The organism is Phycicoccus sp. M110.8 (genome assembly GCF_032464895.1).
Lineage (GTDB): Bacteria > Actinomycetota > Actinomycetes > Actinomycetales > Dermatophilaceae > Pedococcus.
Genome location: NZ_JAWDIC010000003.1, coordinates 171584 through 396188 on the forward strand (window position 1 = coordinate 171584; position 224605 = coordinate 396188).

Sequence of the window (224605 nt, forward strand, 5' to 3'; positions counted from 1 at the left end):
TGAGCGCCCGCCCGGGCCGCGGCGCACCCGGCATACCCGGTTGCACCGGCGTGGCACCATGGCCTCGTGACCGCCAGCGAAGAGCAGAAGAAGCCGGAGAACCGCGCCCGTCCCACGACCGACGAGCTGCGGGCGTTCATCGCCGAGGACTGGGCGCCGCGCGCGCCGGGTGCGACCGGGCTGACCGAGGCCGCGCGGTATGCCGCCGCGCGGCGCGACGCGGTGAGCGAGGCCTTCCCGGGCGACCGGTTGGTCATCCCGGCGGGTGGCCTGAAGGTGCGCAGCAACGACACCGACTACGTCTTCCGCCCGCACAGCGCGTTCGCCCACCTCACCGGGCTCGGCGGCGACCGCGAGCCCGACGCGGTGCTCGTGCTCGAGCCGCGCGACGACGGCACCCACGAGGCCGTCCTGTACTTCCGCCCGCTGGCCGGCCGCGACACCGACGAGTTCTTCGCGGACGCGCGCTACGGCGAGTTCTGGGTCGGCGCCCGCCCAACGATCGAGGACATCGAGCTCGAGCTCGGCGTCACCGGCCGGCACATCGACGAGTTCGCCGACGCCGCGGTCAAGGACGCCGGGGAGGTCACCGTCCGCCTCGTGCGCGACGCCGACCGCGACCTGACCCGCCAGCTCGACGAGGCGCGCACGTCCGAGGCGGTCGAGGCGCAGGACCTCACCGAGGCCGACGACGAGCTCGCCCACTTCCTGTCCACGCTGCGCCTGGTCAAGGACGAGTGGGAGCTCGAGGAGATGCGCAAGGCCGTCGCCGCCACCCGGCGCGGCTTCGAGGCCGTCATCGCCGACCTGCCGGAGGCCGTGGCGCGCGGCCGGGGCGAGCGCTGGGTCGAGGGCGTCTTCGGGCTCGTCGCCCGGCACGAGGGCAACGGCGTCGGGTACGACTCGATCGCGGCCGCCGGCGACCATGCGACCACCCTGCACTGGATCAAGAACACCGGCGAGCTGCGCGACGGCGACCTGCTGCTGCTCGACGCCGGCGTCGAGATGGACTCACTCTTCACCGCCGACGTGACCCGCACCCTCCCGGCGAACGGCACGTTCACCGACGCCCAGCGCGAGGTCTACGACGCCGTCTACGAGGCCCAGGAGGCCGGGCTCGCCGCGGTGAAGCCGGGCAACAGGTTCAGCGACATCCACGCCGCGGCCATCCGGGTCATCGCCGAGAAGCTGCACGGGTGGGGCCTGCTGCCCGACGGCGTCGACGTCGAGGCGACGCTCGACAAGGAGCACGGCCAGTACCACCGCCGCTGGATGGTGCACGGCACGAGCCACCACCTCGGCATCGACGTCCACGACTGCGCCCTCGCCACCCGCGAGGAGTACATGGACGCCGTCCTCGAGCCGGGCATGGTGCTGACGGTCGAGCCGGGCCTGTACTTCAAGGCCGACGACCTCAAGGCGCCCGAGCGGTTCCGCGGCATCGGCGTGCGCATCGAGGACGACGTCGTCGTGACGCAGGACGGCCACGAGAACCTCTCCGCCGCGATGCCCCGCACGTCCAGCGATGTCGAGGCGTGGATCCGCGAGGTCCAGTCCCGCTGACGCGCCGTGGTCGGCCGGCGCGGCTCAGCGCCGGTCGACCACGTCCAGCATGAGCGCCTTGTCGACGCCGGCGGCCTGGCCGCCCCAGCCCAGCACCATGCCGAGCAGCTCGGCCGGCTTCGGGAACTGCTCGGGCAGGGCTGCGTTGTAGGCCCGGTGCGCCTCCAGCGAGGCCACGGCCCGGTCGAACTGGCCCGCGACGTCGACGTAGTGCGTCGCCGACGGCGAGCCGCCGAAGCACAACCGCCCGACGTTCCACGGCTCGAGGCCCTCCTCCTCGATCAGCTCGGGGAAGATCCACCGGTTCCCGGCGTCGGCGACGGCGTCGACGCACGCGAGCCCGACCGCACGGTGGTCGGCCTGGTTGAGCCTGCCCTGCACGAACCGGTCGCCGTAGTGGCCGGTCACGACGACGTCCGGCCGGCGCCGGCGGATCTCCCGGGCGATGTCGCGCCGCAGGGCCAGGCCGTACTCGACCACGCCGTCGCGGTGGTTCCCGAAGTCGACCTCGGTCACCCCCACCACGGCGGCGCCGTCGCGCTCCTCCTGCTCGCGCACCCTCGCCGCCTCGTCGGGGTGCATCGTGTCGATCCCGGCCTCGCCGCGGGTGAGCAGGAAGTACGTGACGCGCTTGCCGGCGTCGGTCCACCTCGCGACGGCCGCCGCCGTGCCGTACTCGATGTCGTCCGGGTGCGCGACGACGCACAGCACCGACTCGAAGTCGTCGTCGAGCTCCTGCAGCGCAGGACGGTCCCCGGTCCCCGTGGGTTCGCTCATGGGCGGCAGCGTAGGGCGCGAGCGCGCCGACGGCCTCCCGCGTGTGGCGGAGAGGAGGTCACGCAGGCGCCGTCAGGCAGGCGCGGTCACGCGGGCACAGCCAAGCGGGCGGGTCAGGCGGGCGGGGCCGGCGGGACCGGGGGCTCGCCGGCGGCGCGGTGCTGCGCCGCCTCGCGCTCGGCCTCCCGCGCCGCGGCGACCTGGGCCTGCGCGGCGGCCATGGGGTCCATCTGCGTGAGCATCTCGCGGGCCTGCCCGGCGTACTTGTGCTCGACCAGGACCTCGTACTGCGTGGCCACGACCTGGGTCACCGAGGTGAAGTCGCGCGGGCCCCGCGTCAGCTGGTAGCCGATGAGGCTCCACACGAGCCCGAAGAGGGCGCCGAAGGCGATGGTGGCCAGGATGCTGGAGTAGCCGGCGCTGCTGGAGGTGTCGAGCAGCGCGAAGATCATCCCGACGAACAGGCCCAGCCACGCGCCCGAGACGAGGCCGCCGACCGCGGCCCGTCCGCGCGTCAGCCGTCCGGTGACCCGCTCGAGCTGCTTGAGGTCGGTGCCGACGATGAGGACGTTCTGCACCGGGAACTCGTGGTCGGAGAGGTAGTCGACCGCCTTCTGCGCCTCCTCGTACGTGCCGTAGCGCCCCAGTGACATGGGGTACTCCAGCGTCAGGACCGCCCGGGACCGCGACAGGGCGCTTGGCTGCGTGCTCATGCCCCCAGTGTGTCAAAACACGCTGGGGGTTGTCCCCGAGCTGGCCGGGAGACGGCTGACGGGGCCGGCGCCGAGAGGTACAACACTCCCATGGGACCGTCCACGGCCGCCCGGCCGGTGAGCTGAATGGGCTTCGGCCAGCTCGCGCTCATCTGTGCCGTGGCCCTGCTCGGGCCGCTGCTGTCGGTGCCCAGGGCACTTCGCCTGCCCGTGGTCGTCGGCGAGCTCGCGGTCGGTGTGGTCCTCGGCAGCACCGGGCTTCGCGTGCTGTCCGCCGCCGACCCCACCTTCGCGTTCCTTGCCGAGTGCGGCTTCGCCCTCGTCATGTTCGTCGCCGGGTCGCACGTGCCCGTGCGAGACCCGTTGCTGCTCAGGGGAATCCGCAAGGGCCTGGCCCGAGCGCTGCTCGTCGCACTGATCGCCCTGGCCGTGGGCACCCTGCTCGCCCACGTCTTCGACACCCCCCACTCGCTGCTGTATGCCGTGCTGCTCACCTCCTCGTCCGCGAGCGTCGTCATGCCCGTCCTCGGGCCGGGGCCGTTCACCCGGCGGTCGGTCGTCGAGGTGCTCCCGCAGGTCGCGGTGGCCGATGCCGCGTGCATCGTGCTGCTCCCCCTCGCGCTGGACCCGCGGCACGCGGCCCGTGCGGCTGTCGGCGCCGTCGTGGTCGGTGCGGCCGCGGCCGCCGCCTGGTGGCTGCTGCGGTGGGCGCACACGACGGGCCGGCAGCGCGCGGTCCACCGGCTCTCCGAGGAGCGCGAGCTGGCGATCGAGCTGCGGCTGCTGCTGGCCGTCCTGTTCGGCCTGGCCGGTCTCGCCGTGGCGCTGCACGTGTCGGTGCTGCTGGCCGGTTTTGGCCTCGGCCTCGCCGTGGCAGCCGTGGGAGAGCCGCGCCGCGTCGCCAAGCAGCTGTTCGCCGTCACGGAGGGCCTGTTCGCGCCGATCTTCTTCGTCTGGCTCGGCGCCTCGCTCGACCTGCGCGACCTGGCCCACCACCCCAGCGGCGTCGTGCTGGGGCTGGCGCTCGGGCTGGGCGCGGTGGTCGTCCACGGCGCGATGGTCCTCACCGGCCAGCCCTGGCCCCTGGCCGTGGCGACGTCGGCGCAGCTCGGCGTCCCGGTCGCCGCGGCGACGCTGGGCACGCCGCAGGGCCTGCTGCGTCCCGGCGAGGACGCCGCGATGCTCCTCGGGGCCCTGGTCACCATCGCGGCCACCGCGCTGGTCAGCACCCGGCTGGGCTCACCGGCACGGGACCGCCCGCCACGCTCGTGACCGCGCTGCTACTTCTTGACAGCGAAGTCCTCGAGCAGGCGGCGGCCGATGATCATCTTCTGGATCTCCGCGGTGCCCTCACCGATGAGCAGCATCGGCGCCTCGCGGTAGAGGCGCTCGATCTCGTACTCCTTGGAGTAGCCGTACCCGCCGTGGATGCGGAAGCTCTGCTCCACCACGTCGGCGCAGTTCTCGGCGGCGAGGTACTTGGCCATGCCGGCCTCGAGGTCGTTGCGCGCCCCGGCGTCCTTGAGCCGCGCCGCCTTCACCATCATCTGGTGGCTCGCCTCGACCTTGGTCGCCATGTCGGCGAGCCGGAACAGGATGCCCTGGTGCTCGGCGATCTTCTTGCCGAACGTCTCGCGCTGCTGCGCGTACGCGATCCCCAGCTCGAAGGCCCGCATCGACACCCCGCACGCCCGCGCCGCCACGTTGACGCGGCCCACCTCCACGCCGTCCATCATCTGGTAGAAGCCCTTGCCCGGCTCCCCGCCGAGGATCTGCGCGGACGTCGTGCGGTGGCCCTCGAGGACGAGCTCGGTCGTGTCGACGCCCTTGTAGCCCATCTTCTCGATCTTGCCCGGCACCGTGACGCCCTGGGCGGTCTCGCCGAAGCCGGGCTCCTTCTCGACCAGGAACGTCGTCATGTTCCGGTACACCGAGTCCGCGCCGAGGTCCGTCTTCACCAGCACCGCGACCAGGTTCGAGGACCCGCCGTTGGTGAGCCACATCTTCTGCCCGGTGAGGGTCCACTCGGTGTCGGCACCCTCGCCGGCGCCCTTGACCGCCTTGGACCGGATCGCCGAGACGTCCGACCCGAGGCCGGGCTCGCTCATCGAGAACGCGCCGCGCACCTCACCGGTCGCCATCCGCGGCAGGTACCGCTGCTTCTGCTCCTCGGTACCGTGCTGCAGCAACATGTACGCCACGATGAAGTGGGTGTTGATGATGCCGCTCACCGACATCCAGCCGCGCGCGATCTCCTCGACCACCAGCGCGTAGGTGAGCAGCGACTCCCCCAGCCCGCCGTACTCCTCGGGGATCATCAAGCCGAAGATCCCCATCTCCTTCATGCCCTCGACGATCTCGGTGGGGTACTCGTCGGCGTGCTCGAGCTGCTGCGCCACCGGGATGATCTGCTCGTCGACGAACTCCCGGACCAGCTTCACCAGCTCGGTCTGCTCCTCGGTGAGGCCATCGGTCGTCTGAAGTCGGGACATGCTGGCGAGTATGCCGAGTGCCTCCCGCAGGGGGTACCGGGCGGCCGTGTGAGCCTGCCCACCGTCACGCCGCCCGGGGGCCCTCACCCGCTGCACGACGAAATTCGGTGGCGGACGTCACGTCGCCGCTGCCACCATGGCCGGGCACGCCGACGGCACCGGCCGCGGCACGACTCCCGCTCGACGGGACCACGTCGACCAGAAGGAGGGGTGACATGTCCATGACTGTCCTGGGCTGCCCTCGCGCCCACACCCCTTCTTCGATGGAGTCTTCCGTTGCACGCTTTTCAGGAGAACCCGCAGTTCTCGTTCGACAGCCTTCCTGACGCGCCGCCCGAGGGCGAGCGCTGGTCGAGCTGGGACGGTGCCACGCACGGTCCGAAACCCCGACCCGACTGGGTCATCACCGCCCTGGCGGCCGTCGACGCCGACCTCGGCATCCTCAAGACGGGCAAGGAGGCCGACGTCCACGTCGTCCGCCGCTGGGTGCCCGACGGCACGGACCAGCCCGCGCTCGACACGTGGATGGCCGCCAAGCGGTACCGCACCAGCGAGCACCGCATGTTCCACCGCGATGCCGGCTACCAGGAGGGCCGCCGGGTCCGCCGCAGCCGGGAGATGCGGGCCATGGCCCGGCGCACCGAGTTCGGGCGCGAGCTGCTGTCCGGCCAGTGGGCCTCGGCGGAGTTCGAGGCCCTCGGCCGGCTCTGGGAGCTCGGTCTGTCCGTCCCCTACCCGGTGCAGCTCAGCGACCGCGAGATGCTCATGGAGTTCATCGGCTCCGACGGCGAGGCGGCACCGCGCCTGGCACAGACGCGGCCGGACCCCGACCTGCTCGCCGACCTCTTCGAGCAGCTCCGGCGGACCATGACGGTGCTCGCCGAGCACGGCTGGGCGCACGGCGACCTGTCGCCGTACAACGTCCTGCTCCACGGCGAGCGGCTCGTGGTCATCGACTGGCCGCAGGTCGTCGACATCATCGGCAACCCCCGTGGTTTCGAGTTCCTCGAGCGGGACGTCGCGAACATGTGCCGCTGGTTCGCGGCGCGTGGGCTCGACGTCGACGAGTCCGAGCTGATGGGTGACCTCGTCGCCGCGGCGACGTCACGCTGGTAGCCGGGCACCCGGCATACCTAGGGTGTCGCCATGTCAACGATCCCCCGGCGCGCGCTGCTCGGCGGCGCCGCCGGGGCGGTCACCCTCGGCCTCGCCGGGTGCGGTGCGGGCCGCCGCGCCGACGTGCTGGCGAGCGCGGGGACCCTGACCTCCCGGCACTGCCCGGGCCGCACGGTGCACTGGCAGCTCGTCAAGCCCAAGGGCGTGCAGCGTCCGCCGCTGGTGGTCGTGCTGCACGGCAAGGGCGGCGACGCGAGCCACGCGTTCCGCATCCTGCACCTCGACGACCACGTCGCAGCGACCGGGCTGGCGCTGGTGTCGGTCGACGGCGGCGACGACTACTGGCACGCGCGCCGGTCGGGGATGGACCCCGGTGCGATGGTCGTCGACGACCTGCTTCCGTTGGCGCGCAAGGCAATCGACTACGAGGGCAGGATCGCGTTCCTCGGCTGGTCGATGGGTGGGTACGGCTCGCTGCTGCTCGCGAGCGAGCTGGGGCCCGAGCGCGTCTTCGCCGTGGTGGCGGAGAGCGCGGCGCTCTGGACCACCCCGGGTGCCAGCTCGCCCGGCGCCTTCGACGACCGCGAGGACTTCCTCGCCCACGACGTCTTCGCCCCGCGGCGCCTCGCGGTGCTGCGTCGCATCCCGGTCCGGATGGACTGTGGGCGCTCGGACCCGTTCGTGTCGGGCAACCGAGCGTTCGCCCGGGCCCTGCCGACCGCCCGGCTGACGGTCGACGACGGCGGCCACACCGCCGCGTACTGGCGCGACCACGCGGCCGCGCAGCTGCGCTGGGTCGCGGCTCAGCCGCGCTGACGCCGGGCGCCGACGACAGGTTCAGCCGGGGCCCGACACGCGTGCCCGGTTCTCGTCGGCTCGCCGTCGGAGCACCGCACGCTCGGCAGCGTTCCGGCTGCGCGAGGCAGCCTCGGTGAAGGCCTCCGCGGCCTCGGCGTGCCGTGAGGCCCGTTCGAGCAGGTCGCCGCGCACGCTGGGCAGCATCGGGGAGCTCCCGAGCCCGTCACCGTCGAGGGCGTCCAGCACGGCGAGCCCTGCCGCGGGGCCGAACGCGCGCCCGTGCGCCACGGCGCGGTTGACCTCGACGACCGGCCCGGGCGCTGCCGTCGCGAGGACGTCGTACAGGCGGGCGATCTGCCGCCAGTCGGTGTCGTCGGCGTGCCCGGCCCGCGCGTGCTCGGCGGCGATCGACGCCTGCAGGAAGTACTTCCCGACCGGCGTGCCGCGCGAGGCGTGGACCCGGGCGTCCTGCAGCGCAGCCAGCCCACGCCGGATGAGCTCCTGGTCCCACTGGCTCCGGTCCTGCGCCTCCAGCAGGATCGCCGCCCCGTCCTCGTCCACCCGTGCCGGAAGTCGGGACGCCTGGATCTCCAGCAACGCCTGGAGCCCCAGGACCTCGGGCTCGTGCGGCGTGAGCCCGGCCAGCATCCGTGACAGGCGGATGGCCTCGGTCGCCAGGTCCGGCCGCAGCCAGTCCTCGCCCGCAGCCGCGGAGTAGCCCTCGTTGAAGATCAGGTAGATCACGGCCATGACGTCGTCGAGGCGTGCCGCGCGCTCCGGCCCCGTGGGGACCTCGAAGTCCGCGCGGACCTCGGACAGGGACTTCTTCGCCCGGGAGATCCGCTGCCCCATGGCGGACTCGGTGGACAGGAACGCCCGGGCGATCTCGCCCGTGGTCAGGCCACCCACGAGGCGAAGGGTCAGCGCAGCCCTCGACTCGGGGCTCAGGGCCGGGTGGCAGGTCAGGAGGATGAGGCGCAGGACGTCGTCCTCGATGTGGTCGACCTGGTCGTCGAGGTCGGGCACCTGCCCCTCCTGCCCACCGGTCCGAGCGAGGGCGAGTCCTTCGACCTTGCTGCGCAGGGTCTCGGCTCGCCGGAAGTGGTCGATCCCGCGCCGCTTGGCCGTGGTCATCAGCCACGCGGCGGGGTTGTCCGGCACACCGGTCACCGGCCACTGCTCGAGTGCCGCGACCAGCGCGTCCTGGGCGAGGTCCTCGGCCAGCCCGACATCGCGGGTCATCCGGGTGAGCGCACCGACCAGTCGCGCCGACTCGGCGCGCCACACCGTGGTGATCGTCCCGGTGGTCGAGGCATCGGCTGACACCCGGTCAGCCTAGGAGACGGACGCCGCCACCCGGGCGGCGTCCGTCTCGACCGGCCTGACCCGGGGTCAGGCGCCGGCGGCCTCCGGCGGCGCCTCGGAGATCTGGCGCAGCGTGGCAACCATGCTGCACTCGGGCCAGTACTTCGCGTGCAGGTCCGCGAACTCCTGCTGGCCGGCGATCGCCGCCTCGAGCGAGTCGTACTGCATGATCGCGAAGCCGCCGACGACCTCCTTCGCCTCGGCGTAGGGCCCGTCGACCCGCGAGGTCTCGCCCTTGCGGACGACGAAGTTGACCGCGTCCTCGGTGCCGTACAGGCCGCCCCCGTCGAGGAAGACCCCCTCGGCGGCCTGCTTCCCGATGTAGGTGTCCATCGCGTCCATCAGCGCCTGCGGGGGCGGCCCCGAGCCTTCTTCCATCCTGACAAAACCCATGAAGCGGGGCATCTGACTCGATCCTTCCGTTGTGGAGACGTGCACTGTCGCACGTACGTCGAACGGCGACCCCGACCTTCGACACCGGCCCCGGAAGTTTTCTGGCCCGTCACCTCGGAGGGAGCCGGACGACGGCCCGAAGCCGCGTATCGTTCACGCCACGTGACGTGCCGAGGGGGGACATCATGCTTCGCGAAGCGCTCCGAGGGCGGGAGCCGAGCACCCTGGTGGGTTCGGTGGAGCTCGCGGCGCTGGAGTTGTGCCTCCTGCTGCCGGTCTGGGTCATCGGGTCGGTCGTGCTGGGCGTCGACCTGCCGTCGTGGGGCGCCATCGTCCTCCTGGCGGTGGGCTGGGTGGTCGTGAGCGTGCTGCGCTTCGCCCTGTTCCGCCTACACCGACGTTGAGTTGCGCCCTGGTGGGGTCCGGACCCACGGGTCAGTAGACGGTGACGCGCCGGCCGAGCGGCACCCGGCCGGTCGCCCACAGCATGTCCATCGCCGCGATGCTGACCCGAACGCAGCCGTGCGACGCCGGGTACGGCGGCACCGACCCGTAGCCGTGCAGTGCGATGCCGCCGTTGAAGTACGCCGGCCGCCACAACGATCCCAGCGGACCGGTGTCCCAGCCGTTCACCTTCCGGTAGACGCGGAACGACCCCGTCGGCGTGGACGCCACGTGCCAGGCACCGCGGCTCCAGTAGCGCTGCCCCGAGCCGGTGCTCGTGTTGAGCGTGAGCACCAGCAGGCCGTCCACGGCATACAGGAACAGCTGTCGGGCCTTGTCGATCTCCACCCACGTGCCCGTACGGGTGCGCACGCGGGGGCGGACACCCGAGGCGAGCCTGCTCCACGTGACCGGCCCGACGATGCCGTCACGGGTGATGCCGGCCGCCTTCTGCAGCGCCCAGACCGCCTGCTGCGTCAGCGGCCCGAAGACGCCATCGACGGTGCCGCACCAGTAGCGCAGCGCGGTGAGCCGGCTCTGCAGGGTGCGCACGGCAGATCCCGTGCTGCCCAGCCGCACGACCGGGTATGCCGCCTGGGCGCCGCCGGCGCCCACCAGCGTGAGTGCCCCCGCACCTGCAGTGACCCCTGCCGCCTGGAGCACGGCGCGCCTCGTGATGTCCATGGCCCCACCTCCGCCGGCACCAGCACAACGCGCTGCGGCCGGCGGCGCCCGGGGAGAAGGTCCCCCTGTCGGGCGGGAGCGGGGTCAGTAGACGACGACGCTGCTGCCGACCGGCATGAGGTTGTTCGCCCAGATCATGTCCATGGCGGGGTTGCTGACGCGGGCGCAGCCGTGCGACGCCGGGTAGCCGGGGATGGCACCGGCACCGTGCACCGCGATGCCGCCGTTGAAGTACCGGGGACGCCACAGGTCGCCGAGCGGGCCCTTGTCGAGGTGGTCGACGGTGCGGAACACGGAGAACGACCCCGCCGGGGTCAGGGCGATGTGGTCGACCCCGTTGTAGGAGTAGTGCTGGCCGCTGCCGGTGCTCGTGTTGAGGATGGTCGTCACGCGACCGCCGCGGACGACGAGCAGCAGCTGGCGCGCCTTGTCGATCTCCACGCCGGTGCCACCGGTGCGGGACTGGGGACGGATGCCCGCCTGCATCGCGCGCCGGGTCGCGGGACCGAAGACGCCGTCGCGCCCGAGCCCGGCCGCCTTCTGCAGCGCCATGACGGCCTGGGAGGTCAGGAAGCCGTAGGTGCCGTCGGCGCCGCCGTTCCAGTAGCCGAGCTCGGTGAGCCGCTGCTGCACCTGCTTCACATAGGGCCCCGAGTCACCGGCCTGGAGGGTGTCGCCCTCCTTCTTCTGCGTCGGCTTGGGCGTCGGGGTGGGGGTCTTCGTGGGCGTAGCGGGCTTCGTCGGCGAGGTCGACGGGGAGCTCGTGGGCGATGTCGTGGGTTCCGAGGTCGGGGCCGTGGTGCCGGAGGGCTCCGGGGCCTCGCTGGTCGGGGACGGGGCTTCGCTGGTGCTGGGGCTCGACGGCGCCGTGCTGCTCGGGGCAGCCGCCCCGGTGCTGGTCTGCGCGGTCTGCTGCCCGAACGTCACGCCCCCGCACCCCCCGAGGAGGAGGGTCGCGGCGACGGCCCTCGCGAGGGCGGCCGAGGTGGTGCGAGCGCGGTTCATGGTGTCCCCTTCCGTGGCCGGGTGCCCGGCCCACGAACGTCGAGCCTGCAGTCATGGTGACGCACGAGGCGGCGGTCCGGTTGTCTGCGACACCGTGTCGGTCGCGACCGTGACCAGAACGAGGCCGGACACAGTGGTGCGGCCGCCCTCCCCCCGAGGACGACCGCACCCTCCTAGACGCGCACCCCCGCCCGGAGGTTGCCCCGCCGGGAGAGTTTTTTCTTCAACGACCTCGCGGGTGTCAGGCGCCCTCGTCCGCGAGCGCGGTGATCGCGTCGTGGACGGCCAGGACGCGCTGCGCGGTCTCGACGTGCAGGGCCTCCACCATCCGGCCGCCCAGGGTCACCACGCCCGTGCCGGCGCCGGCCTCCCAGGCGGCGAGCACCGCCCGGGCGTCCTCGACGGCCGCCTCGTCCGGGGCGAAGGTCGCGTTGCAGGTCTCGACCTGTCCCGGGTGCACGAGCGTCTTGCCGTCGAAGCCCATCTGGCGCCCCTGCCGGCACTCCGCCGCGAACCCCTCGGCGTCCTTGACGTCGTTGAAGACGCCGTCGAGGATCACCGTCCCGGTCGCCCGCGCCGCGAGCAGGCACAGCGACAGCCCGGTGAGCAGCGGCTGCCGACCAGGGACGTGCTCGGCGTGGAGCTCCTTGGCCAGGTCGTTGGTGCCCATGACGAGCACCACGAGCCGGTCCGAGGCCCCGGCGATCTCCTCGCAGTGCAGCATCGCGGCGGGGGTCTCGACCATCGCCCACAGCTTCGTCCGCTCGGGCGCACCGGCTGCCTCCATGGCCGCGACCAGTGCCCGGACCTCGTCGGCGGAGCCGACCTTCGGCACGACGATGCCGTCGGGCCCCGCCGCACAGGCGGCGGCGAGGTCGTCCTCGTGCCAGCGGGTGCCGATGCCGTTGACCCGGATCGTCACCTCGCGGCGTCCGTACTCGCCGGATCGCGCTGCGGCACAGGCGTTCTCGCGCGCCTGCTCCTTGGCGTCGGGTGCGACGGCGTCCTCGAGGTCGAGGATGAGCGCGTCGACCGCGAGGGTCTTGGCCTTCTCGAGCGCCCGCTCGTTGGACGCCGGCATGTAGAGGACCGAGCGACGCGGCCGGTATGCCGACGCCTCGCCCAGGGGCGCGCCCGTCGTGGTGCCCGCCACGTCAGGCACCTGCCGCTTCGTCGGCACCCGGCCCACAGAGACAAGCACGGGGCATTGCCGTGCAGCCCGCCATGTCAGGCACCGGCACTTTCGCTGGAACCGGGCTGCACGGCATACAGCTCGGCGAGCTCGGGGTCGGTGGCGGCGAGCCGCTCGGCGAGCTCGAGCATCACCCGGCACTGCTTGAGCGAGGCGTCGTCCTCCATCTTCCCGTCGAGCATCACCGCTCCGGTCCCGTCGCCCATGGCCTCGACGACCCGCCGCGCGTGCGCGACGTCCTCCGCGGAGGGGCTGAACACCTTCTTGGCGATGCCGATCTGCACCGGGTGCAGCGACCACGTGCCGACGCAGCCGAGCAGGAACGCGTTGCGGAACTGGTCCTCGCAGGCCACGACGTCGGCGATGTCCCCGAACGGGCCGTAGTACGGGAAGATCCCGTGCATCGCGCAGGCGTCGACCATGCGGGCGATGGTGTAGTGCCACAGGTCCTGCTGGAACGTGGCCCGCGGAGCGTTGACGGCGTCGTCGACGCCGGCCGGCGGGTCCTGGCGGACGAGGTAGCCGGGGTGGCCACCCCCGACCCGGGTCGTCTTCATCCTGCGGTCGGCCGCGAGGTCGGCCGGGCCGAGGGACATTCCCTGCATGCGCGGGCTGGCGCCGGCGATGGCTTCGACGTTCGCGACACCGCGCGCCGTCTCGAGGATGGCGTGCACGAGGATCGGCCGCGTCAACCCGGCCCTCGCCTCGAGCTGGGCGAGCAGCCGGTCGACGTAGTGGATGTCCTCCGGCCCCTGGACCTTCGGCACCATGACGACGTCGAGCTTGTCGCCGATCTCGGTGACGAGCGTCGTGAGGTCGTCGAGCACCCACGGGCTGTCGAGGGCGTTGACGCGGGTCCACAGCTGGGTGCTGTCGCCGAAGTCGGTGGCCTTGGCGATCGCCACGAGGCCCGCGCGAGCGGCCTCCTTGCGGTCGGCCTTGACCGCGTCCTCGAGGTTGCCGAGCAGGACGTCGACCGTGCCGACCATGGCCGGCACCTTGGCCGCCATCTTCTCGTTGCTCGGGTCGAAGAAGTGGATGACGCGGGAGGGCCGGGCGGGCACCTCGGTCAGTGGCGCCGGGGCGCCGACGGCGAGCGGGGCGAAGAAGTCCTTGGGGCTGCGCACGCGGCGAAACTAGCAGCGCGCTTCCGACGGCGGTTATGACACAGTTCACGTGTGACCGAGACCGCGCCGCGCCCCGCCGACGACGGGTCACTGCCGACCGCCGGCGGGGCTGCCGACGCCGCGCCGGCCGTCAACATCACCGCGCTGTTCGCCGAGGCCGCCACCAAGTCCGGGCTCATGTGGGTGCAGCCGCCGGAGGACCGCGCGTGGCCCTTCTGGCACGCCTGGGCCGACGACACCGTGTATGCCGTGTCGGGGCCCGGTGAGCAGACCCTGCCGTGGCTGCCCGGCGAGGTTGTGCTGCTCCTGCGCAGCAAGGACACCGGCGGCCGGCTGCTCGCCGTCCACGCGACGTGCGAGGAGGTCGCGCCGGACGACGAGCGCTGGGCCGCGGCGACGTCGGCCCTGACCGCGGCCCGGCTCAACGCGACCGACGACCCGGTCGACCGCTGGGCGCGCGAGTGCACGGTGCGCGCGCTCAGGCCGTTCGGCCCGCCCCTGGAGGCTCCCGGCAGCTACGGGACATCCTCGGGCGCCGCCCCTGTCCCCCCGAGCACGGCGACGACGACGCACTGGCGCCCGTGGCACCTGCGCGGACGCCCGCGGCGGCGCCGGGGCACCCGCCAGCCGGACGACCGCTGAGCCTGCGGGCCGAGCACGGGCCCGCCGGATAGCCTTGCAGCGTGAGCACTCCGTCGCGCGTCTTCGTGGGCCGCCTGACCAGCCTGAGCGTCTTCGACCCGCTCGGCGACCAGGTCGGCCGGGTCCGCGACGTCGTCGTGACGTTCACCGCCTCCCGCCGCCGCCCCCGCGTCATCGGCCTCGTCGTCGAGGTGCCGGGCCGCCGCCGCGTCTTCGTGCCGATGACCAGGGTGACCTCCGTCGACGGCGGCCAGGTCATCACGACCGGGCTGGTGAACATGCGCCGGTTCGAGCAGCGCGCCAACGAGGTGCTGGTCATGGCCGAGATCCTCGAGCGGCCGGTCACCGTCAACGACCCCGAGGGCGCGTTCGAGGCGACCGTCGAGGACGTCGCCATCGAGCGCGAGCGCGGCCGCGACTGGTCGATCTCCAAGGTGTACGTCCGCCAGGGCACGCAGAAGTCCTCGCTGGGGCCGTTCCGGCGCCGCCGGGGCACGACCGTGCTCGTGCCCGTCGAGGACGTCAGCGGCATCCACCGCCACGCCGAGGGGCAGTCGGCGGCGATGCTGCTCGAGACCTACGACGAGCTGAAGTCGGCCGACCTCGCCGAGGTGATCCACGACCTGCCCAAGCGCCGGCGGGCCGAGGTCGCCGAGGCGATGGACGACGCCCGTCTCGCCGACGTCCTCGAGGAGCTGCCCGAGGACGACCAGGTCGAGATCCTCGAGGGCCTGCCGGTCGACCGGGCCGCCGACGTTCTCGAGGCGATGGAGCCCGACGACGCGACCGACCTGCTGCACAACCTCCCCGAGGAGAAGCAGGAGGAGCTGCTGCGCCGGATGGAGCCCGACGAGGCCGCCGACCTGCGCCGTCTGCTGTCCTACGACGAGGAGTCGGCCGGCGGCATGATGACGACCGAGCCCGTCATCCTCGGCCCCGAGGCGTCCATCGCCGAGGCTCTCGCCGTGGTCCGGCGCGCGGAGATCTCCCCCGCCCTGGCGTCCACCGTCTACGTCTGCCGCGCGCCGCACGAGACCCCGACCGGCAAGTTCCTCGGCATCGTGCACATCCAGCGGCTGCTGCGCGAGCCCCCGCACGGCGCCATCGGCGGCATCCTCGACAAGGAGATCGAGCCGCTCACCGCCGACGCGCCGCTCGGCCAGGTGACCCGGATCCTCGCGACCTACAACCTCGTCGGTGTGCCCGTCGTCGACGACGAGGGCCGCCTCATCGGTGCCGTCACCGTCGACGACGTCCTCGACCACATCCTCCCCGACGACTGGCGCGAGGAGCGGCGCGAGGTGACCCATGGCTGAGCGCGAGCGCCGCCGGGACGCCTCGTCCCGGCTGGACCAGCCGCGCGACACCCGTCGCGCGGTGCTGCCCCGCCCCGCCCTGTCCCAGGAGACCTTCGGGCGCTGGAGCGAGGGCTTCGCCCGGTGGATGGGGACGGCGCAGTTCATCATCGCGATGACGGTGTTCGTCCTGGTCTGGGTGGGCTGGAACATCCTGTCCAGCCGCACCCTGCGCTTCGACGCCTACCCGTTCATCTTCCTCACGCTCATGCTCAGCCTCCAGGCGTCGTATGCCGCGCCGCTGATCCTGCTCGCGCAGAACCGGCAGGCCGACCGCGACCGCGTGGCGCTGGAGCAGGACCGCGCCCGGGACGAGCGGAACCTCGCCGACACCGAGTTCCTCACCCGCGAGGTGGCGGCGCTGCGCCACGCCATGCGCGACGCCGCGACCCGCGACTTCGTCCGCTCCGAGCTGCGCAGCCTGCTCGAGGAGTTCGAGGAGCGCGGGCTCGAGGTGCGCCGGCGTGACGAGGCCGGCAGCCGCGAGGAGACGGGCGGGTCGGCCCCGGAGACCGCGGCGACCTAGCATGGAGGGCATGTCCGCCCCCTCAGCAGCACCCGTGACCGACGACGCCCTCCGTCAGGCGCTCGCCACGGTCATCGACCCCGAGATCCGCAAGCCCGTCACCGAGCTGGGGATGGTCGAGAGCTGCACGGTCGACGAGGCCGGCCGCGTCGCGGTGACGATCCTGCTCACCGTCTCGGGTTGCCCGATGAAGGACACCCTGACCAAGGACACCACCGAGGCCCTCGCCAAGGTGCCCGGTGTCACCGGCGTGAAGGTGTCGCTCGGTGTCATGAGCGACGAGCAGCGCACGAAGCTGCGCGAGCAGCTCCGGGGCGGGACGCCCGAGCGCGAGATCCCGTTCGCCCGGCCCGGCTCGCTCACCCGCGTGTATGCCGTGGCCTCAGGCAAGGGCGGCGTCGGCAAGTCCTCGGTGACGGTCAACCTCGCGGCGTCGCTGGCCGAGAGCGGCCTGCGCGTCGGCGTGGTCGACGCGGACGTCTACGGCTTCTCCGTGCCGCGCATGCTCGGCGTCGAGCACCGCCCCACCCAGGTCGACGACATGATCCTCCCGCCGGTGAGCCACGACGTGAAGGTCATCTCGATCGGCATGTTCGTGCCCGGCAACCAGCCGGTCGTGTGGCGCGGGCCGATGCTGCACCGTGCGCTGCAGCAGTTCCTCGGCGACGTCTTCTGGGGCGACCTCGACGTGCTGCTGCTCGACCTGCCGCCCGGCACCGGCGACATCGCGATCTCGGTGGCCCAGCTCATCCCGACCGCGGAGATCCTCGTCGTGACGACGCCGCAGCAGGCGGCTGCCGAGGTGGCCGAGCGAGCCGGGTCGATCGCGCTGCAGACCCACCAGCGGATCGTCGGCGTCATCGAGAACATGTCGTGGCTCGAGCTGCCCGACGGCTCGCGCCAGGAGATCTTCGGCTCCGGCGGCGGCCAGGCGGTCTCGGAGTCGCTCACCCGCGCGGTGGGCGCCCAGGTGCCGCTGCTCGGCCAGATCCCGCTCGACACGAACCTGCGCGAGGGCGCCGACGAGGGCAACCCGGTCGTCCTGCGCGACCCGGACTCGCCGGCAGCCGTGGCGCTGCGCGGCATCGCCCGAGGCCTCGGCACGCGCTCGCGCGGCCTGGCCGGGCGGTCGCTGGGCCTGTCCCCCGTCGGCCGCTAGGACCGGGTCCTGCGCACGGTCGTCTGTGCGCAGACCTCCGTCCCAGTGCGCAGGGAGCGGGTCAGCGCGCAGGCACACGCTCGCCTGTGCGCAGACGAGCGATCAGGTGGCGTCGTCGTCGAAGGGCGTCGGCAGCGACGGGTCGCGTGACACCGGGCCGGAGCCGGGCGTCGACGCCGCAGCCGCTGCGCCCGCCGCGGCCGCCGAGGTCTCCGGCTCGAACGGGGTGGGGTCCATGAGCGCCTCGCGCACGATCCGCCGCGGGTCGTACTGGCGCGGGTCGTACTGGCGCCAGTCGATGTCGTCGAACTCCGGCCCCATCTGCTCGCGCAGCTGACCCTTCGCACCCTCGGCCATCGCGCGCGCCTGGCGCACGAGCCGTCCCAGCTTCGCGGCATACTCCGGAAGCCGCTCGGGGCCGAGGATCACCACCGCCAGCACGATCAGCAGGATGAACTCCCAGCCGTTGACGCCTGCCACGAGCCCTCCTGCTCAGCTGCCGGACTTGCCGGCCAAGGTCAGTGTGACCTCGATCGTCTCACTGCCGCGACGGACCGTCATCGACACCCGGTCACCGACGCTCTTGGCGCGGATGGCCACGACGAGGTCGTCGGCACTGGTGACCTTGCGGCCGTCGAACTCGACGATGATGTCACCCGCCTTCACCCCCGCCTTGCCGGCAGGGCCGGACGGGTCGACCGGGTCACCGCTGTCGGCGGTGCCCTTCGGCAGGATCCGCACGCCGTCGCCGGTGTACTGGCGGTCGAGCACGACCCCGATCACCGGGTGCTGCGCCGAGCCGGTCTTGATGAGCTGCTCGGCGGTCTTGACCACCTGGTCACTCGGGATCGAGAAACCGACGCCGATGTTGCCGGACTGGGTGTCGGTCGAGCCGGGGATGCGCGCGATGGCCGAGTTCACGCCGATCACCTCGCCGCGCATGTTCAGCAGCGGGCCGCCGCTGTTGCCCGGGTTGATCGCCGCGTCGGTCTGGATGGCGTTGATGTACGACTGCTGGTCGCCGTCGCCGCCGGGGCTCACGGGCCGGTTCAGCGCGCTCACGATGCCGCTGGTGACGGTGGACTCCAGCCCGAGCGGGGCCCCGACCGCGATGACCTGGTCGCCGACGACGACGTCCTTGGAGGCTCCCATGGTGAGCGGCTCGAGGCCGGTGCGCTGGGTCTTCAGGACGGCGAGGTCGTACGAGGCGTCCCGGCCCACGATGGTGGCGGAGATCTCCGAGCCGTTGGAGAGCTCGATCTTGATCGTGCCGTTGTTCGCGGCGCTGGCCACGACGTGGTTGTTGGTGATGATGTGCCCGTCGCGGTCCAGGACGAAGCCGGAGCCGGTGCCCGCGCCGTCGGCACCGCGCACCTTGATGGTGACGACACTGGGCAGCGCCTTGGCGGCGATGTTCGGGATGGAGCCCTCGGGCCGCGCGGTCGACCCGGTGCCGGCAGTGGGGATCGAGGACGGGGTGCGGTCCAGGCGGCCGAAGTCGACGCGGTCGGTCGCGCCGAGCCAGCCGCCGAACATGCCACCGAGGACGGCGGCGACCAGCGCGGCAGCCGCGGCGACGGCCACGAGGGCACCCCAGCCGGGGCCCTTCTGCTGCGGCGCGGTCGCCGGCACGGGGTGGGCACCTGCCCACGGGGCCGCGCTGCCGGCATACCCGGCGTCCGCGGAGGGTGCGGTGATCGGGTCCCAGCCGCTGCCGGGCAGGCCGGCCGAGGGGGCGCCCTGCGCGTGCGCGGGCGTGCCGTGGTCGGTGGCGGCCGCGACCCCGGACGCCGCACCGGCTGCGGCACCGGCGCCGTACGCCGCACCGGGGCCGTCACCGGGCTGCTGCGCGTGCGCGGTCGGCTCGTAGCCGGTGGGTTCGGGGCCCGGGGCGGCGGGCTGGGCCGGCCAGCCGGTCGGCTCGTGCGCCCACACGGGCTGGGTCGGTGCAGCGTCGGGGGAAGAGGTCGGTGCAGCGTCGGGGGAACTGCCCTCGGGCCCACCGTGGGCGGAGGCAGCCGCGGCGGAGTCGATCTCCTGGGTGTGCGACAGGTCGACCGGCTGGGTGTGCTCGGCAGGGCGCGGAGGCGCCCACGGGTCCCAGTGGTCGGCAGCCGGCACCGGGTGGGCATCCTGCGGCTCGACGGCAGGAGCAGAATCGCCCGGTGCGGCGGTGCGCTCGTCGTCGGCGCCCTGAGGGCTCGCCTCGGGGTCGCGCTCGTTGGTCATGGCGTCGATTCTGCCGAACGTTGGCGCGCTCCGCTGACAGTGGGTCCAAGGTTCGGGGCCGCCACGGCGGTGCCGGCCGAGCTCCCGAAGCCACGCACGGTGAACGCAGCGGTCGCGAAGCCGGGCTGGGCCGACCGCGCACGCTGTACCGCGGGCGACGCAGGGGTGGTCGGCGAGGGCGTACCTGCTCCTCCGCCGGTCACGACGAGCCCCCAGGCGGCCGCAGCCGTCGCCCCCGCCGCGATGCCGGCGAAGACGGTGGCACGGCGCACCGACCGGTGCAGCGCCGGGGCGCCGCGGTCGACCACCGGCACGGGGGCGACGGGGACGGGCGGCAGGTGGTGCGTGACGGTGCCACCGGGGCGCGTCCCCCGGCCAGGGGACGCCTGGCCGGTCACGTCGGCCGCCTCGGGGCGCAGCGGCTGCTCGGCCACGGCCAGCAGGAGCGAGCGCAGGTCGCCGGGCACGGAGGAGCAGGCCGGGGACCGCAGTGCCTGGAGCACCCGGCGCTCCTGCTCGACGAGGGCACGGCAGCGCGTGCACACGACGAGGTGGCGGTCCCAGTGGAGCAGGCTGGCGGCATCCATGGCCCGGTCCGCATAGGCGGTCAGGCGGTCGCCGAGGCACCGGCCGCCTCGCGGCGCCGACCCCCCGACCAGCCCGAGCCGCGTCATCGCGACCCCGGCACCGCCCGGCCCAGCACCGGCAGTCGGCGCCGGGGCGTGGCGGGACGCTCGGAGTCCGTCGCGGGGCGCCCCAGGGAGGGGTCGCGGTGGGCCAGCGACTCGCGCAGCTGCGCGCGGCCGCGGTGGATGCGCGAGCGCACGGTGCCCAGCTTGATGCCGAGCGTGGCCGCGATCTCCTCGTAGGACAGGCCCTCGATGTCGCACAGCACGACGGCGGCCCGGAACTCCGGCGACAGCGCGTCGAGCGCCCGCTGGACGTCGTCGTCGAAGTGGGTCGCGTCGTACGTGGCCTCGGGACCCAGGTCGCGACTGGGCAGGCGGGCGGCGGACTCGTCGGACAGGGCGTCGAAGCGGATGCGCTGCTTGCGGCGCATCTTGTCGAGGAAGACGTTGGTGGTGATGCGGTGCAGCCAGCCCTCGAAGGTGCCGGGCTGGTAGGAGTGCAGCGAGCGGAAGACGCGGATGAACACGTCGTGGGTGAGGTCCTCGGCGTCGTGCGGGTTGCCGGTGAGGCGGTACGCGAGCCGGTACACCCGGGCGGAGTGCTGCTCGACGATCTCCTCCCACGAGGGCGGCACCCACGCGGGCTGGTCCTGGCTCTCTGCCCGGGGCGTGCCGATCATGTCGGTCGCGGTCACGTCCCTCACCTCCGGTCGGCGCACCCGGAGGTGCGTGCTGTGCACTCGGTCCAGACGACCGACTGGTTGAAATCGTTCCCCACCAACCTGAGCGTTTCCTGAACATCCTGCGGTCCGGGGAGACACCCCCACGGCAGTAGGGTTTGCGGCATGAGCGCACAGAAGCCCGCAAGCTGGGCGTATGCCGAGGAGTTCGTGACCGAGAACGAGGTCATCGAGTCCGCCCGGCACCGCGGCGAGGAGCTGGGGGCGGTGCCCGTGGGCAACGGCGCCGGCGTCCTGCTGCGCCTGCTGGCGGCGGCGGTGCGTGCCCGGTCGGTCGTCGAGATCGGCACCGGGGGCGGCACGTCCGGGCTGTGGCTCCTGCAGGGGATGCCCGAGGACGGCATCCTCACGACCATCGACGTCGAGGCCGAGCACCAGGGCGCGGCCCGCAAGGCGTACGCCGAGGCCGGGATCGCCCACCAGCGCACCCGCGTCATCACCGGCCGGGCCCTTGACGTCCTGCCCCGCATGACCGACGGCGCGTACGACATGGTGGTCGTGGACGCCGACAAGCGGGAGTACCCCGAGTACGTCGACCACGCCATCCGGCTGCTGCGCTCGGGCGGGGTGCTGGTCCTGGACAACATGCTCTGGCACGACAAGGTCGCCGACCCCGCCGCCCGCGACGCCGAGACCACCATCCTGCGCGACCTCGGCAAGCGGCTGCGCGATGACGAGCGCCTCGTCCCGGCCCTCCTGCCGGTCGGCGACGGCGTGCTCGCCGCCGTCAAGCGCTAGGCGGTGCCGGGGCCGGGGCCGCGCCGGAAGCCCTCGGGTCCCTCGGCGATCGCCACGACCTCGAACGGCTCGACGAGCACCGGTGCCGACCCGATGATCTTGCTGCCGGCCGACTGGGCCGCCTCGGCGCTGAACTCCTTCTGGAAGTCGTCGCGGTAGACGGCCTGGTCGAAGACGTAGGTGCCCTCGAACCAGCTGCCCTCGACCATCCGCCACGTCTTGAACGCGAGCCCGTCGAGGAACATGAACTTCGCCATCGAGGTCCCGACGACGTAGTCGCGCAGCTTGCCCGCCACGTCGGCGGGGGCCTCCTCGAGGGACCAGCGGACGGTCAACCCGTACCCGGCGTTCATCGCATCTCCTCCAGCCAGTGCAGGAGCAGCCGGGCACCGAAGCCCGTGCCGCCCTTGGTGTGGAGCCCGCTGTCGACGTCGGAGCGGCCGACCCCGGCGATGTCGAGGTGCGCCCAGCTCCGCGAGCCCGCGAACTCCCGGAGGAACAATGCTGCCGAGATCGAGCCGCCGCCGCCCCCGAGTCCCGCGATGTGGTTGATGTCGGCGACGTCGCTGTCGAGGGTGGGGCGGTAGTCCTCGACCAGCGGGAACGGCCACAGCAGCTCGCCGGTCGCCTCCCCCGCCCGGACGAGCGCCTCGCCGACGGCGTCGTCGGTGGCGTACACCGGGGCCATCGAGCGGCCCAGCGCGACGCGGGCGGCGCCGGTCAGGGTCGCGATGTCGAGCAGGACGTCGGGCTGCAGCTCGAGGTCGGCGTATGCCAGGGCGTCCGCCATCACGAGCCTCCCCTCGGCGTCGGTGTTGCCGATCTCGACCGTCCGGCCGCCGTAGTGGGTGATGACGTCGCCGGGCCGGTAGGACGCGGCGCCCACGGCGTTCTCCGCGAGCGCCAGCAGGCCGGTGACCCGCACGGGGACGGCCAGGTCGCGGCAGGCGGCCAGCACGGACAGGACGATGCCGGCGCCGCTCATGTCGGTCTTCATCGCGAGCATGCCCTCGGCCGGCTTGATGTCGAGCCCGCCGGTGTCGAAGGTGATGCCCTTGCCCACGAGCACGACGTGCGGCGGCCGCGCGCCCGCCCCCTCCGGCGTCCAGTCGAGGCGGACCAGGCGCGGCGGGGTGGCCGAGGCGGCGCCGACGGCGAGCAGGCCGCCGAAGCCCTGCGCCCGCAGCTCGCGCTCGTTCCACACGGTCACGTCGAGGCCGTGGCGCCGGCCCAGCGTGCGCGCCTGGGCGGCGACCCAGGCCGGGTTCTTGGTGTTCGAGGGGACGACCGCCAGGTTGCGGGCGAGCATGGTCGCGGTGGCGCGTCGCACCGACCGCCGGACGACGTCCCCGTCGTACGACCCCACGAGCGCGACGGCCTGCACGGGGGCCGGGCTGGCGCTGGTGCGCTCGCTCAGCCACCGCGGGCTGGTGTACCCGCCGAGGGCCAGGCCCTCGGCGAGGGCCGACTGCAGTGGCGCCGGCTCCCCGGCCCCCACCGTCGTGACGAGGGCGGCACGCCCCCGCACCGCGCGGCCGAGCGCCGCACCCGCCGCCCGGAGGTCGGCGACCGAGCCGGTCCCCATGCCGACGAGCAGCACCGTCCGGGCCGCCCGCTCCCCGGGCGGCAGCGGGACGGCGGTGACCGCGCCGGCGGTCGACGGTGGCTCCCACGTCGCCTGGACCACGGTGGCGTCCAGCCCGACCAGCTCGAGCGCCTCGGCCCCGGCCGGGCCGATGCCGTCCCCGCCCACGGCGACCGCCAGGGCCAGGTCGGCCGGGTCGTGGTCGGCGAGGACGTCCGCGAGGGGTCGGTGCTGGACCGACCAGTCGCTGGTGGAGGGGGTCAGGAGCTCGGGGTCTGGCACGGCCCCGACCCTACCCACCCGGCCGGGCCGGCCGGCATACCGGCGGCGACCTGTCCCAACAGGTGCCGGGACGACGAAGGACCCCGGCCGGGCATGCCGGCGGGGGTCCTTCGTGGTGGGGCCGAAGGGCTACTTCAGGCCCTCGCAGTTGTCGATGGCGTCGCCGAGGGCACGCACCTCGTCAGGGGTCATCTCGACGACGAGCCGACCGCCACCCTCCAGGGGCATGCGCAGCACGATGCCGCGACCCTCCTTGGTCACCTCGAGCGGGCCGTCGCCGGTCCTCGGCTTCATTGCCGCCATGGGGATGTGTCCCTTCCGTCAGGCGTGGTTTGGCTGGGCACACGGGTCCACGCCAGTGGTCGTCGGTCAGCAGGTGCGCGCCAGTTTTGCCTCATTATCCCGTGAACAGCCTCACAGGTGAAATCCGCCCCACCGCGTGCCCGGCATGATGACGCCATGACCGACACCCCCGCTCCCGGCCAGTCCCCCGTCCTCCTCGAGCGCGACGGCGCCGTCGCCACCGTGCGGTTCAACCGGCCCGACGCGATGAACGCCCTGGACGTGGCGACGAAGGAGGCGCTGCTGGCGGCCCTGACGGAGGTGGCCGGGGATCCCGAGGTGCGCTGCGTCGTGCTCACCGGGTCCGGGCGGGCCTTCTGCGTGGGGCAGGACCTGCGCGAGCACGTGACCCTGCTGCAGTCCGACGACCCGTCCCTGTGGGAGACCGTTCCGACCCACTACAACCCCGTCGCCGAGCTGCTCGCGACGATGGACAAGCCGGTCGTGGCCGCGCTCAACGGGGTGGCGGCGGGCGCGGGTGCCGCGTTCGCGATGGCGGCCGACATCCGCATCATGGTCGACACCGCGGGGTTCAACCTCGCCTTCGCCGGCATCGCCCTGTCCTGCGACTCCGGGTCGTCGTGGTGGCTGCAGCGCCTGGTCGGACCGGCGCGGGCCAAGGAGCTGCTCCTGCTGCCCCGCACCGTGCCGGCCGACGAGTGCCTCGCCCTCGGCCTGGTGACCACCGTCGTGCCCGCGGAGGAGTTCGAGGCGGAGGTGTCGCGGGTCGCCGCGCAGCTCGCCGCCGGCCCGACGATGGCCTACGGCTCGATCCGGCAGGCCGTGGCGTACTCGGCCGCGCACCCGCTGGCGGAGTCGCTCGCGCGTGAGGGCGAGTACATGGCGCGCACCGGCGCGAGTGCCGACCACCGCGCGGCCGTCGACGCGTTCCTCGCCAAGGAGAAGCCGGTCTTCACCGGCCGCTGAGAGGGGCGACGGGTCGGGACGGGGGCGCCTCACGGCGGCGCGGCCGCCCACGGCGTGTACGTCAGCAGCGTGCAGGTGAACCAGAACATCCCCAGCACGAGGACGACCGCCACGACACCCACCCGACGCCGCCAGTGCGGCACGATCCGCGCGCCGGTGGACGTCCGCATCGCGACCGAGGCGACGAGCGCGGCGATCGGGAAGTCCAGCAGGAGGAAGCGCCACATGCTCGTGATGGGCCGCACGACGGCCAGCAGGTAGAGCGGGTACGCCAGCGCCCACACCCGCAGCTCGACGGCGAGCCAGCGCCCGTGCCTCCCGAGGATGAGCGCGATGTACGTCGCGACGAGCGAGACCAGGACGAGCACGCCGAAGAACCCGTGCGACTCCCACGCCCACGCCAGCCAGAGCACGAACGGCCCCGACTCCGGCTTCTGCCCCCACGCCGCCTGCACGTCGAAGAACGCGGTCGGCAGCCCGCTCACGAGGCCGACGACGACCGGCCACGACAGCGAGGACACTGCCGTCGCCGCGATCATCAGCCCCGCCGTGACCCGCTGGCCGGCCAGTGGCGCCACCCCCGCCGCCCGGTCCTCGCGCCACCGCAGGACGAGGTGGGCCAGCACCGCGCACGCGATCGCCGGGGCCACCGCCCGGGTGAAGCCGAGGACGAGCGCGAGCGTCGCCACCCAGGCGTAGCGCCGCTGCATGAGCAGGAGCAGCGAGCCGGCGATGAGCACCGCCGCCACCGCCTCCGTGTACGGCATGACGAGCACGCCCGTCGCCGGGTAGAGGCACCACAGCGACGCCGCCGTCAGGGCGAGGCGCTCACGGGCCGGCTGGGGCGAGGCGTGCAGGGCGAAGTGGAAGCAGCGCCACACGAGCAGCGTCGCCGCGGCACCGAGCAGCAGGTTGAGCGTGACCGCGGCCCCGAGGAACGGCAGGCCCGTGACCATGAGGCCGCGCACGAGGAACGGGAAGACCGGGTAGAACGCCCACTCGCTGTAGGTCAGCAGGCCCGTGTCGGGGTCGGCCGGCAGGGGAACCGGGTAGCCGGTCTGGGCAATCCGCTGGTACCAGACGCCGTCCCAGCCGCCGAGGATGTCGGCGACGTTCGGGTCGACGTGCCCCACCCCGGCGGGGGTCTGGAACCAGACGGCGGCCACGCCCATGGCGGCCACGACGAGGACGCGCGACACGGCATACACGAGCAGCAGGTAGGCCACCGGGTGGCGCAGCGCCCGCTGCGCCACGGCGCTGCGGCCCGCGGAGGTGCGCAGCGCGGTCAGGCCGGCGGCGCTCACGGCGGGTAGTCCGAGGGCGGGTGGAAGACCAGCAGCTTCCAGATCCAGGCGACCTGGCCGACGACGCCGAGCGCGACGAGCACCCCGGCGCGCGTCCACAGCCAGCGGGCGCCGCGCTCGACCCAGCCACCGCCCAGCATGACGGCCACCAGGGGGAAGAGCGGGAGCGCGTAGCGGAAGATGCTCGTGAACGGGTCGAGCACGAGCGCGAGGTATGCCGGGTAGGCCAGGCACCACGTGCGCAGCTCGGGACCCAGCGCGGTCGCCCACGGCCCGAGGGTGAGCACGACGATCGCCGTCACGAGGGCTGCGAGCCCCACGGGTCCGTAGACCGCTGCGCCGTCGAAGTCGCGGAAGGCCCACTGGGACATGCCGAGCCAGGGCTTGAGCGGCTCGATGACGTGGCCGACCCGCCACGCCGCCATGGTGTCCGTGTAGGCGGTGCGCACGCCGGTCACGTGCCAGGCGACGAGCGGCCACAGGATCGCCCCGAGCCCGCTGCAGGCGAGGGCGAAGGCCCCCGCGGCATACTCTCCCGCGCCGACCGGCTCACGCCGGCGGCCGCGCCAGCGCAGGAAGAGGGCCACGGCCACCACGGCCACCACCGGGACGGCGATCGGCCGGGTGAGGCCGAGCACCAGGGCCGCGACCCCCGCCCCGACCCACTGCCTGCGGAGGACCGCCCACAGCAGCAGGCACAGCACGAGCATCGCCATCGACTCGGTGTACGCCAGCTGCAGCGAGACGGCGGCGGGGAAGGCCGCCCACACCGCGACCGTCGCCAGCGCCACCGGGCGGCCGACCTTCTCGGCGAGCAGGACGGCCATGACCAGCGCGGCGCCGAGCCCGCACAGGAGGGCCACCGAGGACGCGACGAGCGGAAAGCCGAAACCGGTGAGGTCCATGAGCGCCCGGGACACGAGCGGGAACAGCGGGTAGAACGCCCAGGCGTTCTGCGCGACCTGGCCGTCCGGCAGGCGCGGCAGGACGTGCGGGTAGCCGAGCTCGGCCACGTGCCGGTACCAGCTGCCGTCCCACAGCACCGTCATGTCCAGCGGCTCGACCGTGGGACCGGTCCAGTCCATCATCACCGGCTGGCGGTGCGAGGCGATGACGAGCAGCACCCAGCTGACCGCCCTCAGGACGAGGTAGACCAGGCCCGCGCGCCAGAGCAGGGCGCGCACCGGGGACCGGCTCACTCCGGGCCGCCGGCCCGGTGGCACCCCAGGAGGTGGTCGTCCACGAGCCCGCAGGCCTGCATGGCGGCGTACATCGTCGTCGGTCCGACGAAGGCGAAGCCGGCCTTCTTCAGAGCCTTGGCGAGGGCGACGCTCTCGGGAGAGGTGGCGCGCAGCTCGGCGGTGCTGCGCGGAGGGGTGTGCTGCTCCGGCCGGTGCGACCAGACGAGGTCCTCGAGCCCGCCCTGCTCGCGCAGGCCCAGGACGGCGCGAGCGTTGGTGATCGCGGCGTCGACCTTGAGCCGGTTGCGCACGATGCCGGCGTCGGCCATGAGGCGCTCCCGGTCCGAGTCGTCGAAGGCCGCGACCGCCTCGGGGTCGAACCCGGCGAACGCCGCGCGGAACGCCTCGCGCTTGCGGAGGATGGTGATCCACGCGAGCCCGGACTGGAACGCCTCGAGGGTGATCCGTTCGTAGAGGGCCTTCTCGCCGTGGACCGGCACGCCCCACTCGCGGTCGTGGTAGTCGAGGTAGTCCGGGGTCGAGCCGGCCCAGGCACACCGCGCCAGGCCGTCCGCGCCGACGACGACTCCGCTCACCGGGGCGCCCCCGCGGCCCGGTCCAGCATCGCCGCGATCGCGCGCCCGTAGAGCCACTCGCTGCCCCGGGCCACCAGGGGGTCGAAGAGGCGCTTGGCCGGCAGCGGCCGGACGACGGCGTCCTCGCGCCAGTCCAGACGGGTGCCGTCGCCGTCGGGTGCCACGGTCACGTCGGCCCACCCACCGAGCACCCGGCCGGTCTTGACGACGCGGAACCGGCCTGCACCGTCGGCCGGCGGCTCCCAGACGGTCACGAGCATCGAGTCGCGGAACGCCAGCGGCCCGAGGCCGCTGATGCCGGCGAACCCCCAGCCCGGGGTCGGCTGTCCGGCATCGAGCCGCATGCGCGTGAGCGGCATCCAGTCCGCGTAGGCAGCGAAGTCGGTGACCGCCGCCCAGACGGCCTCCGGGCTCGCCGGGGAGTGACGGGTCAGGTGGAAGCGGGCCATGGCGGTCAGCCGTCGGCGCGAGGCGTCGGCGCGGCGACGTCGCGCGGGTCCTGCGCGGCCTCGAGCTCGGCGATGCGGGCCTGCAGCTGGTCGAGCACCGCGTCGACCTGGTCCATGCGGTAGCCGCGCAGCGCCGTGTCGAACCGCACGGTGGAGACCTCGCTGGCCGGGAAGTGCTCGGAGAGAACGGGATCGGCCTGTGTCGTGGTTGCCGGGGCCATCGGGTCGTACCCGATGCGACCGGTCACGAGGGCGGCGAAGCCACCCACGAGCAGCACCGCGACGACGATGAAGAAGACCCAGACCACGCGCCCGATCGTCGCACGTCCGGCTGGGAGGGACCTAGTCAGCCCGCCGATCCGGCCTCGGGGACGTCGGCCGTGGCGAGGGCCGGGGCGGCGGCTGCGCGGGTCAGCATCTCGACGACGTGCGGCACATCCTCGGGCGCGAGCCGGACGGTGGCCTTGCACACCGAGTCCTGCCAGATCGACAGCACCACCCGGCCGCTGGCCGGGTGGCCGGAGATCCGCAGCGTGCGGCCCGCGACGTCGCGGCCGAGCACGACGTCGCCCAGGCGTGGCAGCGGCGACACGGTCATCGCCCCATTCTCCCGGGCGCCCGGCGCCGCGTCCATCCCCGGTCGCCCGAGCTCGGCCCGCCCTGCCCGACGCAGCTACTCGGGCCGCTTGGCCGCCACCTGCTCGTCGGCCTCCAGGATGATCCTGACGGCCTCGTCCACGTCGTCGGTGAGGTGCAGCAGGTCGACGTCCCGGGGGCTGACGGTCCCGGCCTCCAGGACCGTGCCGCGCAGCCAGTCGAACAGCCCGCCCCAGTACCCCGTGCCCATGAGCACGATCGGGAACGAGGTGACCTTCTGCGTCTGGACCAGGGTCACTGCCTCGAACAGCTCGTCCAGGGTGCCGAACCCGCCCGGCAGCACGATGAAGCCGCGGGCGTACTTCACGAACATCGTCTTGCGGGCGAAGAAGTAGCGGAAGTTGACGCCGAGGTTCACGTGCTCGTTGAGGCCCTGCTCGAACGGCAGCTCGATGCCGAGCCCGACCGACGCGCCGCCCGCCTCGTGCGCGCCCTTGTTGGCCGCCTCCATGGCGCCGGGCCCGCCACCGGTGATCACGGCATACCCGGCCTCGGCGAGCCGGCGCCCGACCTCGGCGCCGAGCTCGTAGAACTCGGTGCCGGGCTTGGTCCGCGCCGACCCGAAGACCGAGACCGCCGGGCCGAGCTCGGCCAGCGCGCCGAACCCCTCGACGAACTCGCTCTGGATCCGCAGGACGCGCCACGGGTCGGTGTGCACCCAGTCGGTCGGGCCCCGCGAGTCGAGCAGCCGCTGGTCGGTCGTGGTGCCGGGCACCCGCGACCCGCGGAGCATGACCGGCCCGGTGCGGTACTCGACGTCCCACTCGGTGGCCCCGGCGGTCTGCCCCAGGTCGTCTCCGGTGTGGCTCAGGTCCTCGTGGTCGCTCACACGGCCAACCTAGGCCACCGCGGCCGACGGGCTCGGGAACTGCGCGCTGCCCGCTAGGGTCGCGGAGGTGGACAGCACCCTGCAGGACAGCACCCGCCGACGGCTGCGCGCCATCGCACTCGAGCGCCAGCGGACCGGACGCGTCCCCGGCGTCGCCGCCGGGGTGGTGCGTCGCGGCGAGCTGCTCTGGACCGACGGCATCGGGACGGTCGACGTCTCCGCGCCGCGGGCGCCCGGCCCCGACGACCAGTTCCTCGTCGCCTCCAACACCAAGTCCTTCACCGCTGTGCTCGTCATGGCGCTGCGCGACGAGGGACGGCTCGACCTCGACGACCGGCTCGACGAGCACCTGCCCGGCGTCACCCAGCGGGCGACCGTGCGGCAGGCCCTCGCCCACGCGACCGGGCTCGCCCGGGAGCCGCTCGGCGACATCTGGGAGACCCTCGAGCAGCCCGACCTCGCGACGCTGATGGCCGACTTCAACGCCATCGAGCGGGTCGGCCGCCCCCACGACCGCTGGCACTACTCCAACGTCGTGTATGCCGTGCTCGGCGAGCTCGTGGCGCGGCTCGACGGCCGCCCGTGGGAGGAGTCGCTGCGGGCGCGCATCCTCGAGCCGCTCGGGATGACCCGCACGACGGTGGGCTTCGACGACGGCCCGCGGGCGACGGGGTACCACCTGTCCCCCTTCCACGACGTCCCCCAGGTCGAGCCCGTGGTGGACCTGCGGGCGATGGCGCCGTGCGGCGCCCTGGTGAGCACGGTGTCCGACCTCGCGCGGTGGAGCGGCTTCGTGGCCGACCCCGACCCGTCGGTGCTGTCCCCCGACACGTTCGAGGAGATGACCCAGCCGCAGCTGATGACCGACCCCGACGGCTGGACCGGCGCGATGGGGCTCGGCTTCTTCCTCGTGCGCTCGCCGCGGGGCCGCACGTGGGTCGGGCACACCGGCGGCATGCCGGGTCAGGTCAGCGGGGTCTTCACCCACCGCGAGAGCGGCACGGGCGGCATCGTCCTCATGAACAGCTCCTCCTCCCCCGACCCGACGGCCTTCGCCCTGGCGCTCGGCGACCACGTCGTGGACCACGACCCGGCCGAGGAGCCCGCGTGGCAGCCGGGGACGTCGGTGCCCGCGCACCTGGTGCCGCTGCTGGGCCGGTGGTTCTCCGAGGGCAGCGGCTACACCTTCAGCGTCCGCGAGGGACGGCTCGAGGCCAGGGCGGACGCCGCGCCGGCGGACCGTGCGCCGTCGGTGTTCGAGCGCCTCGACGAGGACACCTACCGCACGGTCTCCGGGCGCGAGCGCGGCGAGCTGCTGCGGGTCACCCGGGGGCCCGACGGCGCGGTGCTCAAGCTGAACTGGGCGACGTACCTCGTCTCGCGCGAGCCGCTGGCCTTCGGCGAGCAGCCCTCGAGGTAGGCCGGGGACCGCCCGCGGCCGGCCGCCTCCGGCTGACCGGCCGCCTCCGGCCGGCGGGCCGGACCGGGATCAGGCGAGCCAGCGCAGGAGCGCGGCCTCCGCGGACTCGAGCTGGGCCACCGGCACCCGCTCCTCGTCGTGGTGGGCGAGGTTGGGGTCGCCCGGGCCGAAGTTGACCGCGGGCACGCCCATCGCCGCGAACCGCGCCACGTCGGTCCAGCCCTGCTTGGCCACGACGTCGACCTCCAGGGCGTCGACGAACGCCCGGGCGGCCGGGCGGTCCAGCCCCGGCCGGGCTCCGCCGGCGTTGTCGACGATGGTGACGACGAAGTCGCTGAAGAGCTGGTGGACGACGGCAGCGGCGTCGTCCTCGGACTTGTCGGGCGCGTACCGGTAGTTGACGGTCACCACGCACCGGTCGGGGATGACGTTGCCGGCGATGCCACCGGCGATGCCGACGGCGTTCATCGCCTCGCGGTACTCCAGGCCGTCGACCTCGACGGTCTCCGGCTCGTACGCCACGAGCCGCGCTAGCACCTCGGCGGCGTCGTGGATCGCGTTGTGCCCGTTCCACGGACGGGCGCTGTGGGCGGCGATGCCCTTGGTCACGACCTCGGCGCGCAGCGTGCCCTTGCAGCCGCCCTCGACGATGGAGCCGGTCGGCTCGAGCAGGACGGCGAAGTCGGCGTCCTCGATGAGGTCGGGCCGCTGCTGGTGGATGTGCAGCAGGCCGTTGTACTGGCTGTCGATCTCCTCGCCCTCGTAGAACACGAAGGTCAGGTCGCGGGACGGCTCGGCGACCAGGGCCGCCTTGAGCTGCACGGCGACACCGCCCTTCATGTCGACCGTCCCCCGGCCCCACAGCTCCTCGCCCCGGCGCTGGGTGGGCAGGTTCGCCGGGTCCGTGGTCAACGGCACGGTGTCGATGTGCCCGGCCAGGACGACCCGCTCGGCGCGGCCGAGGTCGGTGCGGGCCACGAGCGTGTTGCCGATGCGCGTCGTCGTGAGGTGCCCCAAGGGCGCCAGCGCCGCCTCGATGGCGTCGCAGACGGTCGCCTCGTCGAGGCTGACCGACTCGATGTCGCACAGCGCCGCGGTGAGCGTGACGACGTCCGCGGACAGGTCGAGGACGGGGGCGGTGGCGGCGTTTCCGGGGGTGCTCTGGGGGCTGCTCGACATGCCCGCCACCCTAGTCGGGCTGCGGATTCACGGAGCGCGCCGCACCTCTCGTACCCTTGGTCGCCATGAGCAGCGAGCGCACCGCCTGGGGACACGGCCTGGCCACGATCCACGACGACGGAGCCGTGCTCGACGCATGGTTCCCGCAGCCCGCCCTGGGTGGGCGCCCCGACGGCGCGGACGTGCCGCAGGCGCTCGAGGCGCTCGTGGGCAAGGACAACGTGCGCCGCGTGCGCCGCGAGGTCGTGACCATCGAGGTCGACCTGGACGCGGCACCGGCCGACCCGTGCGACGCCTACCTGCGGCTGCACCTGCTCTCGCACTGCCTGGTGGAGCCCAACACGGTCAACCTCGACGGCCTGTTCGGCGTGCTGACCAACGTCGTGTGGACCACCCAGGGGCCGTGCGCCGTCGACGGCTTCGAGCTGACCCGCGCCGGCCTCCAGGCACGCGGGCCGGTGCAGGTGCTCGGCGTCGACAAGTTCCCGCGCATGGTCGACTACGTCGTGCCCGCCGGCGTCCGCATCGGCGACGCCGACCGCGTCCGACTGGGGGCGCACCTCGCGCCGGGCACCACCGTGATGCACGAGGGCTTCGTCAACTTCAACGCCGGCACGCTCGGCCACTCCATGGTCGAGGGCCGCATCTCCCAGGGTGTCGTCGTCGGCGACGGCTCCGACGTCGGCGGCGGCGCCTCGACCATGGGCACCCTGTCCGGCGGTGGCACCGAGCGCGTCCGCATCGGCGAGCGCTGCCTGCTCGGGGCGGAGTCGGGGCTGGGCATCGCGCTCGGCGACGACTGCGTCGTCGAGGCCGGCCTCTACCTCACGGCCGGCACCAAGGTCACCCTGACCGACGGGCGCGTGGTCAAGGCCCGCGAGCTCTCCGGGCAGGACAACCTGCTGTTCCGCCGCAACTCCGTCACGGGCACCGTCGAGGCGCTCGCCCGCGACGGGCACGGCATCGTGCTCAACTCCGCGCTCCACGCCAACGACTAGGCATGTCCACCCCCAGGCGACGCGCACCCCTCGCCGAGCAGCGCCGCCCCCGACGCGGGATGCGCCGGCTCCTGACCCGGCTGGTGCTGCTGCTGTTCGTGGTGGCGGTCGTCGGGGCCGGCGTCGTCGGCATCCGCGGCCTGCTGCACAGCTTCGGCGGCCCCGAGTGCAAGGCCACGGCCCTCGGCAAGAGCGTCACGTTCGACCCGAGCCAGACGGCATACGCGGCCACGATCGACGCGGTCGCGGAGAAGCGGGGCCTGCCCGCCCGGGCGGCCACCATCGCCATCGCCACGGCCATCCAGGAGTCGAAGCTGCGCAACCTCGCCTACGGCGACCGTGACTCCGTGGGGCTCTTCCAGCAGCGCCCGAGCCAGGGCTGGGGCACCGAGAAGCAGATCCTCGACCCGGTCTACGCGACGAACAAGTTCTACGACGCCCTCGTGAAGATCGACGGCTACGAGCAGATGCGGATCACCGAGATCGCGCAGAAGGTGCAGAAGAGCGCCTACCCCGAGGCCTACGCCGAGCACGAGCAGGAGGGACGGCTGCTGGCCTCGACCCTCTCGGGCCACTCCCCCGGTGGCCTGGGCTGCCGCCTCAAGGACGCCACCGACGGCAAGCCGGCCGCCCTGCGCAGCGCGCTGGCCGCCGAGCTGGGCGTCACCTCCTCGGTCAAGGGCACGACCCTCACGGCACGCGCCGGTTCCGAGCGGCGGGCCTGGAGCGCCGGTGCGTATGCCGTGGCCAAGGCCGAGCAGTTCGGCGCGACGTCGGTGACCGTCGGGTCGCGGACGTGGACCCGGACGACGGGCGCCGACGGCTGGAGCTGGCAGGCGGCCCGCACGCCCGTCGGCAAGGACACCGTCGTCGTCAGGTTCGCCGGCACGGGCTGAGGCTCGACCCAGCCCGGCTGCACCCCAGCGCCGTCAGCGCACGACGATGGCGTCGCCGACCGGGCGCTCCCCCGCGGCGTCGGACGGGTGGCTGACGAGCTCGTCGCGGACGACCATCGCGGTCGACCCGCCACCGTCGAGGTTCATCGCGTCGACCATGCCGAGCGACCGCGCGACCGCCGCGGTCTCCGGGATCGACAGGCCGAGCTCACCGAGCTGGCGGCCGTCGACGGTCACGAGCAGAGTGCGACCCGCCGCGTCGACCCCGGCGAACGTGCGGGGGTTGCGCTGGAGCACCCAGCCGTAGGCGAAGCTCGGCTCGCCCGGGTGGACCATGCCGTCCTGGCGCTGGGTCACGTGGACCTGCCCGTCGCGGACCAGCTCCGGGCCGCCGTTGAGCACCGCCGTGCCGGGCAGCGCCAGCGGCCGCCGGCCGTCGGTCAGCCCGGTCTGCACGCCCACTCGCTGGCCAGGGCGGAGCGCCGCCACCAGCGCCGCCCGGGCCCCGGTGCCCTGGAGCGACCGCTGGCCGCCCGCGAGCGCGACCCCGCGGGTCGAGGCGACGGAGACGACGCGGCCGGAGCGGTCGAGGACCGCCTCGGCGCCCGGGCCGGCAGGCGTGCTCGCCCCGTAGGCGGGAGTGAACAGCACCAGCTCGTCGGCGTCGGTGCAGGTGAAGTCGTGCAGGGGCAGGGACGTCGGCTGGTCGTCCGCGGTGCCACCGCAGTTGCGGATGAGGCCTGGGACCCGGTTGAGACCGTCGAGGACCTGGCGGCCGGACGGCAGGCCCACGCTCGCCTTCCAGGTGGGGCGGACGACCTCGGTGTGGCGGGCGCGCGGGTCGAGGACGAGCACGGGACGGGTCCCCACCGGCTCGGACTCCAGCCGGCCGTCGTAGACGCCGGCGCCGGCCGGGTCGCCCTCGGCGCCGGCCTTCGGGTCGAGGACGAAGAAGCCGGCGTTGATCGCGACCTTCGCCTTCTCGTACCGCGACAGCCAGGTCGGGGTCTCGCGCGCCTCGATGGTCGGGCCGAACGTGCCGGCCAGGGTCCCGCGGAACGTCCGGGGGTCGATGGTCACGACGTTGACCGTCCACGGACCCTTGGCGGTCGACGTGCCGTCCCACCCGGCATACCAGGCACGGCCGAAGAAGCCGGCGGCCTTGAGCCGGGCGGCCTCGGCCGTGGCCTGTGCCTGGCTGCCGAAGGTCGTCGTGAGCCGCACCCGCCAGCCGAGCACCCCGGCGGGGACGTCGGCGACGGCCGGCTGGAGCACCTGCTGGGCCTGCGCGGGGAAGCCGGCCGCGGTGAGCCGGTCGGCGAACGCGCGGGCGCTGGCCTCGTCCTGGATGGCACGCGGCGGGGCGTCCGGGTCGGGGCTGCTCGCTCCGGAGGGGATGCTCACCTCGACCACCCACGGGACGGAGGCGTCGGGCGCGCCCCGGGTGATCCGGGTCCACGTGACCCCCGGCTCGACCTGCTGCACGGTGCGGGTCTCGGGGAGGCCGGCCGGGCCCAGGTCCAGCGGGCCGCCTGTGGGCGCGACCCCGCTGGGCCGGGCACCGACCGTGGAGCCCGAGCGGGCACCTGCGGCAGGGGCCGCGTCGTGGCCGGGCGGGGAGGCCGTCGCCGGGGAGCTCGCCACGGCTGCCGCCGCCGCGAGACCGAGGGTGCCGACCGCTGCCGCCCAGGTGCGCCTCATGCGCCGAAGGCTACGACCGATTCGCCCCTTTCGCCCGGTGAGGTCCGGCCGCCCGGTGCCGGTGGCACGACGACGCCCCCGGCCGTGGGCCGGGGGCGTCGAGGAGCGTGCGTGGGCGTCGGGTCAGCGCTCGCCCATGCCGACGTAGTCGCGCTCGGTGTGGCCGGTGTAGATCTGCCGCGGGCGGCCGATCTTGGTCTGCGGGTCCTCGATCATCTCGCGCCACTGGGCGATCCAGCCCGGCAGGCGGCCGAGGGCGAACAGCACGGTGAACATGCGCGTCGGGAAGCCCATCGACTTGTAGATGAGGCCGGTGTAGAAGTCGACGTTCGGGTAGAGCTTGCGCTCCACGAAGTAGTCGTCCTCCAGCGCGCGCTGCTCGAGCTGGAGCGCGATGTCGAGCAGCGGGTCCTGCACGCCGCCCTTGTTGAGGATCGTGTCGGCCGTCTTCTTGATGATGGCGGCGCGCGGGTCGTAGTTCTTGTAGACCCGGTGGCCGAAGCCCATCAGCTTGACGCCGTCCTCCTTGTTCTTCACCTTCTTCACGAAGGTGTCGACGTCCCCGCCGTTCTCGTGGATCGAGCTGAGCATCTCCAGGACGGCCTGGTTGGCTCCGCCGTGGAGCGGGCCGAACAGGGCGTTGATGCCGGCCGAGACCGAGGCGAAGAGGTTGGCCTGCGAGGAGCCGACGAGACGGACCGTCGAGGTGGAGCAGTTCTGCTCGTGGTCGGCGTGCAGGATGAGGAGCAGGTCGAGCGCCTTGACCATGTCCTCGTCGAGGTCGTACGGCTCGGCCGGGAAGCCGAACGTCATGCGCAGGAAGTTCTCCGGCAGGGACAGCGAGTTGTCCGGGTAGAGGAACGGCTGGCCGACGGACTTCTTGTAGGCGTACGCCGCGATCGTCGGGAGCTTGGCCATGAGGCGGACGGTCGAGATCTCGACCTGCTCCTTGTCGAACGGGTCGAGGCTGTCCTGGTAGAAGGTCGACAGCGCCGAGACCGCGGAGGACAGCACCGGCATCGGGTGCGCGTCGCGGGGGAAGCCGTTGAAGAACGCGCGCAGGTCCTCGTGCAGCAGGGTGTGGCGGCGGATCTTCTGGTCGAAGTCGTCCAGCTGCTGCTGGGTCGGCAGCTCGCCGTAGATGAGGAGGTAGGACACCTCGAGGTAGCTCGACTTCTCGGCGAGCTGCTCGATCGGGTAGCCGCGGTAGCGCAGGATCCCGGCGTCACCGTCGATGTAGGTGATCGCGCTGCTGCAGGATGCGGTGTTGACGAAGCCGGTGTCGAGGGTGACGTTGCCGGTCTCCTTGAGCAGCTTGGAGACGTCGTAGCCGTCGTTGCCCTCGGTCGCCTTGACCAGGCCGAGCTCGAGGGTCTTCCCGCCGGCCGTCAGGGTGGCGCCAGCCGTTGCGTCAGTCATGTGTGTGTCCCATCTTCCACGAGTGTGTGCGGGCACCCGTCGGGTGTGCGTCGGGGCGCTCGTCGCGCCTGCGACGCTACCCCAACCGTGCTCGCGGCCGGGAATCGGGCTGGTCAGGCCCCGAGGCGGCGGACGGCCTCCGCGATGCGCTCGTCGGACGCGGTGAGGGCGATGCGGACGTGCTCCCGGCCCCGGTGCCCGTAGAAGGTGCCGGGCGCGACGAGGATCCCCCGGTCGGCCAGGGCCGCGACCGTCTCCCACGCGTCCTCACCCCGGGTGGACCACAGGTAGAGACCCGCCTCGGAGGAGTCCACCCTGAGGCCGAAGCCCTCGACCGCGGCCTTGAGGGCCTGCCGGCGGGCGGCGTACCGGGCCTTCTGCTCGGCCACGTGCTCGTCGTCGCCGAGCGCCGCCGTCAGCGCGACCTGGACGGGCCACGGCACGATCATCCCGGCGTGCTTGCGCACCTCCAGCAGCTGCCGCACCAGGGCGACGTCGCCGGCGACGAAGGCGGCGCGGTAGCCCGCGAGGTTCGACTGCTTGCTCAGGGAGTACACCGCGAGCAGCCCCTCGTGCGAGCCACCGGTGACGCGGGGGTCGAGGATCGACGGCGTGGTCGGTCCCTCCGAGTCCTCCCGCCAGTCGAGCTCGGCGTAGCACTCGTCACTCGCGACGACGACGCCGTGCTGCCGCGCCCAGGCGACGACCTTGGCGAGGTGCTCGACGCCGAGGACCTTGCCCGTCGGGTTGCTGGGGGTGTTGAGCCACAACAGCTTCGGCGTCGTCGCGGGCGTCAGCGGGCCCAGGGCTGCGAGCCCGTCGACCACGGTCGGGGTCGCACCGGCGAGCCGGGCCCCGACGTCGTACGTCGGGTAGGCCACCGAGGGGAAGCCCACGAGGTCACCGGGCCCCAGGCCGAGCAGCGTGGGCAGCCACGCCACCAGCTCCTTGCTGCCCACGGTCGGCAGCACCCCGGCGGGGTCGAGGTCGGGCACCCCGCGCCGCCGCGCGAACCAGCCGGCGACCGCCTCGCGCAGGGCGGGGGTGCCGTACGTCTGCGGGTACCCGGGCGCGTCGGCGGCCGAGCGCAGGGCCTCCTGGACGACGTCCGGGGTGGGGTCGACCGGCGTGCCGACGGACAGGTCGACCATGCCCCCGGGCACGGTACTCGCCCGCTCCTTGTACGGAGCGAGCGAGTCCCAGGGGAAGTCGGGGAGGACGCGTGAGGTCACGCGCGGACCTCCGCGCTCACTCGTCGTGCGACTGCGGGGGGAGGTCGGCGATGAGCGGGTGGTCCTTGTTGATGACGCCGAGCTTGGCAGCACCACCGGGGCTGCCCAGGTCGTCGAAGAACTCGACGTTCGCCTTGTAGTAGTCGGCCCACTGCTCGGGGACGTCGTCCTCGTAGTAGATCGCCTCGACCGGGCAGACCGGCTCGCACGCACCGCAGTCGACGCACTCGTCGGGGTGGATGTACAGCGAGCGCTCGCCCTCGTAGATGCAGTCGACGGGACATTCCTCGATGCAGGCCTTGTCCTTGAGGTCCACACAAGGCTGGGCGATCACGTACGTCATGCCGCACATACTATGCGGCGTGTGTCAGGCGATGTCGGCAACCTCCACGTCGGGGCCCGGGTGGTCGTCCGGTGGCGCCTCGACGCCCCCGACGCCGCCACCGGCGCGACGCTGACGGACTCCGTCGGCACGCTCGTGGACCTCACCGGCGACGCCCTCGTCGTGGAGACCAGCCGCGGGCCCGTGCGCGTGCCCCGGGACCGGGTCACGGCCGCCAAGGTGGTGCCGCCCCGCCCCTCCCGCCGCGGCGCCGCCCACCTCGCCGTCTCGGTGGACGACCTCCAGCGCGTCATGGCACCCGCGTGGGGCGCCCTCGAGCGCGACAGGATCGGCGAGTGGGAGCTGCGGGCCTCGGCCGGCTTCACCCAGCGGGGCAACTCGGTGGTGCCGGTGGGCGACCCGGGCATGCCCCTGGAGCAGGCGGTGGACCAGGTGGAGGCCTGGTATGCCGGGCGCGGCCTGCCGGCCAAGCTCGCCCTGGCGGGCCCCGAGGGCTTCGACCCCGGCGACGACCCGCTCGGTGCCCTGCTCCTGCGCCGCGGGTACACCGAGGGCAGCCGGACGCTGGTGCTGACGGCCTCGACCGAGCGCGTCGCCGCGGCCGACCCCGGTGGCCCGGAGGTGCTCGTGTCCGACGATGCGCCGCCGGAGTGGCTGGCGACCTACCTGCGCACCCGATCGACCGTCCCCGGGGTGAGCGAGCGCGTGGTCACCGGCAGCCCGGAGCACCTGTTCGGGCAGGTCCGTCCCGGTGGTGGGCTGTCCCAGAAGCTCGGGCTCCGGGACGCCGACGCCGCGGGGGCCACCCCGATCGCACTGGGCCGCATGGGCATCGCCCACGGCTGGGCGGGACTCGGGGCGGTCTGGACCGACCCGGCATACCGGGGTCGCGGCCTCGCCGCCCACCTCACCGCCCGACTGGCGGCCGCCGCCCGGGCCCGAGGCCTGCACCTGGTGCACCTGCAGGTCGAGCACGACAACGCCACCGCGATCCGGCTCTACCGACGGCTCGGCTTCGACACCCACTCGAGCTACGTCTACCTCACCCAGCCGCGATAACGGGTGGCGCGGGCGGCCCGCTGACGCAAGGCTGCGCGTCATGACCATCTCTCCTCGGCCATGCTCCTCTGCCGTGCGGGCCTCGCTCGCTGGCGCCCGCTCGTGTCCTGCGGCGGTCGTCGCATGACCAGCCGGATCATGCACACGTCCGTCGACAGCCGGAACGCCCACGCCCAGTCCGTCTGGTGGTGCGCGGTCCTGGGGTTCTCCGAGGACCCGCGCGACCCCAACCTGCCCGGGCACGAGGAGTGCATGATCTTCTCCCCCGACGGCCGGACCCGGGTGCTGTTCATCGAGGTGCCCGAGGGCAAGGCGGTCAAGAACCGGCTGCACTTCGACCTCTACCCGCAGGACGTCACCCGGGACGAGGAGGTCGAGCGTCTTCTGGACATGGGGGCGACCATGCACCAGGACCTGCGCAAGGACGACGGTGGTGGCTGGGCCACCCTGCTCGACCCGGAGGGCAACGAGTTCTGCGTGCTGCGCAGCGTGTCCGAGCGGCCGGACCCCTACGCCCACCTCGTGCGCGACTGAGCGGTCTCAGCCGGCCTTCGGGTTGGTGCAGCGCACGTCGTCCTCGGGGATGTAGTGCGTGTTGAACTGCGAGGTCTTCACCTGCTTGCCGCCCTTGAGGAAGATGCGCGTGACCGTGACGTCGAACCCGGGCGTCGGGGTCTGCGGCACGCAGGATGCCCGGTCGTCGGTGATCTTGCGGGGCTGGACGACGTTGCGCCGCGGGCCCTTCACGGCCTTGATGTCCCACACCTTGGTGCCGTGGAACGTGACCGTCACCGAGTTCCCCGAGACCCCGGCCTGGATGAGGATGCCGTAGCCGGTGTCGTTCGTGAACCGGTTGTCGACGTCGGGCCAGGAGATCGTCGCCTCGCGGCCCTCGGGGTAGCGCGAGATGTAGAACGAGTGCGGGTGGTGCTCCTCGATCCGCGCACCGGAGAAGAAGATCGCGTTGAACAGCGTCGTCGAGAGCTGGGAGATGCCGCCGCCGTAGTCCTTGGTGAGCCGGCCGTTGACGATGACCGGGGCCGGGTTGTAGCCCTTCGCGGCGGTGCGCTGACCCAGGACGGCGTTGAGGCTGAACGTCTGCCCCGGCGCCACGTAGGTGCCGTTGAGCGTGCGGGCCGCGATGGTGATGTTCTCCGTGCGCGGCGGGTTGAAGGGGAACTGCGTCGAGAAGGTCGAGATCACCTCGCGCGGCTTGATCTTCTCCGCCTGCGCGGTCGTCAGCTTCGGCTGGACGACCTTGGCGGAGACCGTGGCGGTGCGGCCCGGGGCCGTCAGCGCGGGGACGAAGGCGCTCTTCACCGAGGTGTCGTCGAGAGTGGATCCCACGATCGCCGGCTGCACCACCGGAGTGGTCCCCCTGAAGGTGATCTTCGCGTCGCGGGCCGCCTTCTCCAGCCCGGCCGCTGCGGCGGCCTTGCGGACGGCGGCGACGAGCTTGGCCTCGTCGACCTGGGGCGAGAGCCGGCCCGAGTCGTCCGCGGTGACCGCGAGCGCCGGGGCGTATGCCGCGGGCTCGACCGTGAAGCGCTTGGAGCCGACGACGACGGTCACCGGCGCGGAAACCGCCGGCGTCGCGAACTCGCGGTTGGCGCGGTCGAGCTCGTCGGCGGACACCTTCGGGTCGACGGTGGCGAGCGCGGCCGTGACCGGAGTCGTGGCCGGCCAGCGGACGGCGACCGCGTCGGCCGTCCGGCCCACGTCGACGGAACGTCCCTGCACCGGCTGCACGACGGCCACCTTGCCGCCGGGGAAGGTGATGGCGCCCTCGACGACGGGGGTGTCGAGCGCCTTGGCGGCACCGCGGACCGCCGCCTCGAGCTTGCCCCGGTCGACCGCGACGGCGAGCTTCTGGTCTCCCCCGCCGGTCAGGTGCGCCCACAGGTCTGCGGGCTTGAGCGAGAACCCGGTGAGGCCCTCGACGGTGCCGGGCAGGTCGAGGCGCAGCCCGGCCTCGGCAGGGGTGAGCTCCTGCCTGGCGTCCCCGGCCACGAGGACCACCTTCTGGTCGCGGCGGTCGGCCAGCGCCCGGTCGAGGGTGCGCTCGGCCGACACCGGGCTCATGCCGCCGATCGGGACGCCCGCCACGCTGGTGTTGGCCGGGACGTGGCGGCCGAGGAAGTACGCCAGGCCGACGTAGCCGGCGACGAGGACGGTGAGGGCGACCGAGGCGCGCAGGGCCGCCGAGCCGTTCTCTCTCACGGGCACTCCCCTCAGCGCAGCGGCTGGTAGCGGCTGCGGTAGTAGACCAGCGCGTCGGCCGGGTGGTCGTTGCTGGAGAGGGACACTACTTCGCCGACGACGATGCTGTGGTCACCCGCGCGGTGCATGTCGGTGGTGCGCAGCTCGAGGGTCGCGAGGGCACCGTCCAGCAGGGCGACCCCCGTCCCGGGACCGCGGTGGTGGGCCACCCGGTCGAGCTGCCCGTGCAACGGCCGGCCCTGGGTGGAGAGCCACTCGGCGGTGGGACGCTGGTCGGCGGCGAGGATGCTCACGCCCCAGACGCCGGAGGCGGCGATCGCGTCGTGGAAACGGGCGTCGACCTCGACGCAGGCCAGGACGAGCATCGGCTCCATCGACACCGAGGTGACGGCGTTGGCCGTCATGGCGTGGTCGTGGCCGCCGGCGAAGGTCGTCAGGACGGTGACGCCCGTCGCGAACCGGCCCATGGCCAGGCGGAAGTGGTCGGCGTCGACGGGAGTGGTCACGACGACCCATCCAACAGGCCGGCGACCCTGCCCGCGCGGTGGGCGGCGCCCACGGCGCCCGCAGGGTCCGCGGCCGCGGTTGCGGTCCCGGCGATGCTGCCGGTCCGCGGGTCGAGCCGGGCGAAGCCCTCACGACCGGGCAGCCGGGCCGCGATGTCGTTGGACAACGCGTAGACGTCACCGCGCACGGTCACCTGGGTGACGTGCTGAGACAGCGCCTCCCGCTGCACCGGCAGCGCCTGCGGGTCCTGCACCGCGTGGGTCACCCACGGGTCGGCGACGACCGAGGGCGGGTACTCACCGTCCACCGGTGGCACGCTCCACCCCACGGTCAGCTCCGGGTGTGCGGCCAGCCACTCCCGGTCCTCACGGGCCCAGGACTGCGGCGTCAGCACGGCATACAGCGGCGGCTGCTCGTGGGCGGGCAGGGAGGCCACGGCCGCGCAGGTCACCCGGTGGGTCTGGATGTGGTCGGGGTGGCCGTAGCCGCCCTGCGCGTCGTAGGTGACCACGGCGGCGGGCCGCAGGCTCCGGACCACGGCGGCCACGAGGTCCGCGGCCTCGGCGGGGTCGGCGTTGACGAAGGCCGCGGGGTTGGCCGCGCTCGGGGTCCCGGCCATCCCCGAGTCGCGGTAGCGCGACAGCACCCCGCGACCGGGGTCGGCGCCGAGCACCTCCCACGTCGTGCCCAGGGCCGCCATGGCCCGGGACAGCTCACCGGCCCGGTGCGGTCCGAGGGCGTCGTCGTGGGCGGCGTCGAGGTGGAGCAGGTCGGGCGGGATGACCTCGCCCTCCTCGCCGAGCGTGCAGGTCAGCACGTGCACGGGGTGGCCGGCGCGCACGTAGTGCGCCATGGTCAGCCCGGTCGTCAGCGTCTCGTCGTCGGGGTGGGCGTGGACGAACAGCAGGGGTGGGCGGCTCACCGGCGCACCCCGACGTCCGCGAGGTCGACGAAGCCGCCGAGCGCCTCGTTCGCGGCGAACCCGGTGACCCGGCTGCCGGCGACGTAGAGGGAGCGCCGCTGGGCGAGCGCGACGAAGGCGCCGCGCTGGGCCAGGCCGGCGTCGAGGCGCGCCCACGCCGCGGCCCGCTGGCCCGGGTCGACGATGGTGCCGATGCGCGTGATCTCGGCGTTGACCTTGTCGTCGGCGAACCGGCCGTAGTCGCGTCCGGTGCTGGAGGCGGTGAGGTTGAGCCTGCTGTCGAACAGCGGCGGGATCACCGTCGAGGCCGACGGCCATGACGCGGCCCAGTTGGCCCAGAAGACGTCGGTCTGGTCCTGGCGGCCGGGCGCTGCGACAGCGGTGAAGTAGTCCTTCTCGATCGGCTGGAGGGTGACCGCGAAGCCGGCGTCCTGCCAGCCGTTCGAGAGCGCAGCCATCGCCTTGTCGGCCGTGGGTGTGGACCGGTACGCCACCCGGATCCGCACCGGCAGGGTCAGCCCGGCCTGCTGCAGCGCCGCCCTGGCCGCTGCGGGGTCGCCGCCGGGGCCGGCACCCGTGGGGTCGGCGTCGGTGTGGCCGGGCAGGGCCGGGCCGATGAGGCTGTACGCGACGATGGCCGCGCTCTCGCCGCCGAGGGCCGTGACGTACCCCTCGCGGCTGGTGGCCAGCGCCAGCGCCCGGCGCACGCGCTGGTCCCGCATGACGCCCTTGGCGACGTTGGGGGCGAGGTAGTCGACGAACTGCGACGAGGGGTTGATCGACCGGGCCCGCAGCCCGGAGTCGGACAGGATGCTCTGCTGCAGGGCGGGCGGCGCCGGGTCCAGGGTGACGGTCTGCCGGTGCTCGGGGTCGTCGGCGAGGACCTGCTGCACGGCGGTCTGGGACTCGGTGCCCTCGACGTAGCTGATGGTGTCGGGCAGGCCCTTGCGGATCGGGTCGGAAGCCTTGTCCCACTTGGGGTTCCGCACGAAGGTGCCGCCGGTGCTGGGGTCCCAGTCCCCCTTGAGCTGGTACGGGCCGCTGGAGAACACGGCGTACGTGCCCTCCTTGGGGCCCTTGTCCTGGTCCTTCTTCACCGGGGCGAAGGCGGGCGAGGTGACGACCTGGTCGAACTCGACCATGGGCGCGGCGAGGTGGAACGTGATGGTCGGGCCCTGGCAGGTGACGGCCTTGTCGAAGGCCGCCTGCCCCTTGGCGTCCTTGGCCCAGGGGCCCGCGTAGTCGGGCGTGCCGTCGGCCTTGCGCGGCAGGTCCAGGTAGGCCGCGGGGTAGTTGAGCCCCTCCGAGGCCATCGGCTGGGCGAACGACCTCGAGACGCCGTAGCGGACGTCGTCGCACGTCACCGGCGAGCCGTCCTGCCACCGCACGCCGTCGCGCAGCCGGTAGCTCCAGACCTTGTGGTCCTTGTCCGGCGTGCCCGGGCCCGTCGCCAGGTCGCCGACGACCGAGCGCTGGGCGGCGGCGTCGCGCCCGGGCGGGAACGCCGTGAGGGTGCGCAGGAACACGCGCCCGGCGAAGGCGATGTCCGGGGAGATCGACATCCGCTGCGGGTCCCACGTGGCGACCGGGCCGAGCGACAGCACGGTCAGCTCGCCCCTGGGGGCCGAGGCGGTGCCGCTGCCCTCACCCGCGCGCGGTGTGCAGGCGGTGGCCAGCGCCGTCACCAGCACGAGGCCGCCCGCGAGCAGCGGGCGGCCGAACGAGCGTCGTGCGTCCGTCACGCGCCGGCCTCCCCGGGTCAGGCGTTGCGCGCCCGGGCTGCCGCGCGGGCGCGCAGGGTCTGGTCGAGCTCGACCTTGCGGATGCGGACGGCGTCGGGGGTGACCTCGACGCACTCGTCCTCGCGGCAGAACTCCAGGCTCTGCTCGAGGCTGAGCTTGCGCGGCGGGACGATCTTCTCGAAGTTGTCCGAGGAGGAGGCACGCACGTTGGTGAGCTTCTTCTCCTTGGTGATGTTGACGTCCATGTCGTCGGCGCGGGAGTTCTCGCCGACGATCATGCCCTCGTACACCTCGGTGCCCGGGTCGGTGAAGAGCGTGCCGCGCTCCTGCAGGTTCACCATGGCGTATGCCGTGACGACACCCTGGCGGTCGGCGACCAGCGACCCGCTGACGCGGGTCGTGATGGTGCCGAACCACGGCTCGTAGTCCTCGAACACGTGGTGGGCGATGCCGGTGCCGCGCGTCTCGGTGAGGAACTCGGTGCGGAAGCCGATGAGGCCGCGGCTCGGGACGAGGAACTCCATCCGGATCCAGCCGGTGCCGTGGTTGACCATCTGCTCCATGCGGCCCTTGCGGGCGGCGAGGATCTGGGTGATCGCGCCGAGGAACTCCTCGGGGGTGTCGATGGTCAGGCGCTCGACCGGCTCGTGCAGCTTGCCGTCGACCTGCTTGGTGACCACCTGCGGCTTGCCGACGGTGAGCTCGTAGCCCTCGCGGCGCATCTGCTCGACGAGGATCGCCAGCGCGAGCTCGCCACGGCCCTGCACCTCCCAGGCGTCGGGGCGCTCGGTCGGCAGGACCCGCAGCGAGACGTTGCCGACGAGCTCCTTGTCGAGGCGGTCCTTGACCATGCGGGCGGTGACCTTGGAGCCGCGGACCCGGCCCACCATGGGGCTGGTGTTGGTGCCGATGGTCATCGAGATGGCCGGCTCGTCGACAGTGATGACGGGCAGCGCCACGGGGTTCTCGGCGTCGGCGAGGGTCTCGCCGATCATGATGTCGGGGATGCCCGCGATGGCGATGATGTCGCCGGGGCCGGCCGACTCGGCGGGCTTGCGCTCGAGCGCCTCGGTCATCAGCAGCTCGGTGATCTTGACCCGCTCGGTACTGCCGTCGGTCTTGATCCAGGCGACCTGCTGGCCCTTCCTGATCGTGCCGTTGTGCACGCGCAGGAGGGCGAGGCGGCCGAGGAAGTTGGACGCGTCGAGGTTGGTGACGTGGGCCTGCAGCGGCGCCTCGTCGTCGTAGGTCGGCGCCGGGATGGTGCCGAGGATGGTCTCGAACAGCGCCTCGAGGTTCTCGGCGTCCGGCAGGCCGCCGTTCTCGGGGCGGTTGAGCGAGGCGCGGCCGGCCTTGGCCGAGGCGTAGACGATGGGGAACTCGATCTGGTGCTCGTCGGCGTCGAGGTCCATGAACAGCTCGTAGACCTCGTCGACGACCTCCGCGATGCGGCTGTCCGGGCGGTCCACCTTGTTGATGCACAGGACGACCGGCATCTTGGCGGCCAGCGCCTTGCGCAGCACGAAGCGGGTCTGCGGGAGCGGGCCCTCCGAGGCGTCCACCAGCAGGACGACGCCGTCGACCATGGACAGGCCGCGCTCGACCTCGCCGCCGAAGTCGGCGTGGCCGGGGGTGTCGATGATGTTGATGGTGGCGCCGTCCGCGAGGCCGGCGTCCGCCGCGGCCTTGCCGCGGTAGTGGATGGCCGTGTTCTTCGCGAGGATGGTGATGCCCTTCTCGCGCTCGAGGTCGCCACTGTCCATCGCGCGCTCGTCGACGTGCTGGTGCTCGCCGAACGCGCCGGCCTCCCAGAGCATCTTGTCGACGAGCGTGGTCTTTCCGTGGTCGACGTGGGCAACGATGGCGACGTTGCGGATGTCGTCGCGGGTCTTCATGGGCATGGGGTCCATTGTCTCAGGGTTTCGGGGTGCTCCTGACCACGCCCTCCCGGGCGCCCGGGAGGGCCCTCCCCGGCCCCGTCCGCACCCGGGCGCCGGGCCTCAGCCCAGGCGGGCGGCGACCACGTCCACGATGGGCAGGTCCGCCGGGAGCCACGGCACGGCATACAGCTCCTCGCGGCCCAGCCAGCGCAGCTGGTCGTGGTCCTCGATGGGCGCCGGCTCCCCGGTCGTGATGCGCGCCCAGTAGACGGTCATCGCGTAGGCGCCACCGAGGGGCCACCGGCCGTCGGGCAGCGGCCCCGGGAGCACCTCTCCCACCTCGACCTCCACGCCGAGCTCCTCGAGGAGCTCGCGCCGCAGGGCCTCCACGACGCCCTCGCCGGGGTCGACCTTGCCGCCGGGGAACTCCCAGCCGCCGGCGAGGGCGGGTGGCTCGGTCCGGCGCGCGGCCAGCAGCCGCGTGGGCGCCGCGAGGTCGTCGACGATCGCGGCCCCGGCGACCGGTCGAGGCGCAGACTGGGCGTATTCGGGCATGGGTCTCACTTTTGTTAATTTCCGCGGCGGGACGGTTCGGCCACCGCACTTCTCGCTAGGGTCCCTCACCAACCGTAGAAGGTTTGCGCCCCGCACTCCTCCTCGGCAGGCACCATCGGCTACACCCCTGGCGCCCGACCGGGTCGACCAGAGTTCGCACACAAGCGAGGTATTCATGAAGCTCACGCGAAAGGCGGCCCCGGTCGCCTTGGCGACGACGCTGGCCCTCTCCCTTGCCGCCTGCGCCCAGTCCAACCGGGACAACGGCAGCGGCTCCTCGGGCGGCAGCGCCGGCAACCTCAAGGACACGATCACCTTCGGCGCCGCCGGCGCCCCCGAGCTGTTCGACCCCTTCTACGCCACTGACGGCGAGACCTTCCGGGTCACCCGGCAGATGATGGAGGGCCTCGTGGGCATCAAGCCCGGGACGGCCGACATCGAGCCGGAGCTCGCCACCAAGTGGGAGTCCTCGTCGGACGGCAAGGAGTGGACCTTCACCCTGCGCCAGGGCGTCAAGTTCTGGGACGGCACCCCGTTCAACGCCGCTGCGGTCTGCTACAACTTCGAGCGCATGTTCGACCAGAACGAGGTCGCCGCGGGTGGCCCCGCCGGCTACTGGGCCGACGTGATGGGCTCCTTCAAGTCCGACGCCAAGAACGCCCTGTACCAGGGCTGCACGGCCAAGGACGACATGACGGCCGTCATCAAGATCAGCCGCCCGACCTCGAAGTTCCCGACCGCCCTGTCGCTGGACTCGTTCTCCATGCAGTCCCCCAAGGCGCTCAAGGACGGCGACGCCAACAACGTCACCAAGCAGGGCGACGGCTTCGGCTACCCGGCATACTCCAAGAACCCGGTCGGCACCGGCCCGTACAAGCTCGAGAAGTTCGACGAGGCCAACAAGACGGTGACCCTGGTCGCCAACGACAGCTACTGGGGCGAGAAGCCGAAGACGAAGAAGATCGTCTTCAAGATCATCCCCGACGAGTCGACCCGTCGCCAGGAGCTCGAGGCCGGCAGCATCGACGGCTACGACCTGCCGAACCCCGCTGACTGGAAGGGCCTGAAGGACTCGGGCAACCAGCTGCTGATCCGCCCGGCGTTCAACATCCTCTACGTCGGCCTGAACCCGCAGCACAACCCGAAGCTCAAGGACCTCAAGGTCCGCCAGGCGCTCTACTACGCCATGAACCGCGACCAGCTCGTCAAGACCCAGCTGCCCGAGGGCGCCACGGTCGCGACGCAGTTCATGCCCGAGACGGTCGACGGCTACAACAAGTCGCTGCAGGCGTACCCGTACGACCCGGAGAAGGCCAAGAGCCTGCTCAAGGAGGCCGGCGCCGAGGGCATGACCCTCAACTTCGCCTACCCCTCCGACGTGTCGCGCCCGTACATGCCGAACCCGCAGAAGATCTACGAGGCGCTGCGTGGCGACCTCGAGAAGGTCGGCATCAAGGTCCAGGTCAGCACCAAGCCGTGGAACGGTGGCTACCTCGACACCGTCGACAACGGCGGCTACGACGCGTGGCTGCTCGGCTGGACCGGTGACTACAACTCGGCCGACAACTTCATCGGCACGTTCTTCTCCAACCTCAAGGCGAACGACTTCCACACCAGCGTGACCTCCTACGGCGCGCAGCTGTCGAAGGACCTCGAGGCAGCCGACTCGATCGTCGACGAGGGGCAGCGCGCCGCGGCCTACGAGAAGATCAACCAGCAGATCCAGGAGGACTACCTGCCGGGTCTGGCGATCAGCCACTCCCCGCCGGCCCTCGTCGTGAGCGACAAGGTGAAGGGCCTCATCCCGAGCCCGCTCACCGCGGAGACCTTCTCGACGGTGACCGTCAGCAAGTGACCCGAGGACTGACCTCGGTCAGCACTTCCTAAGACTGTGGCCGTCCCAGCACAATCGCCGGGACGGCCACAGTCGCGACTGAAGGAGATCGACCCCCCGTGCTCAGATTCATCCTCAGACGGCTGCTCCAGATGGTGGGCGTGGTCATCGTGCTCTCGATGCTCGTCTTCCTCTGGCTGCGGTCTCTCCCCGGCGGCACCGTGTCCGCCATGCTCGGCGAGCGGGCCACCCCCGCCCGGCGGGCCGCGCTGGAGAAGGCCCTGGGCCTCGACCAGCCGATCTACGTGCAGTACTGGGAGTTCGTGAAGCGGGCTCTGCAGGGCAAGTTCGGTGCCAGCACGGGGGTGCAGGCCGGTACCGACGCCTTCGACATCTTCCTGCAGCGCTTCCCCGCGACCATCGAGCTCGCCCTCTTCTCCATCCTCCTGGCGATCGTCGTCGGCATCCCGCTGGGCTACCTCGCCGCCCGCCGCCGGGCCTCGTGGTTCGACAACTTCTCGGTGGTCGGGTCCCTCATCGGCGTCGCGGTGCCGGTGTTCTTCCTGGCGTTCCTGCTCAAGTACTTCTTCGCGATCAAGCTGCACTGGCTGCCGGTGTCCGGTCGCCAGGACTCGAGCATCGACGCCACCCGCGTGACCGGCTTCTTCGTCCTCGACGGCCTGCTCACCCGTGAGTGGGACTCCGCCTGGGACGCCGTGAAGCACCTGATCCTCCCGAGCTTGGCGCTGGCGACGATCCCCTTCGCGGTGATCTTCCGGATCACCCGGGCGGCCGTCCTCGACGTCATGGACGAGGACTACGTGCGCACCGCCGAGTCCAAGGGCCTGACCCGTCGCGTCATCCGCGGCCGGCACGTCCTGCGCAACGCCCTCCTGCCGGTTGTGACGACCATCGGCCTGCAGACCGGCGGCCTGCTCGTCGGCGCGGTGCTGACCGAGCGCGTGTTCAGCTGGGGCGGCCTCGGCGAGGCCACGGCCCTGTCGTTCGAGCGGCGCGACTACGCCGTGCTCCAGGTGCTGCTGCTCATGTTCGCCATCACCTTCGTCGTGATCAACCTGCTGGTCGACATCGCGTATGCCGTGATCGACCCCCGAATCCGGACGAGGTGAAGCCGGTGCCCAACCCCCTCAACCCCAGTACGAAGAAACAGCGCATCGACGACCTGGCCGCCTCCACCGCCGGTGGCGGCGTGGCCCTCGCCGAGCGCAGCGTCGGCGACGCCGGGCACGTCGAGGAGTCGGCGGGTGTCTCGCTCATCGCGAGCGCCTGGCGACGGCTGCGCGGCAACCCCGTGTTCCTCCTCGGCGCCACGATCAGCGCGCTGTTCGTCCTGCTCGCCATCTTCGCCCCGCTCCTGGCGCCGCACGACCCCACCGCGCGGCTGCTCATCGACCAGGTCCGCCCGCAGACCAACCCGATCCCCGGGGCGCAGCCTGGCTACCCGCTCGGCGCCGACTCCTCGGGCCGCGACCTGCTGTCGCGGTTGATCGTCGGGAGCCGCCAGACCCTGATCGTCGGCGTCCTGGCCACCCTGTTCGGCTTCGTCGGTGGCCTCTCCCTGGGCACCCTCGCCGGGGCCTTCGGCGGCTGGGTCGACTCCTTCGTCATGCGCGCGGTCGACGTCATGCTGTCGATCCCCTCGCTCCTGCTCGCCGTCTCGATCGCGGCCCTCGCCCCGAAGCCGAGCCAGTGGACCGTCATCATCGCCATCGCGGTGGTCCAGGTCCCGATCTTCGCCCGGCTGCTGCGCGGGTCGCTGCTCGCCCAGCGGGCCAGCGACCACGTGCTCGCCGCACGGGCGCTCGGCGTGAAGCGGTCCGCCATCGTGTTCCGGCACATGCTGCCGAACGCGCTGGGACCGGTCATCGTCCAGGCGACGCTCGTGCTCGCCGGCGCGATCATCGACGCCGCCGCCCTGTCCTTCCTCGGCGTCGGCAACCCCGACGACCGCCAGCCGGAGTGGGGCCAGATGCTCGGTGCCGCCCAGGAGTACATCTACGACAACCCGGCCCTCGCCGTGTGGCCCGCGCTGTGCATCATCGTCGTGGCCCTGGGCTTCACCCTCATGGGTGAGTCGCTGCGCGAGGCCCTCGACCCCAAGAGCCGGAGGTAACCGACTCATGACTGAACTAGTGGAGAACGTCCGCAGCTCGCGCACGGACGGCAGCGAGCCGCTGCTGTCGGTCCGCGACCTGACCGTCACGTTCCGCCGTTCCGGCGAGGAGCCGTTCGTGGCCGTCGACGGCGTCAGCTTCGACGTCCGCCCCGGCCAGACCGTCGGCCTCGTCGGCGAGTCCGGCTGTGGCAAGTCGGTGACGTCCCTGGCGATCATGGGCCTGCTGCCCACGCGCGGCGTGACGGTCGAGGGCGAGGTGCTGTTCAACGGCGCCGACCTGCTCAAGGAGTCCCCCGACCAGATGCGCGACCGGCGCGGCCGCGACCTGGGCATGATCTTCCAGGACCCGCTGTCGTCGCTGAACCCCGTCGTGCCCATCGGGCTGCAGGTGACCGAGGTGCTCGAGCGGCACCGCGGCCTGTCGCGCAAGGCGGCCAGGCCGATCGCGCGCGAGATGCTCGACAAGGTCGGCATCCCCGACCCCGACCGCCGGCTCAAGGACTACCCGCACCAGCTGTCCGGCGGCATGCGCCAGCGCGCCCTCATCGCGATGGCCCTGGCCTGCGAGCCGCGCCTGCTCATCGCCGACGAGCCCACGACCGCGCTCGACGTGACCATCCAGGCGCAGATCCTGGCGCTGCTCAAGGAGCTCGTCGAGGACACCGGAACCGCGCTGATCATGATCACGCACGACCTCGGCGTCGTCGCCGGCCTCGTCGACCGGGTCAACGTCCTCTACGGCGGAAAGATCGTCGAGCGCGGCGACCGGCACCCGCTGTTCGCCGAGCCGCGGCACCCGTACACCACCGGGCTGCTCGGCTCCATCCCCCGTCTCGACGGGTCCCGCGGCGAGCGCCTTCGCCCGATCCCCGGGTCGGTCGCGGACAACCTGCCGTGGACGTCCGCCTGCGCGTTCGCGCCCCGGTGCCCGAACGCGGTCGACGAGTGCGTGCAGCACATGCCCGAGCTCGTCGAGGAGGGGTCGCGCGCCCTGCGCTGCTTCAACCCCGTGCGCCCCAGCCAGGAGGAGAGCCGATGACCGCCACCGCCGAGACCCGCTCGACGGACGGCGCCGACGACCGCGAGGTCCTGGTCGACGTCAAGGACGTGAAGGTCCACTTCCCCATCAAGAAGGGCGTCATCTTCGACCGCACGGTCGGCTACGTCTACGCCGTCGACGGCGTGGACCTGCAGATCCGCAAGGGCGAGACCTACGGCCTGGTCGGCGAGTCCGGCTGCGGCAAGTCCACCCTCGGCCGGGCCATCCTCAACCTCGAGCCCCCCACCGCGGGCAGCGTCGAGTTCGACGGTGTCGACATCGCCTCGCTCAGGGGCGAGGAGCTGCGGCGCAAGCGCCAGGACATCCAGATGGTCTTCCAGGACCCGATGGGCAGCCTGGACCCGCGCCAGTCGGTCGAGTCGCTGCTCCTGGAGGGCATGAAGGCGCACGGCCTGGCCAAGGACGAGAAGCAGGCGTCGGCCCGGCTGCGCGAGCTGCTCAAGGCCGTCGGCCTGCCGCCGGCGGCGCTGCGCAAGTACCCGCACGAGTTCTCCGGCGGCCAGCGCCAGCGCATCGGGATCGCCCGGGCCCTGTCTGTCAACCCCAAGCTGATCGTCGCGGACGAGCCGGTCTCGGCCCTCGACGTGTCCGTGCAGGCGCAGGTGATCAACCTGCTCGAGGAGCTCCAGGACGAGTACGGCCTGACCTACCTGGTCATCGCGCACGACCTGGCGGTGGTGCGGCACATCAGCGACCGGATCGGCGTCATGTACCTCGGCTCCCTCGTCGAGGAGGCCGAGGCGGAGGACCTGTACGACAACCCGCTGCACCCGTACACGCGGGCGCTCATGTCCGCGGTGCCAGTGCCGGACCCGCTCGTCGAGGACCGCCGCGAGCGCATCCTGCTGACCGGCGACCTCCCCTCGCCCGCCAACCCGCCGAGGGGCTGCCGGTTCCACACCCGGTGCCCGTGGCGGCAGGAGACGAAGTGCGACACCGACCGGCCGCAGCTGCGGGTGGTGCAGGTGGACGGTGTCCCCGGCAGCCACCGGGTCGCGTGCCACTGGGCCGAGCAGATCGCGTCCGGCGAGCTGAAGCCGCACGACGTCAAGGCCGTGGCGACCGAGCAGCACGAGCAGGGCGGCAACGCCGACTTCATGGGCCCGGCCTCGGTGCAGGAAGCACTCTGAGGTCCGTCCCCACCCCCAGCGGTATGCCGCGTGCGCACCTGCGCACGCGGCATACCGCTGTCCGGGGCCGGGCAGGTGAGGCTCGCCTTCCATGACAGGCGGGGCCGTCCTTGCCAGAGTGTGCCCATGGCCAGGTTGCTGAACGACGAGGAGATCGGTCGCCAGCTGCGCGACCTGCCCGGGTGGGGCCGCGACGGGAACGCGATCCGCGCCACCTACGAGGCACCGGACTTCCCCACCGCGATCCGGCTCGTCGACGACGTGGCGCAGGACGCCGAGCAGATGGACCACCACCCCGACATCGACATCCGGTGGCGCGCGGTCCGGTTCACGTGCGCGACGCACTCCGAGGGCGGGCTCACCCAGCTCGACGTCGAGCTGGCGCACCGCATCCGCGAGGCAGCCGCCCGCCTGGGGGCGACGTCCGGTGAGTGAGGAGACCGAGGTGAGCAGGATCCCGCACACCGGCGAGGCGCACAGCCAGGGCATCGGGCAGCGGCTGAACTGGCTGCGGGCCGGCGTGCTCGGTGCCAACGACGGCATCGTGTCCACCGCCGGCATCGTCATCGGCGTCGCGGCCGCCACGACCAGCCGGGGCGCGATCCTCACGGCGGGTGTCGCCGGCCTGGCCGCGGGCGCGATGAGCATGGCGGCGGGCGAGTACGTCTCGGTGAGCACCCAGCGCGACACCGAGAAGGCGCTGCTCGCCAAGGAGGAGCGCGAGCTGCGCGAGATGCCGGAGGAGGAGCTCGAGGAGCTCACCGAGATCTACCGCGCCAAGGGCCTGAGCCCCGAGCTCGCCCACGAGGTGGCCGTGCAGCTGACCGAGCACGACGCGCTCGGGGCGCACGCGGAGGCCGAGCTCGGCATCGACCCGGACGACCTGACCAACCCCTGGCACGCCGCCTGGGCCTCGATGCTGGCGTTCACCATCGGCGCCCTGCTGCCGCTCGTCGCGATCCTCGTCGTGCCGGTGTCGGCGCGGGTGTGGGTCACGGCCGTCGCCGTGGCGCTCGCGCTGGCGGTCACCGGGTGGGCCAGCGCGCGGCTCGGCGGAGCCAGGGTGCAGCCGGCGGTGCTGCGCAACGTGGGTGGCGGTGTGCTCGCCATGGTCGTGACCTACGGCATCGGCGCCCTGGTGGGCACCCAGCTCTGACGCCCCCTCGGGCGCAGACGGTCCGCGCCCGAGCCACCTGCGGCGGCGCGGGCACGGCCCTGAGCCCTACCCGCGGACGTCGCGCCGGCGGAAGCCCCAGACGGCCACGGCGACGAGGACCGCGAACGTCGCCAGCGCCACACCGAGCGCGGGGTAGGAGATCCCGGTGCGCAGCGGGTCGTGCGCCGCGTACTGGTAGAACGGCGAGAACCGCTGGAAGGGCTCGAGCCAGTCCACCATCGACCCCAGGCCGTTGACGAGGTACGCCACGACGACCAGGCCTGCTGCCGCGCCCCGCGCGAGGCCGGCGTGGCCGGTGCCCGCACCGACTGCGAGCGCGACGCCGCCGAAGACCAGGGAGAGGGCGGCGAGGTGGGTCATCGCCGCGACGACACCCGACAGGGGCAGGTGCAGGTCGAACGCCGCCCCCTCGAGCACCAGGGCCGCTCCGGTGACGACGACGAGCAGGACGGTGCCGATCACGAGCGCCAGCGCCTTGTCGAGCAGGACCCGGGTCCGGCTCACGGGGGCGCCGAGCAGCAGGTCGAGGCTATGCCGGTCCTCCTCGCCGGCCACGGCCGAGGAGCCCTGGCCGACCGCGTAGATGATGAGCAGCGCGGGAGCCATGAAGGACATGAGCTCGATCTGGATGTAGCCGGTCGGGGTCGACATGTCGGCGCCGGCCGTGGCGAACAGGGAGCGGAACGCCTCCGGCATCTGGTCGAGGAAGTCGCTCATCGACGGCTGGTCGCGCAGGCTGGGCCAGATCGCGGCATACAGCAGCACGACGAGCACGATCGAGCTGACCCAGCCCACGAGCGCCCGCCGCTGGTCGAAGAGGGTCTTGCGCCAGACGTCAGCCAGCATCGTCACCACCCCCGGTGTAGTAGCCCAGGAAGGCCTCCTCGAGCTCGGCCTCCGTGCAGGTCAGGTCGCGCAGCCGGTGCCGGCTCAGGGCCTTGACCACGCCGTCCAGCGACGCCTCGGGTGCCTTGCAGACCAGGTCGTGCCCCTGCACGGACAGGTCGCGCACCCCCTCGACGGCGGCGAACTCCGCGGCGTCGACGGGTGTCGCGAGGGTGGCCCGGACGTGGTGCAGGGAGCGGGCCCGGAGCGCCTCGAGACCCTCCACCGCGACCAGCCGGCCCTGGCGGAGCACGGCGACGCGGTCGGCCACCCGCTGCACCTCGGCCAGCACGTGCGAGCTCAGCAGGACGGAGCCACCTGCCTGCGCCTGCTCGCGCACGCACCGCTTGAACTCCTGCTGCGCCATCGGGTCGAGGCCGTTCGTCGGCTCGTCCAGCACGAGCAGGTCGACCGGGGCCATCATCGCCAGGACGAGGGCGAGCTTCTGCCGGTTGCCGCGGGACAGCTCACCGCCGCGGCGCGAGAGGTCGAGGTCGAAGCGCTCGGCCAGCTCGCGGGCACGCCGGTGGTGGCGCAGCCCCCGCAGCGAGCCGAGGAACTCCAGGTGCTGCTCCCCGGTGAGCCGCGGGTAGATGCCGCCCTCGCCGGACAGGTAGCCGACGCGCCGGCGCACGGCGACGGAGTCGGCCCAGGCGTCGTGCCCGCACACGAGAGCCGAACCCGTCGTGGGGCGGAGCAGCCCCATGAGCAGCCGCAGGGTGGTCGTCTTGCCGGCTCCGTTCGGCCCGAGGTAGCCGAACACCTCGCCGGGTTCGATGCGCAGGTCGAGGTCGCGCAGCGCCCAGACGGAGCCGAACCGCTTGCCGAGGCCGGTGGTCTGCACCACCGGCTCCTCGGTACGGCGCGCAGCCTCGGCCGGCGTGACGGGCGTGCGGACGGTGGGTGGGCTCCCGGTGCTCATGGCGGCCTCCTCCCACCACACGCTCCCGGTCACGGGGACCGGGGCACAGGGACGAAGGGCCCGAGCGGAACTTCGCCGGCCGTTTGGTCGTTGGACGCGACTCAGGCCCTCTCCCCTACCAGGACCGGTGATCCCACCCCGCCATGTCCGGCTACTGGCTCGACATCGCCCTCGTCGCCCTGCTCGTCCTCCTCAACGCGGTCTTCGCCGGCAGCGAGATGGCCCTGGTCTCGCTCCGTGAGGGGCAGCTGCGGCAGCTGGAGCGGGACGGCTCAGCCCGCTCGCAGCGGCTGGTCCGCCTGGCCCGCGACCCCAACCGGTTCCTCGCGACCATCCAGATCGGCATCACCCTCGCCGGCTTCCTCGCCTCGGCGACGGCTGCCGTGTCGCTGGCCGAGCCGCTCGTGCCGCACCTGCGCTTCCTGGGTTCGGCCGCCGAGGCGCTGTCCGTGGCCGTCGTGACGCTGGTGCTGTCGTTCCTCACCCTGGTGCTCGGGGAGCTGGCCCCCAAGCGGCTGGCGATGCAGTGGGCCCTGCCGTGGGCGTCGACGGTGGCCCGCCCGCTCGACCTGCTGTCGACCGTGGCGCGGCCCGCCGTCGCCCTGCTCAGCGCCTCGACCAACGTCGTCGTCCGGTTGCTGGGCGGGCGCCCCGACGCCGAGGGCGAGGAGCTGTCGGCCGCCGAGCTGCGCGACCTCGTGACGAGCAACCCCGAGCTCGACCACGACCAGCGCGAGATCATCAGCGGCGCCCTGGAGCTGCACGAGCGGATCCTGCGGCAGGTGCTGGTGCCCCGCGGTGCCGTCCTGTCGCTGCCCGCGGAGACGCCGGTCGCCCAGGCGCGCGAGGAGATGGCCCGCGCCGGCCACTCCAGGGTGCCCATCACCCGGGGCAACCACCTCGACCGCGTCCTGGGCATCGTCCACTGGGGTGCCGTCATCCACGGTGACGACGAGCCCGTCGGCGCGCGCGTCCAGCCGGCGCTCATGCTGCCCGACACCGTGCGGGTGTCCGAGGCCCTGCGCCGGTTCAAGGAGGAGCGGCAGCAGATGGCGATCGTCGTCGACGAGCACGGCTCGGTCGACGGCATCGTCACGCTCGAGGACCTGCTCGAGGAGCTCGTCGGCGAGATCTGGGACGAGACCGACCGCGACGTGCTCGCGGCCCACCGGCACGACGACGGCTCGGTCACGCTGCCCGGCACCTTCCCCGTCCACGACCTCACCGACGTGGGGGTCGAGCTCGCGGTCGCGCCCTCGACCGACTACGCCACCGTGGCGGGCCTGGTGCTCAAGGAGCTCGGCCGGGTGCCGCAGGGTCCCGGGGACGTCGTGGCCGTCGGAGGCTGGACGATCGAGGTCACCCGGGTCGCGCACCACGCCGTCACCCAGGTCCGGATGCGCCGTCCGGAGGTGGACCCGGTCTGAGCCGGCGGCACCAGGGGGCGGCGGCGAGGGCCGGCGTGTGCCGCGGGCCGCCGGGCCGGCGTGTGCCGGGTGCCGGCACCCGGCACACCCCTCGCCTCCCCCGGCTCCGGGGGACGCCGGGGTCACTGGCAGAGCTGGGTGCCCGTCGGCAGGAAGCGGGGCGGGACGGCCGAGATCGGACGCGGGTCCTGGCGGAACGTCGAGCAGAACGCCTTGGTGAGCTCGTAGTTGTAGACGCCGACCACGATGGCCGACGCCGACAGGAGGATCAGCACCCCCATGGTCACGCTCTTGATCACGAGAGGCAGTGTGGGGCCGGGAGGGCCAGGACGGGTGGAGATCACACCGTCCTCCGCCCTTTGGATGAGGCCGGTTGTCAGGGTCTGTACCGGTTCGTGGCCATCTGGAGTCGGTGGCGCGCGGTCAGGAGCCGGAGGAGGCGCCCGTCACCGCGGCGGGCTCGCCGACGGCGATCCGCGCCATCGCCGCGAGCGAGGCCGTGCCGGGCGCCAGGTAGTCGTTGTGGCCGTAGGCGCCGTCCACTGGAAGCGGCAGGGCGCCGAACGACGGGGCAGTGGGGTCGGCCCCGTGGCCGAGGTCGCCGTACCGGGTGTAGGGCACGAGGCCGATGGGGTCCCCCTCCGCACGCCCCGCCCAGACCCGCGCGGTGGTGCCGAGGTCGGCCCGGCGCTCGACGTCCATGCCGGGTGAGCCGATCGCGACGATGTCCGCGACGTGCAGGTGCGACGCGGCGTGGCCGCACACGACCGAGCCGTAGCTGTGGCACACCAGGGTGACGTTGGCCGTGTGCGGGAGGGTCGCGACGAAACGGGCCAGGCGGGGTGCGCCGGCCACCGCCCGGTCCGAGCGCGCGGCGGCCACCCCGAGGTCCTGCGGGGGGTCGTAGTCGAGCCACACCACCACCGCGGACTCGTGCGCCGGGTCGTCCTGCCGCATCCTGGCCAGCAGCGCCCGGGCCTGGACCGCCGGGTGCCGGCGGGTGGCTGCGGTCTCGTCGGCGATGAGCGGGCCGGTCCACGACACCCCCGGGACGAGGACGGCGACGTGGCGCGCCCGGGTGAGGTCACCGAACACCTCGACGATGCGCCCGGCGCCGAGGGAGTCCTCCGAGAGGACGTGGGCCACGACGGCACCCGGTGCGGTGCGGACGACGGCGTTGTCGGAGATCTCCTGCGCCGCTGCCGGGCTGACCCAGACGCCGCCGACGAGGGCAGCGGACAGCAGCAGGGGGTAACGCTTCTTCACGGGCGGGGCGGCCTGGTCGGGTCTGCCGGCCGGGGCAGGAGGGGTTCAGCGAGTCAGGGTGGCACAGGAGTCTGTGAGTTCCCTCGGGGCAGGCAGCGGTCAGCCGGCGCCACGTCCGAGCCGGGCACGTACGGCGATGCGGGCGCTGGCGACCACGACCGCGCCGCACACGACGGTCGTCGACGTCACGCGCTCGTGCAGCAGCAGCGCGGCCCACAGGATGCTCAGGACCGGTTGCACGAGCTGGACCTGGCTGACCCGCGCCATCGGGCCGATGGCCAGCCCGCGGTACCAGGCGAAGAACCCGAGGTACATGGAGACGACGCACAGGTAGGCGAAGGCGAGCCACTGCCCGGTCGTCCCGGACGGCGTGCGCTCCACGACGGACACCAGCGCGAGCACGGTCATGACCGGGGCCGACAGCACGAGCGCCCACGACACCGTCTGCCAGGCGCCCAGCTCCCGCGCCAGCAGGCCACCCTCGGCATACCCGACCGCGGCGGCGAGGACGGCACCGAGCAGGAGGAGGTCCGCCCAGTGCAGGGAGCCCAGGCCACCACCCTGGAGTGACGCGAACACGATGACGGCGGCCGCCCCCGTGGCGGCGGACGCCCAGAACGTCCACGGCACCGACTCCTTGCCGCGCAGGACGGCCATGGCCGCGGTGGCCGCAGGAAGCAGTCCGATCACGACCGCGCCGTGGCTGGCCGGCGTCGTGGTCAGGGCGTAGGACGTCAGCAGCGGGAACCCCAGGACGACGCCGCCCGCGACCACGGCCAGGCGACGGGCCTGGGGCCACGACGGCCGGGCCTGACGGGTCCACAGCAGGGCCGCCGCCGCGAGCACGGCGGCGACGACAGCGCGTCCCGAGCCGAGGAACAGGGCAGACAGCCCGTCGTGGGTGGCGACCCGGGTGAACGGCACGGTGAACGAGAAGGCCGCGGTGCCGGCGAGCCCCCACGGCAGGCCTGCCCGCGAGGGGGCAGGAAGCCCCTGCCCCGACGGGTGCGGCCGCTCGCCCGGCGCCGGTGATGTGGATAGCACCACGGGGTCTGGGACGATAGCGCTACTCTCTACCTTCATGAACGACGATAGCGCAAGCCGGATCGTTGCGGCGTTGCGTCGCAGGATCGCGACCGCACCGCCCGGCGCGCAGCTGCCGTCGAACCGCGTCCTGGTGGCCGAGCACCGCGCCAGCCCCGTGACTGTCCAGAAGGCGCTGCGTCGGCTGGTGGCCCTCGGGCTGGTGGAGAGCCGCCCGGGCGTCGGCTCCTTCGTGCGCTCGGTCCCCGCCGCGCCCCGCCCGGCCGACCTGGGGTGGCAGACGGCGGCGCTCGGCTCGCCGCGCATCCGCACGAGCGGACTGTCCTCGACCCAGCGCGCGTCGGTGCCCGACGCCATCCGCCTGCACTCCGGGTACCCCGCGAAGGAGCTCCTGCCCGAACGGCTCGTCCGCGCCGCACTGCTGCGCGCGGCCCGTACGGAGGCGGCAGTGACCCGCTCGCCCGCGGCCGGCCTACCCGAGCTGCAGGCGTGGTTCGCCGGCCAGGTCGCCGCGGGCGCGCCCTCGGGCGTCACCCCGCCCTCGGCCCGCGACGCCCTCGTCGTCGCAGGGAGCCAGAGCGCCCTCAGCTCCGTCTTCCGGGCAGTGGTCGGACCCGGGCAGCCGCTCGTCGTCGAGTCCCCCACGTACTGGGGCGCCATCCTGGCGGCCGAGCAGGCGGGGGTGGTACTCGTCCCCGTGCCCTCGGGTCCCGGCGGGCCCGTTCCCGAGGAGGTGGATCGTGCGTTCGCGACCACGGGCGCCCGGGCCTTCTACGCCCAGCCGACGTTCGCGAACCCCAGCGGTGCGCAGTGGTCGCGCGACGCCGGGCTGGCCGTGCTCGAGATCGTGCGACACCGGGGCGCGTTCCTCGTCGAGGACGACTGGGCCCACGAACTGGCCATCGACGCCGATCCCGCGCCGGTCGTCGGCCACGACCACGACGGGCACGTCATCTACCTGCGGTCGCTGACCAAGTCGGTCTCCCCGGCGCTGCGGGTCGCGGCGGTGGTCGCCCGCGGCCCGGCTCGCGACCGCATCCTCGCCGACCGGGCCGCCGAGAGCATGTACGTCAGCGGAGTCCTCCAGGCCGCAGCCCTCGACGTCGTGACGCAGCCCGGGTGGGCCACGCACCTGCGCTCGATGCGCCACCAGCTGAGGATCCGCCGGGACAGCCTGCTCGAGGCGGTCACCACGCACGCACCGGCCCTGCAGGTCGACCACGTCCCCCGCGGTGGGCTCAACCTGTGGGCGCGGCTGCCGGACGGCACCGACGTGCCGCAGGTCGTGCGCGACTGCGAGTCCCGTGGGCTCGTCGTCGCCCCGGGCACCGAGTGGTTCCCGGCGGAACCCTCCGGCCCGCACCTCCGGCTCAACTTCGCTGCCGAGGACCCCGCGCGGTTCGCCGAGGCCGGCCGCATCCTCGGTGAGGTCCTGGCGCCGTCCGCCTGAGCCGTCACCACGGCTGGGCTCCTGACGGGACTCCGTCGCGGGATCAGCGGAACCGGCCCCAGCGCGCACGCCGGGTCCCTACCCTGTCCCCATCCGTGCGAAGGGGGCCGCGATGCCGATGTCCAGCGGGGGACGTCCGACCGTGACCTGGTACGTCGGGCCGTGGGCCGAGCGCGACCGCGGTCCGGCGCCCGTCGAGGTGACCGGCTCGGACCCGTCCTCCCTCACGTTCCTCAACCCGCGCGGCTCCCTCCCCGGGCTGATCGTCGGCGGCGTCGCGTTCGTCGCCGCGTTCGCGCTGCTCGTGGACCGCCAGTTCGCCGCCTTCATGGTGCTCGGCCTCATGGCCCTCGTCTTCGGGCTCCTGGGTCTCGACCGGCTCCTGAGGAGTCGGCGGCCGGCCGTGGTCGTGGGGCCCCGTGGCGTGTGGTTCGGCCCCGAGCGGAGCTCGACGGCCGCACACGTCGTTGCCTGGGCCGACGTCAGCGAGTTCGTCCTCTTCACCGCCGTCCACGACGGGCCCAAGGTGGACAACCACAGCTCCGTCCGATCCGGGATCGCCCTGGGCGCCCGTCGGTTGGCGCCGCCGGCGCTGCCACCGGAGGTGCAGCAGGACTGGGAGCAGCTCATGCGGTTCGTGGGCCAGGCACCGCACACCGCGGCGGCACTGCAGGCCAACCTGCAGCAGGCAGCCCTCCTGCCCCACCGCTACGTCCGGACCTCGGCACTGGGCCGTCGCGAGGAGCTCGCGACCGCCGTCCAGCGGTGGGCACCGCACGTGCGCGTGACCCTGGGCGACCGCGTCGACTTCCGCGTCCGCCACCCCATGCTCCCCGTGGCCCGCGACGCCATCGACGGCATCCGCGACTCCCTGCGTCGACCCGCTGACTGAGGGCCCGGCTGAGGCACGGCCCGCGACCGGTGGCCCCAGGCGTCGGAGCGGGACGCCTCAGACGTTGAAGCGGAACTCGACCACGTCGCCGTCGGCCATGACGTAGTCCTTGCCCTCCATCCGGACCTTGCCGGCGGCCTTGGCGGCAACCATCGACCCGGCCTCGACCAGGTCGTCGTAGGACACGATCTCGGCCTTGATGAAGCCGCGCTGGAAGTCGGTGTGGATGACACCGGCGGCCTGCGGGGCGGTCCAGCCCTGCTTGATCGTCCAGGCCCGCGACTCCTTGGGCCCGGCCGTGAGGTACGTCTGCAGGCCGAGGGTGTGGAACCCGGTGCGCGCCAGCTGGTCGAGCCCCGACTCGGTCGCGCCGAAGGACTCGAGCAGCTCCATCGCCTCGTCGGGCTCCATGTCCATGAGGTCCATCTCGAGCTTGGCGTTGAGGAACACCGCGTCCGCAGGCTCGACGAGCTTGCGCAGCGAGGCGTGCAGGTCGGCGTCGCCGAGCTGCTCCTCGTCGAGGTTGAACACGTAGATGAACGGCTTCGTGGTGAGCAGCCCCAGCTGCCTGGCCTCGGCGAGGTCGACCCCAGCAGCCGCGCCCGCGGCATACAGGGTGTGGCCCTCCTCGAGCACCTTCTGGGCGGCCACGGCGTTGTCGAGCAGCGGCTTGCGATCCTTTGTGATCCGCGCCTCCTTCTCCAGGCGCGGCACCGCCTTCTCGAGGGTCTGGAGGTCGGCGAGGATGAGCTCGGTGTGGATGGTCTCGATGTCGGAGGCGGGCGAGACCTTGCCGTCGACGTGGACGACGTCGCCGTCCTCGAACGCGCGCACGACCTGGCAGATGGCGTCGGCCTCACGGATGTTGGCGAGGAACTTGTTGCCGAGCCCCTCCCCCTCGGACGCCCCACGGACGATGCCGGCGATGTCGACGAAGGACACCGTCGCCGGGAGGATCTTCTCCGACCCGAAGATCTCGGCGAGCTTGGCCAGCCGCGCGTCCGGCAGCGGGACGACCCCGACGTTGGGCTCGATCGTCGCGAACGGGTAGTTCGCGGCGAGCACGTTGTTCTTGGTCAGGGCGTTGAACATCGTGGACTTGCCGACGTTGGGCAGTCCGACGATTCCGATAGTGAGGGCCACGGGGTCAGGAGTCTACCGGCGGCCGCCGCACGGCCCGACCACGCGACGCCCTCCGCAGCGGCCGGACCGCCGTTGGGGGCGCAGACGTGACCGATGCGTCACCCCTGCACCCCCGAAGTGCCTGCGGGAGAGTCGGTATGCCGCTCAGGCCGGCTTCGGGGACGTGGCGCGGGCGAGCTGGCGGGACAGTGCGACCAGGCGGCCCTCGCTGTCCCAGACCTCGGCGTCCTCCTCGAGGTAGCCGCCCGACATCGTGCGGCTCGTGAGGTTGACGCGCAGCCAGCCCGGGGCGGGACGCGCCCGCATGTGGGCCGTCAGCTCGAGCGTGGGCGTCCAGCCCGGCAGCCCCAGCTCGAACGCCACCGGCGGCAGCGCGTCGACAGCGAGCAGGAGCAGCAGCGGGTCGGGCTCGCGGCCGTCGGCCATGCGCAGCCAGCCGCGGATGACGCCGGTGCCCGACGGCCGCCCGACGGCCCAGCCCGTGGTGGCCGGGTCGAGCCGCAGGTCGAGGCGCTGCAGCAGCGACGCGTGCTTGAGGAAGTCCGGCGGCGCCTGTGCCGCGCTGACGCACTGCTCGGGCGGCGGCAGGACCGGCGGGGTGGCCGTCGTGCTGGCGTCCCCGTCGAGGCCGGCGAGGTCGCCGTACGTCGCGAGCACCCGCACCCGCTCGACGTCGGCGCCGTCCGGGCCGGGCTGCAGCAGCGAGGCCTGCGCGGTGGAGACGGCGCGGCCACGGCGGACGACCTCGGTGCGCACGGTGGCCGGTCCGGGCACGCCCGGCGTCAGGTAGTACGCGCTGATCGCGAGCGGGTCCTGGTGCGCGGCGCGCTCCTCGGTGGCCCCCAGCTCCTGCCCCAGCGCCCGACCGACCAGCGCCAGCAGCAGGCCACCGTTGACGCCGCCGCCGATGCGCCAGCCCTCGCCGAGCTCCGCGTCCCAGGTGCCCGGCTCCCCGGGTCGGGCCGCGACCGCCGTCCCCGTGTCGAACTCGCTGGTCAGGCCGTCCATCCCGTCCTCCGGTCGCCGTGCGTGCACGCCGGGACCGGCGCCGACAGGAGCGTATGCCGTCGAGTGCCGGCTCAGGGGGCGGGCGTGGCCGTGGCGTCCGCCACGTCGCCGGCGGCGCTCGCCTCGGGTGACGACGTCGCGCTCGCGGTCGCGTCGGTGGACGCCGACGGGCTCGACGACGTGCTCGACGGGCTGGTCGAGCCGGACGGCGCGGGCGCCGTGCCGGTGTCGGTGCCGGAGGGCGTGGAGCTGGTGGAGGTGCCCGAGCCGCCGGAATCGGTGCTCGGGGTCGCACCGGTGGGGCCGGTCGTCGAGGAGACCGAGGGCGCGACCGTGGTCGCGGTGGCCGAGGGGGTGCTGGCCGCGGACGGCTCGACCCACGCGGGGTCCTTGCGCAGGATCGCGAGGATCTGCTGCTCGTAGTCGTCGAGCCGGCTCTGCAGCTGGTCCAGCGGCACGTCGCGGATCGACTGGCCGAACTGCGCGATCTGCGCCCACAACGCCTCGAGCTCCGCCGTGCTCTGGGCACTCAGCGGTCCGGACAGGGTGACCACCAGCTGGGTCGCCAACGCCTGGGTGACGCAGCGGACGCAGTTGTAGTTGACCGCCGCGGCGATGTTCTGCGGCACGGCGACGTGGGCGTCACCCACGATGACGACCACCTGGAAGGCCACGCCGACGGCTTGGCAGTCGGTGCAGGAGGCGAGGGCGTAGCCCTCGTTGGTGTTGGTGACCGTGTCGCCGTCAGCCCACACCAGCGCGAACGCGACGTCGTAGAGCGAGGTGCCGTCGGTCGTGTTGACCGCCAGGGCCTGGGTGTCTCCCTCCCCCGGAGGCGCGGGCCGGTCGAACGGGAACACCCACGTCGGCAGCGCCGACCCGTCCGCAGCGGTCTGCCCCGGCTTGGGCACCATGACGACGGCGAGCTGGGGGGAGTCCGCCGTGGGCAGGCGCATGCCCTTGGGCAGGATCGCCCGTCCGGTCCCCTGCCGTCCCTCGGCGAGCGCGGTGGGCGCTCCGGAGCGTGCGAGCGTCGCGTTCGCCGCGTCCCCCAGCGTCCCCCGCTCGTATGCCTGGATCGGCCGGTACGTGCCCGGCTGGGGCCACCACGCCCACGCCAGCCCGGCGACCACGGCGACCGCGGCCACCCCCGCCAGCCCGCGGCGTACCGGGTGGCCGTCCGTGCTGCGCCACGTGCCCACAGCCACGCGGCGGACCAGGCGCGACACGATGAGCACGACACCCAGCACCGGGAGCGCGATCGCCACGATCGACAGCACCCGCACCAGGACCCCGAGGACGTCGCCGTCGCCGAGCTGGGCCTGCAGGCGCGCCCACTGGCGGGCGACCGAGGCCCAGGCCGTCCCGGCGACCCGGGGGAAGCTCAGGACCATCATCACCGTGGAGAAGGCCAGCATCGGCACGACCACCAGGACCCACGTCGTCACGACCGCGCGGGCCCACGGCTTGAGGACCCTGGCCTCGGGGTGGTTCCAGTGCCGCGGGAGCAGGGAGAGCAGGGTCGGCTTGATCCGGTGGTAGAGGTCGGGCACGCCGGTCACGTCCGCGAGCACGTGGTAGCCGTCGAAGCGCACCAGCGGGGCCAGCTGCCGCACCATCTGCAGCACCTGCGTGGCGATGATGAGCAGGATGGCGTCCCAGCCCGTCCCGAACCACACGGCGAACATGGCGACGGCCACGATCGCGTTGAAGTACAGCCCGCCGAGGTCGGTGCGCACGCGCCCGGCCCGGCCGAGGCGGTAGCTGTCGGTGACGTCGGTGTAGAACGCGGGCCACACGAGGTACAGGCCCGTCCCCATCGCCCCGGGCGTCGCGCCGCCGTAGCGCGCGGCCGCGGCATGGCCGAACTCGTGGAAGCCCGCGGACACGACGGTGAGCGCGAAGACGGCCAGGAGCAGGGCTGGCTGCTCGAACGCCTGGTGCGTCGCGGACGCCAGGCCCTTGTGCATCAGTACCCAGGCGCAGACGGCGAGGAAGGCGGCGACGAGCAGCACCACGACGACCGGGGCGAAGAGCAGGGCGAAGGGCGCCGTGATCCTGCGCGTGACCTCCGGGTCGGTGACGACGTAGCGGAAACGCAGTGCCAGCAACGGGTTCGAGCGCTTGAGCTGAGGGTCGGACCCGTCCGCCTTCCTCAGCAGGCCCAGCGTGCGGAGCTTGGCGTCGCACAGCGTCTCGACGTCCTCCGCCCGGACCTGGCGGCCGACCGCCGCACCCACGACCTCGGCCACCTGGGCGAACGTGCGCTCGCCGTCCACCGCCTCCAGCACGGCATACAGCAGCGGCGTGAGCTGGATCGTCTGGCCGTCACCGCGGCGGACCAGCGCCGGCGACTCGCGGTAGCCGGAGCCGGGCACCGTCCCGAGCAGCTGCACGCCGTCGGCCCGCACGGGCACGCCGGGGTCGACCGGGGGCGCGGACGGGGGCACCGGAGCCGCCCCCGCGGCGGTCGGCGCGGAGGCCACCCCCGCGGCGATCGGCGCGGGGGCAGCCTCGGACCCGGTGGGGGCGCTGGGCCCCTCGAGGGGAGTCACGTCGGTGGGGTCCTCGCCCGGCTACTGCGAGATGTCCGAGGACTGGTCCGTGGTGGCGTTCGCGTCGGCGTCCACGTGCTGGGTGATGGCGACGTCCTGCTGGGCCAGGGATGCTGCGTGCGAGTCGACCGACCCGATGTTGCCGGCGACGGAGGCGTCGATGGGCGCCGCCACGTTGGCGTTGGCCGCAACCGCACCGGTGATCGGTGCCGCGAGCTTGAGGTCGGTGGCGAGGTTGACGTCGACGTTGAGCAGCGGACCGTCCAGCGGCCCGGCGGCGTCCGTCGAGGTGGGCACCGTGCCGTCGGTCGGGAGCGTCCCGTCGGTGGGCGCGGTGCCGTCGGTGGTGCTGCCGTCCGTCGGCACGGTCGTGTCCGTGCCGTCGGCCGGCGCGGGGGCCGCGTCGGTCTGGTCGATCGTGGACCCCTGCTCGCCGTGGGCGACCGCCTCGCCGGTGATGCCCTGGTCGATGTGCGCACCCTGTGACGCCAGGGCCGTGGCGTCGGAGCCGACCGACAGGACGTTCGCACCGACGGCGGCCTCGATCGGGGCGGCGACGTTGGCGTTGGCCGCGACGGCCAGGTCGATCGGCGCGGCTGCGTCGAGGCCCAGGTCGAGGTCGGCGTTGAGGTCGAGGAGGCTGATGACCTCCTTGTCGGGCAGCGCGGTGCCACCCTCGGCTGCGAGCTCCTCCGCGGTGAGCGGCGGCTGGGTCGAGTCAGTCATGGTGCACTCCGTTTGTGACGGTTTCCCCCGGCAGGATGACTCCGCGAAGCTAGTGCCGCCCGCATGACCTCGCACGCCGAACGACGCCCTGACCTGCGGCTTTGCCGTCGACCCGCCTCAGAGCGCGGGGAGCCCGTCCTCGAGGTACGCCGTGGGGCCGGTGTGCGTCGCGAGGAAGGCGAGCAGCCGCTGGTTGTAGGCCGCGACCCGCCCGTCCCACTCCTCCTCGTCCGCGAAGTGCAGGGCGCGGATCTCCCTGCGCTGCAGGGTCGCCCGGTCCTTGATGCCGTCGACGTCGTCGAGGCCCAGCTCGAAGACGAAGACGGTGGCATCGGTCCAGCCGCGCCACGGCGGCAGCCAGTTGACGGCGAGCAGGCTGCGTACCTCCACCTCGAGGCCGAGCTCCTCGCGGACCTCGCGGACGACACAGTGCGCCGGCGACTCCGACGGGTCGACCACGCCACCGGGCAGGTCCCACTCGTCCTTGTAGGTCAGCTCGCACAACAGCACCCTGCCGTCGCGGTCGCGCAGCACCCCCTGGGCGATGGCGCGCTTGGTGGGCAGGGTGGCGTTGAGGATGCCGATGAAGCCCTCCTTCGAGTCCGGCGGCGGGTCCGTCGCGACCCTCGCCAGGACGACCACGTCGCCCCGGGCGTCGGCACCCACGCGCGCCGCCCGCGCGATGCCCTCACGTCGCATACCGGAGCGGATGGCGGCGCGCACCGAGTCGCGGTCGGCGTCGGGCACCCGCGCCTCGAGCCGGGCCAGCCCGAGCTCCTCCACCCCCCAGTCCAGCACCAGGCGCAGCGCCCGCTCGGTGATCCCGACCGCGCGGTACTCGGGCACCACCACCCACAGCACGTCGGCATCCTGCTCGTCGACCAGGAGCTCGACGCGACCGACCTGCGCCCCCTCCCAGACGAGCTCGAACGCGTGGGTCCCCTCCTCGGACTCGGTGGGGTGCAGCGCGAGGTCCCCGTCGACGAGGGGCGCCGGTGCAGGCGGCGTGTGCGGGCCGGGGAGCGGTGTCGGCATGTCCTGACGCTATCGGTGGGTCCGTGTCGGTGGCAGGTGGCATGGTCGCCGCCATGGAACTCGTGCTGACCCTCGCGGCCGGACTCGCCCTCGGAGCCGCCCTCGGCGCCTGGCTCGCCCGGTCGGCGGCTGCCGCCCGCGTGGCGTCCGCGAGCACCGAGGCCGAGCTGCTCCGCGAGCGCGTCGTCGACCTCGAGGCGACCGTGGCGGACGACGCCCAGACGGCCGCGGCACTGGCTCCGTTGCGGGACGCCCTGCGCCGGGTCGAGCAGCAGGTGGGCGTCCTCGAGCGTGACCGCACGCAGCAGTACGCCGCCCTCGAGCAGACGATCGCCCAGGTGCAGGCGTCGACCAGCTCCCTCGACCGGCAGACCCAGAGCCTGGCCGGGTCGCTCAACGCCTCCACCGTGCGAGGCGCGTGGGGCGAGGTGCAGCTGCGCCGGGTGCTCGAGCACGCGGGTCTGCTCGCCCGCTGCGACTTCGACGAGCAGGTGAGCCGGGTCAGCCGGCACGCACGCCAGGTGCGGCCCGACGTCGTCGTGCGGCTGCCCGGCGACAAGTTCCTCGTCGTCGACTCCAAGGCGCCGATGGTGGCGTTCCTCAAGGCCCAGGCCGACGACCTCGACGCGCAGGAGCGCACCCGGCTGCTGCGCGAGCACGCCACCCACCTCGCCTCGCACGTGCGCGGCCTCGCCGAGAAGGACTACTGGTCGGCGTTCGAGACCTCGCCCGAGATGGTGGTCTGCTTCGTCCCGAGCGAGGCCATGCTCTCCGCGGCCCTGGCGGCCGACCCGAGCCTGCACGAGACGGCGATGGCCCGACGGGTCGTGCTCGTGGGGCCCGGGTCGCTGCTGGCCCTCCTGCGCACGGTGGCGTTCACCTGGCAGCAGGACGCCCTCACCGCCGGGGCCCGAGAGCTGATGGCGGTGGGGCGCGAGCTCTACGACCGGCTCGGCACGCTGGGCAGCCACGTCTCCCGGATGGGTGGCTCGCTGCAGCGCTCCGTCGAGGCGTACAACCAGATGGTCGGCGCCCTGGAGTCTCGGGTCCTCGTGTCCGCCCGCCGGATGCACGCGCTGGGCGTGGTCGAGGACGAGCTGCCGGTCTCCTCGCCCGTCGAGGCGGGGCCGCGGGTCCTCACCGCGATGGAGCTCATCGAGGCCGCGACCGCCGAGGACGACCGCCCTCAGCTGGCCCTGGACGTCCCCGACGAGCGTCCGAGGTGGACCGGCAGGGAGTCGACCGCGTAGACGATCGACTGGTCGCGGAAGCGCAGGTCCGCCGGCTCCACGGCAAGGGCCAGTTCGGGGAACCGTCGTACCAGCCGGGGGAAGGCGGTGCGCAGCTCGAGCCGGGCCAGCTCGGCCCCGACGCAGCGGTGGAACCCGTGCCCGAAGGCCAGGTGCGGGGACGGCGGCCGGTGGGGGTCGAAGGTGTCGAGATCGGGACCGACGCGGGAGTCGCGGTCGGCCCGGCTGAGGGCAGCGATGACGACGTCGCCCTTGGCGATCCGGTGGCCGAAGAGGTCGACGTCCACCTTCGCGAATCGCGGGAAGGCGATCTGCACGACCGTGAGGTAGCGCAGCATCTCCTCCACGACCCGGTCGATGGCGCCGTCGTCGTCGCGGACGAGGTCGAAGTGGCGCCGGTCGCGCAGCAGCACGAGCGAGCCGAGGGCCAGCATGCTGGCGGTGGTCTCGTACCCACCGGTGAAGACGCCGTCGGCCAGGCCGGCGATCTCCTCGTCCGACACGTCGTCACCGAGGGCTGCGATGACCCGGCCGAGCAGGCCGTCCCCCGGCTCCCGGCGCTGGCGACGGGTGGCCTCCAGCAGGAACTCCTGGCTCTCGGAGATGGCGCCGAAGGCTGCCGACCCGCCGGAGGTCACGTCGAACCGGGCGTGGCTCAGGGCCCGGAACCGCTCACGGTCCTCCACGGGCAGCCCGAGCAGCTCGCAGATGACGAGGAACGGCACGGGGAAGGCGAACCGCTCGACGAGGTCGACGACCGGGCCGTCGGCCGCCATCGCGTCGAGCTGGGCGTCGACGATGGCCTCCACCCAGGGCGTGAGGCGCTCGATGCGGCGCATCGTGAACTCCGGGGTCAGCAGCGAGCGCAGCCGTGTGTGCTCGGGCGGGTCGGTGAAACCCAGCCCGCCGACCCGGGAGCCGGCCAGCCCGACGTAGGGCCGGATGTCGTTGCTGAAGCTCGCCTGGTCGGCGAGGACCGCCTTGGCCTCGGCGTGCCCCGAGACGAGCCAGATGTTCATCCCGAACATGTGCGCGAGGCGGTGGACCGGTTCGGGTGCGGTGCGCCCGAGCCGGGGGACGGGGTCGAGTTCGGTGCGGCGCAGCGGACGCAGCAGGCGGCGCGGGACGGCCTCGAGCGTGCTGAGGTCCACCGGTCCCCCACCGGTCGCACGCGCGACGAGCCGCCTCGTCATCCTGGTTCGCGCGTCAGCCAACCCGAGCATGGTCAAAACGTACCGGCGGGCGGGCCGGTCGACGGGGCACTTCGCCGAGGTGGAGGTCAGGCGGCGCGTCGCCGCGGCGCGCCCACCCGCCCAGGACGACGGCGAGGCACACCGGAGGCCTCAGTGCAGCGAGCCGGCTTCCTCGAACGCGCCGTCGTGGCGCATCTTGTCGCTCATGCCGTTGGCCTTGAGGTCGCGCCGGATCTCGTTCGGCAGCGCGAACAGCAGGCTCTCCTCGGCCGCGACGACCGGCTGCACGTCGGCGTAACCGCGGTCGGCCAGGAAGGACAGCACGTCCCGGACGAGGACCTCGGGCACCGAAGCCCCGGAGGTGACACCCACGGTGGTGACCCCGGCGAGCCACGCCTCGTCGATCTCCTCGGCGTAGTCGACGAGGTGCCCGGCGCGCGAGCCGTGCTCGAGGGCCACCTCGACGAGCCGCACGGAGTTGGACGAGTTGCGCGAGCCGACCACGATCATCAGGTCGCAGTCGGGCGCCATCTGCTTCACGGCCAGCTGGCGGTTCTGCGTGGCGTAGCAGATGTCGTCGCTCGGCGGGTCCTGCAGCGCCGGGAACCGCTCGCGCAGCCTGCGCACGGTCTCCATCGTCTCGTCCACCGACAGGGTGGTCTGGGAGAGCCAGACGACCTTCTCGGGGTCGCGCACGGTCACGTTGGCGACGTCGTCGGGCCCGTCGACGAGGGTGATGTGCTCCGGCGCCTCGCCCGAGGTCCCGACGACCTCCTCGTGCCCCTCGTGACCGATGAGCAGGATGTCGAAGTCCGCGTCGGCGAACCGGACCGCCTCGCGGTGCACCTTGGTGACCAGAGGGCAGGTCGCGTCGATCGTCCGCAGGCTCAGCGCCTTGGCCTCCTCGTGGACGACGGGCGCCACGCCGTGGGCGGAGAAGATGACGGTGGCGCCCTCGGGCACCTCGTCGGTCTCCTCGACGAAGATGGCACCCCGCTTCTCCAGCGTGGTGACCACGTGCTTGTTGTGCACGATCTGCTTGCGGACGTAGACGGGCGGCCCGTACAGCTCCAGCGCCTTCTCGACCGTCACGACGGCCCGGTCGACGCCCGCGCAGTACCCCCGCGGGGCGGCCAGCAGCACTCGCTTGGTCGGTTCGCTCATGCCCCCATCGTAGGTCGGGCACCGAACCCGGCCCGAACCGCCGTCCTTCCGCCTCCGAGATCTGGGACTTCGGCGCCAAAAGGCCCCCCGGCACCCGAGGTCTGGGACTTCGGCGCAAAAAGCCCCCGGCACCCGGGGTCTGGGACTTCGGCACGTGTGTGGTGGGCACCCCCACGTCGGCGCAGCCTCCTAGAGTTGGCGGCGTGAGCAGCCCCGCCCAGCGCGCCCCGCTGCCGGACCGTGCCGCCGACACCTCCCCCGAGCAGCCGTGGCCGGTGCGCCTGCTCAGCATGAAGATCGCCGAGTACGTCGAGAAGATGTCGGTCCTGTGGGTCGAGGGCCAGGTCGTCCAGCTCACCCGTCGTCCCGGAGCGCGCACGGCATACCTCACCCTGCGCGACCCGGACGTCGACATGTCCCTCTCGGTCGCCATCCAGGTCAACGCGCTCGACGCCATGCCGACGCCGCTCAGCCAGGGCGCCCGGGTCGTGCTGCAGGCCAAGCCGGTGTTCTGGACCCAGCGCGGCTCGCTCATGCTCGACGCCCGGCAGATCCGGCCGGTCGGCGTCGGCGAGCTGCTCGCCCGGGTCGAGCACCTCAAGCAGCTGCTGGCGTCCGAGGGCGTCTTCGACCCCGAGCGAAAGAAGCCCCTGCCGTTCCTGCCCCGGACGGTCGGCCTCGTCTGTGGGCGCGCGAGCGCGGCCGAGAAGGACGTCGTCGAGAACGCCCGGCGCCGCTGGCCGTCGGTCCGGTTCGCCATCCGCGAGGTCGCGGTCCAGGGCCCCACGGCCGTCCAGGAGGTCACGGCGGCCCTCGCGGAGCTCGATGCCGACCCTGAGGTCGACGTCGTCGTCATCGCGCGGGGTGGTGGGTCGGTCGAGGACCTGCTGCCGTTCAGCAACGAGGCGCTCGTCCGCGCCGTCGCCGCCGCCCGGACCCCGGTCGTCTCCGCGATCGGCCACGACGTCGACACCCCGCTGCTCGACCACGTCGCGGACTGGCGGGCCTCCACCCCGACGGACGCCGGCAAGCGGGTGGTCCCCGACGCGCACGCCGAGCGCGAGGGCGTGCGGCAGGCGGCCGAGCGTGCCCGTGGCGCCCTGCGGCGGCGCGTCGAGGCGGAGCGACGGCACCTCGTGGCGGTACGTTCGCGGCCCGTGATGGCCGACCCGTCCGCCATGCTCGAGGTGCGCCGCCGCGAGCTCGACGCGCTCCGCGACCGCGCCCGCCACCGGGTCCTGGCCGCCGTGCACCGGGCGAGCGACCAGGTGGGTCACCTCCGGGCGCAGGTGCGCGCCCTGTCGCCGCAGTCCACCCTCGAGCGGGGGTATGCCGTGGTGCAGCACCGCGACGGCCGCGTGGTGCTCGACCAGGCCGAGCTCGAGGTGGACGAGCTGCTGCGAGTGCGGGTGGCGCGAGGGGACTTCGGCGTCCGCGTCGCCGGGCTGTCCTAGGGTTGCCGCCATGGCCAGGAGCGAGAAGGCAGCAGCACCGGCGGACGACACCTCGACGCAGCAGGAGTTCCCCGACGTCGCCGAGCTGTCCTACGAGGACGCACGGGACGAGCTGATCTCGATCGTCGCCCAGCTCGAGGGCGGCCAGAGCGGCCTCGAGGAGAGCATGCGGCTGTGGCGTCGGGGCGAGGCGCTGGCCGCCCACTGCAGCACCTGGCTCGACGGTGCGGAGTCCGCACTGGCGGAGGCCGACGAGGCGCGCTCCGGCGACTGACGTCCGGCCGCGCGTCAGCCCGGCTCGCGGACCTGGCTCTGGGTCAGCCCTGGCCCGAGAAAGGCTGGAGCGCCTCGGCGAAGGTCGACAGCTCGTCGAACGAGCCGGTCCCGGTCACGATGGTCGTGAGCTGCCCGGGCGACTCGGCCTTGTGCACCAGGCTGTTCTGCACCTTGCCGCTGCGCACGTAGGTGCCCCAGGTGAGGCCGCCGACCTGGGTCTGCCCCGTCTCGCGGGCACGGTTGGTCTGCGCCGCCAGCCAGCCGGCGGTGGCGTCCTTCGTCTGCTCGATCGCGACGTAGTTGCCGGTGGGTGACTGGTACCCGGCGTGCCAGGTCATCAGGCCGTCGGTCGAGCGCACGTAGCGGACGCTCGTGGCCTTCCATCCCTGCGGCAGGCCCTGGGGCGCCTCGATCGGCCACTTCGTGTCCGCAGCGACCTGGGTGGCGACCGACGCCACGTCGACCGGGGGCTGGCTGACCTGGTTGACCCGCGGCACGACGGCGATGAGCACCGCGACGATCGCACCGACGACGAGCATCGAACGGATCATGTTCGCCACGGACCCGTTGGCGTAGGAACTGCGGGGGGCGGGGGTGCTCACGGGACCATCGTCCCTGACGCGGACCGCCCGGCGCCAACCGCCCCGGGCCCCGATAGGCTCGGTGGCACTTCCCCGACGCCGCGTGAAGGATCGATGCATGTCCGAGCAGCACCTGCCCTCGTCCCTTCGTGTGGGTGGGGAGGCGCCGGACCGGAACCTCGCCCTCGAGCTGGTCCGGGTCACCGAGGCCGCCGCCATGGCCGCCGGCCGCTGGGTCGGCAGGGGTGACAAGAACGGCGCCGACGGTGCGGCCGTGGAGGCCATGCGCACCCTGATCTCGACCGTCTCCATGAAGGGCGTCGTCGTCATCGGCGAGGGCGAGAAGGACGACGCGCCCATGCTCTTCAACGGCGAGGAGGTCGGCGACGGCAACGGGCCGGAGTGCGATGTCGCGGTCGACCCCATCGACGGCACCACCCTCACGGCCAAGGGCCAGTCGAACGCCGTGTCCGTCCTGGCGGTCGCCGAGCGGGGCGCGATGTACGACCCGAGCGCGGTCTTCTACATGGACAAGCTGGTCACGGGCCCGGAGGCGGCCGACGTCGTCGACATCCGGCTGCCCGTCGCCGAGAACGTCAAGCGCATCGCCCGCGCCAAGAAGGAGGGCGTCGAGGACGTCACGGTCGTCATGCTCGACCGGCCCCGCCACGAGAAGCTGGCCCAGGAGGTGCGCGAGGCCGGCGCCCGCCTGCGGTTCATCTCCGACGGCGACGTCGCCGGCGCGATCATGGCCGCCCGGGACGACACCGGCATCGACCTCCTGCTCGGCATCGGTGGCACGCCGGAGGGCATCATCACGGCCTGCGCCATCAAGTGCCTCGGCGGCGTCATCCAGGGCCGGTTGTGGCCCACCGACGACGAGGAGCGACAGCGGGCCGTCGACGCGGGGCACGACCTCGACCGGGTCCTGTCCACGGACGACCTGGTCAGCGGTGAGAACTGCTTCTTCGTCGCCACCGGCATCACCGACGGCGAGCTGCTGCGCGGCGTCCGCTACCGCGCGGGTGGCATGACCACCCACTCCCTCGTCATGCGGTCGAAGTCCGGGACGATCCGCATCATCGAGAGCCACCACCAGCTCGCGAAGCTGCGCGCCTACTCTGCCATCGACTTCGAGGGCGCCGCGGCAGGTCGGGCATGAACCCGCGGCTGCTGGTCGTCGGGGAGGCCCTCGTCGACATCGTCGTCGACGGCAGCGGCGAGCCGGTCGAGCACGTCGGCGGCAGCCCCGCCAACGTCGCCGTCGGCCTGGCCCGGCTCGACCACCCCGTCGACTTCGCCTGCTGGATCGGCCACGACGAGCGCGGCGAGCGGATCGCGTCCCACCTGCGCCGCCACGGCGTCACGGTCCTGCCCGAGAGCTTCGGCGAGGACCGGACGTCCACGGCCGTGGCGACACTCGACGCGACCGGCGCTGCGACCTACGAGTTCGACCTGCACTGGAACCTCCCGTCCGTCCCGCTCCCCAGCGGCACCGGCCACCTCCACACCGGGTCGATCGGCACGGTTCTCGAGCCCGGCGCCGCCTCGGTGACCGAGCTGATGCGCGCGGTCCGTGAGGTCGGCACGACCTCCTACGACCCGAACATCCGGCCCAGCATCATGGGCGGCCTCGACGCCGTCCGGGTGCGGGTCGAGGAGCTCGTCGCCCTCAGCGACGTGGTCAAGGCGAGCGAGGACGACCTGGAGCTGCTCTACCCCGGTCGCACCCCCGACGAGGTCATGGCGCACTGGGTGTCCCTCGGCGCCCTGCTCGCCCTGGTGACGCTGGGCGCCGACGGCGTTGCCTTCCGCGTCGCCTCCGGCGAGGAGGTCGAGCGCGTGCCCGCCGTGGCCGAGCACGTCGTCGACACGGTGGGCGCCGGCGACTCGTTCATGGCCGGCCTGGTGTCCGGGCTGGTGGTCGGCGGGCTGCTCGGCGACCCCGGTGCCCGCGAGCGGCTGCGGCGCGCGACACTGGAGGACGTGCGGCCCGCCGTGGAGCGCGGCGAGGCCACCAGTGGTGTGACGGTCGGACGGGCCGGCGCCTACGCGCCCAGCCTCGACGAGCTGTGACCCGCGCGGCCAGCGCCGCACGCGACGACGAAGGAGCACCGAGCAGACCATGGCCCAGACCGACACCGACGCAGCACCCGTGACCGCCGGGACCGAGCCGAAGGACCCCACGCCCGGCCTCGAGTACGTCGACCTGCTGCCGCTCGGCGAGGACCGCACCGAGTACCGCCTGCTCACGACCGAGGGCGTGAGCACCGTCGAGGGCCCGGGCGGCCGCACCTTCCTGCAGGTCGAGCCCGAGGCGCTGCGCCTGCTCACCGAGACGGCCATGCACGACATCGCGCACTACCTGCGCCCCGCCCACCTGGCCCAGCTGCGCCGGATCGTCGACGACCCCGACGCGAGCAACAACGACAAGTTCGTCGCACTCGACCTGCTCAAGAACGCCAACATCGCCGCCGGCGGGATCCTGCCGATGTGCCAGGACACCGGCACCGCCATCGTGATGGGCAAGCGCGGCCAGCACGTGCTCACCGAGGGCACCGACGAGCGCGCCATCAGCCAGGGCGTCCTCGACGCGTACACCCGGCTCAACCTGCGCTACTCCCAGATGGCGCCGATCACGACGTGGGAGGAGAAGAACACCGGCTCGAACCTCCCCGCGCAGGTCGAGCTCTACGCCGACACCGCACCGGGGCACGAGACGGCATACAAGTTCCTCTTCATGGCCAAGGGCGGCGGCTCGGCGAACAAGTCGTTCCTCTACCAGGAGACCAAGGCGATCCTGAACCCCGAGCGGATGCTCGCCTTCCTCGACGAGAAGCTGCGCTCGCTCGGCACCGCCGCCTGCCCGCCGTACCACCTGGCGATCGTCATCGGCGGCACGAGCGCCGAGTTCGCGCTCAAGACGGCCAAGTACGCCTCGGCGAAGTACCTCGACGACCTGCCGACCTCGGGGTCGATGGCCGCCCACGGGTTCCGTGACACCGAGCTCGAGGAGCAGGTGCTCGAGCTCACCCGCAACTTCGGCATCGGCGCCCAGTTCGGCGGGAAGTACTTCTGCCACGACGTCCGGGTCGTGCGCCTGCCCCGTCACGGCGCCTCGCTGCCCGTCGCGATCGCGGTCTCCTGCTCGGCCGACCGGCAGGCCCTCGGCAAGATCACGCCCGAGGGCGTCTTCATCGAGGTGCTCGAGAAGGACCCGGCGCGGTTCCTCCCGGAGACCACCGAGGAGCACCTCGAGGGCGAGGACGACGTCGTCCGCATCGACCTCAACCGGCCCATGGACGAGATCCTCGCCGAGCTGACCAAGTACCCCGTCAAGACGCGGCTGTCCCTGACCGGCCCGCTCGTCGTCGCCCGCGACATCGCGCACGCGAAGATCAAGGAGCGCCTCGACGCCGGCGAGGGCATGCCGCAGTACCTCAAGGACCACGCCGTCTACTACGCAGGCCCGGCCAAGACGCCGGAGGGGTATGCCAGTGGCTCCTTCGGGCCCACGACCGCCGGCCGGATGGACTCCTACGTCGAGCAGTTCCAGGCCGCCGGCGGCTCGATGGTGATGCTGGCCAAGGGCAACCGCAGCACGCAGGTCACCGACGCGTGCGCCTCCCACGGCGGGTTCTACCTCGGCTCGATCGGCGGACCCGCCGCGCGCCTGGCCCAGGACTGCATCAAGAGCGTCGAGGTGCTCGAGTACCCCGAGCTCGGCATGGAGGCCGTCTGGAAGATCGAGGTCGAGGACTTCCCCGCCTTCATCGTCGTCGACGACAAGGGCAACGACTTCTTCGCCACGACGACCAAGCCGATGGCCATGTCCATCCCCAAGCGTCCCGGGCTGCTCTGACCGAGCCGCCGGGCCGAGCACCACACCCACCCACGACCCCCACCACCTCGACGACCAAGGAGAGTGCTGCTGTGACCGACGCTGGAACCGGATCGCCTTCTGTCGCACCGGGCTTCGACGACCTGCTCGAGGCGAACAGGAAGTACTCCGAGACCGAGTTCTCCACCGGCGGCTTCGACGGCATCGCCCACGCGGGTGTCGCCATCGTGACCTGCATGGACTCGCGGATCGACCCGCTGCGGCTCGTGGGCCTCCAGCCCGGCGACGCCAAGATCTTCCGCAACCCCGGTGGCCGGGTCACCGCGGCCGCCCTCGAGGCGCTCGTCCTGGGCGTGCACCTGCTGAACGTCAAGCGCATCCTCGTCGTCCCCCACACCCGGTGTGCGATGGCCTCCAACAGCGAGGCGGAGCTGCGCGAGCGCGTGGGCGCCTCCGCCGGCCAGGACGCCTCGTGGCAGCAGTTCAACGTCGTGACCGACCAGCGGGCCGCCCTGCTGGCGGACGTGCGTGCGGTGCGGACCCACCCGCTCGTCCCCGAGTCGGTCGCGGTGGGCGGCTTCCTCTACGACGTCGACAGCGGGCTGCTCCAGCAGCTGGCCTGAGGCCGTCGACGACACCGCCCCGGGCGTGCGCAGCAGCGCGCGCCCGGGGCGGTTGCGTTCGTGGGTCAGCGGTCAGTCGACACTGACGGTGACGTCGATGTTGCCCCGCGTCGCCTTGGAGTAGGGGCACCGCTCGTGTGCCGCCTCGACGATCTTCTGCGCCGCCTCGGGCTCCAGGCCCGGCAGGTGCGCGGTGATCGCCACGGCCAGCCCGACGCCGGTCTCGGTGCTGCCCAGGCTGACCTGCGCGGTCACCGTGGACTCCGAGAGGTCCAGGCCCTGCGCCTGCCCGATCGACAGGATCGCGTTGCCGAAGCACGCGGCGTAGCCCGCGGCGAACAGCGTCTCGGGGTTCGCCTTCGGGTTCGCCTTGGACCCGGGCTTGCCGAGCTCGAGGTCGAGCACCCCGTCCTCGCTGCGCACGCGGCCGCCACGTCCGCCCTTGGCGGTCGCCGCGGTGGTGTAGAGGGTCGAGGTCAGGGCTTCGTAGGGCATGGCGGTCCTCCGGGTCGGGTGCGTCGTCGAGCCCAATCCCACCACGCGCCGTCGCGCGCGCCGGATCCGGGCCCAGCACCCGGGACCCGCCCCGGTTCGCAGGACCCGGCCCGCCACCCGGACCCGCGGAGGACGCCGCCGGCTCCACCACCTGCCGGACCCGCGCCGGCGGCGCCGCGGCATACGCTGCCTCCATGTCTGCGCGCAGGGTCGTCGTCATCGGCGGTGGCATCGTCGGTCTCGCGGTGGCCGAGCGGCTGTCCCGCGAACCGGGCACCGCGGTCACCGTCGTGGAGAAGGAGCCGACGTGGGCCGCCCACCAGACCGGGCGCAACAGCGGCGTCATCCACTCCGGGCTGTACTACGCGCCCGGGTCGCAGAAGGCACTCATGTGCCGGGCCGGCTCGCAGTCGATGATCGAGCTCGCGCGCGAGGAGGGCATCCCGCACGAGGTCTGCGGCAAGCTCGTGGTCGCAACGCAGGGACGCGAGCTGGCCGGGCTGGCCCGCCTGCGCGACCGCGGCCGGGCCAACGGCCTGGTCGTCGAGGAGCTCACGCCCGAGCAGGCGCGTGAGGTCGAGCCGCACGTGCAGTGCGTCGCCGCCCTGCGCATCCCGGCGACGGGGATCATCGACTACGGCGCCGTGTGCCAGGCCCTCGTGCGACGCCTCGAGTCGCGGGGCGCCACGCTCGTCCTCGGGGCCGAGGTGCTGTCCTCGGTCCAGCGCGGGCCGGTCACGGTCGTGCGGACGACCCGCGGCGACCTCGAGGCCGACGCCGTCGTGGCGTGCGCGGGACTGCACTGCGACGTGGTCGCCCGCCGCCTGGGGCACCACCCCTCGGCCCAGGTCATCCCGTTCCGCGGCGAGTACTACGAACTGGCCCCAGGGGCCACCCACCTGGTGCGCAACCTGATCTACCCGGTGCCGGACCCGTCGTTCCCGTTCCTCGGCGTGCACCTGACCCGCGGCGTGGACGGCCACGTCCACGCCGGACCCAACGCCGTGCTGGCGTTCGCCCGCGAGGGCTACACGTGGGGGACGGTCGTCCCGGCCGAGCTGCGGCAGACCCTGGCCTACCCGGGCTTCTGGCGACTCGCCCGGCGCTACTACCGGGAGGGAGCACGCGAGATGCTGCGCTCGGCGTCACGCCACCAGTTCGGCGAGAGCCTGCGCCGGCTCGTGCCGGAGGTCCGCGACGAGGACCTGGTGCCCACGGCGGCGGGTGTGCGCGCCCAGGCGATGAAGCCGGACGGCACCCTCGTCGACGACTTCCTCATCGAACGCGCGGGCAACGTCGTGCACGTCCTCAACGCGCCGTCGCCCGCCGCCACGAGCGCCCTGGAGATCGCACGCCACATCGCCGGGCTCGTCCCCGCCGACGCCTGACGGCCTGAACCGCGGACCGGGGCCGCTCAGAGCGAGAGGCGCTCCCGGACGACGGCGACGAGGCGGTCGGCCACGGCCGCGGCCTGCTCTTGCTCGGTGGCCTCGACCATGACGCGGACGACCGGCTCGGTCCCCGACTTGCGCAGCAGCACGCGGCCGGAGCCGGCAAGGGCCTCCTCCTCGGCCTTGACCGCCTGCTGGAGCTCCTCGTCGGACTCCACGCGGGACTTGTCGACGCCCTTGACGTTGACCAGGACCTGCGGCAGCCGGCGCATGACCGTGGCGAGCTCGGCGAGGCTCGTGCCGGTCTCGGCGACCCGGGCGGCGAGCATGAGGCCCGTGAGGACGCCGTCGCCGGTCGTGCCGTGGTCGAGGAAGATGACGTGGCCGCTCTGCTCGCCGCCGAGCGTGTACTCGCCGGCCCGCATGTCCTCGAGCACGTACCGGTCCCCCACGCCGGTCTGGCGCACGGTGACGCCCTCGCGCTCCATCGCCTGGAGCAGGCCGAGGTTGCTCATGACCGTGGCGACGAGGGTGTCCTTGGCGAGGGCCCCCCGCGACTTCAGGCTGACGGCGAGGATCGCCATGATCTGGTCGCCGTCGACCTCGGTGCCGGTGGCGTCGACGGCCAGGCAGCGGTCGGCGTCGCCGTCGTGCGCGATGCCGAGGTCGGCCCCCTTGGCGACCACGGCCGCCTTGAGGTGGTCCAGGTCGGTCGAGCCGTAGCCGTCGTTGATGTTGAGGCCGTCGGGCTCGGTGCCGATCTCGACGACCTCGGCACCGGCCAGCCGGAACACCTCCGGCGAGACGGCCGACGCGGCCCCGTGGGCGCCGTCGATGACGACCTTGAGTCCGTCGAGCCGGTGCGGCAGGGCCTCGAGCAGGTGCGCGACGTAGCGCGCCTGACCGGCGCGGTTCTGGTGCACGCGACCGACCGAGGCGCCCGTGGGACGCTCCCCGTCGCGGTCCATGCTCGCCGCGATCTCGTCCTCGACGGCGTCGGGCAGCTTGTGGCCGCCGGCCGCGAAGAACTTGATGCCGTTGTCGGGCATGGGGTTGTGCGAGGCCGAGAGCATGACGCCGAAGTGCGCGTCCATGTCCGCTGTGAGGAAGGCGACGGCGGGCGTCGGCAGCACCCCCACGTCGTGCACGTCGACGCCGGCGGAGGCGAGCCCGGCGACCACGGCCGAGCTCAGGAACTCGCCGGACGCTCGCGGGTCGCGGCCGACCACGGCCTTGGGGCGACGGCCGGCCTCGCGCGCCTCGCGTCCCAGCACGTGCGCCGCGGCGACGCTCAGCCCCAGGGCCAGCTCGGCCGTGATGTCGACGTTGGCGAGCCCTCGGACCCCGTCGGTCCCGAACAGTCGTGCCATGGAGAGGAAACCTTTCGACGAACGTGCGCCCGCGGCATACGCGCGCGCGACGGTCCCGCGGACAGCGGGAGGCGCCTAGCGAAACTACCCCGAACGCGCCGGAGGCGGCACCCGGGTCGAACCGGGTGCCGCCTCCGGGCGGTGCTGCCAGGCAGGAGCCGGGATCAGCGCTTGCTGTACTGCGGGGCCTTGCGGGCCTTCTTGAGACCGGCCTTCTTGCGCTCCGGGACGCGGGCGTCGCGGGTGAGGAAGCCGGCCTTCTTCAGCGCCGGGCGGTTGAGCTCCTCGTCGACGCCGTTGAGCGAGCGGGCGACACCGAGGCGGACGGCACCGGCCTGGCCCGAGGGGCCACCGCCGTGCACGCGCACGAGCACGTCGTAGGCGCCGTCGAGCTCGAGCACCTTGAGCGGCTCGTTCACGATCTGCTGGTGGACCTTGTTCGGGAAGTAGTCCTCGAGCGAGCGGCCGTTGATCTTCCACTCACCGGTGCCGGGGACGATGCGCACGCGGGCGATGGCCTGCTTGCGACGGCCGGTGGCACCGCCAGGGGCGGAGGCGGACGGACGACGGGTGGACTCGCCGGCGACGGGGCCCTCGGACTCGGAGGTGTACTCGGTCAGCTCGGGCTCGTCGCTCTCGAGGACCTGGTCGTTGATGTTCTCGGTCACGATGTTCCTTACTGGGAGACCTGGGAGATCTCGAACGGGACGGGCTTCTGGGCGGCGTGCGGGTGTTCGGCGCCGGCGTAGACCTTGAGCTTGGTCAGCTGCTGGCGGCCCAGGGTGGTCTTGGGGAGCATGCCGCGGACGGCCTTCTCGATCGCCTTCTCGGGGCTCTTGGCGAGCAGCTCGGTGTACGAGGTGCTCTTGAGGCCGCCCGGGAAGCCGGAGTGCCGGTAGGCCCGCTTCTGCTCCGCCTTGGCGCCGGTGAGGGCGACCTTGTCGGCGTTGATGATGATGACGAAGTCACCACCGTCGACGTGCGGGGCGAAGGTGGGCTTGTGCTTGCCGCGCAGCAGCGTCGCGGTCTGGGACGCGAGGCGGCCCAGCACGACGTCCGTGGCGTCGATGACGTGCCAGTTCCGAGTGACCTCGGCCGGCTTCGGGGTGAAGGTGCGCAAAGTTCTGTGCCTTTACAACGGTTCGGATGGTGCGTATGCCGTGGGCGCCCGAGGCGCTGGCGAGTCGCCCGCGAGGGCGCACGACACAACAGTCCTCAAGTTTAGGGGCGACCAGGGACAGGCCCAAATCGCCGCAGCGAGCCGTCGAAACCGCCCCGGACCTGCACGAATGAGGATACACAATGTCTGTGCACACTTCTTGTGCAAACAGACTGTGCAAAGGTATTGTGCACGCATGGCCTCTCCCACCCCTCGTGAGCACCTCGGCGACATGACCGGCCTGCGCCTGGACGCCGCGGCCGTGAAGGTCCTCGCCCACCCCCTGCGCTCCCGGCTGCTGGGCGCCCTGCGCGTTGGCGGCCCGGCCACCGCGACCGACCTGGCCACCCGGCTCGGCACCAACTCGGGCGCGACGTCCTACCACCTGCGCAAGCTGGAGTCCGTCGGCCTCGTCGAGGACAGCGGCGAGGGCGAGGGCAAGCGCCGGCTCTGGCGCGCGGCCACCGACTTCCACACGTGGGACCCCAGCGACTTCGAGGGCGACGAGGACTCCGAGACGGCGCTCAACTGGCTGGTCCGCGACTACGCCCGGCACTTCTCCGAGCAGTTCGAGCGGTGGCTGGACGTCGAGGCCGACTGGCCGATGCCCTGGCGCGACGCGGCCGGCATGAGCGACTCGTTCATCATCGCCACGCCCGAGCAGGTCGAGCAGCTCAAGGCCGAGCTCGACGAGCTGCTCATCCGCTACCGCCGCGTCGGCCAGGGCAACCCGAACGCCCGCAGGCTCGCCGTCTACAGCGCCCTCTACCCCCTCGACCTCGACCGCGCACCGCGCTCCCGGGAGCAACGGTCATGACCACCACGCTGTCCCCCACCGGCGCGCGGCGGGTCTTCCTCGTCCTGACGACCACGCGCTGGCTGCCCGTGGGCTTCGTGGTCGGGCTGTTCGCGCTCATCGCCCGCGAGCGTGGCCTGTCGGTCGAGCAGATCACGCTCTACATGACCGCCCAGGGGATCATGGTCTTCCTGCTCGAGCTGCCGACGAGCGGCTTCGCCGATGTGCTCGGCCGCAAGCCGGTCCTGCTGGTCGCGGGAGTGGTCAACGTCCTGGCCGGCTTCGCCTACCTGTTCGCCCACTCGTTCTGGCAGTTCGCCGTGGCCGCCGGACTCATGGGCGTCTACCGCGCGCTGGACTCGGGCCCGCTCGAGGCCTGGTACGTCGACACCGTCCACGACCGGGAGCCCGGCGCCGACGTCCACCGCGCCATGTCGGCCCAGGGAGTCCTCGTCGGGGTCGGGCTCGGCGGTGGGGCCCTGGTGTCCGGCGGCCTGGTCGCCTGGCACCCCGTCCACGGGTCCAGCGCCCTGCTGCTGCCGATCCAGGTGTTCGTGACGCTGTGCGTGGTCCACCTGGTCGCGACGGCCGTCCTCCTGCGCGAGACCCCGCGCAGCGACGCCCGGCTGCGCGCCCGGCTGGGTTCCTCGGTGCGCGAGACGCCCATGGTGGTGCGTGACGGGCTGGGAATGCTGGGGCGCAACCGCGCGCTGCTGGGCCTGGTCCTCGTGGAGGCCTTCTGGGTGACGGGCATGACCGCCTACGAGACCTTCATGCCGCTGCGCCTCTCCGAGCTGCTCGGGTCCGAGGCGCGCGCCGGCGCGTGGATGGGTCCGGCGGCGGCCGGCGGCTGGGCGCTGTTCTCGGTCGGGTCGTGGCTCGGCGGGCGTGCCGCAGACCGGCTGGGCCTGGTGCCGGCCGCGGCCCTGGGGCGCGTCCTCAACGGGCTCGGCGCCCTGTGCATGGGACTGGTGTTCGGGCCCGCCGCCCTGGTCGCGGCCTACCTCGTAACCTACACGCTGCACGGCGCCGCGAGCCCGGCATACGCGGGGCTGCTGCACCGCGAGGCCAGCTCACGCAACCGCGCGACCATCCTGTCGATGAGCTCGCTCGCCATGCAGGCCGGCGGCGCCGTCGCCGGGCCGCTGCTGGGCCTGCTCGCCGCACGCACGTCGATCGCGACGGCCATGGTCGTCGCGGGGGCGGTCAGCACCTTGGGGGTCGTGTGCTTCCTGCCCGCCTGGCGCGTGCGCCGCCGCGGCGTCGATGTCGAGGACGCCCCGGCCGTTCCGTCCCAGGCCTGACCGGACACCACCGTCCGGCCCGGCCCCAACCGAAGGAGATCCCGTGAACGCCGACCAGCTCGCCGCCGTCCTCGCCAAGCCGATCGCCCAGGAGCTGCTCACCGGCCCGCACCTCGCCCGACTCGCCTACACCGGGCTCGACGGCGCGCCCCGGGTCGTGCCGATCGGGTTCCTGTGGAACGGCACGCAGGTGGACATGTGGACCGTCCCGGGCTCGGCGAAGGTCAGGGCCCTCGCAGCGGACCCGCGGGTGGCGCTCACCATCGACACCGCCGGTATGCCGCCACGCGTGCTGCTCCTGCGCGGCACCGCCGAGCTCACCACGATCGAGGGGATCCCCGAGGGCTACCTCGCGGCCGCCCCCAAGGCGGTCCCGGCCGACCAGCTCGAGCAGTGGGAGGCCGGCGTGCGCGCGCTGTACGACTCGATGGTGCAGGTCCGGGTCACGCCGACGTGGGCGACCCTGCACGACTTCGAGACGACCCTGCCGAAGGCCGTCCAGGACCTGCTCGACGCCAAGGCCGCCGAGCAGGCCTGAGGAGGCTCACGCCCCCACCGGGGTGGCGACCTCGTCCGGCACGGCTCGCGACGCCGCCGGCACCGCGCCGCCCCGGCGCAGGTCGCGCGAGCTCCGCACCAGCATCGGCGCGAACGACGCCACGGCCATGACGACCGCCGCCACCACGATGACCCGGCCGGTGCCGAACGTGTGCGCCAGCGGACCGGCGAGTGCGTTGCCGGCCGGGATGGCCACGAACGACGTGAGGATGTCCCACGACGACACCCGCGCCAGCACCGAGTGCGGGACCCCGTCCTGCAGCGCGGTGTCCCAGCAGACCGAGAAGTACATGAGCCCGCCGAAGGCCACCACGGCGGCCCCGAGGACCACGGGGAGCGTGCCCGGCCAGGCGAACGCCGCGGCATACAGCGCCATGAGGGCGACGCATGGCCAGCCCACGAGCAGCGGGCGGCTCGGGTGCAGCCGCAGCGCCAGGAGGCCACCGAGCAGGCCACCCGCGCCGGCGGCGGCGGAGATCCAGCCCAGGGCGGTGGGTCCGCCGAGGTCGCGGACGGCGATGACGTCGATGAGGACGGTGACCGCACCGAAGGCTGCGTGGTACGCCGTCGCGGCGAGCAGCCCGGCCAGCAGCCAGCCGCGGCTCGTCACCTCGCGCCAGCCCTCCCGCAGCTCCGCCACCATGCCGGTGCGCTCCGCGCGCGGCGCGTCGACCCGGATGGCGGCGACCGTGGCGGCCGAGCACAGGAAGGAGGCGGCGTTGACCGCGAAGGCCCAGGGCGCCCCGGCCCAGGCCACGAAGACTCCCGCGGCCGCGGGACCGGCGATGAAGGCGGCGTTCTGGAGGACGTTGAGGGTCGCGTTGGCGCCGTGGCGGCGCTCGACCGTCACGAGCAGCGGGCGGAGGGAGACGAACGCCGGTCCGAAGAAGGCCGCCGCTCCCCCGGTGACGGCCGCGAGCGCGCACAGGAGCAGCGCGCTGTCCTGGCCGGTGGCGAAGTAGGCAGCCGTGCCCAGCGTGCTCGCCGCCCGGACGAGGTCGCTGACGACCATGATCCGCCCGGGGGCGAGCCGGTCGGCGAGGACTCCGGCGAGCAGCGTGCAGGCGAGCCTGGCGGCCATGGTGACGGCGAGCACGAGGCCCAGCCGGCCCGCTCCGCCGCCGCCCGCGACGACGGCCACCGCCAGGGCGATGGGGCCGAACGCGTCGCCGAACCACGACAGCCCCTGCCCGGTGGCGAGGAGGCGGAACCCGGCGGGAGAGGGAGCACTGGCCATGGCGTCATAGTAGTTAGACGTCTGACTATCTGCAATCTAATTCTCAGACGGTATGCGGATCGGGCGCGTCCGCTGGCAGACTGGTCGGGTGAGCGAGCAGGAGCGGGACTGGGTGGACCAGCACGTCGACCGGTGGCGGACCACGTTCCGCGGCTTCGACCCCGAGGTCGAGGGGATCATGGTGCGGATCGGCGCGCTCAACCGCCACGTCAAGGGGGCCAACACCGCGGCCTTCGAGGAGCTGGGCGTGGGCCAGTCGGAGTACGACACCCTGCACACGCTCCTCATCCAGCCCGAGCCGAACGAGGCCACGCCCGCGCAGCTCGCCGAGGCCTGCCACGTCACGCGCGCAGCCATGACCTCCCGGCTCGACCGGCTCGTCGAGCTCGAGTACGTGACCCGCGAGAGCGACCCGCTCGACCGGCGCCGGATCATCGTGAGGCCCACGGCCGCCGGGCGGCAGATCTGGAAGCGGGCCCTCGAGCTCGCGCTGGTCAGCGAGAAGAAGACGCTCGAGGTGCTGAGCGAGCAGGAGAAGGTCGAGCTCAACGCCCTGCTGCGCAAGGTCGTCCTGGGCCTGCAGCGCTGAGGTCCCGGGCCGTGGGGCCCCGCCAGCCGCTGCGCGCGGCCGCTCCCGGGCCGGCTCGGCCCGGCACAGGTGTGCGGCGCGGCCGGCAGGCCGCGCCGCACACCCTCCCCTGGTCCCGCGCCGGGAGGACTCAGCGCTGGACGAACACCGCCACCGTCCGCGGCGGCACGGTGGCCGTCCCGCTCGTGGCGTCCCAGGTCGCCGTCCTGACGACCGGGTCGGACCCGCCGGCCTGCACGGGCGACAGCGCGAGCGAGGCACCGGCCAGGCCGGGCACCTTCTGTGCCACCGCGTCGGGAGAGGCGTTGAAGACGACGACCAGCCCGCGCAGCGACGGGTCGGCGTCGGCGCCCTTCGTGTCGTCGATCCGCATCGCGATCACTCCCGCGTGCGCGTCGGCCGTGCCGCTCGCGGGGAAGGACACCTTGGTGTCGATCGCGTCAGCCGTGCCGAGGCGGAACAGCGGCGTGGAGAACCGCAGCCGCAGCAGGTCCTGCGCCGCCGCGCTCGCGCCCTGCACCTGCGCCGCCGTGGGCTTCAGCGCCGGGTTGGCGAGCAGCGGCTTCTGGTACTGCCACTTCGACTCGTTGTCGCCCTTGAGCGGCAGGCCGTGGCCGAAGCCGTTGTCGGCGCCGGTCCAGTCGAGGGTGTTGAACCAGTCACCGCTGTCGTAGCTGTTGCGGTCCAACGACTTGCTGCGCAGCAGGTCGGCCCCGGCGTGCCAGAACGACGGCGTCTGCGACAGCGCGGTGGTGGCCAGCGACAGCGTGTTCATCCGCACGCGGTCCGCCATCGAGGTCGCCACCGGCAGCTTGTAGGTCAGGCTGTCGAACAGCGTCTCGTTGTCGTGGGCGTCGACGTAGGAGATGACCTCGTCGGGCTGGTCGGCGTACCCCGCCGGCGAGCCGTTGTAGTCGACGTCCTTGCCCTGGGCGACCTGCCCGGAACCGTTGAGCCGGAACGAGAACGAGCGCAGGTTGCCCGCCAGCCCGAGCTCCACCAGGTCGGTGTCGTGCTTGAGTCGCGCGTCGGCGTTGGGGTTGGCGCCGGTGTCCCCGTTGGGGTCGGTCGCCTCGCCGCTGCCGAAGCCCTGCGTGCGTGGGTCCTCGTCGAAGGGACCGCCACCGCGGACGGCGTCACGCAGGCGGTCCGAGAAGGTGCCGATGTGCGTGCCGCCGAGCTGGCCCTGGGTGGCCTGCTCGAACCGCGCGTTGTTCGCGACCTCGCCGAAGTTCCAGCCCTCGCCGTAGAGGTAGATGCTCTTACCGTCGACGCCGTCCCTGGCCAGGGTCAGCCGGTCCAGGGCCGCGCGGACGGCGAGCATGTTCGCCTTGGAGGCGTGGCCCATGAGGTCGAACCGGAAGCCGTCGACCTTGTACTGCTTGGCCCACAGCACCACCGAGTCGACCATGACCTTCTGCGCCATCGCGTGCTCGGTGGCGACGTTCTGGCAGCAGGTCGACGTCTCGACCGCACCGCTGGCGTTGAGCCGCTGGTAGTAGCCCGGCACGACCTTGTCCAGGACGCTGGTCGGCGCCTGCCCCGACGCCGGCGTGTGGTTGTAGACCTGGTCGAGGACGACCCGCAGGCCGTCACGGTGCAGGGCACCGACCATGGTCCGGAACTCCGCCACCCGCGAACCGCCGTCGGCCTTGGCCGCCGTCGAGGTGTACGAGCCCTCCGGCGCCATCCAGTGCCACGGGTCGTAGCCCCAGTTGAAGGCGTCCTTGGCACGCGCGGCGTCGACGCAGGCCTGCTGCTTGTCACTGTCCGGTGCGGCGGAACGGAAGTCGGCACAGCCCGGCTGGTCCTCGGGACGCTGCTGCTCCGCCGGGTCCTCGGGGATCGAGGCGATGTCGAAGGTGGGCAGCAGGTGCACGGTGTTGAGGCCCGCCGCGGCGAGCGCCTTGAGGTGCTTGGTGCCGTTGCCGTTCTCCGCGAACGCGAGGTACGACCCACGGTTCTGCGCGCTGACCGAGGAGTCACCGACCGAGAAGTCGCGCACCTGCAGCTCGTAGATCGTGGAGTCCACGTCCTGCTTGAGGGGCGGCGAGGCGGTGGTGGCCCAGGCGGCCGGCCGGTATGCCGGGTCGGCCAGGTCGACCGCTACCGACTTGGTCGAGTCGAGGGTCAGCGCCACGGAGTAGGGGTCGGTCACCGGGGTCGTCTCGACCTTGCCGGTGGTGGGCACCCAGACGGTGACGTCGTAGAGGTACCGCGCGTTCTTGGCCCCGGCCGTGGCCGACCACGACCCGTCGTCGGAGCGCTTCATCGGCGTCCGGGTCGCCGCGCTCACCGGCGCGTCGGCCGGCGAGCCCGGCGCCCACGTCAGCAGGTCGACCTTGTGCGCCGTCGGCGCCCAGAGGCGGTAGCTCGGCCGGCTGCCACGGAAGGTGACGCCGTAGGCGCCCTTGCTGGCGTCCGCGGCATACACGTCGTCGAGGACGTAGGCGGTCTGCACCCCGGTGGCGTCCAGCAGGCGGTGCACCGTGTCGAACATGCCGACGGCGACCTGGCCCCGCAGGATCTCGGGCACCTGCTTGGCCGTCTTCCGGTCGAGCCGCAGGGCGAGGTAGCCCTTGAGCTCGGGGTGCGCGGCGACGACGGACGCGGGCAGGCCGCGGGAGTCGTACGTCAGCGGCGCGGACGAGCCGCCGGTGATCGCCTCGGCGTCGACGGCGAGGCCGCCGTCACGGGCCCACGCGAGGTCCCACTTCAGCAGCGCCGGCTCGGCACCGTCCGGCACCATCGACGCCGGCCAGGCGACGAGGTCACGGCTGACCCAGATGGCGCGCTGCTTGGTGATGTCGGGAGCCGTGCCGGCCCGCGCGACGGTGGTCGTGATCTCGTGGGTCGAGCGCTTGTACGAGATCGTCACGAGCATGCCGTCGTTCGGGACGGTGAGGCTCACGTTCGAGCCGTTGAACGCGCCACCGGCGCCGTAGTTCACGTCCCAGCTCAGGCCCTCGGCCACCTTGAACTCATAGACGCCCGCGGGGATCTGGGTGGTCGAGAACGTGTAGGTGCCGTCGCCGTCCGGGTCCTCCAGCCAAGGCTTCATGCACTCGGGCTTCCAGTCCGCGCAGCCACTGATCTTGCTCTGGAAGCTGCCCGGCGCCGTGATGATCGGGCCCTGGGCGTCAGAGGTCACCCAGTGCGTGGCGTGGTCGTAGTAGAACGAGACCGGCCCGGTGGCGGGGGTCGTGTAGGAGATGTTGTCGCCGCCGGGACGACCGCCCGCGCCGTAGTTCTCGTCCCACGTCTTGTTGATCGCGGCCTTGTACGCGAACGGCCGGCTCGGCGGCAGGTTCGTGTACGTGCCCTTCCAGACCTGGTCGGCCGCGGAGAGGGTCAGCTGGGCCTGGTCGCACCACGGCGCCCAGTCCTCGGGCGAGCCGTCGGCCTTGACGCAGCCCATCTCGCTGTTGTGGTCACCGGGGACGCTCACGGCGTCGGGCTGGGTGACCGGGCCGACCCCGCCGGTGCCGCCGCCGCTGGCCTTGGGGTCACCGACGATGCCGTAGGAGGACGTGGCCGAGACGTGGCCCGCGGTGTCCTTGGCGATGGCGCGGTACTCGAGCAGGGTGCCCTTGGCCAGGCCGGTCACGTCGTGGAAGACGCGGTAGGGGGCGTTGTCGTCGGTGCCGAGCGGCGTCCACGTGGTGGTGCCGACGGGGCGGTAGGCGAAGCTCACCTGCGCGAAGGTGTTGTCGGGGATGGCGGCGCCGATCTCGGCCCGGCCACCCACGACGTCACCGGCGCCCGGGGACGTGAGGTAGAGCGCGGGAGCCGACTTCGGCTGGTCCATGGGCGTCATGGCCTTCCAGACCGAGACCGACTGCGCCGGCAGCGTGACGGTCAGGCGACCGTCCTTGGCCGAGCGCACGGACGACGTGGTGCCGTCGATCGGCGCGAAGCCCTGGTTGTGGCCGTAGGTCGCGAAGGTCGCCGACTTGGCCGTCGAGGCGTTGTTGAGGGCCACGACGTACTCGGTGCGCTTGGCCTTGTCGATGCGCGAGAAGGCGAAGATGCCGGCCGAGCTGCTGGCGTACCGGTGGACCTGCGCACCGTCGGCGAGCGCAGGGTAGGCGGCGCGCACGGCAGCGAGGTCCTTGATGTGGCGGTAGAGCGGCGCCCTGGTGTTGTAGCGGTCCTTGGAGCCGCTGGTGTCGCCGAGCACCTGCTCCTTGGCGTAGGACTCGGTCTTCGTCGCGAACATGTCCTGCCGGGCGGCCTTGTCACCGCCGGAGCCCATGAAGCCCTGCTCGTCGCCGTAGTAGGTGATCGGCTGGCCGCGGGTCAGGTACATCAGCGAGTCGGCGAGCTCGACCCGCCGCAGCAGGTCCGCGTCGTCCGCGCTGGCGCCCTTGAGCATCATCGCGACGCGGCCCATGTCGTGGTTGCCGAGGAAGGTCGGCAGCTCGTAGGCGTTGGAGTCGGTGTCGGTGTAGTAGTCGTCGTCGGCGTACAGGTCGCGCAGGTCGGTGCCGGCCTTGCCCTGCACCCAGTTGACCGCCTGCTGCTGGAACCCGAAGTCGAGCGTCGCGGGCAGCCGGCCCGTGGTGGTGTACTGGCTCATGAACGACGGGCGGGCGTCGTAGACCTCGCCGAACATGAAGAAGTCGTTGTTCCCGTCGTGCCGCGCCTGCTGCAGCATCGCCGGCCCGAAGCTCTGCCAGAACTCCATGTTGACGTGCTTGACGGTGTCGATCCGGAAGCCGTCGACGCCGAAGTCGACCCACGCCTTGTAGATGTCCTCCATGCCCTGCTGCACGCTGAGCTTCTCGGTGAAGAGGTCGTCGAGCCCGACGAAGTCGCCGTACTCGGCGGACTCGCCGGCGAAGGTCGAGTCACCGCGGTTGTGGTAGTCGGTCACGTCGTTGAGCCACGAGGGCACCTTGACGGTCGCGTCGGCGGGGGTGTTGAAGTACGGGGTGTACGGGAAGGACGTCGCCGGGTCCATCGCCGGGAAGCCGGGCTTGCCGGCATACGTCTTGTCGTCGAAGACGTTGCCCTGGGCGTCCTTGTACGGGTAGGAGGTCTTGTCGCGGTAGGAGTACTGGCCCTCCTTGTAGTTGATGACGTCCGCGGTGTGGTTGGTGATGATGTCGAAGAAGACCTTCATGCCCTTGGCGTGGGCCTTGGCGATGAGCGCCTTGAGGTCGGCGTTGGTGCCGAGGTGCGGGTCCACCTGGGTGAAGTCGGTGATCCAGTACCCGTGGTAGCCGGCGCTGTCGTTGGGCGGGGTCCCCTGGACCGGGCGGTTCTTGAACGACGGCGTGAGCCAGATCGCCGTGGTGCCAAGGCCCTTGATGTAGTCGAGCTTGGACTCGATGCCCTTGATGTCGCCGCCGTGGTAGTAGCCGCTGTTGGTCGGGTCGTATCCGGTGACCGACTTGTCACCGCTGAGGCCGCCGCGGTCGTTCGACGGGTCGCCGTTGGCGAACCGGTCGGTCATGACGAAGTAGTAGCGCTCCTTGGTCAGCCCGGCGCGCAGCGAGTCGCCCGCCATCGCCTTGTCCTGGGCGGTCACCGCACCGGCGAGGTCGAGCGGGCGGATGCCGAGCTGGTGCGTGGTGTCGTCGTAGGAGAACTCGAGCTTGGCCGGGCCCTTGAGGACGAGCGGGATGTTCGCCCCGTCCTTGGCGCCGCCCGCCCCGTAGTTCTCCGACCACGAGTGGTCGATGACGACCTTCATCTCGTAGGAGCCGGCCGGGACCGTGAAGGTGCGGGTGTACGTGGTCCCGCCGCCCACCTGGGTGAGGTCGGTGGCCGCGCAGTCGGCCTGCCAGTCGGCCGAGCAGCCGAGCTCGGACTGCAGCGAACCCGCCAGCGTGGCGGTGCGGGGGGCCGCGTCGGCAGCGGAGGCGGGCAGGGCCGCGGCGAGGGGGACCGCCGCTCCCGAGATGACGACTGCCGCACCGGTGAGGGCGGCGAGGAGGCGGCGGCGACCAGCCATGACAGCTCCTTTGCTGCGAGGGGGACGCGTCACTGTAGGACCGCCCTGCGCCGGCCCGCCAGACCCCGACTGCAACTTTCCGCAAGAAATTGCGAAGTCTTGACCCTGCAGGTCAGCGGGCCGGCACCCTGCAGGTCAGCGGGCCCGCACCCCGCAGGTCAGCGGGCCCGCGCCACCCGGCCCTCGTCCCACACCGGGCCGTCCGACTCGTACACCCGGCCGTCCTGGCCGAAGACGAGGAACCGGTCGAACCCGCGCGCGAACCAGCGGTCGTGCGTGACCGCCAGGACGGTGCCCTCGAAGGCCGCCAGCCCCTCCTCGAGTGCCTCCGCGGAGTGCAGGTCGAGGTTGTCGGTCGGCTCGTCGAGCAGCAGGCAGGTCGCGCCGGAGAGCTCGAGCAGCAGGATCTGGAACCGCGCCTGCTGGCCACCCGAGAGCGAGTCGAAGGTCTGCTCCGAGGCCCCGGCCAGCCCGTACCGGTCGAGCACCTTGGCGGCCTCCTCGCGGGGTCGCCCGGCCCGGTGCTCGTCCCCGCGGTGCAGGATCTCCAGCAGCGTCCGGCCCGCGAGCGCCGGCTGGTCGTGGGTCTGGGCGAACCACCCCGGGCGGACCCGCGAGCCCAGCCGCAGCCGGCCGGTGTGCGCGACCGGGGCCGGGCGGACGTCGCCCACCGGCTGGTGCTCCAGGTCGGGGTCGGAGCCACCGGCGGCCACGAGCCGCAGGAAGTGGGACTTGCCCGAGCCGTTGCTGCCCAGGACCGCGACGCGCTCGCCGAACCAGACCTCGAGGTCGAACGGCCGCATCAGGCCGGTCAGCTCCAGGCCCTCGGCGATGACGGCGCGCTTGGCCGTCCGGCCGCCGGTGAGCCGCATCCGCACGTTCTGGCGCTGCGGCACCGCCTCCGGCGGCCCGGCCTCCTCGAACCGCCGCAGCCGCGTCTCGGCAGCCTGGAGCTTGGGCGCCATGTCGGAGTTGTAGGCGGCCTTCTGCCGGTACATGACGACGAGCGCCTTGAGCTTGGCCTGCTCCTCGTCCCAGCGCCGGCGCAGCTCCTCGAGCTTGGCGTTCCGGTCCTCGCGCGCCTGGTGGTACGTCGAGAAGCGGCCCGGGTGCACCCACAGCGTCGACCCGGCCGCGCCCGGCTCCAGGGTCGCGATCCGCGTCGCCACGCGGTCGAGCAGCTCGCGGTCGTGGCTGACGAACAGGACCGTCTTGGGCGAGGAGACGAGCTGCTCCTCGAGCCACCGCTTGGCGGGGACGTCGAGGTAGTTGTCGGGCTCGTCGAGCAGGAGGACCTCCTCCGGCCCCCGCAGCAGCGCCTCGAGGACGATCCGCTTCTGCTCGCCCCCGGACAGCGTCGCGACCTTGCGCCACTGGGCCTGCTCGAAGGGGATCCCGAGTGCCGCCACCGTGCAGACGTCCCAGAGCGTCTCGTACTCGTAGCCGCCGACGTCGGCCCAGTCGACGAGCGCCTGCGCGTAGGCCATCTGGTCGGCCTCGCTGTCGCGCTCCATCATGAGCAGCTCGGTGCGGTCGATCTCCGCGGCGGCCCGGCGCACCGGCTCGGGCGCCACGGAGACGAGCAGGTCACGGACCGTGGACTCGTCACGGACCGACCCGATGAACTGGCGCATCACTCCCAGCCCCCCGGACCGGGTCACCGCACCCTCGTGCGGGGCGAGGTCGCCGGCCACGACCCGGCCCAGGGTCGTCTTGCCCGTGCCGTTGGGTCCGATGAGCGCCACCTTGGCACCTTCGCCGACCCGCAGGGACACCTCGGTGAGCAGCGGCCTGCCGTCGGGCAGGACGAAGCCGACGGAGTTGATGTCGAGGTGGCCCACGACAAGCCATGGTCCGGCACCCGGGGGCGGCCCGTCACCCCCTTTTCGCGGGCCTCCCTCCCCCGAACGGAGGAGAAGTAGGTAAAGGGTTGTCCAAGTCGTCGCGAGGCATCCCGTACGGCCTCGCACAATGGATGCAGTCCGCAACGAAACAGCCGCCAACGGACGCAACCGGCCACATGCGCCGAAGGGGGAAGTCCAGCGTGACCCGCAGCCTGCGCCTGACCCACGCCGTGGTTAAGGTCGCCGTCGTGGCTCTGCTCGCGATCACGGCCGTCGGGGCCACCGCCGCGCTGCGGGCCGAGGCCGTCGTCGAGCAGGTTCCGCCGGACGCCCCGCGGGCGATGTGGGTCTGGGACACCAGCAGCCCCCAGGCCGTGGTCGACCTCGCCGTCGAACGTGGCATCGGGCAGCTGTATGCCGCGGTGCCGCCCAACGTGGGCAGCTCGCCGCATCTGGCGCAGCTCACCGAGCTCAGCACGCTGGCCCGCCAGCGGGGACTGCGCATCGACGCCCTCGGCGGCGACCCGGGCTGGGTGGACAACCCCAGCTGGGTGGTCGACAACTGGCTCCGACCGGCCATCGCGACCCACCTCTTCAGCGGGGTCCACGTCGACATCGAGCCCTATGCCACGGCGGCCTGGCAGACGAAGCGCTCGACGGTGGTGCGCAAGTACCTGTCCACGCTCGACACCCTCGTCAAGGCCGCGGGCACGGTGCCGCTGGAGGCGGACATCCCGTTCTGGCTGGACGAGGTCCCCGCCGGGAAGTCGACCCTCGACCGCGAGGTCATGCGCCGCACCAAGGGCGTCACCGTGATGGCGTACCGCAACACCGCCGCGGGCCCGGACGGCACCATCGCCCTCGCCGCGAAGGCGGTCGCCGCCGGCACGGCGCTCGGGGTGCCCGTGCGGATCGGCCAGGAGACCGACGACCTCGGCACCGACCCGGTCGAGGTGAAGCAGACGTTCCACGGCTTCACGCTCTCGCAGATGGAGGTACAGCTCGACCAGGTCGTCGCGGCATACACCTCCTCGCCGTCCTTCGCGGGGCTGGCGATCCACAGCGCGGCGGGCTACGCCGCGATGACGCCCTGACCTGCTGACACCAGGGCGCTCACTCCAGCGTCCGCACGGACCGGGCCTCCTGCGCCCGCGCCGCGAGCTGCCCGTCCTCGGGGTAGACGACCTCCTCGAGCGACAGCCCGTGCGGCGGCATGACGACGACGCCGGGGTCCCGCCGCGCCGCCCGCAGCACCTCGGCCGGCCACCCCACCGGGCGTCGCCCCTCCCCCACCGGGACCACGGCCCCGACGAGGGAGCGGACCATCGAGTGGCAGAAGGCGTCGGCGACGACGCGCGCCTCGAGGACACCGTCGGGGCCACGTTCCCACCCGTAGTCCAGCAGCGTCCGGACCGTCGTCGCCCCCTCCCGGCGCTTGCAGAAGGCCGCGAAGTCGTGCAGCCCGACCAGCGACCGGGCAGCCTCGTCCAACAGGTGCTCGTCGAGCGGTCGCTTGGTCGCCACCGTGTCACGGCGCCGCAGCGGGTCGACCGCCTCCGGCCGGTCGCACAGCCGGTACCGGTAGCGACGGCGCAGGGCCGAGAAGCGGGCGTCGAAGCCCGCCGGGGCCACGCCCACGGCCCGCACCACGACGTCCGGCGGCAGGATGCCGCGCAGCCGGGTCAGCGCAGCGGCCTCGGGCGAGCGGTCCGACCGTCCCGGCAGCGCCGCCCAGGCCTGCGGGTCGGGGTCGAGGTGCACGACCTGGCCGCGCGCGTGCACGCCCGCGTCGGTGCGGCCGGCGACGACGAGCCGGACGGGTTCAGTCGCGCGCAACAGGGTGCCCAGCGCTGCCGACAGCTCGCCCTCGACGGTCCGCAGCCCGGGCTGCGCCGCCCACCCGGAGAAGTCCGTCCCGTCGTAGGAGACGTCGAGGCGCACGCGCAGGGGCGGCGACGCGGTCGACATGGTGGCGAGCCTACCGACGGCCCAGGCACCCTCTGCCACAGTGGGGCGGTGACCGGCACGGACCTCGACCGCACCCCGCTGTCCACCCACCGCCGCGCGGTGGCCGCCGCCTTCGGCGCCCAGGGGCTGCTCTTCATCTCGCTCACCACCCGTCTCCCGCGGTTCCAGGACCAGTGGGGGCTCAGCGAGCTCGCGGTCTCGGGCCTGCTGCTCATGGTGGTCCTGCTCGCCGGCCTGGGCTCGGTGCTGGCGGAGCTCGGGGCGAAGCGGGCCGGCAGCGCCACCGTGCTGCGCGGCGCCCTCGTCCTCGCGGGCCTCGGCCTCGCCGTCGTGGCCCTCGCCCCCGCCGAGCCCGTCTTCGTGGCCGGGCTGGCGGCATACGGGCTCGCCCTCGGGTCCATCGACGCCACGACGAACATGCAGGCGGTCGCGCTCGAGCACCGCTACGGCCGCACCATCCTGCCGACGTTCCACGGCGCGTGGACCCTGGGCGGCATCGCCGCCACGCTCGTGGCCATCGCCGTCAGCGGGCTCGGCATGACGGCGGGCCTGCTGCCGCTGGCGGTGCTCGGGGTGCTGGCCGCCGCCGCGCCCTTCCTGCCGCACGACGTCACGCCGGTCGAGCCGGCGGCCTCGGGGTCGGTGCCGTGGCGGCGCATCCTGCTGCTGGGGGCCGCCATGGTGCTCTTCTACATGGTGGACACGGCCGCCACGACGTGGGGACCGGTCTTCCTGCGATCGGCCCACGACGCCCCGGACTGGCTGCTGCCCCTGGCCACACTGCCCTACCTCGTCGCGAGCGGGGCGTCCCGTCTCGGCGGGGACGCGGCCGTGGCGCGATGGGGTTCGGTCCCCCTGCTGCGGGCCGGAGCGGTCGTCGCGGCGCTCGCGCTCGCCGTCATCGTCTTCTCCCCCACCTGGGCGGTCGCGGTGCTCGGCTTCACCGTGCTCGGGGGGTCGGTCGCGGTCATCGCACCCCTGAGCTTCTCCGCCGCGGCCGCGGTGGCCGGCAGCGGGCTCGACCCCGAGGCCCGCCGGGCCCGGGTGGACGCCGTCATCGCCCGCTTCAACCAGTTCAACTACGTCGGCGGCCTGCTCGGCGCGGTGCTCACCGGCGCGGTGGGCGCCGGCTCCCTTCGGATCGGCTTCGCCGTGCCGATGGTGCTGGTCCTGCTGATCCTCCCGCTCGCCGGCGCCTTCCGCGACGCCTGACCCGGCCGCACCCACCGGCTCACGCGCGACGACGGAACGGGCCGCCCACCCCGCATGGGATGGACGGCCCGTTCGTGTGTGCCGTGCGGCTGGCGTCAGGCGCCGGCCTTGGTGAAGCCTGCGGCCTCGGCGTCCTCGGCGGACTTGAACCAGAACTCGGCCTTGGTCTGCTCGAACCACTGGCCGTCGGGCTCGTGGTACTTGCCCGAGTCGCGGTTGCCCTTGACCGTGTAGGCCTCGTCGGGCGACGAGCCGTCCTCGTTCGCGACGACGGCGCCGGCCGGCACCTCGGTGTCGGTGGCCTCGGTGGTCTCGGCCTCCTCCGCCTTGGCCTCGGCCTCGGCGGCCTTGGTCTCGGCAGCGGCGTCCTTCGCCTCGGCCTGCTTGGCGGCGCGCTTGGTGGCGGCCTCCGCTTCCTTGACCGTCGCCTTCTTGGCGATGGGCTCGCGGACGAGCTCGATCACCGCCATGGGGGCGTTGTCACCCTTGCGGGCACCGATCTTGGTGATGCGGGTGTACCCGCCCGGACGCTCGGCCATGTCGGGCGCGATCTCGGTGAAGAGACGGTGCACGACACCCTTGTCGGAGATGACCGACAGGACCCGGCGACGGGCGTGCAGGTCACCGCGCTTGGCGAACGTGACCAGGCGCTCGGCCAGCGGGCGCAGGCGCTTGGCCTTGGCCTCGGTGGTGGTGATCGAGTCGTGCTCGAACAGCGACGTGGCCAGGTTGGCCAGGATCAGCCGCTCGTGCGCCGGACCGCCGCCGAGACGGGGACCCTTGGTGGGGGTAGGCATTTCGTAGGTTCTCCTTGGTGTGTGACCGACCGGGCCCGGCAGGGCCGTTCCCGGCGGTCAGCGGCGGTTGGTCAGAGCTGCTCGTCCTCGGCCAGCGAACGGCCGTCGTCGGAGAAGTCGTCGTCGTAGTCGCCGTAGTTGTCGGCGATCGCGGAGGGGTCGAACCCGGGCGGGCTGTCCTTGAGGGCCAGGCCCATGCCGGCCAGCTTGGCCTTGACCTCGTCGATCGACTTCGCACCGAAGTTGCGGATGTCGAGCAGGTCCGCCTCGCTGCGGCCCACGAGCTCACCCACGGTGTGGATGCCCTCGCGCTTGAGGCAGTTGTACGAGCGGACGGTCAGGTCGAGGTCCTCGATCGGCAGCGCCAGGTCGGCGGCCAGGGCCGCGTCGGTCGGCGACGGGCCCATGTCGATGCCCTCGGCCTCGACGTTGAGCTCGCGGGCCAGGCCGAACAGCTCGACCAGCGTCTTGCCGGCGGAGGCCATCGCGTCACGGGGAGCCATCGAGTTCTTGGTCTCGACGTCGACGATCAGCTTGTCGAAGTCGGTGCGCTGCTCCACACGGGTGGCCTCGACCTTGTAGGTCACGGCCAGCACCGGGCTGTAGATGGAGTCGACCGGGATCCGGCCGATCTCCTGGTCACCGGACTTGTTCTGCTGGGCCGAGACGTAGCCGCGACCGCGCTCGACGGTCAGCTCCATCTCGATCTTGCCCTTGCCGTTGAGCGTGGCGATGTGCAGGTCGGGGTTGTGCACCTCGACACCCGCGGGCGGGGCGATGTCGGCAGCGGTGACCGCGCCGGCGCCCTGCTTGCGCAGGTACATCACGACCGGCTCGTCGTGCTCCGAGGAGACCACGAGCTGCTTGATGTTGAGGATGATCTCGGTGACGTCCTCCTTGACCCCGGGGATCGTGGAGAACTCGTGCAGCACGCCGTCGATGCGGATGCTGGTGACCGAGGCACCCGGGATGCTCGAGAGCAGGGTGCGACGCAGGGAGTTGCCGAGCGTGTAGCCGAAGCCGGGCTCGAGGGGCTCGATGACGAAGCGGCTGCGGTTGTCCGCAACGACGTCTTCGCTGAGCGTGGGGCGCTGTGCGATGAGCACGCTGTTTCTTCCTTTCCGTCGGCGACCGCCATATGACGCCGATGAAGTCGCCGGTTGTCAGCCGGCCGGCCGGTCCACCTCTGTCCGTGGCCGACCACACCCTGCCCGTGTGCCGCGTGCGCGAGGTGCGCACGCGGCACAAGGGACGGGGTCAGTTCTTCGAGTAGAGCTCGACGATCAGCTGCTCGGTGAGGATCGTGTCGATCTGCTCACGCACGGGCAGCTGGTGCACCAGGATCTGCAGCGAGCCCGGGACGACCTGGAGCCAGGCCGGGGTGGGGCGGTCGCCGTAGGTCTGGCGGGCCAGCTCGAACGGGAAGGTGTTCGCGGACTTGGCGCGGACGGTGATGATGTCGTACTGCTCGACGCGGTAGGACGGGACGTCCACGCGCACGCCGTTGACCTCGAAGTGGCCGTGGGTCACGAGCTGGCGGGCCGCACGACGGGTGCGGGCCAGGCCGGCGCGGTAGACCACGTTGTCCAGGCGGGACTCGAGGATCTGCAGCAGGTTCTCACCGGTCTTGCCCGAGCGGCGCGAGGCCTCCTCGTAGTAACCGCGGAACTGCTTCTCCATGACGCCGTAGGTGAAGCGGGCCTTCTGCTTCTCCTGCAGCTGGGTGAGGTACTCCTTCTCCTGCATCCGGCGACGGCCGTGCTGGCCGGGCGGGAAGGGACGGAGCTCGAAGTTCTTGTCCCCGCCGACGAGGTCGACCTTGAGGCGACGGGACTTCTTGGTGATGGGTCCGGTGTAACGGGCCATGGTTCTCTACTCTCTCCTGTCCCGTGGCTCAGACGCGGCGGCGCTTGGGCGGACGGACACCGTTGTGCGGCGAGGGGGTGACGTCGCTGATCGCGCCGACCTCGAGGCCGGCGGCGGTCAGGGACCGGATCGCGGTCTCACGACCGGAGCCCGGGCCCTTGACGAAGACGTCGACCTTGCGCATGCCGTGCTCCATGGCGCGGCGGGCGGCGGCCTCGGCAGCCATCTGGGCGGCGTACGGGGTGGACTTGCGCGAGCCCTTGAAGCCGACCTGGCCGGCGGAGGCCCACGAGATGACCGCACCGGTCGGGTCCGTGATCGAGATGATGGTGTTGTTGAACGTGCTCTTGATGTGGGCCTGGCCCACGGCGACGTTCTTCTTCTCCTTGCGGCGCACCTTCTTGGCGCCCGCGGTACGGCTCTTGGGGGGCATTACTTACCAACCTTCTTCTTGCCGGCGACGGTGCGCTTCGGGCCCTTGCGGGTGCGAGCGTTCGTCTTCGTGCGCTGACCGCGCACCGGGAGACCGCGGCGGTGACGAAGGCCCTCGTAGGAGCCGATCTCGACCTTGCGGCGGATGTCAGCGGCGATCTCACGTCGGAGGTCACCCTCGTGCTTGACGTTCGCCTCGATGTAGTCGCGGAGCTTGACCAGGTCCTCGTCCGTGAGCTCACGGACGCGGGTGTCGGGGTTGACCCCCGTGCTGGCCAGGGCCGCCTGGGCGGTCGTGCGACCGACCCCGAAGATGTAGGTGAGAGCGACCTCGACGCGCTTCTCGCGCGGGAGGTCCACACCGACAAGACGTGCCATCTTGTGGATTCCTTTGTTTTACCGGAGGTCTGGAGCAGTACCGGTCCGGGCGAGTTCCCGAGGTCTGCCTCGGGGCACCGGTCCCCGGCCTCCGGGCCGGGGGTGACGTCCTGGTTGGTGTGGGAACACCACGCACAGGGGCCGGGTACTGCAGTTCTTCACTTGTGCGTCTCGCGAAAGCTGCGAGGTCGTGCGGGGTCCGCGCCCACGAGGGGCCCGGTGGTGGAGCTGCTCAGCCCTGACGCTGCTTGTGGCGCAGGTTCTCGCAGATCACCATGACCCGGCCGTGACGGCGGATCACCTTGCACTTGTCGCAGATCTTCTTGACGCTCGGCTGGACCTTCATAGCCTCTGCTTCGCCTCGATCTGGGCCGCTGACCTCGTGGCCAGCGGGTACTGCATCAGCGGTAGCGGAAGACGATCCGGCCACGGGTCAGGTCGTACGGGCTGAGCTCCACCACCACGCGGTCCTCGGGGAGGATCCGGATGTAGTGCTGGCGCATCTTCCCCGAGATGTGAGCGAGCACCTTGTGACCGTTGGTCAGCTCCACCCGGAACATGGCGTTCGGGAGAGCCTCGACGATCGTGCCCTCGATCTCGATGACACCGTCCTTCTTGGCCATAGCCTCCACAATCTGCTGTCGCATCCGCCCGGATGGCGGACACACGAATGCGGCGCGCACGTCGCGCACCGACGCACAAGTCTACGCCAGACCCCTGCTGAGCACGAAATCGTGCTCGGACCGAGCGGTCAGGACAGGGGGGCGAACGGGACCCCGGCGGCCTCGAGCCGCTCCTTGCCCCCGTCGAGCGCGGTCAGCACCCAGATGCCGTCGTCGGTGACGGCCACGGAGTTCTCCCAGTGCGCCGCGCGGGACCCGTCCGTGGTCACGACCGTCCAGTCGTCCTCCAGGACGTGGGTCTCGGCGCTGCCGAGGGTGACCATCGGCTCGATGGCCACGGTGAGGCCGGAGCGCACTGTGGGGCCCTTCTCGCGGACCCGGTAGTTCGGGACCTGGGGGTCCATGTGCATGGCGGTCCCGATGCCGTGGCCGACGTAGTCCTCGACGATGCCGTACTCGCGCCCGGACCGCTCCCCCGCCTCGACGAGGCTGTCCTCGACGGCGGCGCCGACGGCATACAGGGACTCGCCCACGGCGAGGGCGGCGATGCCGGCCCACATGGAGTCCTCGGTGGCGTCGATGAGCTCAAGGTCCTCGGGCCGGCCCGCCTCGCGCCCGCCCACGACCAGGGACAGCGCCGCGTCGCCGTGCCAGCCGTCGACGATGGCGCCGCAGTCGATGGAGACGAGGTCACCCTCCTGGAGCACCCGGCTGCCCGGGATCCCGTGGACGACCTCGTCGTTGACGGAGGTGCACAGCGTGCCCGTGAACCCGTGGTACCCGAGGAACGACGGTGTCGCCCCGCAGCCGCGGATGTGCTCCTCGGCGAGCTCGTCGAGCTGCCGGGTGGTCATGCCCGGGCGGACGGTCTGGGCCATGAGCTGGAGGGTCTGCCCGACCACCAACCCGGCCCTGCGCATGCGCAGGATCTGGTCGGGGGTCTTGGTCTCGACGCGGGACCTGCCGAACATCAGGAGGCTGCAGCTCCTCGCAGTGCCGCGGTGATGCGCTCGAACACCTCGTCGACAGTGCCCATGCCGTCGACCTGCACGAGCAGGCCCCGGCCGGAGTAGACCTCGGTCAGCGGGGCGGTCTCGCGGCGGTAGATCGCCTGCCGCTCGCGGATGACCTCCTCGGTGTCGTCGTCCCGGCCCTGCTCCTCGGCCCGCTTGAGCAGGCGCTGCACGACGGCGTCCTCGTCGACGGTGAGCTCGAGCACCGCCTCGAGGCGGTGGTCGTGCTCGGCGAGGATCGCGTCGAGGGCGTCGACCTGGGGAGCCGTGCGCGGGTACCCGTCGAGCAGGAAGCCCTGCTCGGCGTCGGCCTCGAACAGCCGGTCGCGGACGATGGCGTTGGTGATCTCGTCGGTGACGTAGCCACCGGAGGAGAGGACCTCCTTGACCTGCAGGCCGAGGGGGGTCTCGTTCTTGATGTTGGCGCGGAAGATGTCGCCCGTGGAGATGGCGGGGATGCCGAACTCGGCGGCGATCTTCGCGGCCTGCGTGCCCTTACCGGCGCCGGGCGGGCCGAGGATGATGAGGCGCATTTACCGGAGGAACCCTTCGTAGTGACGCTGCTGCAGCTGGGACTCGATCTGCTTCACCGTCTCCAGGCCCACACCGACGATGATGAGGATGGAGGTGCCACCGAACGGGAAGTTCTGGTTGGCGTTGACGAGCACCAGCGCGACGAGCGGGATCAGCGAGATGAGGCCGAGGTAGATGGCCCCGGGGACCGTGATGCGGGTGAGCACGTAGTCGAGGTACTCGGCCGTGGGTCGCCCGGCGCGGATACCTGGGATGAAGCCGCCGTAGCGCTTCATGTTGTCGGCGACCTCGACCGGGTTGAACGTGATCGACACGTAGAAGAACGTGAAGAACAGGATCAGGCCGATGTACAGGAGCATGTAGATCGGGTGGTCACCCCGCACGAGGTTCGCCTCGATCCACGTCACCCAGCCGGCCTGGTTGCCGGTGGCCGACCGGTTGAACTGTGCCACGAGCGAGGGCAGCGCGAGCAGCGAGGAGGCGAAGATCACGGGGATGACGCCGGCCATGTTGACCTTGAGCGGGATGTAGGTCGAGGTCCCGCCGTACATCTGTCGCCCGACCTGCCGCTTGGCGTACTGGACCGGGATGCGCCGCTGGCTCTGCTCGACGAAGACGACGAGCGCGATGATCAGGAAGCCGAGCAGGATCACGCCGATGAAGACGTCCCAGCGGCCGTCCTGCTGCTGGATCGCCCACAGCGAGCCCGGGAACGAGCTGGCGATCGAGGTGAAGATCAGCAGCGACATGCCGTTGCCGATGCCCTTGTCGGTGACGAGCTCACCGAGCCACATGACCACGCCCGTGCCGGCGGTCATGGTGAGCACCATGATGACCAGGGTCGGGATCGACTCGTCGGGCAGGATGCTCGTGCAGTCCGGGCCGAACAGCGCCGAGGGGTTCTGCGCGAAGGTGATGAGCGTCGAGGACTGCAGGATCGCCAGGCCGATGGTCAGGTACCGCGTGTACTGCGTCATCTTCGTCTGGCCCTGCTGGCCCTCCTTCTTGAGGGCCTCGAACCGCGGGATGACCACGGTGAGCAGCTGCACGATGATGCTGGCCGTGATGTACGGCATGATCCCCAGCGCGAAGATCGACAGCTGCAGGAGCGCACCACCGCTGAAGAGGTTGGCCAGGCCGAGCACGCCGGAGTTCTTGGGCGCGCTCTTGATGCAGGCCTGCACGGCCGAGTAGCTCACGCCCGGGACGGGCACGTGCGAGCCCAGCCGGAAGATCACGATGATGAAGAGCGTGAACAGCAGCTTCCTGCGCAGGTCCGGCGTCTTGAACGCACGGGTGAAGGCGGTGAGCACAGGTCCTCCTGGTGGCGCGGGGGTCCCCCGCGGGAACGGTCAGGCAATCCTGAGAACGATACCCCGGGACTGCAGTGGTGCCGTACGGCAGGCGGCAGGCGGGGTGTCACCGCGCCTGCCCGGGCGCCGGGGGCCCGACCCGAGGGTCCGGGCCCGGCACGGCAAAGACGTATGCCGCGGGCTCACGAAGAGGTGAGCCCGCGGCATACGTCGTGGTGCGGAGACGTCAGGCGGAGGCGACCGAGCCGCCGGCGGCCTCGATCTTCTCCTTGGCGCTGGCCGAGACCGCGTCGACGGTCACGGCGACCTTGACGCTGATCTCGCCGGTGCCGAGCACCTTGACCGGGTAGCCGTCACGGACGGCGCCCTTGGCGACGAGGCCGTCGACGGTCACGTCGCCACCCTGGGGGTAGAGGGCGGAGAGGCGGTCGAGGTTGACGACCTGGTACTCCACCTTGAACGGGTTCTTGAAGCCACGCAGCTTCGGCAGCCGCATGTGCAGCGGCATGGCGCCACCCTCGAACCGCTCGGGCACCTGGTAACGGGCCTTGGAGCCCTTGGTGCCACGACCGGCGGTCTTGCCCTTGGAGCCCTCACCGCGACCCACACGGGTCTTGGCGGTCTTGGCGCCGGGGGCCGGACGCAGGTGGTGCAGCTTGAGGGCCGAGCCCTCCGAGGCCTTGGCCTCGGGAGCCGCAGCCTTGGCGGCGGGCTTCTTCGCAGTGGCCTTCTTCTCGGCCATGGTTAGTCAACCTCCTCGACGGAGACCAGGTGGGTCACCGTCTTGACCATCCCGCGGATCTCGGGACGGTCCTCCTTGACGACGACGTCGCCAATGCGCTTCAGACCGAGGCTGCGCAGGGTGTCGCGCTGGTTCTGCTTGCCACCGATCTCGGAACGGGTCTGGGTCACCTTCAGACGTGCCATCACGCACCAGCCTTCGCGGCCTCGCGGCCGGCGGCCTGGGCGCGCAGCATGGCGGCCGGGGCGACCTGGTCGACCGGCAGGCCACGGCGGGCGGCCACGGCCTCGGGGCGCTCGAGGCCACGCAGGGCCTCGACCGTCGCGTGGACGATGTTGATGGCGTTGTCCGAGCCCAGGGACTTGGACAGCACGTCGTGGATGCCGGCGCACTCCAGGACCGCACGCACCGGGCCACCGGCGATGACACCGGTACCGGGAGCGGCGGGACGGAGCATGACGACGCCCGCGGCGGCCTCACCCTGGACGGGGTGCGGGATGGTGCCCTGGATGCGCGGGACCTTGAAGAACTGCTTCTTGGCCTCCTCGACACCCTTGGCGATCGCGGCGGGGACCTCCTTGGCCTTGCCGTAGCCGACACCCACGGTGCCGTCGCCGTCACCCACCACCACGAGGGCCGTGAAGCTGAAGCGGCGGCCACCCTTGACGACCTTGGCAACGCGGTTGATGGTCACGACGCGCTCGACGTACTGGCTCTTCTCGGCCTGGTCGCGTCCGCCGTCGCGGCGGTTGTCGCGGCCGCCACGGCGGTCGCCGCGCTCGCCGCGGTTGTCGCCGCCGGCGGCGCCAGTGCCTCGACGCTGGGGTCCGGGCATCAGATGTTCCTCATCTCAACGATTGCGGTGTTCTTGGCGGTCATCACAGGGCCAGCCCACCCTCGCGGGCGCCCTCGGCGATGGCGGCGACCCGGCCGTGGTAGCGGTTGCCACCCCGGTCGAAGACGACGGCCTCGACGCCGGCGCTCTTGGCGCGCTCGGCGAGCAGCTCGCCGACCTTGCGCGCCTTGGCGGTCTTGTCGCCCTCGAAGGTGCGCAGGTCCGCCTCCATCGTGGACGCCGACGCGACGGTCTTGCCGACCGTGTCGTCGACGATCTGCACGAAGACGTGGCGCGACGAGCGCGACACGACCAGGCGCGGACGCGCGGTGGTACCGGACACCTTCTTGCGCAGGCGCAGGTGACGACGTCCGCGTGCAGCGGACTTGCCCTTGGCTCGCTTGACGGTCATTGCCATGGCTTACTTACCAGCCTTTCCGACCTTGCGACGGATGTGCTCGCCCGCGTACCGCACGCCCTTGCCCTTGTACGGGTCGGGCTTGCGCAGCTTGCGGATGTTCGCGGCAACCTCGCCAACCAGCTGCTTGTCGATGCCCTGGACCGAGAAACGGGTCGGGTTCTCGACGGCGAAGGAGATGCCCGCGGGGGCCTCCACGGTGATCGGGTGGCTGTAGCCGAGGGCGAACTCGAGGTTCCCGCCCTTGTTGACCACGCGGTAACCCGTGCCGTGGATCTCCATCTTCTTCTCGTAGCCCTCGGTCACGCCGAGCACCATGTTGTTGATGAGCGAGCGGGTCAGGCCGTGCAGGGCACGGGACTGGCGCTCGTCGTTGGGGCGCTTCACCTCGACGGTGCCGTCGGCCTGCTCGACCGTGATGGGCTCGGCCACGACGTGGCTGAGCTCACCCTTGGGGCCCTTCACCGTGACGGCCTGGCCGTCGATGGTGATGTCGACACCGCTCGGGATGGCGACCGGGAGTCGTCCGATTCGCGACATGTCGAATCCCCTTACCAGACGTAGGCGAGGACTTCCCCGCCCACACCCTTGGTCGCGGCCTGGCGGTCCGTGAGGAGGCCAGACGAGGTGGAAATGATGGCCACACCGAGGCCCCCGAGGACCTTGGGCAGGTTCGTCGACTTGGCGTAGACGCGCAGGCCGGGCTTGGAGACACGGCGCACGCCAGCGATCGAGCGCTCGCGGTTCGGGCCGTACTTCAGCTCGATGGTCAGCGTCTTGCCGACCTCGGCGTCCTCGACCTTCCAGCCGGCGATGTAGCCCTCGGCCTGGAGGATCTCGGCGATGTGGGACTTGAGCTTGGAGAACGGCATGGAGACTGCGTCGTGGTGCGCCGAGTTGGCGTTCCGGACGCGGGTCAACATGTCCGCAATCGGGTCAGTCATGGTCATGGGCTTCTCCGCCCTCTCTCACCGCGGTTTCACTGCGCCTGTCGCGCAGCGACCTTCGATGTAGAAGAAATTCGTGGATGGGTGGGGTCTTACCAGGAGCTCTTGGTCACGCCGGGGAGCTCGCCGCGGTGGGCCATCTCCCGGAGGCAGACACGGCACAGGCCGAACTTGCGGTACACCGAGTGCGGGCGGCCGCAGCGCTGGCAGCGCGTGTAGGCCCGAACCTTGAACTTCGGCTTCTTGTTGGCCTTGTTGATCAGGGCGGTCTTCGCCATGTCAGTTCTCCTTGAAGGGGAAGCCGAGCGCCTTGAGCAGAGCGCGGCCCTCGTCGTCGTTGGTGGCGGTGGTCACCACGGTGATGTCCATGCCACGCACGCGGTCGATCCGGTCCTGGTCGATCTCGTGGAACATCGACTGCTCGGTCAGGCCGAAGGTGTAGTTGCCCTTGCCGTCGAACTGCTTCGGCGACAGGCCACGGAAGTCGCGGATGCGGGGCAGGGCCACGGACACGAGGCGGTCCAGGAACTCCCACATGCGGTCGCCGCGCAGCGTGGTGTGCGCGCCGATCGGCATGCCCTCGCGCAGCTTGAACTGCGCGATCGACTTGCGGGCCTTGGTGACGATCGGCTTCTGCCCCGTGATGGCGGACAGGTCGCGGATCGCGCCCTCGATGAGCTTGGCGTCCTTGGCGGCGTCGCCCACACCCATGTTGACGACGACCTTGACGACGCCGGGCACCTGCATGACGTTCGCGTAGCCGAACTGCTCGAGCAGCTGGCCCTTGATCTCGTCGGAGTAGCGCGTCTTCAGGCGCGGGGCCGTCTTCTCGGCGATGGTGTCAGTCATGTTCCTCACAGGTCCTTGCCCGAGCGCACCGCGACACGGGTGCGGCTGGCCTTCTCGCGGCCGCCACGCTCGACGGTCTCGACGCGGGTCTTGACCCGGGTCGGCTTCTTCTCGGACGGGTCGACGATCGCCACGTTGCTCACGTGGATCGCGGCCTCCTGGACGACCAGGCCACCGGTGCGGCTGCCGCGAGCGGTCTGGCCGGCCTTGGTGTGGCGGGTCACGCGGTTGACGCCCTCGACCAGCACGCGCTGGGTCTCGGGGTAGACGGCGATGACCTTGCCCTGCTTGGCCTTGTCCTTGCCCGTGAGGACCTGGACGAGGTCGCCCTTCTTGATCTTCATCTTTGCAGCCATGGCTCAGAGCACCTCCGGCGCCAGCGAGATGATCTTCATGAACTTCTTGTCGCGCAGCTCGCGGCCCACGGGGCCGAAGATGCGGGTGCCACGGGGGTCGCCGTCGCCCTTGAGGATGACGGCAGCGTTCTCGTCGAACTTGATGTAGCTGCCGTCCGGCCGCCGGCGCTCCTTGGTGGTGCGCACGATGACCGCCTTGACGACGTCGCCCTTCTTGACGTTGCCGCCGGGAATGGCGTCCTTGACGGCGGCGACGATGACGTCACCGATGCCGGCGTAACGACGACCCGAGCCACCGAGAACACGGATGCACAGGATCTCCTTGGCACCGGTGTTGTCGGCGACGCGCAGTCGCGACTCCTGCTGGATCACTTCTCACTCCTGTCGTCGAGCTGGTTCTCACCCGCGGGTGAGCCTGGCCGAACTGTGGTGGTCTGGTCCGGTCCCGCGGCCGCCCCTCGGGGAGGGGCGCCGCGCGGGCCGGGGGTGCGGGCGGACCCGCAGGTGCTTACTTGGCCTTCTCGAGGATCTCGACGACGCGCCAGCGCTTGGTGGCCGACAGCGGACGGGTCTCCATGATCAGGACCCGGTCGCCGATGCCCGCAGCGTTCTGCTCGTCGTGCGCCTTGACCTTGCTCGAGCGACGCATGACCTTGCCGTAGAGCGCGTGCTTGACGCGGTCCTCGACCTCGACCACGACGGTCTTGTCCATCTTGTCGCTCACCACGTAACCCTGGCGGGTCTTGCGGTAGTTGCGGTCGGTCGCCGTCACGGCCTCATCCTTCACGTTCTCGCTCATGCCGACTCCTCCGTGGTGGCCGGAGCCTGTCCGATCCCGAGCTCGCGCTCACGCAGCTCGGTGTAGATGCGGGCGATGTCCTTGCGGACCGCGCGCAGCCGGCCGTGGTTGTCCAGCTGGCCGGTGGCCGACTGGAAGCGGAGGTTGAACAGCTCCTCCTTGGCCTTGCGCAGCTCGTCGACCAGGCGGTCGTCGTCGAGACCACGCAGGTTCTCTGACGTCAGGTCCTTGGATCCGACTGCCATCAGATGTCACCACCCTCACGCCGAACGAAGCGGCACTTCATCGGGAGCTTGTGCATCGCCAGACGCATGGCCTCGCGGGCCACCTCCTCGGAGACACCCGAGACCTCGAACATGACGCGGCCGGGCTTGATGTTGGCGATCCACCACTCGGGGGAACCCTTACCGGAACCCATGCGGGTCTCGGCAGGCTTCTTGGTCAGCGGACGGTCGGGGTAGATGTTGATCCACACCTTTCCGCCACGCTTCATGTACCGCGTCATGGCGATACGAGCGGACTCGATCTGGCGGTTGGTGACGTAGGCGGGCTCGAGGGCCTGGATGCCGTAGTCGCCGAACGCGATCTTGGTGCCGCCCTTGGCAGCGCCCGAGCGACCCGGGTGGTGCTGCTTGCGGTGCTTGACTCGACGAGGAATCAGCATGGCGGTCAGGCCTCCTCAGTGGCAGCCGGTGCGCTCGCCTCGGGGGCGGTCGCCTCGGCGGCGGTCGTCTCGGTGGCGGCCGGGGCGGCCTCGGTCCGCTCGCGACGGGCGCGGGCGGGACGGTCGGCCCCGTCACGGCGCGGGCCACGGCTCGGGCGCGGGGCAGCAGCCTGCTGCTGGGCCAGCTCGCGAGCGGTCACGTCACCCTTGTAGATCCACACCTTCACGCCGATGCGGCCGAAGGTGGTGCGGGCCTCGTAGAAGCCGTAGTCGATGTTCGCGCGCAGGGTGTGCAGCGGCACGCGACCCTCGCGGTAGAACTCGGTGCGCGACATCTCGGCGCCGCCGAGGCGACCGGACACCTGGACACGGATGCCCTTGGCGCCGGCGCGGGTGGCGGACTGCATGCCCTTGCGCATCGCGCGACGGAAGGAGACACGGGCCGAGAGCTGCTCGGCGATGCCCTGGGCGACCAGCTGCGCGTCGATCTCGGGGTTCTTGACCTCGAGGATGTTCAGCTGCACCTGCTTGCCCGTGAGCTTCTCGAGCTCGCCGCGGATGCGGTCGGCCTCGGCGCCACGGCGACCGATGACGATGCCCGGGCGCGCCGTGTGGATGTCCACGCGGACGCGGTCACGGGTGCGCTCGATCTCGACGCGGGAGATGCCGGCCCGCTCCATGCCCTCGGACATGAGCTTGCGGATCGCCACGTCCTCCTTGACGTAGTCGCGGTAGCGCTGGCCCTCCTTGGTGGAGTCAGCGAACCAGCGGCTCTTGTGCTCGGTGGTGATGCCGAGGCGGAAGCCGTGCGGGTTGACCTTCTGGCCCATTAGCGGGTGCCTCCCTTGGTGGTCTTCGGCGTGACGACCACGGTGATGTGGCTGGTGCGCTTGTTGATGCGGGCCGCGCGGCCCTGGGCGCGCGGCCGGAACCGCTTCATCGTCGGGCCCTCGTCCACGAAGGCAGCGCTGACGACGAGGTTGCGCTCGTCGAACGCCTCCGACGCCTTGTCCGCCTTGACCCGGGCGTTGGCGACGGCGCTCTCGAGCACCTTCTTCACCGGGTCGGACGCGGACTGCGGCGCGAAGGTGAGCACCGCGACGGCCTCGGTGACCTGCTGGCCACGGATGAGGTCGACCATGCGGCGGGCCTTCATCGGCGTGACGCGCACGTGGCGCGCGACGGCCTTGGCTTCCATCACGTTGTCCTTGTTCTCAGTGGAGGCGGCCATCAGCGACGACGCCCCTTCTTGTCTTCCTTCACGTGACCCTTGAACGTGCGGGTCGGCGCGAACTCACCGAGCTTGTGGCCGACCATCGACTCGGTGACGAACACCGGGACGTGCTTGCGGCCGTCGTGCACGGCGAAGGTGTGGCCGAGCATGTCGGGCGAGATGACCGACCGACGCGACCAGGTCTTGATGACGTTCTTCGAACCCGCTTCGTTCTGGGCGTCCACCTTCTTCTGCAGGTGGTCGTCGATGAAGGGGCCCTTCTTCAGACTGCGAGGCATGTTTCCAGGCTCCTATCAGCGCTTCTTGCCAGTGCGGCGGCGACGGACGATCATCTTGTCGCTCGGCTTGCCGGGGCGGCGGGTGCGGCCCTCGGCCTGGCCCCAGGGGCTGACCGGGTGGCGACCACCGGAGGTCTTGCCCTCACCACCACCGTGCGGGTGGTCCACCGGGTTCATGGCGACACCGCGGACGGTCGGGCGCTTGCCCTTCCAGCGCATGCGGCCGGCCTTGCCCCAGTTGATGTTGGACTGCTCGGCGTTGCCGACCTCGCCGACCGTCGCGCGGCAGCGCAGGTCGACGTTGCGGATCTCACCGGACGGCATACGCAGCTGGGCGTAGGGGCCGTCCTTGGCGACGAGCTGCACGCGCACACCGGCCGAGCGGGCGATCTTCGCACCGCCACCGGGCTTGAGCTCGACGGCGTGGATGACCGTACCGGTCGGGATGTTGCGCAGCGGCAGGCTGTTGCCGGGCTTGATGTCGGCGCCGGGGCCGTTCTCGATCGCCATGCCCTGCTCCAGGCCGCGGGGGGCCAGGATGTAGCGCTTCTCGCCGTCGGCGTAGTGCAGCAGCGCGATGCGGGCGGTGCGGTTGGGGTCGTACTCGATGTGAGCGACCTTGGCCGGCACGCCGTCCTTGTCATGGCGACGGAAGTCGATGACGCGGTAGGCGCGCTTGTGGCCACCACCGATGTGGCGGGTCGTGATCCGGCCGTTGCTGTTGCGGCCGCCGGACTTGCTCAGCGGACGGACCAGCGACTTCTCCGGCGTGGACCGAGTGACCTCGACGAAGTCGGCAACGCTGGAGCCACGACGCCCGGGCGTCGTCGGCTTGTACTTGCGGATACCCATGTTTCGAAGTTCCTTACGTCTCTTCAGCGTTCCCGTCAGGCGCCGGCACCGAAGATGTCGATCGAGCCCTCGCGGAGGGTGACGATCGCACGCTTGGTGTCCTTGCGCTTGCCGATGCCGAACCGCGTGCGGCGGGTCTTGCCGGGGCGGTTGAGGGTGTGGACGGAGTCGACCTTGACACCGAAGACGCGCTCGACGGCGATCTTGATCTCGGTCTTGTTCGCGCGCGGGTCGACGATGAAGGTGTACTTGCCCTGGTCGAGCAGCGAGTACGACTTCTCGGAGACCACGGGCGCGATCAGGATGTCGCGCGGGTCCTTGCCAGCAGCGAGGGTGCTCACTTCGTCTCCTCCTCAGCCGCCTCGGCCTCGGCGGCCTTGGTGGCGGTGGCCTTCTTCGCGGCGGCCTTCTTGGCGGGCGCCTTCTTCGCGGCCGGCTTCTCGGCGGGCGCCTCGGCGACGACCTCGGCCTCGACGACCTCGGCCTCGACGCCACCGACCGGCTGGGCACCGTTCACGAACGCGTCGAGCGCGGCCTTGGTGAAGACGACCTCGTCGGCGCACAGCACGTCGTAGGTGTTGAGCTGGTCGGCCGCGAGCACGTGCACGCCCTCGACGTTGCGCACCGACTTCAGCGAGACGATGTCGCTGCGGTCGAGCACGACGAGCAGGTTGGTGCGGGTGGTGAGGCCGGCCAGCAGCGCGACGGCGTCCTTGGTGGACGGGGCGTCACCGGTGACCAGCGACTCGACCACGTGGACGCGGTCGTGACGGGCCCGGTCGGAGAGGGCGCCGCGCAGGGCGGCGGCCTTCATCTTCTTGGGGGTCCGCTGGGTGTAGTCGCGCGGCTGCGGGCCGTGGACGGTGCCACCGCCGGCGAACTGCGGCGCGCGGGTCGAGCCCTGGCGGGCGCGACCGGTGCCCTTCTGGCGGTACGGCTTGCGCCCACCGCCACGGACCTCGCCGCGCGTCTTGGTGGCGTGCGTGCCCTGGCGGGCGGCAGCCATCTGCGCGACGACGACCTGGTGGATCAGCGGCACGTTGACCTGGACGTCGAAGATCTCGGCGGGCAGGTCAGCGGCAACGGTCTTGGTAGCCATGTGGGTCAGGCTCCCTTCGCGGCCGAGCGGACGAGGACCACGCCGCCACGGGGGCCGGGGACGGCGCCCTTGACGAGCAGCAGGCCCTTCTCGGCGTCCACGGCGTGGATCTGCAGGTTCTGGGTGGTCTGGCGCACGCCGCCCATGCGGCCGGCCATGCGCATGCCCTTGAAGACACGGCCCGGGGTGGCGCAGCCACCGATCGAGCCCGGCTTGCGGTGGTTGCGGTGCGCACCGTGCGAGGCGGACACGCCCTTGAAGCCGTGACGCTTCATGACACCGGCGAAGCCCTTGCCCTTGGTGGTGCCGGTGACGTCGATGTCCTGGCCCGCCTCGAAGCTCTCGACCGTGACCTCCTGGCCGAGCGTGTACTCGGCGGCGTCGGCGGTGCGGAGCTCGACGAGGTGGCGACGCGGCGTCACGCCGGCCTTCTCGAAGTGGCCGGTGAGCGGCTTGGTGACCTTGCGCGGGTCGATCGCGCCGAAGCCGATCTGGACCGCGGCGTAGCCGTCGGTGTCGGCGTCGCGGACCTGGGTCACGACGCAGGGACCGGCCTGGATGACGGTGACGGGGACGAGCCGGTTGTCGGCGTCCCACACCTGGGTCATCCCGAGCTTGGTGCCCAGGACGCCCTTCACGGTCTTGGTAGCAGTGGTGGTCATGTCGTCAGCCTCAGAGCTTGATCTCGATGTTGACGTCAGCCGGGAGGTCGAGGCGCATCAGCGAGTCGACGGCCTTGGGCGTCGGGTCGATGATGTCGATGAGGCGCTTGTGGGTGCGCATCTCGAAGTGCTCGCGGCTGTCCTTGTACTTGTGGGGCGAACGGATGACCACGAAGACGTTCTTCTCCGTGGGCAGCGGCACAGGGCCCACCACCGTCGCACCGGCACGGGTCACCGTGTCGACAATCTTGCGCGCCGAGTTGTCGATGACCTCGTGGTCATACGACTTCAGTCGGATGCGGATCTTCTGTCCCGCCATCTCCGTTACGTCTCTCTCTCGCCGTACAGCTTGCATGTGGCCGGCTCACGGACTCCGACCCCCGCGGTCGGGTGTGTCGCACCCGTTCCACGGTCCGACGACATGGGTTTCCCCGGTGTCGTGCGGTTTGTGTCAGATATCCGGCGGAGCCGGGGCTTGCGCTTCCCTGGAGTGTCGCCCCTGCCCACGTCGTGGAGCCGGTTCGAGGTGTGTCACCGGGGGTGGCACCACCGACATGGGTCGGCGACGCGCGTCAAGCAACCGGTCCAGTGTGCCAGAGCCCCCCGCGACCTACCAAATCGGCCCCGGGGCACCCGGCATACGGCCACTCGTGGCGCGTCGTGCCCGCCTCGACCAGGGTGTGCCGCGCCTGCGCCGGTGCACGCCGAGGCCCCCGGGCGGGTGCCCGGGGGCCTCGGCGCAGTGTCGTCCCGGAGGGGTCGACGCGGCTGGTGGTCAGGGGCGGGGGCCGCCCAGGACGCCCGCGTCGAACGCCTTGAGCACCGACGCCTTGTCCGCGGCGCTCAGCGTGCCGGCCTTGACCGCCGCGTCGAGCCGGGTCACCACCTCGGAGCGGTGCTCCGCCTCCCGCTGGGCCCGCACCGAGTCGAGCGCGGCCTGCACCTTGGCCTCGCTCACCCCGAGCGCCTTGGCCAGGGCCGCGGCCATGGCCTTCTCGCGGGCGGCGCGGTCCGCCTCGGACGGCCTGGCCCCCTGCGCCGGCGGCGTGGACGGCCTCGTCGACTCCCGGGCCGACTGCAGGGCGGCGGCCAGCTTGGACTCACTCACCCCGAGGGCCTTGGCGAGGGCGGCTGTGTCCATGCCCATGCCGGGCCCTCCCCGGTGACGACCCGGACCGTGGCCGTCCCCGTCGCCGTCCGGGCGGGGTGCGGCCGGGGCGGTGGTCGCCGTGCCGGTGGTCGGTGTCGGTGTCGAGCTGGCGAAGGCCTGGCTCGCACCGATCCCCACCGCGACGGCGGCGACGGCGCCGACCGCTGCGACTGTGACTGACCTGCTGACGGGGGCCATGGTGACGTCCTCTCGTGTGGCTTCCCGGCGCCCGGTTGCGGAAGGGCGCCTGTCTCCATGCTGAGGGGGGCGGCTGGCCCCCAGCCGTGCCCGACCTGTCAGGAACCTGTCACCGGCCGCTGCTGCCGTCCTGCTCCGCCGACGCGCGCCGGCGCAGCTCACGGCCCTGCGCCACCTGGGCTGCGAGCTTCTCCTCCTTCTTCCTCGAGACCCGGGTGTCGCGGGGCGGGAGCTGCAGCGTCTCCTCGGCCACGATGCCCGACTGCAGCTGGCGGGCGCGCTCGAGCTCGGCGTCGACCTCGGCTCCGAAGAGCAGGGCGAGGTTGGTGATCCAGATCCACAGGAGGAAGACGATGACGCCGGCGAGCGAGCCGTACGTCTTGTTGTAGTTGCCGAAGTTGGCGACGTAGAACCCGAACAGGGCGGAGGCCACCACCCAGACGACGATCGCGATGGCCGCCCCCACGCTGATCCAGCGGAACCGCGGCTGCCGGACGTTCGGGGTCGCGTAGTAGAGCAGCGCGACCAGCAGGACGACGACCACGAGCATGACCGGCCACTTGGCGACGTTCCACACCGTCACGGCCGTGCCGCCGAGGCCGATCGTGTCGCCGACGGTGCGGGCCACCGGGCCGGTCACGACGAGCCCGACCAGCACGAGCGCGACCAGGACGATGCCGACGAGGGTGACGAGCAGCTGCACGGGGCGCAGCTTCCAGAACGGTCGCCCCTCGTCGATCTGGTAGACGCGGTTCATGGCCCGGCCGAACGCGCCGACGTACCCGGAGGCCGACCACAGGGCGCCGAGGACGCCGACGACCAGGCCCAGGCCCGCCGCGTGGGAGGACGTCATCTGGTCGATGGGGCCGCGCAGCTGGTCGGCCGCGCCGCTCGCCCCGAGCTGGCGCAGCATGTCGAGCAGCGTGGAGGTGGTCGACTTCCCCTGCCCGAACACGCCGAGGAGGGACACCAGCGCCAGCAGGCCCGGGAACACCGCGAGCACCGCGTAGTAGGTGAGCGCCGCCGCGAGGTCGGTGCACTGGTCACGCCCGAACTCGGCCCAGGCCTTTGTCGCCGTGTAGGTCCAGGCCTGGGTGTCCAGCTGCGGGGGCGAGTCGACCTTCTCCTCGTGCTCCGCCGGTGGCGCGGTGGCACTCCGCCGTGCGCTGCTGCCCTCGTCCGCCATCGTGCTCCTCTCCGGTGCTGTCGGGGTCCTCCCCCACGTCCTGCCCGTTCCCCGCCGGGCCAAACACGGCGCACCCGGCTCGCGACCGCCGCGGACGCGACAGAATCGGCCCATGACCTCGCCTCCCGCGGGACCGGGCCGCGCCCGGCAGTCGCTCATCTACCGCGCCGGCGTCCTCGGCCGCCGGCCCGAGGTCCCGACCGACTTCGCCGAGCTGGAGGCACGGGCCCGGGCACAGATGTCGCCACGCGCCTGGGCGTACGTCGCCGGCGGCGCCGGCGAGGGCTCCACCATGCGTGCCAACCGGGAGGCCTTCGACCGGTGGCGGATCCTGCCCCGCATGGGCGCGGGCCACGATGACCGGGACCTGTCCGTCGAGCTGTTCGGACGCACTCTGCACACTCCGCTGCTGCTGGCTCCCGTCGGCGCCGCCGCGCTGGCCCATCGGGACAGTGACCTGCACATCGGCCGCGCAGCCGCGGCGACCGGGGTGCCGTACATCCTGTCCAACCAGGGGTGCTCTCCCATGGAGGACGTCGCCGCGGCGATGGGCGACGCCACGCGCTGGTTCCAGCTCTACTGGTCGACCGACGAGCCGCTGGTCGACAGCCTGCTGCGGCGGGCGGAGGCCAGCGGCGCCGAGGCGGTGGTGGTCACGCTCGACACGACGATGCTGGGCTGGCGACCGCAGGACCTCAACCTGGGCAGCCTGCCCTTCAGCCAGGGCATCGGGATCGCGCAGTACACGTCCGACCCGCGCTTCCGCGAGATCGTGCGCGAACGGGTGGCCGCCGCAGCAGCCGGCGGGGAGAAGGCGGACGTGCAGGTCACCCTCGGCGCCCTGCGGTCGCTGCTGTCGATCAGCCGCGAGCACCCGGGCAGCACCCGGGCGAACCTGCGTGCCCCCGAGCCGCGAGCCGCCGTGGAGACGTTCCTCGACATCTACTCCAACCCCGGGCTCACCTGGGAGACGCTCGCCACCGTCAGGGAGCGCACCTCCCTGCCCGTCCTCGTCAAGGGCGTCCTGCACCCCGACGACGCCCGGCGCGCGGTCGAGGCAGGGATGGACGGCATCGTCGTCAGCAACCACGGCGGCCGGCAGGTCGACGGGGCCATCGCCTCGCTCGACGCGCTGCCGGCGGTGCGGCAGGCTGTGGGGCCCGACCTGCCCGTGCTGCTCGACAGCGGGGTGCGCACCGGCTCTGACGTGGTCAAGGCCATGGCACTCGGCGCGACCGCGGTCCTCCTCGGCCGCCCCTACGTGTACGGGCTGGCGCTGGCCGGCGCCGACGGGGTGCGCGACGTCGTGGACAACGTCCTCGCCGAGCTCGACCTCACCCTCGGGCTGAGCGGCGTGGGTTCGGTGCGCGACCTCTCCCCCGACCTGCTGGTCCCGGCTCCCTGAGCCGGCTTCCCCGGCACACCGGGCAATGCAAAGGGGCCCCGCAGCCGAAGCTGCGGGGCCCCTTTCGAGCCGTGCGTCAGATCACTTGTTGATCTTGGTGACGCGGCCGGCGCCGACGGTACGGCCGCCCTCGCGGATGGCGAAGCGCAGGCCCTCCTCCATGGCGATCGGCTGGATGAGCTCGACGCTCATCTCGGTGTTGTCACCGGGCATGACCATCTCGGTGCCCTCGGGGAGGTGGACAACGCCGGTCACGTCAGTCGTACGGAAGTAGAACTGCGGACGGTAGTTGTCGTAGAACGGCGTGTGACGGCCGCCCTCGTCCTTGGACAGGATGTAGACGTTGGCCTCGAACTCGGTGTGCGGGGTGATCGAGCCCGGCTTGACGATGACCTGGCCACGCTCGACCTCCTCACGCTTGGTGCCGCGCAGGAGCAGACCGACGTTCTCGCCCGCACGACCCTCGTCGAGGAGCTTGCGGAACATCTCGATGCCGGTGACCGTGGTCTTGGCCGGGGCGCCCGGGTGGATGCCCACGATCTCGACCTCCTCGTTGACCTTGAGGATGCCGCGCTCGATACGGCCGGTGACGACGGTGCCACGACCGGTGATCGTGAAGACGTCCTCGACGGGCATGAGGAACGGCTTGTCGACCTCGCGCTCCGGCTCCGGGATGGCGGTGTCGACGGCGTCCATGAGGTTGAGGACCGACTGGCCCCACTCGGCGTCGCCCTCGAGGGCCTTGAGCGCCGAGACCTTGACGACGGGCAGGTCGTCACCGGGGAACTCGTAGTCGGACAGCAGCTCGCGGACCTCCATCTCGACGAGCTCGAGGATCTCCTCGTCGTCGACCATGTCGGCCTTGTTCAGCGCCACGACGATGTAGGGAACGCCGACCTGGCGGGCCAGGAGGACGTGCTCCTTCGTCTGCGGCATCGGGCCGTCGGTGGCGGCGACCACGAGGATCGCGCCGTCCATCTGGGCCGCACCCGTGATCATGTTCTTCACGTAGTCCGCGTGGCCGGGGCAGTCGACGTGCGCGTAGTGACGCGACTCGGTCTGGTACTCGATGTGCGCGATGGAGATGGTGATACCGCGCTGCTTCTCCTCGGGCGCCTTGTCGATGTCCTCGAACGCGAACTGCGGGTTCAGGTCCGGGTACTTGTCGTGCAGGACCTTGGAAATCGCAGCCGTCAGCGTCGTCTTACCGTGGTCGATGTGACCGATGGTGCCGATGTTGACGTGCGGCTTAGTCCGCTCGAACTTTGCCTTCGCCACTTGATGTCCTCCTCAGGACTCTCTGGGTGATACGCCGTACGACCTGGTAGGACGTGGCGCGGATCTGGTGGGTGGTACTCGGGGGTGGTGCTGGTCCGACGACCGTGGTGCGCGACCGGTAATGCTACCGGTCACTCACCGCGGGTCTTCTTGATGATCTCCTCGGCCACAGCCTTGGGGACCTCGGCGTAGGAGTCAAACTCCATCGAGAAGCTCGCCCGGCCCTGCGTCTTGGACCGCAGGTCGCCGACGTAGCCGAACATCTCCGACAGCGGGACGAGGCCGCGGACGACCTTGGCACCGCTGATGTCCTCCATGCCCTGGATCTGGCCACGGCGGGAGTTGATGTCACCGATGACGTCGCCCATGTAGTCCTCGGGCGTGCGCACCTCGACGGCCATCATCGGCTCGAGCAGCACGGGGTCGGCCTTGCGGACGGCCTCCTTGAGCGCCATGGAGCCGGCGATCTTGAACGCCATCTCGGAGGAGTCGACGTCGTGGTACGCGCCGTCGAGCAGGGTCGCCCGGATGCCGACGAGCGGGTAGCCCGCGAGCACGCCGTACTGCATGGCGTCCTGGATACCGGCGTCGACCGACGGGATGTACTCGCGCGGGACGCGACCACCGGTGACCTTGTTCTCGAACTCGTAGAGCTCGCCGGACTCGGTGGTGTCCAGGGGCTCGAGGCTGATCTGGACCTTCGCGAACTGGCCGGAGCCACCCGTCTGCTTCTTGTGGGTGTAGTCGAGCTTCTCCACCGTGCGGCGGATCGTCTCGCGGTAGGCCACCTGCGGCTTGCCGACGTTGGCCTCGACCTTGAACTCGCGCTTCATGCGGTCCACGAGGATGTCCAGGTGGAGCTCGCCCATGCCGGCGATGATGGTCTGGCCGGTCTCCTCGTCGAGGTGGACCTGGAAGGTCGGGTCCTCGGCGGAGAGCTTCTGGATGGCCGTCGACAGCTTCTCCTGGTCGCCCTTGGTCTTGGGCTCGATGGCGACCTGGATGACCGGCTCCGGGAACGTCATGGACTCCAGGACGATCTGCTCGTTCGGGTCGCAGAGCGTGTCACCGGTGGTGGTGTCCTTGAGGCCGATGGCGGCGTAGATGTGGCCCGCCAGCGCCTCGTCGACCGGGTTCTCCTTGTTGGCGTGCATCTGGAAGAGCTTGCCGATGCGCTCCTTCTTGCCCTTGGTCGAGTTCACGACCTGCGAGCCCGCGGCGACGCGGCCGGAGTAGACCCGGATGAAGGTGAGGGTGCCGAAGAACGGGTGGGCGGCGACCTTGAAGGCCAGCGCGGAGAACGGGGCCTCCTTGCTGGGCTCACGGGTCATCTCGACCGACTCGTCGCCCGGCTTGTGGCCCTTCATGGCCGGCACGTCGAGCGGCGACGGCAGGTAGTCGACGACCGCGTCGAGCATCGGCTGGACACCACGGTTCTTGAACGCGGAGCCGCAGAAGATCGGGTACAGCTCGGAGGTCACCGTGAGCTTGCGGATGCCCGCCTTGAGCTCGTCGATCGACAGCTCCTCGCCACCGAGGTACTTCTCCATGAGCTCGTCGTCGGACTCGGCGACCCGCTCCACGATGTGGTTGCGGTACTCCTCGGCCTTGGCCTGCAGGTCCGCCGGGATCTCCTGGATCTCGTACTTGGCGCCCATGGTGACGTCACCCTTGGCGTCGCCAGGCCACACCAGGGCGCGCATGTAGAGCAGGTCGACGACACCGATGAAGTCGTTCTCGGAGCCGATCGGCAGCTGCATGACCAGCGGCTCGGCACCGAGGCGGTCCTTGATGGTCTGCACGGTGAAGTAGAAGTCGGCACCGAGCTTGTCCATCTTGTTGACGAACGCGATGCGCGGGACGTCGTACTTGTCGGCCTGGCGCCAGACGGTCTCGGACTGGGGCTCGACGCCCTCCTTGCCGTCGAAGACGGCGACGGCGCCGTCGAGCACGCGCAGCGAGCGCTCCACCTCGACCGTGAAGTCCACGTGGCCGGGGGTGTCGATGATGTTGATCTGGGTGCCCTCCCAGAAGGAGGTGACCGCGGCAGACGTGATCGTGATGCCGCGCTCCTTCTCCTGCTCCATCCAGTCGGTGGTCGACGCGCCGTCGTGCGTCTCACCGATCTTGTGGTTGACACCGGTGTAGAAGAGGATGCGCTCCGTCGTCGTCGTCTTGCCGGCGTCGATGTGCGCCATGATGCCGATGTTGCGGACCTTCTTGAGGTCCGTCAGGACGTCGAGTGCCACTCGTTTCTCATCTCGCTCGTTGCGTTGCGGAAGTTTCGGGGTGCGCGGTCGGCACGTGCCGACCACGCCGGTCCGGTGTGCCGCGTGCGCGGGGTGCGCACGCGGCATACCGGCGCTGTCACCAGCGGTAGTGCGCGAAGGCCTTGTTGGACTCGGCCATCTTGTGGGTGTCCTCGCGACGCTTCACCGCGGCACCGAGGCCGTTGGACGCGTCGAGGATCTCGTTCATGAGGCGCTCGGTCATCGTCTTCTCGCGACGCTGGCGCGAGTAGCCGACCATCCAGCGCAGGGCCAGGGTCGTGGCGCGGTTCGGCTTGACCTCGACCGGGACCTGGTAGGTCGCGCCACCGACACGGCGGGACTTGACCTCCAGGGTCGGCCGGATGTTGTCCAGCGCGCGCTTGAGGGTCACGACGGGGTCGCTGCCGGTCTTCTCACGGCAGCCCTCGAGGGCGCCGTAGACGATGGTCTCGGCGATCGACTTCTTGCCGTCGAGGAGGATCTTGTTGACCAGGGCCGTCACCAGCGGGGACTGGTAGACCGGGTCGACGACGAGGGGGCGCTTCGGCGCGGGTCCCTTGCGAGGCATTACTTCTTCTCCATCTTCGCGCCGTAACGGGAACGGGCCTGCTTGCGGTTCTTGACACCCTGGGTGTCGAGCGAGCCGCGGATGATCTTGTAGCGCACACCCGGCAGGTCCTTCACACGGCCGCCACGCACGAGCACGATCGAGTGCTCCTGCAGGTTGTGGCCGACGCCCGGGATGTAGGCCGTGACCTCGATGCCGCTGGTGAGGCGCACACGGGCGACCTTCCGCAGGGCGGAGTTCGGCTTCTTGGGCGTGGTGGTGTAGACGCGGGTGCAGACACCGCGGCGCTGCGGCGAGCCCTTGAGGGCAGGGGTCTTGGTCTTGGTGACCTTGTCCTGCCGGCCCTTGCGCACCAGCTGGTTGATCGTGGGCAACCTGTTCTCCGTACGTTGTCGATTGTCTGCGCCTGCGGGCGTCTCGCGACGCGCCCCGGGCGCTCCTTGGTGTTGTCGCCGTGCCCGACCCCCGCACTCGGGTGTGTCGGTCGTGGCGCTCTCCCCTGCACTTCCCACGGCAGACCCTGGCGGATCGGTCGGAGGTTGCCCGGCGAGAGGTGGTGCCGGCCCGGCTACCCCACGTGCTTCCACGGTCGGTGCCTGCTCCGGCGGTCGCGCCCGAGGCAGACCTCAGACACAGTGTTCAAAGATACCGTCTGCGCAGGAGCCGACCAAATCCGTCGGGCGGCGCCCCCGCCGCGGTCCCCCGCACGGCACTCCCCCGCTACAACACCGCGCGCCCCATGCGTATGCCGCCGGCCCACGACCCCTCCCGCGCGGTTCCCCACTTGTTGCCACGTCATGGTCACCGGAGGGCCCACGGGCAGCCCCGGCGACCACCTGGTGGCAACAAGTGGGGGCTTGGGGGCAACGCGGAGGGCGGGTGTGCCGGGTGTCTCCACCCAGCACACCCGCCCTCGTGGCGGTGCGGACCCTCAGTCGAGCCCGAGCTCGGCGTCGTCGAGGCGGATGGCCTCGCCGGAGCCGGGGCCGAACACCGGGTAGTCGTACTCGTAGTTCGGCATCGAGTACATCGCGGCCTTGGCCTCCTCGGTCGGCTCGACCTTGATGTTCCGGTAGCGCGGGAGGCCCGTGCCGGCCGGGATCAGCTTGCCGAGGATGACGTTCTCCTTCAGACCCAGCAGCGGGTCCGACTTGGCGTTCATCGCGGCCTCGGTGAGGACGCGGGTCGTCTCCTGGAAGGAGGCGGCCGACAGCCAGGAGTCTGTGGCCAGCGAGGCCTTGGTGATGCCCATGAGCTCGGGGCGACCCGAGGCCGGGCGACCGCCCTCGGACACCACGCGACGGTTCTCCTCCTCGAACCGGCCACGCTCGGCCAGCTCACCCGGGAGCAGCTCGGCGTCACCCGACTCGATGATGGTGATCCGGCGCAGCATCTGGCGGACGATGACCTCGATGTGCTTGTCGTGGATCGACACACCCTGCTGGCGGTACACGTGCTGGACCTCGTCCACGAGGTGCATCTGGACCGCACGCGGGCCGAGGATGCGCAGCACCTGCTTGGGGTCGATCGACCCCTGCGTCAGCTGGGCGCCGACCTCGACGTGCTCGCCGTCCTGGACCAGCAGGCGCGCACGCTTGCTGACCGGGTAGGCGTGCTCCTCCGAGCCGTCGTCCGGCGTGAGCATGATCCGGCGGGTCTTGTCGGTGTCCTCGATGGACACGCGACCCGACGCCTCGGCGATCGGGGCGACACCCTTGGGGGTGCGCGCCTCGAACAGCTCGACGACACGCGGCAGACCCTGCGTGATGTCGTCACCGGCCACACCACCGGTGTGGAAGGTGCGCATCGTCAGCTGGGTACCGGGCTCACCGATGGACTGGGCCGCGATGATGCCGACGGCCTCACCGATGTCGACCAGCTTGCCGGTGGCCAGCGAACGGCCGTAGCAGGCGGCGCAGGTGCCGACCCGGGACTCACAGGTGAGGACCGAGCGGACCTTGACCTCCTCGACGCCGGCGGCGACGAGAGCGTCGATGACCACGTCACCGAGGTCGATGCCGGCCTCGGCGAGCGTCTGGCCGTCCTTGACCACGTCGGCCGCGAGGGTCCGGGCGTAGACCGAGGTCTCCACGTCGTCGTGCTCGACCAGGGCGCCGTCGGCCGTCTTGCGGGCGATCGGCATGGTCAGGCCGCGCTCGGTGCCACAGTCGTCCTCACGGATGATGACGTCCTGCGACACGTCGACGAGGCGACGCGTGAGGTAACCGGAGTCGGCGGTCCGCAGCGCGGTGTCCGCCAGGCCCTTGCGGGAACCGTGCGTGGAGATGAAGAACTCGAGCACCGAGAGGCCCTCGCGGAAGTTCGCGCGGATCGGTCGCGGGATGATGTCACCCTTCGGGTTCGACACCAGGCCACGCATACCGGCGATCTGCCGCAGCTGCATCCAGTTACCACGAGCACCCGAGGACACCATCTTGAAGATGGTGTTGGTCTTCGGGAGGTTGGACTCCATCTCCTTGGCGACCTCGTTCGTCGCCTGGGTCCAGATCTCGATGAGCTCCTGGCGACGCTCGTCGTCGGTGATCAGACCCCGCTCGTACTGGGTCTGGACCTTGGTCGCCTTGGTCTCGTAGCCCTCGAGGATCTCGCCCTTGCGCGGCGGGGTCACGACGTCGGAGATGGCGACCGTGGTGCCCGAGCGGGTCGCCCAGTGGAAGCCGTAGTCCTTCAGCGCGTCGAGGCTCGCCGCGACCTGCACCTTGCTGTACCGCTCGGCGAGGTCGTTGACGATCGAGGAGAGGCGCTTCTTGTCGACGACCGCGTTCACGAACGGGTAGTCCACCGGGAGCGTCTGGTTGAACAGCGCGCGGCCCAGGGTGGTCTCGACCACGAGCGAGGCGACCTGGCCCTGCTCGTTGGCCTCGACGCCCTCGGGCAGCTCCGTGCCCGGCACCGGGACGACGTCCAGGAGCCGAATCTTCACGACGCTGCCGAGCTCGAGCTCGCCGGCGTCGAACGCCATCCGGGCCTCGGAGACGCTCGCGAACGCGCGGCCCGAGCCCTTGCCGTTCTCCACCTCGGAGGTGAGGTGGTACAGGCCGATGATCATGTCCTGGGTGGGCATGGTCACGGGTCGGCCGTCGGCCGGCTTGAGGATGTTGTTCGAGGACAGCATGAGGATGCGGGCCTCGGCCTGCGCCTCCGCGGACAGCGGCACGTGCACGGCCATCTGGTCACCGTCGAAGTCCGCGTTGAAGGCGGTGCAGACGAGCGGGTGGATCTGGATGGCCTTGCCCTCGACCAGCTGCGGCTCGAAGGCCTGGATGCCGAGGCGGTGCAGGGTGGGTGCGCGGTTCAGCAGGACGGGGTGCTCGGTGATGACCTCCTCGAGCACGTCCCACACGACCGGGCGGGCCCGCTCGACCATGCGCTTGGCCGACTTGATGTTCTGCGCGTGGTCGAGGTCGACCAGGCGCTTCATCACGAACGGCTTGAACAGCTCCAGGGCCATCTGCTTGGGCAGGCCGCACTGGTGCAGCTTGAGCTGCGGACCGACGACGATGACCGAGCGGCCGGAGTAGTCGACGCGCTTGCCGAGCAGGTTCTGGCGGAACCGGCCCTGCTTGCCCTTGAGCATGTCGGACAGCGACTTCAGCGGCCGGTTGCCGGGGCCCGTGACCGGGCGACCACGACGGCCGTTGTCGAAGAGGCTGTCGACGGCCTCCTGCAGCATCCGCTTCTCGTTGTTGACGATGATCTCGGGCGCGCCGAGGTCGAGCAGTCGCTTGAGGCGGTTGTTGCGGTTGATGACGCGGCGGTACAGGTCGTTCAGGTCGGAGGTGGCGAAGCGGCCACCGTCGAGCTGGACCATCGGGCGCAGGTCCGGCGGGATGACCGGGACGGCGTCCAGGACCATGCCCGCGGGCTTGTTGCTCGTCGCCTGGAAGGCGGTGACGACCTTGAGCCGCTTGAGGGCGCGGGTCTTCTTCTGGCCCTTGCCGGTGGCGATGATCTCGCGCAGGAGCTCCGCCTCGGCCTCGAGGTCGAAGGTCTCCAGGCGCTTCTGGATCGCCGCCGCGCCCATGCCGCCCTCGAAGTAGAGGCCGAACCGGTCGCGCATCTCGCGGTAGAGGATCTCGTCGCCCTCGAGGTCCTGGACCTTGAGGTTCTTGAACCGGTCCCAGACCTGCTCGAGGCGCTCGATCTGCTGGTCCGCGCGCTTGCGGATCTGGTTCATCTCGCGCTCGGCGGACTCGCGCACCTTGCGGCGGGCGTCGGCCTTGGCACCCTCGGCCTCGAGCTCGGCCAGGTCGGCCTCGAGCTTCTTGGCACGGGTGTCGATGTCGGAGTCGCGCTTGTTCTCGAACTCCTTCTTCTCGACCTCGATCTGAGCCTCGAGCGAGGGCAGGTCCTTGTGGCGCTGCTCCTCGTCGACCGAGGTGATCATGTAGGCCGCGAAGTAGATGACCTTCTCGAGGTCCTTCGGGGCGAGGTCGAGCAGGTAGCCCAGGCGCGACGGGACACCCTTGAAGTACCAGATGTGGGTGACGGGGGCGGCGAGCTCGATGTGGCCCATCCGCTCACGACGCACCTTGGCGCGGGTGACCTCGACGCCGCAGCGCTCACAGATGATGCCCTTGAAGCGGACGCGCTTGTACTTGCCGCAGTTGCACTCCCAGTCCCGGGTGGGGCCGAAGATGCGCTCGCAGAACAGGCCCTCCTTCTCCGGCTTCAGGGTGCGGTAGTTGATGGTCTCCGGCTTCTTGACCTCGCCGTGGCTCCACTGGCGGATGTCCTCCGCCGTGGCCAGGCCGATGCGCAGCTCGTCGAAGAAGTTGACGTCGAGCACGTGGTTCCTTCTCTCGTGTCTCTAGGTAGAACTCAAGGGGGTGGTCGTCAGGAGGGGCGGTGTGCCGCGTGGCCGGCGCTGGGCGCGGCCACGCGGCATCCCGTCACACCTCCTCGACCGAGCTGGGCTCGCGCCGGGACAGGTCGATTCCGAGCTCCTCGGCCGCGCGGAAGACGTCCTCGTCGGACTCCTTCATCTCGATCGCGGTGCCCTCGCTGTTGAGGACCTCCACGTTCAGGCAGAGGGACTGCATCTCCTTGATGAGCACCTTGAAGGACTCGGGGATGCCGGGCTCGGGGATGTTGTCGCCCTTGACGATGGCCTCGTACACCTTCACGCGGCCCTGGACGTCGTCGGACTTGATCGTCAGCAGCTCCTGGAGGGCGTAGGCGGCGCCGTACGCCTCGAGTGCCCACACCTCCATCTCACCGAAGCGCTGGCCACCGAACTGCGCCTTACCACCGAGCGGCTGCTGGGTGATCATGGAGTACGGGCCGGTGCTGCGGGCGTGGATCTTGTCGTCCACGAGGTGGTGCAGCTTGAGGATGTACATGTAGCCGACCGACACCGGCTCCGGGAACGGCTCGCCGGAGCGGCCGTCGAAGAGCCGGGCCTTGCCCGAGCCGTCGATGAGGCGGACGTCGTCGCGCGTCTTGAGCGTGGAGTCGAGCAGACCCACGATCTCGTCCTCGCGCACACCGTCGAACACCGGGGAGGCGACGCGGGTGCCGGCCGGGGCCTGGCGCGCGTCCTCGGGGATGAGCCTGGCCCACTCCGGGTTCTCCGCGATCTCCCAGCCGCGGCTGGCTGCCCAGCCGAGGTGGAGCTCGAGGATCTGGCCGACGTTCATACGACCGGGGACACCGAGCGGGTTGAGCACGACGTCGACGGGCGTGCCGTCCTCGAGGAACGGCATGTCCTCGACCGGGAGGATCTTGGAGATGACGCCCTTGTTGCCGTGGCGGCCGGCCAGCTTGTCACCGTCGGTGATCTTGCGCTTGTTGGCCACGTAGACGCGCACCAGCTGGTTCACGCCCGGGGGCAGGTCGTCGCCCTCGTCCTTGTCGAAGACCTTGACGCCGATGACGGTGCCGGTCTCGCCGTGGGGCACCTTGAGGGAGGTGTCGCGGACCTCGCGGGCCTTCTCGCCGAAGATGGCGCGCAGCAGGCGCTCCTCCGGGGTCAGCTCGGTCTCGCCCTTGGGCGTGACCTTGCCGACGAGCAGGTCGCCGTCGCGGACCTCGGCGCCGATGCGGATGATGCCGCGCTCGTCGAGGTCGGCCAGCACGTCCTCGGAGACGTTCGGGATGTCCCGGGTGATCTCCTCGGGGCCGAGCTTGGTGTCACGGGCGTCGACCTCGTGCTCCTCGATGTGGATCGAGGAGAGGACGTCGTCCTGCACCAGGCGCTGGCTGAGGATGATCGCGTCCTCGTAGTTGTGGCCCTCCCACGGCATGAACGCCACGAGCAGGTTGCGCCCGAGCGCCATCTCGCCACCGTCGGTGGCGGGACCGTCGGCGATGACGCCGCCGGCCTCGACCCGGTCGCCCTCGTTGACGACGACGACCTGGTTGTAGGAGGTGCCCTGGTTGGAGCGCGCGAACTTGGCGATCCGGTAGGTGCGGGTCGAGCCGTCGTCACCGGCGACGGTGACGAGGTCGGCGGAGACCTCGGTGACCACACCGGCGACCTCGGCCCGGACGACGTCGCCGGAGTCGAGGGCGGCGCGGTACTCCATGCCGGTGCCGACCAGGGGCGCCTCGGACTTGACCAGCGGCACCGCCTGGCGCTGCATGTTCGAGCCCATGAGCGCGCGGTTGGCGTCGTCGTGCTCGAGGAACGGGATCAGCGCGGTCGCGGCCGACACCATCTGGCGGGCCGAGACGTCCATGAAGTCGACGTCCTCACCCGGGATGTAGTCGACCTCGCCGCCCTTGGTGCGGACCAGGACGCGCTCGTCGGTGAAGTTGCCCTCGGCGTCGATGACGGCGTTGGCCTGCGCGATGACGTGCCGGTCCTCCTCGTCGGCGGACAGGTAGTGGATCTCGTCGGTGACGCGACCGTTCACGACCTTGCGGTACGGCGTCTCGATGAAGCCGAACGCGTTGATCCGCCCGTAGGACGCCAGCGAGCCGATGAGGCCGATGTTCGGGCCCTCAGGGGTCTCGATCGGGCACATGCGGCCGTAGTGCGACGGGTGGACGTCACGGACCTCCATGCCGGCGCGGTCACGGGACAGACCACCCGGGCCGAGGGCCGACAGACGCCGCTTGTGCGTCAGGCCCGCGAGCGGGTTGTTCTGGTCCATGAACTGCGACAGCTGCGAGGTGCCGAAGAACTCCTTGATCGAGGCCACCACGGGGCGGATGTTGATCAGGGTCTGCGGCGTGATCGCCTCGACGTCCTGCGTGGTCATGCGCTCGCGGACGACGCGCTCCATGCGGGACAGGCCGGTGCGGACCTGGTTCTGGATCAGCTCGCCGACGTTGCGCAGGCGGCGGTTGCCGAAGTGGTCGATGTCGTCGACCTCGACCACGACCTCCTCGCCGTTCTTGCCCGTGAGGGTGGACTCACCGGCGTGCAGGGCGACGAGGTACTTGATGGTGGCGACGATGTCGTCGACCGACAGCACCGACTCCGACAGCGCACCGGGCACACCCAGCTTGCGGTCGATCTTGTAGCGACCGACCTTGGCCAGGTCGTAGCGCTTGGTGTTGAAGTAGAGGTTGTCCAGAAGGGTCTGGGCGGCCTCACGGGTCGGCGGCTCGCCCGGGCGCAGCTTGCGGTAGATGTCGAGCAGCGCGTCGTCCTGGCCGGCCGTGTGGTCCTTCTCCAGGGTGAGGCGCATCGACTCGTAGTCGCCGAACTCCTCGAGGATGTCGGCCTCGGTCATGCCGAGGGCCTTGAGGAGCACCGTGACCGACTGCTTGCGCTTGCGGTCGACGCGGACGCCGACCATGTCGCGCTTGTCGATCTCGAACTCGAGCCAGGCGCCACGGCTCGGGATGACCTTGGCGGTGTAGACGTCCTTGTCGGAGGTCTTGTCCGGGGTGCGCTCGAAGTAGACGCCCGGGCTGCGGACCAGCTGGGAGACGACGACGCGCTCAGTGCCGTTGATGATGAAGGTGCCGCGCTCGGTCATGAGCGGGAAGTCGCCCATGAAGACCGTCTGGCTCTTGATCTCACCGGTGGTGGTGTTCATGAACTCCGCCGTGACGAACAGCGGGGCGGAGTAGGTCTGGTCCCGCTCCTTGCACTCCTCGATGGAGTACTTGACCTCCTCGAAGCGGTGGTCACGGAACGACAGCGACATGGAGCCGCTGAAGTCCTCGATGGGCGAGATCTCCTCGAAGATCTCCTCGAGGCCCGAGCGGTCGGGGACGTCGCCCCGGCCCTCGGCCTTCGCCTCGGCGACCCGGGCCTGCCAGCGCTCGTTGCCGAGGAGCCAGTCGAAGCTCTCGGTCTGGAGAGCCAGGAGGTCGGGGACCTCGAGGGGTTCGCGGATCTTCGCGAAGGACAGACGGCCGGAAGCCGTCCGTGCGGTGGACACAGTCTGAGTCGCGTTGCGCGAGGCAGCCAAGGAGGGGTCCTTCCACGGGCCTTGTGTTGAAACCGATGCCGCGCCGACCACCATGTCGGCCACGAGGAGCACCGGCCACGGATCCGTGCCGGAGGGCACGGCGAAGGGCTGGTGTCGATGGGGTCGGCGAAAGAGGGCAGCGCAAAGGATGAGCATAGACCCACGAGGGCAGGACTGTCCAACCGTGTCCAGCCGGTTTCCACCAGGGCTGTCGACGGGGGTCTCGCCGAGGCCGCAAGCCCCGGGTTCGGATCGACGCAGACGATGGTGACGGGCGAATGCCTCGACGTCAAGGGGAACGGGCGGCGTGGCGTGCAGACCGCGCCCCGGAACGCCGGCGACGACGCCCCCGAGGGGACGTCGTCGCAGGTCAGGCGGGGTGTTGCGGCAGGGTCAGGCGCGGTGCGGCGGCGGGGTCAGAAGGCGTCGACCTTGCTCACCAGCCAGCGGTCACCGACCTTCGTCATGGTCGCGATCACCCGGTTCTGGTCGACCACGGGCTGCTTCTGGTCGGCACCGACCCGCGCCTGGTTGACGAACGCCAGCACCTTCACTGTGGTCGGCGAGGAGCTCATGACGCCCACGTCCGAGACCTTGGCCTGCACGACGGTCTGGTTCTTGACCGCCATCGGCTTGATGGTCTTGTCCATGGCGCTGGTGAACTCGCCCTTGAAGGACCCCGTGAGCAGGCCCTCGACCTGGGCGGCCTGCCCGTCGATGGTTTTGTAGTTGTAGCTGAGCAGCTGCTCCACCGAGGTCCTGGCCTGGCTGGCCGCTGCCCGGTCGGCCCGGTCCTGGGCGCCGCCGTCCTGCAGCGTCAGGCCCAGCACGACCCCCAGGGCTGCGAGGCTCGCCACGAGCACGGCCACAGGGGCCACCCAGCGGCGCCGACCCCCCGGGGTGGCAGCGGCCTCGGCGGGCAGGGCAGCGCGCACGTCCGCACGGTCCTGCCGTCCGGAGCGCAGGGCGGCCCAGCGCTCCCGGGCACCGCGCGCGGCTGGCGGCTCCTGCGCCTCGCGTGCTGCCTGTGCGCCCGGGACCTGCCGGTCCCGCGTCTCCGACAGCGGCGGAGCCGTCAGGGAGGTGCGCGGGCGCCCCCGCTCCCCCGCGATCCGACGTCGGGGCGCGGTCCTGGTGTCAGCCGACGAACTCAAGGTTCTCCACCTTCCACGTCTCGCCGACCTTCCGCAGGTCCAGGCGCATCCGGTACGTCTTGGTCTCGCCGGCCGGCACGGCCGTGTTCTTCGTGGGGGCGACGACGCCAACGAGGGCGACGGCCGAGTCCCGGTCGCCGGAGACCAGCGCGGCCTCCGAGCGCTGCACGGTGGAGACCGTCTTGTTGGCGACCAGGACCTTCTTCAGCTCGTCCACCGACGACGAGTAGCTCTTGAGGAACTCCCCCGTCGCCCCGGCCCGCACGCGCGCGGTGTCGGCGTCGACCTTCTGGTAGTCGACCGTGACGAAGTTGATGGCGAGCTGGCGGGCCGCGGCCGTCGCGGCGGCGTGCGCCTCGTCGGTCTGCCGCGCGGCATACCACTCGCGGCCCGAGGTGGCCGCGAGCACGACGGCGGCGACCAGGACCACGGCGGCGAGCAGCCACACGTGCCTCGGCGTGATGTGCAGGGCCCTGGGCCCGGTGCGGGGGTTGGTGTCCGTGCTCGGCTCGGGCGCGGGGTCGCGCTCGGTCGCCGTCACCGCCCTCCCGGCGTGGGTGGTGATCGTGGTCATCGAGCAGCCTCCTTCATGATCCACAACCACGAGGGATCGCTGCTCTCACCTCCCGCGGGGGGCGTGGGCACCGACACCTGTGGTGTCGGAATGCCCAACGAGGCAGCCATGCCCGGGGATACGGGTTGGTCGCCGAAAGCCAGCGGCACGGCCGAGCCCGTGCTCGAGGAGGGCCCGGGCGCGTTCTGGGCGCCACGCACCGTGGTGCCCGACCCCCGCGGCGCCGTGCAGCGCGCCGAGGTGTTCGCCCTGCCGCCCGAGGTGTCGGCCGGCGAGCGCCGCTTGGTGCCGCCGTAGCCCTGGGTGCACACGGGCGGGCTCTGGGCGAGCGCCAGCCCGAAGTGCGCGGTGCCGTCGCCCGGGACGACGGTGTAGCCGCCGGCCACGACGTCCGGGTAGGTGACGAGCAGCTGCTGGATGCCGTCGACCCGCGAGGTCGTCACCTGGCCGATGGTGATGAGGTTGGCCAGCAGCGTGGCGAGGTTGCCCTGGTTGTCGCGGATGAGGGCCTGCAGCTCCTGCGAGGCGACGGCGCCGCGGTCGAGCACCAGGCGCAGGTCGCCGTCGGACGACTTCAGGGTGCCCGTGAGGTCGGCGAAGTCCGACGCGAAGGTCTTGATCTGCCCGGAGGTGTCGCGCTGGGTGTCCAGGACGATCCGCCCGTCGTCGAGCAGCTTGACCGTCTGCGGGAGGGCCTCGGTCGCGGACCGGGTCAGGCGGTCGCCGCTGTCGAGCAGCCGCTGCAGGTCGGTGCCGCCGTCGGCGAAGCCCTTGCCCAGCTCGTCGACGACGACCTGCAGGTCGTGCTTGTCGACCGAGTTGACGGTGTGGTCCAGGTGCAGCAGGAGGTTGTCCACCCGCAGCGGGTAGCCCGTGTCCGTGCGCGGGACGGTGTCGCCGTCCTTGAGGTCGGGGCCTGCGTCGGTGCGCGGCTGGAAGTCGAGGTACTGCTCCCCCACGGCGGAGCGGTTCTCGACCACGACCCGGGTGTCCTTGGGGATCTTCACGCCGCGGTTGATCCGGGCGTCGACGAGCACCCCGTCCTTCGACAGCCGGAGCCGCTCGACCCGGCCCACCGTCACCCCGCGGTAGGACACCTCCGAGCCGACGAAGATGCCGCCGGACTGCTCGAAGTCGGCGGAGACGCGGTACTGGCCACCGGCGACCCGGTCGTACAGGCCGACGTACTTGGCCGAGAGCACCGAGACGGTGAGCAGGGTAATCATCAGGAACGCGAACAGCTGGACCTTGACGCCACGGCGGATCATCCGGCACCTCCCGAGCACAGGATCGGGATGGAGCACACCGGGGCCGTGGGGGTGCTGGACGGCGTGGGCACCGGCACCGAGGGGGTCGGCACACCCGGGAGGGGACCGGTGGGGAGCGGGAGCGGGATCGGCAGGCCGCCACCGCCCGAGCCGCCGCCGGAGCCGCTGCCGGAGCCGGAGCCGGAGCCGCCGGACAGGTTGCCGGCCAAGTTCTTGAGGTTGAGGTCGAGGTCGGCCGACATGTTGGTGTAGTCGCCCTTCATCGCCGCCGTGGTGCCGTCGGAGAACGGGTAGGTCAGCAGCAGCTGCATCGACTTGGGCAGGGCGTCGCCGGCCTTGGTGAGCTGGGTCAGGATCGGCTGGAGGGCCTTGAGGTTGGCGGCGGTGTCGGCCTTGCTCTGGGAGATGACCCTGGTGCCGACGTCGCCGAGGCGGCTCAGGGCCTGGAGCATCTGCACGAGCTGCTGGCGCTGGTCGGCCAGGACCTTCAGGCCCTTGGGCATGGACTCCAGCGCCTTGGCCAGGTCGTCCTTCTGGGCCGCGAGCTTGGCGGCCAGCTTGTCGATGTTGTCGATGGCGCGGACGATCTCGGCCTTCTGCTCGTCCAGGCCGCCGACGAAGGTGTCGAGCTGCTTGATGACGTCGCGGATCTGGGTCTGGTTGCCCCGCATCGCGTTGTTCAGCTCGGTCTCGATGGTCTTGAGCTGGGCCACGCCACCGCCGTTGAGCAGCAGCGACATCGCCGACAGCACCTCCTCGACCTCGGGGTTGCGCCCCGTGCGGTCGATCGGGATGTTGTCGCCGTCGCGCAGCCGGCCCTCGGGGGCGGTCCCGGTCGGCGGGGCGAGCTCGACGTACTTCTCACCGAGAAGGGACGTCTGCTTGAGCTCGGCGACGGCGTTGTCGGGCAGGTCCACCGACTTCGGGATGCGCAGGGTGACCCGCGCGGTCCAGCCGTTGAGCTCGATCTTCTCGACCGACCCGACGGTGACCTGGTCGACCTTGACCGACGACTGCGGCACGAGGTCGAGCACGTCGGCGAACTCGGCGGTGACGCGGATGACGTCGCCGTGCTGGGCGGCACCACCGGGCAGCGGCAGGTCGAAGGCGCCCTGGCAGCCGCTCACGGACACCACGGCCGCGCTCGCGGCCAGGGCCGCGAGCACCCGGCCCCGCGGCATACGGGACGACAGGCTCATCGCGCACCTCCCAGCAGGCCGCCCAGGGTCGGGTCGGCACCGTTGACCACGACGGCGGGGGCGGCGGACGACGCGCCCGAGGCGCCGCCGTCCGCGCCGGTCGCGGACGCACCCTGCGGGATCGCGGACAGCAGGTTGACCGGCAGCTTGACCCCGGCGCCCGAGAGCTGGCCCAGCAGGTCCTCGACCGGCTTGAGGGCCTTCTTCGCCTGCGAGCAGATGGCGGCCGCGCGCGGGTTGTTGCTCGCCTCGACGAGGCTGCACACGAGGTTGTCGAGCTTGAGGTTCTCGTTGACGTTGGCGCGGGTGTCCAGGGTTCCGGTGGCCGGGTTGTAGGCGTTCTGCAGGTTGCTGATCGCGACCGGGGCGTTGGTCAGGGTCTCGGCGAGCGCGTCGCGCTGCTTGGCGACCGTGCCGGTGACGGACGCCAGCTGGTCGAGGTTCGTGGTGAGCGCGGCGCGGTTGTCGTGGACGAACGAGCTCACCTCGCTGAGGGCGACCGCCAGGTTCTTCAGGGCGGCGGCGAGGTCGTCGCGCTCGCCGTCGAGCTGCTGGGAGACCGTGGCGAGGTCGGCGTTGAGCCGGCGCACCTGGTCGTCGTTGGTGGCGAGCATCGTCGTGAACGTCTGCAGGTTCTTCACCGTCCCGAACAGGTCGTTGCGTCCGCCGGAGAGCGTCTCGAGTGCCGTGGACAGGTCGTGGTTGGTGTCGTGGATCTTCTGGCCCTGCCCGTCGAGGTTGGCCGCGCCTGTCTTGAGCACCTCCGAGAACGCGCCGTTCTTGTTGGCGCCGTCGGGGCCGAGCGCGACGAGCAGGTCGTCCAGGCTCTGGGAGATCCGGTCGAGCTCGACGGGGACCGCGGTGCGGTCGAGCGGGATCGTCGCGCCGTCCTTCATGACCGGGCCTGCGTGGTATGCCGGGAGCAGCTGCACGTAGCGGTCGCTCACCAGCGAGGGCGCCACGACCGCGGCCTGCGCGTCGGCCGGCACCTTGTACTTGCGGTCGAACTCGAACCGGACCCGCACCTTGTCACCCATGGGAGTGACCTCGGTGACCTTGCCGACCTGCACCCCGAGGATGCGGACGTCGGACCCCGGGAAGAGGCCGACGGCGCGGGTGAACTCCCCCGTGACGTGGACGGCGTCGTGGCGCGGCCAGAAGGCGTACGCGCCCGCGGCCAGCGCCACGACGACGAGGGCGGAGACGAGCTTGCCGACGAGCCCCACCCGGGGCAGACGGGGCAGGCGCGGCAGCGCGTGACGACGGGCCATCAGTTGCCACCTCCGGGCGCGGCGACCGGGGCCGTGAGGTTCTCGATGTAGGTGTCGAACCAGCGGCCGTTGCCGAGGACGTTGGAGAAGAGCCGCGTGAACGGCGCCATCGCGGCGATCGTGTCGCTGAGGTCCTGCTCGTGCTTCTGCAGCGTGGCCAGGACCTTGGTCAGCTGGTCCAGGGCCGGCTTGAGCTCGGCCCGGTTGTCCCGCACGAGCCCGGTGATCTGCTGGGCCATGGCCGAGGTGTTGGTGAAGAGCGTGTGGATGGCGTCCTTGCGGGCGCTCAGCTCCACCATGAGCAGGTCGGCGTTCTTGATGATCGACTCGACGGCCTTGTTGCGCTGGGCGACCGTGCCGCTGACGCTGTTGGCTGAGGCGAGCAGCTGCTTGAGCTGGGCGTCGCGCGAGGCGATCGTGCGCGACAGCCGGCCGAGGCCGTCGAGGGCGGCCCGGACGTCGGCCGGGCTGTCCTTGAACTCGGTCGCCAGCGTGGTCAGCGACTTCGCCAGCTGGTCGGTGTCGATCCGCTCGCTGGTGGTCGCCAGGTCGGTGAAGGCGTTGACGATGTCGTAGGAGGAGACGGTGCGGTCCAGCGGGATCTGCGAGTCGGCCCTCAGCTGGCCGGTGCCCCCGGGCTCGAGCGCGAGGTACTTCTGCCCGAGCAGGGTCTTCATCCGCACCGAGGCGCCGGTCTGGGTGCCGAACCTCACCGGCTCGGTGACCTTGAAGTCGACGACGACGTGGTCGCCGGCGAGGTCGACGCTCTCCACCTTGCCGACCTTGACGCCGGCGATGCGGACGTCGTCGCCCTTGAGCAGGCCGCCGGCCTCGGAGAAGGCCGCGCTGTAGTGCCGGCCGCCGCCGAGCAGGGGCAGGTTGCCGATGTTGAACGCCAGGACGAGCAGGACGGCGATGACGGTCAGCCCAGCGGCGCCGATGGGGACCGGGTTGCGCTCACGGAAGGGGATGCTCACTTGCACCTCGCGGCGGAGAGTGCGGCCGGCTTCTCGAGGGGCACCTTGACCGCGGGCAGCCCGGGGCCGGCCGACGGGATGACGACCGAGCCACTGAAGTCGCACATGTAGAAGTTGAACCAGGAGCCGTACGTCGCGGTCCGGGTGATCGTGTTGATCTTGCCCGGGGAGGTCGAGAGGAACTTCTCGAACGCCGCGGTGTTCGAGGGCTTGTTGAGGTTCTGGCTCAGCGCCCGCAGCTGGGACACGTCGTCCTTGATGGACGGGCGGGTGACCGCCAGCAGGTCCGCGGTCTGCGCGGTGAGCGAGTTGATGTTGGTCAACGAGGCCCCGATCGTCTTGCGGTCGGCCGCCAGCCCGGAGACGAACCGCTGGAGCTGGTCGATCAGCTCCTTCAGGGCGGCGTCGTGGGCGTCGACGGTGCCGAGCACGGCGTTGAGGTTGTCGATGGTGCGGCCGATGACGGCGTCGCGGTCGGCGAGGGTCGAGGTGAGGGACGCGGTCTTTGCCAGGAGCGAGTTGATGTTGCCGCCCTCGCCCTGCAGGACGCTGATGATGTTGGAGGACAGCTCGTTGACGTCCTTGGGCGACAGCGCCGCGAAGAGCGGCTTGAACCCGTTGAACAGCGTGGTCAGGTCCAGGGCCGACTGCGTGTGGTCCAGGCCGATGCGCGCGCCGTCCCGCAGGGGCGTGGCTCCCCCGACCTCCTGGGTGAGGGCGATGTAGCGCTCGCCGACGAGGTTGCGGTACTTGATGGTCGCCTTGGTGCCGGCGGTGAGGACGCTGGTCTTGAGCACGTCGAACGTGACGTCGGCGTGGATGCGGTCCTTGTCCACGGCGATGGCCTTCACCTCGCCGACGCGCACGCCGGCGATCCGGACCTCCTGGCCGGCGGCCAGGCCGGTCACGTCCTGGAAGACCGCGTGGTACGTGTTCTTGTCGCCGAACTGGGTGTTGGCGATGGTGGCCGCCAGCGTCCCGGTCGCCAGCAGGGTGGCGACGACGAAGACGATGAACTTCACGAGGCTGGCACGGGTGCTCACTGTTGGCTCACCACCGATCCGCGGAGCATGGGGCCGGCGAGCAGGGTCGTGATCGCCGAGGAGCCGCTGGTGCGCTGCGCCCCGAGCAGGGCGGACACGAGCGCCTGCTCCTGCTCGGTCCCGGCGAGGCCGGCGTCGGGGTCGGGTATGCCGACGCCGGAGGTCCCGGCGAACATGGCCGGCAGCGCGCTGCCGGCGCTCGACCCCGAGGCGGAGGTGCCGTCGGCGAAGTGGATGCCCTTGCGCGGGTTCGCCTGGCTGCCGTAGTGGTCGGGCAGGCCGTAGCAGGTCGGGCCCCGGTGCTCGCCCCATCGGGGCTCCTCCCCCGGGCGGTAGCCGGCGCGCTGCGGGGTGGTCTCGACCGTGATGTGGAAGGTGGCGTCCCGCCAGGCCTGGTCGATGCGCGGGATCCAGTTGGTGAGGGCCTGGGCCATACAGGGGTACTCCGGCGAGTAGCGGGCGAAGAGCTCGAGGCTGGGCCGGCCGACCTGCCCGACCCGGATGATCCGGTCACCGTTGGCGTCCAGGAAGTCCGCCGTCGTGTTCGCGAACCCGGCCGTCCCGGCCAGGAACCCCGCCAGCTGGTCCTTCTTCGTCACGATCGTCGTGTTCGTCGTGATGAGGTTCGTCGCCGCCCGCACCAGGTCCGGCGCCGCCACGGCATACGTGCTCGCCAGGTCAGCCAGCCCGCTGATGTCCGCCTTGATCACAGGCATCTTCGGGTTCAGCTGCTTGAAGTAGTCGTCCACCAGCACCAGGTTCTGACCCAGCCGCGTGCCGCGGCCCTCCAACGCCGACGCCAACGCGTTCAACGTCGTCGCCAGCTTCTCCGGCCGCACCGTCCGCAACAACGGCAACAGGTCGTCGAACACCTTCTCCAGCTCGATCGCCACGCTCGTGCGGTCCTGCTCGATCGTGTCGCCGTCCTCCAGGTGCCGCGCCGGGCTGCCCGCCTGCGGGGAGACGAGGTCGACGTACCGCTCGCCGAACAGCGTCTTGGGCAGCAGGCGCGCCGACACGTTCTCGGGGATGAGCCCGACCGTCGAGGGGTCGAGTGCCAGCACCAGCCGCGCCCCCTTGCCGGTCGTCTCGACCTTGCGCACCTCCCCGACGATCAGGCCCCGCAGCTTGACGTCGGAGGACGCCTGGAGCTGCGAGCCGACCCGGTCGGTCAGGAGCGTGACGGTCACGACGGGGGTGAAGCGCTTCTGGAAGGAGGCCACGGACAGGCCGACGAGCAGGAGCACGACCACGACGAAGCCGACGCCGTAGGCGCGGTTGCCCAGGCGCGACATCCAGCCGCGCGCGGGTCCCACGCCGTCCTCGGGGTGCTGCGACATCGGCTACCCCGCGATCCGGACGGTCGTGGTGGCGCCCCACACGGCGAGCGAGAAGAAGAAGTCCACGATGTTGATGGCCACGATCGAGGTGCGCACGGCCTTGCCGACCGCGACGCCCACGCCGGCCGGGCCGCCGGACGCCGTGTAGCCGTAGTAGCAGTGGATCAGGATGATCACGACCGCGAACACCATGACCTTGAGGAAGGAGTAGAGGACGTCGATCGGCGGCAGGAAGAGGTGGAAGTAGTGGTCGTACGTGCCCGCCGACTGCCCGAAGTAGTGGACGACGATGAAGCGGGTCGCGCCGTAGGAGGAGAGCAGGCCCAGCACGTACAGCGGCACCACCGCCACGAACCCGGCGATCATGCGGGTCGTCACGAGGAAGGGCAGCGACGGGATGCCCATGACCTCGAGCGCGTCGACCTCCTCGGAGATGCGCATGGCGCCGAGCTGGGCGGTGAAGCCGCAGCCGACCGTGGCGGCGAGGGCGAGACCGGCGACCAGCGGGGCGATCTCACGGGTGTTGAGGTAGGCCGAGACGAAGCCGGTGAACGCGCCCGTGCCGAGCTGGTTGAGCGAGGAGTACCCCTGCAGGCCGACCTGGCTGCCGGTGAAGAAGGCGAGGAAGGCGATGACGCCGACCGTGCCGCCGATGACGGACAGGGCACCGGAGCCGAGGGAGACCTCGGCGAGCAGCCGCACGACCTCCTTCTTGTAGCGGCGCAGCGTGCGGGGGCTCCAGGCGAGGGAGCGCACGTAGAAGCGCATCTGCTCGCCCAGGCTGTCGAGGGCCCGGCCCGGGCGCCCCGCGATGTCGAGGACCTTGCTCATTCGCGCACCTCCTTCAGATCTTCTGGGGGACGACTTGGAAGTAGACGGCGCTGGCGACGAAGTTCACGACGAACAGGAACATGAAGGTGATGACCACGCTCTGGTTCACGGCGTCGCCGACGCCCTTGGGGCCGCCGCCGGCGGTCAGTCCCTTGTACGAGGCGACGACGGCGGCGATGAAGCCGAAGATCACCGCCTTGATCTCCGAGGTCCACAGGTCGGCGAGCTGGGCGAGCGCGGTGAACGAGGCGATGTACGCACCGGGCGTGCCGCCCTGGATGATCACGTTGAAGAAGTAGCCGCCCGCGACGCCGACGACGGACACGAGACCGTTGAGCAGCAGGGCCACGAGCATCGCGGCGAGCACGCGGGGGACGACGAGCCGCTGGATCGGGCTGATGCCCAGCACCTCCATGGCGTCGATCTCCTCGCGGATCTTGCGCGAGCCGAGGTCGGCGCAGATCGCCGAGCCGCCCGCGCCGGCGATGAGCAGGGCGGTCACGATCGGGGACGCCTCGCGGATGACGGCGAGCACCGAGGCGGCGCCGGTGAAGGACTGCGCGCCGAGCTGGCGGGTCAGGGTGCCGAGCTGGAGGGCGATGACCGCGCCGAACGGGATCGAGACGAGCGCCGTCGGCACGATCGTCACCGAGGCGATGAACCAGCACTGCTGGATGAACTCCTTGGCCTGGAAGGGCCGGCGGGGCAGCGCCCGCACGACGTCGAGGACGAGCGCGAAGAGCGAGCCGCTCTGGCGGAGCGCACCGGTCACCGGGTTGCTCATGACAGGGCTTCCTCGGGCTCGGTGGCACGGGGGATGGTCAGGCCGGCGTGGTGCGACTCGAACGACCCGGGGGGCGGGGTGACGCCGTTGGCGCGGCACCACTCCCCCGCCGGGCGCTCACCGCGGCGCGGCGAGCCGTCGCTGGTGCGCAGCTGCAGCGGGATGGGCGGCAGCGGCGGCAGCTCCTGGCCGGACTCGGCGGCCAGCTCGTCGGCGTCCTTCTCCTCGGACATGCCGATCGGGCCGATGGTCTGGGCGTTGAGGAACTGCCGCACGACCGGCTCCTCCGAGCTGAGCAGCATCTCGCGCGGCCCGAACATGGCGAGGTGCTTGTGGTACAGCAGGCCGATGTTGTCCGGCACGGTGCGCGTGGAGTTGATGTCGTGCGTGACGATGAGGAAGGTCGCGTCGATCTGGGCGTTGAGGTCGATGAAGAGCTGGTTGATGTAGCTCGTGCGCACCGGGTCCAGGCCCGAGTCGGGCTCGTCGATGAGCAGGATCTCGGGGTCGAGCACCAGGGCCCGCGCGAGCCCGGCGCGCTTGCGCATACCGCCCGAGATCTCGCCCGGCAGCTTGCCCTCGGCGCCCTGGAGGCCGACCAGCTCCATCTTCTCGAGCACGATGTTCCGGATCTCGGTCTCGGACTTCTTCGTGTGCTCGCGCAGCGGGAACGCCACGTTGTCGAAGAGGTTCATCGAGCCGAAGAGCGCGCCGTCCTGGAACAGCACCCCGAACAGCTTGCGCACCTCGTACAGGTCGTGCTCGCGCAGGCGGGTGAGGTCCTGGCCCTGGATCCAGATCGAGCCGGCGTCCGGCTTGAGCAGGCCCACGAGGGTCTTGAGGAAGACGGACTTGCCGGTGCCCGAGGGGCCGAGCATCACGGAGATCTCGCCAGCGGGGAGGGTCAGCGTCACGTCGTTCCAGATCAGCTGCGACCCGAAACGCTTGGTCAGGCCCTCGACCTTGATCTCTGTGCCCACGTCTCACCTCGTCGTGAAAATGCATGCCCGATGAGGGCCCCGGTTCGCAGGGCTCAACGAGGCGCGGGCGCGGAGGTTACGGGCCGGTATGCCTGGACCCACCCCTCGCCGGCGCCTCCCGGGCGGGAACCGGCCGGTTCGGGGATGCTCGTGCCATGAGCGGGGACTCGCTGCGCTGGGACACCCGCAGCGCCGTGCCGCGGTGGCTGCGGGTGGCGTCGTGCGCCGTGCCGCTCCTGGCGGTGGCCGGGCTCGTCGCGGACGTGGCCCGCCACGCCCCGCAGGGGCGGGTGGTCGGCCAGGTGGTGTGGGTGCTGCTCACGGGGACGGCGGCATACCTCGCGAACCGGCGGCAGGAGGTGGTCGTCGACGCCACCGGCATCCGGATGCCGCTTCGGCGCCCCGTCGCGTGGGCGGACGTCGACCACGTGGAGCAGCCGGGGCCGTGGGACTCGGTGGTGCGGGTCGTCGCGCACGACGGCAGCGCGCGTGCCACGGGGCTGCCGTCGCGCTTCGCGCAGGACGTGGCCCGGATCGGGGACAAGCCCCTGCGCCGCTGAGCTGCGGGCGCACCGGCGACTGCCCGGGGACGCACGAAGGCGGGCCCGACCGTGGTCGGACCCGCCTTCGCGGAGTTCGTGCTCCCTAGAGGGAGCGCGAGGTCACTTGAGGGTGACGGTGGCCCCGGCGCCCTCGAGGGCCTCCTTGGCCTTGTCGGCAGCAGCCTTGTCGACCTTCTCCAGGACCGGCTTCGGAGCGCCGTCGACGAGGTCCTTGGCCTCCTTCAGGCCGAGGGAGGTCAGCGCGCGGACCTCCTTGATGACCTGGATCTTCTTGTCACCAGCGGACTCGAGGATGACGTCGAACTCGTCCTGCTCCTCGGCAGCGGCGGCGTCGCCACCGCCCGCGGCGGGCGCACCGGCGGCCGCGACGGCAACCGGGGCGGCGGCGGTGACGTTGAAGGTGTCCTCGAACTGCTTCACGAACTCGGAGAGCTCGATGAGGGTCATCTCCTTGAAGGCCTCAAGGAGCTCGTCGGTGGAGAGCTTCGCCATGGTGGGCGTCCTTTCTTCTCTTACTTCGTATGCCGTGAGTGGCGGTTTGGTTGGTGAGCGGGCCCCGGGGGGTCAGCTCTCGTCGCCACCCTCGGCGACGTCTGCGGTGGCCTCGGCCGCGGGGGCCTCGGCGGGGGTCTCCGGAGCCTCGGCCACAGGGGCCTCGGCGGCCTCGGTGCCAGCGGCGGCCACGGGGCCCTCCGCCTCGACCTTGGCCCGCAGCGCGTCGACGACCCGAGCGGTCTGCGACAGCGGCGCGGCGAAGAGGTAGACGGCCTGGCTGAGCGACGCCTGGAGGGCACCGGCCAGCTTGGCCAGGAGGACCTCGCGGGACTCGAGGTCCGCGAGCTTGGTGATCTCCTCGGGAGACAGGGCCTTGCCGTCGAGGACGCCGCCCTTGATCACGAGGAGGGGGTTCGCCTTGGCGAAGTCACGCAGGCCCTTGGCGGCCTCGACCGGGTCACCATCGACGAAGGCGATGGCGGAGGGGCCGACGAGCTGGCCGTCGAAGGCCGTGACTCCGGCCTCCTTGGCGGCGAGCTCGGTGAGCGTGTTCTTCACGACGGCGAAGGTGGCGTTCCCGCGCAGCGAGTTCCGCAGGTCGGTGATCTGCTTCACCGACAGCCCGCGGTACTCGGTCAGCACGGCCGCGCCGGAGTTGCGGAACCTGTCCGACAGCTCGGCGATGGCGGCAGCCTTGTCAGCCTTGGCCATGGGGCCTCCCTTCCGTGGTGTGCGACCGCCCGGGGCCGGCTCCCACATGAAGAAAGCCCCGGCACAGGGCGCGGGGCTCACGGCATACCGACGAGGCGGTAGTTCGGTGTTTCCGGCCTGCGCTGGCGCCCACCTCAGGTGGGACCTTCGGTCTCCGTGCCGGGCACGGCGACAACCAAGCGGTCTCTGGTCAGACCCCAGAGTACGCGGCGGGGGCCGCAGCGACCAAATCGCTGCGGCCCCCGGCGCCCGGGACGGGGCGGACTCAGCCGGTGGGGAGCTTGAAGGTCCCCACCTGGTCGGCCGGCGGCGCGGTGATGGTGGACTTCTTCCCCCAGTCCGAGAACGTGATCTTGAGCGTCTGGCCCTGCACCTGGGTGGTCATCAGGGTGGGGCGGTCCTGCTTGTCCAAGGTGTAGTGCGCGGTCACCGGCGCGACCGACGGGGCCGCGGTCGAGCCGCCCGTGCCGCCGAGCAGCTTGGTGGGGTCGATGGTGACCTCGTACTCGGTCGTGTCGCCGGCCGTGCCGACGACCTTGGCCCTGGTCCCCTGCAGCGCCTTGGCGAACTGGCGCGGGTCGTTGTCCTGGCCGCCCAGGCCGGCGAACATCTTGCTCACCGGGTCGTCGGCCTTGGGGTCGATCTTGACCCACGGCTTCTCCGAGCCGGGCAGGCCCTTCATGTAGATGACGCCGCCGATCGAGACGACCTCGAGCTTCTCGCCCTGGAGCTCCATGGTCATCTGCTGCTCCATCGAGCTGTCCTTCATGACGAAGCTGCCGCTGGCCTTGCCCTGGCCGCCGAAGTCCATCGCCATCGAGCCGGAGCCGGCCGCGACCATGGCGTCGGTCATCCGCTTGGCGAGCGCGGCGCCGTCGACGGTGTCGCCGGACTTGACCGCGGCGGGCGAGGAGCTCTTGGCCGCGGCGCCCGAGCCGGAGTCGGTGGCGCTGCCGCAGCCGGCGAGCCCCAGTGCCGCCGCCAGCACGGCAGCGGCGATCGTCGTGCGCTTCATGGGTCCCCCTCGGTCGACCGCGTGCAGCGGTCCGTGTGGTTTCCGGGGGTTTCGTCCCCCGCGTCCGCACCCACCCTACGGCCTGCCCCCGACCACGCCGGCCGGGGATGCCGCGAGCCCGCCACCCCTGGGAGGTGGCGGGCTCGCGGTCAGCGCGGGGCTGCGGGGACTCAGGCCTCCGCGGACTCCTCGCTGAGCAGGTTGCGGGTGCGGGTGAAGTCCAGCGGGATGCCCGGGCCCATCGTGGTGCTCATCGTGGCCTTGAGGATGTAGCGGCCCTTGGAGGCGGACGGCTTGAGCCGCAGGACCTCCTCGAGCGCGGTCGCGTAGTTCTCGACCAGCGACTTCTCGTCGAACGAGGCCTTGCCGATGATGAAGTGGAGGTTCGCGTGCTTGTCGACGCGGAACTCGATCTTGCCGCCCTTGATGTCGGAGACGGCCTTGGCGGTGTCCATGGTCACGGTGCCGGTCTTCGGGTTCGGCATGAGGCCGCGGGGGCCGAGGACCTTTCCGAGGCGGCCGACCTTGCCCATCATGTCGGGGGTCGCGACGACGGCGTCGAAGTCGAGCCAGCCGCCGGAGACCTTGTCGATCATGTCGTCGGAACCGACGTAGTCGGCGCCGGCCTCACGAGCCGCCTCGGCCTTGTCGCCGTTGGCGAAGACCAGGACGCGGGCGGTCTTGCCCGTGCCGTGCGGCAGGTTGACGGTGCCACGGACCATCTGGTCGGCCTTGCGCGGGTCGACACCGAGTCGCATCGCGACCTCGACGGTCTCGTCGTACTTGGCCTTGGCGGCACCCTTGGCGAGGCGGACGGCCTCGAGCGGGGCGTAGGACTTGGCGGCGTCGATCGTCTCGGCGGCCGCGCGGTAGGCCTTGCTGCGCTTCATGTTCTGCTCCTGTTGTCTGTACTGCGGTTGGAGTTGTGGTCAACGGACCAGCGCTGGTCCTGCCACGGCCCCGGGATGCCGCTCACGCGGCATACCCGGGAGTGCCTCGTCAGAGGCTGGTGTCGATGCCCATGGAGCGGGCGGTGCCGGCGATGATCTTCATCGCCTGCTCGACGTCGTTGGCGTTGAGGTCTTCCATCTTCTGCTCGGCGATGGCGCGGACCTGGTCGGCCGACAGCGAGGCGACCTTGGTCTTGTGCGGCTCGCCGGAGCCCTTCGGCACGCCCGCGGCCTTCTTGATCAGCTCGGCGGCCGGCGGCGTCTTGGTGATGAAGGTGAAGGAGCGGTCCTCGTAGACCGTGATCTCCACCGGGATGACGTTGCCGCGCTGGGACTCCGTCGCAGCGTTGTACGCCTTGACGAACTCCATGATGTTGACGCCGTGCTGACCGAGGGCGGGACCCACGGGCGGAGCCGGGGTGGCCGCACCGGCCTGGATCTGCAGCTTGATGAAGCCGGAGACCTTCTTCTTGGGAGGCATGTCTGTTCCTTTTGTTGTGGTGGGCCGACGCCGTGGGCGATGACCCGGTTGCAGGCCCGGGAGACCGTGCGGTCACCCGGGGTGTCGCCGTCCGGTCAGATCTTGGCGACCTGGTTGAACGACAGCTCGACCGGGGTCTCCCGGCCGAAGATCGAGACGAGCACCTTGAGCTTCTGGGTGTCGGGGTTGATCTCGGAGATCGTCGCCGGGAGGGTCTCGAACGGGCCCTCCATGACGGTGACGGACTCGCCGACCTCGAAGTCGACGACCGCGACCTCGCGGGGCTTGCCGGCAGCGGCACCCGTGCCGGTGGCGCCCGCGGCGGCCTGCTCGGCGCCGAGGTCCGACGGGGCCAGCATCGTGAAGACCTCGTCGAGGCTCAGCGGCACCGGCTGGTGGGCGTTGCCGACGAAGCCGGTGACGCCGGGGGTGTGGCGCACGGCGCCCCACGACTCGTCGGTGAGGTCCATGCGGACCAGGACGTACCCGGGCATCCGGACCCGACGGACCAGCTTCTTCTGGCCGTTCTTGATCTCGGTGACCTCCTCCATCGGCACCTCGGCCTGGAAGATGTAGTCCTCCATGTTGAGGGAGGTCGTGCGGTTCTCGAGGTTGGCCTTCACGCGGTTCTCGTACCCGGCGTAGGAGTGCACGACGTACCACTCGCCGAACTGGCCGGCGAGCATGTCCTTGAACTCCTGGACCGGGTCACCTGCGGGTGCGTCGACGGGCTCGGCGACCTCGGTCGCGTCGGCCGGCTGCTCCTCGGGCGCGGTGTCGTCGGCGGGGGCCGCCTCGTCCTGCTCGTCCTCGACCTGCTCGTCGGTGGTCACGGGGGCGTCGTCAGTGGCCTCGGGCGCGGCAGCCTCGCCGGCGAGGCCCTCCTCGAGCACGTCGGAGGAGCCGTCGACGGACGTCGGCTCCGTCTCGGGCTCGGCGTTCTCGGTGGTCCACTGGTCGGACACGCTGATGACCTACTTCCTTCTGGGTGACCCGGGCGTGGCCCGGGCGAGTGCGGCAGGGCGGGGACTAGCCGCCGAAGACCCACAGGACGAGCTTGGTGAAGCCGAAGTCGATCGACGACACCAGCGCCATGATCACCGTCACGAACACGATCACGACGATCGTGTAGTTGACGAGCTCGGAGCGCGTCGGCCGGACGACCTTGCGCAGCTCGTCGAGGATCTGGCTGACGAACAGCGACACCGCCCGGAAGAACCGCGAGACGGGGTTGCCGCCGCCCTTGCCGCCCTTGCGGCTGGTACGACCCGAGCCGCGGGTGCCCGCGCTCACATCCGTCACGACGACTGCTCTCCCTGGGGTGTGCCGCGCCGCCGGCTGACGTCACGGGTCCTGCTGTGCGCAGGGCAGGAGGGACTCGAACCCCCAACCGCCGGTTTTGGAGACCGGTGCTCTACCAATTGAGCCACTGCCCTACGGGAGCCCCGGTGGGGCGGTGCTCCCGCTGGTCGACGGCGACCGGGTTCCGGGCACGCCGGAAGCATGGTCGAAGTCAACCGAGGAGCAAGCATACGTGAGGCGCGGGGCCGAACGCGAACTCGCCCCGGGCGGCCCCGCCGCCCTGCTCCGCGAGCCGCCCACCCCGGCCGCACCACGGGTGACCGGCGTCCGGACGCCGCCGCGCGGCATACGGGCCCTCTGGGACCATGGGGCACGTGACCGAGCAGAGCACCCCCACCGCCACCCCCCTCGCCGAGCGCTCGCAGGACGAGCTCGACACGTTCGCGCAGGAGCAGCAGGCAGCGTACGACGCCCTGGTGCAGCGCGGCCTGAGCCTGGACCTCACGCGCGGCAAGCCGGCGAGCGCACAGCTCGACCTCGCCGACGGGCTGCTGGCCCTGCCCCACGGCACGACGGACGCGGCGGGTGTCGACACCCGCAACTACGGCGGCCTGGAGGGCATCCGCGAGCTGCGCGAGATCTTCGCCGAGCTGCTGTGGGTCTCCCCCGAGCAGGTCGTGGCGGGCGGCAACTCCTCGCTGACCATGATGCGCGAGGTATTGGTCGACCTGTGGCTGCACGGCGCCGTCGACGGCGAGCGCCCCTGGGGCCGGGAGGAGAAGGTCCGCTTCATCTGCCCCGTCCCCGGGTACGACCGGCACTTCACGCTGCTGGACTGGTTCGGCATCGAGATGGTGACCGTGCCCATGCACGAGGACGGCCCGGACGCCGAGGCGATCGCCGAGCTCGCCGCCAAGGACCCGAGCATCAAGGGCATGTGGGTCGTCCCGACCTACGCCAACCCCACCGGCTCGGTCGTCACGCAGGAGGTCGCGGCGCGGCTGGCGTCGATGGAGACGGCCGCCCCGGACTTCAAGATCTTCTGGGACAACGCGTACGCCTTCCACCACCTCACCCGCGACGAGGCCAAGAGCGCCGACATCCTCAGCCTCGCGGCGGCCGCCGGGCACCCGCACCGCCCGGTCATGTTCGCCTCCACCTCCAAGATCACGTATGCCGGCGCCGGCGTCGCCTTCCTCGCCGGATCCGTGGAGACGGTCAAGTGGTACACCGGCCACCTCGGCAAGGGCGCGATCGGTCCCGACAAGGTCAACCAGCTGCGGCACGCCCAGTTCTTCGGCTCAGCCCAGGGGGTGCGGGACCACATGGTGAAGCACCGCGAGATCATCGCGCCCAAGTTCGCCGAGGTGGACCGCATCCTCACCGAGCGCCTCGGCGGCCTCGGGGTGGCGGAGTGGACGAAGCCCACCGGTGGGTACTTCGTGAGCCTCGACGTCCTCGACGGCACCGCCTCCCGGGTCGTCGAGCTCGCCAAGGCGGCCGGGATCGCGCTGACGCCGGCCGGGTCCTCGTTTCCCCACGGCGACGACCCGCGCGACCGCAACATCCGGCTGGCGCCGACGTTCCCGCCCCTGGAGCAGGTCACCGCGGCGATGGAGGCCGTGACGACCTGCGTCCTGCTCGCGAGCGCCGAGACGCTGCGCGCCTGACCCGGCGGCGTCCCCGCCCCCGGGTTCGGGACCTTGTGCTGGTTGCGAGGCGCCCCCTGCTGGCGTTGGCTTGTCCCATGAGCGACCAGCCAGGAGTGGAGAGCATCGAGGACGACGCGACCGGCAGCTACAGCGTCGACGACGCCGTGGACGCGGGCATGGGACAGGGCGAGCTGCTCGACACCAGCGAGGGCGACAACGAGCCCTGGTCGCCCCCGGACATGCAGCCGCGGGGCACGGAGTGGGGCACCACCGCGGCCGAGCAGGAGCAGGGCGAGTCCCTCGAGCAGCGGATCATGCAGGAGGAGCCCGACCCGGCGACGGCCTACGGCGCGCCGGACAACGAGTCCGGGCTCGACGAGGACCCGCGGGACCGCGTCGGCGGGGACGACCCCGACTCGATCGCGGCCGAGGACGACTTCGTCGGTGACGCCGAGGTCGGTGACGCCGCCGCCGGTGAGCTGGTCGAGCCGGACGAGGGCGTGCGCGAGGACACCGAGAAAGACCTCGACGCCAGCGAGGCAGGCCTCCCCGAGGGACCCGAGGAGAGCGCGATCCACATCGTCGAGGACTGACCCCGACCGGGCCGGGGGAAGGTACCCCAACCCGGCCCGTCTGTGAATCCCCGCGAGGACGATTTCTCGCGGGGATTCGCGTTCCTACACTTCCCGCACGTCACGCCGGACGGCGCGACCGCGACGGGGAGGGTGCAGGTGTACCTCAGCGAGCGCCCACGGACCGAGGCCGGGCGCCGGGCGCCTGCGCCGGACCACGAGGGCGAGCAGCGCCGGGACCGGCGTCGCGGTGTCGGCGGCACGGTCGTCCTGCTGGGACTCGTCAGCCTGCTCACCGACATCTCCTCGGAGTCGGTGTCGGCCGTCCTGCCGCTCTACCTCACGGCCGTGCTGGGGCTCTCGCCCCTCGCCTACGGTTTCGTCGACGGCCTCTACCAGGGCGTGAGCGCGCTCGTGCGGATCCTGGGCGGATGGCTCTCGGACCGGGCCGACCGTCCCAAGTGGGTGGCCTTCGCCGGCTACGGGCTGTCGGCCGCGACCAAGGTGTTCCTCCTGCTGGCGCAGGGGCTCGGGGCCGTGACGACCGTGATCACGCTCGACCGGCTCGGCAAGGGCCTGCGGACCGCTCCACGGGACGCGATCATCGCGGCGTCGGCACCGCAGCACGCGCTGGGCCGCGCCTTCGGGGTGCACCGCGCGCTCGACACCACGGGTGCGGCGATCGGCCCGCTCCTGGCGTTCTCGATCCTGTGGTTCGTCCCCGGCGACTACCGCGGGGTCTTCCTCGCGTCGCTGGCCGCCGCCGTGCTCGGCCTGGCGCTGCTCGGCCTGATGGTGCCCGACCTGCGGCCGCGTCGCCGGGCCGCAGCCGCGCCGTCGGCCGCTCCGCTGGTGACCCCGTCGTGGCGATCGTTGCGCGACCGGTCCTTCGGACGCGTCGTCCTCGTCTCCGGGGTGCTCGGCGTGCTCACGATCAGCGACGGCTTCCTCTACCTGTCGCTGCAGCAGCGGGACTCCTTCGCCGCGACGTGGTTCCCGCTGCTCTTCGTGGGCACCAACGTCGCCTACCTCGCGCTGGCTGTGCCGTTCGGCCGGCTCTCCGACCGGCTCGGCCGGGCCCGGGTGCTCGTGGGCGGCCACGTCCTGCTCGTCGGCGCCTACCTGCTCGCCGCACTGCCCTCCGGCGGCCTCGGGCTGACCGTCGCCTGCCTCGTGGCGCTCGGCGCGTTCTACGCGGCCACCGACGGGGTGCTCGCGGCCCTGACCTCCCAGCTGGTCCCGGCCGGCGCCCGGGCCCGCGGCCTCGCGACCGCCCAGACCGTGCAGGCCGTGGCACGGTTCGGGTCCTCCCTGGTCTTCGGGGCGTTGTGGACCGGGCTGGGACGCGGCCCGGCCGTGGTCGCCGTCGCCGCCGCCCTCGCCGTCGCGGTCGTCGCCTGCGGCTGGCTGCTGCGGGGGCTGGGCGCCACCGCGGCCGCGCCGGAGGCGGCCGCGTGAGCACCCGTGCGAGGCTTGCGGTGCTCCTCGCCCTGGCCGTGGTGCTGGTCGGCGGCACCGCGGCATACCTCGTCGGCTCCCGGGACGCACAGCTCACGGCGGCGCGCGCGGCACCGGCCCAGGCCACCGTCGCCCCTGCCAGCGTGGCCACCGGGCCACGGATCGTGTTCCGCAACACGGCCATCGGCCCCGACTACGGCCGCGTGGCGATGGTGCCGCTGTCCGACCCCGGCGGCCCGCGCGCGATCACCGACACGTCGTGCGACCGCGTGTTCGCGGCGTCCGGCCACACGCTGTGCCTCGGGTCCGAGACCGGGGTGGTCGCCGCCTACTCCGCCCGGGTCTGGGCCGACGGCGGGGGCGCGAAGCTGGACCTGCCGCTCACCGGGACCCCGAGCCGGGCCCGGCTGTCCGACGATGCGAGGTTCGCTGCGACGACCAGCTTCGTGGCCGGCGACTCCTACTCCTCCGCGCACTTCTCGACCCGCACCGTCGTGACGGAGCTCGCCACGCGGAAGTCGGTGGACCTCGAGACCTTCCGGCTGGTGCACCGCGGCCGCGCCATCACCCCGGCGGACCGCAACTTCTGGGGCGTGACGTTCGCCGCCGACGACGACCACTTCTACGTCACGGTGCAGTTCTCCGGCACGACGTGGCTCGCGTCCGGCCGGCTGTCGACGCGGACCGTGCAGACCGTCCGCTCCGACGCCGAGTGCCCGTCGCTGTCCCCCGACGGGACGAAGGTGGCGTATAAGAAGCGCGGCGACCGGCGCCCGGGCGACTGGCGGCTCGCGGTCATGGACATCGCGACGGGGCGCGAGACCGTCCTGGCCGAGCAGCACTCCGTCGACGACCAGGTCGAGTGGCTCGACGACGCGACGATCCTCTACGGGCTGCCCGGCGAGGGCACCGCAGCGGCCGAGAGCAACGTGTGGGCCGTCCCAGCCGACGGCACCGGGTCACCCCGGATGCTCATCGCGAAGGCGTGGTCCCCCGCCGTCGTCCGCTGACCAGGTGCAAGACTGCACGCCATGTCGCGCGCGGTGGTCGATCTGCCCAAGGCGCACCTCCACCTGCACTTCACGGGGTCGATGCGGGTCTCGACGGTGCACGAGCTCGCGGCCCGGCACGGCATCCGGCTGCCCGACGCCCTGACGAGCGACTACCCGCCCCGGCTGAGCGCGCGCGACGAGCGCGGCTGGTTCCGGTTCCAGCGGCTGTACGACGCGGCGCGGGCCTGCGTGCGCGACGAGTCCGACCTGCGCCGGATCGTGCGCGAGGCCGCGGAGGACGACGCCGCCGAGGGCTCGCGCTGGCTGGAGATCCAGGTGGACCCGACGTCGTACGCCCCGTTCGTCGGCGGCATCACGCCCGCGCTCGAGATCGTCCTGGACGAGGCCCGGCTCGCGTCCGCGGCGGGACCCACCGGGGTCGCCGTCGTCGTGGCGGCCAGCCGCATCAGGCACCCGCTCGACGCCCGCACCCTGGCCCGGTTGGCGGCGCGGTATGCCGGTGAGGGACCGGGCGAGGTCGTGGGCTTCGGCCTCAGCAACGACGAGCGACGGGGCGTGACCGAGGAGTTCGCACCGGCCTTCGAGATCGCCCGCCGCGCAGGCCTGGCGCTCGTGCCGCACGCCGGGGAGCTGCTCGGCCCCACCGCCGTGGAGACGACGCTGGAGTCGATCCGGCCCGACCGCATCGGGCACGGCGTCCGGTCGGTCGAGGACCCGCGGGTCCTCGACCTCGTGGCCGAGTCCGGCGTGGCCCTCGAGGTCTGCCCGCGCAGCAACGTCGCGCTCGGGGTCTACGGCAGCGCGCAGGACGTGCCCCTGCGCACGATCGTCGAGCACGGCATACCCGTCGCGCTGGGGGCCGACGACCCCCTGCTCTTCGGCTCCCGGCTGGCACCGCAGTACGAGTCCGCGCGCGAGGACCTCGGGTTCTCCGACGAGGAGCTGGCGGACCTGGCCCGCGGCTCGTGGCGGGCGTCGAGGGCGCCGGAGGACGTGCGCAAGCAGGCCCTCGAGGGCATCGAGGCCTGGCTGGCGGGCTGAGGTCCGCCGCCCGCGTCAGAGGCTGGTGCCGACCAGCACTGGCTCGTTGACGAGGGTCACGCCGAAGGCGTCGTCGACGCCGTCGCGCAGCTCGCGCGCCAGCGCGACGATGTCGCGTGCGGTGGCCGCGCCCCGGTTCGTGACGGCCAGGGTGTGCTTGGTGGACAGGGCCGCCGGCCCCGGCATGCGGTAGCCCTTGCCGAAGCCGGCGTGCTCGATCAGCCACGCCGCAGAGGTCTTGACGTTGCCCTCGGCGTCGGCGAAGCGGGGTGGCGTCGGGCCCTCGGGCCCCAGCCGCTCGGCGGCCCGGCGCTCGAGCTCCTCGAACCGCTGCGGCGACAGGACCGGGTTGGTGAAGAAGGACCCGCACGACCAGGTGTCGTGGTCGGCCTCGTCGAGGACCATGCCGCGGCGGCGGCGCTGGGCCAGCACGGCCTCGCGGGCGTCCGCGAGCGGGACGCGGTCGCCCACCTCGACGCCGAGCTGGCGGGCGAGGTCGGCGTACGCGACGGGGCGGCTCAGCTCGCTCGGCACCAGCTGAAACAGGACGTCGAGGACGACGTAGCGGTCGGCGGCCTTGAAGACCGAGTGCCGGTAGGTGAAGGCGCAGTCGGCGTTGGCGACGGTGCGGACCACCTGGTCACGGCGGTCCCACACCCGCACCGAGGCGATCGTCTGGGCGACCTCCTGGCCGTAGGCGCCGACGTTCTGCACCGGGGTCGCCCCGGTGCCGCCGGGGATGCCCGAGAGCGCCTCGATCCCGGCCCACCCCTCGGCGACGGCCCGCGCGACGAGGTCGTCCCAGGGGACGCCTGCCGCGACGCGCACCATCACCCCGCCGCACAGGTCGGCGGACTCCACCTCGATGCCGTCTGTGGCCACCCGCAGGACGGTGCCGGGGAAGCCCTCGTCGGCGACGACGACGTTGGACCCGCCGGTGAGCACCAGCAGGGGCTCGTCGGCGTCGTCGACCTCACGCACCGTGTCGACGACCTCGTCGGTCGTCCCCGCGGTGACGAGCCGGGCGGCCGGGCCGCCGACGCGCATGGTGGTCAGGGGCGCGATGGGCGCGTCGTGCTCCTCGCGCATCAGGCGAGCGCCACCACCGCGAGGCACCGGCCCAGCGCCTTGGTGCCCTCGGCGGTCACGGTGAGCTCGACGGTGGCCCGGCGAGAGTCCTCGTCGAGGGACTTCACGGTGCCGGAGACCTCGAGGTCGGCGCCGTCGCGGGGGACGACCACCATCGAGGTGAAGCGGGTGCCGAACTCGACAACCCGGCCGCCGTCACCCACCCACTCCTCGAGCACGGCACCGGCCGCGCCCATGGTCCACATGCCGTGGGCGATGATGTCGGGCAGGCCCACCGAGCGGGCGAAGTCCTCGTCCTGGTGGATGGGGTTCTGGTCGCCGGAGGCGTTGGCGTAGGCGACGAGCGTGTCGCGGCCGACGTGCACCGTCGTGGGGCCGAAGGTGTCGCCGGCGGCGACGGCGTCGAAGCTGCGGACGGCCATGCTCACTCCCCTCCCCGGACGACGATGGTGGAGGTCGACGTGCACAGGGCCTCGCCGTCCTCGGTTGCGAGCTCGGTGCGGGTCGTGACCATCGAGTGGCCGCCGGCCTGGCGGATCGAGTCGACGGTGAGCGTGCCCACGACCGAGTCGCCGGCCGTGATGGGGCGGTGGTGGACGAACTTCTGCTCGCCGTGGACCACCCGGCTGTAGTCGATGCCGGCCTCGGGGTCGGCGACGTACTGCCGGTCCACCTGCTGGGCGATGCTCACCGCGAAGGTGGGCGGCGCGATGACGTCGCGGTACCCGGCGGCGCGGGCGGCGTCGGCGGAGGAGTGCACCGGGTCGTGCGAGCCGACCGCCTCGGCGAAGGCCGTGAGCATCGCCGCGTCCACGGCATACGGGCCACTGGGCGGGTAGGTGCGCCCCAGGAAATCTGCGTTGACGGCCATGGCGCCCACTCTAGGGGCGCGCCCGGACGGGCACCGACCCAGCCCACGGCACTTCTCCCCGACTTCCGCCGGCCCGGGGACGACGAAGCCGCCCGACGGACGGGTGGGGCTGGAATGGGCACGTGGCGGCCGCCGCCCCGGGGACGACGAAGCCGCCCGGCGGACGGGTGGTCCGGGGCGGCTTCGGGGGTGCGCCTGTCGGCGCGCTGCTCAGCGGGTCTCGCGGTGCAGGGTGTGCTTGCCGTCGCGAGGGCAGAACTTCTTCATCTCCAGGCGGTCGGGGTTGTTCCGACGGTTCTTCTTGGTGATGTAGTTGCGCTCCTTGCAGTCCACGCACGCCAGGGTGATCTTGGGGCGGACGTCTGCGCTCTTGCTAGCCACGGGGCAACCTGCTCTCGAAACTGACGGGGTCTGACACTCTGAAGACGTGGTCGGCCGCGCACGACGCGGCAGCGACACATCAGGGTACGCGACCTCGGGCCGAAACCTGAAATCGCCGTTGTAGCGGGAGCGGGGCTCGATCCCGCGACCTCACGATTATGAGTCGTGCGCTCTAACCAGCTGAGCTACCCCGCCTCGGGGTTCGACGCCCTGCGGCGCCGGACCAGAGCCCCCTGTCGGAATCGAACCGACGACCTTTTCCTTACCATGGAAACGCTCTGCCGACTGAGCTAAGGGGGCCTGCCCGTCCTGCGCAGGAGCCCTGCGCGGAAGTGCGACGGTGAGACTACAGGGTGAGCCCGCCGGGAGTGAAATCGACTGCCACCGCACCCGTCGGCGCCGACGCGGGGGCCGCGAGGGCGGCCCGGGAGGCCGGTCCGGCGAGCGAGTTCAGCGCCGGGCGCGGGCGGTTCAGAGCCGGGTCGCGGTGCGCACGAGGGCGGCCAGCGGCAGCGAGGTGCTGTGCGGCGGCCAGGCGATCACGGTCGTCACCCGCGGGGCGTCGACGACGGGCACGACGGCGTGCTCCGACCCGAGCTGGAGCCGGACGGACTCCGGGAGCACCGCACTGGCCCGGCCAAGCCCGACGAGCTGGAAGAGCTCGGTCGAGCCGTGCACCCCGAGGTCGTCGGCACTGCCGGCGGGCGCGGGGAACCGCAGCGGGGCGTCGGTGAGCGCCTCCACCTCCGACAGCTCGACCTGCTCGCGGCTCGAGAGCGGGTGGCCCGCGGGCAGGACGGCGACCTGCCCCTCGTCCTGCAGCACCTCGGTGTCCAGGCCCGCCGTGGAGTCGAACGGCAGGTGCAGCAGCGCCACGTCGGCGCGGCCGTCGCGCAGGATGCCCTCCTGCTCGCCGGTGCCGCAGAGCAGGAGGTGCACGGGGACGGCGCCCGGCTCGGCGGCATACGCGTCGAGCAGCTTGGCGAGCAGCTCGACCGAGGCGCCCGCCTTGGTGACCAGGACGAGGCCGGCCTCGCCGTCGGCCCCGGCGGCGCGGCGGGTGCGCCGCTCCGCGGCGGACACGGCAGCGAGCGCCGCACGCCCCTCGCGCAGGAGCACCTCGCCGGCCGGTGTCAGCGCCACCCCCCTGCTCGAGCGCTCGAACAAAGTGGCGCCGAGCCGGCGCTCCAGGCGCTGGATCGCCCGGGAGAGCGGGGGCTGGGCCATCCCCAGCCGCTGCGCCGCGCGCCCGAAGTGCAGCTCCTCCGCGACCGCGACGAAGTACTGCAGCTCGCGCGTCTCCACCTGCGCCACGGTAGCCCGCAGGGGCCGCGGGCGGCGATACCCGTGCGGTATCGCCGGCGACCGAACCGGTGTTGGCCGCGGGCGCCGGTGGGCACCGAGGGTGGACGCATGACACCAACCAACCCCACCTCATCCCCGAGCCGGCCGACCACCGCGCTGGTCACCGGCGCGAACAAGGGCATCGGCTACGAGATCGCAGCGGGCCTGGGCGCCCTCGGCTGGAGCGTCGGCGTCGGCGCCCGTGACGACGCCCGGCGCGAGGCCGCCGTGCGACGGCTGCGGGATGCCGGGTACGACGCCTTCGGGGTGCCCCTCGACGTCACCGACGACGACAGCGTCGCCGCGACCGCGGCACTGCTGGAGGAACGGGGCGGCCTGGACGTCCTGGTCAACAACGCCGGCATCACCGGCGGGATGCCACAGCTGCCCAGCGAGGTGACCGTCGAGCAGCTGCGCACCGTCCTCGACGTCAACGTGTTCGGGGTCGTCCGCACGATGCAGGCGTTCCTGCCCCAGCTCCGGCGGTCCGCCCACCCGCGGGTGGTGGTCATGTCCAGCGGGGTCGGCAGCCTCACCCGGCAGGCGGCCACGACCGACCCGCTGGCCACCGGCCCCGTCTCGGGCGCCTACTCCCCCTCGAAGACGTACCTCAACGCGGTCACGCTGCAGTTCGTCAAGGAGCTGGCCGAGCGCGGCGAGCAGCGGATCCTGGTCAACCTCGCCTGCCCGGGCTTCGTCGCGACGGACCTCAACAACTTCGCCGGCGTGCGCAGCCCGCAGGAGGGCGCGCAGGTCGCGATCCGGCTGGCGACGCTGCCCGACGACGGCCCGACCGGCGGCTACTTCGAGGACGCGGGCCCGATCCCCTGGTGAGCCGCGGTCAGCGGAAGGCCGAGACCCCCGTCAGCGCCTCGCCCACCACGAGGGTGTGCATCTCGACGGTGCCCTCGTAGGTCAGCACCGACTCGAGATTGTTCATGTGCCGGATGACGGGGTACTCCAGGCTGATGCCGTTCGCCCCGAGGATGGTCCGGGCCGTGCGGCAGATCTCGAGGGACTCGCGGATGTTGTTGAGCTTGCCGAGGCTGACCTGGGTCGGCGTGATGCTGCCGGCGTCCTTGCGACGGCCCAGGTGCAGGGCGAGCAGCTGGCCCTTGACGAGCTCGAGCGCCATGTCCGCCAGCTTCTGCTGGGTCAGCTGGAACCCCGCGAGCGGCCGACCGAACTGGTGCCGCTCCACGGCATACCGGCGGGCGGTCTCGAGCGAGGAGCGCGCGGCGCCGAGCGACCCCCAGACGATCCCGTAGCGCGCCTCGGTCAGGCACGACAGCGGGCCCTTGAGCCCACGCACCTCGGGGAAGGCCGCGCCAGCAGGCAGGCGCACGCCCTCGAGCACGAGCTCGGAGGTGACCGAGGCGCGCAGCGACATCTTGTGCTTGATCAGCGGGGCGGAGAAGCCGGGGGTGTCGGTCGGGACGACGAAGCCGCGGATGCCCTCGTCGGTCTGCGCCCAGACCACGGCGACGTCGGCGATCGAGCCGTTCGTGATCCACATCTTGGAGCCGTCGAGCACCCAGTCGTCGCCGTCGCGCCGGGCGCGGGTGCGCATCGAGCCGGGGTCGGAGCCGTGGTCGGGCTCGGTGAGCCCGAAGCACCCGATCGCCTCGCCCGCGGCCATGCGCGGCAGCCACTCCTGCTTGTGCTCCTCGCTGCCCCAGCGGTGGATCGCGAACATCGCCAGCGACCCCTGCACCGACACGAGGGACCGTATGCCGGAGTCGGTCGCCTCGAGCTCGAGGCAGGCCAGGCCGTAGTCGACCGAGCTCAGGCCGGCGCAGCCGTAGCCCTCGAGGTGCATGCCGAGCAGCCCGAGGCCGCCGAGCTCGCGAGCCAGGCCCCGGATGTCGTCGACCTCGCCGCGCTCGAACCAGTCGGCGACGTGCGGCTCGACCCGCTTGTCGAGGAAGGCGCGGGTGGTGTCCCGGATCGCCTTCTCCTCGTCGGAGAGCAGGTCGTCGATGCCGGCGAGGTCGAGCGGGTTCCGGTCCATGGGGCCAGTCTGCCGCGCGCGGGCCGGTCGGTGCCGGCAACCGTGGCCGGGGTCACCGGAGGGCGGTCGGGCGGGGCGGCGGCGGAGGGTTCGCGACGGCGGCAGATTCGCCCCGGCGGGGGGTCAGGGCTTGGGGTGGGCGAGCTCGCTGATCCGGGCGATGGCGTACGCGTACCCGCTGGGGCCGCAGCCGACGATGACGCCGGTCGACACCGCGGACAGGTAGGAGTGGTGCCGGAACTCCTCGCGGGCGTGCACGTTGCTCAGGTGCACCTCGAAGACGGGGACCGACACCGTGGCGAGGGCGTCACGGAGGGCGACGGAGGTGTGCGTGTAGGCGCCGGCGTTGACGACGAACCCGACGGCCTGGTGGCGCAGCTCGTGGATCGCGTCGATGAGCACGCCCTCGTGGTTGCTCTGCCGGAAGTCGACCGCGAGCCCGGCGAGGCTGGCGGCCTTGCGGCACAGGGCCTCCACGTCGGCGAGGGTCTCGTGGCCATAGACCTCGGGCTCCCGCTCGCCGAGCAGGTTGAGGTTGGGGCCGTTGAGGACGACGACGGTCGGCTCGCTCATGGGTCAGCTCCTGTGCTGGCGGTGGGGGCCGCGGGTGCGGACCCGCTGGTGCGGGTCACTGTGGCACGGCCCGGTCGCACCTACAGGGTAGGACACAAGTTCGGCATGTCCGGTGGAGCAGCAGGTCAGCCGTTCGGCGTCGGGCTCCGGGGTGCGGCGTCCGTCGCGTCACCCCGGAGCCGACGCGTCAGCGCAGGACGCGCCGGATGAGCAGGACCGCCAGGATCGCGGCGACCACGGCGAGCACCGGCTTCGCGTAGGTCTTCACGAGGACGGGCAGCACCGTCGAGCCCAGGTCGAGCGCCTCCTGAGGGGCCGGCTGCCTCGCCGCGGCGCGTTCGGCCCGCGAGGGCGGGTATGCCGGTGTACCCGGCGCGGCCGCCGCCGCGGCCGCCGACGCGGACGCCGCGGGGGCCGGGACCGCGGCCGCCGGGGCCGTCTCGGCCGGTGCCGTCTCGGCCGGTGCCGTCTCGGCCGGCGCCGCCCCCGCAGCTGCCGCCGCGGTCGGTGCGGCGGGCGCCTCCTCCTCGGGCGGGCCGCCGATCCGGCCCTCGATGCAGGCGACGAACTGCTGCAGCAGCTTGTCGGACACGTCCTGCATGACCCCGCGGCCGAACTGGGCGGGCTTGCCGGTGACGGCGAGGTCGGTGACGACGTCGGCGGTCGTCCCTCCCCCGTCCGCCTCCGACAGCCGGATCGTCACGGTGGCACCGGCCGTGCCGTTGCCACGCTTGTCCTTGCCCTTGGCCTCGATGACGGCGTGGTGGGTGGCGTCGTCCCGCTCGACGAAGGACCCCGACCCGGCGTACTGCAGGGCGATCGGGCCGAGCTTGACCTTGACCGTCCCGGAGAAGCCGTCGTCGGTGACCTCCGTGACCGCGGCCCCGGGAAAGCAGCTCCCGACGGCCTGGAGGTCCATGAAGGTCGCCCAGGTCTCCTCGACCGACGCCGGGACGGTGAACGAGTGGGTCAGCTCCACGCGCTCACGCCCCCGCTGCCGCGAGCACGGCGCGGCGGGTCAGCACCGTCGCGAGGTGCCGGCGGTAGTCGGCGTCGCCGTTGAGGTCCGACGGCGGGTTCGTCCCGTCGGCCGCGGCCGCACAGGCGTCGCGCACGGCGTCCTCCGTCGCGGCCTTCCCGACGAGGGCCTGCTCCACGGCGGTGGCCCGCAACGGGGTGGACCCCATGTTGGTCAGCCCGATCCGCGCCTCGGCGATGCTGCCGCCGTCGACCCGGACCGTCGCCGCGACGGCGACGATCGACCACTGGTGGGCCACCCGCACGAACTTCTCGTAGCGGCTGCCCCACCCGGTGTGCTTGGGCACGCGGATGGCCGTGAGCAGCTCACCCTCGCCGACCGCGGTCTCGAACAGGTCGCGGAAGAAGTCGCCGGCGGCCACGGTGCGCTCGCCCCCCAGGCCGGCCACGACGAGCTCGGCGTCGAGCGCGAGCACCGGGGCACCCACGTCCCCCGCCGGGTCGGCGTGGACGAGCGCGCCGCCCACGGTGCCGCGGTGGCGGATCTGGGGGTCGGCGACCTCCTTCACTGCTGCGTGCAGGACGCCCGCGTGCTCGCGCACGAGGTCGGAGGCGAGCAGGTCGGCATACGTCGTCATCGCACCGATGACGATCGCGTCGCCGTCCTCGCGGATGCCCCGAAGCTCCTCGACCCGGCCGAGGTCGATGACCTTGTCCGGGGCGTTGAGCCGCATGCGCAGGATGGGCAGCAGGCTCTGGCCGCCGGCGAGGACCTTCGCGTCGTCGCCGGCCTCCGCGAGCGCCGCGAGCGCGTCCGCGACGGAGGTCGGGGCGACGTACTCGAACTGTGCGGGGATCACTGTCCTGCTCCTTCCGCCGAGGCGCTGCTACTGGGGTCCGCCGGCGCCGAGTTGGGAGCGCCGTCGTCGAAGTGCGGCTGCGCCTCGGGGGTCGAGGCCGAGGCCGGCTCGTTGCCCGCCGACCGGATCGCCCGCCACACGCGCTCGGGCGTGCACGGCATCTGGATGTCGTGCACCCCCATCGGTCGCAACGCGTCCACGACGGCGTTGACCACGGCTGGGGTCGACGCGATCGCACCGGCCTCGCCGACTCCCTTGGTACCCAGGGTGTTCGTCGTCGACGGCGACGTGGTGTTGTCGGTGACGAAGCTGATCGTGTCGGCCGCGGTGGGCAGGGTGTAGTCGACGAACGAGCCGGTGACCAAAGTGCCGTTGTCGTCGAACACGGCCTCCTCCCACAGCGCCTGGGCGATGCCCTGGACGAGGCCCCCGTGCACCTGCCCCTCGACGATGAGCGGGTTGACGATCTGGCCGACGTCGTCGACGCAGACGTACTTGCGCATGCGGACCTGCCCGGTCTCGGTGTCGACCTCGACGGCGCACAGGTGGGTCCCGTGCGGGAACGAGAAGCTCTCGGGGTCGAAGGTGGCGTCGGCGTCGATGCCGGACTCCATGCCCTCGGCGAGGTTGTGCGAGGTGAACTGGGCGGCGGCGACCTCGGTGATGCCGATGCCCTTGTCCGTGCCCTTGACCGTGAACCGGCCGCCCGAGAACTCCAGGTCGTCCACGCTCGCCTCCAGGAGGTGCGCCGCGACGAGCTTGGCCTTGGCCACCACCTTGTCGGCGGCCCGGACCACGGCCTCGCCACCGACGACGAGCGACCGGGAGCCGTAGGTGTCCAGGCCGCGGGGGGCGATCTGGGTGTCGCCGTGGAGCACCTCGACGTCCTCGAACGGCACACCGAGCCGGTCGGCGGCGATCTGGCTCCACGCGGTGACGTGGCCCTGCCCGTGCGGGGAGGTGCCCGTGATGACCTCGACCTTGCCGGTGGGCAGCATCCGGATCGAGGCGTGCTCCCAGCCACCCGCCCCGTAGTTGAGGGTGCCGAGGACCCGGGAGGGCGCAAGGCCGCACATCTCGGTGAACGTGGAGACGCCGATGCCGAGCTGGACCGGGTCGTTGCGGTCGCGCCGCTCCTGCTGCTCGCGGCGCAGCGCCTCGTAGTCGAACAGCTCCACGGCCCGCGCGGTCGCGGCCTCGTAGTTGCCCGAGTCGTACGTCATGCCGGCCACCGAGGTGAACGGGAACTCGTCGTGCGTGATCCAGTTGCGCTCGCGGATCTCGAGCGGGTCGACGCCGACCTCGGCCGCCAGCTCGTCCATGAGCCGCTCGATCGCGTACGTCGCCTCGGGCCGGCCGGCGCCGCGGTACGCGTCGACCCACGTCGTGTTGGTGAGGACGGTGCGGACCGTGAACCGGTAGGCGTCGAACTTGTAGATCGCGTTGAACATCCACGCGCCGAGGACCGGGACACCGCCGCCGACGAGGCCGACGTAGGCACCGAGGTTCGCGACGAGGTCGACCTTGAGCGCGGTGACCTTGCCCTCCTTGGTCGCCGCGAGCGTGAGCGTCTGGTACTGGTCGCGGCCGTGGTGGCCGGAGACCAGCGACTCCGAGCGGGTCTCGGTGTACTTGACCGGCTTGCCGACGTGGCGGGCCACGGCGAGGGTCACGAACTCCTCGGCCGTGGTCTGCAGCTTGCCGCCGAAGCCGCCGCCCACGTCGGGGGCGATGACGCGGACCTTCGACTCCGGCATACCCGTCGTGGCGGCGATGAGGAAGCGCAGGATGTGCGGCACCTGCGTCGAGGTCCACACGGTCACCTGCTCCCCCGTCGGGTCGACCACGGTCGAGCGGGGCTCCATGAAGGAGGGGATGAGGCGCTGCTGGCGGTACTCGCGCTCGATGACGATGCCGTCGGCGCGCGCCTTCTCGATCGCCTCGTCGACGTCGCCGCCGGTGCCGCCCTGCGCCGAGTCGAGCGTCCACACCGCGGAGGTGTTGGTGCCCAGGTCGGGGTGGGCCAGGACGGCGTCGCTGACCGCCTCCTTGGCGTCGAGCACCGCGGGGAGCTCGTCGTAGTCGACGTCCACGAGCTCCGCGGCGTCGCGGGCTGCGGCCGCGGTCCGGGCCACGACGGCGGCGACGATCTCGCCGGCGCAGGCGACTCGGTCGATGGCGAACGGCAGGTGGGCGGGCGTCTTCTGGTCGGTGGTGATCGGCCACGCGTTGGCGACGGCGCCCTGGCCGTCGCGCACGTCGGCGCCGGTGAGGACGGCCACGACACCGGGCGCCTGGCGGGCGGCCTCGGTGTCGATGCCCGCGATGGTCGCGTGGGCGACGGGGCTGCGGACCATCGCGATGTGCAGCATGCCCGGCAGCTGGAGGTTGTCGGTCCAGCGGGTGCGGCCGGTGATGAGGCGTTGGTCCTCCTTGCGCAGCCGCGCCCTGCCGACCTCGCCCGCCGCCGTGTCGGGGCGGTCGTCGACGGCGGTCACGACTGTGCTCCCGCGGTGGCGCCCTGGCCGGCCGCCTGCTGCACGGCCTTGACGATGTTGTGGTAGCCGGTGCAGCGGCACAGGTTGCCCTCGAGGCCGACCCGGATCTCCTCCTCGGAGGGGTTCGGGTTGTCGTTCAGGACGTCGATGGCCTGCATGATCATGCCGGGCGTGCAGTACCCGCACTGGAGCGCGTGGCACTCGTGGAAGGCCTTCTGCACCGGGTGCAGCTCGCCCCCGCTCGCGATGCCCTCGATGGTGGTGACCTCGTGCCCGTCGGCCTGGACCGCGAGGACGTTGCACGACTTCACGCTGTGCCCGTCGAGGTGGACCGTGCAGGCACCGCAGTTGCTGGTGTCGCAGCCCACGACCGTGCCGGTCTTGCCGAGCGTCTCTCGCAGGTAGTGGACGAGGAGCGTTCGCGGCTCGACCTCGTCGGAGTAGTCGACGCCGTCGACCGTCACGTTGATGCGGGTCATTCGATCACCTCTCTGTGTTCGAAAACGCTGCGCGGGTGCGCCCTGCACGACCCCGGCTCCTCGGATCCTCACCCGAGCGGGCCGCGGTCCACAACCATCACTGCGGATGGTTCGTCGGGTGGGGCTCTCCTTCCCCGAGCCCCGGGGGAAGCGCGTGGGCCGGCTCGGGGGCCAGCTCGGCGCCGTGGTGGTGGATGGGTCCCTCGCGGTGGGCGAGCCGCTCGCCGCGGCCGCCCCAGCGCAGCGCCACGATCTCGGCCGCGATGCTGACGGCGGTCTCCTCGGGCGTGCGCGCGCCGAGGTCGAGGCCGATGGGGCTGGACAGGCGCGCGAGCTCGTCCTCGGACAGCCCCGCCTCGCGCAGGCGCTCAAGGCGGTCCTCGTGGGTACGCCGCGAGCCCATGGCCCCGACGAAGCCGACCTCCGGCAGCCGGAGCGCGATCTCGAGGACGGGGACGTCGAACTTGGGGTCGTGGGTCAGCACGCAGACCACGGTCCTGCCGTCGACCCGTCCGGCGTCGCGCTCGGCCTCGAGGTAGCGGTGCGGCCACTGGACCACGACCTCGTCCGCGTCGGGGAACCGTGACCGAGTCGCGAAGACCGGCCGCGCGTCGCAGACGGTGACCCGGTAGCCGAGGAAGTGTCCCTGGCGCGCGACGGCAGCGGCGAAGTCGATGGCGCCGAAGACGAGCATCCGCGGGCGGGGCGCGTACGACGCGACGAACACCCGCATGCCCTCACCACGGCGCTCGCCGTCGGGGCCGTAAGTGAGCGTCTCCGTCCGGCCGGACGCGAGCAGCCCCCTGGCGTCGTCGGCGACGGCGTCGTCGGCGCGAGCGCTGCCGAGCGAGCCCTCGACCGCGGGCCGGGTGCCCTCGGAGAACTCGCCCTCCGGCCGCACGACCAGCCGGCGCCCGACGCGCGACGGGTCCGGGTGCTCGATGACGGTGGCCACCGCGACCGGGCGGCCCGCCTCGACGTCGGCCGCGACCTCCTCGAGCTGGGGGAAGGTGGTGCGGTCGACCGCCTCGACGAACACGTCGAGGATGCCCCCGCAGGTGAGGCCCACGGCATACGCGTCGTCGTCGCTCACGCCGTAGCGCTGCAGCTGCGGCACGCCGTCGGCGACCACCGACTGCGCCAGCTCGTAGACGGCGCCCTCGACGCACCCGCCGGACACCGAGCCCACCGCCTCGCCGCCCGGGCCGACGAGCATCGCCGCACCGGGCTGGCGCGGGGCCGAGCGCCACGTGCCGACGACCGTGCCGACCCCCACGGTCGCGCCCGCCCGCCACCACTGCAGCAGCTCGCCCATCACGTCACGCACGCGCCACCACCTCCACGAGCTCCTCGAAGGTCGCCATCGAGTGGCCTGCCACGAAGTCGTCGACGTGCGGCAGCGCCGCGACCACCCCCTGCTGCACCGGCTGGTAGCCGGCCTTGCCCCTGTGCGGGTTGACCCACACGACCCGGTGTGCGAGGGCCCGCAGCCGGCGCATCTGCTCGCCGAGGGCGGCCGGGTCCGACCGCTCCCAGCCGTCGCTGAACAGCACGACGACCGCCCCGCGGGCCATCCCCCGCCGGCCCCAGCGGTCGAGGAACGCGCCCACCCCCTCGGCCAGCCGGGTGCCACCGGCCCAGTCGGGCACGACGTCCCCGCAGGACGCGAGGGCACGGTCGGCGTCGCGCTGGCGCAGGGCGCGCGTGACGTGGGTGAGGCGGGTGCCGAGCGTGAACACCTCCACGGGCAGGCCGGAGGTGGCGTACGCGTGGGCGAGCCGCAGCAGCGAGTCGGCGTAGCCGCTCATCGACCCCGAGACGTCGACGAGCAGCACGACGCGACGCGGCCGGGTGCCGCGTCGGCGCCAGGCGATCGGGCCCGGCTCCCCCATGCGGCGCAGCTGGTCCCGCAGGGTGCGGTGGGCGTCGACGGAGCCGCGCGGCGCGGCGGTCCAGCGGTGCGCCCTGCGGCGGGGCGCCCGCGGCCGCAGGTGGGCGAACAGGTCGGAGAGCCGGGCGCGCTCGGCGGGGCTGAGGGCCGCGACGTCCCGGTGGCGCAGCACCTCGGTGTCGCTGGCGGTCGCGCGCAGGACGTCGTCCTCGGCGGCCGCGCCGGTCCCGGCGTCCACCGCGTCGAGCGAGGCCTGCGGCACCGTCGCAGGCTGGGCCTGCCGCGGCCGGCTCCGCGCGCGCTCGAGGCCGAACCACGCGGCATACACCTGGTCGTAGCGCTCGAGGTCCGCCGGTGATCCGCACAGGGTCGCCCGGCCCGCCACGTAGACGCCGCGCTCCGATCCGGCGCCGACCTCGGCGACGGCCTGCAGGTACGTGCGCTCGCGGTCGGCCGTCACGGCGACGCCGGCGGCGCGCAGCGCGCGGGCGAAGCCGAGCAGGATCGCGTCCGGTGCGTGGTCGCCCCCCACGGGGACGGCCGCCTCGGTCGTCACGCTCATCGCGACAGGATCCGGTCGAGGGCGGCGCGGACGCGCTCGGCGTCCTCGCGGTACTTCACGGCGGCGCCGAGGCTGACCGCCGCGGTCTCGAGGTCGAGGTCGCGGGCGCCGAGCTCCTGCAGGGCGCGCGCCCAGTCGAGGGTCTCGGCGACTCCCGGTGGCTTGACGAGGCCGCCGTCGTCGCGCATCCGGTGGACGGCCGAGACGACCTGTGCCGCAAGGGTTTCCGACACCTCGGGTGCGCGGCTGCGCACGATCTCGAGCTCGCGCTCCAGGCCCGGGTGGTCGATCCAGTGGTAGAGGCAGCGACGCTTGAGGGCGTCGTGCAGCTCGCGGGTGCGGTTCGAGGTGAGGACGACGACGGGTGGCGTCGCGGCGGTCACCGTGCCGAGCTCGGGGATCGTGACCTGCCACGTCGAGAGCACCTCAAGCAGGAACGCCTCGAACTCGTCGTCGGCGCGGTCCACCTCGTCGACGAGCAGGACGGCGGGCGCGTCCCGCAGGGCGCGCAGCACCGGGCGGTCGAGCAGGAACCGCTGGTCGAACAGCTGCTCCTCCACCGCGCGGACGTCGCCGGCCGCGTCGGCCGCCACGGCCTCGACCGCGCGCAGGTGCAGGATCTGGCGCGGGAAGTCCCAGTCGTAGAGGGCCTGGCTCGCGTCGATGCCCTCGTAGCACTGCAGCCGGATCAGCGGCAGGTCCAGCGCCCCGGCGACCGCCTCGGCGAGGGCCGTCTTGCCGGTGCCGGGCTCGCCCTCCAGCAGCAGCGGGCGCTGGAGGCGCAGGGCGAGCCAGGTGACCGTGGTGAGGGCGTCGTCGGCGAGGTACCCGGTGGAGGCGAGACCGTCGCGGAGGTCCCCCGTCGTCGCGAAGGCCTCCCGTGGCTCCATGGGCTCAGCATCACAAATGCCCAGCCCGGAAGGAACCCCCACGACGGAACCCGCGCGACGGGCGGTCGGTCAGGCGAGGTCGGCGGGCGTGTCCGTGTCGCGCCCCGTGGCGAGGTCGCCGCACTCGACCACAAGGTGGTCGTGCGTGGCGAGGTAGTCCCGGGCCCCGACGTCGCCCCGCAGGCTCCCCAGGACCCCCTCCCAGTGGTCGCGCCCGATCACGACGGGGTGGCCGGGGGGACCACTGTATGCCGCGCGGCCGAGGGCACGGCGCCCGTCACCCCCCGCCGCGGTCGCCGCAGCGGCGACCGCGGTGGTGACCCGGCGGACGACCTCGGCGTCGACGTCGGGCAGGTCCACCAGGAGCAGGCAGACGGCCTGCGCGCCGGTCTCCCGCACCGCGGTGAGGCCGGCGCGCAGCGACGCGGCCTGCCCCGTGGCCCAGTCGGGCGCCTCGACGACGAGGTCGGCGGCACCGGCATACCGGCGCACCTCCTGCGCCTGCGCGCCGACGACGACGAGCACGGGGCTGCAGCCGCCCTCGCGCAGGACGGCGAGGCCGCGCTCGACGAACCGGCGCCCGGAGGGCTCGCGCAGCAGGGCCTTGGCTCCGCCCATCCGCCGCCCCCCGCCCGCGGCCAGCAGCAGGCCGGCGGTGGTCACGGGGACGGGCTCCGGCGCACGGCCCCACCCTGCCACGGCCGCGCGCGGTCCGCCGTCAGGTCAGCGGGGGTCGTCCCCGCCGGCGCGGCCGTCGTCGAACTGGCCCGGCTCGGCGGGGTCCTCGACGTACCGGTTGCCGGCCACGAGCTCGGTGGCGACGGCGTCGACCCACCGCGCCGGCTGGTCCACCACGCCCTGCTCGGCGAGCGCCTGCACCAGCGTCGTGCGGACGGCACCGACCTCCTTGCCGGGGGCGTCGCGGCCCACGGTGTCGATGACCTCCTGGATCACCGCCTGGGTCCGGCGGTGCCGGGCGTGCTGGTCGTCCTGCATCTGGGCCAGGTCGCGGTCCTGCTCGCTCATCACGTCTCCTTCGGGTGGGGAAGCTTCCACCTCCCGATACCCAGCCTCGGCGCGGTCATGCCCGCCCGCCCGCGGGCACAGCAGGGGCGGGACCGCCGCAGCGGCCCCGCCCCGACACCGCTCTCAGCCCTTGAGGCCGGCCTCGACCGCGGCGATGATCCGCGGACGCAGCTCGGAGGCCGTGATGACCGCGTCCACCGACCCGACCTGGACCGCGCGGTGGATGCTGTGCACCGAGTCGAACTCGGACGCGACCTGCCCGAGCTTCTCCGAGCGCACCGACGCGCGGACCTCGGCCAGCTCGGTCGCCAGCTCGGCCCGGCGCGCCCCCGTGGCGGCGTTGACGGCTGCCTCCAGCTCGGTGACCCGCGGGTCCGCCGCGGTCCGGGCGTCGACGTCGCGCGAGAACACCACGGCGGCCGCGGGCGCGCCGCCGATGACGGAGGCGAACGAGCCCTCGACCGCGAGCACGGTCATCCGCGGGTTGAGCGCCTTGGAGAACACCACGAACGCGCCACCGTGGTAGCGGCTGACGACGCAGAACACGATCGGCCCGTCGAAGTTGACGATGGCCCGGCCGATCTCGGCGCCGTACTCGAGCTGCAGCTGGCGCATCGACTCGGGCGACCCGTCGAAGCCGGACAGGTTGGCCAGCACGACGACCGGGCGGTTGCCCGACGCCGCGTTGATCGCGCGCGCCGTCTTCTTGGACGACCGCGGGAACAGCGTGCCCGCGGTGTACGTGTCGGGGCCGTCGGTGGGCGGGAAGCCGCGGCGGGCGACGTTCTTGGACTCGATCCCGATGAGGCACACGGGGATCCCGCCGAGGTGGGCGTCCTGGACCACCGAGGTCTCGGCGTCGGCCATGCCGGCCCAGCGCTCGAGGGTCGGGTGGTCCTGGTCGGCCACGGCCGCCATGAGCGTGCGGATGTCGAACGCCTTCTTGCGGTCGGGGTTGGTCGCCGCCGAGAAGATGTCGCCGATCGTCGTGAACCCGGAGTCCGGCAGCTCGTGCGGGAAGGCGGTGACGTCGCGGTCGACCGGGTCGGACGTCCTCGCCCGACGGGGGCCGTCCTCGCCCGGGTGGACGTACGTGTGGTCGTAGTGCGCCAGCAGGATGTCGCGGGCTCCGGCGAGGTCGGGGGCCCAGTACTGCGCCTGCCCGTTGGGGCCCATGACGCGGTCGTACCCGCCGATGCCGTGGTTGTCCTCCGCGCTGACGCCGCCGGAGAAGTCGAGCGACTGCTTGCCGGTGAGCACCATCGCGCTGTCCGGCGTCATGACCAGGATGCCCTTGGTGTGCATGAGCATCGTGGCCTCGGCGTTCCAGTACGGCTGGGCGCCCACGTTGATGCCGGCCACGACGATGTTGATCTCGCCGCCGTCCTGGGTGAACTCCACGATCCGCTTGAGCGCCCGGGCGACCCAGTCCATGTTCTCCGTGCCGGAGTCCATCGAGATGCGCGCACCGGCCGACAGGGCGAACCACTCCACCGGCACCCCCATCTCCTGGGCGAGGTCGAGCGCGGCGATGACGCGCGTGCACTCCGCCTCGGAGACGGCCCCGAGCGCCTTGAGCGGGTCACCGCAGAGCAGGACACGCGTGACGCCCTCGGGGTAGCGCTCGGTGGGCGTCGTGATGACCCCGGCGATGATGCCGGCCTTGTTGAGGCCGTAGGGCCGGTCGACCGGGACCAGCGAGCCCAGGTCGTCGAGGTCGTACTCGGTGGCGGTGCCACCCGGGCCCGCGATCATGGCCTGCAGCTCGTACGGGTACACGACGCCGCGGCGGCGGGCGCGGACGACCTTCTGCGCGTAGTCGTCGAGCGGCTTGAGCCGCTCGGTCGGCGGCTCCTCGACGGAGGTCACGACCCCGGAGCCGGGCTGGTAGTGGAACCGCGCGGCCAGGGGTGCGCTGGCGCCGTCCGGCGTGGCGATGCGGCCCTGGACGAGGACCTCCTCGATCCCGGCTCCGGCGGTGAGCGGCGAGATCTTCGCCTGCAGGGCGGTGAGCTGGTCGAGGTCGGCCTCGACCGGCGGCCAGATGTGCACCCACACGTGGTTCATGTCGAGGCGGGCACCGGCCGCGCCGCGGGCGGACCGGGCGCGGCGGATCGCCTCCAGGCAGTTGGCGATGGCGCGCTCCGCGTGCGGCAGGGCCGTGACCCGTCCCTGCTCGTCGCGCACGACGGCCAGCTGGCGCACCTGCGCCAGCGCCACGAGCCGCCGGTCGTCGGAGTTGCCCGGGGCGACGCACTCGTAGAGCAGGACGTCGGCGGGCGCCTCGAGCCGCGTGACCTCGAAGTCGCGCAACCGCCACAGGTTGAGCCGGCGGCCCACCATGGGGTGCACCCCGCGCACCAGCCGGTCCTCGACCATCGTCCCGTCCTCGGGACGGAAGCTGAAGTACCCGACCGGGCGCCCGCTGCCGGGGCAGACTGCGACGGCGACGCGTCGCACCTCGCGGGCGAACGGCAGCCCGGTCAGCGCCGCGGCCAGCCGGGCCGACGCGTCCTCGGGCGACTCGGGCTCGTCCGGCCAGGCGAGGTAGAGGTCGACGACCCCCTCGTGCCCGGCCGCGCGCTCGGCGAGCTGCGCCGCGACGCCCTCGACGAGGGAGCTCCCCGACGCGAGCTCGTCGACCCGGCCCACGGTCGAGACCAGGCGCGTCGGCCGGCCGTCGAGGGCGTAGTCGGCCACGGCATACGGCCGCTCGCCGACCTCGACCTCGCGCGGGCCGCTGAGGTCGTGCTCGCGGTAGTGCCGCTTGACCAGCACGGCGAGCATCGGCTCGCGGCGCGGGATCCCGCGCTCGAGCCGGTCGGAGAGGAACTGCACGATCTGCTCGGGGATGGCGGCGAGCTCGTCCATCCGCTTCGCCCGCTCCGGGCCCTCGGGCATGGCCTCGAGCGCGGCGACCTCGTCGGCGACCCCGCCGAGCACGCTGGCCCGGTCGGCGTCGACGAGCGGCTGGTCGAACCAGCGGAAGCGCACGCTGCGCGCGAGGTCGCCGATGACCGGGAAGCGCAGCTGCGTCGCGACGACGAGCCGGTCGAGCACCTCGCGGGCGGCGGCGTCGAGGGGCGGCTCGGGGCACGGCTCGGCGATCCAGCGCTGCAGCAGCGCGGTGCCGAGCGCCACCTCGGGGGCCGAGCGCTGCTGGGCGAGGAAGACGCGGAAGACGGCCTCCTCCAGCTCGGGTGTGCGGTCGAGGCCGTCGACGGCGTAGTGCCGCAGGACCTGCGACAGCTTGTGCCGGAAGTGCTCCGGCAGCGCCCCCCGCTCGACGTCGAGGCTCTGCAGGTAGGTGTGGAAGTGCTCGCGCGGGCTGTGCACCCGGTGCTCGACGTGCTCGTCCTGGCCGGCCGGCCGGTTGCGGCTCAGCTCGGCGAAGTCCGCGAGGACCTCCAGCACCGCGACCTCCCGGCCGACCTGGGACTCGCCCCGGGCGGTGAGCTGGTCGCGGGCGGCGAGGTATGCCGCGAGCGCGTCGCCGCGCGGGTCGACGTCGTAGCCCAGCAGCATCGCGCACAGGTCGGCGCGGGTGCGGCGGGCGGCGACGTGCGGGTCGCCGTCGGAGCCGTCGCCGTCGGGCAGGTCGAGGTCGACCGCCTGATCCGCCGCCGGCGCGGCGGCGGCCTCGGCCCCGTCGTCGACGGGCTCGAGGCGCACGAGCGGCGCCCCGGTCTCGACCTGGCTTCCGGAGGAGACGAGCAGCTCCTTGACGCGCGCGGCGAACGGCGCGGGCAGGACGGTCTCCATCTTCATCGACTCGAGCACCAGCACCGGGGCGCCCTGGGCCACTTCGGACCCCACCGGCACCGGCGTGGCGACCACGAGCGCGGGCGCGGGCGAGCGCAGGACGCCGCCCTCGTCGCGGCTGACCCGGTGGGTGACGCCGTCCACCTCGACGAGCTGGACCGGGCCGTGCGTGGCGGTGGTGAGCCGGTGCAGGCGGCCGCCGACGGTGATCCGGCTGGTGTACTCGTCGAGCCGGTCGAGGTCGGCCGTGACGGTCTGCTCGCCGGCGGGGCCCGCGACGGTGACGCGGAAGCGGTGCGGCCCGGTGCGCCAGACCGTGACCTTGTACGCCGTGCCGCGCAGCTTGAGGTCGATGGCCCGGCCGGTGCGGTGCTGCACCTGCGGGCGGCCGCCGCGCGCGGTCTCGAGCAGGCGGGTGCGCTCGACGCCCTCCTCGTCCTCGTACGCCTCGATGCCGGCGGCCACCAGCGCGATGCCGGAGTGCCGGTGGGAGACCAGCCGGCCCTCGGCGCGGACGCGGTCGATCCAGCCGGTGTCGGCCGTGCCGTCGACGACCTCGGGCTGGTCGAGCAGGTCGAGGATGAACGACTTGTTGGTGGCGCCGCCCTCGATGACGACGGTGGTCTCGGCCATCGCCCGCCGCAGCCGGGCCAGGGCCTCGTCACGGTCGGCGCCGACCGCGATGATCTTGGCGATCATCGAGTCGAAGTCGGCGGGGATCGAGTCCCCTTCTCCCACACCGGTGTCCACGCGGATGCCGGGACCCGCCGGCAGGGTGAGCAGCGCGATGCGGCCCGGCGAGGGGGCGAAGTCGCGGTCGGGGTCCTCGGCGTTGAGCCGGGCCTCGACGGCGTGCCCGACCTCGACCGGGCGCTCCCCCTCGAGCCGGCCGCCGGACGCGACGTGGATCTGCAGCTTGACCAGGTCGGTGTCGGTCGTGGCCTCGGTGATGGGGTGCTCCACCTGGAGCCGGGTGTTGACCTCGAGGAACGCGAAGAACTTCTCACCCGGGTGGTAGAGGAACTCGACGGTGCCGGCACCGGCATACCCGACGGCGATGGCGAGCCGCTCGGCGGCGGCCTTGACCTCCGCCACCTGCTCGGGGCCGAGGACGGGCGAGGAGGACTCCTCGATGACCTTCTGGTTGCGACGCTGCACCGAGCAGTCGCGGACCCCGAGCGCCCACGCCGTGCCCTGCCCGTCGGCGATGACCTGGACCTCGACGTGGCGCGCGCCGGTGACCAGCTTCTCGAGGAAGACGACCCCGGAACCGAACGCGCGCTGCGCCTCGTCGCGGGTGCGCTCGTAGGCGTCGGTGAGGTCGGCGTCGGAGTCGACCCGGCGGATGCCGCGCCCGCCACCGCCCGCGGTCGCCTTGAGCATGAGGGGGTAGCCGATGCGCGCGGCTGCGGCCTTGGCGTCCTCGAGGGTGTCGACGCCCCCGCGGCTCCACGGCGCGACCGGGACCCCGACCTCCTCGGCGATGAGCTTGGAGCCGATCTTGTCGCCGAGCTTGCGCATCGCCTCCGGGCTCGGGCCGATGAAGGTCACGCCGATCCGCTCGCACAGCGCGGCGAAGTCGGGGTGCTCCGCGACGAAGCCCCAGCCGACCCAGGCCGCGTCGGCGCCGGTCTCGAGCAGCGCCCGCTCGAGCACGGCGTAGTCGAGGTAGGGCCGGTTCGCGGCCGGGCCGAGGTCGTACGCGGAGTCGGCCTCGCGCACGAACATCGCCCGCTTCTCGCCCTCGGTGTGCAGCGCCACGGTCGCGATCCGGTGGCCGCCCTCGCCCGCCTGGGCGTTGAGGTCGCGCACCGCGTGGATGAGACGCATGGCGGCCTCGCCGCGGTTGACGATGGCGATGCGCGAGAACATCGGGCGGGCCTCCCAGGTGCAGGTGACGGACGACGCGACCCGTCCGCCCGGGGGCGTGGGTCACCGCCCGAGCCTGCCACCCCGGGACGGTGACTCGCGAGTAATGCGGGGTCCGGTGTGCCCACCTAGGGTGGACGGCATGGCACGGGCCGGCTCGATCCTCTGGTTGCGCAGGGACCTGCGCCGCGGCGACCTGCCCGCGCTGGGGGCAGCCGCCGAGGCCGCCGGGGACTCCTCGGTGCTCGTCCTCTACGTGCTGGACCCGAAGCTGTGGAAGGGGGCCGGCGACGCCCGCCGGGCCTGGTTGGCCGCCACGCTCGAGGCGGCGAACGAGGCGTACGACGGCCGGCTCTGCCTGCTGCGCGGCAACCCGCGGACCGTGGTCCCGCGCGTGGCGAGGGAGACCGGCGCCGGCTCGGTGCACGTGTCGCGCGAGACGACCCCCGCCGGGCGGCGACGCGACGAGGCGGTGCGCGAGAAGCTGGAGAAGGCAGGGGTCGGCTGGGTCGAGACCGGCACGCCGTATGCCGTGGGGCCGGGTTCGGTCGTCAACGGCAGCGGCACGGAGTACAAGGTCTTCACGCCGTTCTCCAAGGCCTGGCGCGACCACGGCTGGCCCGACCCCGCGACCGAGCCGCGCGGGCTCACCCTGTCCCGGGTCGCGTCCGACGACGACGCGTGGAAGGAGGTCCGGGCGGCGCTGCGCGGCAAGGACCTGCCCGAGCTGCCCGACGCCGGGGAGCAGGCGGCCCTGCGCCGGTGGCACGACTTCCTCGACGACGGGCTCGCCGACTACGGCGACCGCCGCGACCGGGCCGACCTGCCCGGCGTCTCCCGGATGTCGGCCTACCTCAAGATCGGCGCCATCCACCCCCGGACGATGCTCAAGGACCTGGCTGGACGACGCGGCAAGGGCGCCGAGACCTACCGCACCGAGCTGTGCTGGCGCGAGTTCTACGCCGACGTCCTGTGGCGGCACCCGACGTCGGCCTGGGTGGACCTGCGCCCCGCCCTGAAGGGCATGACGTACGAGTCGCACGAGGACCTCGTCGACGCGTGGCGGGAGGGGCGCACCGGCTACCCGGTCGTCGACGCCGCGATGCGCCAGCTGCTCACCGAGGGCTGGATGCACAACCGGATGCGGATGGTGACGGCCAGCTTCCTCACCAAGGACCTGCACGTGTGGTGGCCGGTGGGGGCCCGGCACTTCCTCGACCACCTCATCGACGGCGACATCGCCTCGAACAACCACGGCTGGCAGTGGGTCGCCGGCACGGGCACCGACGCCTCCCCCTACTTCCGGGTGTTCAACCCGGTCACCCAGGGCCAGCGGTACGACCCCGACGGCGACTACGTCCGCCGCTACGTCCCCGAGCTCGCGCACCTGCCCGGCAAGGCGGTGCACGAGCCGTGGAAGGCCGCCGACGGCTACGAGCACGGCTACCCCGAGCGCATCGTCGACCACGCGGAGGAGCGGCTCGAGGCCCTGCGCCGCTACGAGGCCACCCGGTCGTGACGTCGTGATCAACCCGGTGGCGGAGATCCGCGCGTTCGTCCGGGCCGCGCTCGTCCAGCCCGTGCCCCGCGACCACACCGAGACCGATGCCGCGTTCCACCGGCGGCGGGTCGTCGCCGTGGTCACGCTCGTCGTCGGGACGGTGGTGCTGGCGCTCGCCCTGCGGATCGAGCCCGGCAACGTGCTGTTCTACCCGGCGTCGTTCGGCCTCGCCGTCGTCTGGGCGGTCGGGGCCCTGCTGTCCGGACCGCTCCACCTCGGGCACGCCCGCACCCGCGCGGGGGGGTACGACGCCAGGCCGGTCGTGCAGTCCCTCGCCCTGGGCGCCCTGCTGCTCGGCGTCTTCCTGGCCGGCGGCCTCCTCGTGGCCCGCATCCCGTTCCTGCGCGACCCGGTCAACCAGCTGCTCGACCACGCCCGGCTCGGCTCGCTCGCCCTCGTCGCGGTCATCACGGCGGTCAACGGCATCGCCGAGGAGCTCTACTTCCGCGGCGCCCTCTACGCCGCGGTCGGCCGCAAGCACGCCGTCCTCGTCACCACGGTCGTCTACGCGCTGACCACGGTCGGCGCCGGCATACCCCTGCTCGTCCTCGCCGCGGCCGCGCTCGGCCTGATCGTGGCCCTCCAGCGCCGGGTCACCGGCGGGGTGCTGGGCCCGATGATCACCCACCTCACCTGGTCGCTGGGGATGCTCTTCCTGCTCCCCCACGTCCTCGGGACAGGAGCCCCATGACCACCGTCCTCGTCACCGGAGCCACCGGCTACATCGGCGGGCAGCTCGTGCCCGTGCTGCTCGACCGCGGCCACCACGTGCGCGTGCTGACCCGCTCGCGCAAGGGACTCGCCGGCCGGGACTGGGCCGACCGGGTGGAGGTCGCCGAGGGCGACGCCTCCCGCGTCGAGGACGTGCGGCGGGCGCTCGAGGGGGTCGAGGTCGCGTACTACCTGCTGCACTCGATGGACGGCGGTGGCTCGTTCATCGAGCGCGACCGGTCGATGGCGCGGACCTTCGCCGAGGCCGCCGGCGAGGCGGGCGTGGGACGCGTCGTCTACCTCGGCGGGCTGCACCCGGAGGGCGAGCTGTCCGACCACCTCGCCTCGCGGGTCGAGGTCGGCGAGACGTTCCTGCGCGGGCCGGTGCCGGCCGTCGTCCTGCAGGCGGGTGTCGTGCTCGGGAACGGGTCGGCGTCGTTCGACATGCTGCGCCACCTCACCGAGCGGCTCCCGGCGATGGTCGCCCCCAAGTGGGTCGGCAACCGGATCCAGCCGATCGCCGTGGCCGACGTCGTGCACTACCTCGCCGGGGCGGTGGACCTGCCCGAGGGCACCAACCGCACCTTCGACCTCGGCGGCCCGGAGGTCATGACGTATGCCGAGATGATGCAGCGGTACGCCTCGGTGGTGGGCCTGCGGCCGCGGCACGTCGTGAGCGTGCCGGTCCTCACCCCCCGGCTGGCCGGGCTGTGGGTCGACGTGGTGACGCCGATCCCCGCCGGCATCGCGCGGCCCCTCGTCGGCAGCCTCGTGCACGAGGCGGTGTGCCGCGAGGACGACATCCTCGAGGTCCTCGGCCCGCCCCCGGGCGGGCGCACCGGGTTCGACGAGGCGGTCCTGGACGCCGTCGCCGACGTGGACCCGCACCGGTGGAGCCGCACGCTGGCGCGCACCTCCGCCGTGGTCGGCGCCGCCGCCGTGGTGGGGTCGCTGCTCACCGACCCCACGTCGCGGTGGTACCGCCGGCTCGACAAGCCGTCCTGGCAGCCGCCGCCCGGGGCGTTCCCCGTGGTCTGGACCGCCCTCTACGCGACGACGGCCGTCGTCACGGCGCGTGCCAGCTCCGAGCTGGCCGAGCGTGGCGACACCGCGGCCGCCCAGGACCTGGAGCGCGCCCTGGCCGCCAACATGGTCCTCAACGCGGGGTGGTCCGGCCTGTTCTTCCGCGCGCACCGGCTGGGCCTGGCCACGGCCGGCGCCGCCGCCCTCGCCGCGAGCAGCGCGGACCTGGCGCGGCGGGTCGGCACCACCGGAAAGGGCAAGGCCGCCGGCATCGGCGCGTATGCCGCGTGGTGCGGGTTCGCGACCGTCCTCACGGCCGCCATCGCCCGGCGCAACCCGAGGGCGGGACGATGACGAGCTTCGACGCGCGCAAGATGTCCAAGGCGGTCGTGCCCTACACCCGCCAGCAGGTCTGGGAGGTGCTGTCCGACCCCTCGGCCGTCGCCCGCCTCACGCCGATGGTGCGCGGCATCGAGGGCGCGGGCGACCTGTGGCGCTGGCGCCTGGCGCCGATCGAGGTCCTCGGCAAGGACATCGGGCTCGCGTTCACCGAGCGGATGGAGTTCACCGAGCCCGAGCGGATCGAGTTCACCCACGAGCCCGACGGCCACGAGCGCGCCGGCGTCAACGGCACGTACACGCTCACCACGGCCGGCCAGGGCACGCGGCTGGCGATCGACCTGGCCGTCGAGGTCGACCTGCCGTTCCCGCGGCTGGCCCGCCCGGCGGTCACGACGTCGATGCAGGCAGTGCTCGTCGCGATGGGCGCCGGGTTCGCCCGGCAGCTCGACCGGCACCTGGCGGGCTCCTAGGCCGGCGCCCGACCGGGCGGCCTGGCCCACGCCGGGTCGGTGGGCAGCGGCCCCAGCGGGTCGACCGCCCCGGCACCGCTCGCGCCGGAACCGGACAAGTTCGGGGCCGCCAGCGCCCTGGCAATGGCGTCGGCCACCGGCAGCGGTCGCGAGCCGGGTCCCAGGAGGTCCTGCACGTAGTCCTCGTCACGGCAGACCATGTCGTGGCGCAGGCTCGCCACCAGCGACCGGACGGTCGAGGCCGGGACGTCCGTGAACAGCGGGGCGACGCGCGCGACGAACGCCGTGGGGAGCAGGGCCGGCACCTGGAGCGCGCGCCCCCCTGCCAGCCGCGCGTAGAGGCGCAGCAACGCGGCATACGACATGCGCTCACCGCTGCCCACGTCGTAGGTGCGGCCGGCCCCGGTCGCGGTCAGCGCGCCCGCGAGCGCAGCCACGACGTCGCTCGCGGCGACCGGCTCGACGGCGCTGCGCATCCACGACGGCACGACCTGCACCGGCAGCCGGCGGCTCAGCTGGCGCATGATCTCGAACGACGTCGACCCCGCTCCCACGACCATCGCGGCGCGCAGGGCCCACGTCGGCACCCCGCTGTCACCGAAGACCTGCTCGACCTCGAGCCGCGAGCGCAGGTGGGGTGACAGGTCACCCTCCGGGACGTCCGGGACCAGGCCGCCGAGGTAGACGATGCGGCCCACACGGGCCCGCACCGCGGCGTGCGCCGCGTTGTAGGCGCCCTCGCGGTCGGCGGTGGTGAAGTCCGGGCCGGCCAGGCCGTGCACGAGGTAGACCAGCGCGTCCGACCCGGCGACGGCGTCCCGGGCCGCGGCGCGGTCGGCGACGTCGAGCCCGGCCACGCGCACGGCACCGGCCCAGGGGAACCGCCGCGCCCGGGCCGGGTCGGTGAACGTGGCGGTGACCTCGTGGCCGTCCGCGAGCAGCGCGGGGACGAGCCGGCTGCCGATGTACCCGCCCGCGCCCATCACGGTCACGCGCACGCGGGCTCCTCGGCGGTCGGGGTGGGCACCCGCCCAACCTAACCCGGCGGGCTGTTCCGCACCGGCCTGACCTCAGGTGGTGCGGGTGACCTTCGACAAGCCGCGCGGGGCGTCGGGGTCGTGGTGGCGGGCTACGGCCATCGCGTGGGCGACCCGCTGCAGCGGGATGATCTCCAGCAGCGGGCTGAGGTCCTCGCGCACCCGCGGCACGGGCACGACGACGCTCGCCGGCCCGAGCGAGCCGTCGCCGACGAGGGTGACGTCGGCGCCGCGGTCGGCGAGCCGGGCAAGCACGGGCTGCATCGCGGCCCCGGCCGTACCGTGCGGGGTCACCGCCACGACCGGGCGGTCCTCGTCCACCATCGCGAGGGGACCGTGGAGCAGGTCGGCGCCGGAGAACGCGTGGGCGGCGAGGTAGGAGGTCTCCATGAGCTTGAGGGCCGCCTCGCGGGCCGTGGGGTAGGCGTAGCCGCGGCCGGTCACGACGACCTTGTCGACGAAGCGGAACCGCGCGGCGACCTCGTCGGCGGCCGGCTCGGCGACGACCTCCGCCGCCAGCCGCGGCAGGTCCTCCGCGGCCCGCGCGTCGCCGTCGTCGAGCGACTCCACGAGCAGCCACAGGGTGAGCAGGGTCGCGGTGTAGGTCTTGGTCGCGGCGACCGCCCGCTCCACGCCGGCGCCGATGTCGAGCTGGAGGGCGGCGGCCCGTGCCAGCGGTGAGTCGGGGGCGTTGGTGACCGCCAGCGTGAGCGCGCCGGCGCGACCCGCGGCCGCGGTCGACTCGACGAGGTCGGGCGACCCGCCGGACTGGCTCACCGCGACCCACAGGACGTCCCGCAGGTCGGGCCGGGCGCCGTACGCCGTGATGGTCGACGGGGACGCGAGGCCGCAGGGCAGGCCGAGCCGGATCTCCACGAGGTACTTGAGGTAGAGCGCGGCGTGGTCGCTCGTGCCGCGCGCGGCGACGAGGACGAACCGCGGCCCGGCAGCACGGATGCGGGCCGCGACGGCCCCGCGGTCCGCACCACCCGCCCCCGTCAGCAGCCGCTCGAAGATCGCCGGCTGCTCGGCGATCTCGGCGGCCATGAGCACACCCGGCCGGTGCTCCACGGTGCCGTCGCTCGCTGGCTCCATCGGTGCTCCTCTCTGCGCTGCCGTCACACGGCGTCGGGGAAGGACAGCGCCCCGAGCTCGGCGCGCGCGATCGTGTGGGCCATGAAGCCGGGCACGTCGTCGATGCTGAACCGGTCCACCCCGGCGGCCACGCAGCTCAGGAGCGTGTCGACCCGCATCATCGGCGCCGTCCACTTGAGCAGGACGTCGCGGGGAAGGACCTGGCGCATCGCCTTGACCTCGCTGAAGCTCGGGAGCGTGGACCGCCACAGCCCGCCCTGCACCAGCCAGACGCCCGTGTGGGCGAGCTTCTCGCACGCGTCGAGCAGGACGCACCGCGCCAGCCCGTGGGTGTCCACCACGACGCGGACGCGGGCCCCGACACCGGAGGCGAAGCGCGCCACGTCCTCGACCTGCTCGACCAGCCCGGCGAGGTCGGCCTCGATGCGGTCGGCGAGCGCCATGACCGCGAGGTCGTCCGCGCCCTCGCGGATCAGGTCGCGCGCCTCCACCTGCAGCGGACGGGGGTCCGCCTCGTCCAGGCCGATCGCCGTCACGACCGCGGGACCGCGGTGCGCGAGCGTCGCGGCTGCAGCCCGTGCGTGCTCCGGCCGGGTGATGACCGCACCCACGCCCCACTCCACCGCGACGGCGCAGCCCAGCTCGACCGAGCTCGTCGTCGGCGGCCGCTCGCCGTGGCCGCCGTAGAGCCGCAGCTCCAGCAGGGCCAGCACCTCGTCGGGGGTCACGCAGCCCCGCTCCACGAGGTCGGCCGAGCGCAGGACGTGACGGGCGGCACCCTCGGCGACGGCCGCCCGCCGGCCCGGCGTCTGTGCCACCCTCGTCTCCCCTGCTGGTTCCTCATCCGTGATGTCCAGAACATCCCAGACTCTGGCGGTTGGTGGGACTTGCCAGCATCCTGCCAGCGCACGCACCGGACTAGTGCGGGGGAACCAGCCGACCACGCACCGGGTCGTCAGGCAACCGGCAGCGAGACGGTGAACGTCGTCCCACGCCCGGGGGTCGAGCGGACGTCGATCGAGCCGCCGTGCCGGGAGACGATGCGCTTGACGATGCTCAGCCCCAGGCCGGTGCCGGGGACGGAGAGCGCGTCGGGGTTCGTGGAGCGGAAGAACTCGGTGAACAGGCGGGCCTGGTCCTCCTCGGAGATGCCCATGCCCTGGTCCACCACCTCGAGCACCGCGTGGCCGTCGCGCTCGTGGGCCCGCACCGTGACGCGCCCACCCTCCTGGCTGAACTTCACGGCGTTGCCGACGAGGTTGTCCAGCACCCGCGACAGCTCGTCGGCGCTGCCGAGGACGGTGAGGTCCACGTCCTGCTCGTGCACGAGGCCCACACCGCCGCGGGCCGCGGCCGGCGTGAACATCTCCAGCGCGTCGTCGACGAGCTGGCGCACGGCGACGGGGGCACGGACGAGCGGCCGGTCCGGGTCGCTGAAGCGCCCGAGGACGAGGAGGTCGTCGACCAGCCCCTGCAGCCGGCGCACGTTGCGCTCGATCACGCCGAGCGACCAGCCGGCGTCGGCGGAGGGGTCGTCACGCAGCATCTCGACGTGGCCCACCACCGAGGCGAGGGGGTTCTTCAGCTCGTGCGAGACGGTGGAGAAGAGGGTGGCCCGTGCCCGCTCGGTCGCCCGGAGGTTCTGCACCAGCTGCCGCTCGAGGGCGAAGAGCCGGGAGTTCAGCACCGAGCGCCCGAGGTCACGACCGATCTCGAGCGCCGCGGCGGTCTCAGCGTCGCTCCACGTGGGGTAGGACCCGGCGCGCGTGCACACGAGGTACCCGAGGCACTGCGAGGCGGCGCCGATCGGGGCGAGCAGCAGGCTGTGCGAGCCGATCCGGCTGATGAAGTCGATGACCTGCGCCTGCTCCTCGGGGCTGACCAGGTCGTCCGCGTCGGCCTCGCTCGCGGCCACGGTCACCGTGCGGCCCAGGGCCCAGGCGTCCTGGGCGACCCGCCCCACGATGTCGACCAGCGACGCCGGGGTCGGGGGGAAGCGTCCCGGCCAGGTGGCGGTGCGGCCCTCGCCCGGGTTGTCGCCGAACGTCCGGACCCACAGCTGGGTGCACCCGAGGCCCGTCCCCACCGCCTCCGCGACGGCACCCACGACCTCTCCCGGTTCGAGCACGGCGTTCGAGACGCGGGCGACGGCCTGCACCGCCTGGGCGAGCCGGACCCGCTCGGCCAACCGGGCCCGCTCCTGGGCCGCCGCGAGCACCACCCCGGCCTGGCCGGCGAAGACCTCGAGCACCACCCGCTGCAGCGGCCCAGGACGGCGCCCCGTCACGGGGAGGTCGACGTTGAGGACCCCGGCGAGGTCGCCGGCGGCGGTGAAGAACGGCGCGAACAGGGTGTCGTTGGGGTGCCAGGCGTCGTCGTCGGAGCCGCCGTCCCACGTCGAGTCCACCCACCCCGCGGGCGAGGACCCCGGCAGGCGGTCGTGCGGCACGAAGCGCAGGGCGCCCCACTCCTCGGCCACGGCGAACTCGGCGTCCACGACGTGCCGGGGCGTCACCCGGCCCAGCACGGCCTCGCGGGCCCCGGCGTCACCGCCGACGGCGACGGCCTCGAGGTCGCCGTCGACCCGGACCAGGCTGAGGGCCGCCACCCGGAAGAGCGCGACCTCTGCCGCGCTCTCGACGATGCGCTCGTAGAGCATGCGGTCGTCGGCGGCGGTCGCCGCCTGGGTCATGATGGCGCCGATGCTCCGGAGTGCACCGATCTCCCACGTGTCGACGTCCACGACCTCTACTCCCCTGCGAATGCTTGCCGTTGACAACGCTAGCCGGACAACGGTCGCGAAGCAGGTAGAACCGGGAGGAACCAGACGAACGGACGACCGGCTGCGACGACCCCCCGGTCTCCAGACCCTCATCGGCCGTCATGGGGGCGACCGTAGGGTTCCGGCATGAGCGGTTCGGCACGTGGTTCGGCAGGTGGGACGGCATGAGCGGTTCGGCAGGTGGGGCGGCGGCCCTGGTCGCGGTCGGCGTGGCCCCGACGGGCGGCGGGGGCCGCGTGGCACTGCACGGCTGGGACGGCGGGTCCACGCTGTCCGGCTCGGTGGCGGACGTCGCGGTCGACGCGCCCACGTGGCTGTGGTGGTCGGCCGACGGCGACCTGCTGGTCGTGGCGAGCGAGGTGGACCGCGGGCGCCTCGTCACCCTGGAGCTCGTCGCGGCTCCGGGGGCGGCCCCGCGCCTGCGCCGGGTCGCCGACGTCGCGACCGGCGGCTCCCACCCGTGCCACTTCGCGCCGACCGGGGACGGCGCGCACGTCGTGGTGGCGAACTACGGGGACGGAGTCGTCTCCCTCCTGGCCGCCGAGGACGGTGTGCCGACGACACTCCTCGACACGGTGCGGCTGACCGGTTCCGGGCCGGTCACGGACCGGCAGGAGCGCAGCCACCCCCACCACGTGGCACCGGTGGGCGAGGACGTCGTCAGCGTCGTGGACCTGGGGGCGGACCAGGTCCGGACCTTCGAGGTGTCCGGCGGCCGCCTGCGCCAGGTCGCCACCACCGACCTTCCGGCGGGCTCGGGGCCGCGGCACCTCGTCCGCTCGGCCTCGTCGTCCGCTGCGTTTCTCACCTGCGAGCTCAGCGGCGAGGTGGTCCGCCTGGTGGAGGAGGCACGCGGCCGGTTCACCGTGGTGGCCTCCGCCGCCGCGTCGTCGCGTCCCGGCCACGACGACGTGGCGCACGTGGCGCTCGACGAGGCGCGCGGACTGCTGCACGTCTCCAACCGCGGGCCTGACACCGTCAGCACCTTCGACGTCTCCGGGGACGGGCTGCGCCTGGTCGGCGAGGTCGACGTCCCGGCACACCCCCGGCAGTTCGCCCTGGCCGGCGGCCACCTGCTGGTCGGCGGCCTGCAGGGCGGCGCGGTGTCGGTCCACCGCGTCGCCGCCGACGGACGCCCCGGCCCGGGGGTCGGCACACCCGTGGAGGCGCCGGCGTGCGTCGCCGTCCACCCCGGCCGTCAGGGCACCGGGACGGACGGCGAGCGGTTCAGGCCGAGCGCGGGGTGATCTCGCCCATCGGCCCGAAGCCGGAGACCTCCTCGGCGTCGACGTAGATGATCTGGGGCTGGGCCGACACGATGTCCGGCATCTCGGCCATGAACCGGGCGACGTGCTCCTGCCTCATGTGCTCCCCACCGGCGTCCGAGTCGCGGAACCCCTCGATGCACACGTACGTGTTCGGCTCGGTGAGGCTCTGCGAGAACTCGAAGAACACGCAGCCGGGCTCCTCGTTGACGGACCTCGCGTAGTAGTCCGACAGCTCGCGCCACTCCTCGAGCTTGTCCTCGCGGATCGGGAACTTCACGGTGATGAGGATCATCGGGTCGGCTTCTCCTTCGTGGTGGAGGTCGGGGTGGGTGCGGCTTTCCTCGAACCTATGCCGCTGCCTGTGCCGGGGCGACCGGGGGCTCGGCCGAGGGAGCCCGCCCGGCGACGGCGGACTGGATCCGCGCCCCGAGGACGCCCGAGGCCCAGCCCAGGAGGGCACCCACCACGAGGGCGATCGCGGTCGGCCAGAAGCCGAACGCCGTGCCGAAGTACGCAGCCGCTCCCACGAACGCCCCGGGGATGAAGGACAGCAGGGCCCAGCCGGCCTGCAGGCACATCAGGGCCGCGACCACGCCCACCGCGATCGCCAGCGCCCCGGGGAACGACGCGACGTGCAGGACGGCGGCCACCAGCCACCCGTAGACCAGGCCCGAGAGGTTGGCGGCCAGGCCCCGGGAGAAACCGACCCGGCCGCCACCGGCGGCGAAGTAGCAGGCCCAGGCGAGGAAGCCGACCCAGGTGACGAGCTGCAGGCTGGCGCTCACCTGGGTCCAGATACCGGCGAGCACACCGATCGACACGGCGACTCCGACGTAGTTCTTCATGACGGACTCCTTTGTCCGGGAGGGGAAAACGCTGGTGGGTGCTCGGCCGGTCAGGGCACGAGGATGGCGCGCCCGCGGACGGCGCCGTTGTCGAGGTCGGTGATCGCCTGCTGGAAGTCGTCGAGGGCGTACTTCTGCGTGTGCAGGGTGACCGCCCCGGTGGCGGCGAGGGCCATGAGGTCCTGCAGGTCGTTGTAGGACCCGACGAGGTTGCCGATGACGTTCTTCTCGGTCGAGATGAGGTCGATGGTCGGCACCACGACGTCCTCGCCGTAGCCGACGACGTGGTAGTCGCCGGCCTGCCGGGTCATCGCGAGCCCTTGGGCGGTCGACCCGTTCTCGCCGACGAAGTCGACGACCACCTCGGCGCCGTGACCGCCTGTGAGCTCGAGCACGGCATCCACCTGGCCGCCGTCGGCGAGGACGCCCTCGTGCGCACCGATGGACGTGGCCAGGTCGAGCGCCGCCTGGTTGCGGTCGACGACGACGAGCCGCGCTGGCGACAGCGCGCGGAGGACCTGGATCCCGATGTGCCCCAACCCTCCTGCGCCGATGACGACGCACGTGTCGCGTGGCCTTAGGCGCCGGGCTGCCTTCGCGGCGGCGTGGTATGCCGTGAGCCCGGCGTCGGCGAGCGCGGCCACGTCCGCCGGCTCCAGGGAGTCGTCGATCCGCACGACGGAGCGCGCGGACGTCAGGAGGTACTCGGCATACCCGCCGTTGGTGTCGATGCCCGGGAAGGCACTGGACTCGCAGTGCACGTCGTCGCCGGAGCGGCAGGCGCGGCACAGCCCACAGGTGACGAGCGGGTGCAGGATCACCTTGTCGCCCTCGCGGACGTTCGTCACGGCGGAGCCGACGGCGTGCACCCACCCGGCGTTCTCGTGGCCGATCGTGTACGGCAGCTGGACCTGTGACTTCTCGGCCCACTGGCCCTCGAGGATGTGGAGGTCGGTGCGGCACACGCCGGCGCCGCCGATCCGCACGACCACGTCCCACGGACCCTTCACCTCCGGCGCGGGGACCTGCGTCATCTCGAGCTTCTGGTGGTAGCCGACGACCTGGACGGCTCGCATGGTGCTCATCGGTGAGTCTCCTTGGTAGCCAACGGGATCAGGTGGTGGTGGTCGGCGGGCTCGGCGCCGTCGGGACGGGGTGCCTGGTCAGCGCCCGCCCCCTCGTAGCGCGTGCGGAGCAGGCCCCGGCAGAAGTGGGCGTTCCCGTCGATCGAGATGCGGGTGGCCCGGGCCCGGCGCAGCGCGAGCGGCACGTCAGCCGGCCCGTACCCGACGCCCCGGTGGTCGACGAGCACCACCGCGTCGGGGTCGTCCGGCAGGCCGAGGGCGGCCCGGCGGCGCAGCAGCGCGTCCGTGGTGCGACCGGGCGGGAGGTCGCGCAGCCGCGCCTCCCCGACCTGCGACACCTCCAGCGACGGATCGGCGCGCAGGAGCTCGGTGAGGCAGCGCTCGGCTGCGGCCGTGTGCGCCTTGCGTCGGAACGTCACCCTCAGCTCGTCCAGGCTGCTCTCGGCCTCGTGGCCGAAGGTGCCCATGTAGCCGGCGTCGGCCGCCAGCCCGGCATTGATCAGCGCCGAGTCGTGGTGGTCGTCGAGCTCGACGACCACGCGCCCGACGCCGTCGAGCGCCGCCAGGGCGTCCTTGGCGTCAGAGGCCATGAGGTAGGCGAAGTTCGGCGAGCAGAACGAGGTCGGCAGGCGCAGGTGGACGGTGACGTCACTGCCGTCGAACTCGACGGACCGGACGAAACCGAGGTCGGTCACCGGCTCGTCGAGCTCGGGGTCGATGACGGTGTCGAGGGCGCGTCGGACGGCAGCCCTCGACACCGTCTGCTCGGGGGTGAGGACGGTCATGGCTCAGACCGTGGCCAGGTCGGCGGCAGCCGGGTCGCGCGGACCGGTCTCGGTGGTCTCGGCCTCGGGCAGGCGCAGCTCGGCCGGGACCTCGATGCCGTACATCGTCGCGGCGTTGAGGCCGAGGATCTTCTTCTTCTGCGCGGTGGTGATCGGCGCGTACTCCGTCATGTCCTCGGGGATCTGGAAGTCGACGAACCGCTCGACGAGCCACCGCGGGGTCCAGATGGCGTAGTCGCTGGAGAAGAAGAGCCGGTCCTCGCCGATCCAGTAGAGGAGCTCGCCGAGGATCTGCGCGAAGTAGCGCGGCCGGGTGTGGATGAAGGGCATGGCCACGGCGAGGCCGCCGTAGACGTTCGGCTCCTGGGTCGCGATCCAGCAGAAGTCCTCCAGCCGGGGCAGGCCGACGTGCTCGACGATGAAGTTGAGGTCGGTGAAGTCGGTGGCGACGTGGTCGATGTCGGCGACGTCGAAGGCGTCCCGGTCCAGTGGCCGGATGGTCGGGCCCTTGTGGATGTGGATGTTGGTGATGCCGAGCTTCCGGCACTCCTCGAAGTACCGGTACGCCCACGGGTCGGTGAGCTTCCAGCCGCGGGACTCGCCGTGCCACTCCGCGGTGTAGAGCTTCACGCCGGTGAACTTCATCTTCTCGTGGTCGGCGCGCAGGTCGTCGAGGCCCTGCTCGCCGTTGCGGGGGTCGAAGTTGTGGTTGTAGGTGAGCTTGCCGGGGTTCGCCGCCGCGAGCTCGAACGCCTCCTGCGTCTGCCCGAAGCCGTTCTTGTAGAACTCGGTGAGGGCGGCCGGCTGGAAGATGGCGTGGTCGACGTAGCCGTCCTCGAACAGGTCCTTCATCAGCCGCTGACCACCCTGGTAGAGGTAGTCCTCGTAGGACCACACCTCCTCCTCGGGCGAGAGGTTGCGGTGGTAGTCGTAGAAGCAGTCGATGAACTGCTTGCCGTGCTCGTTGCGCAGGTTCTCCGGACGCGCGTCCCAGAGGGCGATGTGCGCATCGACGATGAAGTACTTCTCGCCGTCCTTGGTGTACATGGGCCTTCTCCTTCTCGCGACGCCGTCGTCGCGAACTGCAGCGACGGTAGGAGCGGCGAGAGGCCGCTGACAGGGGTGCGGCGTCTCAATGTGAGACCCCACCCCGTCTCACTTTGAGACGCCGGCCCATGACTCTCCTCCCCTGCCCGGGTTACCGTTCCGGGGAGCGAGAGGAGGTCGAGGATGACCGCCGACCACGAGGTTGCGCTGCCCCGCCGCGTGGGCGTGGCACCCGCGAGTCCGTGGGCCTCGTCCGGGGCGGCCGCCACCTCCGCACCCCCGTCCAAGCGCCTCCTCGCCTCGTGGCGGCGCAGTGAGGAGTACGGCGTCTCGCTGGAGTCCGTCGACCCCGTGTGGGCCGGCTCGGTCGTCAGCGACTCGCTGTTCTTCGAGTGCGGTCACGAGGTCCTGACCAGCCTGCACCGGACCCTCGCCGACGAGCCGCTCAGCCTGATGCTCACCGACGCCGACGGCCTGGTCCTCAACCGGTTCTCGGGCGACACGAGCCTGCTGCGCGCCCTCGACCGGGTGCACCTCGCGCCCGGTTTCGCGTTCTCCGAGCGCGAGGCCGGCACCAATGGCCTGGGGCTCGCCCTCGCCGACCGTGCCCCCTCCCTGGTCCGGGCCGAGGAGCACTACAGCGCGAGCCTGTGCACGTACACCTGCGCGGCGGTGCCGGTCATCGACCCCGTCGGCGGGCGCCTCGAGGGCTGCGTCAACATCACGACGTGGTCGCGCTCCTCCGCCGGCCTGCTCCTCGCGCTCGCGGAGTCGGCGGCCTCCACGACAGCGGCCCTCATGCTCGCCCGCTCCAGCGGCCGGACGGCGCGCTCGCAGGCGCGCGGTGCCGTCTTCCGCGTCCAGCGCGCACGCCTGGAGCCGGCGGCGGGCACCAGCCGGTCCATGTCGGCGACCTGGACCGACGCCCTGGAGACCGCGACGTCGGCGGTCCGCGAGGGCCGCACCGTCGCCGCCGTCGGCGAGCCCGGGTCGGGGCGCGCCACCCTCCTCGGCCAGGCCCTGCGCCGCGCCCACCCCCGGATCCGCGTCCTGACCGCCGACGTCCCCGCCGCCGAGGACGTCGAGGCGTGGCTGTCCCTGTGGGTGCCCGAGCTGGCCAAGCCCGACACGGCCGTGGTCGTCGAGAACGTCGACGCCCTCCCGGCGTGGGCGGCATACGAGCTGCGGCAGCGCGCCACGGCGGCGGTCGGCGACCGGCCGCCCACGGCCGACGGTGGCCTGGTGTGGGCGGTGACCGCCCGGGACCTCGACACGGTGCCGGCGCCGCTGGCCCCGCTGGTCGGCAGCGTGGTGGAGGTGGCGCCCCTGCGCGAGCGCCCCGAGGACGTGCTGGCCCTGGCCCGGTGGGTGGCCCACCAGGCTCGCATGCGCGAGGTGGACTTCACGCCGGCCGCCGAGCGCGCCCTGCAGGCCCACGACTGGCCGGGCAACGCCGACGAGCTCGTCAGGGTGGTCCACGACGCGGCGAGCCGCTCCGAGACGGTCGACGTCCGGCACCTGCCCCCCGCGTTCTCGACCCACCGCGCGCACCGCCTCTCGCGCATGGAGACCCTGGAGCGCGACGAGATCGTCCGCGCCCTGGCCCGCGACGGCGTGAGCGTCGGCGAGGCCGCGGTCGAGCTGGGCATGAGCCGCGCGACGCTCTACCGCAAGCTGCGGTACTACGGCGTCTCGCGCTGAGCCCGGCACTCCAGCAGTCGAGGACCAGCGGCCTCGACGTCCCAGCCGCCGTCGTGCAGCAGTTGCCGCCACTGCGCCTCGGTGCGCTCGCGGCCGCCCAGCATGACGAGCATGTGCAGGTCCATCCACGGCGCCCAGTCCCAGCCCTCGCCGTCGGCGAGCACCGTCTCGACGACAACCAGCCGGGCACCGTCCGGCGCCGCCCGCCGGCAGGCGCGCAGGATGCGCAGGGCCTGCTCGTCGTCCCAGTCGTGCAGGACCACGGCCATGACGTAGGTGTCCGCCACCGGCACGTCGTCGAAGAAGCTCCCGGCGACGAAGCGGCACCTGTCCCCGGCCGGCGAGGTGGCCATGAGGGCGAGCGCCTGCTCGCGCACCGACGGCAGGTCCAGCACCGTCCCCGACAGGTGCGGGTGCGCCTCGAGCACGGCGAGCAGGTTGGTGCCGGTGCCACCGCCCACGTCCACCACGGAGGTCGCCCCCGACCAGTCCCTCGCAAGCAGCACCTCCCTGCGCTGGCGGGAGCCGGCCGCCATGGCGTCGTTGAACCGCGCCCCCTCGTCCGGGTGGCTCGACAGCCACTCGAACATCGGCATGCCGCGCTGCCGCTCGAACGCCGAGCCGCCCTCGCGCAGGGCCACGAGCAGGTCGGCCCACGCGGCATACCCGCGGTCGGTGTGGATGTCGACGAACGGCGCCACGGTCGCCGCGGCGTCCCGGCGCAGCAGGCGCGAGGTGTCGGTGTGGACGACCCCGTCGGGTCCGTTGTCGAAGACACCGACCGTCCGCAGGGCGCGCAGCAGCCGCGTGAGCTGCGCGGCCGGTATGCCGGTGTGCCCGGCCAGCTCCTCCAGCGGCACCGGCTCGTCGCCGACCCGGTCGGCGAGCCCGCTCTCGACGACGACCCGGAAGGCCTGCGTCACCATGTAGCCGCCGAGCAGCCGCATGACGTCCTGGGTCGGTGGGAGCTCCACGGTCCGGACGGTACGCGCGCGTGCGGGTCCCCGGGTCAGCCGTCTGCAGCAGGACGGCGGCCTCAGAAGTGGGACTTCAGGGCGCGCAGGACCCAGCCGAGGTGCTCGTCCGCCCAGCCCAGGGTGGACAGGGTCGAGTCCACGATCTGCGGTGGGAACCGGACGAGGGTGTCGCGCAGCACGAGGCGGTCGAAGTCCACGAGCACCGGGCCGGTCCGCGGCTCCCCGTTGGGGTGCCGGAACGCGACCCCGGCGGACTCCATGATACGGATCATCTCCTGCGCGATGAGGCCGTACCCCACCGTCGTCGGGTGCACGCCGTCGAGCGAGAAAAGCCCGCCCTGGTCGCGTCCGCCGCGCCCGTCGCCGCTGAGGAACCGGGAGTCGATCGCGGGTTGGAGGCCCTGCAGGGTCGCCGGCAGCGGGTAGGGCGTCCACCATGGCGGCCGGGCGTTGACGTCGTTGATGTACCTGCGCGCGGCGAGGCGGTCGAGCATGCCCGCGATGTCGAGCAGGTACCAGTCCCGCACCGTCCCGTCCGGCGCACCGCCGCTGCGCTCGGTCCGCACGACGCCCTCGATGTCGGTGTTGAAGAGGTCGATCGCGTAGTCGACCGCGCGGGCCTCCGCCCCGGTGATGTGCACGTCGCGGCCGGCGTTGAACGCCTGGTCGGTGACCCACGGCCGGGAGTAGTAGGGGAAGTAGCGCGACCCCGGCTGCACCTTGCCGCCGATGCCGCGCGCGATCGGGGCGATCGTCACGTGGGGGACGGTGCACCAGATGACGTGCCGGGCGCGGATCCCCCGGACCGCGTCGACGACGTGGCCGAGCTCGGACCGGAAGTGCTCCGGGCGCCAGATCGTGTACTGGCCCTTGCCCGTCAGGGTGTCGTACCCGGGGCCGCTCCAGTGGACGGTGAGGTCGGTGACGGTGCGCAGGGCGTTGTTGGCGCCGAGGAACACGATGAGGGTCTCGATGCCGTCGTCGGTGTCGTCGTCCTTGTCCTCGCCGAGCCGGGCGGCCGCCTGGAAGACGGACAGCGTCTTCTCGGTGTCGCCGCGGGGGTAGACGCGCAGGGCGGCCCGCTCGCTGTTGTGCTCGACGACCTGCTGGAGCAGGTCGTCCTTGGGCGCCGTGACCTGCTGCTCGAGCAGCTCGGCCGTCCAGTCCAGCGCGTCCCGCAGGTCCCAGCCGTACATGCCGAGGTTGTGGTTGATGCCCGTCGCCGTCGGGGGTACGGCTCCCGGCCCTCGCTCCCAGTAGTCCTCGACGTCGTCCATGAACTGCCGGGCCCGGAACAGCGCCAGCGGCAGCTCCCACAGGCTGATCGCCGACCCCACCTGCGACTCCAGGTCGCGCATGAGCAGCTCGAGGTTGATGGGCAGGCCGCCGAGCCCCGGGTACCGCGGGTAGCGGAAGCCGTCGAGCCACCCCAGCTCGTAGGCGATGATCGCGCCGTAGGACAGGTCGGTGTTGAAGACCGCCCCGCTCTGGAAGCCGTGGCTCAGCGAGTCCCCGATCACGACCAGGCGGTTGCGCGGCGTACCGGTCCACGCCTGCGGCGGCAGCGTGACGCCCACCGTGGCGTCGAAGCAGGGCACGCGTGGTCCCGCCGCCCGGGCCGCGAGGTCCTGCACCTCGTCGGGGGCGTCGGGCGGGACGGTCTCGGCCGTCACGGGGATGCGGGCACCATCGGTCATGACTGTCCACCTCTCACCGGGGTGTGCCGGGCGGCACCCCTCCTCCGGGTATGCCGGGCAGCGCCTCTCGCCGGGGTGTGCCGGGCGGCGCCCGGGCGGGTCATCGCACCCGCTTGCGCGCGACCGTGAGCTTCCCCGCGGTCCTGGGTCCGTACTCGCCGTCGGCGACCAGTCCCCCGGCCCGTTTCTGGAAGGTCTTCACCGCGCCGGTGGTCATGGGCCCGAAGTCGCCGTCGACCTGCAGTCGCGACGCCTGGACCTTGTTGAGGCAGCGCTGCAGCTGCTTGACGAGCACCCCGGCGCTCCCCCGCTGGAGCATCGGCAGCCCCGGTGGCGCGAGGTCGCTGCCGGTCGCCGCCCCCCGCGCCGCCGCGTGCGCGGGCACCGCCGCCGCCACCGCTGACCGGGCGGTCCCGGCATACTCCGGGCGCCCGTAGCCGACGATGGTGGAGGCGTAGCGCGCCCGGCGCCGGCAGGCGTCGGAGGTGTTGCCCTCGATGGTGTAGACGACGCCGTCGCCCACGCCGGTCACGAGGCCGATGTGGTCGATCGCGCCGATGCGGTTGGTCTCGTCCCAGTCGAAGAAGACGATGTCGCCGCGGCGGATGCCGGCGATGTCGACGTGCCACTGGCCCTCGCGACGGAAGCGCTCCGCGTGCCAGACCGTGAAGGCGTAGTCGCGCCCGAAGCAGACCGGCCCGGCGTTGCCAGAGGCGTTGGCCCAGTAGGTGATGCTCTGGTTGCACCACGGGGCCGTGGCGAAGACCGGCCCGTTGCGCTGGGAGTACCAGCGGGTGATCGTGTTCGGCCTGCCCGTCAGCCCGAGCGACCGCTCGGCCGCCCTGACCATGTCGTCGACGCCGCTCATGACTGCCCCTCCTGCCCTGCCGGACCACTGGGCTCGGCTGGCGCGGCCGCGGGGGGTGCGGACGTGCCGCCGGCGGGTGCCCCGTAGATCCCCTGCGCGTCCGGGGCGCCGAACTCCTTCTCGAGCAGCTCGGCCTCCTCGTCCTCGCTCTGGTCCTTGCGCGCGTTCCCGGTGTCGCGCAGCTGGTCGAACTGGTCCTGCTGGGTGGCAGCGTCCGGCTCGTCGACGGGGCGGTCCTTGTCCGGCACTGCCGACCCGGCCGCCGGCACCTCCTCCTCGGTGCCGGTCGGCTCGCCGGTGCCCGCGGTCGCCGTGGCGGTCGCCTCGGCCGCAGGCGCCCCGTCGCCGGGCACCGGCGGGGCGGGCGCGGCCGCTCCCCCACCGTCGGCCGGGAGCAGGACGGCAGGCGGCTCGGCCTTGGCGTTGGGCAGCGGCGCTGCGGCGTCGCCGCCCGGCAGCCCCTCGAGCAGGTCCTGGGCCCGCTTGTCGAGCAGCCGGGACAGGGCCTGCTGGGAGAACCCGAACAGCAGCGCGTAGGCGAGGATCTGGCCCTGGTTGTCGAGGTTGGACAGGCCGGGGGCGAAGCCGCCCTTGATGGCGACGAGGCCGAGGATCGCGGTCATCGCCCCGAGCGGGAACTTGAGGACGGCGAGCGCCACCGGCACGTCGTAGGGGTTCGCCGTGCCCTTGAGGTTGCGGATCGACAGCACGGCGGCGAACGCTCCGCCGAGACCGCCCATGGCCGTGGCGACGAGGATGTCCGGTCCGGTGGGCTGGGCTCCCGGGCCAGCGTGGGACGGGCACGCGTTGACACCGTCATCGGCGGTCTTGAAGCACAGGGGGACCCAGCTCGGGCGTGCGTAGACGAAGACCAGGGTCACGACGACGCACACGAAGAGGAAGGCCGTGGCCAGCAGCACGATGTTGCGGAAGCTGCGCAGCTGCGCGTGCTCGAGATCGAGCTTCTCGTAGCTGTCGCCGACCAGCCGCCGCATCCGCGGGCGCAGCCGGGCGGTCGGCAGCGCGGTCAGCTCGGCGATGGTCGAGCGGCGGGGGTCGTCCCGGTGCAGCGTGGCGTTGGCGCGCGCCACCACCATGGGGATCTCCGCACGGAGCTCGGCGTCCGTGTACAGGTCGAGCATCGCGCTGCGCGCCGAGTGCATGTTCCGGTATGCCGCCTCGACCAGCGTCCCGCGCCACCAGTTCGCGAGGCGGCCGGGGATGGGGTCGTCGCGGAAGGCCGCCGCACGCGCCCGCTCGATGAAGCCGTCGACGCCGACCGCCACCATCTCCTGGGGCTCGGTGAGGTCGCCCCTCGCCCGGGCCGCGTCGACCCGCATCTTGAGCCGGTTGGTCTCGACCGCCACCTGCTGGACCCAGATCCGCCGGCGCGGCGCCGTGGCCTCCCCTCCCTGGGCTCCCCCCATGGTCACCACCCCCACGCTCCCCGGGCCTGCGGCGCCCGTGTGCGCTCAGGGTGGCGGGTGGTGCGTCACCCCACCGTCACGGCGACGTCACGCCGGCCGCCGGGAGCCGCGACGGCACCTGTCCGGCAGCCGCGCAGCAGGGCCGTCATGAGGGCCGACGGCTGCACACCGAGCTCGTGGTCGAGCAACCGGGCGTACCGGTCGTGCTGTCGGACGGCCTCGGCGACGTTGCCCTCCTGCAGGTGGACCGACAGGAGCAGCCGGTGGCCGCTCTCGCGCAGCGGGTCCGCCTCCACCAGCGCCAGGGCCACCTGCAGCGCCTCGCCGGTCCGGCGCTGGTCGAGCAGCGCCGTGCCGATGACGTCGAGCGAGTACAGGCGCAGCTGGCGGAAGCGGTCCCGCTCCTCGACGACCCACTCGTCGTACCACCCGGTCAGCAGGTCGCCGCCGAGCCTTCGCAGCGCCTCGCCCGCGCCGAGCAGGCCCGCCGGCGGCTGCCGGGTGGCCAGGACCAGCTGGGTGTCCCGGAGCAGGCCGTGCAGGTCGACGACGACGTGCGCGGCCAGGGCGAGCCCGGTCCCGCAGGTGCGCACCAGCCCCGGGCCCGGGACGGCGGCGATGCGCCAGAGCGCGCTGCGCAGGCTGGCACCGGCGTGCTGCTCGTCGGCGTCCGGCCAGAGCGTAGCGCTCACCAGCGAGCGCGGCGTCGGCCGGGCCAGGAGGGCCAGCAGGGCGAGCAGCCGTTGCGAGGTGGCGGGCAGCTCGACCGGCTCGTCCAGGTACCGGAGCTCGAAGTCGCGCACGACGTCGAGCGCCACGGGAGCCTCGAGGCCGGCGCCTGCGGTGACGTCCAGCACGGTCCTCACCCCTCATCCGGAGCGACGGCAGCGCAGCAGGACCTCCGGCTCGGGTGGGGTTCCGCCGGGGACGGCGGACACCCACACCGATGGTCCCTGCAGGCCCGAAACGCGCCGTTCCACGATCCAGACATCGTAAAGCGAGGCTGCGGGCCCCAAATACAGCGGATGACGGAGCCCGGGGCAGCCAGCACACGTTGGAGTGCGCGGCACTGTGCGTTGCCCCTCGTCCCGGGGCAATGCACAGCGTCTCGACATGGACCCGCCTCGCGGGGTCCGCCGGGCCTCCCCGGGCGGCCCGGGTGGCACGTCAGGCGCCAGGCTCGGGTGGCGCGCCAGGCGCGGGTGGCGCGTCAGCCGGCGTGCTTGGCCAGGGCGAGCCAGGTCTCGACGACGGTGTCGGGGTTGAGCGACATCGACTCGATGCCCTGGTCCATCAGCCACTCCGCGAGGTCCGGGTGGTCCGACGGCCCCTGGCCGCAGATGCCGATGTACTTGCCCTGCGCGCGACAGGCCTCGATGGCCATGGCGAGCATCTTCTTCACCGCCGGGTCGCGCTCGTCGAAGGCGTCGGCCACGAGGCCGGAGTCGCGGTCGAGCCCCAGCGTGAGCTGGGTGAGGTCGTTCGAGCCGATGGAGAACCCGTCGAAGTGCTCGAGGAACTCCTCGGCGTTGACCGCGTTCGAGGGGACCTCGCACATCATCACGACCTGCAGGTCGTTCTCGCCGCGGCGCAGTCCGTTCTGGGCGAGCAGGTCGATGACGCCCTTGGCCTCGGTGACCGTGCGCACGAACGGGATCATCACCTTGACGTTGGTCAGCCCCATCTCGTCGCGCACGAGCCGCAGCGCCTCGCACTCCATCGCGAAGCACTCGGCGAACTCCGGCGAGAGGTACCGCGCCGCGCCGCGGTACCCGATCATCGGGTTCTCCTCGTGCGGCTCGTAGCGGGACCCACCCAGCAGCCCGGCATACTCGTTGGACTTGAAGTCGGACATGCGCACGATGACCGGCTCCGGCGCGAACGCGGCGGCCAGCATCGAGATCCCCTCGGCGACGCGCTTGACGAAGAAGTCGCGCGGGCTGTCGTACGCCGCGATGAGCGCCTCGACCTCGGCCCTGACCGCGGGCTCCTGGTCCTCGAGCTCGAGCAGCGCCTTGGGGTGGATGCCAATCTGGCGGTTGATGATGAACTCGAGCCTGGCCAGCCCGACCCCCCGGTTGGGCAGGCGGGAGAACTCGAACGCCTGGTCGGGGGTGCCGACGTTCATCATGACCTTGACGGGCAGCTCGGGCATGTCGTCGAGCGCGGTCTCGGAGACGGTGAACGCCATGGTCCCCTCGTAGACGCGGCCGGTGTCGCCCTCGGCGGCGGAGACGGTGACCTCCTGCCCCTCGGCCAGGCTCGTGGTGGCGGTGCCGGTACCGACGACGGCGGGGATGCCGAGCTCGCGGGCGATGATCGCGGCGTGGCAGGTGCGGCCGCCGCGGTTGGTGACGATCGCGCTGGCCCGCTTCATGATCGGCTCCCAGTCGGGGTCGGTCATGTCGGCCACGAGCACCTCGCCCGCGACGAAGTCGTGCATCTGCTCCGCCGAGGTCAGCACCCGCACCGCACCGGCGCCGATCTTCTGCCCGATGGCGCGGCCCTCGACCAGGACGGTGCCACGCTCGTCCAGCCGGTACCGCTGCAGCGACGACCCGGTCTGCCGCGACTTCACCGTCTCGGGGCGAGCCTGCAGGACGTAGAGCAGGCCGTCGACGCCGTCCTTGCCCCACTCGATGTCCATCGGCCGGCCGTAGTGCTCCTCGATGGCCAGGGCGTGCTTCGCGAGCTCGGTGACCTCCTCGTCGGTGAGGCTGAGCCGGTGGCGGTCGGCCTCGTCGACGTCGACGAACTCGATCGTGCGGCCGACCTCGGTGTCGGAGGTGTAGACCATCTTAATCGCCTTGGCGCCCAGGCCCCGCTTGAGGATCGCCGGCCGGCCCTCGCGCAGCGCCGGCTTGTAGACGTAGAACTCGTCCGGGTTCACGGCGCCCTGCACGACCGCCTCGCCGAGCCCGTAGCTGCTCGTCACGAACACCGCGTCGGGGAAGCCGGACTCGGTGTCGATGGTGAACATGACGCCCGAGGAGCCGATGTCCGAGCGGACCATCCGCTGCACCCCGGCCGACAGCGCGACCGCCGCGTGGTCGAAGTCGCTGTGCACCCGGTAGGCGATCGCCCGGTCGTTGTAGAGCGAGGCGAAGACGCGCTTGATGGCCAGCAGGATCGAGTCGATCCCGCGCACGTTGAGGAACGTCTCCTGCTGCCCCGCGAACGACGCGTCCGGCAGGTCCTCCGCCGTGGCGCTGGAGCGCACCGCGAAGCTCACCTCGTCGCCGTGGTCGCCCACCAGCCGCTCGTATGCCGTGCGGATCTCGTCCTCGAGGTCGGCCGGGAACGGCTGCTGCTCGACGGCCTCACGGATCCGGGCGCCCACCTCGGCCAGCGCACGCGTGTCCTCGACGTCGAGGCTGCCGAGCAGGTCGTTGACAGTGTCGACCAGGCCCTCGTGGGCCAGGAACCGCCGGTACGCCTCCGCGGTCGTGGCGAACCCGTCGGGCACCCGCACCCCGGCGGCCGAGAGGTGCTGGACCATCTCGCCGAGGGAGGCGTTCTTGCCGCCGACGGTCTCCACGTCGTCCAGACCGAGGTCTGCGAACCACACGATGTTGGCGGAGTCGTTGCGGGTCAAGGCGTTCCTTTCGGTGTGCGGCCGGTGCCGCGTCAGCTGGTGGCGGGGAGCTTGCTGCTCTGCATGATGACGGCCGCCATCTCCTCCACCGACATCGAGGCGGAGTTGATGGACGGTATGCGGTGGGCCCGGTACAGCGCCTCGGCGCGGCGCAGCTCGTAGCTGCACTGCGCGAGGGTGGCGTAGGTGGACCCCGGCCGGCGCTCCCCGCGCACCTGGCTGAGGCGGGCGGGCGTCGACAGCAGGCCGAAGCACCGGTCGACCAGACCGCGCACTGGGCGGGGCAGGCCTCCGGACTCGAAGTCCTCCTCCACCAGCGGGTAGTTGGCGACCTTGATGCCGTGCTGGAGGGCGAGGTACATCGACGTGGGCGTCTTGCCGCAGCGCGACGGCGCGATGAGGATCAGGTCGGCCGCCTCGAGGTGGCGCAGGCTGGCGCCGTCGTCGTGCTCCATGGCGTACTCGATCGCCTTCATCCGGGCGTCGTACCGGCGCTGGTCACCGAGGCCGTGCAGGGCAGCCACCCCGTGGGCGGCGTTGACGTGCAGCACCCGCTCGATGGTGTCCAGGTGCGAGCCGAACAGGTCGATGAAGGCGGCCTTGGTCTCCTGCAGCGCCATCCGGACGTCGTCGTCGGAGACGGTGGAGAACACCAGTGGTGAGACCGACTCGGTGACGGCGGCGTCGAGCTCGGCCACCACCGACCGCGCCTGCTCGACGGTCGTGATGAACGGGAACTTCCGGCGGACGAACCGCACGGACGGGAACTGCTGGAGCATGAGGTTGCCCAGCGTCTCGGCGGAGATGCCCGTGCCACCGGCGACGAAGAAGACAGGGGTCGCGGGGGCGTCCTCGCGGGTGGTCTCCATCGTCCTCCTCTCCGGCAGGCGCGCGCCGACGCTGGCGCAGCCGTGGGGCCGATCGTGGCAGCCCGGTCCGGCCCGGCGCCAGTTGGGTCCCGTCGGGCGCCCCGGCGCACCGTCCGGCATCCGGAAATCCGGCGGCCGGGGGGTTGCGTCCGCCTCGATCCGGCGCATCATAGGAAAAGCTTTTCCTACCTCTTTCTCCACCAGTGCAAGGGAGCACTCCATGGACACGACCCGTCGCACCTTCCTCCGCGCCACCGCCCTCGGGGCGACCGCGCTCGGCCTCGGCGGCGTGGGCGTCCCGGCCGCCCTCGCGGACCCCGAGTCCGGCGGGCCGGAGAGCAACCCGTGGGCGCGGGCCAACTACATCAGCGCCAAGGTCCGCCGCCTGCACTTCCCCGACCGCTGGTTCGACGTCACCGAGTTCGGCGCCGTCGGCGACGGGGGAACCGACTGCACGGCCGCCTTCCGCGACGCCATCGCGGCCTGCAACGCGGCGGGCGGGGGTCACGTCCGGGTGCCGTCCGGCGTCTGGGCCACCGGTGCCATCCACCTGCTCAGCAACGTGGACCTGCACGTCACCGAGGGGGCGAGGATCGCCTTCTCGACCGACCCCTCGGCCTACCTCCCGACGGTCCTCACCCGTTTCGAGGGCACCGAGGCGTACAACTACTCCCCGCTCATCTACGCCTACCGCCAGCACAACATCGCCGTCACGGGGGGCGGCGTCCTCGACGGCCAGGCGAGCGACGCCAACTGGTGGGCGTGGAAGTCGACGTCCAACGCCGACAAGGACCGGCTCATCGCGATGGGCGACGCCGGTGTCCCGGTCGAGCAGCGGCAGTTCGGCGGCGGGTACCGCCTGCGCCCGTCCTTCATCGAGCCGCACACCTGCACCGACGTCGAGATCTCCGGCATCACGATCGTCAACTCCCCCATGTGGGAGGTCCACCCGACGCTCTCCCAGAACGTGCTCGTCGAGGGCATCACCGTCAACAGCCACGGCCCCAACAACGACGGCTGCGACCCGGAGTGCTCGCGCATGGTCGTGATCCGCGACTGCACCTTCGACACGGGGGACGACTGCATCGCCATCAAGTCCGGCAAGAACGCCGACGGGCGCCGGGTCGGCGTCCCGAGCCTGGACATCCTGGTCGAGGACTGCCGGATGGCGGACGGGCACGGCGGCGTCACCATCGGCAGCGAGATGTCCGGCGGGGCGCGGAACGTCTTCGTCCGCAACTGCGAGATGTCCAGCCCCAACCTCAACATCGCGCTGCGGTTCAAGACCAACTCCGCCCGCGGGGGCTACATCACGAACTTCCACGCGAAGGACATCACCGTGGGCGAGGTGTCGGGCGCAGCGATCGACGTGAACTTCTACTACGGCGAGGGCGACGGCTACGACTTCAACCCCAAGGTCTCCGGGATCAACGTCGAGAACATGACAGTGCGCTCGGCCAAGCAGTCGCTCAACGTCAGCGGCTACCCCGACGACCACATCGTGGGGCTGCACCTCCGCAACGTCGACTTCGGCACGACGACGAAGGCGCCGACGGTCGCCTACGTCGACGACGTGACGCTCGTGGACGTCACGGAGAACGGCCGCCCGCTGCAGCTGTCGTAGGCGCGGGACGGCCACTCCGTGCCCCACGCCCTGTGGTCCAATGTCGCCATGACGAGCGGGGACCGCAGGGCCGGCGGCCGGCGGCGCCCCACCGTCCACGACGTGGCGAGGGCGGCCGGGGTCTCGCCGCCGACCGTCTCGCGCGTCCTCGCGGGCGGGAAGCCCGTCTCCGCGGAGCTGTCCGAGCGCGTGCGCGCGGCGGCGGCCGAGCTGGGCTACCGCCCCAACCCCGCGGCACAGGTCCTGGTCAGCGGGCAGCACGGCACCATCGGGGTCGTGCTGCCCGACCTGGCCAACCCGTTCTTCAGCGAGGTCCTCAAGGGCGTCACGTCGGGCGCGGGCCCCAGCGACACCCAGGTGATGGTCGTCGACGCCGACGAGGACGCCACCCACGAGCACGAAGGTGCCGAGCGGCTCGCGCGGTGGGTGGACGGCCTCGTCCTGTGCTCGCCGCGCATGCCCGACGCCCAGCTGGCCGCCATCGCCGACACCGGCGTGCCCCTCGTCCTGGTCAACCGGCCGTTCGAGGACGACCGCGTCGACACGGTGCTCGTCGACTACCACAGCGGGATGGCCGCGCTGGCCGACCACCTGGCCTCGCTCGGCCACCGCCGGGTCGCCTACCTCGCGGGTCCGTCCGGGGCCTGGTCGGAGCAGGAGCGCGAGCGCGCCCTCCGGGACGCCGGGCCGGCGCTCGACGTCGTCACGATCCCGTGCGGGTCCGGCATGGCCGACGGGCACGCCGTCACGGACGAGGCCCTGGGTCACCACCCCACCGCGATCCTGGCGTTCAGCGACTACGTCGCCCTGGGGGTCCTGACCCGGCTGACCGAGCTCGGGGTCGCCGTGCCGGGCGGGATCTCACTCACCGGCTTCGACGACATCCCGCTGGCCGCCATCGCCGGGCCGGGGCTGACGACGGCCACGGTGCGCAAGCAGGAGATCGGCGCCCTCGCCTGGCGCCAGCTGCTCGCGCGGATGGACCGCCACCACGAGGCACGGACGACCATCGTCCCTGCCGAGCTGGTGCGCCGCGGGTCGACCGGCGCGCCGGCGACCTGACCACACCCGCGGGTCAGTCGGTCGCGAGCGCCGATGCCTGGGCGGCCAGCTCCGTGACGCGGTCCCACTGCCCGGACCGCACCAGCTCGGGTGGCGTCACCCAGGAGCCGCCGACGCAGGGAACGTTCGGCAGCGCGAGGTAGTCGCGGGCGTTCGCGGGACCGACGCCGCCCGTGGGGCAGAACCTGAGCCCGGGCAGCGGGCCCCTGACCGCGTCGAGGAAGCGGGTGCCCCCGCTCGGCTCGGCCGGGAAGAACTTCACGAGGGCGACGCCGCGCTCGGCCAGGACCATCACCTCGGTGACGGTCGCAGCACCGGGGACGACGGGCAGCCCGCTGTCCAGGGCCGCGTCGAGCAGCGACGGCGGAGCCCCGGGCAGCACCAGGAACTGCCCACCGGCCCGGGACACGGCGGCGACCTGCTCGCCCGACGCGACGCTGCCAGCCCCGACGAGCACGTCGGGCACCTCGGCCGCCACGCGCTCGATCGAGCCGAGCCCGGCGGGCGTCCGCAGGGTCACCTCCATGACCCGGATGCCGCCGGCGGCCAGCGCCCTCGCGAGCGGGACGGCGTGCTCGACGTCGTCGAGGACGACGACCGGCACGACGGGCCCGACCGAGAGCAGGACGTGCTCGCCGTCCGGGACCCCCGCGCCGGCGCCCGCCGCGGCCGCCGCGCTCACAGCAGCTCCTTGAGCTGGCCGACGAGTGCGTCGCGGAACTCCCTGTTGTCGCGCAGGTCGTCCCCGAAGACCTCGTGCACCCCGAGCAGCCCCTCCGCGACGGTCACCGGGTCGGAGCCCGTGCCGACGGCCGAGCGCAGCCGTGCGGCCATCGGGTCGTCGAGCGGCAGCGGGCGCCCGTGGGCGTCCTGCCCGCGCGCGACGAACGCCATCCACCCGGCCACCGCCAGGGCCGCCCACTGCGGGACCGCTCCGTCCGCCAGGCGGTCGCGCACCGTCCCCAGCAGGCGCACGGGCAGCTTCTGCGAGCCGTCCATGGCGACCTGCACCGTCGTGTGCCGCAGCGCGGGGTTGGCGAAGCGCTCGAGGACCGTGCGCCCGTATGCCGCGGCGTCGACGCCGGCGGGCAGGTGCAGCGTCGGCTGCACGTCCTGCGCCATCAGCTCGCGGGCCGCCGCGGCCAGGTCGTCGTCGGCCACCGCCTGCGCGATGGTGTCGTGCCCGCGCAGGGCGCCGAGGTAGGCCAGCATCGAGTGGGTGCCGTTGAGCATCCGCAGCTTGAGCTGCTCGTAGGGCGCGACGTCCTCGACGAGCTCGGCGCCGGCGCGCTCCCAGGCCGGGCGGCCAGCGGCGAAGCGGTCCTCGACCACCCACTGCCGGAACGGCTCGGCCACGACCAGCCCCTCGTCGCGGGCGCCGAGCAGGCGCGCCGCCTCCGCGCGGTCCTCGTCCGTGGTCGCCGGGACGATCCGGTCGACCATGGAGCTGGGGAAGGACACGTGCTGCTCGACGAAGGCAGCGACCACGTCGCCCTCCGCGCTCGGCAGAGCGGCGCAGAAGTCGAGGACGAGCCGGCGCACGACCGCACCGTTGTCGGTGAGGTTGTCGCACGGGAGGATCGTGACCGGCGCGGCGGACGCCCTCTGGCGTGCCTGCAGTCCCCGCACGAGCTGGCCGACCGTGCTGTGCGCCCCGCCCTCGAGGTCGGCGGCGACCACCTGGTCCGTGAGGTCCAGGCCTCCGTCAGGGCCGCGGCGGTACCCCTTCTCGGTCACGGTCAGGGTCACGACGCGCACCTGCGGGTCGGCGAGCCGCTCGAGGAGGAGCGGCCCCTGCTCGCGCGCGAAGAGCACCTCGCTCACCTGGCCCACCACGCGCGCGCTCGACGTCGACGCGCTGCGCTCGAGCACGGCATACAGGTGGTCCTGCGGGAGCAGCTGCTCGACCACGGCGTTCGACCGCTGGGTGACCCCGCAGATGCCCCAGCCGGCCTCGTCCGCGGCGAGCGCGGCGTCCTCGGTGAACACGGCCTGGTGGGCGCGGTGGAACGCGCCGATCCCGAGGTGCACGATGCCGATCCCGGCCGCCAGCTCCGGCGCCGGCGGCAGGCGCAGGCCCGGGGCGTCGTGGCCCGGCAGGGTCGCGCGGGACAGGCGCCTCACAGCACCGCCCCGAGCTGCCACGGCACGAACTCCTCGCCCCCGAGGGCGAGCTCCTCGCTGAACGACCGGCGACCCGACGCGGTGTCGAGCAGCAGGTCGTAGACCTTCATGCCCATCTCCTCGAGCGAGACGCCCTCCTCGACGACGGCCGAGCAGTCGAGGTCGATGTCGCCGGCCATGCGGGTCGCCAGGCTGGAGTTCGTGGCGAGCTTGACGGTCGGCACGGGACGGCTGCCGAAGACCGAGCCGCGGCCCGTCGTGAAGCAGATGAGGTTGGCCCCGCCGGCGACCATGCCGGTCACCGACACCGGGTCGTAGCCGGGGGTGTCCATGAAGACGAAGCCCGGGCCGGGGATCGGCTCGGCGTAGCCGCACACGGCGTCGAGCGGGCTGTGGCCGCCCTTGGCGACGGCGCCGAGCGACTTCTCCAGGATGGTGGTGATGCCGCCCTCCTTGTTGCCGGGCGAGGGGTTGCCGTCGAGGGTCGTGCCCTGCGAGGCGGTGTACTGCTCCCACCAGGCGATGCGGTCCAGCAGCGCCTGTCCCACCTCCGGCCGCACGGCGCGCTCGGCGAGCATCTGCTCGGCGCCGTACACCTCGGGCGTCTCCCCCAGCACGCTCGTGCCACCCGCCGCGACGAGCAGGTCACTCGCGACCCCGAGCGCCGGGTTGGCGGTCAGGCCCGAGAACGCGTCGGAGCCGCCGCACTGCAGGCCGAGGACGAGGTGCTCGACCCCGACCTCCTCGCGCCGGGTGCCCCGCAGGTCGTGGGCCATGCCGCGGACCAGCTTCTCGCCTTGGGCGATCGCGGCCGCGGTGCCGCCGGCGTCCTGGATGGTGAACGACTCGAGCGGGATGTCGCCGATCTCGAGGTCGGCCATGAGCGCGCTGACGGCATTGACCTCGCAGCCGAGGCCGAGCACCACGAGGGCGCCGATGTTCGGGTGCTGGGCGTAGCCGCGCAGCGTCCGCTGCAGGACGTCCCAGCCGTCGCCGCGGTTGGCCATGCCGCAGCCCGTGCCGTGGGTGAGCGCGACGACGCCGTCGACACCCTCGCCGTGCATGGCGGCGACCTCGTCCTCGGTGCGCCGCACGACCTGCCGGGCCACGGTGGCCGAGCAGTTCACCGTGGTGAGCACGCCGACGTAGTTGCGGGTGGCCACCGCGCCGGACGGCCTGCGGATCCCCGAGAAGGTCGTGCGCAGGCCGTCGGGCAGCGCGCGTCGGCCCTGGGGGTTCGCACCACCCGAGGCCAGCGAGGAGGCTCCTTCGGGGATGGCCAGGTTGTGCACGTGCACGTGGTCGCCGGCAGCGACGTCGGCGGTGGTCACGCCGATGACGTGGTCGTACTTGCGCACCAGGGTGCCCGCCGGCAGGTCGCGCAGCGCCACCTTGTGCCCGCGCGGTATGCCGGTGTGCAGGGTGAGCGGGCTGCCGTCAGGCCCGGGGACGCTGGCGCCGGGCGCCAGCTCGTCGCGCGCGATGGCGACGTCGTCGCCGGCGGACAGGCGGAGCAGGGGGTCGGTCATCGAAGGTCCATCTCCTCGACCGGCCGCGTCGCGGCCAGTGCTGCTCGGGTCTCGGTCAGGGTGGGGACGTGCCCCGTGCCGCCCTGGCCGCCCACGGAGAGGGCGGCGGCGGCCGTGGCGAGGGCGACGGCTTCGAGCAGGGGGTCGCCCAGCGCGAGGCGGGCGGCGAGGGTGCCGGTGAGGCAGTCGCCGGCACCGGTCTGGTCCACGACCACGGGCGCGGGGACGCCGGGCACCGCGGTGACGACGCCGGCCTCGGCGACGAGCGCACCCACGGGCCCGCAGGTCAGGACGACCGCACGGGAGCCGAGGCTCGCGACGCGGGCGAGCGCCTCCTCGGGCGTCGTCCCGGCGTCGGGCCCGAGCAGCTGCTGCACCTCGTCGGGCCAGGAGGGGGTGACGACCTCGGCCAGCGGGGCCAGCTCGCGCAACGCCGCTGCCGCCTGTTCCGCGCTGGTCAGGCGCGGGCGGAAGTTCGGGTCGTAGACGAAACGGCGCGCGAGCGTGGCGGCCCGGCGGACGGTCTCCGCGAGCGTCGGCGAGACGGCACACGCCACCCCACTGCCCACGACGACCCCGGCAGACCGGAGGAGGTCCTCGTCGAGGTCGTCGACCGACAGCAGCGAGCCGGCACTGCCCCGGCGCACGTAGGTGAACTGCCTGGCGCCGTCCGGGTCGGCGTGGGTGAGGTAGAGGCCGTGCTGGCCGGGTGCGCGGACCAGGGCCGAGGTGTCGACCCCCAGTTCGCGCACCCGCTCCACCAGGGCGTCGCCGAGCTCGTCGTCCGGCACCCTGGCGAGCAGGACGGTGTGTGCGCCGGCCGCCGCAGCCGCCGCGGCCGCGTTGAGGGCGTCGCCGGAGAAGCCCATGCGCAAGGTGGCGCCGGAGCCGAGCGGCTCGAGGGAGGAGAGCTCGACGAGCACCTCGCCGAGGACCACGACGTCCGTTGCCGGCCCGGCATACCCGCTGCCCGAGGGCGAGGTGTCGCTCACGGCTCAGGCTCCTCCTTCACCTGCGCCACCAGCTGCGTCGGGTTGACGAACCGCAGGGCGATGACGAGCAGGAACATCATCACCGCCGTGTAGATCACGGCCATGGCGTCGACCGACTGCTGCGCCCGGATGCCCGCGGCGTTCATCGAGTTGAACAGCGCGACGACGAGCGTGTTCGAGTCGGGGCCCGCGGTGAGGAAGGTCAGCTCGAACATGCCCACCGTCCGGACCAGGACGAGGATCGAGGCCGCCAGGATGCCCGGCACCAGCAGCGGCGCGAGGATCCGCGTGAAGACGGCCAGCGTCCGGGCCCCCGACATCCGTGCCGCCTTCTCGATCGTGGGGTCGATCTGCTCGATGAAGGGCGTCATCGTCAGGATGACGAAGGGGACGCACGGGACGAGGTTCGCCAGGATGACACCGGTGATGTTGCCGGCCAGGTTGAACTTGTAGAGCACCGTGGCCAGGGGGATGCCGTAGGTGATCGGCGGCATCATGATCGGCAGCAGGAAGGCGAAGTACACCAGCCGCTTGCCGGGGAAGTCGCGCCGTGCGAGGACGTAGCTCGCGGGCACCCCGACGAGGACGGACAGGGCCACGACGGCCGCCGCCACCTCGAGGGTGACCACGACGACCTGGAAGAGGCTGAAGTCGGTCCACGCCTCGGAGTACCACTGGGTGGTCCAGCCCTGCGGCAGCCACGTGCCGAACCAGCGGGTGCCGAACGAGTTGACCAGCACCGAGCCGACGATGCCCACCAGGAACACCATGAAGAGGATGACGGCGCCCCAGACGAGCCAGGCGGCCGGGCTGGCCACAATCCGTCGCTGCGGGGCGTCCTGTCCCCGGGGCGTGCTGCGCATGGTGGTGGGTTCGCGGGTGATGGTGCTCATGCGCCCTTGCCTCCCGTCGATCCGACGTAGAACCTGCTGCGCCACAACAGGACCAGCGCGATGACGACCAGCTCGACCGCGCCCATCACCATCGCGATGGCGGAGGCGAACGGGTAGTCGTACTGCTCGTACGCGGCCTGGTAGGCGGCGATGGAGATGACCCGGGTCTCGCCCGTGGGGTTGCCGACGAGGATCGCCGACGGGAAGACGCTGAACGCCAGGACGAAGGTCAGGCAGAACGTCGTCGCAAGCCCGGGCGCCAGCAGCGGCAACGTGATCCGGCGGAACCGGGCCCACCAGTCGGCGCCCAGGGTCCGGGCCGCGCGCTCGAGGCTGGGGTCGATGCCCGAGAGGTAGGACAGGATCAGCAGGAAGGCGAACGGGAAGCCGGTGATGACGAGCGAGAAGAAGACGCCCCAGTAGTTGTTGATCAGCCGCAGCGGCTGGTCGATGAGGCCTGCGCTGGTCAGCGCCCGGTTGAGCCAGCCGGCGGGGCCGAGGAAGTTGAGCAGGCCCTCGGCCGTCAGGACGGTGCCCAGGGTGATCGGGATGACGAGCAGCGTCGTCACCAGCCGCTTGCCGCGGAACCGCCCGCGCATCCGGTAGGCGATCGGGACAGCCGCCACGACGTTGAAGAACGCCGCCGGCACCGAGAGCCGAAGCGTCTTCCAGATCGTGTCGCGCTGGAACGGGTCGCTGAAGAAGCGCTGGTAGTCGGCGAACGGCCCGCCGCCCTTGGTGGGCTGGAACGACAGGCCGAGCCCGTAGAGGAACGGGTAGATGAACAGGCCGACCACGAAGACCATCGCCGGCACGAGGAGCAGCAGCTGGCTGTCGACGCCACGCTCGGCGAGCCGGTGGCGCATGCTCAGGCCCGCGTGCGGTGCACCCGCGCCGGCGCTCACGAGGTGCCCCCGCTGGCGGCGAGCGCGGGCTCCGGCGCCGTGCCGGTGGCCAGTGTCGTGGCGTGCGGCAGCGGCTCGTCGCCCTGCGCGAACACGAGCAGCCGCTCGGGGTCGACGGCGAACGCCACGGCGTCGCCGGGCGCGAGGCGGTTGCCCGTTCGCACGTGCAGCCGCACGCCCTCCGGCGTCCGCGCCTCCACCGCGAGTTCGCGACCCTGGTACTCCACGACCTCGACGGAGGCCCGGACCGCGTTCTGGCCGGCCTCGTCCGGTGCCACGACGACGTCCTCGGGGCGCACCCCGACGACGACGGTGTCGCCGACCGCGACGTCGGCCACCGGGGTGGCGGACAGCCGCAGGCCGCTCCCCTCCACCACGGCCTGGCCCTGGCCTCGCTCGACCACCCGCATCGGGATGAGGTTGCGGAAGCCCATGAAGTCGGCCACGTGCCAGTTGGCCGGGGTCGTGTGCAGCTCCTCGGGCGTGCCGATCTGCTGCACCCGCCCCTTGCGGAGCACCACGAGGCGGTCGGCCATCGACAGGGCCTCCTCCTGGTCGTGCGTGACGTACACGGTGGTGAGCCCGAGGCTCTGGTGGAGCCGGCGGATCTCCGTGCGCATCTCCAGGCGCAGCTTGGCGTCGAGGTTCGACAGCGGCTCGTCCATGAGGACCAGGGACGGCTCCAGGACCACCGCGCGGGCGATCGCCACGCGCTGCTGCTGGCCGCCGGAGAGCTGGCCGGGCAGCTTGCCCGCGTGCTCCTCGAGCTGCACCAGCCGCACGGCCTCCTCGGTGCGGCGCGAGACCTCGGCCTTGGGCAGCCGGCGCATCTCGAGCCCGAACGCGATGTTCCTGCGCACGGTGAGGTGCGGGAAGAGGGCGTAGTTCTGGAAGACCATGCCGAACCCGCGCCGCTCCGGCGGCAGCGTGTCCACGCGCGTCTCGTCCTGCCAGATGCTGCCGGCGGTGAGCGGAAGCAGGCCGGCGAGGCAGTTGAGCGCGGTCGACTTGCCGCACCCGGACGGCCCGAGGAGGGCGATGAACTCGCCCGCCCGGATCGTCAGGTCGAGGCCCTGCAGGGCGTCCTGCCCCCCGAACTGCCGTCCCACGCCGTCCAGGCGCAGCTCGCGGAACTCCTTGGTGTTGCTGGTCACTGCTTCTTCACCTTCGACCCACCGACCTCGCGGTCCCACTTGTCGAATGCCGCGACCATCGACTTGTTGTCCAGCGGCACCTCCTTGGGGGCGCTGGCGATCAGGCTGTCGTACTCGGGGCGGCCGAACTTCTTGATGGCGTCCTGGCTCTTCTGCGGTGCCATGTCGATGGTGACGTCCTTGACGGCCGGACCCGGGTAGAAGTAGCCGTCGTCGTAGGCCTTGGCCTGCTGCTCCTTGGTGAGCATGAACTGCACGAGCTGCAGGACGGCGGCCTGCTGGTCGGCCGAGGCGCCCTTGGGGATGACGGCGTAGTGCGCGTCGGTGACCCAGTGGAAGCCCTTCATGGTGCTGACCTTGGCGCTCTCCGGGACGGTCCCGAGGACGCGCGGGTTGATGTCCCAGCCGGTCGTCGAGGCGATGACGTCGACCGTGCCGTTGCCGAGGTCCTTCATCGTCTGCGTGGTGCCGGTCGGGTAGTTGTTGATGTACTGCCCGAGGTCCTTGAGGTAGGTCCAGGTCTTGTCCCAGCCGTTGACCGGGTCCTTGGGGTCCTTGTCACCCAGGATGTACGGCAGGCCCATGAGGAAGGTCCGGCCGGGACCTGAGTTGGCCGGGCGGGCGTACTCCACCTTGCCGGGGTGCGCCTTCGCGTAGGCCAGCAGCGCCTCCGCGCTCGTGGGCGGGTTCGGCACCTTGTCGGGCATGTACTCCAGCAGCGGCCCGGACGGGTAGTACGTCACGGTGACGCCGTAGTCCCCCGCGAGCTCCTGCATCTTCGCGGCCGGGTCCTGGTAGTTCGCCATGTTGGACAGGCGGTCCTTGTACTTGGGCAGGATCGGCTGCCACAGCCCCTGCTCGGCACCCGCGGACAGACCGTCGGTCCCCGTGAGCACCAGGCCGATGTCCACGCGGCCGGCGCCCTGCTGCGCCTTGATCTTGCCCACCAGGTCGGGGGCCGGGGCCTTGGAGTAGGTCACCCGCGAGATCACGTCGGGGTGCTGCTTGACGAACTCGTCGATCATGCCCTGGGTGAGCTGCAGGTTGCCCGCGACGTCGAGGACGTTGAGGACGACCGGCTTCGAGGGCTTGGCGGGCGCGTCACCGCCGGAGCTGCCCGCTCCCTGGGCCGGGGAGCTGGGCGCACCACAGGCGGACACGCCGAGGGCGAGCAGGCCCGCGACCAGCGCGGTGGCGGGCAGGGCGGGGCGCATGGAGAGGCGCATGGGGCGAGGTTTCCCTTCTGTCAGCGCCGCACGGTGCGGCGTTGGGGGGACTGGGGTGTCGGGGTGGGTGCAGGCCCGGTGGTCTGCCGCACGAGGAGCTCGGTCGGCAGCTCACGGGTGAGCTCGGCCGGGCCGGACGCGTCCGTGGGTTCCGCGAGGAGCTGGAGCAGCAGGTCGACGGATCGTCGCCCCGCCTGCTCCTTGGGGATGCTCAGCGTGGTGAGGGCGGGGTGGATCATCGCCGACATGGGGATGTTGTCGATGCCGACGAGGCTGAGGTCTCGGGGCACCTCGACGCCGCGCGAGCGCAGCCCGTCGAGCAGCCCGAAGGCGACGAGGTCGTTGTAGGCGACGACCGCGGTGACGCCCGAGAGCAGCACGCCCTCGACTGCCTCCGAGCCGCCGTCGAAGGTGGGGGCGAAGTGGCCGACCTCCACGAGCTCCACACCGGCCGCGGTTGCGGCGAGGCGGAGGCCACGGAGCCGCTCCTTCGCCGACCAGCTGGAGCGCGGACCGGCGACGAAGCCGATCCGGCTGTGCCCCAGCCCGGTGAGGTGGTCGACGAGCTGCCGCATGCCGTCGGTGTTGTCGATGGCGACGGCCGGGATGCTTCCCGCCTTGCGGTTCACCAGGACCACCGGGGCGAGGCCGGCGGCGTCGCGCAGCTCGGTGGGCTTCATGCGCGGCGAGCACAGGATGATGCCGTCGACCTGCTTGGCCAGGGACCGGACGAGGCCGAGCTCGGCGGAGGCGTCCTCGTCGGTGTCCGCGACGAACACCTGGTAGTCGGCCTCGTGCGCCTGGCTCTGGATCCCCTTCACGACGGAGGGGAAGAACGGGTTGGCCAGGTCGGGCAGGATCAGGCCGATGTTGCCGGTGCGGCCGGTGATCAGACCCCGCGCCGCGCGGTTCGGCCGCCACCCCAGGTGGTCGGCCACCCGCAGCACCCGCTCGCGCGTCGCCGCGTCGACGATGTCCGGCGACGAGAGCGCGCGGGAGACCGTCGACGGCGAGACGCCCGCAGCCTTGGCCACGTCGCGGATGGTCACTGCCATGCCATGCCTCCCTCGTCGTTGAGTCGATGCTCCGTCAGTCTGAAACCGATTGCAGGCTCGTGTCAATGGGTCGGCCGGAAGAATCTCATCTGACCGTCGCACTGCCTCTGAATTGCGTATTGCCTTGTGGCACAACGACTTGATCTGGCACGTTCAGCGACGACGGGGTCTTGCGCCATCGGCACCCGCGTGCAACCCTTTGCAGCGAACTGCTCCACCACTGCTGTCGGCAGGGTGGGACCGCTGCGCCGAAGGAGCCGCCCATGCCGTCCCCGCTCGTCCTCAACCCGGACCGCGCACTGCCCTCCGACCCCGTCCAGCGCGGCATCGCCCGGACGATCTACGAGCAGACCCGGGGCCTCCCGCTGGTGTGCATGCACGGGCACGTCGAGGCGTCGGTCTTCGCGGACGACACCGCGTTCCCGGATCCCTCCGCACTGCTCATCACGCCGGACCACTACGTGACCCGCATGCTCGTGTCGCAGGGGCTGCGGCTGGAGGACCTCGGCGTCCCGAGCGGCGACAGCCGCCCTGTCGAGGGCGACCCACGGGCCATCTGGCGCCGCCTCTGCGAGAACTGGCACCTCTTCCGCGGGACCCCGTCCCGGTTCTGGCTCGAGCACGAGCTCGTCGAGGTCTTCGGCGTGGACGAGCAGCCCTCGGCGGACTCCGCCGACCGCCTGTTCGACGCCCTGACCGCCCGCATCGCCGAGCCGGGCTTCCGGCCCCAGGCTCTGCTCGACCGCTTCGGGATCGAGGTCATCTCGACCACCGACCCGGCGACGTCACCCCTCACCGAGCACCGCCGGCTGGCCGAGCAGGGCTTCGGGGCGCGTGTCGTGCCGACCTTCCGCCCCGACGCGGTCGTGCACGTGGACCGCCCGCAGTGGCAGCAGGACGTCGCCGAGCTCGGCCGGGTCGCGGACACCGACACCTCGACCTACGAGGGATTCCTCACCGCGTTGCGCGCGCGCCGGCAGGCGTTCGTCGAGGCCGGTGGACTCGCCACGGACCACGGGCACCTGTCCGCCGACACCACTCCCCTCCCGTCGGCGGAGGCGGCCGCGCTGTACGAGCGCGCCCTCGCGGGCGAGGCGACGGCCGAGGACGCGGCGGCCTTCGCCGCCCACATGCTCCACACGATGGCCGGCATGTCCCGTGACGACGGCCTGGTCATGCAGATCCACCCCGGCGTGCTGCGCGACCACCACAGCGGCATGCACGCCCTGCACGGTGCGGACCGGGGCTTCGACATCCCGGTCGCGGCGGAGTTCACCCGCTCGCTGCGGCCCATGCTGGAGGACTTCGGGCACGACCCGGGGTTCCGGGTCATCCTCTTCACTGTCGACGAGACGGTCTACAGCCGCGAGCTCGCCCCGATCGCGGGCGCCTACCCCGCGGTCCGCCTGGGCGCGCCCTGGTGGTTCCTCGACTCCCCGGACGGCATGCGGAGGTTCCGCGACGCCGCCACCGAGACGGCCGGCTTCTACAACACCTCGGGCTTCGTCGACGACACCCGAGCCTTCGCCTCGATCCCTGCGCGTCACGACCTGGCCCGGCGCATCGACGCCGGGTACCTCGCCCGGCTCGTCGCCGAGCACCGGCTCGGCGAGGACGAGGCGGTCGAGACGGCCGTCGACCTCGCGTACAACCTCCCGCGCAAGGCGTACGCCCGGCGCGCCCCGGTCGGTGCGACGACCGCGGACCGGGCGTAAGGCGGCGCGCCGTGAAGATGGGCTTCCGCTGGTACGGCGAGGGCAACGACACCGTCTCCCTCGACCAGGTCCGGCAGGTCCCCGGCGTCGAGACGATCGTGTGGTCGCTGCACCACAAGCAGGCCGGCGAGGTCTGGGAGGAGGCGGAGATCGCCGCTGCCATGGCGACGATCACCGAGCTCACCGACGAGCACCGGGCAGGCGGCATCACGCGGACCTTCGACGCCGAGGTCGTCGAGTCGGTGAACGTCCATGAGTCGATCAAGCTCGGCAAGGACGTCCTCGGCCTCAGCCGTGACGAGGCGATCGCCAGCTACCGCACCACGATCGAGCGGCTGGGCCGGGCCGGAGTGAAGGTCGTCTGCTACAACTTCATGCCCGTCTTCGACTGGCTGCGCACCGACATGTTCCACCCGCTGCCCGACGGCTCGACCGCCCTCTTCTACGAGAAGGCCGTGGTCGACACGCTGACTCCCGAGTCCCTCATCGCCTCGATGGAGCTCGACGGGGGCGGTCTGACCATCCCCGGCTGGGAGCCCGAGCGCCTCGCCTCCTTCACCGAGCTCAAGGAGGCGTATGCCGGCGTGACCCGGGAGGACATGTACGCCAACTACGCGTACTTCCTCGACGCGGTGGTCCCGGTGTGCGAGGCCTCCGGGGTCAAGCTCGGCGTGCACCCCGACGACCCGGCCTTCGACATCTTCGGGTGGCCGCGCGTGGTCTCCCGCAAGGAGGACCTCGCCCGGGTGCTGTCCCTCAACGACTCGCCCCACCACGGGCTGACGCTCTGCCTCGGCTCCTTCTCCTCCAACCCCGAGTCCGACGCCGTGGACGCCGTGCGCACCTTCATGGACCGGATCCACTTCTCGCACGTCCGCAACATCAAGCACCTGGGGAACGGCGACTTCACCGAGGTGGCGCACCGTGCCTGCGAGGGCTCGGTCGACACCGTCGGGATCATGAAGGCGTATGCCGAGGCCGGCTACGAGGGCTACATCCGCCCCGACCACGGACGCCACCTCTGGGACGAGAACACCACCAACCGCCCGCGACCGGGATACGGCCTCTACGACCGGGCGCTGGGCATCCAGTACCTGCTCGGCGTCTGGGACTCCTGCCACCACGCCGGCTGAGCGACCGGACTCAGCCTGGGCTGGGCACCAGTCCGTGGCCGCCGTCCGCGCGGACCACCAGGTCCGCGCGGACGCGCGTGCGGCGGACCAGCTCGGCGTTGACCTGGTCATGGGTCCGCGCCCGCTCCCAGGCGTGCTCCTCGGCGCGCCCGAAGGACCGGTGCCGCTCCGCAAGCCGGCGCAGGCGCTCGTCGTGGTCGAGGTCGAGGTACCAGACCGCGTCGAGGTGCCTGCGCACCTCCAGCCACGGGGGCTGCTCCAGCAGCAGGTAGTTGCCCTCCACCAGCACCACCGGCGTGTCCCGGGTGATGGCGATCCGTCCGGCGATGGACTCGTCGTGCTCGCGGAGGAACTCCGGCGCGTAGACGACGTCCTCCCGCTGGTCGCGCAACCGCTCGAGCAGCTGCACGAAGCCGTGCGCGTCGAAGGTCTCGGGCGCTCCCTTGCGCACGCGCAGGCCCAGGTCGTCGAGCACCTTGTTGGAGAGGTGGAAGCCGTCCATCGGCGCCGGTGCGGCATCCGTCCCCAGGGCCTCCACCAGCTCCTCGACGAGCGTCGACTTGCCGGCGCCGGGCTCACCGACCACGCCGACGATGGTGCGCTGCCCCGGGGCGGAGGCGGCCCGCAGCCGGCCGATGAGGTCGCAGAGGTGCTCGACGTCCCGAGGCACGGACGGCGGGGCGAGCGCGCTCACGGCGCCTTGACCGCGAGGACCGCGCACTCGGCGTCGAGCAGCACGCGCTGGGCGGTGCTGCCCGTGACGAGCTTGCCGACGGGTGAGCGCCGGCGGACCCCGATCACGATGAGGTCGGCCGACACCTCCTCGGCCGCGGAGAGGATCTCCTGCGCGGCCGAGGACGCTGCCGTCGGCTGCCGGATCTCGTGCTCGAGCCCGAGCTCGGTGAGCTTGGCGTCCAGGGCGTCGAGGTCCGCCGCCGTGGCGAACAGCGCGTGGGCGTTGTCGCCGTGGTGCCCGGTGTTCACGACGACCAGCCGTGCGCCCTCACGCTTCGCGAACTCGATGGCGTGGTCGACCGCCGCCAGGCCCTCCGGGGTGGGGATGTAGCCGACCACGACGGTCACGACGCCCCACCCCCTCCGGCCGCGCCGGCGATGTCGACGTCCGCGGGGATCTCCTCGGCGCCGGTGATGAACGACACGACGTCGCTCATCGACACCCGGCTCGGCTCGACGACCCCGGCCCGGCGTCCGAGCCGGTGGACGTGGATGCGGTCGGACACCTCGAACACGGCGGGCATGTCGTGGCTGATGAGGACGACCGGCAGCCCGCGCTCCTTGATCCGCCGGATCAGCTCGAGCACCTGGGCCGTCTCCCGGACGCCGAGGGCAGCGGTGGGCTCGTCCATGATGACGACCTTGCTGCCGAACATCGCGGCCCGCGCCACGGCGACCGCCTGGCGCTGGCCACCCGAGAGGGTCTCGACGGTCTGGGAGATGTCCTGGATGGTGGCGATGCCGAGCGAGTTCAGCTCGTCGCGGGCCGCGGCGCGCATGCCCTTCTTGTCGAGCAGCCGGAACCTGCCGAGCACGCCCTCCCGACGCCGCTCGCGCCCGAGGAAGAGGTTGCTCGCGATGTCGAGGGCAGGCGCCACGGCAAGGGTCTGGTAAACCGTCTCGATCCCCTTGCGGCGGGCGTCGATCGGCGAGTGGAAGCGGACCTCGTTGCCGTCGAGGGTGATCGTTCCCGCGTCGGGCTGAAGGGCGCCGGTGAGCGCCTTGACGAGGCTCGACTTGCCGGCGCCGTTGTCGCCGACGATGGCCAGCACCTCGCCGGGGTAGAGGTCGAAGTCCGCACCGTTGATGGCCGTCACGTGGCCGTACCGCTTGACCAGGCCGCGGCCGGTCATCACGGGCTCTCGGGTGGCGGTGCTGCCCGGCGAGCTCTCGCTTCGGGTCACGGTGTCCATCACGCCCTCCTGCGGGTCGCCTGGTCGAACGCGACGGCGGCGATGACGAGCACGCCGGTCGCGAGGTTCTGGTAGTTGGAGTCGATGCCCATCTGCGTCAGGCCACTGCGCAGGATCGCCACGATCAGGGCGCCGACCACCGTGCCGACCACGCCACCGCGTCCACCGAAGAGGCTGGTGCCGCCGATGACGACCGCGGTGATGCTGTCGAGGTTGCCGGTCTGGTAGGCGTTGGGGTCCGCCGTCGGCGTCCGCCCCAGCGCCATCCACGCGGCGAACCCGTAGACCAGCCCGGCCACGCAGTAGACGCTCACGAGCGTCCGGTCGATGTGGATGCCGGTGAGGCGAGCCGCCTCCGGCTCGTTGCCCACGGCATACACGTGCCTGCCCCACGCCGTCTTGCCCAGGACGAACCACATGACCGCGAACAGGATCGCCGCGAGGATCATGCCCAGCGTGAACTGGACCCGCCCGAAGAGGTAGAGCGAGGTGCCGAGCCAGGTGAGCGCGCCGTCGGGGACGGCGAACGTGGTGCCCGTGCTGTAGAGGTTCGTCACCGCCGTCATCACCGCGAGCATGCCGAGGGTGACGATGAACGGGGGCAGCTTCACGCGGGTGACGAGCAGGCCGGAGATCGTGGCCGCGATGGTGCAGGCGACCAGCCCGGCGAGGATGGCCAGGCCGCTCGGCAGCCCGCCGATGGTCAGGCGGGTCAGCAGCAGGGTCCCGAAGACGGCGATCGCCGCGTTGGCGAGGTCGATGCCGGCCGTGAGGATGACCAGCGTCTGGCCCAGCGCGAGGGTCCCGATGACGACGGACTGCTGGACGATCAGCGAGAAGTTGTCGATGTTGAAGAACGTGCTCGTGCTGACGGAGAAGAACACGATCGCGACGACGAGCGCGGCGGTCGGGCCGAGGACGGGGTTGCGGGCGAACGCCCGGCGTATGCCGTCGCCGCGGCTCCGGTGCTGGCCGGCGGTTCCCGAGGTGGTCGACATGGCTCAGCCCCAGCAGTTCGCCGCGCCCCACGTCGTGTCCTTGGACTCGACGCCGGGAACGGGCTTGTCGGTGATGAGGGTCGCGCCGGTGTCGATGAAGCCGCTGGGCTTGGTGCCCGACTTGGCGTACTCGACGACGGCCTTGACGCCGTCCTCTGCCATCTTCTTCGGGAACTGCATCACGGTCGCCACGAACTGGCCGTCCTTGACGTTCTGCACGCCGGCGCAGCCGCCGTCGATGGCACCGACGAGGACCTTGTCGGCGATGCCCTTCTCCTTGAGGGCCTGGTAGGCACCCCGGGCTGCCGGCTCGTTGATGTTGTAGACGACGTTGACCTGGCCGCCGACACGCTGCAGCAGGTTCTCCATGGCCGCCTGGGCCTTGGTCTGGTCACCCTGCGTCAGCGCGCTGCCGATGATGGCGGGGGTCTTGAGCGGGAGGCCCATCCCCTCGAGGAAGCCGTTGTGCCGCTGGATGCCGACCGAGGCGCTGGGGTCGAGGTCCATGGCCACGATCTGCGGCTTGGTGCTACCCATGCGCGCCTTGACGTACTGGCCGAGCAGCTTGCCGGCCTGCTCGTTGTTCGTCGCGTAGGTCGCGGCGACCGCGTCGGGCGGGGTGGTCGCCGTGTCGAGCGCGATCACGATGACACCGGCGTCCTGCGCCTTCTTGATGGCGCCCAGCACACCGGCGGAGTTGCTCGGCGTGATGAGGATGCCCTTGACGCCCTGCTGGACGAGGTTCTCGATGGCGGTGACCTGGCCCGCGTTGTCGCCGTCGAACTTGCCGGCGAGCGCGATCAGGGTGTCGCCGTTCTTCTGCGCCTCGGCCTTCGCCGACTCCCGCAGCTTGACGAAGTAGGGGTTGCTGTCGGTCTTGGTCACCAGACCGATCTTGATCGGGCCCTTCGACCCGCCACTGCTGCCGACGGCCCCGGGGCCGGAGGTCTTGGTGGTGCTGCAGGCGCCGAGGGCTAGGGCCGTCGTCGATGCGAGTGCGACGGCCACTGCGGCCGTTCGCGTCCTGCTGTGCCGGTTCATGTGCGTTCTCCTGGGTCGAGGCCTAAGCGGCGTTGATCGGGACTCGTGACCTTCGGCTGGCGCCTCAGGGCTCTCGCCAAGATAGGAGCGCGGACGGGCCGGGAAAATGGTTTGCGCAAATGCTTGCGCGAAAAGTCGGCGGCCGGGCACCATGCGACGGTGAGGCCTCCGCGGCGTACTCCTCGACTCGCAGACGTCGCCAAGCTGGCGGGGGTCTCGATCTCGACCGTGTCCCACGTCGTCAACGGGACCCGGTTCGTCTCCCCCGACACCCGCGACCGGGTCCGGCAGGCGATGACCAGCCTCGACTACGAGCCGCCGCCCCTGGCCGTGCGCACCCGGTCGGGCCGCGCCATCGGCCTGGCCATCACCGGGGCCTCCAGCCCCTACTTCGCCGAGCTCATCCAGGGCGTGGAGTCCGAGGCGAGCCGCGCCGGCTTCGCGCTGCTGCTGTGCGACACCCACGACGACGTGCAGCGCGAGGCCGATGCCGTGTCGATGTTGTTGGCGCACAACGTCGAGGCGATCGTCATCGCGCCCACCAAGGGCTTCCAGTCCGAGACCCTCCCGCTCTTGCGCAAGCACGAGACCCCCTTCGTCTTCGTGGACCGGATGAGCGACGTCCGCTGCGACCAGGTGGGCACCGAGAACGAGGCCGTGTCCGTCGCCCTCGTCGAGCACCTGCTCGAGCTGGGGCACCGCCGGGTCGGCATGCTCACCGGCCTCGAGGGCCTGTCGACGACCGAGGAGCGGTGGCGCGGCTACGTCAGGGCGCACGAGCTCGCCGACGTGCCGATCGACCCGCAGCTCGTCGTGCCGGCCCACTCCACCGTCGGCGGCGGCCGCGCGGGCACCACGGCCATGCTGCGGCTGGACGAGCCACCGACCGCGATCTTCAGCGGCAACAACGCCATGACCATCGGCGCCCTGCTGGCGCTCAAGCAGGGCGGACGACGGGTGCCCGAGGACGTCGCCCTCGTGACCTTCGACGACTTCGAGTGGGCCAGCGCCATGTCACCGGCGCTCACCGCCGCCGCCCAGCCGTTCCACGCCATGGGGGCACAGGCCGTCCAGCTGCTCATGCGCCGGCTGGAGGACCCCTTCGCACCGCGCCGGGTGGTCCGCCTGCCCGTCGAGATCGAGCACCGGGAGAGCTGCGGCTGCCGCGTGGAGGTCCCTGCGACATGACACCTGCGACATGACACCTGCGACGTGACACCTGCGACGTGACCCAGGACGAGGGCCCGAACCGGCCGCACGTGCCGATCGGGCCCTCGCCCGAGCTGTGCCGGCACCCCGCCGTGCGCGTGTCGACCGGGCGGGGTGCCGGGCCTCAGCCGACCGTGACGCTCACCGTGGCCAGTGTGTCGTTCCGCGTGTCACCGACCCAGACCTTCACGGCATACGTGCCGGCGACCGCCCACGCGTGCGTACCGGTCAGGGTCGCGGTGCCGTCGGCCTCGACGGCGACCTCCGCGTCCTCGGTGGCGCTCCCGTCACCCCACGCGACACGGGCGGCGTAGCCGCCCTCAGCCGGCACTCCCCCGCTGACCGTGCCGAGGGTCACCGTGGACGCCGTCCCGACCTTGGCAGTGGCGCCGCCGGCCGGCTTCACCGTGACCGGTGTCCCGTTGTCCGCCACCGAGAACACGTGGATCCGCCCGTTGGCGTGGGGGTCCCCCGTCTGGGTCGGGAGGGTCACGGACTTCACCGTCTTGCCGGCCGGGATGGTGAGAGGGGCCGTCGCGAACAGCTTGAGCTGGCAGCCGTCGGTGCCGGTGCCGTTGAGCCGGGTGCCCATCTGTACCGCGATCGCGTTCCCGAACTGCGGTGAGCCGCACCAGTCGCCGTACTGGATCGGGTACTGCACGCTCGTGCCGTCGGTGAAGCTCACCGTCCCGACCGTGTCCTGGTTCTTCTGCGTCGCCGTGCCGATCAGGCTCAGCCTGGTGGCCCCGGGCGCCAGTGACACGGGCAGCGTCTGCCCGGCCCCGGTGGCGTTGTCCGGCCTGCCTGCCGGGATGCCCGGCATCGAGAACGTCAGGTCGGTCCCGGGCACGGTCAGCAACCGGCCGGGCGTGGCGCCGGCGGCCCACAGCGCGGGCCGCGAGATGCCGGCCTGGTCCCCGTCGCACGGCACGAGCTGGCCCGGGTCGCCGATGCAGACGAGGTCGAACCCGCTGGCGTAGGACGGCACGACCGCCTCGTGGACGACCGCCTGGCCGACCGCGCTGGCCTTCTCCTTGAGGCCGCTGACCGTCACCACCGGCTCGTAGGCACCGGCTTCGGCGTAGGTGTGCTCGGCCCGCACCGTGTAGGAGCCGAGGTCGCCTGCCTCGATCGTGCCGGCCGAGCTGGTCCCGTCGCCCCAGGCCACGGTCGCGGTGTAGTCCGTCGCGGTCGCCTTCTTGTCGCCGGAGAAGGTGGCGACGATGCCGGAGACGGGCTGGCCCTGCACGCTCTCCAAGGCGTCGCCCACCGTGACCTTCAGCCCTGCGTTCTGCGCCTTGGTGCCGTCGGTGAGGAACTCGACCTCCGACAGTCGCGGCGTGCCGGTGCTGTCGGTCACGACCAGCCGGTACGTCGTGTACGTGCCCGGCGTGGCGATCTTGAACGGCCGCGTCTGGGTGTGCCAGGGGAACTCCTGGGCGGTGCGCTCGTCGAGCACCTGCCACTCGCGCCCGTCCTTGGAGCCCTCGAGACGCCAGGCGGACGGCGCACCACCGGACGAGCCGTTGGTGAGCGTGTAGAAGGTGGCCCGCTGCCCTGCGCCCGAGAGGGTGTAGGCGATCGTCGGGGTGGCCGTGGTGAACGCCGTCGACGTCGCCGAGGAGTTGTCGAACAGCGCCTTCGCGTCGTCGGTTCCGGTGGCCGTCGCGGTCCCTCGCTGCGGGCCCGTTGCGTCCCGCAGCGGCAGGGGCTTCGCGTCACCCTTGGTCAGCGACGGAGGGGTCGCGTTGGGCTGGCTGCCGTAGCTCGAGGGGGACGAACCCATCGTGAAGTCGAGCGTCGCCGCGCCGCTCAGCACCGAGCTGGGGATGGAGACCGGCATCCAGCCGTCACCGTCGACCTTGAGCTTCTGCACGTAGATGTTCGTCTCGGAGTTGCCCGGGGCGTTGATGACCAGGTCACCGGCGGAGCGGTGCACCGTCGCCTTGGTGAACTTCGGCGAGCCGACGGCCCACTGGTCCGAGCCGACCTGCAGCGGGTAGATGCCGAGTGAGGACAGGACGTACCACGACGACATCTCGCCGTTGTCCTCGTCGCCCGGGTAGCCCTG

The 224605-nt window shown here is 72.2% G+C and carries 220 protein-coding genes, 3 tRNA genes and 1 pseudogene (2 of these 224 cut by a window edge); 60 read left to right on the forward strand and 164 right to left on the reverse strand.

All coding sequences use genetic code 11. The features are described from left to right. Together RKE38_RS14070 and RKE38_RS14075 are read left to right on the forward strand one after the other, a co-directional pair. A protein-coding gene (locus tag RKE38_RS14070) for a DNA topoisomerase IB (protein ID WP_316008113.1) crosses the window boundary here: on the forward strand, positions 1–3 show its final stretch. Its footprint begins 999 nt before the window's first position; only the last 3 of its 1002 coding nucleotides appear in the window; its start codon lies beyond the left edge, outside the window; its stop codon occupies positions 1–3. Between the two features lie 63 nt (positions 4–66). Then, on the forward strand, positions 67–1563 hold the full coding sequence (locus RKE38_RS14075; protein ID WP_316008114.1) for an aminopeptidase P family protein: 1497 nt from the start codon (positions 67–69) through the stop codon (positions 1561–1563). A 24-nt stretch (positions 1564–1587) separates the two neighbouring features. Here the strand turns inward: RKE38_RS14075 and RKE38_RS14080 are convergent, their stop codons facing one another. Beyond that, positions 1588–2340 carry a PIG-L deacetylase family protein gene (locus RKE38_RS14080; protein ID WP_316008115.1) on the reverse strand — a complete coding sequence of 251 codons (753 nt, stop codon included), beginning with the start codon at positions 2338–2340 and terminating at the stop codon, positions 1588–1590. Positions 2341–2453: 113 nt separating this feature from the next. Continuing rightward, positions 2454–3053: a general stress protein gene (locus tag RKE38_RS14085; RefSeq protein WP_316008116.1), complete on the reverse strand. Its 600-nt coding sequence runs from the start codon at positions 3051–3053 to the stop codon at positions 2454–2456. 126 nt (positions 3054–3179) lie between these two features. Here RKE38_RS14085 and RKE38_RS14090 point away from each other — a divergent pair, with 126 nt between their 5' ends. Beyond that, entirely contained in the window at positions 3180–4325 is a 1146-nt protein-coding gene (locus tag RKE38_RS14090; protein ID WP_316008117.1) for a cation:proton antiporter, read from the forward strand. An 8-nt stretch (positions 4326–4333) separates the two neighbouring features. Here the strand turns inward: RKE38_RS14090 and RKE38_RS14095 are convergent, their stop codons facing one another. Both RKE38_RS14095 and RKE38_RS14100 read right to left on the reverse strand, forming a co-directional pair. Continuing rightward, complete coding sequence (locus RKE38_RS14095) at positions 4334–5545, reverse strand: acyl-CoA dehydrogenase family protein (protein WP_316008118.1); 1212 nt, start codon at positions 5543–5545, stop codon at positions 4334–4336. A gap of 64 nt (positions 5546–5609) precedes the next feature. After that, complete coding sequence (locus RKE38_RS14100) at positions 5610–5762, reverse strand: hypothetical protein (protein ID WP_316008119.1); 153 nt, start codon at positions 5760–5762, stop codon at positions 5610–5612. Between the two features lie 59 nt (positions 5763–5821). Between RKE38_RS14100 and RKE38_RS14105 the strand changes: the two genes are divergently transcribed. Further along, entirely contained in the window at positions 5822–6661 is an 840-nt protein-coding gene (locus tag RKE38_RS14105; protein WP_316008120.1) for a serine protein kinase RIO, read from the forward strand. A gap of 30 nt (positions 6662–6691) precedes the next feature. After that, positions 6692–7477: an alpha/beta hydrolase gene (locus tag RKE38_RS14110; protein ID WP_316008121.1), complete on the forward strand. Its 786-nt coding sequence runs from the start codon at positions 6692–6694 to the stop codon at positions 7475–7477. Positions 7478–7498: 21 nt separating this feature from the next. Here RKE38_RS14110 and RKE38_RS14115 read toward each other — a convergent pair whose 3' ends face one another. Both RKE38_RS14115 and RKE38_RS14120 read right to left on the reverse strand, forming a co-directional pair. Next, a complete protein-coding gene (locus tag RKE38_RS14115) occupies positions 7499–8785 on the reverse strand; it encodes an RNA polymerase sigma factor (RefSeq protein WP_316008122.1) in 1287 nt (428 codons plus the stop codon). Between the two features lie 66 nt (positions 8786–8851). After that, the gene (locus RKE38_RS14120; protein WP_316008123.1) at positions 8852–9229 is read right to left on the reverse strand and encodes a YciI family protein; all 378 of its coding nucleotides are present in this window, start codon (positions 9227–9229) and stop codon (positions 8852–8854) included. Positions 9230–9402: 173 nt separating this feature from the next. On the opposite strand from RKE38_RS14120, the gene RKE38_RS14125 reads away from it, so the two are divergent. Continuing rightward, positions 9403–9621, forward strand: a complete 219-nt coding sequence (locus RKE38_RS14125) for a hypothetical protein (RefSeq protein ID WP_316008124.1) — start codon at positions 9403–9405, stop codon at positions 9619–9621. 31 nt (positions 9622–9652) lie between these two features. Here RKE38_RS14125 and RKE38_RS14130 read toward each other — a convergent pair whose 3' ends face one another. From RKE38_RS14130 to RKE38_RS14145, 4 genes are all read right to left on the reverse strand, one after another. Then, entirely contained in the window at positions 9653–10345 is a 693-nt protein-coding gene (locus tag RKE38_RS14130; RefSeq protein WP_316008125.1) for a L,D-transpeptidase family protein, read from the reverse strand. Between the two features lie 84 nt (positions 10346–10429). After that, positions 10430–11350, reverse strand: a complete 921-nt coding sequence (locus tag RKE38_RS14135; protein WP_316008126.1) for a L,D-transpeptidase family protein — start codon at positions 11348–11350, stop codon at positions 10430–10432. 241 nt (positions 11351–11591) lie between these two features. After that, positions 11592–12512 carry a CoA ester lyase gene (locus RKE38_RS14140; RefSeq protein WP_316008127.1) on the reverse strand — a complete coding sequence of 307 codons (921 nt, stop codon included), beginning with the start codon at positions 12510–12512 and terminating at the stop codon, positions 11592–11594. A 65-nt stretch (positions 12513–12577) separates the two neighbouring features. Then, the gene (locus RKE38_RS14145; RefSeq protein WP_316008128.1) at positions 12578–13669 is read right to left on the reverse strand and encodes a CoA ester lyase; all 1092 of its coding nucleotides are present in this window, start codon (positions 13667–13669) and stop codon (positions 12578–12580) included. Between the two features lie 51 nt (positions 13670–13720). Here RKE38_RS14145 and RKE38_RS14150 point away from each other — a divergent pair, with 51 nt between their 5' ends. Genes RKE38_RS14150 through RKE38_RS14165 form a run of 4 tightly spaced genes read left to right on the forward strand, consistent with a single transcriptional unit; the run spans position 13721 to position 17351 of the window. Continuing rightward, positions 13721–14311, forward strand: coding sequence for a hypothetical protein (locus RKE38_RS14150; protein ID WP_316008129.1), 591 nt, complete (start codon positions 13721–13723; stop codon positions 14309–14311). A gap of 41 nt (positions 14312–14352) precedes the next feature. Beyond that, on the forward strand, positions 14353–15627 hold the full coding sequence (locus RKE38_RS14155; protein ID WP_316008130.1) for a magnesium transporter MgtE N-terminal domain-containing protein: 1275 nt from the start codon (positions 14353–14355) through the stop codon (positions 15625–15627). Continuing rightward, on the forward strand, positions 15620–16192 hold the full coding sequence (locus tag RKE38_RS14160; protein ID WP_316008131.1) for a DUF1003 domain-containing protein: 573 nt from the start codon (positions 15620–15622) through the stop codon (positions 16190–16192). Before RKE38_RS14155 ends, RKE38_RS14160 begins: the two co-directional genes overlap by 8 nt. Before the next feature lie 10 nt (positions 16193–16202). Next, positions 16203–17351: an Mrp/NBP35 family ATP-binding protein gene (locus tag RKE38_RS14165; RefSeq protein ID WP_316008132.1), complete on the forward strand. Its 1149-nt coding sequence runs from the start codon at positions 16203–16205 to the stop codon at positions 17349–17351. A 102-nt stretch (positions 17352–17453) separates the two neighbouring features. On the opposite strand, the gene RKE38_RS14170 is transcribed toward RKE38_RS14165, so the two are convergent. From RKE38_RS14170 to sigE, 4 genes are all read right to left on the reverse strand, one after another. After that, positions 17454–17831: a twin-arginine translocase TatA/TatE family subunit gene (locus tag RKE38_RS14170; protein WP_316008133.1), complete on the reverse strand. Its 378-nt coding sequence runs from the start codon at positions 17829–17831 to the stop codon at positions 17454–17456. Between the two features lie 12 nt (positions 17832–17843). Beyond that, positions 17844–19580 carry a trypsin-like peptidase domain-containing protein gene (locus RKE38_RS14175; protein ID WP_316008134.1) on the reverse strand — a complete coding sequence of 579 codons (1737 nt, stop codon included), beginning with the start codon at positions 19578–19580 and terminating at the stop codon, positions 17844–17846. Continuing rightward, positions 19577–20167: a hypothetical protein gene (locus tag RKE38_RS14180; RefSeq protein ID WP_316008135.1), complete on the reverse strand. Its 591-nt coding sequence runs from the start codon at positions 20165–20167 to the stop codon at positions 19577–19579. Before RKE38_RS14180 ends, RKE38_RS14175 begins: the two co-directional genes overlap by 4 nt. An 83-nt stretch (positions 20168–20250) precedes the next feature. Then, the gene (sigE, locus tag RKE38_RS14185; RefSeq protein ID WP_316008347.1) at positions 20251–20889 is read right to left on the reverse strand and encodes an RNA polymerase sigma factor SigE; all 639 of its coding nucleotides are present in this window, start codon (positions 20887–20889) and stop codon (positions 20251–20253) included. Positions 20890–21054: 165 nt separating this feature from the next. On the opposite strand from sigE, the gene RKE38_RS14190 reads away from it, so the two are divergent. Then, positions 21055–21687, forward strand: coding sequence for an O-methyltransferase (locus RKE38_RS14190; RefSeq protein ID WP_310154582.1), 633 nt, complete (start codon positions 21055–21057; stop codon positions 21685–21687). Here the strand turns inward: RKE38_RS14190 and RKE38_RS14195 are convergent. The 3 genes from RKE38_RS14195 to RKE38_RS14205 form a co-directional block, all read right to left on the reverse strand. Continuing rightward, positions 21684–22040, reverse strand: a complete 357-nt coding sequence (locus RKE38_RS14195) for a hypothetical protein (protein ID WP_316008136.1) — start codon at positions 22038–22040, stop codon at positions 21684–21686. The genes RKE38_RS14190 and RKE38_RS14195 overlap by 4 nt on opposite strands. Then, complete coding sequence (locus RKE38_RS14200) at positions 22037–23554, reverse strand: leucyl aminopeptidase family protein (RefSeq protein ID WP_316008137.1); 1518 nt, start codon at positions 23552–23554, stop codon at positions 22037–22039. The genes RKE38_RS14195 and RKE38_RS14200 overlap by 4 nt, the downstream gene beginning before the upstream one ends. Positions 23555–23683: 129 nt before the next feature. Continuing rightward, a complete protein-coding gene (locus tag RKE38_RS14205) occupies positions 23684–23857 on the reverse strand; it encodes a DUF3117 domain-containing protein (protein WP_082590346.1) in 174 nt (57 codons plus the stop codon). Positions 23858–24013: 156 nt separating this feature from the next. On the opposite strand from RKE38_RS14205, the gene RKE38_RS14210 reads away from it, so the two are divergent. After that, on the forward strand, positions 24014–24823 hold the full coding sequence (locus RKE38_RS14210) for an enoyl-CoA hydratase-related protein (RefSeq protein ID WP_316008138.1): 810 nt from the start codon (positions 24014–24016) through the stop codon (positions 24821–24823). Between the two features lie 29 nt (positions 24824–24852). Here the strand turns inward: RKE38_RS14210 and RKE38_RS14215 are convergent, their stop codons facing one another. The 7 genes from RKE38_RS14215 to RKE38_RS14245 form a co-directional block, all read right to left on the reverse strand. After that, positions 24853–26127, reverse strand: a complete 1275-nt coding sequence (locus tag RKE38_RS14215; RefSeq protein ID WP_316008139.1) for a hypothetical protein — start codon at positions 26125–26127, stop codon at positions 24853–24855. Beyond that, the gene (locus tag RKE38_RS14220; protein WP_316008140.1) at positions 26124–27326 is read right to left on the reverse strand and encodes a hypothetical protein; all 1203 of its coding nucleotides are present in this window, start codon (positions 27324–27326) and stop codon (positions 26124–26126) included. The genes RKE38_RS14215 and RKE38_RS14220 overlap by 4 nt, the downstream gene beginning before the upstream one ends. Next, positions 27323–27904, reverse strand: coding sequence for a DNA-3-methyladenine glycosylase I (locus RKE38_RS14225; RefSeq protein WP_316008141.1), 582 nt, complete (start codon positions 27902–27904; stop codon positions 27323–27325). The genes RKE38_RS14220 and RKE38_RS14225 overlap by 4 nt, the downstream gene beginning before the upstream one ends. After that, positions 27901–28353 (reverse strand): SRPBCC family protein, encoded by a 453-nt coding sequence (locus tag RKE38_RS14230; protein WP_316008142.1) that lies wholly within the window; start codon positions 28351–28353, stop codon positions 27901–27903. The genes RKE38_RS14225 and RKE38_RS14230 overlap by 4 nt, the downstream gene beginning before the upstream one ends. 5 nt (positions 28354–28358) lie before the next feature. Then, positions 28359–28661 carry a DivIVA domain-containing protein gene (locus RKE38_RS14235; RefSeq protein WP_316008143.1) on the reverse strand — a complete coding sequence of 101 codons (303 nt, stop codon included), beginning with the start codon at positions 28659–28661 and terminating at the stop codon, positions 28359–28361. Positions 28662–28699: 38 nt separating this feature from the next. Next, positions 28700–28951, reverse strand: coding sequence for a hypothetical protein (locus RKE38_RS14240; protein WP_316008144.1), 252 nt, complete (start codon positions 28949–28951; stop codon positions 28700–28702). Positions 28952–29026: 75 nt separating this feature from the next. After that, positions 29027–29743, reverse strand: coding sequence for a TIGR00730 family Rossman fold protein (locus RKE38_RS14245; RefSeq protein WP_316008348.1), 717 nt, complete (start codon positions 29741–29743; stop codon positions 29027–29029). 163 nt (positions 29744–29906) lie between these two features. Between RKE38_RS14245 and RKE38_RS14250 the strand changes: the two genes are divergently transcribed. Then, entirely contained in the window at positions 29907–31259 is a 1353-nt protein-coding gene (locus tag RKE38_RS14250) for a serine hydrolase domain-containing protein (protein ID WP_316008145.1), read from the forward strand. A gap of 69 nt (positions 31260–31328) precedes the next feature. On the opposite strand, the gene dapE is transcribed toward RKE38_RS14250, so the two are convergent. Next, entirely contained in the window at positions 31329–32438 is a 1110-nt protein-coding gene (gene dapE / locus RKE38_RS14255; protein WP_316008146.1) for a succinyl-diaminopimelate desuccinylase, read from the reverse strand. Positions 32439–32503: 65 nt separating this feature from the next. On the opposite strand from dapE, the gene dapD reads away from it, so the two are divergent. Further along, a complete protein-coding gene (dapD, locus tag RKE38_RS14260; RefSeq protein WP_316008147.1) occupies positions 32504–33436 on the forward strand; it encodes a 2,3,4,5-tetrahydropyridine-2,6-dicarboxylate N-succinyltransferase in 933 nt (310 codons plus the stop codon). A 2-nt stretch (positions 33437–33438) separates the two neighbouring features. Beyond that, positions 33439–34332 carry a hypothetical protein gene (locus tag RKE38_RS14265; protein WP_316008148.1) on the forward strand — a complete coding sequence of 298 codons (894 nt, stop codon included), beginning with the start codon at positions 33439–33441 and terminating at the stop codon, positions 34330–34332. Positions 34333–34365: 33 nt separating this feature from the next. Here RKE38_RS14265 and RKE38_RS14270 read toward each other — a convergent pair whose 3' ends face one another. The 4 genes from RKE38_RS14270 to fdxA all read right to left on the reverse strand — a co-directional run bounded on the left by RKE38_RS14270 (position 34366) and on the right by fdxA (position 39027). Next, on the reverse strand, positions 34366–36033 hold the full coding sequence (locus RKE38_RS14270; protein WP_316008149.1) for a phosphodiester glycosidase family protein: 1668 nt from the start codon (positions 36031–36033) through the stop codon (positions 34366–34368). Between the two features lie 123 nt (positions 36034–36156). Further along, the gene (locus RKE38_RS14275; protein WP_316008150.1) at positions 36157–37452 is read right to left on the reverse strand and encodes a citrate synthase; all 1296 of its coding nucleotides are present in this window, start codon (positions 37450–37452) and stop codon (positions 36157–36159) included. A gap of 113 nt (positions 37453–37565) precedes the next feature. After that, positions 37566–38684, reverse strand: a complete 1119-nt coding sequence (gene dapC / locus RKE38_RS14280) for a succinyldiaminopimelate transaminase (RefSeq protein ID WP_316008151.1) — start codon at positions 38682–38684, stop codon at positions 37566–37568. A gap of 16 nt (positions 38685–38700) precedes the next feature. Continuing rightward, the gene (gene fdxA / locus RKE38_RS14285; protein ID WP_310154534.1) at positions 38701–39027 is read right to left on the reverse strand and encodes a ferredoxin; all 327 of its coding nucleotides are present in this window, start codon (positions 39025–39027) and stop codon (positions 38701–38703) included. A gap of 21 nt (positions 39028–39048) precedes the next feature. On the opposite strand from fdxA, the gene RKE38_RS14290 reads away from it, so the two are divergent. Beyond that, a complete protein-coding gene (locus tag RKE38_RS14290) occupies positions 39049–40086 on the forward strand; it encodes a GNAT family N-acetyltransferase (protein ID WP_316008152.1) in 1038 nt (345 codons plus the stop codon). Positions 40087–40209: 123 nt separating this feature from the next. Then, positions 40210–40620 (forward strand): VOC family protein, encoded by a 411-nt coding sequence (locus RKE38_RS14295; protein ID WP_316008153.1) that lies wholly within the window; start codon positions 40210–40212, stop codon positions 40618–40620. 6 nt (positions 40621–40626) lie between these two features. Here RKE38_RS14295 and RKE38_RS14300 read toward each other — a convergent pair whose 3' ends face one another. The 6 genes from RKE38_RS14300 to RKE38_RS14325 form a co-directional block, all read right to left on the reverse strand. After that, positions 40627–42306 carry a VanW family protein gene (locus tag RKE38_RS14300; protein ID WP_316008154.1) on the reverse strand — a complete coding sequence of 560 codons (1680 nt, stop codon included), beginning with the start codon at positions 42304–42306 and terminating at the stop codon, positions 40627–40629. Positions 42307–42317: 11 nt separating this feature from the next. Continuing rightward, the gene (locus RKE38_RS14305; protein ID WP_316008155.1) at positions 42318–42812 is read right to left on the reverse strand and encodes a flavin reductase family protein; all 495 of its coding nucleotides are present in this window, start codon (positions 42810–42812) and stop codon (positions 42318–42320) included. Beyond that, positions 42809–43735: an N-acetyl-1-D-myo-inositol-2-amino-2-deoxy-alpha-D-glucopyranoside deacetylase gene (mshB, locus tag RKE38_RS14310; RefSeq protein ID WP_316008156.1), complete on the reverse strand. Its 927-nt coding sequence runs from the start codon at positions 43733–43735 to the stop codon at positions 42809–42811. Before mshB ends, RKE38_RS14305 begins: the two co-directional genes overlap by 4 nt. Continuing rightward, complete coding sequence (locus RKE38_RS14315) at positions 43732–45477, reverse strand: ABC transporter substrate-binding protein (RefSeq protein WP_316008157.1); 1746 nt, start codon at positions 45475–45477, stop codon at positions 43732–43734. Before RKE38_RS14315 ends, mshB begins: the two co-directional genes overlap by 4 nt. A 17-nt stretch (positions 45478–45494) precedes the next feature. Further along, positions 45495–47378, reverse strand: coding sequence for a translational GTPase TypA (gene typA, locus RKE38_RS14320; protein WP_316008158.1), 1884 nt, complete (start codon positions 47376–47378; stop codon positions 45495–45497). Between the two features lie 99 nt (positions 47379–47477). After that, positions 47478–47912, reverse strand: a complete 435-nt coding sequence (locus RKE38_RS14325) for a (deoxy)nucleoside triphosphate pyrophosphohydrolase (RefSeq protein ID WP_316008159.1) — start codon at positions 47910–47912, stop codon at positions 47478–47480. Positions 47913–48087: 175 nt separating this feature from the next. Between RKE38_RS14325 and RKE38_RS14330 the strand changes: the two genes are divergently transcribed. The 7 genes from RKE38_RS14330 to RKE38_RS14360 all read left to right on the forward strand — a co-directional run bounded on the left by RKE38_RS14330 (position 48088) and on the right by RKE38_RS14360 (position 55229). Then, complete coding sequence (locus RKE38_RS14330; protein WP_316008160.1) at positions 48088–49767, forward strand: ABC transporter substrate-binding protein; 1680 nt, start codon at positions 48088–48090, stop codon at positions 49765–49767. Between the two features lie 98 nt (positions 49768–49865). Then, a complete protein-coding gene (locus RKE38_RS14335) occupies positions 49866–50876 on the forward strand; it encodes an ABC transporter permease (RefSeq protein WP_316008161.1) in 1011 nt (336 codons plus the stop codon). Positions 50877–50881: 5 nt separating this feature from the next. Then, positions 50882–51880, forward strand: coding sequence for an ABC transporter permease (locus tag RKE38_RS14340; protein WP_410055466.1), 999 nt, complete (start codon positions 50882–50884; stop codon positions 51878–51880). Positions 51881–51887: 7 nt separating this feature from the next. Then, positions 51888–52922 carry an ABC transporter ATP-binding protein gene (locus RKE38_RS14345; protein WP_316008163.1) on the forward strand — a complete coding sequence of 345 codons (1035 nt, stop codon included), beginning with the start codon at positions 51888–51890 and terminating at the stop codon, positions 52920–52922. Further along, positions 52919–54073 (forward strand): oligopeptide/dipeptide ABC transporter ATP-binding protein, encoded by a 1155-nt coding sequence (locus tag RKE38_RS14350; protein WP_316008164.1) that lies wholly within the window; start codon positions 52919–52921, stop codon positions 54071–54073. Before RKE38_RS14345 ends, RKE38_RS14350 begins: the two co-directional genes overlap by 4 nt. A 126-nt stretch (positions 54074–54199) precedes the next feature. Beyond that, positions 54200–54508 carry a 4a-hydroxytetrahydrobiopterin dehydratase gene (locus RKE38_RS14355; RefSeq protein WP_316008165.1) on the forward strand — a complete coding sequence of 103 codons (309 nt, stop codon included), beginning with the start codon at positions 54200–54202 and terminating at the stop codon, positions 54506–54508. Positions 54509–54518: 10 nt separating this feature from the next. Then, positions 54519–55229 carry a VIT family protein gene (locus RKE38_RS14360; RefSeq protein WP_316008166.1) on the forward strand — a complete coding sequence of 237 codons (711 nt, stop codon included), beginning with the start codon at positions 54519–54521 and terminating at the stop codon, positions 55227–55229. Between the two features lie 66 nt (positions 55230–55295). Here the strand turns inward: RKE38_RS14360 and RKE38_RS14365 are convergent, their stop codons facing one another. Further along, positions 55296–56096 carry an ABC transporter permease subunit gene (locus RKE38_RS14365; RefSeq protein WP_316008349.1) on the reverse strand — a complete coding sequence of 267 codons (801 nt, stop codon included), beginning with the start codon at positions 56094–56096 and terminating at the stop codon, positions 55296–55298. Then, the gene (locus RKE38_RS14370; protein ID WP_316008167.1) at positions 56086–57057 is read right to left on the reverse strand and encodes an ABC transporter ATP-binding protein; all 972 of its coding nucleotides are present in this window, start codon (positions 57055–57057) and stop codon (positions 56086–56088) included. The genes RKE38_RS14365 and RKE38_RS14370 overlap by 11 nt, the downstream gene beginning before the upstream one ends. 143 nt (positions 57058–57200) lie before the next feature. On the opposite strand from RKE38_RS14370, the gene RKE38_RS14375 reads away from it, so the two are divergent. Continuing rightward, positions 57201–58484, forward strand: a complete 1284-nt coding sequence (locus tag RKE38_RS14375) for a hemolysin family protein (protein ID WP_316008168.1) — start codon at positions 57201–57203, stop codon at positions 58482–58484. Between the two features lie 122 nt (positions 58485–58606). Here the strand turns inward: RKE38_RS14375 and RKE38_RS14380 are convergent, their stop codons facing one another. From RKE38_RS14380 to RKE38_RS14390, 3 genes are all read right to left on the reverse strand, one after another. Further along, the gene (locus RKE38_RS14380; RefSeq protein WP_316008169.1) at positions 58607–58783 is read right to left on the reverse strand and encodes a hypothetical protein; all 177 of its coding nucleotides are present in this window, start codon (positions 58781–58783) and stop codon (positions 58607–58609) included. 124 nt (positions 58784–58907) lie between these two features. After that, the gene (locus RKE38_RS14385; protein ID WP_316008170.1) at positions 58908–59750 is read right to left on the reverse strand and encodes an alpha/beta hydrolase; all 843 of its coding nucleotides are present in this window, start codon (positions 59748–59750) and stop codon (positions 58908–58910) included. A 99-nt stretch (positions 59751–59849) separates the two neighbouring features. Next, positions 59850–60794, reverse strand: coding sequence for a DMT family transporter (locus RKE38_RS14390; RefSeq protein ID WP_410055467.1), 945 nt, complete (start codon positions 60792–60794; stop codon positions 59850–59852). A gap of 37 nt (positions 60795–60831) precedes the next feature. On the opposite strand from RKE38_RS14390, the gene RKE38_RS14395 reads away from it, so the two are divergent. Both RKE38_RS14395 and RKE38_RS14400 read left to right on the forward strand, forming a co-directional pair. Continuing rightward, positions 60832–62244: a PLP-dependent aminotransferase family protein gene (locus RKE38_RS14395; RefSeq protein WP_316008171.1), complete on the forward strand. Its 1413-nt coding sequence runs from the start codon at positions 60832–60834 to the stop codon at positions 62242–62244. Between the two features lie 112 nt (positions 62245–62356). Further along, positions 62357–63136, forward strand: a complete 780-nt coding sequence (locus RKE38_RS14400; protein WP_316008172.1) for a hypothetical protein — start codon at positions 62357–62359, stop codon at positions 63134–63136. Between the two features lie 57 nt (positions 63137–63193). On the opposite strand, the gene ychF is transcribed toward RKE38_RS14400, so the two are convergent. From ychF to RKE38_RS14425, 5 genes are all read right to left on the reverse strand, one after another. Beyond that, entirely contained in the window at positions 63194–64279 is a 1086-nt protein-coding gene (gene ychF, locus RKE38_RS14405) for a redox-regulated ATPase YchF (protein WP_316008173.1), read from the reverse strand. A 144-nt stretch (positions 64280–64423) separates the two neighbouring features. Next, positions 64424–65287: a thioesterase family protein gene (locus RKE38_RS14410; protein WP_316008174.1), complete on the reverse strand. Its 864-nt coding sequence runs from the start codon at positions 65285–65287 to the stop codon at positions 64424–64426. A gap of 71 nt (positions 65288–65358) precedes the next feature. Beyond that, on the reverse strand, positions 65359–67842 hold the full coding sequence (locus RKE38_RS14415) for a hypothetical protein (protein WP_316008175.1): 2484 nt from the start codon (positions 67840–67842) through the stop codon (positions 65359–65361). Between the two features lie 21 nt (positions 67843–67863). Continuing rightward, positions 67864–68568 (reverse strand): peptidoglycan-binding protein, encoded by a 705-nt coding sequence (locus RKE38_RS14420; RefSeq protein ID WP_316008176.1) that lies wholly within the window; start codon positions 68566–68568, stop codon positions 67864–67866. 117 nt (positions 68569–68685) lie between these two features. Continuing rightward, positions 68686–69603: an NUDIX hydrolase gene (locus tag RKE38_RS14425; protein ID WP_316008177.1), complete on the reverse strand. Its 918-nt coding sequence runs from the start codon at positions 69601–69603 to the stop codon at positions 68686–68688. A 53-nt stretch (positions 69604–69656) separates the two neighbouring features. On the opposite strand from RKE38_RS14425, the gene RKE38_RS14430 reads away from it, so the two are divergent. Then, the gene (locus RKE38_RS14430) at positions 69657–70853 is read left to right on the forward strand and encodes a DNA recombination protein RmuC (RefSeq protein ID WP_316008178.1); all 1197 of its coding nucleotides are present in this window, start codon (positions 69657–69659) and stop codon (positions 70851–70853) included. Here RKE38_RS14430 and RKE38_RS14435 read toward each other — a convergent pair. After that, the gene (locus RKE38_RS14435; RefSeq protein WP_316008179.1) at positions 70790–72076 is read right to left on the reverse strand and encodes a cytochrome P450; all 1287 of its coding nucleotides are present in this window, start codon (positions 72074–72076) and stop codon (positions 70790–70792) included. The genes RKE38_RS14430 and RKE38_RS14435 overlap by 64 nt on opposite strands. A 120-nt stretch (positions 72077–72196) precedes the next feature. After that, positions 72197–73210 (reverse strand): 4-hydroxy-3-methylbut-2-enyl diphosphate reductase, encoded by a 1014-nt coding sequence (locus tag RKE38_RS14440; protein WP_316008180.1) that lies wholly within the window; start codon positions 73208–73210, stop codon positions 72197–72199. Between the two features lie 203 nt (positions 73211–73413). On the opposite strand from RKE38_RS14440, the gene xseA reads away from it, so the two are divergent. Continuing rightward, complete coding sequence (xseA, locus tag RKE38_RS14445) at positions 73414–74664, forward strand: exodeoxyribonuclease VII large subunit (protein WP_316008181.1); 1251 nt, start codon at positions 73414–73416, stop codon at positions 74662–74664. Positions 74665–74674: 10 nt separating this feature from the next. Further along, positions 74675–74938 (forward strand): exodeoxyribonuclease VII small subunit, encoded by a 264-nt coding sequence (locus RKE38_RS14450; protein WP_316008182.1) that lies wholly within the window; start codon positions 74675–74677, stop codon positions 74936–74938. A 43-nt stretch (positions 74939–74981) separates the two neighbouring features. Here RKE38_RS14450 and RKE38_RS14455 read toward each other — a convergent pair whose 3' ends face one another. Then, positions 74982–75542: a DUF4245 domain-containing protein gene (locus RKE38_RS14455; RefSeq protein ID WP_316008183.1), complete on the reverse strand. Its 561-nt coding sequence runs from the start codon at positions 75540–75542 to the stop codon at positions 74982–74984. Between the two features lie 97 nt (positions 75543–75639). On the opposite strand from RKE38_RS14455, the gene glpX reads away from it, so the two are divergent. The 4 genes from glpX to RKE38_RS14475 all read left to right on the forward strand — a co-directional run bounded on the left by glpX (position 75640) and on the right by RKE38_RS14475 (position 79985). Further along, complete coding sequence (gene glpX / locus RKE38_RS14460) at positions 75640–76683, forward strand: class II fructose-bisphosphatase (protein WP_310154410.1); 1044 nt, start codon at positions 75640–75642, stop codon at positions 76681–76683. Next, on the forward strand, positions 76680–77597 hold the full coding sequence (locus RKE38_RS14465; RefSeq protein ID WP_316008184.1) for a carbohydrate kinase: 918 nt from the start codon (positions 76680–76682) through the stop codon (positions 77595–77597). Before glpX ends, RKE38_RS14465 begins: the two co-directional genes overlap by 4 nt. Before the next feature lie 49 nt (positions 77598–77646). Next, positions 77647–79383 (forward strand): fumarate hydratase, encoded by a 1737-nt coding sequence (locus tag RKE38_RS14470; RefSeq protein ID WP_316008185.1) that lies wholly within the window; start codon positions 77647–77649, stop codon positions 79381–79383. Positions 79384–79454: 71 nt separating this feature from the next. Further along, positions 79455–79985 carry a carbonic anhydrase gene (locus RKE38_RS14475; RefSeq protein ID WP_316008186.1) on the forward strand — a complete coding sequence of 177 codons (531 nt, stop codon included), beginning with the start codon at positions 79455–79457 and terminating at the stop codon, positions 79983–79985. 72 nt (positions 79986–80057) lie between these two features. On the opposite strand, the gene RKE38_RS14480 is transcribed toward RKE38_RS14475, so the two are convergent. Continuing rightward, positions 80058–80480 carry an organic hydroperoxide resistance protein gene (locus RKE38_RS14480; protein ID WP_316008187.1) on the reverse strand — a complete coding sequence of 141 codons (423 nt, stop codon included), beginning with the start codon at positions 80478–80480 and terminating at the stop codon, positions 80058–80060. Between the two features lie 194 nt (positions 80481–80674). Between RKE38_RS14480 and lhgO the strand changes: the two genes are divergently transcribed. Further along, positions 80675–81868, forward strand: coding sequence for an L-2-hydroxyglutarate oxidase (gene lhgO, locus RKE38_RS14485; protein ID WP_316008188.1), 1194 nt, complete (start codon positions 80675–80677; stop codon positions 81866–81868). Positions 81869–81894: 26 nt separating this feature from the next. On the opposite strand, the gene glmM is transcribed toward lhgO, so the two are convergent. The 3 genes from glmM to rplM all read right to left on the reverse strand — a co-directional run bounded on the left by glmM (position 81895) and on the right by rplM (position 84361). Next, positions 81895–83241, reverse strand: a complete 1347-nt coding sequence (gene glmM, locus RKE38_RS14490) for a phosphoglucosamine mutase (RefSeq protein ID WP_316008189.1) — start codon at positions 83239–83241, stop codon at positions 81895–81897. 164 nt (positions 83242–83405) lie between these two features. Then, entirely contained in the window at positions 83406–83909 is a 504-nt protein-coding gene (gene rpsI / locus RKE38_RS14495) for a 30S ribosomal protein S9 (protein ID WP_316008190.1), read from the reverse strand. 8 nt (positions 83910–83917) lie between these two features. Next, positions 83918–84361, reverse strand: a complete 444-nt coding sequence (gene rplM / locus RKE38_RS14500) for a 50S ribosomal protein L13 (RefSeq protein WP_316008191.1) — start codon at positions 84359–84361, stop codon at positions 83918–83920. A 235-nt stretch (positions 84362–84596) separates the two neighbouring features. Here rplM and RKE38_RS14505 point away from each other — a divergent pair, with 235 nt between their 5' ends. From RKE38_RS14505 to RKE38_RS14515, 3 genes are read left to right on the forward strand one after another with little or no spacing between them, the layout of a single operon-like run. Beyond that, positions 84597–85217, forward strand: coding sequence for a winged helix-turn-helix domain-containing protein (locus tag RKE38_RS14505; RefSeq protein WP_316008192.1), 621 nt, complete (start codon positions 84597–84599; stop codon positions 85215–85217). Beyond that, positions 85214–86500 carry an MFS transporter gene (locus RKE38_RS14510; RefSeq protein ID WP_316008193.1) on the forward strand — a complete coding sequence of 429 codons (1287 nt, stop codon included), beginning with the start codon at positions 85214–85216 and terminating at the stop codon, positions 86498–86500. The genes RKE38_RS14505 and RKE38_RS14510 overlap by 4 nt, the downstream gene beginning before the upstream one ends. 43 nt (positions 86501–86543) lie before the next feature. Continuing rightward, positions 86544–87038, forward strand: coding sequence for a pyridoxamine 5'-phosphate oxidase family protein (locus RKE38_RS14515; RefSeq protein ID WP_316008194.1), 495 nt, complete (start codon positions 86544–86546; stop codon positions 87036–87038). Positions 87039–87044: 6 nt separating this feature from the next. Here RKE38_RS14515 and RKE38_RS14520 read toward each other — a convergent pair whose 3' ends face one another. Then, positions 87045–88295: an MFS transporter gene (locus tag RKE38_RS14520; RefSeq protein WP_316008195.1), complete on the reverse strand. Its 1251-nt coding sequence runs from the start codon at positions 88293–88295 to the stop codon at positions 87045–87047. 88 nt (positions 88296–88383) lie between these two features. On the opposite strand from RKE38_RS14520, the gene RKE38_RS14525 reads away from it, so the two are divergent. Then, complete coding sequence (locus RKE38_RS14525; protein WP_316008196.1) at positions 88384–88884, forward strand: MarR family winged helix-turn-helix transcriptional regulator; 501 nt, start codon at positions 88384–88386, stop codon at positions 88882–88884. Positions 88885–89014: 130 nt separating this feature from the next. On the opposite strand, the gene pulA is transcribed toward RKE38_RS14525, so the two are convergent. Both pulA and RKE38_RS14535 read right to left on the reverse strand, forming a co-directional pair. Beyond that, on the reverse strand, positions 89015–94843 hold the full coding sequence (pulA, locus tag RKE38_RS14530; RefSeq protein WP_316008197.1) for a pullulanase-type alpha-1,6-glucosidase: 5829 nt from the start codon (positions 94841–94843) through the stop codon (positions 89015–89017). Between the two features lie 158 nt (positions 94844–95001). Beyond that, complete coding sequence (locus RKE38_RS14535) at positions 95002–96684, reverse strand: ABC-F family ATP-binding cassette domain-containing protein (protein ID WP_316008198.1); 1683 nt, start codon at positions 96682–96684, stop codon at positions 95002–95004. A gap of 203 nt (positions 96685–96887) precedes the next feature. On the opposite strand from RKE38_RS14535, the gene RKE38_RS14540 reads away from it, so the two are divergent. Beyond that, positions 96888–97781, forward strand: coding sequence for a hypothetical protein (locus RKE38_RS14540; RefSeq protein WP_316008199.1), 894 nt, complete (start codon positions 96888–96890; stop codon positions 97779–97781). 19 nt (positions 97782–97800) lie between these two features. Here the strand turns inward: RKE38_RS14540 and truA are convergent, their stop codons facing one another. After that, positions 97801–98655, reverse strand: a complete 855-nt coding sequence (truA, locus tag RKE38_RS14545) for a tRNA pseudouridine(38-40) synthase TruA (protein ID WP_316008200.1) — start codon at positions 98653–98655, stop codon at positions 97801–97803. 48 nt (positions 98656–98703) lie between these two features. Between truA and RKE38_RS14550 the strand changes: the two genes are divergently transcribed. Next, positions 98704–99867 (forward strand): MFS transporter, encoded by a 1164-nt coding sequence (locus RKE38_RS14550; protein ID WP_316008201.1) that lies wholly within the window; start codon positions 98704–98706, stop codon positions 99865–99867. Positions 99868–99962: 95 nt separating this feature from the next. Here RKE38_RS14550 and rplQ read toward each other — a convergent pair whose 3' ends face one another. The 33 genes and pseudogenes from rplQ to RKE38_RS14715 all read right to left on the reverse strand — a co-directional run bounded on the left by rplQ (position 99963) and on the right by RKE38_RS14715 (position 119092). Further along, the gene (gene rplQ / locus RKE38_RS14555) at positions 99963–100664 is read right to left on the reverse strand and encodes a 50S ribosomal protein L17 (RefSeq protein ID WP_316008202.1); all 702 of its coding nucleotides are present in this window, start codon (positions 100662–100664) and stop codon (positions 99963–99965) included. 71 nt (positions 100665–100735) lie between these two features. Next, a complete protein-coding gene (locus tag RKE38_RS14560; protein WP_310154361.1) occupies positions 100736–101770 on the reverse strand; it encodes a DNA-directed RNA polymerase subunit alpha in 1035 nt (344 codons plus the stop codon). A 151-nt stretch (positions 101771–101921) separates the two neighbouring features. Continuing rightward, positions 101922–102530, reverse strand: coding sequence for a 30S ribosomal protein S4 (rpsD, locus tag RKE38_RS14565; RefSeq protein ID WP_316008203.1), 609 nt, complete (start codon positions 102528–102530; stop codon positions 101922–101924). A gap of 28 nt (positions 102531–102558) precedes the next feature. Beyond that, positions 102559–102963, reverse strand: a complete 405-nt coding sequence (gene rpsK, locus RKE38_RS14570) for a 30S ribosomal protein S11 (protein WP_310154356.1) — start codon at positions 102961–102963, stop codon at positions 102559–102561. After that, the gene (rpsM, locus tag RKE38_RS14575) at positions 102963–103340 is read right to left on the reverse strand and encodes a 30S ribosomal protein S13 (protein WP_310154353.1); all 378 of its coding nucleotides are present in this window, start codon (positions 103338–103340) and stop codon (positions 102963–102965) included. The genes rpsK and rpsM overlap by 1 nt, the downstream gene beginning before the upstream one ends. A gap of 232 nt (positions 103341–103572) precedes the next feature. Continuing rightward, positions 103573–103686, reverse strand: coding sequence for a 50S ribosomal protein L36 (gene rpmJ / locus RKE38_RS14580; protein WP_010148647.1), 114 nt, complete (start codon positions 103684–103686; stop codon positions 103573–103575). Between the two features lie 55 nt (positions 103687–103741). After that, positions 103742–103963, reverse strand: a complete 222-nt coding sequence (gene infA / locus RKE38_RS14585; protein WP_006946284.1) for a translation initiation factor IF-1 — start codon at positions 103961–103963, stop codon at positions 103742–103744. A gap of 128 nt (positions 103964–104091) precedes the next feature. Then, entirely contained in the window at positions 104092–104934 is an 843-nt protein-coding gene (gene map / locus RKE38_RS14590) for a type I methionyl aminopeptidase (RefSeq protein WP_316008204.1), read from the reverse strand. Further along, positions 104934–105509 carry an adenylate kinase gene (locus RKE38_RS14595; RefSeq protein ID WP_316008205.1) on the reverse strand — a complete coding sequence of 192 codons (576 nt, stop codon included), beginning with the start codon at positions 105507–105509 and terminating at the stop codon, positions 104934–104936. Before RKE38_RS14595 ends, map begins: the two co-directional genes overlap by 1 nt. Continuing rightward, positions 105510–106823, reverse strand: coding sequence for a preprotein translocase subunit SecY (secY, locus tag RKE38_RS14600; RefSeq protein WP_316008206.1), 1314 nt, complete (start codon positions 106821–106823; stop codon positions 105510–105512). Between the two features lie 226 nt (positions 106824–107049). After that, the gene (gene rplO / locus RKE38_RS14605) at positions 107050–107565 is read right to left on the reverse strand and encodes a 50S ribosomal protein L15 (protein WP_316008207.1); all 516 of its coding nucleotides are present in this window, start codon (positions 107563–107565) and stop codon (positions 107050–107052) included. 2 nt (positions 107566–107567) lie between these two features. Next, positions 107568–107750 carry a 50S ribosomal protein L30 gene (gene rpmD / locus RKE38_RS14610; RefSeq protein WP_020143226.1) on the reverse strand — a complete coding sequence of 61 codons (183 nt, stop codon included), beginning with the start codon at positions 107748–107750 and terminating at the stop codon, positions 107568–107570. Continuing rightward, positions 107750–108400, reverse strand: coding sequence for a 30S ribosomal protein S5 (gene rpsE, locus RKE38_RS14615; protein ID WP_310154247.1), 651 nt, complete (start codon positions 108398–108400; stop codon positions 107750–107752). The genes rpmD and rpsE overlap by 1 nt, the downstream gene beginning before the upstream one ends. A 43-nt stretch (positions 108401–108443) precedes the next feature. Next, positions 108444–108818 (reverse strand): 50S ribosomal protein L18, encoded by a 375-nt coding sequence (rplR, locus tag RKE38_RS14620; RefSeq protein ID WP_316008208.1) that lies wholly within the window; start codon positions 108816–108818, stop codon positions 108444–108446. A gap of 3 nt (positions 108819–108821) precedes the next feature. After that, positions 108822–109358, reverse strand: coding sequence for a 50S ribosomal protein L6 (gene rplF, locus RKE38_RS14625; RefSeq protein WP_316008209.1), 537 nt, complete (start codon positions 109356–109358; stop codon positions 108822–108824). An 11-nt stretch (positions 109359–109369) separates the two neighbouring features. Beyond that, positions 109370–109768 (reverse strand): 30S ribosomal protein S8, encoded by a 399-nt coding sequence (gene rpsH / locus RKE38_RS14630; protein ID WP_310154238.1) that lies wholly within the window; start codon positions 109766–109768, stop codon positions 109370–109372. A gap of 89 nt (positions 109769–109857) precedes the next feature. After that, positions 109858–110043, reverse strand: a complete 186-nt coding sequence (locus tag RKE38_RS14635) for a type Z 30S ribosomal protein S14 (RefSeq protein ID WP_310154234.1) — start codon at positions 110041–110043, stop codon at positions 109858–109860. A gap of 1 nt (position 110044) precedes the next feature. After that, positions 110045–110614: a 50S ribosomal protein L5 gene (rplE, locus tag RKE38_RS14640; protein WP_316008210.1), complete on the reverse strand. Its 570-nt coding sequence runs from the start codon at positions 110612–110614 to the stop codon at positions 110045–110047. A 5-nt stretch (positions 110615–110619) separates the two neighbouring features. After that, complete coding sequence (rplX, locus tag RKE38_RS14645) at positions 110620–110970, reverse strand: 50S ribosomal protein L24 (protein ID WP_310154228.1); 351 nt, start codon at positions 110968–110970, stop codon at positions 110620–110622. Positions 110971–110973: 3 nt separating this feature from the next. Beyond that, a complete protein-coding gene (rplN, locus tag RKE38_RS14650) occupies positions 110974–111342 on the reverse strand; it encodes a 50S ribosomal protein L14 (protein ID WP_310154225.1) in 369 nt (122 codons plus the stop codon). Between the two features lie 136 nt (positions 111343–111478). After that, positions 111479–111769 (reverse strand): 30S ribosomal protein S17, encoded by a 291-nt coding sequence (gene rpsQ / locus RKE38_RS14655; protein WP_316008211.1) that lies wholly within the window; start codon positions 111767–111769, stop codon positions 111479–111481. Then, positions 111766–112014: a 50S ribosomal protein L29 gene (gene rpmC, locus RKE38_RS14660; protein ID WP_310154220.1), complete on the reverse strand. Its 249-nt coding sequence runs from the start codon at positions 112012–112014 to the stop codon at positions 111766–111768. Before rpmC ends, rpsQ begins: the two co-directional genes overlap by 4 nt. Further along, positions 112014–112433: a 50S ribosomal protein L16 gene (gene rplP, locus RKE38_RS14665; protein ID WP_056883301.1), complete on the reverse strand. Its 420-nt coding sequence runs from the start codon at positions 112431–112433 to the stop codon at positions 112014–112016. Before rplP ends, rpmC begins: the two co-directional genes overlap by 1 nt. 5 nt (positions 112434–112438) lie before the next feature. Beyond that, positions 112439–113263, reverse strand: coding sequence for a 30S ribosomal protein S3 (rpsC, locus tag RKE38_RS14670; RefSeq protein WP_316008212.1), 825 nt, complete (start codon positions 113261–113263; stop codon positions 112439–112441). Further along, a complete protein-coding gene (gene rplV / locus RKE38_RS14675) occupies positions 113263–113631 on the reverse strand; it encodes a 50S ribosomal protein L22 (protein ID WP_310155856.1) in 369 nt (122 codons plus the stop codon). The genes rpsC and rplV overlap by 1 nt, the downstream gene beginning before the upstream one ends. Before the next feature lie 32 nt (positions 113632–113663). Next, positions 113664–113945: a 30S ribosomal protein S19 gene (gene rpsS, locus RKE38_RS14680; RefSeq protein ID WP_310154212.1), complete on the reverse strand. Its 282-nt coding sequence runs from the start codon at positions 113943–113945 to the stop codon at positions 113664–113666. A 15-nt stretch (positions 113946–113960) separates the two neighbouring features. After that, on the reverse strand, positions 113961–114797 hold the full coding sequence (gene rplB, locus RKE38_RS14685; protein WP_310154209.1) for a 50S ribosomal protein L2: 837 nt from the start codon (positions 114795–114797) through the stop codon (positions 113961–113963). 35 nt (positions 114798–114832) lie between these two features. Next, complete coding sequence (gene rplW / locus RKE38_RS14690; RefSeq protein WP_316008213.1) at positions 114833–115138, reverse strand: 50S ribosomal protein L23; 306 nt, start codon at positions 115136–115138, stop codon at positions 114833–114835. A 128-nt stretch (positions 115139–115266) separates the two neighbouring features. Next, a pseudogene (gene rplD / locus RKE38_RS14695) lies at positions 115267–115896 on the reverse strand (50S ribosomal protein L4); the annotation flags it as partial. A gap of 5 nt (positions 115897–115901) precedes the next feature. Next, a complete protein-coding gene (gene rplC, locus RKE38_RS14700) occupies positions 115902–116558 on the reverse strand; it encodes a 50S ribosomal protein L3 (RefSeq protein WP_316008214.1) in 657 nt (218 codons plus the stop codon). 10 nt (positions 116559–116568) lie between these two features. Continuing rightward, the gene (gene rpsJ / locus RKE38_RS14705) at positions 116569–116877 is read right to left on the reverse strand and encodes a 30S ribosomal protein S10 (RefSeq protein WP_009775966.1); all 309 of its coding nucleotides are present in this window, start codon (positions 116875–116877) and stop codon (positions 116569–116571) included. Positions 116878–117333: 456 nt separating this feature from the next. Further along, positions 117334–117906 (reverse strand): hypothetical protein, encoded by a 573-nt coding sequence (locus RKE38_RS14710; RefSeq protein ID WP_316008215.1) that lies wholly within the window; start codon positions 117904–117906, stop codon positions 117334–117336. A gap of 109 nt (positions 117907–118015) precedes the next feature. After that, positions 118016–119092 (reverse strand): YihY/virulence factor BrkB family protein, encoded by a 1077-nt coding sequence (locus tag RKE38_RS14715; protein WP_316008216.1) that lies wholly within the window; start codon positions 119090–119092, stop codon positions 118016–118018. 112 nt (positions 119093–119204) lie between these two features. On the opposite strand from RKE38_RS14715, the gene RKE38_RS14720 reads away from it, so the two are divergent. Continuing rightward, positions 119205–120497, forward strand: a complete 1293-nt coding sequence (locus tag RKE38_RS14720; RefSeq protein WP_316008217.1) for a lactate 2-monooxygenase — start codon at positions 119205–119207, stop codon at positions 120495–120497. 81 nt (positions 120498–120578) lie between these two features. On the opposite strand, the gene tuf is transcribed toward RKE38_RS14720, so the two are convergent. From tuf to RKE38_RS14805, 17 genes are all read right to left on the reverse strand, one after another. Then, complete coding sequence (gene tuf, locus RKE38_RS14725) at positions 120579–121775, reverse strand: elongation factor Tu (RefSeq protein WP_316008218.1); 1197 nt, start codon at positions 121773–121775, stop codon at positions 120579–120581. Between the two features lie 131 nt (positions 121776–121906). Further along, entirely contained in the window at positions 121907–124024 is a 2118-nt protein-coding gene (gene fusA / locus RKE38_RS14730; RefSeq protein ID WP_316008219.1) for an elongation factor G, read from the reverse strand. A 118-nt stretch (positions 124025–124142) separates the two neighbouring features. Beyond that, positions 124143–124613 (reverse strand): 30S ribosomal protein S7, encoded by a 471-nt coding sequence (rpsG, locus tag RKE38_RS14735; RefSeq protein WP_316008220.1) that lies wholly within the window; start codon positions 124611–124613, stop codon positions 124143–124145. After that, positions 124613–124987: a 30S ribosomal protein S12 gene (gene rpsL / locus RKE38_RS14740; protein ID WP_310154129.1), complete on the reverse strand. Its 375-nt coding sequence runs from the start codon at positions 124985–124987 to the stop codon at positions 124613–124615. Before rpsL ends, rpsG begins: the two co-directional genes overlap by 1 nt. Before the next feature lie 557 nt (positions 124988–125544). Further along, positions 125545–129423, reverse strand: a complete 3879-nt coding sequence (locus tag RKE38_RS14745) for a DNA-directed RNA polymerase subunit beta' (RefSeq protein WP_316008221.1) — start codon at positions 129421–129423, stop codon at positions 125545–125547. Positions 129424–129526: 103 nt separating this feature from the next. Beyond that, positions 129527–133003: a DNA-directed RNA polymerase subunit beta gene (gene rpoB / locus RKE38_RS14750; RefSeq protein WP_316008222.1), complete on the reverse strand. Its 3477-nt coding sequence runs from the start codon at positions 133001–133003 to the stop codon at positions 129527–129529. Between the two features lie 416 nt (positions 133004–133419). Next, the gene (locus tag RKE38_RS14755) at positions 133420–133938 is read right to left on the reverse strand and encodes a hypothetical protein (RefSeq protein WP_316008223.1); all 519 of its coding nucleotides are present in this window, start codon (positions 133936–133938) and stop codon (positions 133420–133422) included. Positions 133939–134140: 202 nt separating this feature from the next. Beyond that, the gene (locus RKE38_RS14760; protein ID WP_316008224.1) at positions 134141–134731 is read right to left on the reverse strand and encodes a hypothetical protein; all 591 of its coding nucleotides are present in this window, start codon (positions 134729–134731) and stop codon (positions 134141–134143) included. Further along, a complete protein-coding gene (locus RKE38_RS14765) occupies positions 134728–135999 on the reverse strand; it encodes an MlaD family protein (protein WP_316008225.1) in 1272 nt (423 codons plus the stop codon). Before RKE38_RS14765 ends, RKE38_RS14760 begins: the two co-directional genes overlap by 4 nt. After that, positions 135996–137198 (reverse strand): MCE family protein, encoded by a 1203-nt coding sequence (locus RKE38_RS14770; RefSeq protein WP_316008226.1) that lies wholly within the window; start codon positions 137196–137198, stop codon positions 135996–135998. Before RKE38_RS14770 ends, RKE38_RS14765 begins: the two co-directional genes overlap by 4 nt. Continuing rightward, positions 137195–138469 carry an MCE family protein gene (locus tag RKE38_RS14775; protein WP_316008227.1) on the reverse strand — a complete coding sequence of 425 codons (1275 nt, stop codon included), beginning with the start codon at positions 138467–138469 and terminating at the stop codon, positions 137195–137197. The genes RKE38_RS14770 and RKE38_RS14775 overlap by 4 nt, the downstream gene beginning before the upstream one ends. Then, positions 138469–139446: an MCE family protein gene (locus RKE38_RS14780; protein WP_316008228.1), complete on the reverse strand. Its 978-nt coding sequence runs from the start codon at positions 139444–139446 to the stop codon at positions 138469–138471. Before RKE38_RS14780 ends, RKE38_RS14775 begins: the two co-directional genes overlap by 1 nt. Then, the gene (locus RKE38_RS14785; protein WP_316008229.1) at positions 139443–140489 is read right to left on the reverse strand and encodes an MlaD family protein; all 1047 of its coding nucleotides are present in this window, start codon (positions 140487–140489) and stop codon (positions 139443–139445) included. Before RKE38_RS14785 ends, RKE38_RS14780 begins: the two co-directional genes overlap by 4 nt. Continuing rightward, complete coding sequence (locus tag RKE38_RS14790) at positions 140486–141829, reverse strand: MCE family protein (RefSeq protein ID WP_316008230.1); 1344 nt, start codon at positions 141827–141829, stop codon at positions 140486–140488. Before RKE38_RS14790 ends, RKE38_RS14785 begins: the two co-directional genes overlap by 4 nt. A gap of 3 nt (positions 141830–141832) precedes the next feature. After that, entirely contained in the window at positions 141833–142660 is an 828-nt protein-coding gene (locus RKE38_RS14795; protein WP_316008231.1) for an ABC transporter permease, read from the reverse strand. Positions 142661–142673: 13 nt separating this feature from the next. Continuing rightward, entirely contained in the window at positions 142674–143444 is a 771-nt protein-coding gene (locus tag RKE38_RS14800) for an ABC transporter permease (RefSeq protein ID WP_316008232.1), read from the reverse strand. Next, on the reverse strand, positions 143441–144424 hold the full coding sequence (locus tag RKE38_RS14805) for an ABC transporter ATP-binding protein (protein ID WP_316008233.1): 984 nt from the start codon (positions 144422–144424) through the stop codon (positions 143441–143443). Before RKE38_RS14805 ends, RKE38_RS14800 begins: the two co-directional genes overlap by 4 nt. Before the next feature lie 155 nt (positions 144425–144579). Here RKE38_RS14805 and RKE38_RS14810 point away from each other — a divergent pair, with 155 nt between their 5' ends. Then, complete coding sequence (locus RKE38_RS14810) at positions 144580–144984, forward strand: hypothetical protein (protein WP_316008234.1); 405 nt, start codon at positions 144580–144582, stop codon at positions 144982–144984. A 102-nt stretch (positions 144985–145086) separates the two neighbouring features. Here the strand turns inward: RKE38_RS14810 and rplL are convergent, their stop codons facing one another. The 8 genes from rplL to RKE38_RS14850 form a co-directional block, all read right to left on the reverse strand. Then, positions 145087–145479 carry a 50S ribosomal protein L7/L12 gene (rplL, locus tag RKE38_RS14815; RefSeq protein ID WP_316008235.1) on the reverse strand — a complete coding sequence of 131 codons (393 nt, stop codon included), beginning with the start codon at positions 145477–145479 and terminating at the stop codon, positions 145087–145089. Positions 145480–145551: 72 nt separating this feature from the next. After that, entirely contained in the window at positions 145552–146193 is a 642-nt protein-coding gene (rplJ, locus tag RKE38_RS14820; RefSeq protein WP_316008236.1) for a 50S ribosomal protein L10, read from the reverse strand. A 265-nt stretch (positions 146194–146458) separates the two neighbouring features. Further along, a complete protein-coding gene (locus RKE38_RS14825; RefSeq protein ID WP_316008237.1) occupies positions 146459–147208 on the reverse strand; it encodes a hypothetical protein in 750 nt (249 codons plus the stop codon). A gap of 170 nt (positions 147209–147378) precedes the next feature. After that, entirely contained in the window at positions 147379–148098 is a 720-nt protein-coding gene (gene rplA / locus RKE38_RS14830) for a 50S ribosomal protein L1 (protein ID WP_316008238.1), read from the reverse strand. A gap of 109 nt (positions 148099–148207) precedes the next feature. After that, positions 148208–148639: a 50S ribosomal protein L11 gene (gene rplK / locus RKE38_RS14835; protein WP_316008239.1), complete on the reverse strand. Its 432-nt coding sequence runs from the start codon at positions 148637–148639 to the stop codon at positions 148208–148210. A 95-nt stretch (positions 148640–148734) separates the two neighbouring features. Next, positions 148735–149604 (reverse strand): transcription termination/antitermination protein NusG, encoded by an 870-nt coding sequence (gene nusG, locus RKE38_RS14840; RefSeq protein ID WP_316008240.1) that lies wholly within the window; start codon positions 149602–149604, stop codon positions 148735–148737. 64 nt (positions 149605–149668) lie between these two features. Further along, positions 149669–149941, reverse strand: a complete 273-nt coding sequence (secE, locus tag RKE38_RS14845; RefSeq protein WP_316008241.1) for a preprotein translocase subunit SecE — start codon at positions 149939–149941, stop codon at positions 149669–149671. Between the two features lie 61 nt (positions 149942–150002). After that, positions 150003–150075: transfer RNA gene (locus RKE38_RS14850), tRNA-Trp, on the reverse strand. 231 nt (positions 150076–150306) lie between these two features. Between RKE38_RS14850 and RKE38_RS14855 the strand changes: the two genes are divergently transcribed. The 5 genes from RKE38_RS14855 (at position 150307) to RKE38_RS14875 (ending at position 155677) form a co-directional block, all read left to right on the forward strand. Then, positions 150307–151611, forward strand: a complete 1305-nt coding sequence (locus RKE38_RS14855) for an aminotransferase class I/II-fold pyridoxal phosphate-dependent enzyme (RefSeq protein WP_410055468.1) — start codon at positions 150307–150309, stop codon at positions 151609–151611. A gap of 77 nt (positions 151612–151688) precedes the next feature. Beyond that, complete coding sequence (locus RKE38_RS14860; protein WP_316008243.1) at positions 151689–152186, forward strand: DUF5709 domain-containing protein; 498 nt, start codon at positions 151689–151691, stop codon at positions 152184–152186. Between the two features lie 138 nt (positions 152187–152324). Next, on the forward strand, positions 152325–153623 hold the full coding sequence (locus tag RKE38_RS14865; protein WP_316008244.1) for an MFS transporter: 1299 nt from the start codon (positions 152325–152327) through the stop codon (positions 153621–153623). Next, positions 153620–154633 (forward strand): hypothetical protein, encoded by a 1014-nt coding sequence (locus RKE38_RS14870; RefSeq protein ID WP_316008245.1) that lies wholly within the window; start codon positions 153620–153622, stop codon positions 154631–154633. The genes RKE38_RS14865 and RKE38_RS14870 overlap by 4 nt, the downstream gene beginning before the upstream one ends. Before the next feature lie 21 nt (positions 154634–154654). Then, positions 154655–155677 carry an adenosine deaminase gene (locus tag RKE38_RS14875; RefSeq protein ID WP_316008246.1) on the forward strand — a complete coding sequence of 341 codons (1023 nt, stop codon included), beginning with the start codon at positions 154655–154657 and terminating at the stop codon, positions 155675–155677. Between the two features lie 15 nt (positions 155678–155692). Here RKE38_RS14875 and RKE38_RS14880 read toward each other — a convergent pair whose 3' ends face one another. From RKE38_RS14880 to RKE38_RS14910, 7 genes are all read right to left on the reverse strand, one after another. Continuing rightward, entirely contained in the window at positions 155693–156766 is a 1074-nt protein-coding gene (locus RKE38_RS14880) for a UDP-N-acetylmuramate dehydrogenase (protein ID WP_316008247.1), read from the reverse strand. After that, positions 156766–157188, reverse strand: coding sequence for a MaoC/PaaZ C-terminal domain-containing protein (locus RKE38_RS14885; RefSeq protein WP_316008248.1), 423 nt, complete (start codon positions 157186–157188; stop codon positions 156766–156768). Before RKE38_RS14885 ends, RKE38_RS14880 begins: the two co-directional genes overlap by 1 nt. A gap of 2 nt (positions 157189–157190) precedes the next feature. Next, on the reverse strand, positions 157191–157637 hold the full coding sequence (locus tag RKE38_RS14890) for a MaoC family dehydratase N-terminal domain-containing protein (protein ID WP_316008249.1): 447 nt from the start codon (positions 157635–157637) through the stop codon (positions 157191–157193). Positions 157638–157847: 210 nt separating this feature from the next. After that, complete coding sequence (gene rpmG / locus RKE38_RS14895; protein WP_310154042.1) at positions 157848–158018, reverse strand: 50S ribosomal protein L33; 171 nt, start codon at positions 158016–158018, stop codon at positions 157848–157850. Positions 158019–158139: 121 nt separating this feature from the next. Next, positions 158140–158213: transfer RNA gene (locus RKE38_RS14900), tRNA-Met, on the reverse strand. Between the two features lie 32 nt (positions 158214–158245). Then, positions 158246–158318, reverse strand: a tRNA-Thr gene (locus tag RKE38_RS14905). Positions 158319–158489: 171 nt separating this feature from the next. After that, positions 158490–159323: a LysR family transcriptional regulator gene (locus tag RKE38_RS14910; RefSeq protein WP_316008250.1), complete on the reverse strand. Its 834-nt coding sequence runs from the start codon at positions 159321–159323 to the stop codon at positions 158490–158492. A gap of 108 nt (positions 159324–159431) precedes the next feature. On the opposite strand from RKE38_RS14910, the gene RKE38_RS14915 reads away from it, so the two are divergent. Beyond that, on the forward strand, positions 159432–160196 hold the full coding sequence (locus RKE38_RS14915) for an SDR family NAD(P)-dependent oxidoreductase (RefSeq protein WP_316008251.1): 765 nt from the start codon (positions 159432–159434) through the stop codon (positions 160194–160196). A 7-nt stretch (positions 160197–160203) separates the two neighbouring features. Here the strand turns inward: RKE38_RS14915 and RKE38_RS14920 are convergent, their stop codons facing one another. The 12 genes from RKE38_RS14920 to RKE38_RS14975 form a co-directional block, all read right to left on the reverse strand. Next, positions 160204–161373, reverse strand: coding sequence for an acyl-CoA dehydrogenase family protein (locus tag RKE38_RS14920; protein ID WP_316008252.1), 1170 nt, complete (start codon positions 161371–161373; stop codon positions 160204–160206). A gap of 123 nt (positions 161374–161496) precedes the next feature. Further along, positions 161497–161946: a type II 3-dehydroquinate dehydratase gene (gene aroQ / locus RKE38_RS14925; protein WP_316008253.1), complete on the reverse strand. Its 450-nt coding sequence runs from the start codon at positions 161944–161946 to the stop codon at positions 161497–161499. A 187-nt stretch (positions 161947–162133) separates the two neighbouring features. Beyond that, positions 162134–162925, reverse strand: coding sequence for an SRPBCC family protein (locus RKE38_RS14930; RefSeq protein ID WP_316008254.1), 792 nt, complete (start codon positions 162923–162925; stop codon positions 162134–162136). A gap of 4 nt (positions 162926–162929) precedes the next feature. Then, the gene (locus RKE38_RS14935) at positions 162930–163784 is read right to left on the reverse strand and encodes a xanthine dehydrogenase family protein subunit M (RefSeq protein WP_316008255.1); all 855 of its coding nucleotides are present in this window, start codon (positions 163782–163784) and stop codon (positions 162930–162932) included. Beyond that, entirely contained in the window at positions 163781–166282 is a 2502-nt protein-coding gene (locus RKE38_RS14940; protein ID WP_316008256.1) for a xanthine dehydrogenase family protein molybdopterin-binding subunit, read from the reverse strand. The genes RKE38_RS14935 and RKE38_RS14940 overlap by 4 nt, the downstream gene beginning before the upstream one ends. After that, entirely contained in the window at positions 166279–166761 is a 483-nt protein-coding gene (locus RKE38_RS14945) for a (2Fe-2S)-binding protein (protein WP_316008257.1), read from the reverse strand. Before RKE38_RS14945 ends, RKE38_RS14940 begins: the two co-directional genes overlap by 4 nt. A 97-nt stretch (positions 166762–166858) precedes the next feature. Beyond that, positions 166859–168088: an XdhC/CoxI family protein gene (locus RKE38_RS14950; protein ID WP_316008258.1), complete on the reverse strand. Its 1230-nt coding sequence runs from the start codon at positions 168086–168088 to the stop codon at positions 166859–166861. After that, positions 168081–169214: a vWA domain-containing protein gene (locus RKE38_RS14955; RefSeq protein ID WP_316008259.1), complete on the reverse strand. Its 1134-nt coding sequence runs from the start codon at positions 169212–169214 to the stop codon at positions 168081–168083. The genes RKE38_RS14950 and RKE38_RS14955 overlap by 8 nt, the downstream gene beginning before the upstream one ends. Beyond that, positions 169211–170104 carry a MoxR family ATPase gene (locus RKE38_RS14960; RefSeq protein ID WP_316008260.1) on the reverse strand — a complete coding sequence of 298 codons (894 nt, stop codon included), beginning with the start codon at positions 170102–170104 and terminating at the stop codon, positions 169211–169213. Before RKE38_RS14960 ends, RKE38_RS14955 begins: the two co-directional genes overlap by 4 nt. Before the next feature lie 69 nt (positions 170105–170173). Then, positions 170174–170767 (reverse strand): NTP transferase domain-containing protein, encoded by a 594-nt coding sequence (locus RKE38_RS14965; RefSeq protein WP_316008261.1) that lies wholly within the window; start codon positions 170765–170767, stop codon positions 170174–170176. A 60-nt stretch (positions 170768–170827) separates the two neighbouring features. Further along, entirely contained in the window at positions 170828–171130 is a 303-nt protein-coding gene (locus tag RKE38_RS14970; RefSeq protein ID WP_316008262.1) for a hypothetical protein, read from the reverse strand. 123 nt (positions 171131–171253) lie between these two features. Next, on the reverse strand, positions 171254–176764 hold the full coding sequence (locus tag RKE38_RS14975) for a carboxyl transferase domain-containing protein (protein ID WP_316008263.1): 5511 nt from the start codon (positions 176762–176764) through the stop codon (positions 171254–171256). Between the two features lie 139 nt (positions 176765–176903). On the opposite strand from RKE38_RS14975, the gene RKE38_RS14980 reads away from it, so the two are divergent. The 4 genes from RKE38_RS14980 to RKE38_RS14995 are packed head-to-tail and all read left to right on the forward strand — an operon-like array spanning position 176904 to position 180868. Beyond that, positions 176904–178280 carry a deoxyribodipyrimidine photo-lyase gene (locus RKE38_RS14980; protein WP_316008264.1) on the forward strand — a complete coding sequence of 459 codons (1377 nt, stop codon included), beginning with the start codon at positions 176904–176906 and terminating at the stop codon, positions 178278–178280. Between the two features lie 4 nt (positions 178281–178284). Then, positions 178285–179013 carry a CPBP family intramembrane glutamic endopeptidase gene (locus tag RKE38_RS14985; protein ID WP_316008265.1) on the forward strand — a complete coding sequence of 243 codons (729 nt, stop codon included), beginning with the start codon at positions 178285–178287 and terminating at the stop codon, positions 179011–179013. Beyond that, positions 179010–180410: a tryptophan-rich sensory protein gene (locus RKE38_RS14990; protein ID WP_316008266.1), complete on the forward strand. Its 1401-nt coding sequence runs from the start codon at positions 179010–179012 to the stop codon at positions 180408–180410. The genes RKE38_RS14985 and RKE38_RS14990 overlap by 4 nt, the downstream gene beginning before the upstream one ends. Then, positions 180407–180868, forward strand: a complete 462-nt coding sequence (locus tag RKE38_RS14995) for an SRPBCC family protein (RefSeq protein ID WP_316008267.1) — start codon at positions 180407–180409, stop codon at positions 180866–180868. Before RKE38_RS14990 ends, RKE38_RS14995 begins: the two co-directional genes overlap by 4 nt. On the opposite strand, the gene RKE38_RS15000 is transcribed toward RKE38_RS14995, so the two are convergent. The 4 genes from RKE38_RS15000 to RKE38_RS15015 form a co-directional block, all read right to left on the reverse strand. Next, positions 180865–181866: an NAD(P)H-binding protein gene (locus RKE38_RS15000; RefSeq protein WP_316008268.1), complete on the reverse strand. Its 1002-nt coding sequence runs from the start codon at positions 181864–181866 to the stop codon at positions 180865–180867. The genes RKE38_RS14995 and RKE38_RS15000 overlap by 4 nt on opposite strands. 72 nt (positions 181867–181938) lie before the next feature. Continuing rightward, complete coding sequence (locus RKE38_RS15005) at positions 181939–183000, reverse strand: SIS domain-containing protein (protein WP_316008269.1); 1062 nt, start codon at positions 182998–183000, stop codon at positions 181939–181941. 23 nt (positions 183001–183023) lie between these two features. Continuing rightward, positions 183024–183818 (reverse strand): hypothetical protein, encoded by a 795-nt coding sequence (locus RKE38_RS15010; RefSeq protein ID WP_316008270.1) that lies wholly within the window; start codon positions 183816–183818, stop codon positions 183024–183026. Positions 183819–183955: 137 nt separating this feature from the next. Beyond that, positions 183956–185743 carry a HAMP domain-containing sensor histidine kinase gene (locus RKE38_RS15015; protein ID WP_316008271.1) on the reverse strand — a complete coding sequence of 596 codons (1788 nt, stop codon included), beginning with the start codon at positions 185741–185743 and terminating at the stop codon, positions 183956–183958. A 203-nt stretch (positions 185744–185946) separates the two neighbouring features. Here RKE38_RS15015 and RKE38_RS15020 point away from each other — a divergent pair, with 203 nt between their 5' ends. Further along, positions 185947–187029 (forward strand): lactonase family protein, encoded by a 1083-nt coding sequence (locus RKE38_RS15020; RefSeq protein WP_316008272.1) that lies wholly within the window; start codon positions 185947–185949, stop codon positions 187027–187029. On the opposite strand, the gene RKE38_RS15025 is transcribed toward RKE38_RS15020, so the two are convergent. From RKE38_RS15025 to RKE38_RS15045, 5 genes are read right to left on the reverse strand one after another with little or no spacing between them, the layout of a single operon-like run. Further along, a complete protein-coding gene (locus tag RKE38_RS15025; protein WP_316008273.1) occupies positions 187010–187342 on the reverse strand; it encodes a putative quinol monooxygenase in 333 nt (110 codons plus the stop codon). The two genes, RKE38_RS15020 and RKE38_RS15025, sit on opposite strands and share 20 nt — an antisense overlap. 55 nt (positions 187343–187397) lie before the next feature. Beyond that, a complete protein-coding gene (locus tag RKE38_RS15030; protein WP_316008274.1) occupies positions 187398–187895 on the reverse strand; it encodes a DUF1097 domain-containing protein in 498 nt (165 codons plus the stop codon). A gap of 50 nt (positions 187896–187945) precedes the next feature. Next, positions 187946–188980 (reverse strand): NAD(P)-dependent alcohol dehydrogenase, encoded by a 1035-nt coding sequence (locus tag RKE38_RS15035; protein ID WP_316008275.1) that lies wholly within the window; start codon positions 188978–188980, stop codon positions 187946–187948. Continuing rightward, positions 188977–189765, reverse strand: a complete 789-nt coding sequence (locus RKE38_RS15040) for an iron-sulfur cluster assembly protein (RefSeq protein WP_316008276.1) — start codon at positions 189763–189765, stop codon at positions 188977–188979. The genes RKE38_RS15035 and RKE38_RS15040 overlap by 4 nt, the downstream gene beginning before the upstream one ends. 3 nt (positions 189766–189768) lie before the next feature. Continuing rightward, complete coding sequence (locus RKE38_RS15045) at positions 189769–190812, reverse strand: amidohydrolase family protein (protein ID WP_316008277.1); 1044 nt, start codon at positions 190810–190812, stop codon at positions 189769–189771. 183 nt (positions 190813–190995) lie between these two features. Here RKE38_RS15045 and RKE38_RS15050 point away from each other — a divergent pair, with 183 nt between their 5' ends. Continuing rightward, positions 190996–192513, forward strand: a complete 1518-nt coding sequence (locus tag RKE38_RS15050; RefSeq protein ID WP_316008278.1) for a helix-turn-helix domain-containing protein — start codon at positions 190996–190998, stop codon at positions 192511–192513. On the opposite strand, the gene RKE38_RS15055 is transcribed toward RKE38_RS15050, so the two are convergent. The 7 genes from RKE38_RS15055 to RKE38_RS15085 all read right to left on the reverse strand — a co-directional run bounded on the left by RKE38_RS15055 (position 192495) and on the right by RKE38_RS15085 (position 201946). Next, positions 192495–193487: a methyltransferase gene (locus RKE38_RS15055; protein WP_316008279.1), complete on the reverse strand. Its 993-nt coding sequence runs from the start codon at positions 193485–193487 to the stop codon at positions 192495–192497. The two genes, RKE38_RS15050 and RKE38_RS15055, sit on opposite strands and share 19 nt — an antisense overlap. Positions 193488–193549: 62 nt before the next feature. Beyond that, positions 193550–195187, reverse strand: a complete 1638-nt coding sequence (locus tag RKE38_RS15060; protein WP_316008280.1) for a hypothetical protein — start codon at positions 195185–195187, stop codon at positions 193550–193552. A gap of 100 nt (positions 195188–195287) precedes the next feature. After that, positions 195288–196055, reverse strand: coding sequence for a peptidoglycan-binding protein (locus RKE38_RS15065; protein WP_316008281.1), 768 nt, complete (start codon positions 196053–196055; stop codon positions 195288–195290). Continuing rightward, positions 196052–197488, reverse strand: a complete 1437-nt coding sequence (locus RKE38_RS15070; protein WP_316008282.1) for a hypothetical protein — start codon at positions 197486–197488, stop codon at positions 196052–196054. The genes RKE38_RS15065 and RKE38_RS15070 overlap by 4 nt, the downstream gene beginning before the upstream one ends. A 59-nt stretch (positions 197489–197547) precedes the next feature. Beyond that, complete coding sequence (locus tag RKE38_RS15075; RefSeq protein ID WP_316008283.1) at positions 197548–198348, reverse strand: BTAD domain-containing putative transcriptional regulator; 801 nt, start codon at positions 198346–198348, stop codon at positions 197548–197550. Positions 198349–198692: 344 nt separating this feature from the next. Then, positions 198693–201077 carry a phosphoenolpyruvate synthase gene (ppsA, locus tag RKE38_RS15080; RefSeq protein ID WP_316008284.1) on the reverse strand — a complete coding sequence of 795 codons (2385 nt, stop codon included), beginning with the start codon at positions 201075–201077 and terminating at the stop codon, positions 198693–198695. Positions 201078–201109: 32 nt separating this feature from the next. Next, entirely contained in the window at positions 201110–201946 is an 837-nt protein-coding gene (locus RKE38_RS15085; protein ID WP_316008285.1) for a pyruvate, water dikinase regulatory protein, read from the reverse strand. A 220-nt stretch (positions 201947–202166) separates the two neighbouring features. Here RKE38_RS15085 and RKE38_RS15090 point away from each other — a divergent pair, with 220 nt between their 5' ends. Beyond that, complete coding sequence (locus tag RKE38_RS15090) at positions 202167–203570, forward strand: glycoside hydrolase family 28 protein (protein WP_316008286.1); 1404 nt, start codon at positions 202167–202169, stop codon at positions 203568–203570. 48 nt (positions 203571–203618) lie between these two features. After that, positions 203619–204632: a LacI family DNA-binding transcriptional regulator gene (locus tag RKE38_RS15095; protein ID WP_316008287.1), complete on the forward strand. Its 1014-nt coding sequence runs from the start codon at positions 203619–203621 to the stop codon at positions 204630–204632. Positions 204633–204645: 13 nt separating this feature from the next. Here RKE38_RS15095 and eda read toward each other — a convergent pair whose 3' ends face one another. Genes eda through RKE38_RS15140 form a run of 9 tightly spaced genes read right to left on the reverse strand, consistent with a single transcriptional unit; the run spans position 204646 to position 214510 of the window. Further along, positions 204646–205314, reverse strand: coding sequence for a bifunctional 4-hydroxy-2-oxoglutarate aldolase/2-dehydro-3-deoxy-phosphogluconate aldolase (gene eda, locus RKE38_RS15100; RefSeq protein WP_316008288.1), 669 nt, complete (start codon positions 205312–205314; stop codon positions 204646–204648). Beyond that, entirely contained in the window at positions 205311–206777 is a 1467-nt protein-coding gene (locus RKE38_RS15105; protein ID WP_316008289.1) for a mannitol dehydrogenase family protein, read from the reverse strand. Before RKE38_RS15105 ends, eda begins: the two co-directional genes overlap by 4 nt. Then, positions 206753–208285, reverse strand: coding sequence for an altronate dehydratase family protein (locus RKE38_RS15110; RefSeq protein WP_316008290.1), 1533 nt, complete (start codon positions 208283–208285; stop codon positions 206753–206755). The genes RKE38_RS15105 and RKE38_RS15110 overlap by 25 nt, the downstream gene beginning before the upstream one ends. After that, positions 208282–209277, reverse strand: coding sequence for a sugar kinase (locus RKE38_RS15115; RefSeq protein ID WP_316008291.1), 996 nt, complete (start codon positions 209275–209277; stop codon positions 208282–208284). The genes RKE38_RS15110 and RKE38_RS15115 overlap by 4 nt, the downstream gene beginning before the upstream one ends. Further along, positions 209274–210170: an ABC transporter permease gene (locus RKE38_RS15120; RefSeq protein WP_316008292.1), complete on the reverse strand. Its 897-nt coding sequence runs from the start codon at positions 210168–210170 to the stop codon at positions 209274–209276. The genes RKE38_RS15115 and RKE38_RS15120 overlap by 4 nt, the downstream gene beginning before the upstream one ends. Continuing rightward, the gene (locus RKE38_RS15125; protein ID WP_316008293.1) at positions 210167–211075 is read right to left on the reverse strand and encodes an ABC transporter permease; all 909 of its coding nucleotides are present in this window, start codon (positions 211073–211075) and stop codon (positions 210167–210169) included. The genes RKE38_RS15120 and RKE38_RS15125 overlap by 4 nt, the downstream gene beginning before the upstream one ends. Further along, positions 211072–212229, reverse strand: a complete 1158-nt coding sequence (locus tag RKE38_RS15130) for an ABC transporter ATP-binding protein (protein ID WP_316008294.1) — start codon at positions 212227–212229, stop codon at positions 211072–211074. Before RKE38_RS15130 ends, RKE38_RS15125 begins: the two co-directional genes overlap by 4 nt. Beyond that, a complete protein-coding gene (locus RKE38_RS15135) occupies positions 212226–213455 on the reverse strand; it encodes an extracellular solute-binding protein (protein WP_316008295.1) in 1230 nt (409 codons plus the stop codon). The genes RKE38_RS15130 and RKE38_RS15135 overlap by 4 nt, the downstream gene beginning before the upstream one ends. Before the next feature lie 20 nt (positions 213456–213475). After that, complete coding sequence (locus RKE38_RS15140; protein WP_316008296.1) at positions 213476–214510, reverse strand: LacI family DNA-binding transcriptional regulator; 1035 nt, start codon at positions 214508–214510, stop codon at positions 213476–213478. 263 nt (positions 214511–214773) lie between these two features. Here RKE38_RS15140 and uxaC point away from each other — a divergent pair, with 263 nt between their 5' ends. Both uxaC and RKE38_RS15150 read left to right on the forward strand, forming a co-directional pair. After that, positions 214774–216225 carry a glucuronate isomerase gene (gene uxaC, locus RKE38_RS15145; protein ID WP_316008297.1) on the forward strand — a complete coding sequence of 484 codons (1452 nt, stop codon included), beginning with the start codon at positions 214774–214776 and terminating at the stop codon, positions 216223–216225. 17 nt (positions 216226–216242) lie between these two features. Continuing rightward, positions 216243–217358, forward strand: coding sequence for a mannonate dehydratase (locus RKE38_RS15150; protein WP_316008351.1), 1116 nt, complete (start codon positions 216243–216245; stop codon positions 217356–217358). Positions 217359–217368: 10 nt separating this feature from the next. Here RKE38_RS15150 and RKE38_RS15155 read toward each other — a convergent pair whose 3' ends face one another. From RKE38_RS15155 to RKE38_RS15175, 5 genes are read right to left on the reverse strand one after another with little or no spacing between them, the layout of a single operon-like run. After that, positions 217369–218052 carry a nucleoside/nucleotide kinase family protein gene (locus RKE38_RS15155; RefSeq protein WP_316008298.1) on the reverse strand — a complete coding sequence of 228 codons (684 nt, stop codon included), beginning with the start codon at positions 218050–218052 and terminating at the stop codon, positions 217369–217371. Continuing rightward, entirely contained in the window at positions 218049–218441 is a 393-nt protein-coding gene (locus RKE38_RS15160; protein ID WP_316008299.1) for a universal stress protein, read from the reverse strand. Before RKE38_RS15160 ends, RKE38_RS15155 begins: the two co-directional genes overlap by 4 nt. Continuing rightward, positions 218438–219286: an ATP-binding cassette domain-containing protein gene (locus tag RKE38_RS15165; protein WP_316008300.1), complete on the reverse strand. Its 849-nt coding sequence runs from the start codon at positions 219284–219286 to the stop codon at positions 218438–218440. The genes RKE38_RS15160 and RKE38_RS15165 overlap by 4 nt, the downstream gene beginning before the upstream one ends. Then, positions 219286–220284, reverse strand: coding sequence for an ABC transporter permease (locus tag RKE38_RS15170; protein ID WP_316008301.1), 999 nt, complete (start codon positions 220282–220284; stop codon positions 219286–219288). Before RKE38_RS15170 ends, RKE38_RS15165 begins: the two co-directional genes overlap by 1 nt. A gap of 3 nt (positions 220285–220287) precedes the next feature. Next, the gene (locus RKE38_RS15175) at positions 220288–221325 is read right to left on the reverse strand and encodes a substrate-binding domain-containing protein (RefSeq protein WP_316008302.1); all 1038 of its coding nucleotides are present in this window, start codon (positions 221323–221325) and stop codon (positions 220288–220290) included. Positions 221326–221484: 159 nt separating this feature from the next. Between RKE38_RS15175 and RKE38_RS15180 the strand changes: the two genes are divergently transcribed. Beyond that, positions 221485–222513 (forward strand): LacI family DNA-binding transcriptional regulator, encoded by a 1029-nt coding sequence (locus RKE38_RS15180; RefSeq protein ID WP_316008303.1) that lies wholly within the window; start codon positions 221485–221487, stop codon positions 222511–222513. Between the two features lie 145 nt (positions 222514–222658). Here RKE38_RS15180 and RKE38_RS15185 read toward each other — a convergent pair whose 3' ends face one another. Then, positions 222659–224605 carry the end of a GH92 family glycosyl hydrolase gene (locus RKE38_RS15185; RefSeq protein WP_316008304.1) on the reverse strand. 3114 nt of this gene lie beyond the right edge of the window, so the window shows 1947 of its 5061 coding nt (coding positions 3115–5061); its start codon lies beyond the right edge, outside the window; it ends in the stop codon at positions 222659–222661.

Excerpts from the sequence above, each read along its gene's own strand:
- RKE38_RS14165 (WP_316008132.1), top strand. The coding sequence starts at position 16,203 with ATGTCCGCCCCCTCAGCAGCACCCGTGACCGACGACGCCCTCCGTCAG.
- RKE38_RS14425 (WP_316008177.1), bottom strand. The coding sequence starts at position 69,603 with ATGCCGACACCGCTCCCCGGCCCGCACACGCCGCCTGCACCGGCGCCC.
- typA (WP_316008158.1), bottom strand. The coding sequence starts at position 47,378 with ATGCCCATGAAGACCCGCGACGACATCCGCAACGTCGCCATCGTTGCC.
- RKE38_RS15045 (WP_316008277.1), bottom strand. The coding sequence starts at position 190,812 with ATGTACACCAAGGACGGCGAGAAGTACTTCATCGTCGATGCGCACATC.
- RKE38_RS15025 (WP_316008273.1), bottom strand. The coding sequence starts at position 187,342 with ATGATCCTCATCACCGTGAAGTTCCCGATCCGCGAGGACAAGCTCGAG.
- glpX (WP_310154410.1), top strand. The coding sequence starts at position 75,640 with ATGTCCGAGCAGCACCTGCCCTCGTCCCTTCGTGTGGGTGGGGAGGCG.
- RKE38_RS14355 (WP_316008165.1), top strand. The coding sequence starts at position 54,200 with ATGGCCAGGTTGCTGAACGACGAGGAGATCGGTCGCCAGCTGCGCGAC.
- RKE38_RS14100 (WP_316008119.1), bottom strand. The coding sequence starts at position 5,762 with ATGTCACCCCTCCTTCTGGTCGACGTGGTCCCGTCGAGCGGGAGTCGT.
- RKE38_RS14120 (WP_316008123.1), bottom strand. The coding sequence starts at position 9,229 with ATGCCCCGCTTCATGGGTTTTGTCAGGATGGAAGAAGGCTCGGGGCCG.
- RKE38_RS14395 (WP_316008171.1), top strand. The coding sequence starts at position 60,832 with ATGAACGACGATAGCGCAAGCCGGATCGTTGCGGCGTTGCGTCGCAGG.
- RKE38_RS14275 (WP_316008150.1), bottom strand. The coding sequence starts at position 37,452 with ATGACTGACGCAACGGCTGGCGCCACCCTGACGGCCGGCGGGAAGACC.
- RKE38_RS14350 (WP_316008164.1), top strand. The coding sequence starts at position 52,919 with ATGACCGCCACCGCCGAGACCCGCTCGACGGACGGCGCCGACGACCGC.
- RKE38_RS15020 (WP_316008272.1), top strand. The coding sequence starts at position 185,947 with ATGAGCGGTTCGGCAGGTGGGGCGGCGGCCCTGGTCGCGGTCGGCGTG.
- RKE38_RS15035 (WP_316008275.1), bottom strand. The coding sequence starts at position 188,980 with ATGAGCACCATGCGAGCCGTCCAGGTCGTCGGCTACCACCAGAAGCTC.
- RKE38_RS14955 (WP_316008259.1), bottom strand. The coding sequence starts at position 169,214 with ATGAGCGTGACGACCGAGGCGGCCGTCCCCGTGGGGGGCGACCACGCA.
- aroQ (WP_316008253.1), bottom strand. The coding sequence starts at position 161,946 with ATGAGCGAGCCGACCGTCGTCGTCCTCAACGGCCCCAACCTCAACCTG.
- RKE38_RS15165 (WP_316008300.1), bottom strand. The coding sequence starts at position 219,286 with ATGGACACCGTGACCCGAAGCGAGAGCTCGCCGGGCAGCACCGCCACC.
- RKE38_RS14440 (WP_316008180.1), bottom strand. The coding sequence starts at position 73,210 with ATGAGCGAACCGACCAAGCGAGTGCTGCTGGCCGCCCCGCGGGGGTAC.
- RKE38_RS14800 (WP_316008232.1), bottom strand. The coding sequence starts at position 143,444 with ATGAGCAACCCGGTGACCGGTGCGCTCCGCCAGAGCGGCTCGCTCTTC.
- dapD (WP_316008147.1), top strand. The coding sequence starts at position 32,504 with ATGAGCAGCGAGCGCACCGCCTGGGGACACGGCCTGGCCACGATCCAC.
- RKE38_RS14810 (WP_316008234.1), top strand. The coding sequence starts at position 144,580 with ATGAGCGGGGACTCGCTGCGCTGGGACACCCGCAGCGCCGTGCCGCGG.
- RKE38_RS14885 (WP_316008248.1), bottom strand. The coding sequence starts at position 157,188 with ATGGCCGTCCGCAGCTTCGACGCCGTCGCCGCCGGCGACACCTTCGGC.
- rplJ (WP_316008236.1), bottom strand. The coding sequence starts at position 146,193 with ATGGCCAAGGCTGACAAGGCTGCCGCCATCGCCGAGCTGTCGGACAGG.
- rplX (WP_310154228.1), bottom strand. The coding sequence starts at position 110,970 with ATGGCTGCAAAGATGAAGATCAAGAAGGGCGACCTCGTCCAGGTCCTC.
- RKE38_RS15135 (WP_316008295.1), bottom strand. The coding sequence starts at position 213,455 with ATGCGCCTCTCCATGCGCCCCGCCCTGCCCGCCACCGCGCTGGTCGCG.
- RKE38_RS14875 (WP_316008246.1), top strand. The coding sequence starts at position 154,655 with ATGTCGCGCGCGGTGGTCGATCTGCCCAAGGCGCACCTCCACCTGCAC.
- glmM (WP_316008189.1), bottom strand. The coding sequence starts at position 83,241 with ATGGCACGACTGTTCGGGACCGACGGGGTCCGAGGGCTCGCCAACGTC.
- RKE38_RS14240 (WP_316008144.1), bottom strand. The coding sequence starts at position 28,951 with ATGACCGTGTCGCCGCTGCCACGCCTGGGCGACGTCGTGCTCGGCCGC.
- rpsG (WP_316008220.1), bottom strand. The coding sequence starts at position 124,613 with ATGCCTCGCAAGGGACCCGCGCCGAAGCGCCCCCTCGTCGTCGACCCG.
- rplV (WP_310155856.1), bottom strand. The coding sequence starts at position 113,631 with ATGGAAGCCAAGGCCGTCGCGCGCCACGTGCGCGTCACGCCGATGAAG.
- RKE38_RS14195 (WP_316008136.1), bottom strand. The coding sequence starts at position 22,040 with ATGAACGCCGGGTACGGGTTGACCGTCCGCTGGTCCCTCGAGGAGGCC.
- RKE38_RS14085 (WP_316008116.1), bottom strand. The coding sequence starts at position 3,053 with ATGAGCACGCAGCCAAGCGCCCTGTCGCGGTCCCGGGCGGTCCTGACG.
- RKE38_RS14825 (WP_316008237.1), bottom strand. The coding sequence starts at position 147,208 with ATGAAGCGCACGACGATCGCCGCTGCCGTGCTGGCGGCGGCACTGGGG.
- RKE38_RS14890 (WP_316008249.1), bottom strand. The coding sequence starts at position 157,637 with ATGGCCGTCAACGCAGATTTCCTGGGGCGCACCTACCCGCCCAGTGGC.
- RKE38_RS14160 (WP_316008131.1), top strand. The coding sequence starts at position 15,620 with ATGGCTGAGCGCGAGCGCCGCCGGGACGCCTCGTCCCGGCTGGACCAG.
- lhgO (WP_316008188.1), top strand. The coding sequence starts at position 80,675 with ATGTCTGCGCGCAGGGTCGTCGTCATCGGCGGTGGCATCGTCGGTCTC.
- rpsD (WP_316008203.1), bottom strand. The coding sequence starts at position 102,530 with ATGGCCCGTTACACCGGACCCATCACCAAGAAGTCCCGTCGCCTCAAG.
- RKE38_RS14995 (WP_316008267.1), top strand. The coding sequence starts at position 180,407 with ATGACGAGCTTCGACGCGCGCAAGATGTCCAAGGCGGTCGTGCCCTAC.
- RKE38_RS14245 (WP_316008348.1), bottom strand. The coding sequence starts at position 29,743 with ATGCTCCGCGGGTCGCGGGTGCCCGGCACCACGACCGACCAGCGGCTG.
- RKE38_RS14375 (WP_316008168.1), top strand. The coding sequence starts at position 57,201 with ATGTCCGGCTACTGGCTCGACATCGCCCTCGTCGCCCTGCTCGTCCTC.
- rpmJ (WP_010148647.1), bottom strand. The coding sequence starts at position 103,686 with ATGAAGGTCCAGCCGAGCGTCAAGAAGATCTGCGACAAGTGCAAGGTG.
- RKE38_RS14095 (WP_316008118.1), bottom strand. The coding sequence starts at position 5,545 with ATGTCCCGACTTCAGACGACCGATGGCCTCACCGAGGAGCAGACCGAG.
- rpsK (WP_310154356.1), bottom strand. The coding sequence starts at position 102,963 with ATGCCCCCCAAGAGCCGTACCGCGGGCGCCAAGAAGGTGCGCCGCAAG.
- pulA (WP_316008197.1), bottom strand. The coding sequence starts at position 94,843 with ATGGCTGGTCGCCGCCGCCTCCTCGCCGCCCTCACCGGTGCGGCAGTC.
- RKE38_RS15060 (WP_316008280.1), bottom strand. The coding sequence starts at position 195,187 with ATGACCGATGGTGCCCGCATCCCCGTGACGGCCGAGACCGTCCCGCCC.
- RKE38_RS14715 (WP_316008216.1), bottom strand. The coding sequence starts at position 119,092 with ATGGCGGACGAGGGCAGCAGCGCACGGCGGAGTGCCACCGCGCCACCG.
- rpsE (WP_310154247.1), bottom strand. The coding sequence starts at position 108,400 with ATGCCCGGACCCCAGCGTCGAGGCACTGGCGCCGCCGGCGGCGACAAC.
- RKE38_RS14970 (WP_316008262.1), bottom strand. The coding sequence starts at position 171,130 with ATGAGCGAGCAGGACCGCGACCTGGCCCAGATGCAGGACGACCAGCAC.
- infA (WP_006946284.1), bottom strand. The coding sequence starts at position 103,963 with ATGGCCAAGAAGGACGGTGTCATCGAGATCGAGGGCACGATCGTCGAG.
- RKE38_RS14795 (WP_316008231.1), bottom strand. The coding sequence starts at position 142,660 with ATGAGCAAGGTCCTCGACATCGCGGGGCGCCCGGGCCGGGCCCTCGAC.
- RKE38_RS14470 (WP_316008185.1), top strand. The coding sequence starts at position 77,647 with ATGGCCCAGACCGACACCGACGCAGCACCCGTGACCGCCGGGACCGAG.
- truA (WP_316008200.1), bottom strand. The coding sequence starts at position 98,655 with ATGTCGACCGCGTCGCCGCCCCTGCGCGTGCGCCTCGACGTCTCCTAC.
- fdxA (WP_310154534.1), bottom strand. The coding sequence starts at position 39,027 with ATGACGTACGTGATCGCCCAGCCTTGTGTGGACCTCAAGGACAAGGCC.
- RKE38_RS14270 (WP_316008149.1), bottom strand. The coding sequence starts at position 36,033 with ATGAGGCGCACCTGGGCGGCAGCGGTCGGCACCCTCGGTCTCGCGGCG.
- RKE38_RS14265 (WP_316008148.1), top strand. The coding sequence starts at position 33,439 with ATGTCCACCCCCAGGCGACGCGCACCCCTCGCCGAGCAGCGCCGCCCC.
- RKE38_RS14860 (WP_316008243.1), top strand. The coding sequence starts at position 151,689 with ATGAGCGACCAGCCAGGAGTGGAGAGCATCGAGGACGACGCGACCGGC.
- RKE38_RS14210 (WP_316008138.1), top strand. The coding sequence starts at position 24,014 with ATGACCGACACCCCCGCTCCCGGCCAGTCCCCCGTCCTCCTCGAGCGC.
- dapE (WP_316008146.1), bottom strand. The coding sequence starts at position 32,438 with ATGTCGAGCAGCCCCCAGAGCACCCCCGGAAACGCCGCCACCGCCCCC.
- RKE38_RS15120 (WP_316008292.1), bottom strand. The coding sequence starts at position 210,170 with ATGAGCACCATCACCCGCGAACCCACCACCATGCGCAGCACGCCCCGG.
- RKE38_RS14980 (WP_316008264.1), top strand. The coding sequence starts at position 176,904 with ATGGCACGGGCCGGCTCGATCCTCTGGTTGCGCAGGGACCTGCGCCGC.
- rpsQ (WP_316008211.1), bottom strand. The coding sequence starts at position 111,769 with ATGAGCGAGAACGTGAAGGATGAGGCCGTGACGGCGACCGACCGCAAC.
- rplO (WP_316008207.1), bottom strand. The coding sequence starts at position 107,565 with ATGGCCGAGAAGAAGGCCACTGCGAAGAAGCCCGCCGCCAAGGCTGCG.
- RKE38_RS15085 (WP_316008285.1), bottom strand. The coding sequence starts at position 201,946 with ATGGAGACCACCCGCGAGGACGCCCCCGCGACCCCTGTCTTCTTCGTC.
- RKE38_RS14880 (WP_316008247.1), bottom strand. The coding sequence starts at position 156,766 with ATGCGCGAGGAGCACGACGCGCCCATCGCGCCCCTGACCACCATGCGC.
- RKE38_RS14130 (WP_316008125.1), bottom strand. The coding sequence starts at position 10,345 with ATGGACATCACGAGGCGCGCCGTGCTCCAGGCGGCAGGGGTCACTGCA.
- RKE38_RS14510 (WP_316008193.1), top strand. The coding sequence starts at position 85,214 with ATGACCACCACGCTGTCCCCCACCGGCGCGCGGCGGGTCTTCCTCGTC.
- RKE38_RS14410 (WP_316008174.1), bottom strand. The coding sequence starts at position 65,287 with ATGGACGGCCTGACCAGCGAGTTCGACACGGGGACGGCGGTCGCGGCC.
- RKE38_RS14110 (WP_316008121.1), top strand. The coding sequence starts at position 6,692 with ATGTCAACGATCCCCCGGCGCGCGCTGCTCGGCGGCGCCGCCGGGGCG.
- rplP (WP_056883301.1), bottom strand. The coding sequence starts at position 112,433 with ATGCTGATTCCTCGTCGAGTCAAGCACCGCAAGCAGCACCACCCGGGT.
- RKE38_RS14175 (WP_316008134.1), bottom strand. The coding sequence starts at position 19,580 with ATGACCAACGAGCGCGACCCCGAGGCGAGCCCTCAGGGCGCCGACGAC.
- rplL (WP_316008235.1), bottom strand. The coding sequence starts at position 145,479 with ATGGCGAAGCTCTCCACCGACGAGCTCCTTGAGGCCTTCAAGGAGATG.
- RKE38_RS14990 (WP_316008266.1), top strand. The coding sequence starts at position 179,010 with ATGACCACCGTCCTCGTCACCGGAGCCACCGGCTACATCGGCGGGCAG.
- RKE38_RS14765 (WP_316008225.1), bottom strand. The coding sequence starts at position 135,999 with ATGATCCGCCGTGGCGTCAAGGTCCAGCTGTTCGCGTTCCTGATGATT.
- RKE38_RS15065 (WP_316008281.1), bottom strand. The coding sequence starts at position 196,055 with ATGAGCGGCGTCGACGACATGGTCAGGGCGGCCGAGCGGTCGCTCGGG.
- RKE38_RS14190 (WP_310154582.1), top strand. The coding sequence starts at position 21,055 with ATGAGCGCACAGAAGCCCGCAAGCTGGGCGTATGCCGAGGAGTTCGTG.
- RKE38_RS14975 (WP_316008263.1), bottom strand. The coding sequence starts at position 176,764 with ATGTTCTCGCGCATCGCCATCGTCAACCGCGGCGAGGCCGCCATGCGT.
- RKE38_RS14125 (WP_316008124.1), top strand. The coding sequence starts at position 9,403 with ATGCTTCGCGAAGCGCTCCGAGGGCGGGAGCCGAGCACCCTGGTGGGT.
- RKE38_RS14430 (WP_316008178.1), top strand. The coding sequence starts at position 69,657 with ATGGAACTCGTGCTGACCCTCGCGGCCGGACTCGCCCTCGGAGCCGCC.
- RKE38_RS14400 (WP_316008172.1), top strand. The coding sequence starts at position 62,357 with ATGCCGATGTCCAGCGGGGGACGTCCGACCGTGACCTGGTACGTCGGG.
- RKE38_RS14090 (WP_316008117.1), top strand. The coding sequence starts at position 3,180 with ATGGGCTTCGGCCAGCTCGCGCTCATCTGTGCCGTGGCCCTGCTCGGG.
- rplC (WP_316008214.1), bottom strand. The coding sequence starts at position 116,558 with ATGACCACCACTGCTACCAAGACCGTGAAGGGCGTCCTGGGCACCAAG.
- RKE38_RS14770 (WP_316008226.1), bottom strand. The coding sequence starts at position 137,198 with ATGAGCCTGTCGTCCCGTATGCCGCGGGGCCGGGTGCTCGCGGCCCTG.
- RKE38_RS14330 (WP_316008160.1), top strand. The coding sequence starts at position 48,088 with ATGAAGCTCACGCGAAAGGCGGCCCCGGTCGCCTTGGCGACGACGCTG.
- RKE38_RS14295 (WP_316008153.1), top strand. The coding sequence starts at position 40,210 with ATGACCAGCCGGATCATGCACACGTCCGTCGACAGCCGGAACGCCCAC.
- RKE38_RS14135 (WP_316008126.1), bottom strand. The coding sequence starts at position 11,350 with ATGAACCGCGCTCGCACCACCTCGGCCGCCCTCGCGAGGGCCGTCGCC.
- RKE38_RS14790 (WP_316008230.1), bottom strand. The coding sequence starts at position 141,829 with ATGTCGCAGCACCCCGAGGACGGCGTGGGACCCGCGCGCGGCTGGATG.
- RKE38_RS15170 (WP_316008301.1), bottom strand. The coding sequence starts at position 220,284 with ATGTCGACCACCTCGGGAACCGCCGGCCAGCACCGGAGCCGCGGCGAC.
- RKE38_RS14710 (WP_316008215.1), bottom strand. The coding sequence starts at position 117,906 with ATGGCCCCCGTCAGCAGGTCAGTCACAGTCGCAGCGGTCGGCGCCGTC.
- RKE38_RS14595 (WP_316008205.1), bottom strand. The coding sequence starts at position 105,509 with ATGCGCCTCATCATCCTCGGCCCGCCCGGCGCCGGTAAGGGCACGCAG.
- RKE38_RS14775 (WP_316008227.1), bottom strand. The coding sequence starts at position 138,469 with ATGGCCCGTCGTCACGCGCTGCCGCGCCTGCCCCGTCTGCCCCGGGTG.
- RKE38_RS14080 (WP_316008115.1), bottom strand. The coding sequence starts at position 2,340 with ATGAGCGAACCCACGGGGACCGGGGACCGTCCTGCGCTGCAGGAGCTC.
- rpsH (WP_310154238.1), bottom strand. The coding sequence starts at position 109,768 with ATGACCATGACTGACCCGATTGCGGACATGTTGACCCGCGTCCGGAAC.
- rplR (WP_316008208.1), bottom strand. The coding sequence starts at position 108,818 with ATGGCAATGACCGTCAAGCGAGCCAAGGGCAAGTCCGCTGCACGCGGA.
- uxaC (WP_316008297.1), top strand. The coding sequence starts at position 214,774 with ATGCCGTCCCCGCTCGTCCTCAACCCGGACCGCGCACTGCCCTCCGAC.
- RKE38_RS14960 (WP_316008260.1), bottom strand. The coding sequence starts at position 170,104 with ATGGAGCCACGGGAGGCCTTCGCGACGACGGGGGACCTCCGCGACGGT.
- RKE38_RS14230 (WP_316008142.1), bottom strand. The coding sequence starts at position 28,353 with ATGGCCCGCTTCCACCTGACCCGTCACTCCCCGGCGAGCCCGGAGGCC.
- rpsS (WP_310154212.1), bottom strand. The coding sequence starts at position 113,945 with ATGCCTCGCAGTCTGAAGAAGGGCCCCTTCATCGACGACCACCTGCAG.
- RKE38_RS14365 (WP_316008349.1), bottom strand. The coding sequence starts at position 56,096 with ATGCTGGCTGACGTCTGGCGCAAGACCCTCTTCGACCAGCGGCGGGCG.
- RKE38_RS14520 (WP_316008195.1), bottom strand. The coding sequence starts at position 88,295 with ATGGCCAGTGCTCCCTCTCCCGCCGGGTTCCGCCTCCTCGCCACCGGG.
- RKE38_RS14180 (WP_316008135.1), bottom strand. The coding sequence starts at position 20,167 with ATGGATGCCGCCAGCCTGCTCCACTGGGACCGCCACCTCGTCGTGTGC.
- RKE38_RS15040 (WP_316008276.1), bottom strand. The coding sequence starts at position 189,765 with ATGACCGTCCTCACCCCCGAGCAGACGGTGTCGAGGGCTGCCGTCCGA.
- rpsJ (WP_009775966.1), bottom strand. The coding sequence starts at position 116,877 with ATGGCGGGACAGAAGATCCGCATCCGACTGAAGTCGTATGACCACGAG.
- RKE38_RS15095 (WP_316008287.1), top strand. The coding sequence starts at position 203,619 with ATGACGAGCGGGGACCGCAGGGCCGGCGGCCGGCGGCGCCCCACCGTC.
- RKE38_RS15030 (WP_316008274.1), bottom strand. The coding sequence starts at position 187,895 with ATGAAGAACTACGTCGGAGTCGCCGTGTCGATCGGTGTGCTCGCCGGT.
- rpmC (WP_310154220.1), bottom strand. The coding sequence starts at position 112,014 with ATGGCAGTCGGATCCAAGGACCTGACGTCAGAGAACCTGCGTGGTCTC.
- rplB (WP_310154209.1), bottom strand. The coding sequence starts at position 114,797 with ATGGGTATCCGCAAGTACAAGCCGACGACGCCCGGGCGTCGTGGCTCC.
- RKE38_RS15175 (WP_316008302.1), bottom strand. The coding sequence starts at position 221,325 with ATGAACCGGCACAGCAGGACGCGAACGGCCGCAGTGGCCGTCGCACTC.
- RKE38_RS14760 (WP_316008224.1), bottom strand. The coding sequence starts at position 134,731 with ATGACCACGATCACCACCCACGCCGGGAGGGCGGTGACGGCGACCGAG.
- rpsM (WP_310154353.1), bottom strand. The coding sequence starts at position 103,340 with ATGGCACGTCTTGTCGGTGTGGACCTCCCGCGCGAGAAGCGCGTCGAG.
- RKE38_RS14370 (WP_316008167.1), bottom strand. The coding sequence starts at position 57,057 with ATGAGCACCGGGAGCCCACCCACCGTCCGCACGCCCGTCACGCCGGCC.
- RKE38_RS14325 (WP_316008159.1), bottom strand. The coding sequence starts at position 47,912 with ATGCCCGAATACGCCCAGTCTGCGCCTCGACCGGTCGCCGGGGCCGCG.
- RKE38_RS15050 (WP_316008278.1), top strand. The coding sequence starts at position 190,996 with ATGACCGCCGACCACGAGGTTGCGCTGCCCCGCCGCGTGGGCGTGGCA.
- rplE (WP_316008210.1), bottom strand. The coding sequence starts at position 110,614 with ATGACTGACACCATCGCCGAGAAGACGGCCCCGCGCCTGAAGACGCGC.
- RKE38_RS14505 (WP_316008192.1), top strand. The coding sequence starts at position 84,597 with ATGGCCTCTCCCACCCCTCGTGAGCACCTCGGCGACATGACCGGCCTG.
- RKE38_RS14945 (WP_316008257.1), bottom strand. The coding sequence starts at position 166,761 with ATGACCCGCATCAACGTGACGGTCGACGGCGTCGACTACTCCGACGAG.
- RKE38_RS15110 (WP_316008290.1), bottom strand. The coding sequence starts at position 208,285 with ATGACCGACCCCCTGCTCCGCCTGTCCGCCGGCGACGACGTCGCCATC.
- RKE38_RS14915 (WP_316008251.1), top strand. The coding sequence starts at position 159,432 with ATGACACCAACCAACCCCACCTCATCCCCGAGCCGGCCGACCACCGCG.
- sigE (WP_316008347.1), bottom strand. The coding sequence starts at position 20,889 with ATGATCGGCACGCCCCGGGCAGAGAGCCAGGACCAGCCCGCGTGGGTG.
- RKE38_RS14465 (WP_316008184.1), top strand. The coding sequence starts at position 76,680 with ATGAACCCGCGGCTGCTGGTCGTCGGGGAGGCCCTCGTCGACATCGTC.
- rplQ (WP_316008202.1), bottom strand. The coding sequence starts at position 100,664 with ATGCCTACCCCCACCAAGGGTCCCCGTCTCGGCGGCGGTCCGGCGCAC.
- rpmD (WP_020143226.1), bottom strand. The coding sequence starts at position 107,750 with ATGGCACGTCTGAAGGTGACCCAGACCCGTTCCGAGATCGGTGGCAAG.
- rplF (WP_316008209.1), bottom strand. The coding sequence starts at position 109,358 with ATGTCGCGAATCGGACGACTCCCGGTCGCCATCCCGAGCGGTGTCGAC.
- RKE38_RS14205 (WP_082590346.1), bottom strand. The coding sequence starts at position 23,857 with ATGGCGGCAATGAAGCCGAGGACCGGCGACGGCCCGCTCGAGGTGACC.
- RKE38_RS14450 (WP_316008182.1), top strand. The coding sequence starts at position 74,675 with ATGGCCAGGAGCGAGAAGGCAGCAGCACCGGCGGACGACACCTCGACG.
- RKE38_RS14635 (WP_310154234.1), bottom strand. The coding sequence starts at position 110,043 with ATGGCGAAGACCGCCCTGATCAACAAGGCCAACAAGAAGCCGAAGTTC.
- rplK (WP_316008239.1), bottom strand. The coding sequence starts at position 148,639 with ATGCCTCCCAAGAAGAAGGTCTCCGGCTTCATCAAGCTGCAGATCCAG.
- RKE38_RS15140 (WP_316008296.1), bottom strand. The coding sequence starts at position 214,510 with ATGGCAGTGACCATCCGCGACGTGGCCAAGGCTGCGGGCGTCTCGCCG.
- rpsC (WP_316008212.1), bottom strand. The coding sequence starts at position 113,263 with ATGGGCCAGAAGGTCAACCCGCACGGCTTCCGCCTCGGCATCACCACC.
- RKE38_RS14855 (WP_410055468.1), top strand. The coding sequence starts at position 150,307 with ATGGGGCACGTGACCGAGCAGAGCACCCCCACCGCCACCCCCCTCGCC.
- RKE38_RS14720 (WP_316008217.1), top strand. The coding sequence starts at position 119,205 with ATGACCTCGCCTCCCGCGGGACCGGGCCGCGCCCGGCAGTCGCTCATC.
- RKE38_RS14420 (WP_316008176.1), bottom strand. The coding sequence starts at position 68,568 with ATGACTGACTCGACCCAGCCGCCGCTCACCGCGGAGGAGCTCGCAGCC.
- RKE38_RS15090 (WP_316008286.1), top strand. The coding sequence starts at position 202,167 with ATGGACACGACCCGTCGCACCTTCCTCCGCGCCACCGCCCTCGGGGCG.
- RKE38_RS14480 (WP_316008187.1), bottom strand. The coding sequence starts at position 80,480 with ATGCCCTACGAAGCCCTGACCTCGACCCTCTACACCACCGCGGCGACC.
- RKE38_RS14920 (WP_316008252.1), bottom strand. The coding sequence starts at position 161,373 with ATGGACCGGAACCCGCTCGACCTCGCCGGCATCGACGACCTGCTCTCC.
- rplA (WP_316008238.1), bottom strand. The coding sequence starts at position 148,098 with ATGAAGCGCAGCAAGGCCTACCGCGCGGCCGCCGAGACGATCGACGCC.
- RKE38_RS15005 (WP_316008269.1), bottom strand. The coding sequence starts at position 183,000 with ATGGAGCCAGCGAGCGACGGCACCGTGGAGCACCGGCCGGGTGTGCTC.
- map (WP_316008204.1), bottom strand. The coding sequence starts at position 104,934 with ATGTTCGGCAGGTCCCGCGTCGAGACCAAGACCCCCGACCAGATCCTG.
- RKE38_RS14345 (WP_316008163.1), top strand. The coding sequence starts at position 51,888 with ATGACTGAACTAGTGGAGAACGTCCGCAGCTCGCGCACGGACGGCAGC.
- RKE38_RS15150 (WP_316008351.1), top strand. The coding sequence starts at position 216,243 with ATGGGCTTCCGCTGGTACGGCGAGGGCAACGACACCGTCTCCCTCGAC.
- RKE38_RS14435 (WP_316008179.1), bottom strand. The coding sequence starts at position 72,076 with ATGCTCGGGTTGGCTGACGCGCGAACCAGGATGACGAGGCGGCTCGTC.